Source organism: Streptomyces sp. MMBL 11-1 (assembly GCF_028622875.1).
Classification (GTDB): Bacteria; Actinomycetota; Actinomycetes; order Streptomycetales; family Streptomycetaceae; genus Streptomyces.
In genome coordinates, this window is sequence record NZ_CP117709.1 from 7,353,552 (window position 1) to 7,581,007 (window position 227,456).

The 227,456-nt window shown below is 70.5% G+C and carries 198 protein-coding genes and 6 pseudogenes (2 of these 204 cut by a window edge); 97 read left to right on the forward strand and 107 right to left on the reverse strand.

Going from position 1 to position 227,456, the window contains the following annotated elements; all coding sequences use genetic code 11:
• The 6 genes from PSQ21_RS32420 to PSQ21_RS32445 all read left to right on the forward strand — a co-directional run.
• Positions 1 to 1,263, forward strand: partial view of a hypothetical protein gene (locus PSQ21_RS32420; protein ID WP_274034925.1) — the 3' portion only. 822 nt of this gene lie to the left of the window's left edge; only the last 1,263 of its 2,085 coding nucleotides appear in the window; the start codon falls outside the window, past its left edge; the stop codon is at positions 1,261 to 1,263.
• Positions 1,260 to 1,916 carry a type VII secretion system-associated protein gene (locus PSQ21_RS32425; RefSeq protein WP_274034926.1) on the forward strand — a complete coding sequence of 219 codons (657 nt, stop codon included), beginning with the start codon at positions 1,260 to 1,262 and terminating at the stop codon, positions 1,914 to 1,916. Before PSQ21_RS32420 ends, PSQ21_RS32425 begins: the two co-directional genes overlap by 4 nt.
• Positions 1,916 to 2,374, forward strand: a complete 459-nt coding sequence (locus PSQ21_RS32430; protein ID WP_274034927.1) for a YbaB/EbfC family nucleoid-associated protein — start codon at positions 1,916 to 1,918, stop codon at positions 2,372 to 2,374. Before PSQ21_RS32425 ends, PSQ21_RS32430 begins: the two co-directional genes overlap by 1 nt.
• Positions 2,367 to 2,678: a hypothetical protein gene (locus PSQ21_RS32435; RefSeq protein ID WP_274034928.1), complete on the forward strand. Its 312-nt coding sequence runs from the start codon at positions 2,367 to 2,369 to the stop codon at positions 2,676 to 2,678. The genes PSQ21_RS32430 and PSQ21_RS32435 overlap by 8 nt, the downstream gene beginning before the upstream one ends.
• A gap of 33 nt (positions 2,679 to 2,711) precedes the next feature.
• A complete protein-coding gene (locus PSQ21_RS32440) occupies positions 2,712 to 17,633 on the forward strand; it encodes a WXG100-like domain-containing protein (RefSeq protein WP_274034930.1) in 14,922 nt (4,973 codons plus the stop codon).
• A 98-nt stretch (positions 17,634 to 17,731) separates the two neighbouring features.
• Entirely contained in the window at positions 17,732 to 19,315 is a 1,584-nt protein-coding gene (locus PSQ21_RS32445; protein ID WP_274034931.1) for a hypothetical protein, read from the forward strand.
• A gap of 21 nt (positions 19,316 to 19,336) precedes the next feature.
• On the opposite strand, the gene PSQ21_RS32450 is transcribed toward PSQ21_RS32445, so the two are convergent.
• The 11 genes from PSQ21_RS32450 to PSQ21_RS32500 form a co-directional block, all read right to left on the reverse strand.
• The gene (locus PSQ21_RS32450; RefSeq protein WP_274034932.1) at positions 19,337 to 19,624 is read right to left on the reverse strand and encodes a muconolactone Delta-isomerase; all 288 of its coding nucleotides are present in this window, start codon (positions 19,622 to 19,624) and stop codon (positions 19,337 to 19,339) included.
• A gap of 108 nt (positions 19,625 to 19,732) precedes the next feature.
• Entirely contained in the window at positions 19,733 to 21,247 is a 1,515-nt protein-coding gene (locus PSQ21_RS32455; protein ID WP_274034933.1) for an aldehyde dehydrogenase, read from the reverse strand.
• A complete protein-coding gene (locus PSQ21_RS32460; RefSeq protein ID WP_274034935.1) occupies positions 21,244 to 22,380 on the reverse strand; it encodes an ABC transporter ATP-binding protein in 1,137 nt (378 codons plus the stop codon). The genes PSQ21_RS32455 and PSQ21_RS32460 overlap by 4 nt, the downstream gene beginning before the upstream one ends.
• Entirely contained in the window at positions 22,377 to 23,399 is a 1,023-nt protein-coding gene (locus PSQ21_RS32465; protein WP_274034936.1) for an ABC transporter ATP-binding protein, read from the reverse strand. The genes PSQ21_RS32460 and PSQ21_RS32465 overlap by 4 nt, the downstream gene beginning before the upstream one ends.
• Positions 23,400 to 23,413: 14 nt before the next feature.
• Positions 23,414 to 24,361: an ABC transporter permease gene (locus PSQ21_RS32470; protein WP_274034938.1), complete on the reverse strand. Its 948-nt coding sequence runs from the start codon at positions 24,359 to 24,361 to the stop codon at positions 23,414 to 23,416.
• A 19-nt stretch (positions 24,362 to 24,380) separates the two neighbouring features.
• Positions 24,381 to 25,331: an ABC transporter permease gene (locus PSQ21_RS32475; protein WP_274034940.1), complete on the reverse strand. Its 951-nt coding sequence runs from the start codon at positions 25,329 to 25,331 to the stop codon at positions 24,381 to 24,383.
• A 13-nt stretch (positions 25,332 to 25,344) separates the two neighbouring features.
• Entirely contained in the window at positions 25,345 to 26,979 is a 1,635-nt protein-coding gene (locus tag PSQ21_RS32480) for an ABC transporter substrate-binding protein (protein WP_274034941.1), read from the reverse strand.
• Complete coding sequence (locus tag PSQ21_RS32485; RefSeq protein ID WP_274034942.1) at positions 26,976 to 28,583, reverse strand: phytoene desaturase family protein; 1,608 nt, start codon at positions 28,581 to 28,583, stop codon at positions 26,976 to 26,978. The genes PSQ21_RS32480 and PSQ21_RS32485 overlap by 4 nt, the downstream gene beginning before the upstream one ends.
• A gap of 44 nt (positions 28,584 to 28,627) precedes the next feature.
• A complete protein-coding gene (locus PSQ21_RS32490; RefSeq protein WP_274034944.1) occupies positions 28,628 to 29,611 on the reverse strand; it encodes a membrane dipeptidase in 984 nt (327 codons plus the stop codon).
• Between the two features lie 127 nt (positions 29,612 to 29,738).
• Complete coding sequence (locus PSQ21_RS32495; protein WP_274034945.1) at positions 29,739 to 30,461, reverse strand: maleate cis-trans isomerase family protein; 723 nt, start codon at positions 30,459 to 30,461, stop codon at positions 29,739 to 29,741.
• Between the two features lie 645 nt (positions 30,462 to 31,106).
• Positions 31,107 to 31,940 (reverse strand): IclR family transcriptional regulator, encoded by an 834-nt coding sequence (locus tag PSQ21_RS32500; protein ID WP_274034946.1) that lies wholly within the window; start codon positions 31,938 to 31,940, stop codon positions 31,107 to 31,109.
• 353 nt (positions 31,941 to 32,293) lie between these two features.
• On the opposite strand from PSQ21_RS32500, the gene PSQ21_RS32505 reads away from it, so the two are divergent.
• Positions 32,294 to 34,195, forward strand: coding sequence for an alkyl/aryl-sulfatase (locus tag PSQ21_RS32505; RefSeq protein ID WP_274034948.1), 1,902 nt, complete (start codon positions 32,294 to 32,296; stop codon positions 34,193 to 34,195).
• A gap of 45 nt (positions 34,196 to 34,240) precedes the next feature.
• On the opposite strand, the gene PSQ21_RS32510 is transcribed toward PSQ21_RS32505, so the two are convergent.
• On the reverse strand, positions 34,241 to 34,903 hold the full coding sequence (locus PSQ21_RS32510; RefSeq protein ID WP_274034949.1) for a GntR family transcriptional regulator: 663 nt from the start codon (positions 34,901 to 34,903) through the stop codon (positions 34,241 to 34,243).
• Between the two features lie 134 nt (positions 34,904 to 35,037).
• On the opposite strand from PSQ21_RS32510, the gene lhgO reads away from it, so the two are divergent.
• Together lhgO and PSQ21_RS32520 are read left to right on the forward strand one after the other, a co-directional pair.
• The gene (gene lhgO / locus PSQ21_RS32515; protein ID WP_274034950.1) at positions 35,038 to 36,282 is read left to right on the forward strand and encodes an L-2-hydroxyglutarate oxidase; all 1,245 of its coding nucleotides are present in this window, start codon (positions 35,038 to 35,040) and stop codon (positions 36,280 to 36,282) included.
• Between the two features lie 91 nt (positions 36,283 to 36,373).
• Positions 36,374 to 37,780, forward strand: coding sequence for an MFS transporter (locus PSQ21_RS32520; protein WP_274034952.1), 1,407 nt, complete (start codon positions 36,374 to 36,376; stop codon positions 37,778 to 37,780).
• 84 nt (positions 37,781 to 37,864) lie between these two features.
• Here PSQ21_RS32520 and PSQ21_RS32525 read toward each other — a convergent pair whose 3' ends face one another.
• The 9 genes and pseudogenes from PSQ21_RS32525 to PSQ21_RS32565 form a co-directional block, all read right to left on the reverse strand.
• Positions 37,865 to 38,158: an SHOCT domain-containing protein gene (locus PSQ21_RS32525; protein ID WP_274034953.1), complete on the reverse strand. Its 294-nt coding sequence runs from the start codon at positions 38,156 to 38,158 to the stop codon at positions 37,865 to 37,867.
• 28 nt (positions 38,159 to 38,186) lie between these two features.
• On the reverse strand, positions 38,187 to 38,627 hold the full coding sequence (locus PSQ21_RS32530; RefSeq protein WP_274034955.1) for a DUF6325 family protein: 441 nt from the start codon (positions 38,625 to 38,627) through the stop codon (positions 38,187 to 38,189).
• A 146-nt stretch (positions 38,628 to 38,773) separates the two neighbouring features.
• On the reverse strand, positions 38,774 to 39,301 hold the full coding sequence (locus tag PSQ21_RS32535; protein ID WP_274034957.1) for a hypothetical protein: 528 nt from the start codon (positions 39,299 to 39,301) through the stop codon (positions 38,774 to 38,776).
• Between the two features lie 56 nt (positions 39,302 to 39,357).
• Positions 39,358 to 39,741: a hypothetical protein gene (locus tag PSQ21_RS32540; RefSeq protein ID WP_274034959.1), complete on the reverse strand. Its 384-nt coding sequence runs from the start codon at positions 39,739 to 39,741 to the stop codon at positions 39,358 to 39,360.
• A gap of 111 nt (positions 39,742 to 39,852) precedes the next feature.
• The gene (locus PSQ21_RS32545; RefSeq protein ID WP_274034960.1) at positions 39,853 to 40,257 is read right to left on the reverse strand and encodes an SHOCT domain-containing protein; all 405 of its coding nucleotides are present in this window, start codon (positions 40,255 to 40,257) and stop codon (positions 39,853 to 39,855) included.
• 158 nt (positions 40,258 to 40,415) lie between these two features.
• Positions 40,416 to 40,915: pseudogene (locus PSQ21_RS32550) on the reverse strand (nucleotide triphosphate diphosphatase NUDT15).
• Positions 40,916 to 41,008: 93 nt separating this feature from the next.
• On the reverse strand, positions 41,009 to 41,908 hold the full coding sequence (locus PSQ21_RS32555; protein WP_274034961.1) for a hypothetical protein: 900 nt from the start codon (positions 41,906 to 41,908) through the stop codon (positions 41,009 to 41,011).
• The gene (locus PSQ21_RS32560) at positions 41,905 to 42,918 is read right to left on the reverse strand and encodes an SPFH domain-containing protein (protein WP_274034962.1); all 1,014 of its coding nucleotides are present in this window, start codon (positions 42,916 to 42,918) and stop codon (positions 41,905 to 41,907) included. The genes PSQ21_RS32555 and PSQ21_RS32560 overlap by 4 nt, the downstream gene beginning before the upstream one ends.
• Positions 42,919 to 43,165: 247 nt before the next feature.
• Positions 43,166 to 43,795 carry a TetR/AcrR family transcriptional regulator gene (locus PSQ21_RS32565; RefSeq protein ID WP_274034963.1) on the reverse strand — a complete coding sequence of 210 codons (630 nt, stop codon included), beginning with the start codon at positions 43,793 to 43,795 and terminating at the stop codon, positions 43,166 to 43,168.
• 160 nt (positions 43,796 to 43,955) lie between these two features.
• Between PSQ21_RS32565 and PSQ21_RS32570 the strand changes: the two genes are divergently transcribed.
• The 4 genes from PSQ21_RS32570 to PSQ21_RS32585 all read left to right on the forward strand — a co-directional run bounded on the left by PSQ21_RS32570 (position 43,956) and on the right by PSQ21_RS32585 (position 48,115).
• Positions 43,956 to 44,954 carry a phosphatase PAP2 family protein gene (locus PSQ21_RS32570; RefSeq protein WP_274034964.1) on the forward strand — a complete coding sequence of 333 codons (999 nt, stop codon included), beginning with the start codon at positions 43,956 to 43,958 and terminating at the stop codon, positions 44,952 to 44,954.
• A complete protein-coding gene (locus tag PSQ21_RS32575; RefSeq protein ID WP_274034966.1) occupies positions 44,951 to 45,937 on the forward strand; it encodes a DMT family transporter in 987 nt (328 codons plus the stop codon). Before PSQ21_RS32570 ends, PSQ21_RS32575 begins: the two co-directional genes overlap by 4 nt.
• A 440-nt stretch (positions 45,938 to 46,377) precedes the next feature.
• The gene (locus PSQ21_RS32580; protein WP_274034968.1) at positions 46,378 to 47,430 is read left to right on the forward strand and encodes a glucose 1-dehydrogenase; all 1,053 of its coding nucleotides are present in this window, start codon (positions 46,378 to 46,380) and stop codon (positions 47,428 to 47,430) included.
• A 172-nt stretch (positions 47,431 to 47,602) separates the two neighbouring features.
• Entirely contained in the window at positions 47,603 to 48,115 is a 513-nt protein-coding gene (locus tag PSQ21_RS32585; RefSeq protein ID WP_274034969.1) for a gluconokinase, read from the forward strand.
• A gap of 105 nt (positions 48,116 to 48,220) precedes the next feature.
• On the opposite strand, the gene PSQ21_RS32590 is transcribed toward PSQ21_RS32585, so the two are convergent.
• Positions 48,221 to 50,236: an NADPH-dependent 2,4-dienoyl-CoA reductase gene (locus PSQ21_RS32590; protein ID WP_274034971.1), complete on the reverse strand. Its 2,016-nt coding sequence runs from the start codon at positions 50,234 to 50,236 to the stop codon at positions 48,221 to 48,223.
• 216 nt (positions 50,237 to 50,452) lie between these two features.
• Between PSQ21_RS32590 and PSQ21_RS32595 the strand changes: the two genes are divergently transcribed.
• Positions 50,453 to 50,980 carry a DoxX family protein gene (locus PSQ21_RS32595; protein WP_274034972.1) on the forward strand — a complete coding sequence of 176 codons (528 nt, stop codon included), beginning with the start codon at positions 50,453 to 50,455 and terminating at the stop codon, positions 50,978 to 50,980.
• 144 nt (positions 50,981 to 51,124) lie between these two features.
• Here PSQ21_RS32595 and PSQ21_RS32600 read toward each other — a convergent pair whose 3' ends face one another.
• Together PSQ21_RS32600 and PSQ21_RS32605 are read right to left on the reverse strand one after the other, a co-directional pair.
• A complete protein-coding gene (locus PSQ21_RS32600; RefSeq protein WP_274034973.1) occupies positions 51,125 to 53,257 on the reverse strand; it encodes an MMPL family transporter in 2,133 nt (710 codons plus the stop codon).
• 159 nt (positions 53,258 to 53,416) lie between these two features.
• Positions 53,417 to 53,917: a MarR family winged helix-turn-helix transcriptional regulator gene (locus PSQ21_RS32605; protein ID WP_274034975.1), complete on the reverse strand. Its 501-nt coding sequence runs from the start codon at positions 53,915 to 53,917 to the stop codon at positions 53,417 to 53,419.
• Between the two features lie 276 nt (positions 53,918 to 54,193).
• Here PSQ21_RS32605 and PSQ21_RS32610 point away from each other — a divergent pair, with 276 nt between their 5' ends.
• Entirely contained in the window at positions 54,194 to 55,036 is an 843-nt protein-coding gene (locus PSQ21_RS32610; protein ID WP_274034976.1) for a DUF1206 domain-containing protein, read from the forward strand.
• Here PSQ21_RS32610 and PSQ21_RS32615 read toward each other — a convergent pair.
• On the reverse strand, positions 55,021 to 55,566 hold the full coding sequence (locus PSQ21_RS32615; RefSeq protein ID WP_274034977.1) for a DUF4383 domain-containing protein: 546 nt from the start codon (positions 55,564 to 55,566) through the stop codon (positions 55,021 to 55,023). The two genes, PSQ21_RS32610 and PSQ21_RS32615, sit on opposite strands and share 16 nt — an antisense overlap.
• A 155-nt stretch (positions 55,567 to 55,721) precedes the next feature.
• Between PSQ21_RS32615 and PSQ21_RS32620 the strand changes: the two genes are divergently transcribed.
• Positions 55,722 to 56,705 (forward strand): MerR family transcriptional regulator, encoded by a 984-nt coding sequence (locus PSQ21_RS32620; protein ID WP_397989523.1) that lies wholly within the window; start codon positions 55,722 to 55,724, stop codon positions 56,703 to 56,705.
• 59 nt (positions 56,706 to 56,764) lie between these two features.
• Here the strand turns inward: PSQ21_RS32620 and PSQ21_RS32625 are convergent, their stop codons facing one another.
• A complete protein-coding gene (locus PSQ21_RS32625) occupies positions 56,765 to 57,973 on the reverse strand; it encodes a cysteine desulfurase-like protein (protein ID WP_274034979.1) in 1,209 nt (402 codons plus the stop codon).
• A gap of 920 nt (positions 57,974 to 58,893) precedes the next feature.
• Between PSQ21_RS32625 and PSQ21_RS32630 the strand changes: the two genes are divergently transcribed.
• From PSQ21_RS32630 to PSQ21_RS32655, 6 genes are all read left to right on the forward strand, one after another.
• The gene (locus tag PSQ21_RS32630) at positions 58,894 to 68,385 is read left to right on the forward strand and encodes a non-ribosomal peptide synthetase/type I polyketide synthase (RefSeq protein WP_274034980.1); all 9,492 of its coding nucleotides are present in this window, start codon (positions 58,894 to 58,896) and stop codon (positions 68,383 to 68,385) included.
• Positions 68,375 to 70,057: a phytoene desaturase family protein gene (locus PSQ21_RS32635; protein ID WP_274034981.1), complete on the forward strand. Its 1,683-nt coding sequence runs from the start codon at positions 68,375 to 68,377 to the stop codon at positions 70,055 to 70,057. Before PSQ21_RS32630 ends, PSQ21_RS32635 begins: the two co-directional genes overlap by 11 nt.
• A complete protein-coding gene (locus PSQ21_RS32640; protein WP_274034982.1) occupies positions 70,054 to 71,778 on the forward strand; it encodes a phytoene desaturase family protein in 1,725 nt (574 codons plus the stop codon). Before PSQ21_RS32635 ends, PSQ21_RS32640 begins: the two co-directional genes overlap by 4 nt.
• Entirely contained in the window at positions 71,775 to 72,830 is a 1,056-nt protein-coding gene (locus PSQ21_RS32645; protein ID WP_274034983.1) for an MDR family NADP-dependent oxidoreductase, read from the forward strand. Before PSQ21_RS32640 ends, PSQ21_RS32645 begins: the two co-directional genes overlap by 4 nt.
• Positions 72,831 to 72,879: 49 nt before the next feature.
• On the forward strand, positions 72,880 to 74,070 hold the full coding sequence (locus PSQ21_RS32650) for a cytochrome P450 (protein WP_274034985.1): 1,191 nt from the start codon (positions 72,880 to 72,882) through the stop codon (positions 74,068 to 74,070).
• A 257-nt stretch (positions 74,071 to 74,327) separates the two neighbouring features.
• On the forward strand, positions 74,328 to 75,596 hold the full coding sequence (locus PSQ21_RS32655) for a pyroglutamyl peptidase (RefSeq protein WP_274034987.1): 1,269 nt from the start codon (positions 74,328 to 74,330) through the stop codon (positions 75,594 to 75,596).
• A gap of 31 nt (positions 75,597 to 75,627) precedes the next feature.
• On the opposite strand, the gene PSQ21_RS32660 is transcribed toward PSQ21_RS32655, so the two are convergent.
• Together PSQ21_RS32660 and PSQ21_RS32665 are read right to left on the reverse strand one after the other, a co-directional pair.
• Positions 75,628 to 76,227 (reverse strand): flavodoxin family protein, encoded by a 600-nt coding sequence (locus tag PSQ21_RS32660; RefSeq protein ID WP_274034989.1) that lies wholly within the window; start codon positions 76,225 to 76,227, stop codon positions 75,628 to 75,630.
• A 178-nt stretch (positions 76,228 to 76,405) separates the two neighbouring features.
• Complete coding sequence (locus PSQ21_RS32665) at positions 76,406 to 76,942, reverse strand: cysteine hydrolase family protein (protein WP_274034990.1); 537 nt, start codon at positions 76,940 to 76,942, stop codon at positions 76,406 to 76,408.
• 122 nt (positions 76,943 to 77,064) lie between these two features.
• Here PSQ21_RS32665 and PSQ21_RS32670 point away from each other — a divergent pair, with 122 nt between their 5' ends.
• From PSQ21_RS32670 to PSQ21_RS32680, 3 genes are all read left to right on the forward strand, one after another.
• Positions 77,065 to 78,249, forward strand: coding sequence for an alcohol dehydrogenase catalytic domain-containing protein (locus tag PSQ21_RS32670; protein WP_274034991.1), 1,185 nt, complete (start codon positions 77,065 to 77,067; stop codon positions 78,247 to 78,249).
• A gap of 57 nt (positions 78,250 to 78,306) precedes the next feature.
• Positions 78,307 to 79,353 (forward strand): SDR family oxidoreductase, encoded by a 1,047-nt coding sequence (locus PSQ21_RS32675; RefSeq protein ID WP_274034993.1) that lies wholly within the window; start codon positions 78,307 to 78,309, stop codon positions 79,351 to 79,353.
• Between the two features lie 116 nt (positions 79,354 to 79,469).
• Entirely contained in the window at positions 79,470 to 80,357 is an 888-nt protein-coding gene (locus PSQ21_RS32680) for an SDR family oxidoreductase (RefSeq protein WP_274034995.1), read from the forward strand.
• Between the two features lie 222 nt (positions 80,358 to 80,579).
• Here the strand turns inward: PSQ21_RS32680 and PSQ21_RS32685 are convergent, their stop codons facing one another.
• The 3 genes from PSQ21_RS32685 to PSQ21_RS32695 all read right to left on the reverse strand — a co-directional run bounded on the left by PSQ21_RS32685 (position 80,580) and on the right by PSQ21_RS32695 (position 82,768).
• The gene (locus PSQ21_RS32685) at positions 80,580 to 81,227 is read right to left on the reverse strand and encodes a class F sortase (RefSeq protein WP_274034996.1); all 648 of its coding nucleotides are present in this window, start codon (positions 81,225 to 81,227) and stop codon (positions 80,580 to 80,582) included.
• 52 nt (positions 81,228 to 81,279) lie between these two features.
• Positions 81,280 to 81,912, reverse strand: coding sequence for a hypothetical protein (locus tag PSQ21_RS32690; protein ID WP_274034997.1), 633 nt, complete (start codon positions 81,910 to 81,912; stop codon positions 81,280 to 81,282).
• Between the two features lie 505 nt (positions 81,913 to 82,417).
• A complete protein-coding gene (locus tag PSQ21_RS32695) occupies positions 82,418 to 82,768 on the reverse strand; it encodes a DUF6479 family protein (RefSeq protein ID WP_274034999.1) in 351 nt (116 codons plus the stop codon).
• A gap of 441 nt (positions 82,769 to 83,209) precedes the next feature.
• On the opposite strand from PSQ21_RS32695, the gene PSQ21_RS32700 reads away from it, so the two are divergent.
• Together PSQ21_RS32700 and PSQ21_RS32705 are read left to right on the forward strand one after the other, a co-directional pair.
• Positions 83,210 to 84,025 carry a SigB/SigF/SigG family RNA polymerase sigma factor gene (locus tag PSQ21_RS32700; protein WP_274035001.1) on the forward strand — a complete coding sequence of 272 codons (816 nt, stop codon included), beginning with the start codon at positions 83,210 to 83,212 and terminating at the stop codon, positions 84,023 to 84,025.
• Positions 84,026 to 84,325: 300 nt separating this feature from the next.
• On the forward strand, positions 84,326 to 85,183 hold the full coding sequence (locus tag PSQ21_RS32705) for an RNA polymerase sigma factor SigF (protein WP_274035002.1): 858 nt from the start codon (positions 84,326 to 84,328) through the stop codon (positions 85,181 to 85,183).
• A 335-nt stretch (positions 85,184 to 85,518) separates the two neighbouring features.
• Here the strand turns inward: PSQ21_RS32705 and PSQ21_RS32710 are convergent, their stop codons facing one another.
• The 4 genes from PSQ21_RS32710 to PSQ21_RS32725 form a co-directional block, all read right to left on the reverse strand.
• Entirely contained in the window at positions 85,519 to 86,655 is a 1,137-nt protein-coding gene (locus PSQ21_RS32710) for an FUSC family protein (RefSeq protein WP_274035004.1), read from the reverse strand.
• Positions 86,656 to 86,737: 82 nt separating this feature from the next.
• Entirely contained in the window at positions 86,738 to 87,532 is a 795-nt protein-coding gene (locus PSQ21_RS32715) for a SigB/SigF/SigG family RNA polymerase sigma factor (protein WP_274035006.1), read from the reverse strand.
• Between the two features lie 523 nt (positions 87,533 to 88,055).
• Entirely contained in the window at positions 88,056 to 88,286 is a 231-nt protein-coding gene (locus PSQ21_RS32720) for a DUF2945 domain-containing protein (protein ID WP_274035008.1), read from the reverse strand.
• A gap of 86 nt (positions 88,287 to 88,372) precedes the next feature.
• Positions 88,373 to 88,783 (reverse strand): four-helix bundle copper-binding protein, encoded by a 411-nt coding sequence (locus PSQ21_RS32725; RefSeq protein WP_274035009.1) that lies wholly within the window; start codon positions 88,781 to 88,783, stop codon positions 88,373 to 88,375.
• 238 nt (positions 88,784 to 89,021) lie between these two features.
• Here PSQ21_RS32725 and PSQ21_RS32730 point away from each other — a divergent pair, with 238 nt between their 5' ends.
• Both PSQ21_RS32730 and PSQ21_RS32735 read left to right on the forward strand, forming a co-directional pair.
• Positions 89,022 to 89,507 (forward strand): SRPBCC family protein, encoded by a 486-nt coding sequence (locus tag PSQ21_RS32730; protein WP_274035010.1) that lies wholly within the window; start codon positions 89,022 to 89,024, stop codon positions 89,505 to 89,507.
• Between the two features lie 65 nt (positions 89,508 to 89,572).
• Positions 89,573 to 91,213, forward strand: coding sequence for a phytoene desaturase family protein (locus PSQ21_RS32735; RefSeq protein WP_274035012.1), 1,641 nt, complete (start codon positions 89,573 to 89,575; stop codon positions 91,211 to 91,213).
• Here the strand turns inward: PSQ21_RS32735 and PSQ21_RS32740 are convergent.
• The gene (locus tag PSQ21_RS32740) at positions 91,198 to 92,325 is read right to left on the reverse strand and encodes an amidinotransferase (RefSeq protein WP_274035014.1); all 1,128 of its coding nucleotides are present in this window, start codon (positions 92,323 to 92,325) and stop codon (positions 91,198 to 91,200) included. The genes PSQ21_RS32735 and PSQ21_RS32740 overlap by 16 nt on opposite strands.
• Positions 92,326 to 92,564: 239 nt before the next feature.
• Positions 92,565 to 93,503 carry an SDR family oxidoreductase gene (locus PSQ21_RS32745; protein ID WP_274035016.1) on the reverse strand — a complete coding sequence of 313 codons (939 nt, stop codon included), beginning with the start codon at positions 93,501 to 93,503 and terminating at the stop codon, positions 92,565 to 92,567.
• A gap of 698 nt (positions 93,504 to 94,201) precedes the next feature.
• Here PSQ21_RS32745 and PSQ21_RS32755 point away from each other — a divergent pair.
• The 11 genes from PSQ21_RS32755 (at position 94,202) to PSQ21_RS32805 (ending at position 109,773) form a co-directional block, all read left to right on the forward strand.
• Positions 94,202 to 94,549 (forward strand): CU044_2847 family protein, encoded by a 348-nt coding sequence (locus PSQ21_RS32755; protein ID WP_274035017.1) that lies wholly within the window; start codon positions 94,202 to 94,204, stop codon positions 94,547 to 94,549.
• Positions 94,546 to 98,844: an nSTAND1 domain-containing NTPase gene (locus tag PSQ21_RS32760; protein ID WP_274035018.1), complete on the forward strand. Its 4,299-nt coding sequence runs from the start codon at positions 94,546 to 94,548 to the stop codon at positions 98,842 to 98,844. Before PSQ21_RS32755 ends, PSQ21_RS32760 begins: the two co-directional genes overlap by 4 nt.
• Positions 98,845 to 99,434: 590 nt before the next feature.
• Entirely contained in the window at positions 99,435 to 101,045 is a 1,611-nt protein-coding gene (locus tag PSQ21_RS32765; RefSeq protein WP_399022668.1) for a PP2C family protein-serine/threonine phosphatase, read from the forward strand.
• A complete protein-coding gene (locus PSQ21_RS32770; protein WP_274035020.1) occupies positions 101,042 to 102,133 on the forward strand; it encodes a cobalamin B12-binding domain-containing protein in 1,092 nt (363 codons plus the stop codon). The genes PSQ21_RS32765 and PSQ21_RS32770 overlap by 4 nt, the downstream gene beginning before the upstream one ends.
• On the forward strand, positions 102,130 to 102,540 hold the full coding sequence (locus tag PSQ21_RS32775; RefSeq protein WP_274035021.1) for an STAS domain-containing protein: 411 nt from the start codon (positions 102,130 to 102,132) through the stop codon (positions 102,538 to 102,540). Before PSQ21_RS32770 ends, PSQ21_RS32775 begins: the two co-directional genes overlap by 4 nt.
• A 49-nt stretch (positions 102,541 to 102,589) precedes the next feature.
• Positions 102,590 to 103,093, forward strand: a complete 504-nt coding sequence (locus PSQ21_RS32780; RefSeq protein ID WP_274035023.1) for a MarR family winged helix-turn-helix transcriptional regulator — start codon at positions 102,590 to 102,592, stop codon at positions 103,091 to 103,093.
• 279 nt (positions 103,094 to 103,372) lie between these two features.
• Positions 103,373 to 104,089 carry a response regulator transcription factor gene (locus tag PSQ21_RS32785; RefSeq protein ID WP_274036054.1) on the forward strand — a complete coding sequence of 239 codons (717 nt, stop codon included), beginning with the start codon at positions 103,373 to 103,375 and terminating at the stop codon, positions 104,087 to 104,089.
• 115 nt (positions 104,090 to 104,204) lie between these two features.
• The gene (gene wecB / locus PSQ21_RS32790) at positions 104,205 to 105,353 is read left to right on the forward strand and encodes a non-hydrolyzing UDP-N-acetylglucosamine 2-epimerase (protein WP_274035024.1); all 1,149 of its coding nucleotides are present in this window, start codon (positions 104,205 to 104,207) and stop codon (positions 105,351 to 105,353) included.
• 110 nt (positions 105,354 to 105,463) lie between these two features.
• Positions 105,464 to 106,801 (forward strand): glycosyltransferase, encoded by a 1,338-nt coding sequence (locus PSQ21_RS32795; RefSeq protein ID WP_274035025.1) that lies wholly within the window; start codon positions 105,464 to 105,466, stop codon positions 106,799 to 106,801.
• Positions 106,802 to 106,831: 30 nt separating this feature from the next.
• Entirely contained in the window at positions 106,832 to 108,043 is a 1,212-nt protein-coding gene (locus PSQ21_RS32800; protein WP_274035026.1) for a PP2C family protein-serine/threonine phosphatase, read from the forward strand.
• Positions 108,044 to 108,636: 593 nt separating this feature from the next.
• Positions 108,637 to 109,773, forward strand: coding sequence for a tyrosine-type recombinase/integrase (locus tag PSQ21_RS32805; RefSeq protein WP_073803408.1), 1,137 nt, complete (start codon positions 108,637 to 108,639; stop codon positions 109,771 to 109,773).
• 207 nt (positions 109,774 to 109,980) lie between these two features.
• Here PSQ21_RS32805 and PSQ21_RS32810 read toward each other — a convergent pair whose 3' ends face one another.
• The 3 genes from PSQ21_RS32810 to PSQ21_RS32820 are packed head-to-tail and all read right to left on the reverse strand — an operon-like array spanning position 109,981 to position 113,571.
• Complete coding sequence (locus PSQ21_RS32810) at positions 109,981 to 111,900, reverse strand: hypothetical protein (protein WP_073803407.1); 1,920 nt, start codon at positions 111,898 to 111,900, stop codon at positions 109,981 to 109,983.
• Positions 111,897 to 112,484 carry a hypothetical protein gene (locus PSQ21_RS32815; protein WP_143203104.1) on the reverse strand — a complete coding sequence of 196 codons (588 nt, stop codon included), beginning with the start codon at positions 112,482 to 112,484 and terminating at the stop codon, positions 111,897 to 111,899. The genes PSQ21_RS32810 and PSQ21_RS32815 overlap by 4 nt, the downstream gene beginning before the upstream one ends.
• The gene (locus PSQ21_RS32820; protein ID WP_073803405.1) at positions 112,468 to 113,571 is read right to left on the reverse strand and encodes a dsDNA nuclease domain-containing protein; all 1,104 of its coding nucleotides are present in this window, start codon (positions 113,569 to 113,571) and stop codon (positions 112,468 to 112,470) included. Before PSQ21_RS32820 ends, PSQ21_RS32815 begins: the two co-directional genes overlap by 17 nt.
• A gap of 448 nt (positions 113,572 to 114,019) precedes the next feature.
• Here PSQ21_RS32820 and PSQ21_RS32825 point away from each other — a divergent pair, with 448 nt between their 5' ends.
• The gene (locus tag PSQ21_RS32825; protein WP_241835849.1) at positions 114,020 to 114,223 is read left to right on the forward strand and encodes a helix-turn-helix domain-containing protein; all 204 of its coding nucleotides are present in this window, start codon (positions 114,020 to 114,022) and stop codon (positions 114,221 to 114,223) included.
• Positions 114,224 to 114,413: 190 nt separating this feature from the next.
• Here the strand turns inward: PSQ21_RS32825 and PSQ21_RS32830 are convergent.
• Together PSQ21_RS32830 and PSQ21_RS32835 are read right to left on the reverse strand one after the other, a co-directional pair.
• Positions 114,414 to 115,600: pseudogene (locus PSQ21_RS32830) on the reverse strand (dihydrofolate reductase family protein).
• A gap of 32 nt (positions 115,601 to 115,632) precedes the next feature.
• Positions 115,633 to 117,060: a helix-turn-helix domain-containing protein gene (locus PSQ21_RS32835; RefSeq protein WP_274035030.1), complete on the reverse strand. Its 1,428-nt coding sequence runs from the start codon at positions 117,058 to 117,060 to the stop codon at positions 115,633 to 115,635.
• Between the two features lie 258 nt (positions 117,061 to 117,318).
• Between PSQ21_RS32835 and PSQ21_RS32840 the strand changes: the two genes are divergently transcribed.
• From PSQ21_RS32840 to PSQ21_RS32915, 16 genes and pseudogenes are all read left to right on the forward strand, one after another.
• Positions 117,319 to 117,897 (forward strand): ATP-binding protein, encoded by a 579-nt coding sequence (locus PSQ21_RS32840; protein ID WP_073803560.1) that lies wholly within the window; start codon positions 117,319 to 117,321, stop codon positions 117,895 to 117,897.
• Between the two features lie 117 nt (positions 117,898 to 118,014).
• A complete protein-coding gene (locus PSQ21_RS32845) occupies positions 118,015 to 118,212 on the forward strand; it encodes a DUF5999 family protein (protein ID WP_073803403.1) in 198 nt (65 codons plus the stop codon).
• 172 nt (positions 118,213 to 118,384) lie between these two features.
• On the forward strand, positions 118,385 to 118,648 hold the full coding sequence (locus tag PSQ21_RS32850) for a hypothetical protein (RefSeq protein WP_073803402.1): 264 nt from the start codon (positions 118,385 to 118,387) through the stop codon (positions 118,646 to 118,648).
• Complete coding sequence (locus tag PSQ21_RS32855) at positions 118,645 to 119,661, forward strand: MvdC/MvdD family ATP grasp protein (RefSeq protein WP_073803401.1); 1,017 nt, start codon at positions 118,645 to 118,647, stop codon at positions 119,659 to 119,661. Before PSQ21_RS32850 ends, PSQ21_RS32855 begins: the two co-directional genes overlap by 4 nt.
• Before the next feature lie 50 nt (positions 119,662 to 119,711).
• Positions 119,712 to 120,629: an endonuclease/exonuclease/phosphatase family protein gene (locus PSQ21_RS32860; RefSeq protein ID WP_073803400.1), complete on the forward strand. Its 918-nt coding sequence runs from the start codon at positions 119,712 to 119,714 to the stop codon at positions 120,627 to 120,629.
• A 342-nt stretch (positions 120,630 to 120,971) separates the two neighbouring features.
• Positions 120,972 to 121,415 (forward strand): DUF6082 family protein, encoded by a 444-nt coding sequence (locus PSQ21_RS32865; protein WP_073803399.1) that lies wholly within the window; start codon positions 120,972 to 120,974, stop codon positions 121,413 to 121,415.
• A 484-nt stretch (positions 121,416 to 121,899) separates the two neighbouring features.
• Positions 121,900 to 122,991: an NAD-dependent epimerase/dehydratase family protein gene (locus PSQ21_RS32870; protein ID WP_073803397.1), complete on the forward strand. Its 1,092-nt coding sequence runs from the start codon at positions 121,900 to 121,902 to the stop codon at positions 122,989 to 122,991.
• Positions 122,992 to 123,106: 115 nt separating this feature from the next.
• Complete coding sequence (locus tag PSQ21_RS32875) at positions 123,107 to 123,814, forward strand: transferase (RefSeq protein ID WP_073803396.1); 708 nt, start codon at positions 123,107 to 123,109, stop codon at positions 123,812 to 123,814.
• Positions 123,811 to 124,293 (forward strand): annotated as a pseudogene (locus tag PSQ21_RS32880) (RpiB/LacA/LacB family sugar-phosphate isomerase); the annotation flags it as partial. The gene PSQ21_RS32875 and the pseudogene PSQ21_RS32880, both read left to right, overlap by 4 nt.
• Before the next feature lie 66 nt (positions 124,294 to 124,359).
• A complete protein-coding gene (locus PSQ21_RS32885) occupies positions 124,360 to 125,580 on the forward strand; it encodes a DegT/DnrJ/EryC1/StrS family aminotransferase (protein ID WP_073803559.1) in 1,221 nt (406 codons plus the stop codon).
• A complete protein-coding gene (locus PSQ21_RS32890) occupies positions 125,580 to 127,385 on the forward strand; it encodes a B12-binding domain-containing radical SAM protein (protein WP_073803395.1) in 1,806 nt (601 codons plus the stop codon). Before PSQ21_RS32885 ends, PSQ21_RS32890 begins: the two co-directional genes overlap by 1 nt.
• Positions 127,382 to 128,188, forward strand: coding sequence for a nucleoside phosphorylase (locus PSQ21_RS32895; protein ID WP_073803394.1), 807 nt, complete (start codon positions 127,382 to 127,384; stop codon positions 128,186 to 128,188). Before PSQ21_RS32890 ends, PSQ21_RS32895 begins: the two co-directional genes overlap by 4 nt.
• 39 nt (positions 128,189 to 128,227) lie before the next feature.
• Positions 128,228 to 129,106, forward strand: coding sequence for a glycosyltransferase family 2 protein (locus PSQ21_RS32900; protein WP_073803393.1), 879 nt, complete (start codon positions 128,228 to 128,230; stop codon positions 129,104 to 129,106).
• A gap of 1,299 nt (positions 129,107 to 130,405) precedes the next feature.
• Positions 130,406 to 130,819, forward strand: coding sequence for a hypothetical protein (locus tag PSQ21_RS32905; protein ID WP_241835829.1), 414 nt, complete (start codon positions 130,406 to 130,408; stop codon positions 130,817 to 130,819).
• Positions 130,820 to 130,822: 3 nt separating this feature from the next.
• A complete protein-coding gene (locus tag PSQ21_RS32910; RefSeq protein ID WP_087764088.1) occupies positions 130,823 to 131,971 on the forward strand; it encodes an MAB_1171c family putative transporter in 1,149 nt (382 codons plus the stop codon).
• Positions 131,965 to 133,152, forward strand: coding sequence for an amidohydrolase family protein (locus PSQ21_RS32915; RefSeq protein ID WP_073803391.1), 1,188 nt, complete (start codon positions 131,965 to 131,967; stop codon positions 133,150 to 133,152). Before PSQ21_RS32910 ends, PSQ21_RS32915 begins: the two co-directional genes overlap by 7 nt.
• A gap of 56 nt (positions 133,153 to 133,208) precedes the next feature.
• Here the strand turns inward: PSQ21_RS32915 and PSQ21_RS32920 are convergent, their stop codons facing one another.
• On the reverse strand, positions 133,209 to 134,102 hold the full coding sequence (locus tag PSQ21_RS32920; protein ID WP_073803390.1) for a helix-turn-helix domain-containing protein: 894 nt from the start codon (positions 134,100 to 134,102) through the stop codon (positions 133,209 to 133,211).
• Between the two features lie 390 nt (positions 134,103 to 134,492).
• Between PSQ21_RS32920 and PSQ21_RS32925 the strand changes: the two genes are divergently transcribed.
• The 9 genes from PSQ21_RS32925 (at position 134,493) to PSQ21_RS32965 (ending at position 141,433) form a co-directional block, all read left to right on the forward strand.
• On the forward strand, positions 134,493 to 134,819 hold the full coding sequence (locus PSQ21_RS32925) for a transcriptional regulator (RefSeq protein WP_073803558.1): 327 nt from the start codon (positions 134,493 to 134,495) through the stop codon (positions 134,817 to 134,819).
• 1 nt (position 134,820) lies between these two features.
• Positions 134,821 to 135,843 carry a hypothetical protein gene (locus PSQ21_RS32930; protein ID WP_073803389.1) on the forward strand — a complete coding sequence of 341 codons (1,023 nt, stop codon included), beginning with the start codon at positions 134,821 to 134,823 and terminating at the stop codon, positions 135,841 to 135,843.
• Positions 135,843 to 136,550: an ATP-binding protein gene (locus tag PSQ21_RS32935; RefSeq protein WP_073803388.1), complete on the forward strand. Its 708-nt coding sequence runs from the start codon at positions 135,843 to 135,845 to the stop codon at positions 136,548 to 136,550. Before PSQ21_RS32930 ends, PSQ21_RS32935 begins: the two co-directional genes overlap by 1 nt.
• A gap of 119 nt (positions 136,551 to 136,669) precedes the next feature.
• Entirely contained in the window at positions 136,670 to 137,236 is a 567-nt protein-coding gene (locus PSQ21_RS32940) for a WhiB family transcriptional regulator (protein WP_073803387.1), read from the forward strand.
• A complete protein-coding gene (locus PSQ21_RS32945; RefSeq protein WP_073803386.1) occupies positions 137,233 to 138,192 on the forward strand; it encodes a DUF2637 domain-containing protein in 960 nt (319 codons plus the stop codon). Before PSQ21_RS32940 ends, PSQ21_RS32945 begins: the two co-directional genes overlap by 4 nt.
• A gap of 101 nt (positions 138,193 to 138,293) precedes the next feature.
• The gene (locus PSQ21_RS32950; protein ID WP_030804596.1) at positions 138,294 to 138,518 is read left to right on the forward strand and encodes a hypothetical protein; all 225 of its coding nucleotides are present in this window, start codon (positions 138,294 to 138,296) and stop codon (positions 138,516 to 138,518) included.
• Entirely contained in the window at positions 138,515 to 139,168 is a 654-nt protein-coding gene (locus PSQ21_RS32955; RefSeq protein WP_073803385.1) for a plasmid mobilization protein, read from the forward strand. The genes PSQ21_RS32950 and PSQ21_RS32955 overlap by 4 nt, the downstream gene beginning before the upstream one ends.
• Positions 139,168 to 140,940, forward strand: a complete 1,773-nt coding sequence (locus PSQ21_RS32960) for a relaxase/mobilization nuclease domain-containing protein (RefSeq protein ID WP_073803384.1) — start codon at positions 139,168 to 139,170, stop codon at positions 140,938 to 140,940. The genes PSQ21_RS32955 and PSQ21_RS32960 overlap by 1 nt, the downstream gene beginning before the upstream one ends.
• A gap of 103 nt (positions 140,941 to 141,043) precedes the next feature.
• Positions 141,044 to 141,433, forward strand: coding sequence for a hypothetical protein (locus PSQ21_RS32965; RefSeq protein ID WP_087764087.1), 390 nt, complete (start codon positions 141,044 to 141,046; stop codon positions 141,431 to 141,433).
• A 70-nt stretch (positions 141,434 to 141,503) separates the two neighbouring features.
• Here PSQ21_RS32965 and PSQ21_RS32970 read toward each other — a convergent pair whose 3' ends face one another.
• Positions 141,504 to 141,719, reverse strand: coding sequence for a hypothetical protein (locus PSQ21_RS32970; RefSeq protein ID WP_241835828.1), 216 nt, complete (start codon positions 141,717 to 141,719; stop codon positions 141,504 to 141,506).
• A gap of 148 nt (positions 141,720 to 141,867) precedes the next feature.
• Between PSQ21_RS32970 and PSQ21_RS32975 the strand changes: the two genes are divergently transcribed.
• Both PSQ21_RS32975 and PSQ21_RS32980 read left to right on the forward strand, forming a co-directional pair.
• A complete protein-coding gene (locus PSQ21_RS32975; RefSeq protein ID WP_256967563.1) occupies positions 141,868 to 142,857 on the forward strand; it encodes a hypothetical protein in 990 nt (329 codons plus the stop codon).
• A 67-nt stretch (positions 142,858 to 142,924) separates the two neighbouring features.
• Complete coding sequence (locus PSQ21_RS32980; protein WP_087764086.1) at positions 142,925 to 143,995, forward strand: hypothetical protein; 1,071 nt, start codon at positions 142,925 to 142,927, stop codon at positions 143,993 to 143,995.
• 191 nt (positions 143,996 to 144,186) lie between these two features.
• Here PSQ21_RS32980 and PSQ21_RS32985 read toward each other — a convergent pair whose 3' ends face one another.
• The 4 genes from PSQ21_RS32985 to PSQ21_RS33000 form a co-directional block, all read right to left on the reverse strand.
• Positions 144,187 to 144,516, reverse strand: coding sequence for an esterase (locus tag PSQ21_RS32985; RefSeq protein ID WP_073803379.1), 330 nt, complete (start codon positions 144,514 to 144,516; stop codon positions 144,187 to 144,189).
• Positions 144,517 to 144,609: 93 nt separating this feature from the next.
• Positions 144,610 to 144,822 (reverse strand): hypothetical protein, encoded by a 213-nt coding sequence (locus PSQ21_RS32990; RefSeq protein WP_073803378.1) that lies wholly within the window; start codon positions 144,820 to 144,822, stop codon positions 144,610 to 144,612.
• 32 nt (positions 144,823 to 144,854) lie between these two features.
• The gene (locus PSQ21_RS32995) at positions 144,855 to 145,094 is read right to left on the reverse strand and encodes a hypothetical protein (protein ID WP_073803377.1); all 240 of its coding nucleotides are present in this window, start codon (positions 145,092 to 145,094) and stop codon (positions 144,855 to 144,857) included.
• A 33-nt stretch (positions 145,095 to 145,127) separates the two neighbouring features.
• On the reverse strand, positions 145,128 to 145,475 hold the full coding sequence (locus tag PSQ21_RS33000; RefSeq protein WP_073803376.1) for a DUF317 domain-containing protein: 348 nt from the start codon (positions 145,473 to 145,475) through the stop codon (positions 145,128 to 145,130).
• A gap of 215 nt (positions 145,476 to 145,690) precedes the next feature.
• Between PSQ21_RS33000 and PSQ21_RS33005 the strand changes: the two genes are divergently transcribed.
• Entirely contained in the window at positions 145,691 to 145,981 is a 291-nt protein-coding gene (locus PSQ21_RS33005; RefSeq protein ID WP_073803375.1) for a hypothetical protein, read from the forward strand.
• Between the two features lie 4 nt (positions 145,982 to 145,985).
• Here PSQ21_RS33005 and PSQ21_RS33010 read toward each other — a convergent pair whose 3' ends face one another.
• The 29 genes and pseudogenes from PSQ21_RS33010 to PSQ21_RS33150 form a co-directional block, all read right to left on the reverse strand.
• On the reverse strand, positions 145,986 to 146,477 hold the full coding sequence (locus tag PSQ21_RS33010) for a hypothetical protein (RefSeq protein ID WP_087764085.1): 492 nt from the start codon (positions 146,475 to 146,477) through the stop codon (positions 145,986 to 145,988).
• A gap of 61 nt (positions 146,478 to 146,538) precedes the next feature.
• Complete coding sequence (locus PSQ21_RS33015; protein ID WP_087764084.1) at positions 146,539 to 147,483, reverse strand: DUF317 domain-containing protein; 945 nt, start codon at positions 147,481 to 147,483, stop codon at positions 146,539 to 146,541.
• 124 nt (positions 147,484 to 147,607) lie between these two features.
• Positions 147,608 to 148,369 carry a winged helix-turn-helix transcriptional regulator gene (locus PSQ21_RS33020; protein WP_256967562.1) on the reverse strand — a complete coding sequence of 254 codons (762 nt, stop codon included), beginning with the start codon at positions 148,367 to 148,369 and terminating at the stop codon, positions 147,608 to 147,610.
• Between the two features lie 103 nt (positions 148,370 to 148,472).
• Positions 148,473 to 149,297 carry a large ATP-binding protein gene (locus PSQ21_RS33025; RefSeq protein ID WP_087764082.1) on the reverse strand — a complete coding sequence of 275 codons (825 nt, stop codon included), beginning with the start codon at positions 149,295 to 149,297 and terminating at the stop codon, positions 148,473 to 148,475.
• A complete protein-coding gene (locus tag PSQ21_RS33030; protein ID WP_087764081.1) occupies positions 149,294 to 149,962 on the reverse strand; it encodes a hypothetical protein in 669 nt (222 codons plus the stop codon). The genes PSQ21_RS33025 and PSQ21_RS33030 overlap by 4 nt, the downstream gene beginning before the upstream one ends.
• Positions 149,959 to 150,429, reverse strand: a complete 471-nt coding sequence (locus PSQ21_RS33035; protein WP_073803369.1) for a hypothetical protein — start codon at positions 150,427 to 150,429, stop codon at positions 149,959 to 149,961. The genes PSQ21_RS33030 and PSQ21_RS33035 overlap by 4 nt, the downstream gene beginning before the upstream one ends.
• Positions 150,426 to 151,190, reverse strand: a complete 765-nt coding sequence (locus tag PSQ21_RS33040) for a glycosyl hydrolase (protein WP_073803368.1) — start codon at positions 151,188 to 151,190, stop codon at positions 150,426 to 150,428. Before PSQ21_RS33040 ends, PSQ21_RS33035 begins: the two co-directional genes overlap by 4 nt.
• Complete coding sequence (locus PSQ21_RS33045; RefSeq protein WP_073803367.1) at positions 151,187 to 151,786, reverse strand: DUF4913 domain-containing protein; 600 nt, start codon at positions 151,784 to 151,786, stop codon at positions 151,187 to 151,189. The genes PSQ21_RS33040 and PSQ21_RS33045 overlap by 4 nt, the downstream gene beginning before the upstream one ends.
• A gap of 93 nt (positions 151,787 to 151,879) precedes the next feature.
• On the reverse strand, positions 151,880 to 152,776 hold the full coding sequence (locus PSQ21_RS33050; RefSeq protein WP_382119502.1) for a DNA cytosine methyltransferase: 897 nt from the start codon (positions 152,774 to 152,776) through the stop codon (positions 151,880 to 151,882).
• A gap of 121 nt (positions 152,777 to 152,897) precedes the next feature.
• A pseudogene (locus tag PSQ21_RS33055) lies at positions 152,898 to 153,080 on the reverse strand (DNA cytosine methyltransferase); the annotation flags it as partial.
• 1 nt (position 153,081) lies between these two features.
• Positions 153,082 to 153,663, reverse strand: coding sequence for a hypothetical protein (locus tag PSQ21_RS33060; RefSeq protein ID WP_073803366.1), 582 nt, complete (start codon positions 153,661 to 153,663; stop codon positions 153,082 to 153,084).
• Positions 153,664 to 153,703: 40 nt separating this feature from the next.
• Positions 153,704 to 154,873, reverse strand: a complete 1,170-nt coding sequence (locus PSQ21_RS33065) for a DnaB-like helicase N-terminal domain-containing protein (RefSeq protein ID WP_073803365.1) — start codon at positions 154,871 to 154,873, stop codon at positions 153,704 to 153,706.
• On the reverse strand, positions 154,870 to 155,127 hold the full coding sequence (locus PSQ21_RS33070) for a hypothetical protein (RefSeq protein WP_274035038.1): 258 nt from the start codon (positions 155,125 to 155,127) through the stop codon (positions 154,870 to 154,872). The genes PSQ21_RS33065 and PSQ21_RS33070 overlap by 4 nt, the downstream gene beginning before the upstream one ends.
• Before the next feature lie 227 nt (positions 155,128 to 155,354).
• Positions 155,355 to 157,140, reverse strand: a pseudogene (locus PSQ21_RS33075) (type IV secretory system conjugative DNA transfer family protein).
• Between the two features lie 95 nt (positions 157,141 to 157,235).
• Entirely contained in the window at positions 157,236 to 157,559 is a 324-nt protein-coding gene (locus PSQ21_RS33080; RefSeq protein ID WP_241835826.1) for a hypothetical protein, read from the reverse strand.
• A gap of 116 nt (positions 157,560 to 157,675) precedes the next feature.
• Positions 157,676 to 157,858, reverse strand: a complete 183-nt coding sequence (locus PSQ21_RS33085; protein WP_274035040.1) for a hypothetical protein — start codon at positions 157,856 to 157,858, stop codon at positions 157,676 to 157,678.
• Positions 157,859 to 157,923: 65 nt separating this feature from the next.
• A complete protein-coding gene (locus tag PSQ21_RS33090; RefSeq protein ID WP_073803362.1) occupies positions 157,924 to 158,652 on the reverse strand; it encodes a hypothetical protein in 729 nt (242 codons plus the stop codon).
• An 81-nt stretch (positions 158,653 to 158,733) separates the two neighbouring features.
• Positions 158,734 to 159,186: a hypothetical protein gene (locus tag PSQ21_RS33095; protein WP_073803361.1), complete on the reverse strand. Its 453-nt coding sequence runs from the start codon at positions 159,184 to 159,186 to the stop codon at positions 158,734 to 158,736.
• A 131-nt stretch (positions 159,187 to 159,317) separates the two neighbouring features.
• Positions 159,318 to 159,815, reverse strand: a complete 498-nt coding sequence (locus PSQ21_RS33100; RefSeq protein ID WP_073803360.1) for a hypothetical protein — start codon at positions 159,813 to 159,815, stop codon at positions 159,318 to 159,320.
• Between the two features lie 26 nt (positions 159,816 to 159,841).
• Positions 159,842 to 160,609, reverse strand: a complete 768-nt coding sequence (locus PSQ21_RS33105; RefSeq protein WP_274035041.1) for a hypothetical protein — start codon at positions 160,607 to 160,609, stop codon at positions 159,842 to 159,844.
• A gap of 94 nt (positions 160,610 to 160,703) precedes the next feature.
• The gene (locus PSQ21_RS33110; RefSeq protein ID WP_274035042.1) at positions 160,704 to 161,855 is read right to left on the reverse strand and encodes a hypothetical protein; all 1,152 of its coding nucleotides are present in this window, start codon (positions 161,853 to 161,855) and stop codon (positions 160,704 to 160,706) included.
• A gap of 133 nt (positions 161,856 to 161,988) precedes the next feature.
• Positions 161,989 to 162,621: a hypothetical protein gene (locus tag PSQ21_RS33115; RefSeq protein WP_274036057.1), complete on the reverse strand. Its 633-nt coding sequence runs from the start codon at positions 162,619 to 162,621 to the stop codon at positions 161,989 to 161,991.
• Positions 162,622 to 162,943: 322 nt separating this feature from the next.
• Entirely contained in the window at positions 162,944 to 164,449 is a 1,506-nt protein-coding gene (locus PSQ21_RS33120) for an ATP-binding protein (protein WP_274035043.1), read from the reverse strand.
• A gap of 25 nt (positions 164,450 to 164,474) precedes the next feature.
• Positions 164,475 to 164,927 (reverse strand): DUF6238 family protein, encoded by a 453-nt coding sequence (locus PSQ21_RS33125; protein WP_274035045.1) that lies wholly within the window; start codon positions 164,925 to 164,927, stop codon positions 164,475 to 164,477.
• 37 nt (positions 164,928 to 164,964) lie between these two features.
• Entirely contained in the window at positions 164,965 to 166,437 is a 1,473-nt protein-coding gene (locus PSQ21_RS33130; protein WP_274035047.1) for an SCO6880 family protein, read from the reverse strand.
• A gap of 144 nt (positions 166,438 to 166,581) precedes the next feature.
• Positions 166,582 to 167,964 (reverse strand): SCO6881 family protein, encoded by a 1,383-nt coding sequence (locus tag PSQ21_RS33135; protein WP_274035048.1) that lies wholly within the window; start codon positions 167,962 to 167,964, stop codon positions 166,582 to 166,584.
• A gap of 28 nt (positions 167,965 to 167,992) precedes the next feature.
• On the reverse strand, positions 167,993 to 168,679 hold the full coding sequence (locus PSQ21_RS33140; protein WP_274035050.1) for a hypothetical protein: 687 nt from the start codon (positions 168,677 to 168,679) through the stop codon (positions 167,993 to 167,995).
• Positions 168,679 to 168,987 carry a DUF6112 family protein gene (locus PSQ21_RS33145; protein ID WP_274036059.1) on the reverse strand — a complete coding sequence of 103 codons (309 nt, stop codon included), beginning with the start codon at positions 168,985 to 168,987 and terminating at the stop codon, positions 168,679 to 168,681. Before PSQ21_RS33145 ends, PSQ21_RS33140 begins: the two co-directional genes overlap by 1 nt.
• A 91-nt stretch (positions 168,988 to 169,078) precedes the next feature.
• Positions 169,079 to 170,164: a C40 family peptidase gene (locus tag PSQ21_RS33150; RefSeq protein ID WP_443334436.1), complete on the reverse strand. Its 1,086-nt coding sequence runs from the start codon at positions 170,162 to 170,164 to the stop codon at positions 169,079 to 169,081.
• 627 nt (positions 170,165 to 170,791) lie between these two features.
• Between PSQ21_RS33150 and PSQ21_RS33155 the strand changes: the two genes are divergently transcribed.
• Positions 170,792 to 171,538 (forward strand): DNA-methyltransferase, encoded by a 747-nt coding sequence (locus PSQ21_RS33155; RefSeq protein WP_073803349.1) that lies wholly within the window; start codon positions 170,792 to 170,794, stop codon positions 171,536 to 171,538.
• Positions 171,539 to 171,623: 85 nt separating this feature from the next.
• On the opposite strand, the gene PSQ21_RS33160 is transcribed toward PSQ21_RS33155, so the two are convergent.
• Together PSQ21_RS33160 and PSQ21_RS33165 are read right to left on the reverse strand one after the other, a co-directional pair.
• Positions 171,624 to 172,559 (reverse strand): DUF5655 domain-containing protein, encoded by a 936-nt coding sequence (locus PSQ21_RS33160; RefSeq protein WP_073803557.1) that lies wholly within the window; start codon positions 172,557 to 172,559, stop codon positions 171,624 to 171,626.
• A gap of 236 nt (positions 172,560 to 172,795) precedes the next feature.
• The gene (locus PSQ21_RS33165) at positions 172,796 to 174,892 is read right to left on the reverse strand and encodes a PhoX family protein (RefSeq protein ID WP_274035052.1); all 2,097 of its coding nucleotides are present in this window, start codon (positions 174,890 to 174,892) and stop codon (positions 172,796 to 172,798) included.
• A gap of 400 nt (positions 174,893 to 175,292) precedes the next feature.
• Between PSQ21_RS33165 and PSQ21_RS33170 the strand changes: the two genes are divergently transcribed.
• The 5 genes from PSQ21_RS33170 (at position 175,293) to PSQ21_RS33190 (ending at position 179,885) form a co-directional block, all read left to right on the forward strand.
• Complete coding sequence (locus tag PSQ21_RS33170; RefSeq protein ID WP_274035053.1) at positions 175,293 to 176,267, forward strand: PstS family phosphate ABC transporter substrate-binding protein; 975 nt, start codon at positions 175,293 to 175,295, stop codon at positions 176,265 to 176,267.
• Positions 176,267 to 177,217 (forward strand): phosphate ABC transporter permease subunit PstC, encoded by a 951-nt coding sequence (gene pstC / locus PSQ21_RS33175; protein WP_274035055.1) that lies wholly within the window; start codon positions 176,267 to 176,269, stop codon positions 177,215 to 177,217. The genes PSQ21_RS33170 and pstC overlap by 1 nt, the downstream gene beginning before the upstream one ends.
• Entirely contained in the window at positions 177,214 to 178,122 is a 909-nt protein-coding gene (gene pstA, locus PSQ21_RS33180) for a phosphate ABC transporter permease PstA (RefSeq protein WP_274035057.1), read from the forward strand. The genes pstC and pstA overlap by 4 nt, the downstream gene beginning before the upstream one ends.
• Positions 178,123 to 178,193: 71 nt before the next feature.
• Positions 178,194 to 179,042, forward strand: coding sequence for a phosphate ABC transporter ATP-binding protein PstB (pstB, locus tag PSQ21_RS33185; protein ID WP_274036063.1), 849 nt, complete (start codon positions 178,194 to 178,196; stop codon positions 179,040 to 179,042).
• A 48-nt stretch (positions 179,043 to 179,090) separates the two neighbouring features.
• Complete coding sequence (locus PSQ21_RS33190) at positions 179,091 to 179,885, forward strand: response regulator transcription factor (protein ID WP_274035059.1); 795 nt, start codon at positions 179,091 to 179,093, stop codon at positions 179,883 to 179,885.
• A 233-nt stretch (positions 179,886 to 180,118) separates the two neighbouring features.
• Here PSQ21_RS33190 and PSQ21_RS33195 read toward each other — a convergent pair whose 3' ends face one another.
• Positions 180,119 to 180,790, reverse strand: a complete 672-nt coding sequence (locus PSQ21_RS33195) for an arsenate-mycothiol transferase ArsC (RefSeq protein WP_274035060.1) — start codon at positions 180,788 to 180,790, stop codon at positions 180,119 to 180,121.
• A 152-nt stretch (positions 180,791 to 180,942) separates the two neighbouring features.
• Between PSQ21_RS33195 and PSQ21_RS33200 the strand changes: the two genes are divergently transcribed.
• Positions 180,943 to 181,314 carry an ArsR/SmtB family transcription factor gene (locus tag PSQ21_RS33200; RefSeq protein WP_073803343.1) on the forward strand — a complete coding sequence of 124 codons (372 nt, stop codon included), beginning with the start codon at positions 180,943 to 180,945 and terminating at the stop codon, positions 181,312 to 181,314.
• Between the two features lie 54 nt (positions 181,315 to 181,368).
• On the opposite strand, the gene pstS is transcribed toward PSQ21_RS33200, so the two are convergent.
• From pstS to PSQ21_RS33215, 3 genes are all read right to left on the reverse strand, one after another.
• On the reverse strand, positions 181,369 to 182,436 hold the full coding sequence (pstS, locus tag PSQ21_RS33205; RefSeq protein WP_274035062.1) for a phosphate ABC transporter substrate-binding protein PstS: 1,068 nt from the start codon (positions 182,434 to 182,436) through the stop codon (positions 181,369 to 181,371).
• A 309-nt stretch (positions 182,437 to 182,745) separates the two neighbouring features.
• Positions 182,746 to 183,729, reverse strand: a complete 984-nt coding sequence (gene trxB, locus PSQ21_RS33210; RefSeq protein ID WP_274035063.1) for a thioredoxin-disulfide reductase — start codon at positions 183,727 to 183,729, stop codon at positions 182,746 to 182,748.
• Entirely contained in the window at positions 183,726 to 184,139 is a 414-nt protein-coding gene (locus PSQ21_RS33215; protein ID WP_073803340.1) for an arsenate reductase ArsC, read from the reverse strand. Before PSQ21_RS33215 ends, trxB begins: the two co-directional genes overlap by 4 nt.
• Positions 184,140 to 184,233: 94 nt before the next feature.
• Here PSQ21_RS33215 and PSQ21_RS33220 point away from each other — a divergent pair, with 94 nt between their 5' ends.
• The 4 genes from PSQ21_RS33220 to PSQ21_RS33235 are packed head-to-tail and all read left to right on the forward strand — an operon-like array spanning position 184,234 to position 186,933.
• Positions 184,234 to 184,542 carry an ArsR/SmtB family transcription factor gene (locus PSQ21_RS33220; protein WP_073803339.1) on the forward strand — a complete coding sequence of 103 codons (309 nt, stop codon included), beginning with the start codon at positions 184,234 to 184,236 and terminating at the stop codon, positions 184,540 to 184,542.
• Positions 184,539 to 185,651 (forward strand): ACR3 family arsenite efflux transporter, encoded by a 1,113-nt coding sequence (gene arsB / locus PSQ21_RS33225; RefSeq protein WP_274035064.1) that lies wholly within the window; start codon positions 184,539 to 184,541, stop codon positions 185,649 to 185,651. The genes PSQ21_RS33220 and arsB overlap by 4 nt, the downstream gene beginning before the upstream one ends.
• A gap of 5 nt (positions 185,652 to 185,656) precedes the next feature.
• Positions 185,657 to 185,878, forward strand: coding sequence for a DUF2180 family protein (locus PSQ21_RS33230; protein ID WP_274035065.1), 222 nt, complete (start codon positions 185,657 to 185,659; stop codon positions 185,876 to 185,878).
• The gene (locus PSQ21_RS33235) at positions 185,875 to 186,933 is read left to right on the forward strand and encodes an ArsO family NAD(P)H-dependent flavin-containing monooxygenase (protein WP_274035066.1); all 1,059 of its coding nucleotides are present in this window, start codon (positions 185,875 to 185,877) and stop codon (positions 186,931 to 186,933) included. The genes PSQ21_RS33230 and PSQ21_RS33235 overlap by 4 nt, the downstream gene beginning before the upstream one ends.
• Before the next feature lie 8 nt (positions 186,934 to 186,941).
• Here PSQ21_RS33235 and PSQ21_RS33240 read toward each other — a convergent pair whose 3' ends face one another.
• Complete coding sequence (locus PSQ21_RS33240; protein ID WP_274035068.1) at positions 186,942 to 187,685, reverse strand: TIGR02391 family protein; 744 nt, start codon at positions 187,683 to 187,685, stop codon at positions 186,942 to 186,944.
• 130 nt (positions 187,686 to 187,815) lie between these two features.
• Complete coding sequence (locus PSQ21_RS33245; protein ID WP_274035069.1) at positions 187,816 to 188,220, reverse strand: heavy metal-responsive transcriptional regulator; 405 nt, start codon at positions 188,218 to 188,220, stop codon at positions 187,816 to 187,818.
• 87 nt (positions 188,221 to 188,307) lie between these two features.
• Here PSQ21_RS33245 and PSQ21_RS33250 point away from each other — a divergent pair, with 87 nt between their 5' ends.
• Complete coding sequence (locus PSQ21_RS33250) at positions 188,308 to 189,285, forward strand: alkylmercury lyase family protein (protein ID WP_274035070.1); 978 nt, start codon at positions 188,308 to 188,310, stop codon at positions 189,283 to 189,285.
• 89 nt (positions 189,286 to 189,374) lie between these two features.
• Here PSQ21_RS33250 and PSQ21_RS33255 read toward each other — a convergent pair whose 3' ends face one another.
• A complete protein-coding gene (locus PSQ21_RS33255; protein ID WP_274035071.1) occupies positions 189,375 to 190,424 on the reverse strand; it encodes a flavin-containing monooxygenase in 1,050 nt (349 codons plus the stop codon).
• A 65-nt stretch (positions 190,425 to 190,489) separates the two neighbouring features.
• On the opposite strand from PSQ21_RS33255, the gene PSQ21_RS33260 reads away from it, so the two are divergent.
• Positions 190,490 to 190,816: an ArsR/SmtB family transcription factor gene (locus PSQ21_RS33260; RefSeq protein ID WP_274035072.1), complete on the forward strand. Its 327-nt coding sequence runs from the start codon at positions 190,490 to 190,492 to the stop codon at positions 190,814 to 190,816.
• Between the two features lie 25 nt (positions 190,817 to 190,841).
• Here PSQ21_RS33260 and PSQ21_RS33265 read toward each other — a convergent pair whose 3' ends face one another.
• On the reverse strand, positions 190,842 to 191,222 hold the full coding sequence (locus PSQ21_RS33265) for an ArsR/SmtB family transcription factor (protein ID WP_274035073.1): 381 nt from the start codon (positions 191,220 to 191,222) through the stop codon (positions 190,842 to 190,844).
• Positions 191,223 to 191,326: 104 nt separating this feature from the next.
• Here PSQ21_RS33265 and PSQ21_RS33270 point away from each other — a divergent pair, with 104 nt between their 5' ends.
• The gene (locus tag PSQ21_RS33270; protein WP_274035075.1) at positions 191,327 to 192,733 is read left to right on the forward strand and encodes an NAD(P)-binding domain-containing protein; all 1,407 of its coding nucleotides are present in this window, start codon (positions 191,327 to 191,329) and stop codon (positions 192,731 to 192,733) included.
• Positions 192,730 to 193,968 (forward strand): MFS transporter, encoded by a 1,239-nt coding sequence (locus PSQ21_RS33275; protein ID WP_274035077.1) that lies wholly within the window; start codon positions 192,730 to 192,732, stop codon positions 193,966 to 193,968. Before PSQ21_RS33270 ends, PSQ21_RS33275 begins: the two co-directional genes overlap by 4 nt.
• 471 nt (positions 193,969 to 194,439) lie before the next feature.
• Here PSQ21_RS33275 and PSQ21_RS33280 read toward each other — a convergent pair whose 3' ends face one another.
• Positions 194,440 to 194,697: a helix-turn-helix domain-containing protein gene (locus tag PSQ21_RS33280; protein ID WP_337961691.1), complete on the reverse strand. Its 258-nt coding sequence runs from the start codon at positions 194,695 to 194,697 to the stop codon at positions 194,440 to 194,442.
• A gap of 280 nt (positions 194,698 to 194,977) precedes the next feature.
• Here PSQ21_RS33280 and PSQ21_RS33285 point away from each other — a divergent pair.
• Positions 194,978 to 195,792, forward strand: a pseudogene (locus PSQ21_RS33285) (IS5 family transposase).
• On the opposite strand, the gene PSQ21_RS33290 reads toward PSQ21_RS33285, so the two are convergent.
• Positions 195,784 to 196,272 (reverse strand): DUF5959 family protein, encoded by a 489-nt coding sequence (locus PSQ21_RS33290; RefSeq protein ID WP_274035078.1) that lies wholly within the window; start codon positions 196,270 to 196,272, stop codon positions 195,784 to 195,786. The pseudogene PSQ21_RS33285 and the gene PSQ21_RS33290 overlap by 9 nt on opposite strands.
• Before the next feature lie 312 nt (positions 196,273 to 196,584).
• On the opposite strand from PSQ21_RS33290, the gene panD reads away from it, so the two are divergent.
• Positions 196,585 to 197,010, forward strand: coding sequence for an aspartate 1-decarboxylase (gene panD, locus PSQ21_RS33295; protein ID WP_274035079.1), 426 nt, complete (start codon positions 196,585 to 196,587; stop codon positions 197,008 to 197,010).
• A gap of 60 nt (positions 197,011 to 197,070) precedes the next feature.
• Positions 197,071 to 197,424, forward strand: a complete 354-nt coding sequence (locus PSQ21_RS33300) for a GNAT family N-acetyltransferase (RefSeq protein ID WP_274035080.1) — start codon at positions 197,071 to 197,073, stop codon at positions 197,422 to 197,424.
• A gap of 55 nt (positions 197,425 to 197,479) precedes the next feature.
• Here the strand turns inward: PSQ21_RS33300 and PSQ21_RS33305 are convergent, their stop codons facing one another.
• A complete protein-coding gene (locus PSQ21_RS33305; RefSeq protein WP_274035082.1) occupies positions 197,480 to 198,253 on the reverse strand; it encodes a PIG-L family deacetylase in 774 nt (257 codons plus the stop codon).
• Between the two features lie 212 nt (positions 198,254 to 198,465).
• Here PSQ21_RS33305 and PSQ21_RS33310 point away from each other — a divergent pair, with 212 nt between their 5' ends.
• Positions 198,466 to 198,678 carry a hypothetical protein gene (locus tag PSQ21_RS33310; protein WP_073777767.1) on the forward strand — a complete coding sequence of 71 codons (213 nt, stop codon included), beginning with the start codon at positions 198,466 to 198,468 and terminating at the stop codon, positions 198,676 to 198,678.
• A 193-nt stretch (positions 198,679 to 198,871) separates the two neighbouring features.
• Here PSQ21_RS33310 and PSQ21_RS33315 read toward each other — a convergent pair whose 3' ends face one another.
• From PSQ21_RS33315 to PSQ21_RS33330, 4 genes are all read right to left on the reverse strand, one after another.
• Positions 198,872 to 200,269, reverse strand: coding sequence for a diaminopimelate decarboxylase (locus PSQ21_RS33315; RefSeq protein WP_274035084.1), 1,398 nt, complete (start codon positions 200,267 to 200,269; stop codon positions 198,872 to 198,874).
• A 99-nt stretch (positions 200,270 to 200,368) separates the two neighbouring features.
• Positions 200,369 to 201,166 carry a family 1 encapsulin nanocompartment shell protein gene (locus PSQ21_RS33320; RefSeq protein WP_274035085.1) on the reverse strand — a complete coding sequence of 266 codons (798 nt, stop codon included), beginning with the start codon at positions 201,164 to 201,166 and terminating at the stop codon, positions 200,369 to 200,371.
• Complete coding sequence (locus tag PSQ21_RS33325) at positions 201,166 to 202,236, reverse strand: Dyp-type peroxidase (RefSeq protein WP_274035086.1); 1,071 nt, start codon at positions 202,234 to 202,236, stop codon at positions 201,166 to 201,168. The genes PSQ21_RS33320 and PSQ21_RS33325 overlap by 1 nt, the downstream gene beginning before the upstream one ends.
• A 463-nt stretch (positions 202,237 to 202,699) precedes the next feature.
• Complete coding sequence (locus PSQ21_RS33330; protein WP_274035088.1) at positions 202,700 to 203,233, reverse strand: DUF5709 domain-containing protein; 534 nt, start codon at positions 203,231 to 203,233, stop codon at positions 202,700 to 202,702.
• Positions 203,234 to 203,645: 412 nt separating this feature from the next.
• Between PSQ21_RS33330 and PSQ21_RS33335 the strand changes: the two genes are divergently transcribed.
• The 3 genes from PSQ21_RS33335 (at position 203,646) to PSQ21_RS33345 (ending at position 207,382) form a co-directional block, all read left to right on the forward strand.
• A complete protein-coding gene (locus tag PSQ21_RS33335; protein ID WP_274035089.1) occupies positions 203,646 to 203,789 on the forward strand; it encodes a hypothetical protein in 144 nt (47 codons plus the stop codon).
• Between the two features lie 257 nt (positions 203,790 to 204,046).
• A complete protein-coding gene (locus PSQ21_RS33340) occupies positions 204,047 to 205,522 on the forward strand; it encodes a UDP-N-acetylmuramoyl-L-alanyl-D-glutamate--2,6-diaminopimelate ligase (RefSeq protein WP_274035090.1) in 1,476 nt (491 codons plus the stop codon).
• A 306-nt stretch (positions 205,523 to 205,828) separates the two neighbouring features.
• On the forward strand, positions 205,829 to 207,382 hold the full coding sequence (locus tag PSQ21_RS33345; protein ID WP_274035091.1) for a carboxylesterase/lipase family protein: 1,554 nt from the start codon (positions 205,829 to 205,831) through the stop codon (positions 207,380 to 207,382).
• A gap of 157 nt (positions 207,383 to 207,539) precedes the next feature.
• Here the strand turns inward: PSQ21_RS33345 and PSQ21_RS33350 are convergent, their stop codons facing one another.
• Positions 207,540 to 208,358, reverse strand: coding sequence for an ABC transporter ATP-binding protein (locus tag PSQ21_RS33350; protein WP_274036065.1), 819 nt, complete (start codon positions 208,356 to 208,358; stop codon positions 207,540 to 207,542).
• 145 nt (positions 208,359 to 208,503) lie between these two features.
• Positions 208,504 to 208,866, reverse strand: coding sequence for a hypothetical protein (locus PSQ21_RS33355; RefSeq protein ID WP_274035092.1), 363 nt, complete (start codon positions 208,864 to 208,866; stop codon positions 208,504 to 208,506).
• Positions 208,867 to 208,962: 96 nt separating this feature from the next.
• Between PSQ21_RS33355 and sigJ the strand changes: the two genes are divergently transcribed.
• Positions 208,963 to 209,862, forward strand: a complete 900-nt coding sequence (gene sigJ / locus PSQ21_RS33360) for an RNA polymerase sigma factor SigJ (RefSeq protein ID WP_274035093.1) — start codon at positions 208,963 to 208,965, stop codon at positions 209,860 to 209,862.
• Positions 209,863 to 209,871: 9 nt separating this feature from the next.
• On the opposite strand, the gene PSQ21_RS33365 is transcribed toward sigJ, so the two are convergent.
• Positions 209,872 to 210,447: a GNAT family N-acetyltransferase gene (locus PSQ21_RS33365; RefSeq protein ID WP_274035094.1), complete on the reverse strand. Its 576-nt coding sequence runs from the start codon at positions 210,445 to 210,447 to the stop codon at positions 209,872 to 209,874.
• A gap of 96 nt (positions 210,448 to 210,543) precedes the next feature.
• Positions 210,544 to 211,584 (reverse strand): SCO7460 family lipoprotein, encoded by a 1,041-nt coding sequence (locus PSQ21_RS33370; protein ID WP_274035096.1) that lies wholly within the window; start codon positions 211,582 to 211,584, stop codon positions 210,544 to 210,546.
• Positions 211,585 to 211,855: 271 nt separating this feature from the next.
• On the opposite strand from PSQ21_RS33370, the gene PSQ21_RS33375 reads away from it, so the two are divergent.
• The 3 genes from PSQ21_RS33375 to PSQ21_RS33385 all read left to right on the forward strand — a co-directional run bounded on the left by PSQ21_RS33375 (position 211,856) and on the right by PSQ21_RS33385 (position 215,566).
• Positions 211,856 to 213,001 (forward strand): S1 family peptidase, encoded by a 1,146-nt coding sequence (locus tag PSQ21_RS33375; RefSeq protein WP_274035097.1) that lies wholly within the window; start codon positions 211,856 to 211,858, stop codon positions 212,999 to 213,001.
• Positions 213,002 to 213,420: 419 nt separating this feature from the next.
• Positions 213,421 to 214,536 (forward strand): DUF1996 domain-containing protein, encoded by a 1,116-nt coding sequence (locus tag PSQ21_RS33380; RefSeq protein WP_274035098.1) that lies wholly within the window; start codon positions 213,421 to 213,423, stop codon positions 214,534 to 214,536.
• 259 nt (positions 214,537 to 214,795) lie between these two features.
• Positions 214,796 to 215,566: an isocitrate lyase/PEP mutase family protein gene (locus PSQ21_RS33385; RefSeq protein ID WP_274035099.1), complete on the forward strand. Its 771-nt coding sequence runs from the start codon at positions 214,796 to 214,798 to the stop codon at positions 215,564 to 215,566.
• A 71-nt stretch (positions 215,567 to 215,637) separates the two neighbouring features.
• Here PSQ21_RS33385 and PSQ21_RS33390 read toward each other — a convergent pair whose 3' ends face one another.
• The 6 genes from PSQ21_RS33390 to PSQ21_RS33415 form a co-directional block, all read right to left on the reverse strand.
• Positions 215,638 to 216,240, reverse strand: a complete 603-nt coding sequence (locus PSQ21_RS33390) for a GNAT family N-acetyltransferase (RefSeq protein ID WP_274035101.1) — start codon at positions 216,238 to 216,240, stop codon at positions 215,638 to 215,640.
• Between the two features lie 73 nt (positions 216,241 to 216,313).
• A protein-coding gene (locus PSQ21_RS33395; protein ID WP_397989526.1) for an IS5 family transposase occupies positions 216,314 to 217,143 on the reverse strand; the annotation gives its coding sequence in 2 pieces (ribosomal slippage) (positions 216,314 to 216,822 and positions 216,822 to 217,143; 831 coding nt in all).
• 253 nt (positions 217,144 to 217,396) lie between these two features.
• Positions 217,397 to 218,755, reverse strand: a complete 1,359-nt coding sequence (locus PSQ21_RS33400; RefSeq protein ID WP_274035105.1) for a GH1 family beta-glucosidase — start codon at positions 218,753 to 218,755, stop codon at positions 217,397 to 217,399.
• Between the two features lie 47 nt (positions 218,756 to 218,802).
• The gene (locus tag PSQ21_RS33405; protein WP_274035106.1) at positions 218,803 to 219,684 is read right to left on the reverse strand and encodes a carbohydrate ABC transporter permease; all 882 of its coding nucleotides are present in this window, start codon (positions 219,682 to 219,684) and stop codon (positions 218,803 to 218,805) included.
• Entirely contained in the window at positions 219,677 to 220,702 is a 1,026-nt protein-coding gene (locus PSQ21_RS33410) for a carbohydrate ABC transporter permease (RefSeq protein WP_274035107.1), read from the reverse strand. Before PSQ21_RS33410 ends, PSQ21_RS33405 begins: the two co-directional genes overlap by 8 nt.
• 11 nt (positions 220,703 to 220,713) lie before the next feature.
• A complete protein-coding gene (locus tag PSQ21_RS33415; protein WP_274035108.1) occupies positions 220,714 to 222,024 on the reverse strand; it encodes an ABC transporter substrate-binding protein in 1,311 nt (436 codons plus the stop codon).
• A gap of 142 nt (positions 222,025 to 222,166) precedes the next feature.
• On the opposite strand from PSQ21_RS33415, the gene PSQ21_RS33420 reads away from it, so the two are divergent.
• On the forward strand, positions 222,167 to 223,501 hold the full coding sequence (locus tag PSQ21_RS33420; protein WP_274035109.1) for an ROK family transcriptional regulator: 1,335 nt from the start codon (positions 222,167 to 222,169) through the stop codon (positions 223,499 to 223,501).
• A gap of 281 nt (positions 223,502 to 223,782) precedes the next feature.
• Here the strand turns inward: PSQ21_RS33420 and PSQ21_RS33425 are convergent, their stop codons facing one another.
• Positions 223,783 to 224,259, reverse strand: coding sequence for a hypothetical protein (locus tag PSQ21_RS33425; RefSeq protein WP_274035110.1), 477 nt, complete (start codon positions 224,257 to 224,259; stop codon positions 223,783 to 223,785).
• A 15-nt stretch (positions 224,260 to 224,274) separates the two neighbouring features.
• Entirely contained in the window at positions 224,275 to 225,384 is a 1,110-nt protein-coding gene (locus tag PSQ21_RS33430) for a LacI family DNA-binding transcriptional regulator (RefSeq protein ID WP_274035112.1), read from the reverse strand.
• Positions 225,385 to 225,681: 297 nt separating this feature from the next.
• Between PSQ21_RS33430 and PSQ21_RS33435 the strand changes: the two genes are divergently transcribed.
• Positions 225,682 to 227,034: a transglycosylase family protein gene (locus PSQ21_RS33435; RefSeq protein ID WP_274035113.1), complete on the forward strand. Its 1,353-nt coding sequence runs from the start codon at positions 225,682 to 225,684 to the stop codon at positions 227,032 to 227,034.
• Here PSQ21_RS33435 and PSQ21_RS33440 read toward each other — a convergent pair.
• On the reverse strand, positions 227,004 to 227,456 hold the 3' end of the coding sequence (locus PSQ21_RS33440; RefSeq protein WP_274035114.1) for a DMT family transporter. 720 nt of this gene lie beyond the right edge of the window; only the last 453 of its 1,173 coding nucleotides appear in the window; the start codon falls outside the window, past its right edge — the gene reads right to left on this strand; it ends in the stop codon at positions 227,004 to 227,006. The two genes, PSQ21_RS33435 and PSQ21_RS33440, sit on opposite strands and share 31 nt — an antisense overlap.

Consider the following 227,456-nt stretch of genomic DNA (forward strand, 5'->3'; position numbering starts at 1 on the left):
AGTGCGAAACTCTCCGACGCGAACTCCATCGTGAAGCCCACGTTCACCATCTCGCTGACCCCTGAGGAACAGAAGAAGTTCTACGGCGACGCGGGCACCGGGGGCGGCCCCGGTGGCGAGGGCGGAGCCGACGACTTCATCAACAAGTTCAAGGAGATGTTCGGCGGCGGTGAAGGGGGCGGCGTGGGCGGCGCCGGCGCGGGCGGTGAGGGAGGCGGCCTCGGCGCCGGAGGCGGCCATACGGGCCTCGGCGGCCCGCCACCGATCACCGGTCCGAGCGGGGGGATATCCTCCACCAACGTTCCGAAGGTCCCCAGCCTCGGTGCCGTCCCGAATCCGGTCACCGGGTCCAGCGGCGGCATCTCCGGTGGGAGCAACCCCCCGGGAGGCGGTGGGCTGCCGGCCGGATCGCGCATCGACCCCAGGACCGGCGCCGTCACCGACGCCCGGGGCAAGCCGGTCCTCGGCACGGACGGCAAGCCTCTGATCATGCCGCCCGGCTCCACCATCGGCCCCGGCGGTAAGATCATTTCACCCGTGACCGGCGGACCGAAGCCACCGACGCTTCCGAGCGGTTCCCTCTCCGGAGGTTCGACCCGTGGCTTCGGTATCGACGCCGAGGGCAATCTCATCGTTCCCAAGGGCACCAAGGTGGACGCTCAGGGAAACCTGATCGGCGCGGACGGCAAGCCCCTGACCAACATGTACGGAGGGAAGCTCAGCGTGCCGCCGGGCTCCCGGATCAACGCCGACGGCACCATCACCGATCCGCAGGGCAAGCACGTGACCGAGAGCAACAACCTGAAGACCCGCAACCCCAGGACGCTCGACGAACTGCTCAACGGCCAGCGCCGCCCGTCCACGGCGAGCGGCGAGTTCTTCGGCGGTTCGAAGAATGCCTCCGAAGGTCTGCGCAAGATGGTCGACAGCAATGGCAACCCCGTGCGCGAGGCGACATCCGGGGTGTCCGGACTCAGCGGTCGGGCCCGTGCCGCCCTGGGACTGCCCGCGGTGCCGAGCGTCGCGATGCCGCAGGGCACCGTGCCCACCACCCAGTCGATCGGAGCCCTCGGCCGGGGCGGAGTGGGCGGCGGCACGGGGACCGGCATGCCCTTCATGCCGCCAATGGGCATGGGCGCGGGCGGCGCTCCGGGCGGCGGCGCGGGCAACGGCGGCGAGCGGCAGCGCAACGTATGGCTCTCGGAGGACGAAGAGGTGTGGGGCACCGAGCCCGACGCCGGAACGGGGGTGATCGGACGATGAGTTCCGCAGGCGCGAAGACGGGCGGAACCCCCCTCGGGGGAGCGGTCTCCACCACCGGAGGCGAGGGGGCCGCGACGCCCCCGGTGCCCGACGACATCCGTGCGGCGGCGCGCACCGCACCCGAGCACTGGTTCGGCATGGTGGACCCCGCGTGGAGCGGGGACGGCGCACCGCCCCTGTGGGCGGTGATCGGGCAGTGGCGTTCGGACGCCGACGGTGAGATCACCGAATGGCAGCGGAACGACGCGTACCGTCCCTCACCGGGGATGCTCGGCTGGCCCGAGCCGACCGACGACGTGGACGCCGCCATGCAGCTCGCGGCCACCGGCTACGGCCCCGTCGAGGCCGTGGCCCTGGCCGTGGTCACCGCCGAACTGGCCGTTCTGACCGCGCCCGGCGGCGGTGTGGTCAGTGCCTGTACCCCGGACGGCGACCCGGTGGTGCCGGTGTTCACCGCGCCCGGCCACCTGGAGCGGGCGGGAGCCCTCGCCCACCGCGTACTGCCCGTCTCGGAGGCGTTGGCGCTCGTGCCCGAGGGCCAGGACCTGTACCTCAACCCGACCGGCCCCGTCGCCCTGCGGCTGTCCGAGGACGACCTGTCCCGCGCCGTCGACGTACTGGAAGCGGCGGAAAGCAAGGAGGAGCAGAACTGATGGTGTCGTTCCAGGAACAGCTCGCGGAGGCCATGGCCGACCTCGCGGAGCAGACGAAGAAGATCCAGCAGGTCCAGGAGGAACTCGCCAGGGCATCCGCCTCGGTGACGTCCAAGGACCGGATGGTCACCGCGTCGGTCAACGCACACGGCGAGGTCCTCTCCTTCAAGTTCCACACCGAGGGCTACCGCACGATGCCGGGGGCCCAGCTCGCCGAGGTGCTCAAGACCACCGTCAACGCGGCGCGCCTGGAGATGAACTCCAAGGTCAGCGGCTCGGTACGGCCGCTGATGGGAAGCCAGGAGGAGTTGGCGAGCGGTCTCTTCGGCGGCGGTGAGCTCGACGACCTGCTCGCCCCGCTGCGCGCGATGCATCCCGAGGGCCTGAACGAGACGGTGCTGGGGGACAGCAGGAAGAAGCCCGGGAACCGTGGCGAGGAGGACGAGTTCTATGGCTGACGGAACCCTCAGCGTTCCAGGTGACCTGCCGCGCCGGTTCACCCAGTTCGGGGAGATCTCACGGATCGTCGGCGAACTCGGCGTTCTCAACGACCACATCAACGTCGAGAACAGGACCGCCGGGGGCAAGGACGACGTGTACGCGAAGCAGTACCACAAGTTCGTCGACTCGACCGGCAAGGGGCTCACCTACGGCCTCGAAGGTCTCTCCGATCTGCTCGAAATGGTCGGCATCAGTGGCAACAACGCCTCGGTCATCCTGAACGACGCCGAGAACGACGCCAACCACATCGCCGCCGGCTGAGCCGGCCGGACTTCGAAGACACGGAACCACACGATGGCGATCGAGGTCTCCGAGGGGTGGGGGACATTCCTCAAAACTCTGACCGGCATGCCCTTCCCGCAGGCGAACGAGGACTCCCTGCGGCTGGTCAGCGACGAGTATCGTCAGATGGCCGAGAAGTTCCGTCAGGTCGAGGAACTTCTGCGGCAGGTCGTCAGCCGCGTCGACGAGGACTTCGAAGGCGAGACCGCCACCCGGTTCGTGGCATACGCACGGCAGTTCGTCGAGAGGACGAACGGCAACGAGAGCATTCTTGAACGGGCCTACGAGGACGCTCTCAAGCTGTCGAAGAACGCCCACTCGACGGCCGCCGACATCGAGTACACGAAGTGGATGATCTTCGGCCAGCTCGCTCTGCTCGTCGTCCAGATAGCTCTGGCCCAGGCTTTCCTGGCGGTGACGGGTGGGCTGTCGGAGATCTGGGCGGCGGCGGCGATCTCCAAGTTCCGGGCCATGGCGGTGCTGATCCTCAAGTTCCTGCTGGCCCAGATCATCATGCAGACCATCACCGGTCTCGTCGGCGGCCTGCTGCTCGACTCCATCCTTCAGCTCACCCAGCTCGGCCGCGGTGACCGTACGGAGTGGAACAAGAATTTCACCGCGGACGCCGCTAAGTTCGCTGCCATCGGTGGTGTTCTGGGAGGACCGTTCGCCCTGCTGGGCGGAGGTCTCGGCAAGCTCCTCGGCAATCTGACCGGCAAGGGCCTCGGCAAGATCCTCGGCAACGACGCGGGGAAGGTGCTGGGCAGCGGGCTGGCCGGAGGCGGCAAGGGTGCTGGCGGCGCAGCGGGCAAGGGCGCCGGCAGCCTGGGCAAGGGCGCCGCTGGTGGTGCGGGCGGCGGTCTCGGTAAGGGTGCCGGTGGTGCGGGCGGTGGTGTCGGTAAGGGTGCGGGCGGCGCCGGTGCCGGCGTCGGCAAGGGCTCCGGTGGCGGTGCGGGCAAAGGCGCCGGAGGCGGTGCGGGTGGCGGTGTCGGCAAGGGTGCCGGTGGTGCCGGTAGTGGTGCGGGTAAAGGTGTCGGAGAAGGCGTGGGTGGCGGTCTCGGCAAGGGTGCCGGTGGTGCCGGTGGTGACGCGGCCGGGGCCGGAAGCAAGGCCGGGGCGGGCGCGGCGGGCCGGACGATCTCGGAACAGTCCGCCCGCGAGCTCGGTGAGCGTCTGGGCAACATCATGGGCCGGACCAACGAGTCCCTGAACCATCTGGGGGCGGACGGCGCCAGGGGCGCGGCAGCCGGTGCGGTCGGCCGGGAGGTCGTCAAGGACTTCGCGAACGCCTTCGAGAAGAATCTCGGCGGCTCCATCGGCAACGAGACCGCCCGGAACCTGGGACGCGACTACGGCGAGGCACTGGTCAAGAACTGGGGCGGCAAGGCCGACTGGCAGGGACTGACCCGTTCGCTGGACGACGCGCTCAAGCCGTACGTGAAGGACCTGGGGGAGAACGGGGTGCGGGCGCTCTCGCACGACCTGCCCGGTTCCTTCGTGCAGACCATCAGCAAGAACATCGAAGGCAACTTCGGCTTCCGGATCGGCAGCTTCCTCGGTGAGATCGGCGCGGAGTCCGGCCACGCCGTCGTCACCGAGGGCATGTACAACCTGCTCTTCGGCCCCGAGCACACATTCACGGTCAGTGGCTGGACGGCGGCCGCGGGCGCGGCGGGCGGCATCATGGGCCGGGGAGTCGCCCACGGTTTTCAATCCCTTCACCAGGCGGTCCAAGGCCCTCCCGCCGCGCCGCCGCCGCGTCCCCCGGTCTTCCCGACCGACTCGCCCACCCCGCCGTCCGCCGCGCCGCGACCGAGCACCGAGTCGACCGCGCCGGCGCGCGACGGATCCGGCACGAAGAACGACGTCGGCAACCGCACGCTCACGGAGTCGTTCTCGGACCCGGGTTCGGATGATGTCTCGCCGCGCGGCGACGACGACAGCGCCTCCGACAGCGACAGCCTGTACTACCTGGACACGCACGGCTCCCCGGGCGGCCGGACCCTGTTCTCGGGCGACGACGACGGGAACGCAGCACCGTACGAAGTGTCCGGAGCGTCCGCTCCCGCCTTCGCCACCGGTTCGAACGGCACGAGTTCCACGAACGACGGCGGCGACACCGCCGGCGGCGACGTGACGACCAGCAGCACGGGCGTCACGGGCAACCCGGCCGATCCGGCTGCGACCCCTTCCACCTCCGGCCCTCCCGTGCCGCCGGTCACGACGCCGGAGCCGGACCTGCTGCTCAACGGTTCCTCGGACGAACCCGGGGCACCCAACTCACTGGACCAGAACCAGAACCAGAACCAGAACCAGAACCAGAACCAGAACCAGAACCAGGACCAGAATCACGGTCAGGACCAGGGGCGGCCTTCCGGGACCGCGACGTACGACGAAGCGGACGTGGACAGGCTCCTGGAGAGCTTCGCGGACGTACCCCGGACACCCTTGGACACGGATCTGTCGCCGGAAACGGAGCAGCTTCTGGCGGGTATGCCCGACGTGTCGCGGAACGGCTTCCCGGACACCGCGGGCGACGGCGCGAACGGACTGTCCGACAGGCTGTCGGACGACTCCGGCCCGGGGCACCGGACCTCGGAGGAACTCGACGCTCTGCGGGAACGCCTGGACCGGCTCAAGGACTCGCGGGACCCCGACGACCGGGAATCCGACCTCGCGGCACGGCTGGCAAAGCTGAGGGAGGGAGACTCCGGCGGTCAGGGCTCCCTCACACGGGTCGAAGAACTCCGTGAGCGGTATCGCTCGGCCCTTGAGGAGGAAGGACTCCACGGGCTGGAGCCCGACGGCACGAAGCCCGGCCTCGATGCCGACGGCGCTTCTCCCCACGGGGGAGGGGGCGGCAACCTCATGTCGCCGCCCCCCGCACCGGCCGCGTCGAAGCCCGGTGGCGCCCAAGCGACCCCGGGCGGATCGCGGCAGTCGGCACCCGGCGACGCGTCCGCGGACGGGTCTGGCCCGTCCGACCTGCGGTTCGCCGACGTGCCGCGGAACGGGCCGGGCGACCGGACCTCCGTGGCGGACCAGCCGGACCTCGTGTTCCCGGACATCCCGAAGAGCCCGCCCGGCGTGGAGCCCCCGACGGAGGGCCGACAGGCCCCGGAGCGGACCGAGAGCGACGGCCGGAGGCCGGCCACCGAGGTCTCGCGGAATCCGCTCCGTACCGAGACGCGGGACGACCTGCCCTTCCCCGAGGGATTCGCCCCGCACGACGACGGCGTGGACTCCATGATCACGCGCCTCGACGCGTTGGACGGTCCCGACGGCGACCTGCTGAAGCGGCGGGCGCAGATGCCCGACGTACCCGAGGGCCGGATGGCACCGGAGCAGCGCAGGCTGACGAGGGATGTGGCGCGGGAGACCGACGCCCTGCTGGCCGACGCCCGCAGGGTGGGTGTCGACAGGGAGGCGCGGCAGCGGCTGGGCGAGAGCATCAGGGCTGATGCCGGCGCGGGCCGGCACGCCGCCGCCGCCGACGGACTGCGGGAACTGGGCGACCTTGTCGCCGTGCACGGCATCGGCGATCGCCTGCGGCAGTTCCGCGGTCATGTCGATGGCGGACACGAGGCGCGGGCCGCTCGGTTGGGCATGCGCCGCACGGAGTGGCTGCGACATGCCCTGAACATCGAGGAGTCCGCTCTCGCGGGGGATCCGCGCCGGACGTCCCAGCTGCTGGACGAGTTCGAGAGCCGTCTCGGCACTCTCGGGTCCGACCTCAAGGCCCGCGCCGACAACACCGTCGAGGCGCTCCAGGAGGGGCTGGCCGGCACCCGGTGGGCCGACGCGGAGAAGTCGGGCATGGACCGCGAGCGGTTTCTCGTATGGGAGGACCGCCGGCAGCAGTCGGAAACCCCCGAGGATCTCGACAAGGTGCGGGCCGACTACGACGCCGAACTGACGGCAGCACGACGGCTCACGACGCTGCGCGAGCTCGGGGCATCCGAGAAGGAACTGGACTCCTGGAAGAGCCGGTTCGAAGGAACCGGGCGCACGAGCGAGATCGAGGCCCAGTACGAACGCCGCGCGGCCCGTCTTGCGCTGGACGCCGATATCTCGGCGCTGCACGCGCGGTGGGAGGCCCTGGGCGGCGGAGGCGGCCAGCGGGACACGGCGCAGCCGCCGCCGCGCAACGGCTCAGGCAGTGACGGAGGCGACGGCACTCCGGTCGGGGACCGGTCCGAAGACACCCGGGCGGAGAGCGACAGGGCACGGCTCGACCGGTTGAACGAAGGGAGCGGCATCGGCCTCTCCCGCGAAGAGACGCGGCAGTGGGATGAGCGGTACGCGAACGCCGAGGACGACACAGCGAGACAGGCCGTCGAGCGGGAGCGGTTCGACCGGATGGTGCGGCTGGACCGTGACCGTCGGCTGAAGGCCATCGCGGACGGCGGTCCCGTCGGGGCGGAGCGAGGCTCCGAACGCCGCGCCGCGTGGCAGCGCAGGCTGGACGAGGCGGCGGACGACGGCCGGGCCGTCGACCGGATCCTCGACGACTACGACGCCGAGACGGCGGAACTGAGGCGCGAGGGCCAGGAGCGCCTGAAGCAGGAGCTGCGCGCTCCGGACCGCTTGCGCGACCTCGACGGGCGTATCGACCGCTCGCTCGACCAACTGCCCGAGACGGTACGCGAGCGGGCGGCCCGGGATGCCCGCACGCTGGTGGAACGGCTGCGGGACCTGGCGACGATCGGCGACGAGCCGGGCACTCCCCAGGCGGAAGACGTCGTACCGGAGAAGCGCACGGACGTCGGAGACACGGAACTGACAGGCCGGGCCGGGCCGACGGACGAGGGGGCCCCTTCGCAGGCCGGGCCCTCGGAGACCGTACGGACTCCCGCCGCCCGGACCGGCGTCGACGGGGAGGCCGACAACCGGGCGCAGCCTCCGCGACCGGCCGGCGAGGGTAGCGACCGGAGCGCTTCGGCCCGGTTCGGCGAGCAACTGCTGGAAGCTCCGCGGCGGCAGGATGACGCGTCGGAGTCCGCGAGGGAGAACGGGGACAGCGCCCGCTCGGTGGGCAGGGACGACCTGCCGTCGCCGAACAGCCGTCGCCCGCGCACCCGGACCGAGGACGGGGCCGAGGCCAGGACCGACGGCGCGTCCGGGGCGAGAAGGGAAGACGCGTCCGGCCCCGACGGTGAACACCAGGCCGAGCGGGAAGGGGAGACGCGGTCCGCCAAGGCGTCGGAGAATGATGACGCTGATTCCGTGGTCTCCGCCCCCGGGAGCTCCGGGGACTCCGGGGCCCCGGTGAGGGAGAACAGCGAGGGAAACCGGACCGGAGAGGTGGGCGGGCAGGGGAAGACACCCGGAGCCCCGGGCGGCGACGCCCCCTCGCGACCAGGCGCGTCGCACGCGTCCCCGCGGCCCACGGCCCGCGACCGGGTTCTGAACGCGCTCCCGGCGGACGAGTACGAGCAGCGAATGTACCGCGCACGCCGCGATCGGCCGGACCTGAACACCGAACAGGCCCTCCGGGACGAGGTGTTCCGCCGGATAGGGAATCCGGGCGTGAAGGTGGTCAAGGCGGAGTTCGCCGACCCGGTGCTGGAGAGTGACGCCACCCCGCCCGGACCGGAGCGGACCGGCGGGTTCGTCACGTACGACGACAATGCCATGCTTCCGAGGTCGCTGCGGGGGCACGGTCACGGGCGGATCACCATCAGAGGAGGCGACGCGCTGGTCGACTCCCTTGCCGCGGAGTGGCGGCTCCGGCCCGACGGGCTCGACGAGCTGAGGCGCGTGCTCACCCAGGCCCCGCACACGCTGCTCAGCCCCCGGACCTTCACTCTGCCGACCATGGACGGCGGCCACCGGGAGATCTCCCTCTCGATGGAGAGTTACGGAAACTGGCGGCGCCACGCCGAGCCGTCGGCCTCGGACCCGGTGAAGGACAGCTCGACGTCCAAGGACGGGACCGGCGGGGGACCCAAGGACGAGGCGGCCACCGGCGCCGCCAGGGACGGGGGCAGCGGCTCGAAAACCGACGGTTCGAAGGACGGCGGTTCGAGATCCGGCGGTTCGAAACCCGACGGTTTGAAGGACGACGGTTCGAAGGACGCCGAGGCGACGAACAGCGAGGCGAAGTCCACCGAGGCCGATTCCGCCAAGGTCAAGGCCGTCGAGGCGAAGGCCACCGACGCCCCGGTCAAGATCGATTCCGAACTCCGCATCCGCCCCGGTGCCACGGAAACCAAGACCCTCAACGTGTCCCGCGCCTTCGGAGCGGCGATCCCGCTCGTCCCCACCGCGGGAACCGTCGGCGCGCTCGCGTCGTTGTCCCTCAGCGCGCGGCGCATGGACGCCGGCTACACCTACACCCGGGAGAGCCGGGCCCAGAGCAGCGTGACCGTCATCGGCAAGGACGGCAGCCATCTGCATGTGAGCGATCTGCACATCGCCGTCGAGTCCACGCACGTCTGGGACAAGAAGCACCGTGCGCTGCCCCCGGAGCAGCAGCAGCCCCGCCCCGGCACGCGGCACTACCGGATACACGACGGTGTCACCTGGCGGGTCCCGGACAGCGTCACCGACCCGGCGGTCCCGGACCGGCTGCCCACCACGATCACGTTCGCGCCGGGCGCCCGGCCTCACCTGCTCGCACCGCTGGGCGTCACCACGGAGACCCGGCTGCTCGACTGGGCGCTCGCGAACTTCCCCGAAGCGACCCCCGGCACCTTCCTCCGTCACCAACTCGGCGACCTGTTCGGCGAGGACAGTCTGCGTGCCATGATCGCGCAGAGTTCCGGCGAGACGGTGGTCAGCGCTCCGCTCTTCGCCGGTCTCGGTGACCGGTCGCTCGGCTCGGTGGAGCTGCGGCTCGTCCCCGTCGACGCCACCCTGCGCCAGGCGTCCGACACGACCGAGGTCAAGAAGTCCGACGCGCAGCGCACCACCGCCACCACGGAGAAGAAGAACACCCAGGGCGCGGCGATAGGCCTCTCCTTGGGGCCCCGGATCGGGCTGCTCCAGCCCGTGGGCGCCTTGAGCGTCCAGGTCGCGGGCTACGCCGGCCTGACGACCCAGCGTGCGGAGAGCAGCTACGCCGGAAATACGGCGGAGTCCGCGCGGACACTCAGCAGCCGAGGACACTCGGGGCTCTACGACGTCCGGTTCCGGATCGAGTTGCGCAAGCAGGGTGGTGACTGGGAATCGCCAGGGCCGGCCGAGCGGACCGACCACGGCGCCGAGAACCCGGCCAACGGGCAAGGGGCCTTCCTCACCGCGTTGGTGCAGTTGCCACGGGCGGACGCGCGCAGACTGGCCGGCTGGGACGACGGCACCGCGCCCGTCCAAGGGGCCGACCATCCCTCCGCACCCGCGTATCTGTCGTCGGACGATCCGGCGACCTTCGGTCTGCACACGGTCCTGGACCTCGCGGCGACCCGAGCCCCGGAGACGGCCCCGTCCCACGTCTCGCTGACGGACGAGTTGATCGACCGCATCCAGGCAGGGCTGTACCGTGCCTATCCCGACCTGGTGCTTCCGCCCCGAACAACCACGGACGCCACCGGCGGCGGGAGCGACCGGAAGTACAACAAGACGGCCGACAACACCCACATGCTGCGCCAGGCACTCGCCCGTACGGTGCTGGAAGGCTCCCTCGACCGTCTGACGAGCACCGGACTGCGGATCCAGCTTGAGCAACTCGATTCCGTCAAGAAGCGCTATGTCGTCGTCACCGTGCGCGCGACGGCCAAGAACCGCCAGTTCGTGGGTACTCATCACGATATGGGCATGGCGAACAGCATGCTGTCGACGCGCCGCGCCGACAACGCGACCGCCCGCACCCACGGTTGGACGGTCGGCCTCGACGCCGGCCTCCTCGGGCTCAAGGGCTTCGGTGGCATCGGAACCATCGGCTACCGGTACGGCAGACAGAGCGCCTACACCATGACGTTCGGTCCGACGCTGACCCCGGAGGGCGGCATCACCAGCTCCGGGACGCAGCATCTGTGGTCCTACGACCTGGCCTTCACCGCCGAAGCCACCAGCTTCACCCGGCCGCGTCAGATCATGCGGACCATGACCGGCGAACTGCTCAGCACCCGCTGGTTCGTGAAACCGGCCGACAGGACGGTCGACGTCCTCGCCACCGAGCAGGGCGCCGGGCGGACCACCGCGGGTTCCGTCCCCGGCCGCGTTTCCCTCGCCGTACCCGCGTCGCTCTCCGTCGCCGCGCGCCCGCACGTCAACGAGTCGGACGCGACCGCGGGCCCCCGGGAGACGGAGATGGCGCCGGGCCGAGCCGAGCTGCTCTCCTCCGGGAAACCCGTCTCCACGGGCGACTGGACGCCCCACGCACTCTTCGACGGCCTGCACTCCGTGCAGAGCGTCACCTCGCCCGAGGTCGTGCTGCGCCACCTCAAGGAACTGCTCGCCTCCGTCTCCGGCAACTCCTGGATCTACACGACCGACGGGACCCCCGCCTCCAGCGCCCTGACCGAGGCGTTCAGCCCCGGCCGCAACGAAGCGGACTTCAGCGACGCGGCACAGAGCGGCAAGCACGTCAGCGACCTGTTCGGGAGGACGGCCGTCACCGACATCACCGCGTCGGTCAGCGCCTGGCCCGAGGTCGGCAGGACGCGCGTGCTCGCCGTCGTCGACTCCAGCGACCTCGCGCTGTCCAACGTGGGCTCGGGCACCAACGGGGCGGGACACTCGGTCGCCCGCGTCCGCAGCCACACCGTCTCGGCCCTGCTGGCCCTCCGGGCCCGGCACACCGACGCGTTGCAGACCTTCGGCACCTACGGACTCACGGCGTCGCCGTACCAGCGCACCGCCACCGCGACCGAGGCCCAGGCACTGTCGGCGAACCCCGCCCACACCGTCCAGTACACCGGGCCGATGGTCCTGGTCGGCGCCGACGTGGCCTGGCACCTCGCGGCCCGGTCCCAGCCGTCCGGTCTGCTCCGGGCGCCCATGGAGGCGATGCGCGGCCGGCCGCCCCGGGGCCGCGTCGTGGAGATCCCCGACGGCCTGCTCGTATGGATGCCGCTCGCCGAGGCGAGGAAGGCCGGGATCTTCGACGACGGTCTCGCCGCGCCGACGCCCCAGCTGCGCTACACCGCCGTCGACGCCGCCTCGCACGCCACGCTCACGGTCGGCCGCATCGACCTGAACCGGGCGATCGGCGAGTTCACCGACCTCCTGCTGGAAACCCTGCCCCAGCACAGGAGCTGGCTCGGGCCCGAGAGCCTGCTGGCCGACCAGCTCGGCGGCCTGGCACGGCAGATGACCGCCCTGTCGCCGTCCGGAATCCGCGCTCTGCAGTCGGGCATGGAGAACGGCGGCACCTCCCTGCGCCTGGCCCGGAACAAGATCGGACCGGCCAAGGAGGCCAGTCTCACCGTGACCCTGACGCGACGCGGCTTCACCCCCGGTGTGCTGCGTCACGACGTCAAGCCCACGATCGCCCGGCCCACGTTCACGGCGGAGACGGTGACGGAGAAGCTGGCGCGCGGGTACGAGGCCGGGTACCGGCTCAGCGAGATGCCGACCGTCCCGGACCGTCCGGGCCTGCGGAGCGCCCTCGTCACCCTCGACGACAGCGTCGGGTCCTCCCGCTCGACATCCCTGGCACACACGGTCAACGACGCCCTGAGTGCCCAGGTGGCCTTCGAGGGGCCGGTGGTGACCGGCCGGACCGGGTTCGACGCCACCTTCACCCTTGAGCTGCCCGACGGGACCGTGGTGCGTCACACCTATCCCGTCGGCGATGCCGAGGTGGTGATGCCGTTGAGCCTCGCCCGACCGCAGACAGCCGAACCGCGGACGCCGGAACCTCGGACGCCGGAAGCGGGGACGACCGAGCCGCAGGGGTCGCAACGGCGGACGACGGAGCCGCGGAGCGACGGGCCGGAGCAGCCCGCCCCTCCCATGCTGCTTCCCTCCGGCCATCAGCGGGCCGTGGCGCTCCGGGAGCGCCACGCGTCGGGCAGGCGGCTGTTCGCCACCGGCCCGGAGAGCGTCGTCGTCACCACCGTCGGCGGCGTCACCGTCCTCCGGGACGCCGCGGCGTACGCTGTTGACCTCGCCGTCAAGGGACGTGGCACGACGCCCGACGCCGAGACACCGATGCCCACGGGCGAGGACGGCCGCTATGTGCGCAGGACGGCGCTGACGCGACCCGGCACCCCCGCGGGCGAAGCCTTGAAGGGGGGCATCAGCACCGACGTGCTGAGCGCCTACTTCCCGCAGATGATCCGCGACAGCCTGACCGTGACGCTGCACGACACCACGTCGACGATCGGCGGGACCGACGCGACCCTGAGGATCTCCGTCGACGTCGATCTCTCCCGGGCCGCCCTGCTGGCCGTGGACCCGGGCGCGGGTGTCGGCGGCAGCCGACGGACCCTGGACAACGACATCTACACCGGTGACATCACCGACGCGCACGCACCGGCGGCGACCGCCGGTCCCGGCTTCCAGACCGAGCCCGCGGTCGGGACCCCGGCCACCGTGCCGGGCTGGGCGGACTCCGACCTGGCGGGCGGGGCCGCCGACCGCCGAAGCTCCGCGCTGACCACGCTCAAGCCCTTCGCCGGCGGCGCCGTGCTCATCCAGGCGCCCCTGCACGTACTCCAGACCGCGACCGCCTCCCACCGCATCGCCGACCTGCCGTTCGTCCCACCGTCCCGCAGGCCCGGTTCCCGGCCCCCGGTCACCGTCGAACACACGGTGCCGGACGGAGTGACGATGTGGGTGTCGTTCGACGTCGCCCGGGAGCACGGACTGCTGCCGCCCGAGGTGGAGGCCGCCGCGGCCACCGTCAAGGAGCAGACCACGAAGTACACCGAGGCAGCCGAGAAGGCGGGCGGCACCGAGCGGCGCCTGCGCGCGATCCAGGACGAGGTCTTCTCCCTCCATGCCGAAGTCCGCGGCCTCATGGAGACATCGGATGCCCTCGACCCGGGCGTGGCCGTGGCGCGGCAGCTGCTGGCCACGGCGCAGTCGCGGTACGCGGAGGCCCAGCAGGATCTGGCCAACCAGCGTCGTGATCTCGCAACCGCGGAACAGAACCTCGCCGGAGCCTCCGAGGCCGCCTGGAAGACCATCGACCACTATCCGGTCACCGGTCCCCGTCCCACCGGTACCCCGCCGGCCACCTGGAGCGTGCCACCGGCTGTCGAGTCGGTCCAGGCCCCGGTCACCCTCGCCGGCTACCCCCCGCTCCCCGAAGTGCTCACCGTGCTCGACGCGCTTGAGGCGCTCCACATGCTGCGCGACCCGGAAGCCCCCGTGCCCCCCCTGGACGTGGCCACTGTCGTCGCCGGAATGCCGGGCCTCCTCAAACGGGATGAGGTCATCGCCCGTACGCGGGGCAGGCTCGACAACGCCCTGCCGCTGTCGGACGCGGAGGCCGTAAGCCGCGAAGAGCTCAAGGCGGCGAGCTGGGCACAGCGCCTGCGCGCGGCGGACGCCGCCTACCGCTCATCGCTCGAAGCCGTGCTGTCCGCGCACTCCCGCCTCGACACCCCCGAGACGGTCGAGCGACGGGCCGGGAAGTCACGAAGCGAGGAGGAGGCCCAGAGGCACAGGGACGCCGCGCGCGACGCCCGGGCGGTGTTCGACCGGGCGGTCGGGGACCAGCAGGCGGCCTTCCGTGAACTCGCCCTCGTACAGGCGAACTTCGAAGCGGTGGACGAGGCCGTTCGCAAGGTCCGGGAGCAGGGGGCCGCAGAACGCCGCACCGAGGCGCGGGCCGTCACCCCCTGGCATCCCGCCCCGGAGCCCGAGGGCTACGTCCGTCCGTCCGACATGAGGTCCCTCCCCGCTCCGTACGTCGCCCACGACACGGACGCACAGGGGCGGACGGTCAGCCTGAAGGCACCGGACGGCCGCGTCCTGCACCTCGTGGAGCCGCCTTCCACCAGTCCCGCGGGCCTTGACGTCGGTACGAGTTTCCACCGCTCCCTGCTCGACGCCGTCGACCGAGCCCATCCCGGGATCCTCGCCGGGCTCGGCCTCAACGGGCCCGGCAGGAACATCTCCGCCGAGGACGTCGGGCATCTGCGGCAGCGGCTCGCCGACCGGCTGATGACGGACGGCGGTGAACTCGCCGCATTCCTCGCCATCGATCCGCAGGAGCGCTTCACCCCCAGGGAACTGACCGACGCGGGCATCACGCTCAGCGAAGCGGAGGGCATCGAGCACGCCGACTCGCGCCGACGTCTCCCGGACACCGTGGCCGCCCGGCTGACCGACGTGCAGCGCCTGGAACTGGCCCGTACGTCTCTGCTGCGACCGGGCGACGAGCAGATCGGTGACCGCAAGGACACCGGCTGGAACCACTCCGCGGGCGACCTGACGGCGCTGCTCGCGGCCCGGGTGCTCGGCATACCCGTGACCGTCGTCCAGCCGGACCTGAGCCATTCGACGTTCGCCGCGTCACCGACGACCCCCGGCGGGACCACGCGGCCCGGTGTGGTGCTGCACCTCTCCGACGGCCGTTACCGGTACGCGGTACCGCGGGAACTGCTGCTCAACGCCGACGCGGAGACCGCTCGGTCCGGTCGGGGCGACCGTTCCGAAAGCCCGGGCCAGCGGCCGCGCGCGGACGAGCCGCCGCTGAACGTCGCACCGCCAGGGGAGCCGTCCGCCGAGCCGGGCGGGCCGCGGATGGGCGGCGGTACGGGGGAGACCGCGCCCCCGGTCCGACCGGACCGGCCGGCGCCCACTCCTCCCGAGCGCTCCGCCACCCTGCGGGAGAGGCTGAAGAAGCTCACCGGCACGCTGAGGGGAAGCGCGACCGGTGGCGGTTCCTTCTCCGGTACGCGGGACGTGCTCCCGAACAGCCCGGCCGAGGCGCCGTCCGGTGATGCCGCGGTGGTGGCGCCGTCGCCGTCCTTCACCCCGTCGCGCGAACCGCTGCCCGCGCGGACCGTCGTCGGCCGGACGCCGGACGCCGTGCTCACCGGCCCGGACGGGCGCCGGGTCACCTACGGCCAGGTCTACGAGGGCCTTCAGCTGATCCGTGGCGCCGACGGCCACACGCTGGGCTACGCCTCGCACACCTCGCGGGACTGGGCCCCCCGCGCGGACTTCTACGCGGCGTACCGTTCGGACGAGGCGCGGTTCGCGCACTACCGGACCGCGGAGAAGGGGAAGGGCCCCGTTCCCGACACCGACCTCCCGGTCGGCGGGGTCCCCTGGCGGGCGGAGGCCCCGGCGGGGGAGAGGCACGACGCGGCCGGGCCGCTGTTCTTCGATGCGCACGGCACCGAGAACGGCATCGAACTCCAGGTGGCCGGCGGACAGCCGCTGAAGGTCGACGGCGCCCAGTTCGCGCACTTCATGGAGACCCTCAGAGATCCCGCGCTCCCCCCGGCCCCGGTCGTCCTGGTCGCCTGCGAAACGGCGAAGGTCCGCAGCGGCGACGGCGGGAGCGTCGTGAGGGACGCGGCAAACGCCCTGCCCGGCCGGCTCTGGTACGCCCCCGATGTGCAGGTCGGCCATGCCAAACCGCCGATCGGCTCCGATGGTGCGTCCGGTGTGCTGGGCCTGCTCGCGGACCCCGTCACCCGGCACCGAGGTGAGTGGGTCGTGGCGGGGATGACCACCGGGTCCGGCCCGGACGGCCTGACCGTCCCGCCCGTTCCCGCGCAGACGGATCAGCCGTCCGCCGGCACGGTCTCGGACCTGATCTTCGCGACCCTGAACGTCGTCACGCCCACCCCGTCCGAGACCCTCGCGGGCCCGCCGGCTGCCTCCGAGCCACTCCCGGTCGTCCCGGAGGCCGAGCCGCTACCGGTCGTTCCGGAGGCCGAGCCCGCCCTGGTCGTCCAGGAGCCCGAGCCCGCCCCGGTCGCACCGGAGCCCGGGCCGGAACACGTCGAGGCGACCCTGGGCGTCATGCTCCTGAGCGAGGGCCAGGAGCCTCGGCCGGTGCGTCTCGGCGAGCCCGACGAGGTGCGCGGTTACGTTTTCGACGCGCTCGGCCGAGGCGATCACGATGCCATGGACCTGGCCCTCCACCGGCTGGGGGCGCTGAGCCCCCCTCCGGACTACCTGGCCGATCTGCGGGAACAGGTCGCGGAGGTCAGGGCCAACATCCCGGCTCCCGACGAGATTCCGCGTGAGCTCCACTTCGTCTGGCTCGGCGGCGACCTGTCGGATGCCGCGCTCACGAACATCTCCGAGTGGAACAGGCGCGCTCGCGAGGGAGGTTGGCGGGCCAACCTGTGGACCGACAGCGGCACCAGCCTGGGCTGGCGGAGCGCCGCGAGGATACGGACCATGCCGGGATTGGCGCGGCAGTCCATCGACACGGTCATCGACCCGCGGCTGGCGGACACCTTCGCCACGGCCAGCCGGGGCGGGGCCTATCCGTTCGCCTCCGACCTCGCACGGTACAGCGTCCTCAAGGTGCACGGAGGCGTGTACGCCGATGTGGACCTGGGGCCGGGAACACTCCAGCTCAAGGGAGTCGACGCTCCCAGACTGCGGCCCCAGGACGTGCCGGTGCTCGGCCCCCTCATCCGCGACCAGGACGGTTTCGACGCTCTGCTGCAGTCGCTGAGGGGCACTGCGGGTGCGGAGGAACTGGCCCTGTTGAACGGCTCGGCCCGGGACCGGCTCCGCGCCGGTGTGGATCACCTGCTCCGCATCGGTGGCTACGGCAACCATTTCGTCGCCGCACAGCGGGACTCCGTCTTCATCGAGCACCTTATCCAGAGGATCGCCGAGACGACGGGTCATTACGAGACCGCGGAAGAGATGCAGAACGACGGCCCGGCCGCCTCCGGACCCTTCGCGGTCATGCGGCTGTTGAACAACTATGTGCGGACGATGTTCGGGGTGGAGGGGCTCGCGGAGGGAGAGTTCTCCTGCTTCCAGGGCCAGGGAAGGCCCTTCTGGGACGTCATCGACTGGCTGACGGTCGAGAGCGAGAACCAGGCCTACGAACGGGAGTGACGTCACGTCACCTTTCCCGCGGAGGAAGGGAACCAAGCCCTCCGCGCGGCACTCGAAAAGGTTGAAGAGAACCCATGGCAGGGAAAGAGGGGCGATCCATGAAGCGAGAGCGGTCCAGCGAGGCGAGTGAGTCCGCGAACGGTACGGAGGGGGCGCCTCCGGGGGGCATAGGCGCCCCGTCCGCACCGTCCTCGGGCACGGTCGGGGAAGACAGCGGCCGTACGGTCGCCGGCGAGGGGCAGGGCGGTTGCACGCCGACACCGACCTCGTCGAAGACCGGCCCGGAGGAGCCGGAGGAGACCCCGGCCCCCGCCCCGGCGGTCGTGCACGCGGCCGGTGTCTCCATCGGCCGGGCCACGAACGGGCCCGGCGGGCCGGCGGGCGGTGAGAGCTCCGCCGTCGCCCGGGAAGAACCGGCGCCGACAGCAGCGAAGAGCGCCACGTCCGTCGCCGGGGCCGTCCCAGGACCGGTCACCGCGTCGTCCGCCGCGAGCGCCGGGAAGCCGGCCACCGCGGGTGAGCCCGCCACGAGTGAGTCCTCCGCCGCCGCCGCGAAGGAACCGGCGGCCGAGGAGTCCGCAGCCGTGCCTTCGGAGGCGGCCTCGACAAAGACGACCGCCGCCGCGGCGGGAGCCGTCGCCGCCGAACCCGCCACGGCCGCGTCCGCGGCGGCCACATCCCGTCCCCCCGGCAGCGCCGTGTCCGGGGAGGGCGGCGCCCCGGAGCGGCCCGGCCGGGTGTCGCGCCCGATGGTGGTCGCGGCGGTCTTCGCCGGAGCGCTGCTCCTCGCGACCCCCTTCGTCGTCGCCTCCGCGCAGAAGGACGACCCCAAGCCCGAGAGCCAGGAGGCCGCGGCGGCCTGGAAGGGCGACGGCGGGGCCGGCGGCTACGTACCGGGCACCGACCCCGAAATCCGCAAGGACATCAAGCCGGTTGGTGCCGACAAGTCGGCCGGCACACCTGCCCGCGGTGCCAAGGATCCCGTCGGTGACGTACGTCCGGACGCGGGAGGAGAGCGGAAGCCCGTGGACCGGGCCGCCGAGGAGAAGACCGAGGGCGGCAGCGGGGCGGCCGGCAGAACGAGCGGCAAGGCCTCCGGCGACAAGGCTCCCACCGACGCGGGCCCGGACACCCCCACCAAGGCGCCATCGGCAGGTCCCGCGGCCAAGGCGGCACCCGCCGTCGTGTACAGCGGCGTGTCCGGGCCGGAGTGCCCCACCCAGCGCTTCCAGAAGTCGGGCTACTACAGCGACGGCAAGGAGGGCTGGGCCACCCACAGCGGAGGGTTCGGCGGCTACGGCTGCGCGGGGAAGTACCTCTCCATGCCGATGTCGGGCAGTTCCTCCAAGGACTCCGGTGGATCGGCGACCTGGATATTCGACCTCCCCGCCTCCGCGAAGAACTGCGCCATCTCCGTCCATGTACCGGGGAGTTCGGACATCTCGCGGGTGGGCGGCGACCCGAGCTACTACACCGTCTACGACCGGTTCCTGCCCCGGACCAGCAACCTCGTCGGCTCCTTCCACGTCCGTCAGCAGGACCGTCGCGGCAGCTGGTACAACGTGCCGGGCACCTTCCCCGTGGATGCCCTGAAGCTCTCCGTGCGGTTGCACGACCGGGGCGAGGACCGTGACTACGAGCACCATGCGATATCAGCGCTGAAGGTCACCTGCACCGGCTGACAGCGGTCTCCCGCCGTCCCGTCAGGCCGTCGGTCCCGGGTCCACCGGGTGGTCGGCCAGGGCGTGCACCGTGACGTCCATCCAGGGCCAGACCGGCAGCGACGAGATGATGGTGTGCAGTTCGGTGGGGTCCGCCGCGCGCCACAGTCCCCAGTTCTCGGTCCGGCCGGGCACGCGCCACATACGGACCAGGGACCCGGACGTGGCGAGTTCGGCGGCGCGGCAGCGCTCGTCGTCGGAGACCCTCTCCTTGAGGCCGGGGTCCATGGCTTCGGGCCAGGTGATCCGGATGTTGACGAGAAATTCCATGGGGCACGTCCTGTTCCTGAGACGGAGGTATTCCGGATGCGGGCCGCCGGGCCGGGCGGCCCGGCGGGGGAGGGGAGGGGAAGGGAGGGGAGGGCCTGATGGGCTTGGTCAGTCGCCGAACGGGTCGACGGGGGTGCCGTGTTCGGTGATGACGGATTTCGTCCGGAGGAACTCGGCGACCGCCTCGACGCCGTTCTCCCGGCCCAGACCGGACTGCTTGTAGCCACCGAACGGCACGCTCCAGTGCAGCATCCGGTAGGTGTTCACCCAGACCACGCCCGCCTCCAGCCGCCGGGCCACCCGGTGGGCGCGTGCCGCGTCACGGGTCCAGAAACCCGCGGCCAGGCCGTACTCGACGGAGTTGGCGAGCTCGACCGCCTCGTCCTCGGTGTCGAAGGGATGCACCGTGACGACCGGGCCGAAGACCTCCTCCCGGCAGACCGCGAGGTCGGGCGCGGCATCGGCCAGGACGGTCGGCTCGTACCAGAAGCCCGCCTCGGCGGGGGCGGCGACCGTGGCCCGCTTCCCACCGGTGACGGCCCGCGCGCCCTTCGCGAGGGCGTCGTCCACGTATCCTTCGATCCGTTCCAGAGCCGCCGCCGAGGCCACCGGTCCGACATGGGTACGCGGATCGCGGGGGTCGCCGACCCGTAGCCGCCCGACCGCATCCCCGTACCTGCGGAGGAACTCCTCGTACACCTCCCGCTGGACGAGGAGGCGGGAGCCCGCGACACAGGTCTGACCGGCCGCGGAGAAGGCTCCCTGCCGGGCCGCGACGACGGCGGCGTCGAGGTCTCCGTCGGCGAAGACGATGTGCGCGGACTTGCCGCCGGCCTCGCAGACGTAGCGCTTCATCCGCTCGGCCGCGCGCGCCCCGAGCGTCCGGGCGACAGCGGTGCTGCCGGTGAAGGTGACCATGGCGACGTCGGGGTGCTCGGTGAGGCGGCGGCCCTCGTCGGCGCCGCCGATGACGACGCCGATCACCCCGGGCGGGAACCCCGCCTCCAGGGCCAGTTCGGCCAGGCGCACCGAGGAGGCCGGGGCGTGCGGCGGCGGCTTGAGGATCACGGTGTTGCCGGCGGCCAGCGCCGGGGCGAGCTTCCAGGAGCCCAGCGAGAGCGCGCCGTTGAAGGGGGTGAGCGCGGCGACGACGCCCAGCGGTTCCTGGGCGATCAGCGCCCTCGCCGTGCCGCTGAGCGGACGTGAGACGTCCTCCATGGTCTCCGCCACGGCCGCGAAGTAGCGGTACCAGCGGGCCAGCGCGCCGACCTCGCCCCGGGTGGCGGTGAGAGGTTTCCCGTTGGCCCGGGTCTCCAGCAGCGCGAGTTCCTCGGTGTGCGCGACCAGCACATCGCCGAGCCGGTAGAGCAGGTCCGCGCGGGCGTGGGCGGGAAGCGCGCCCCAGGACGGGGCGAGGAAGGCGGTGCGGGCCGCGTCGACGGCGGCGTCCACGGCCTCCGGGTCCTGGTGCGCACGGGCCCAGACCTCCCCGGTGGCCGGGTCGGTCAGCGGTACCGCCGTGCCGGCCGGCGCGCGCCGCGCCCCGCCCGTGTGGGAGGTGTAGTCCTCCGTGGCCGGCGCACTGCCGGGAGCGTTCTCGGAGGTGTTGCCGGAAGTGTTCATGGAGCGGTGGTCCTTTCCGAGGACGGAGGTTCCGAGGGAGGGGTCTGCGGGGACGGGGGCCCCGGGGGAAGGCTGTCGCCGGCGAGCGCGGCCCGTACCTCGGGGGCGTCGGCGTGATGGCAGGCCAGGGTGTGTCCGGTCGCCCCGGCGGCGACGGTCGGCGGCGGCGCGCCCTCGCGGCAGACATCGGTGGCGAAGGGGCAGGAGCGCTGGAAGCGGCAGCCGGGCAGCGGGTCGGACGGGTCCGGGGGCTCCGCCCTGGTGCGGATCTCGCCCCGGAGGCCGGGGGCCCGGGGATCGGGCACGGGCACGGCCGCGAGCAGCGCGTGGGTGTAGGGGTGACGGGGCGCGGAGAACACCTCGTCGCAGGGGCCGCTCTCCATGATCAGGCCGCCGTACATGACGATGACGTGGTCCGAGATGTGCCGCACCACGCTCATGTCGTGGGAGATGAACAGGAAGCTGACGTCCTGTTCGCGGCGGAGGTCCTTGAGGAGATTGACGATCTGACCCTGGATGCTGACGTCGAGCGCGGAGACGATCTCGTCGCAGACGATGAAGCGGGGCTCGACCGCCAGGGCACGGGCGATGGCCGCGCGCTGGCGCTGGCCGCCGGAGAGCTCATGGGGATAGCGGTCGGCCAGCTCCGTGCGGAGGCCCACCTGCGCGAGGAGTTCCTCGACCCGCTCCCCGGTCTTCTCGCGGGGCGTCGTCCGGTGAACGGTGATGACCTCGCGGATCATCGCCCTGATGGTCATCCGCGGGTTGAGACTGGCGTACGGGTCCTGGTAGACGATCTGGGCGAGCCGGGGCAGCGCCCCCGCGCGGCGGATCTCGTCCAGGGGCCGGCCGTGGACGCTGACCCGGCCCGAGGTGATGGGCGAGAGGCCGACCAGGGCCCGCCCGGTGGTGGTCTTACCGCTGCCGCTCTCGCCGACGATGGTGACGATGCTTCGGGCGGGCACGGTGAAGGAGACCCCGTCCACGGCGTGCGCGGTACCGGTGACCCTGCGCAGCACCCCGGTACGGAGGGGGAAGTGGACGCGGAGGTCGGTGACGGCGACGGCGTCGGTGTCGTGGTCGGTGCCGGGTGGTTCGGCGGTGGCGGGAGGCAGGGCGTCGGCGGCGTTCATGTGCGCTCTTCTCGGTGGTCCGCCCCGACGAGGACCGGTGCGGTGTAGGGGCAGCGGACGAGGTGGCCGGGGGCGGTGGGGGAGAGGGGGAGGAGTTCCGGCACGGAGTCCTCGCAGGTCGCGCGGGCGACGGTGCACCTGGGTCGGAAGGCGCAGCCGGGCGGCGGCGCGGCGGGGTCGGGCGGGAAGCCGGGGATGGCGGGCAGACGCTCGACCTGTTCGCGGTCCATCCGGGGAATGGACTCCATCAGCGCCCTGGTGTACGGGTGGCTCGGACGGTCGAAGAGTGCGGTGGTGGGGGCCGTCTCCACGATCCGGCCCGCGTACATCACCGCGATCCGGTCGGTGACCCCGGCGACGACCCCGAGGTCGTGGGTGATGAGGACGAGAGCCATCCGGAGGTCCTTGCGGAGCCGGTCGATGAGCTGGAGCACCTGGGACTGGATGGTGACGTCGAGGGCGGTGGTCGGCTCGTCGGCGATCAGGACCTGGGGTTCGCGGCTGATGGCCATGGCGATCAGAACGCGCTGGCGCATGCCGCCGGACAGTTCGTGGGGGTAGCTGCGGAGCCGTTCGCGGGCGGCGGGGAGTCCGACGAGGTCCAGGAGTTCGGCGCACCGCGAGGCGGCCGCCCGCCGGCTGAACCCGTCGTAGTGAATGAGGGGTTCGGCCATCTGCCGGCCGATGGTCATGGCCGGGTTGAGCGCGGAGAGCGCGTCTTGGGAGACGAGCCCGATGCCGGAGCCCCGGACGGTACGCATCTGCCGAGGGGTGAGCGCGGTCAGGTCCTTGCCGTCGAAGGTCACCCGGCCGGAGATCTCGACGCCCGCGGGGGCGAGCATCCGCAGGACCGCCAGCATGGTCTGGCTCTTGCCGCAGCCGGACTCGCCGACGACGCCGAGCGACTCGCCGGCGGCGACGCCGAACGAGACGTCGCGCACGGTTTCCACAGGGGCTTCGTCGCCCGGGTCCTGGCCGCGGTAGGCGACCTTGAGGTGTTCGACTTCCAGTACGGTCACGGTGACGTCTCCCTCTAAGCCAGTTTGATCTTCGGGTTGAAGTACGCCTGGAGCACGTCGACCAGAAAGTTGATCAGCACGAACGCGATGGCGATCACGAGGATCCCGCCCTGTACGAGGGGGATGTCCCGGGCGGAGATGGCCTGGTGGAGGGCGAGGCCGATGCCAGGCCAGGAGAACACCGTCTCGGTGAGCACCGCACCGCTGAGCAGGAAGCCCGCCTGCAGGCCGATCACCGTGATGACGGACGGCATGGCGTTGGGGAGCACATGGCGCACGATCACCCGGAACTCGCCGACCCCGCGTGAGCGGGCGGTGCGGACGTAGTCGTTGCCGATGACCTCCAGCACCGAGGAACGGGTCATCCGGGCGATGACCGCCAGCGACCACGCGGCGAGGGTGATCACCGGCAGCACCATGTGGGCCGCCACGTCGAGGGCCCCGCCGCCGCCGATGGAGGTCATCCCGGTGGCGGGAAGCATCCTCAGCTGGAGCGAGAAGACGATGATGAGCACCAGCCCGAACCAGAACGACGGTACGGAGTTGAAGAACAGCACGCCGACGGTGAGGCCCCGGTCCCGGGGCGAGCCGGGCTTCTGCGCGGCCCAGGTGCCGATGGCGACGCCCACGACCGCCGCGAGGACGATCGCGGTGCCCGACAGCAGCAGGGTGTTGAGCAGCCGGTCGGAGAGGACTTCGGAGACCGGCCGGCCGAAGGAGAGCGAGCGGCCCAGATCGCCGTTGAACAGACTGCCGAGGTAGGTGAAGTAGCGGGAGACGGCCGGTTGGTCCAGGCCGAGGTCCTCGCGGAGCGCCTGGCGGTCGGCCTCGGAGGCGGTGGGGCCGAGCAGGGCGCTCGCCTGGTCGCCGGGGATGATCTGGCCGAGGCCGAAGGTGGCGATGGTCACCCCGAGGACGACCGGGAGCATGTGCAGCGCGCGGCGCAGCGTGAAGGTCAGCATGGCGAATCTCCAGGGCTGTTCATGACCGGCTCCACCGGGCCCGCAGGGTGCGTTCGCTGCCGCGCACGGCCCGGGACTTGCGGCTGCGCGGGTCGAGACGGTCGCGGATGCCGTCCCCGAGCAGGTTGAACCCGACGGCGAGTACGACGATCGCGAGGCCGGGGATGGTGGCGACGTGCGGCGCGGTCACCAGCAGGGCGCGCCCGCCGCTGAGCATCTGACCCCAGTCGGGGGCGGGCGGCTGCGCGCCCAGTCCGAGGAAGGCGAGGCTGGAGCTGAGGATGACGTTGCGGCCGGTCTGGAGGGTGGCGAAGACGACCACACCGCCGAGCAGGTTCGGGGTGATGTGGCGGAACGCGATGCGCGGATGGCTGTAGCCGAGGGCGCCGGCGGCCTCCACGTACTGTTCCTGGCGCAGGGCGATGACATTGCCGCGGACGATCCGGCCGAACTCGGGGACGGTGACCACCACCATGGCGATGACCATCGAGGTGATGCCGGGGCCGAGAGCGACCCCGATGCCGAGGGCCAGCAGGATCCCGGGGAAGGAGAACATCACGTCGAAGACGCGCATCAGGGTGCTGTCGAGCCAGCCGCCGACATAGCCGGAGAGCAGTCCGAGGCAGCCGCCGATGGCGAGCGCCACCAGGGTCGGAACCACGGCGACCAGCAGGGCGAGCCGGGTGCCGTACATCAGCCGGCTGAGGATGTCGCGGCCGACCTCGTCGGTGCCGAGGAGGTGGCCGCCGCTGAAGGGGGCGAGCCCGATGGACGAGGGGTTGGTGGCGAGCGGGTCGTCCGGGGCGATCAGGGGCGCGAGGAGCGCGACGAGGATCGTGGCGGCGACGATGGTGCCGCCGATGAGGGCGGTGGCGTTGCCGGAGCCCAGCAGAGCGCGGAGGCGGGTGCGCCGTCGAGGGGGCGCGGCCCGCACGTCGGCGGGGCGGGGTGGTGCCGCAGTGGCCTTCATGGCTGTGGTCTCCTCACCGGCGGCGGATGGTGGTGTAGTCGATGTAGACGGACGCGGCGGGCACGACCCCGTCGACCTTCCTGCTCAGCAGGCGGGGCAGCCGGTCCTGGTAGAGGAACACCCAGGGCGCGTCGGCCGCGATGCCGTCGGCGGCTTCCCGGTAGAGCGCCGTTCGGCGGTCCGGGTCGGGCTCGCCCCTGGCACGGTCGAAGAGGGCGTCGACGTCCCGGTTGCGGTACCAGCCGCGGTTGACGCCGTTGGGCGGATGCAGCTCCCCGCTGAACATCCGCTCCAGGAAGTCGGCGGCGTCGGCTCCGGTGGTCCAACCGTTGAACGAGCCGTGGGTGGTGTTGTTGTAGCCGTTGCCCTCCTCGGCGACGAGCGAGGCGAACTCCATGTACTGGGTGTCCAGGCGGACGCCGACCGCTTTGAGGTCCTGCTGGATGAGCGACATGATCTCGGTGGCCTGGGAGAAGCCGGGGCCGCTGTCGGGCGCGAGCATCCGCAGCCGTACGGGGGTGGGCACCCCGCTCTCACGGATGAGCCGGCGGGCCTCATCGGGGTCGTAGGAGTCCGCGGCGGCCCCGGGGCCCTGCCGGTACGCCTCGTTGCCCCGGGGCAGCGGTCCGGTGGACGGGGCGACCTGTTGGCCGGTGAGCGTGGCGATCGCCCGGCGGTCGACGGCGTGGTTGAGCGCCCGCCGGAAGACGGCGTTGTCGGTGGGGGCGATGCGGGTGTTGAGGCGGATGAAGTACTGGTTGGCGGGTTCCGGGTACTGCACGGTCATGGTGCCGCCGTCGGCGAGCTGCTGGACCTGCTGGGCCCCGGCGCTGAGGATCGCGTCCACCTCGCCGGTCTGCGCGGCGATGGCGAGCGTGGTGGGGTCGGTGACGGACTCCACGATGATGGAGGGGGTCCTGGGGGCTCCGCCCCAGTAGGCGGCGTTCCGCTTCAGCGTGATGCGCTTGCCGCGATCGGCGGACTGCTGGGTGAAGGGGCCGGTGCCGACGGGGTTCAGGCCGATGTCGTCGGGCCGGTGGGCGCGGAGCGCCTGGGGGCTGATGATCGACATCCGGCGGTCGGTGAGCATCCGGGGGAGGCCGGCGTACGGCTCGGTGAGTCCGAGGACCACCGTGTGCGGGTCGCGGACGTCGACCTTCTTGATCCAGCGGGTCAGGAACTTCATGTTCCCGGCGGCCGTCGGGTCGTGGAAGGCGGAGTTCTCGTCCATGATCCGGTCGAAGTTGGCTTTCACGGCGGCGGCGTCGAAGGGCGAGCCGTCGGCGAAGTCGACCCCCTCGCGGAGCTTGAGGGTGTAGGTCCGCGCGTCCGGTGAGGCCTGCCAGGATTCGGCGAGCGCGGGCCGGAGTTCGGGGGCCTGCGCGGTCTCGGTGCCGAGGTCCTCACGGATCAGAGGATCGAAGAGGGCGTCGATGACCCGGAGCACCGGGGTGCCGGAGGCGCGGTGCGGATCCAGGGTGGGGATCTCTCCCTCCGCGCCGATGATCAGGGTCCGCTCGTCGCGGCCGAAGGACGGGTTGGCGCTGCAGCCGGTGAGCAGGACGCCCACGACGGCCAGACAGCCCGCCGTCCGGCGAAGTGTTCCTGTGCGGGGGCGCTGCGGCCCACCGCGGCGCGAAAGCCTCATGCTTGTCGCCTTTGCTCGTGGTGAAGGTCGTGGAGCACCGCTGTGGCCGTGTTCCTGCCGGGTGTTCCGGTGATGTAGCCGCCGGGCCAGGTCCCGGCGCCACTGACGTAGAAGCCCTGGAGCGGAGTGCGGTAGCCGGCGACCTCGGGGTGCGGGCGGGCCCCGAAGAGATTGCCCGGCAGCATGTCCCCGTGCGTGATGTTGCTTTCCGGCAGACCCAGTTCGCTCTCGATCTCGACCGGGTTCATGAACCGGTGATCGATGACGCGGTCGGCGAGACCCGGCATCAGCCGGGAGAGTTCCTCGACACACCGGCGTCCGAAGCGCTCCGTGCGCTCGGCGTCCCACGGCCCGTCGTGCGGCCGGTAGGGGGCGTGCCAGGCGTTGACACTGATGAGGTGGGTGCCTCCCGGGGTGAGGCCGGGAGAGGTGAGGGTCGGTATCAGCCCCCACATCAGGGGCTGTTCGCTCGCGTGGCCCCGCAACGCCCCTGAGATCGACTCCTCGATCTGTCCGAGCGAGGAGCCCACCCGGAACTGGCAGGCCCGCACCTGCTCGGGGTCCGCGTCCTCGGGGAGCCCCGCGTAGGCGGGCAGCGAGTCCACCTCCAGAACGACCTTGAACGCCGATCCGCGCATCGCCGTACCCGTGACCTCCGCCCGGATCTCGGGGCCCATCGCCGCATCGTCCAGCAGATCGCGGAAGAGGTGCACCGGGTTGACCGCCGACACCACCCGGTCCGCGGTGAACTCCTCGCCGGACGCGGTGACCACGCCCCGGGCCCTGCCGCCCCCGTGCAGGATCCGTACCACCGGGGAGCCGGTGCGCAGGGTGACGCCGTGGGCGCGGCAGCAGTCCTCCAACGCGTCCACGATCGCGCTCATCGACCCGACCGGAAGACCGGTGGAGCCGCGGAGCGCGACCCGCTCGGCGGCGTCGCCGGAGTGGGGTGCGCCCGCCGCGGCCAGAGCGAACGGGCGCATCATCAGTCCGACAGCGCTGCCGGGCGTCGAGGGCGGTACGAGCTGGGCGTTCAGCGCCAGCAGGGCGAGCAGCGCCTTGGCCTGGTCCGACGCGAGACGCTCGTCGAGCAGCCCGGTGAGGCTGCCGTCGAAGACGGCGGTGAAGAGCTTGCGCTCCTCCGGGTCGGCCAGCCGCTCCCGGAGGTCGCGGAGCGCCGGCGGGGGACCGTCGAGGGACACCCGCAGGCTCGCGCCGAGCCGTTCCAGACCGCTGATCAGCTCCCGGTAGCGGCCGGCCTCACCGGGCGCGAAGGCGTCAAGCTGCCGGTCGACGCGGGCGGGGTCGCGCCAGCCCAGGAAGCACCGGCCGTCGAACTGCTGGACCACGGTCGGGTCGGCCCGGACGAACCGGAGACCGTGCTCGGCGAGCCGGAGTTCACTGACGACCGCCGGATTCAGCGACCCGGGCGAGTTGGTGAAGGCCAGGCTGCGGCCGGGCAGGAACTCGTATCCTCCGCAGGGCCCGCCGAGGCGCTGCCGGGATTCGACCACGGCGACGCGCAGCCCCGCCCGGCCCAGATAGGCGGCTGTCACCAGCCCGTTGTGCCCGCCCCCGACCACCACGACGTCAAACCGGTTCATGCCCACCGCTCCTCTCCGCATCCACGCCGTCGTCCCCGCGGCTCTCAGTTCCGGGGATCGGCCGCGAAGCCGGCGTCGAACATGCGCAGCCAGTTGCCGCCGGCGATCCGCTCGACCTCGCTCTCGCTGAACCCGCGCTTGCGCAGGTGCTCCAGGACGGTCGCGTAACCGCTGCCCGCGGCGAACCATTCGGGGAACTCGACCGGTCCGGAGATGGGGACCATGGGCTTACGGCTCCAGCGCCCCTGCCGCCACCAGTGGAGTTCTTCGTCGCCCTGGCCGGCGTAGTAGTCGGAGCCGAGCCCGACGTGGTCGACGCCGATGAGGTCAACGGTGTAGGCGACCATGTCGCAGAATTCGTCGATGGTGCAGTCGACACCGCTGGGAGCGATTCTCGGGTACATGCTCAGGCCCACGACGCCGCCGGACTCGGCCGCCTTCTTGAGGACCGTGTTGGATTTGTTGCGGATAGCCAGCTCGACGTTCTCGCCCACGAACGCCCGGGGGTTGGCGTGCGTGATCGCCACGGGGCGTTCGGATGCCTCCAGGGCCTCCAGGGAGGTGCGCTCGTTGCAGTGGGAGACATCGATGAGCATGCCCACCCGGTTCATCTCCCTGATCAGGTTGATCCCATAGGTGCGGGAGAGACCGGCGTCATCGCTCTCCCAGCAGCCCGCGCCGGCGGAGTTCTGGGTGTTGTACGTGAGTTGGCAGATCCGGACCCCGGCCTGGTGGAAGGCTCCGACCAGGTCGAGGTCGTCCTCGAAGGGGCTGCTGTTCTGGAAACCGAGGATGACGGCGGTACGGCCGCCGTTCCCGGCCGCGCGGACGTCGTCGGCGGTACGGCCCTCCGCGAGGAGGTCGGAGTTCTCCGCGAGCAGCCGCTGCCAGCGGCCGACCTCGCGCATGGTTTCGGTGGAGTCCTCCCAGATGGCGACGGTGGCGTGGACGCCGGCTATTCCGGCGGCGTGCCACTCCTCGAAACGCTCGCGGGCGGGCTTGACGAACTGCAATGCGTCTACCAGCACGTGCTTTCCTCTTCGCAGGTGAGCCACGCGGTCCGGGCGAGGTGACGGCCCGGCCGGGCGACTCGATGGGGACGATGGGGTGCGGTGGGCGGTGCCACCGCCGTGCGGTGGTGCGGTCGGTCCGGTGTCAGACCTCGCGGCCGAGGCGGCCGAGCTGGGGGATCTCGTCGCGGAGGCCCAGAGTGCGCAGGGCGCTCCAGAGGGATGCCTGATTGCTCGTCACCACCGGGCGGCCGGTGTCCATTTCGAGGTAGGGCAGGATCTCGAAGGTCCGGTAGGTGCCGCAGGAAATCAGCAGCGCGTCGGCGTCGGGGGCGGCCTTGTGCAGCCGGCGCCCGAGCCGGTAGGCGCTGTCCGCGTCGTGGACGCTCGCCTCGTACGGGTCGGTCATCTGGAGCCCCTCCATCACGGGCACCTCGAAGCCGACGGCCGTGAGGTACGCGCGCAGCGCCTCGTTGACCTCGTCGGTGTAGATGCTGCCGACGGCGACGGAGGTGGCGCCGACGGCGCGCAGGGCGTCGACGGTCGCCTGCATCATGGTGATCGCCGGGATCCCGGTCTCGGCCTTGATCTCGTCCGTGACCTTCTCGTCGGTGCCGGGGCCCGGGATGAAGGTGCCGGGCGCGCCGCACTGCACGATCAGGTCCACCTTCGCGGTGGCGAGTTGCCGGGAGGCGTCGAGCACCTGGCTCATCATTTCGCGCAGGCCCTCGGCGTCGACGCGGGGAACGATGGTCCGGGCGTCGGCGAAGGCCACTCCGGTGGGCGCGACCGAGCGCCACTCCTCCGCGCCTTCGATCGCGGTCGCCGGGCGGATCTGTCCGATTCGTGCACGCCAGCCGAGCATCATAGGGCATTTCTCCTGAAATGAGCTGTAGATACGGAAAGGGTGAGGCGTAGAGCGGGCCCGCAGTGGCTTGAAATGGTGCATGGATTCTTGCTGTGCGAACGTCGCCCGTACAGCGGCAAAGGTCCCGCTTTCCTGGCGGTCAGCCGAGGTCGGCGGTCTCGTGGAGCAATCTGGGACAGTGGACCAGATTGTTTGGGACAATGTACCTACACGTTTTGGTCAGGTCAATGGGTAGGTTTTTGGCTCGAAGAAGCGCCGCCGGACGGGCGGTGGGCGCGGCGGGGGCGGGCCTCCCCATGGGTGTGCGCGGGGTTGCATGGGCCTGCGGGGACGAGGAACTGAGAGGGCCCGCGCCGGACGATTCCCGTCAGCCGTCAGCCGTCAGCCGTCAGCCGTCAGCCGTCAGCCGTCAGCCGTCAGCCGTCAGCCGTCAGCCGTCAGCCGTCAGTTGTCAGACCGGCGGGCGGTACGCGGGTGGAACGGCTGGGCGCGGTGGCGCCTGGACCGGGACCGCTCTCGGCCGGACGCGTCCCGTGTCCCGCGTCGGGCGGGCCGGCTCGGCACAGGAGCCGGCCGTCGCACGGCCCTGCCGGCGGGAGGTCGTCACCGCCCGGCTTGCCGCGGAAACACGCGGGAGTGTGCGGATCAGGCCGGCTGGCGCCAGCGGATGGCGATCTGGGCCGCGGCCGACTGGAGGAGCGGGACCAGGTCGGCCATTCGCTGGTCCGCGAGCCGTGCCTCGGGGCCGTAGATGCTCAGTGCCGCGGTGACGGTGCCCTGGGTCGCGATGGGTACGGCCACCCCGCACCCCCCCGTGATCCACTCGCCGCGACTGAAGGCGTAGCCCCGGTCGCGGGCGGCGGCGACCCGGTCGACGATCTCCGTCGCGTCCGTCGCGCCGGTCGCGGAAACGTGCTCGCCCACCAGGTGCTCCAGATGAGCCTCGGGCAGCATCGACAGCAGTACGCGGCCCGTCGCGCCGGAGAAGAGGGAGTAGGGGCGGCCGACCCCCGTGATGAGACGGAGCGGCTGGGAACTCTCCACCTCGTACACGGTCACCCGCCGCCCGTCCACCACGGCCGAGACGCACGCGGTCTCTCCTGTCGCGGCGGCGATGCGGGCCGTCGCCTCGGAGGCGGCGCTCACCAGGTCGCTGTTGGCGGCGTGTCGCCAGGCGAGGGTGAGCGCGGCCGGCCCGATCACGTACTTGCGGGAGTTCTCGTCGACGACGGCGAGTCCGACGCGCTCCAGCGAGGCGAGGATCCGCTGGGTGGAGCTCTTGCTGATCTCCAGGTCCCGGCTCAGCTCACGCAGCCCGCGCGGCCGGTCGGCCTCGGCGATCGTCTTGAGCACCAGCAGGGCGTGGTCCACGATCTGCACCGTGCTCGGGGGCGACGTCCGCTTCGCGGTCGTGCCCGCCGCCGGCGCGTCGGGCGGCGAGGGGGTCTCCGTAGGCTCCGGCCCCTGTTCGTTCACCATCGGGCCGGTCCTCTCCCTGGGGAAGCAGGGCCCGGTGCGGAGTGCGCCCGCAGGACGGCCCCGGACCCTGTCCGCGCGTTGCATGAATGATCGCTTGCGATTATCACACAGTGGCCTCACCCCGTCATCCAAGGCGACACCCGCCGGTCGTCGCCGAGGTGAGCCGGCGGGAGGGCCGGTCGGTCGGGGCTCACCCCTGTGCGGCCCCTCTTCCGCGGGCACCGGCCGCGTGCCACCGGCGGTTCCCCGGACGGCCTACACCCGCTCGTGCCGAGGGACGCGCGGGGTGAGGCTGGCCCTGGCCGTGTCCTGCCGGGCGGGGTCTCCGGTCCGCTGCCCCGAGGGAGTTCGAGATGGTGCGGAACACCGACGCCAAGCCGGCCGAGCAGGCCGTCGCGCAGGCGAACGAGGCGGTACGGCGGAACTACCCCTTCAGCGACGGCCAGGATCTTGAGGACGCGCGGCGCGGCTTCATGGGTACGGCCGAGGATCATGTGATCCGTGACGCCGAGGGGCGCGCGGTGTGGGACCTGGGCGCCTACGGATTCCTCGATCAGGAGTGCCCCGACACGGCCAACCCGAGCCTGTGGCGGCAGAGCCGGCTCTGTTCCGACCACGGCCTGTTCGAGGTGACCGAGGGCATCTACCAGGTACGCGGCTTCGACCTGTCGAACATGACGATCGTCGAGGGCGAGCGCGGCATTCTGGTCGTCGACCCGCTGCTCTGCGCGGAGACGGCGGCCGCCGGCCTCGCCCTGTACCGGGGGCACCGCGGTGACCGGCCGGTCACCGGCGTCCTTTACACCCACAGCCACGCCGACCACTTCGGCGGAGTGCGGGGTGTCATCGGCGACGAGGACGTTGCGAACGGCGTACCGGTGTTCGCCCCGCACGGATTCCTGGAGCACGCCGTCAGCGAGAACGTCTACGCGGGCGCGGCCATGAACCGCCGTGCCGCCTACATGTACGGAGCCGCCCTGCCAAGGAGCGCGCGCGGGCAGATCGGAGCCGGCCTCGGCCAGACCCTCTCCACCGGCATGGTCGGCCTGATCGCCCCGACGGTGGACATCACCCGTTCCGGGCAGACGGAGAGGGTCGACGGCATCCGGATGGTCTTCCAGCTCACTCCCGGCACCGAGGCTCCGGCGGAGCTGAACATCCACTTCCCCGACCACGCGGCCCTGTGCATGGCGGAGAACGCCACCCACAACCTGCACAATCTGCTGACCCTGCGGGGCGCGGAGGTCCGTGACCCCAGGGTCTGGGCCCGGTACCTGACCGAAGCGATCGACCTCTTCGTCGACTCCTCCGACGTCGCCTTCGCCTCGCACCACTGGCCGGTCCGGGGCCGTGACCGCGTCCTGACGTTCCTGTCCGCACAGCGCGACCTCTACGCCTACCTGCACGACCAGACCCTGCGCATGCTCAACCAGGGGCTGACGGGACCGGAGATCGCGGAGGAGATCACAATGCCCCCGGCCCTGGAACGGGCCTGGCACACCCACGGCTACTACGGATCCGTCAGCCACAACACCAAGGCGATCTACCAGCGTTACCTGGGCTGGTTCGACGGAAACCCGGCACATCTGTGGGAGCACCCGCCCACCGAGGCGGCCCGGCGGTACGTGGAATTCATGGGCGGTGCGGACGAGGTGCTGAAGCGTGCCCGCCGGTCCTACGCCGAGGGCGACTTCCGCTGGGTGGTCCAGGTCGTCAACCATGTGATCTTCGCCGACCCGGACCACACCGCGGCACGGGACCTGCAGGCCGACGCGCTGGAACAGCTCGGATACGGCAGTGAGAACGGCACCTGGCGCAACTTCTACCTGATGGGCGCCCTGGAGTTGCGCCATGGATCCGTCGGCACCCCCACCTCCACCGTCGCACCGGACCTGCTGGCGGCCCTGACCATGGAGCAGCTCTGCGACTCCCTCGCCATCCGGGTGGACGGGCCGAGCAGTTGGGACGCGGACATCACCGTGCGCTGGCAGCTGTCCAACGGCGACCCGCTCACCATGCGGCTGCGCAACGGCGTCCTCACCCACGTCACCGGCACCGGCCCGGCGGCCGCCGACCCCGACCTCACGGTCGGCCTCGACGAGGCCACCCTGCGCGCGGTGCTGCTCGGCACCGTGTCGCCGGACGAACTGTCGGGACGGCCGGATGTGGAGATCGTCGGGGACCTCGCGCCCCTGACCGAACTCCTCGGCCATCTCGGCACCCCGGACCCCGACTTCGCCATCGTCACGCCCTAGCACACCGACCCGCCCGCGGCATCCGCGGAACCCGCGGTCCGAGGGTCACTGCCCTCGCTGGGCGGCCATGACGTGATCGCGAGCGCCTTCGACATGCGCGACGATCACGCGGCGCAGTGCTGCGGCGTCCCGGTCACGCAACGCGTCGACCATGCGCTGGTGCTCGTCGTCGATGCGCTGCAGGTCGTGGCCCGAGCGCACCCAGCGTCGGCTGTACGGCTCGACGAGATGCAGCAGTTGATCGACGAAGCGCAGCGTGAGCCGTCGTTCGGACAGGGCGTAGACGCGCCGGTGGAACTCGTAGTTGAGGGAGGCCCGGCCGGCGGCGTCGGCGCCCCGGCGGCACATCTCGTCGGCGATCTCCTGGAGTTCGTCGATGTCCCGGTCGCGGCAGCCGCGCACGATCTCGTCGGCCAGTCGCGGTTCCATCTGGAGGCGCAGTTCGAAGAGTTCGGCGATCTCGCCGTGGCTGAGCTCCGCCACGAGCATGCCGCGCTGCGGCTGAACCTCGATCAGGCCTTCGGCCGCCAGCGTGTGCAGGGCCTCGCGCAGCGGAATGCGGCTCACCTTCAGCTCGGTCGCGAGCTTTTCCTGCACCAGGCGGGTGCCTGGGAGCAGTCCACCGTCGCGGATGGACGTACGGAGCCGTTCGGCGATGACGGCGGCGCCGTTCCTCGTGCTGCTGGGGGTCCGGGCTGGTCGGGTCACCGTCTCACTCTATCTCTTGTGCACCGTCGCAGCGGCTGTATACATTCAGCCCACTCGCAGCGAATGTATACAGCCGCTGCGCTGTCTTGTTCGCGCCACCAGAGAGTCATCAGAGCCACCAGAGAGGCCGCCGGATGTCACGTGCCATAGATGTCGCCGTCATCGGAGGAGGGCTGCTCGGACTCGCCACGGCCCGGGCGCTGCTGCGTACCCGGCCCGGTCTGTCCGTCACGGTCCTGGAGAAGGAAGCGCGCTGGGGCGCCCATCAGTCCGGACACAACAGCAACGTCATCCACAGCGGCCTGTACTACGCGCCCGGCTCCCTCAAGGCCCGGCTGGCCCGGACCGGTGGCGAGGAGATGATCCGGTACTGCGAACAGCGCGACGTGCCCGTCAAGCGCACGGGAAAGCTCGTGGTGGCCACGTCCACGGCCCAGCTCCCCGGCCTGGAGGCGCTCGCGGAGCGCGGCCGGGCGAACGGCGTCACCGTGCAGCGGCTGAGCCGCGCGGAGTTCGCCGAGCGGGAACCGCATGTCGCCGGGGTGGCCGCTCTGGCGGTCGCCGACACCGCCATGACCGACTTCGGCCAGGTGTGCCGCGCACTGGCGGCCGAGCTGACCGGACTCGGCGCCGAGCTGCGCACCCGGTCACCTGCCCTCTCCTTCGCCGAGGCCGAGGGCCGGACCGTGATCCGCACACCCGGCGAGGAGATCCGCGCCCGGATCCTGGTCAACTGCGCGGGCCTGCACAGCGACAAGGTCGCGGCCGCGGTCGGCGACCGCCCGACGGTGCGGATCATGCCCTTCCGCGGCGAGTACGCCGAGATCAGGCCCGGCCGCCGGGGACTGGTCAACAACCCGGTGTACCCGGTGCCCGACCCCGAGCTGCCCTTTCTCGGCGTGCACATCACGCCCATGCTCGACGGCACGGTCCACGTGGGGCCCAACGCCGTGCCCGCGCTGGCCCGCCAGGGCTACCGCTGGCGCGACGTCGACCCCCGCATGGTGGGAGAGCTGCTGCGGGACCCCGCCCTGCGCGGTCTCGCGCGACGCTTCTGGCGGCACGGGGCCACCGAGATCAGCCGGTCGCTGATCTGGCCGCTGTTCGTCCGCGACGTCCGCCGCCTGCTCCCGGAGATCGAGAGCAGGGACATGCGGCGGCACGGAAGCGGCGTACGCGCCCAAGCGGTCACGGCGGACGGGCAACTGGTCGACGACTTCGTGATCAGCCGCACCCCGCGCGCCGTCCACGTGCTCAACGCGCCGTCGCCCGCGGCCACATCGAGTCTCCCCATCGGCAGCCGGATCGCGGCCGACGTCTTCGAGCAGCTCGGTCACGGGGAGTCGGCCCGGACCGCACGTGAAGAGTCCGCCGCCTGACCGCTCCACTCCCCGCTCTTCCCTCCCCCTCTCCCTGCCTCCTTCCTCCTATCCCATCCACCTCTCCTTCAACGGTGATCGAGGACAGCCCATGGCGAACGCCCCGTACAAAGAAGCGCAGGACCCCGGACCATCCGCCGCCACCGCCCGCCGCCGCGTGGCCACCGCCACCATCGTGGGCTCCGCGCTGGAGTGGTACGACTTCTATCTCTATGCCTCCATGGCCGCCCTGGTCTTCGGCAAGATCTTCTTCCCGCAGACCGACGGCGCGACCGGCACGATGGCTGCCTTCGCGACCTTCGCGGCCGGGTTCCTGGCCCGCCCGCTGGGCGGCATCCTGTTCGGGCACCTCGCGGACCGCATCGGCCGGCGGAACGTACTGATCATCACCTTCGTCCTGATGGGTGTCTCCACCGGACTGATCGGGCTGCTTCCCGCGTACGGGACCGCCGGAATCGCGGCCCCGATCGCCCTGGTGATCCTGCGCATCTTCCAGGGCCTCGGTGCCGGAGCCGAGTACAGCAGTGCGGCGGTCGTCGCCTATGAGCATGCCGACGAGAACCGGCGCGGCCGTCAGGGCGCCTGGCCGGCCCTGGGCCTCAACCTCGGGCTGCTGATGTCGTCGCTGACCGTCACGGTGCTGACGACCCTGGACGAGGAGGCGCTCCTGTCCTGGGGCTGGCGCATCCCGTTCGTCGCGAGCTTCGCCCTCGCCGGCGTGGGCCTGTGGGTGCGGCGCCGTGTGCCGGAGTCGCGCGACTTCCACGACAGCCAGAAGAAGCAGGAGCGGGACACCACCCCGCAGATGCCGTTCGTCACCCTGCTGCGCAAGGAGCGGCGCGGTCTGCTCGTGGTCCTGGCCGTCTCGTTGGGATACAACGCCCTCAGCTACATCTTCAAGACCTTCTCGCTGGCCTACCTCTCGGACTTCCAGGACGTCTCGGCCGGCGTCGGCGCCTTCGGGATCACCCTGGCCAGTGCCACCGCCCTCGTCACCGTGCCGCTCTTCGGCTGGGCCAGCGACCGCTTCGGCAGCCGCCGGGTGCTGGCGGCCGGCGGCGTCGCCTCGGCGCTCTTCGCCTTCCCGTTCTTCGTCCTGCTCGACACGGGAAACTCGATCCTGATCTGGCTGTGCCTGATCATCGCGACGGGCTTGCTGGCACCGGCCATGTTCGCCCCGCAAGGCTCTTTGCTCTCCCGCCAGTTCCCGGCGGACGTCCGGGTCAGCGGAGTCGGCACGGGACGGGAGGTCGGCGCCGCCCTCTCGGGCGGACTTGCCCCGCTGGCTGCCCTGGCCATCGTCGGGGCCAGCGCGACCCACGCCACCTGGGGCGTCTCCCTCCTCCTCGTCGCCGCAGCCGTCGTGGTCGTCGTCGGCGCCGCCTTCGACCGGGGAACCCCCTCGGCCTCCCCTCCCGTACGGCGGGACTCCGGAACCGAGCTGCCCCCGAGCCGGACACCGGACCGGGACGACGTCCGCGCGGGCCAGGCCCACTGAGGGCAGGGCCGGGGCGCGAGCCGCCCGGGACAAGGAATGCCCGAACGGGGCGGCCCGGACCGACCTCGGTCCGGGCCGCCCCGTTCAGGACCCCAGGACGCGGGCCTTCTCGGCGGCGAACTCCTCGTCGGTGAGGAGCCCCTGGGCCTTCAGGTCGGCGAGCTGGGTCAGCTGGGACACCCGGTCCGCGCCCGCCGGGGCCGGGGCCGGCGCCGGGGGAGGGGGCGCGGCTGCCGGCGCCTGCGGGGCCTGGGCGGCCGCCTGGCGCCGCATGTCATGACGCTCCACGCGGTTGGAGACCGCGGTGGCGGTGCCCGAGATGACCGCGGTGCGGGCGATGGTGCCCAGCAGGCCGGGCCGTCCGAATCGTTGAGGCATGACTGGCCGTCTCCTTCGTCTCTGTCGGTCAGTTGCCGTCGAGCGACGCGATCGCTTCGACGACGGCGTCCCGCGGAACGCGTTCCAGCATCACCAGCTCGCCCTCGGAACCCCGCACCGCTGCCGCAAGCCGCGCCGCCCAGGTGTTCTCCCAGGCCACGACGAGTGCGGAGGACCCGTCACCCAGGGAGTCGGACACCGTCCGCAGATCCTCGTCGCTGAGCAGGTCGAACTGGGCGTCCGTGACCTGGAGCAGTGTCTCCGCCACTCCCGGATCGGTGAGTTCCACGACCGTGACCGAGCTGTCCGACGCCTTCGAGACGAAGGCCAGATCGAGGATCCTGACCGTCTCGTTCTGCTGCAGTTCCCGCAGGGCGGGGACTACCTGGCCGTCGAACCGGTTGCCCTCGAAGGCAATGACGGCGACGTCAACCGGGCCGACCGTGTCGGCTTGGAGACCACTGGGCACGATCAGCCCGCCTTTCACGAAGCGTCATAACGGATTAACCATGACATCTTCCCGCGCCGGGGGCGAGGGGAGAGACCCCCCGCCGACCGGGAGCCGCGGGCACGCCGACGAGCATGCGGTGCCGGGGAGGGGGTCGGCCGTGTACGTCAGGCCGGAGCCGTGACCGTGCACTGGCTCTGGGTGGAGAGGCGCCGCAGGGCCGCCTCCGCGAGCAGGGCGACGGACGCGACGGCGATCAGCGGCTGCAGCGGCGCCCAGTAGCTCAGCGCGCCCGACGACCCGAGGAGGACGAGCACGAGCTTGTTGCACACGGGGCAGCCCACGGCGAAGAACGACAGCACGCCGCCGAGAGCACCCATCCGGCTGCCCCGGACGGTGTCGGAAGGCTGCGTGGACGGGGATGAGGCCGAGGGCGCGAGCGGGGTGGCGGCGGGCGGGCGGACGTACGTGCTCAGCACGAGGCCGGCCAGGACGGCGGTGAGGGCGAGGGCGGGATAGTTCCACCACTGCACGGGGACCGAGCGGCCGAACAGGGGGGTGGGCAGCACATCGGTGGGCACGCCGACGGCGACGGCCGTGGCCAGGGCGCCGAGCCCCGCCACCAGCCACTGCCTGGCCCGCCACATACGCAGCGTCGTGCCCGCCAGGCTCAAGGAGCGCTGGGAAGAGGACATGCGGAAATCTCCGTTTCCGGATGGAAGAGATCAAGGACGCGACCGCGAGGGCCGGCCTACATCCGCAGTACGGAGAAGGTGGTGACGGGATGAGGTGGCGCGGGGTCGCCGCGGCAGAACGAGGCGCCCGAACCGGTCGCCGGTGCGGTGCCGTCCGTCCAGCGGGGCGAACCGGACGCCGGACCGGCGCCCGCAGCGGTGTCGGAGCGCGGCGCGACGTCCTCGGCGGCCACCGGATTCTTGCCGCACGTAGCGGAGTCGTCGCCCGCCGAGGGCTGCGCGGCGGTAGCCGCCTGCGCTACGGACATCAGGTCGGACGGACCCACGTCCGGCGGCGCGGGCCGGTCGAGCAGACACAGCAGACCGACCACGGCCACCAGAAGCGCGAGCAGACCACGCAGCGCGGCGGTGGCCGCCACGGGGGTCGTCGCTCGCCTCATGTACGCCTGCTCTTTCCGGAAGGTCACCCCACGATAGAACACGGGAGCCGGGCGCCGGCCCCCGGCCTCGGGTGAGGGCCGGGGGTCGATGCCGAGAGCCGGAGCCGTGCCTCAGCCGAGCAGTTTCGCCTTCGCCCGCTCGTACTCCTCGGGGTTGAGCGCGCCCTTGTCCCTGAGGTCGGCGAGCTTCGCCAGATCGTTCACATGGTCGCTGCCGCCTGATCCGCCCTGGCTCGCCGCGGCTTCGCGTACGTAGGCGCGGAACGCCGCCTCCGAGTCCTTGGCCAGCTTCTCGTCGCGTTCGTGCATGCTGCGCCCGCGGGCGATCAGGTAGATCAGCACGCCCAGGTACGGCAGCAGGATGACGACGATCAGCCAGCCGGCCTTGGCCCAGCCGTTCAGCGAGTGATCCCGGAAGAGGTCGGTGACCACCTTGAACAGCAGGAAGAACCACATGACCCAGAGGAACAGGTACAGCATGGTCAGAAAGACGTCCAGGAGCGGGTAGTCGTCCATGGTCCTACTCCCTGTCGTGCGAATGGTCCCCTATTCATACAGTGAGTCCGGATTGTCCGCACCTGTAGGTCGGTAGGTCTGGAGGCCGGTACGTCTGGAGGCCGGTACGTCTGTACGTCTCCGGGGTGGGAGAGGTGCGTGAGCGCAGGAGCGGTGTGTCAGGCGCGGTTCTCGTCCGGGGCGATCCGCAGGACATGCGCGGGCGGGTGGGCGATGCCCAGCTCCGGCCGCCAGGCCGCGAGGATCTGTGCCGACGGGTCGAACAGCGGGGCCGGCAGCTCCTCGGGGGCGTCCATTGCCAGGCGCTGATCAGGTGCGGCTCGGTCACCTCCGGGACCCCGGAGGCGAGCCGCACGACGGCCGCCATGCTGACGCGGTTGATCCCGCCGATCACGTCGTGGACCATCGCGATGACGTCCACGGCCGCCTCGTCGACCACCAGGCCCGTCTCCTCGCGCAGCTCCCGGGCGCCCGCCGCGGCGATCGACTCGTGCGTCGCGTCGACCTTCCCGCCCGGCAGCTCCCACGTACCGCTGTGGTGCCGGCCCAGGAGTACGCGTCCCCGGACGTCCTCGACGATCACGCCGACTCCGAGGGCCGCCTGGGCGGAGGGCGGGCGGGTGTTGCGGGCGGGCTCGGCGATGCGGTCGGCTGACATGGTGCTGGTTCTCCGTTCTGCGGTGCCGGGTCCGGACCACCGTAACGAAGCGGCCCGGGCGGCCGTGTGCCGGTGCGGCAGTGGCGGGCGCGCTCAGGTCACCAGCCGCAGCGACCTCTCCGCGATGCCGAGCCGTACGCTCTGACCCCAGGTCAGCTCCAGGGCGTCGGACTCCATCCCGTCCCCGAAGACCACGACCCGGTCCGACTCCACGGTCAGCCGCAGCCCCTGCCCGCGCCCCAGCTCGCCCGCCACCCTGGACGTCCCGGTCGCCGGGGAGGGCCAGGCCTCGCGCACGAACCACAGGAGCCGCGCGTCGCACGGCGCGGGCAGCGCCAGGGTGCCGCCGCGCTCCAGCCACAGCGACCGGAGCCAGCCGGTGGCGCCCGTGCCGGTGCCGACCAGCACCCCGGAGGAGGCCTGGGCTTCGCCGGGGGCGCTCTCACCGTCGGGGCCCAGGCGGTAGCGGGCCGTCTGGTGGCCGGGCGGCCCGAGGTAGATCTCGTTCAGGGCGAGGAGGCGCTGCGTGTCATCGGCGACGGCCTCGACCATGGTCAGCTCCTCGGCGCTCCCTCCGGCGGTGGACGCGGCGCGCAGCAGGGCGGCCGCGTCGGCGTGGCGGTGGCGGACCAGGACGCCGGGATTGCGCCCCGGGTCGGTGTCGATGCCCACCACCGGCTGCCCGGACAGGTACTTCGCGGTGTTGGCGACCAGTCCGTCCTGGCCGACCACGACGATCACGTCCTCCGGGGCGAACAGGAAGCGGTCCAGGTCCGCCCGCTCCACCCGGGAGCTGCGCCAGGTGAGCGGCACCGCCGCCGCCACCTCGCGCAGGGCCTGCCGGGTGGCCTCGTGGCGGCGGGCCACCTCGTCGATCGAGCGCCCCCGGCTGGACAGGAAGAACGCGGCCTGCCCGTGGGTCCCGTGCCGGGCGAGCAGCTCCTCGTACTCCGTCCGCCGGTGGACGAGCACCGCCCGGGGCGCCAGGCTCACGCGCCCGCACCGCCTTCCGGACGGCCGAGCCTGGCGAGCAGCCCGGTGAGAACGTCGGGGGAGAGGGTGATGCTCTCGACGCGCGGCAGGTTCTCCGCGAGCCGGGTCGCCGCCAAGGCGTGCAGCGTGGCCGGATCGGCCTCGCCGTGCACCCGCAGCCAGGCGGCCTGGGCCTCGGCCCGCGCCGCGCCCGTCTCGCGCGCCGCCTCGGCCTCCGCGCGGGCCAGGCGCACCTTGCGGGCCGCCTCCGCCTCGGTCCGTACGCCGTCGGCCGCGGCCTTCTCCTCGGCCTCGCGGCGGGCGTTGGTGCCGCGCTGGTCGACCAGCTGCTCCTCGCGCCGGGCCAGTTCGATCTGGCTGGCCAGCTCGTTCTCGGCGATGGCGCGCTCCCGCTCGACGGCCACGGCCCGCCGTTCGTAGGTGGCCCGGTCCGCTTCCTGCTGGATCTGCTCGCGGGCCGGGGTGCGCAGGGCGCGCTCGACCTCGGCCTCGGGGCGGATCGCGACGACGCGCACGGCCACCACGTCGATGCCGGTGGCGGGGAGGCGGGGCTCGGCGGTGAGGCCGGTGGCGACCCGTTCGCGTACGGAGGCGACGCCGTCGACCAGGGCCGCCGCGAGCGGGGTGCGGGCCAGCACGTCCAGCGTGTGCTGCTGTGCGGTCTCGGTGAGGAGGGTGGCGATCTGTTCCAGCGGCGCGCCGCGCCAGCTCCCGGTGTCCGGGTCCACGGAGAAGTCGAGCCGGTCCGCCGCCTCGGCCGGATCGCTGATCCGGTAGGTGACGGTGGCCTGCACGGTGACGTCCTGGAAGTCGGCCGTACGGGCGTGGAACGCCATGGCCAGCTCCCGGTCGTCGACCGGCACTTCGGAGAGCGCCGCCGACAGGGACCGGTACCAGAAGCTGAGCCCCCGGCCGTCGTGGGCCAGCCGGCCGCGGTGGTGGTGGCGGATGTGGGCGGTGGGCGCGGAGCGCAGATGGCGCCAGCCGAGGCGCCGGGTGATGTCGGCCATGGTGAGGCCCCCCTCGATTTCGTCATTGCGACGATAAGGGGGGTGGTGAATAGAGTCAAGTTGACGAAAAGGGGGGTGGCGTCCGGTGGGCCACCTGCCTGCTCGCCTCCCGTGTGTGAGCACACGGGCGGCCGGTGGCCTCCGTGGAGGGCACCGGCCGCCCGGGCGGTGCGCCGCCCCCGTCCCCACGGTGCGGCGCGGGTGGACCGCCCGCCCCATCCGCTGGGGCGCGGGCGGTCCACGTCTGTCAGGACTCCGGCGCTCCCGCCGTGAGTCCGAGGCTCGGAAGGATCGCCATCTCCACGAACCGGGTCAGATACGCCGCGTCGGCGTAGCGCCCCTCCAGCAGCGGCCGGGCGCGCATCACGCCGAGCAGCTGGGCCGCGACGAACTCGGCCCCCGGAAGGTCCGCCGCGATCTCGCCGCGCTCCTGGCCCCGCCGGACCATCGCGTCGATCGCCGCGATCTCCGGCAGGATCAGGGACTCGCGCAGTGCGCACAGCAGCTCGGGGCTCTGGAGCGCCGCATGGCTGAGGGCGTGCATGAGCGGGGTGTCGCTCCCCGAGGCCTCGCCGATCGCCCGCGCGGCCTCCAGCAGGTCCCCGGCCAGCGTGCCGGTGTCGATGTTCGGGAGCCGCATCTGCCGGGTGCCGTGCAGCGCGGCCACCACCAGCTCCGGCTTGGAGCCCCACTGGCGGTACAGCGTCGACTTCCCGCACCGCGTGCGGGAGGCGACCCCCTCCATGGTCAGCGACTCGTAGCCGCTCTCCCGCAGCAATTCCAGCACCGCCCCGTAGAGCTCCTGTGCCCGCTCGGGCGTGATCTTCGACCGGCGGGACGTGAGGGCTGGCTCCTGCGAGGGGCCGGGCGACGGCATGGGCTGTACCTCCTGCGGCGGTGCGGCGAGGTTCTCGATACGCCAGTGTACCGATACGCGCGAGTACCGATACGTCGTCGTATCGGTACACTGGCGTATCGATACGGCGTGGATCCCACCGGGCCGTCCTGACACCGCTTCGCATCCAAGGGGGCACCGGGTGATCCACGCCCGCACCGAGCCCACGGACCAGGAGCCGGACATACGTGCCCGACCGCCCCTCGTCCGCGAGTTCCTTCTCGTGGCCGGACTCTTCCTGGCCTACAAGTTCGGCCGCAGGGCCGCCAACGGTCATGTCGAGGAAGCGTTCCGCAACGCGGGGCACGTATGGGACCTCGAACGCGTCCTGCACCTGCCCGACGAGGGCACGGTCCAAGGGCTGCTGCTGCACAGCCAGCCCTTGATCCAGGCGGCGAACACCTATTACGCCGCCGTTCATTTCCCGGCCACGGCCCTCTTCCTCGTCTGGCTCTACTGGCGCCGCCCGCACCACTACGTCCGGTCGCGTCGCGTTCTCGCCACGCTCACCGCCGCCGCCCTGGGGCTCCACCTGCTGTTCCCGCTGGCCCCGCCCCGGATGCTCACGGCCGCCGGACTCGTCGACATCGGTCAGGTCTACGGGCCGACGGTGTACGGGCAGACTCCCGCGACCGACACGATGGCGAACCAGTTCGCCGCGATGCCCTCGCTGCACGTCGGCTGGGCCGTGATGGTCGCCGTCGGGCTGATCGGCGCCACCCGTTCCCGGTGGCGCGCGCTGTGGCTGCTGCACCCGGCGACGACGCTGCTCGTCGTCGTGGGCACGGCCAATCACTACTGGCTCGACGCGATCGTCGTCGGGGCGATGCTCGCCGTCACCCTCGCCGTCCTCCGGTTGCCGCTGTCCGCCCGGACCGTCCCCGCGCGGTCGCCCCGGCCGGACCTGTGGGGGAGCGGTGGGAGGTCTGCCGTACCGGCGTACGCGGAGGGTACGGGGCCGCGTGTCTCCGCATCGGCCGTCCCGGCGAGGTCCGGCGAGGCCGCCGCCCCGCCCGGAACCTTCGCGGCGGCCGGTCTGCCTCTGTCACCGTCCTTCGGAGCCGCCGACGGGTCCGCCGAGCCCGCCGTCGGCCCGGATACCGGATCGCGGGCGCCCGCCCGGGCCGGAGCCGGGCGATGAGCGCCACGCTGCTCGCCGTCGCACTCTCCCTCGTCTCGGCCGGCGCCTACGCGACCGCCGCCGTGGCGCAGTCCCGGCTCGCCGGCCGCGCCGACCCCTCCACCGGAGCCCTGCGCCTGCTGGGCCGGGGCGCCTGGTGGTCGGCGGTCGGCCTCAACGCCGCGGGCGCGCTGCTCCACGTCGCCGCGCTCAACTACGGCCCGCTCACCCTGGTCCAGCCGCTGGGCGCGCTGACCCTCGTCGTCGCCGTACCGCTCGGAGCGCGCGCCGCCGGGCGCCGGGTCGGCCGCGTCGAGTGGCGGGGCACGGTTCTGACCCTGCTCGGCCTCGGCGCACTGCTCCTGACCGCGGGCGGCTCCGCCCCGCACGAGGCCCTCAGCCTTCCCGAGGCGCTCGGCGTGGGTGCGGCCACCATGGCGGTCGTCGCCGGACTCGGCCGGCCCGGGGCCCGCCCGGGGCTGCGGCACGCGGCGGCCTCCGGAATCACCTCCGGGGTCGCCTCCGCGCTCACCCAGACCCTCACCGTCGCCGTCACCGGCCACTCCGGCGGCCCGCTGTTCAGCTGGCGGCTGCTGACGGTGGCGCTGCTCGTCTCCGCCTTCGCCATGGGCGGCCTGCTGCTGTCCCAGACCGCGTACCGGGGTGGGCTCGGCGCCCCGCTCGCGGTGGTCACCCTCGCCAACCCGGTCGCCGCCGCCGCGATCGGCCTGGCCCTGCTCGGCGAGCGCCTGCGGGGCGGGCCGGTCAGCCTGGTGCTCGCGCTCCTCGGTACGGCGGCGGCCGTGCGCGGGGTGATGCTCCTCAGCCGGGCCCAGGCGCGGCACACGGACCCGGCCGCCCCGTCCGACCCGACCGCCCCGTCCGAGCCGACCGCCCCGGAGGGCCGGGTCCCCTCCGGGGTCGTCATCGGCAGCCCCCGGCGCGCGGGCACCGCACCCCCGGCGGGCGCCCCGGAGCCCGTCCCCGCGCACGCGGGCGGCTGACCGGCCCCGGGGATTCCGATGCCGCTCGGCGACGGCCAGGCGCCCCGCCCACCAGCCACCCGGCCAGGCCCCGGGAAGAGCGGCGCACACCACGTGCCGGAGCGGCTCCGGCGGTGCTTCGCCGTCTCCCGGCGGCCCGTTCACCGCGATTGCGACGGGCACCGGGGGAAGGTCCTTCCACCGGTGCCGGCCCGGGCCGCGGCGCACCCTTCCAGGGTCCCGGCCGTGAGGCGCCGGTTCTCCGAGCGCGTTGGCAGGCCTACCGGCCGACCGGGCAGGTATACGTAGCACTGGGCGTTCCCTTCGGCCTCCTCGCCCCGGTCGGGGCCGCGGGCCCGACCGCCCACCTGCCGTGAGGCAGGACCGTACCGCCCACTCCGCGGCAGCCGTCGCCCGCCGCGGACCGATACCGGCACGACCATGAGAAAGGCGGCACACCTGTGCGCGCACTGACCGTGAAGCCTGGCCGGCAGGACTGCCTCGACGTGCGGGAGCTGCCGGATCCGTCCCCGGCCGACGGAGAACTGCTGGTACGCGGCCTGGCCATGGGGGTTTGCGGTACGGACCGGGAGATCACCGGTGGCCAGTACGGAAGGGCACCGTCCGGCCGGGACTGGCTGATCCTCGGCCACGAATCGCTCGGCAGGGTCGAGCGGGCCCCGTCGGGCAGCGGCTTCTCGACCGGTGATCTGGTGGCCGGGGTGGTGCGCCGGCCCGACCCCGTGCCCTGCGGCGCCTGCGCCCGGCAGGAGTTCGACATGTGCCGCAACGGACGCTACACCGAACGCGGAATCAAGGAACTCGACGGCTTCGGAGCCCAGGCGTGGTGCGTGGAGCCCGACTACGCCGTGCGGTTGGAACCCCACCTGGCGGGCGTCGGCGTACTCATGGAGCCCACCTCGGTCGTGGCGAAGGCCTGGGAGCAGGTGGAGCGGGTCGGGGGGCGCTCCTGGTTCGAGCCGCACCGGGTTCTCGTCACGGGGGCGGGACCGATCGGACTGCTGGCCGCCCTCCTCGGCGTCCAGCGGGGGCTGGAGGTGCACGTCCTGGACCGTGTGAAGGACGGCCCCAAACCCTCGCTGGTCCGCGATCTCGGTGCCGCGTACCACACCGACGACGCGGAGCGGGTGATCGACGACCTCTGCCCGGACGTCATCATCGAAGCGACCGGAGCCAGCACCCTGGTCTTCGCCTCACTGACCGGAACCGCCTCGTACGGGGTGGTGTGCCTGACCGGTGTCTCTCCCGCCGGCCGTCGCATCACCGCGGACGCCGGCACCATCAACCGGGAGATGGTGCTCCAGAACGACGCCGTGGTGGGCTCCGTCAACGCCAACCGACGCCACTTCCGGCAGGCCGCCGACGCTCTGGCGGCGGCGGACCGGAGTTGGCTGGAACGGCTGATCACCAGGCGCGTCCCCCTCGAACGCGCTGCGGAGGCGCTGGAGTCCCGGCCGGACGACGTCAAGGTGGTCATCGACCTGGAGGGGTGAGTGCCGGGCCGCCGATCCCCGATGGCCCCGGGCGCCCTGGGACCCTCCCGGGCCACCCCTGCGCTCGGCCCGCTCTCGGCGCGGCCCCGGGAGCGCCCGGCCCGCGCGGATCACTCCCGGCGTCGCCGACCGGCCCCGACACGCGCGGACCGTGCCGCGTTAGCCTGATGCGATGGCGCAGAACGAGAACGCTCCGTTGGTCGTGGTGATGGGCGTGTCCGGGTCCGGCAAGACGACGGTGGGCCGGTCCCTGGCCGAGTCGCTGGACGTGCTGTTCGCCGAGGCCGACGATTTCCACCCCCCGGAGAACGTGGCCAAGATGCGCGCGGGAACCGCCCTCGATGACGAGGACCGGCGTCCTTGGCTCGACGACATCGCCGAGTGGCTCCGGGAGCACATCTCCGACGGAGGAGTCATCACCTGCTCGGCGCTGAAGCGGTCCTACCGCGCCCGCCTCGTCTCGGCGGCACCCCAGGTGTTCTTCGTCCATCTCGACGGCCCCGTCGATCTCATCGCCGAGCGTATGGCTGCCCGGCGAGGACATTTCATGCCCGTCGAGCTCCTCCGGTCCCAACAGGACACGCTGGAACCACTCACCGACGGAGAGCGGGGAGCGGTCGTTCCCATCACCGGCACGGTGGAGGAGACGACGCGCCGCGCGCTCGCCGCTGTCCGCGACCGGTGACACTCCGCCCGGCCGTCTCTCTTTCCCGGTGGGCCCCGCCCCGGCTCGTGGCTTGTCCGGTTCCGTCCGCCGGGCGCGGAACCGCGGATCCAGCCCCGGTGCCGCTCAGAGCCTCGCGGCCAGCTCCGTGCCCTGGCGGATGGCCCGCTTGGCGTCCAGCTCGGCCGCCACGTCCGCCCCGCCGATCAGATGGACCGGGACGGTCCCCGCGCGCAGCTCCTCGTACAGCTCGCGGCGCGGTTCCTGACCCGCGCACAGCACCACCGTGTCGACCGGCAGCACCCGCCGCTCACCCTCGACGGTGAGGTGGAGGCCCTCGTCGTCGATGAGGTCGTAGGAGGCTCCGGCGATCATCTCGACGCCCCGGTGGCGCAGTTCGGTGCGGTGGATCCACCCCGTCGTCTTGCCGAGCCCCGCGCCGACCTTGGTGCTCCTGCGCTGGATCAGGTGGACCGCCCGCGGCGGCTCGGGACGCTCGGGAGCGCGCAGCCCGCCACGCTCCGCGTAGGCGGTGTCGACGCCCCACTGCCGGAAGAACGTGTCCGGGTCCAGGCTCGCCGCTTCACCGCCGTCGGTCAGGAACTCCGCGACATCGAAGCCGATGCCGCCCGCGCCGACGATCGCGACCCGGTCGCCGACCGGCGCCCCGTCACGCAGCACGTCCAGGTAGCTGACGACGTTCAGACGGTCCGCGCCGGGGATCGCCGGGGTACGCGGCTCGACGCCCGTGGCGAGCACGATCTCGTCGAAGCCGTCCAGCGAACCGGCGTCCGCCCGGGTGCCCAGCCGGACCTCGACGTCCAGCTCGGCCAGCCGCGTACGGAAGTAGCGCAGCGTCTCGTCGAACTCCTCCTTGCCCGGCACCCGGCGCGCCACGTTCAGCTGCCCGCCGATCTCCTCCGCCGCGTCGAACAGGGTCACCGCGTGCCCCCGCTCGGCCGCCGTGACGGAGCACGCGAGGCCCGCCGGGCCGGCGCCGACCACGGCCACGCGTTTACGGGCCCGGGTCGGGCCGAGGACCAGCTCGGTCTCGTGGCAGGCGCGCGGATTGACCAGACAGGAGGTGATCTTGAGGCTGAAGATGTGGTCCAGACAGGCCTGGTTGCAGCCGATGCAGGTGTTGATGGCGTCCGCCCGGCCAGCCGCCGCCTTCGCGACGAACTCCGGGTCGGCCAGGAAAGGGCGGGCCATGGAAACCATGTCGGCCCGGCCGGAGGCGAGGATCTCCTCGGCGACCTCGGGGGTGTTGATGCGGTTGCTCGTCACCAGCGGTATGGAGACCGCGCCGCGCACCTTCTCGGTCACCCAGCTGAACGCGCCGCGCGGCACGGAGGTGGCGATGGTCGGGATCCGCGCCTCGTGCCAGCCGATGCCCGAGTTGATGATCGTCGCGCCCGCCGCCTCGATCTCCTTCGCGAGCGTCACGACCTCCTCCAGCGTCGAGCCGCCCGGCACCAGGTCGAGCATGGAGAGCCGGTAGATCAGGATGAAGTCGTCGCCGACCCGCTCGCGGACCCGGCGCACGATCTCGACGGGCAGCCGCATGCGGTTCTCGTAACTGCCGCCCCAGCGGTCGGTGCGGTGATTGGTCGCGGAGACGATGAACTCGTTGATCAGATAGCCCTCGGAGCCCATGATCTCGACGCCGTCGTAACCCGCCAGGCGCGCGAGACCGGCCGCGCGCACGAACTCCTCGATGGTCTCCTCGACCTGGTCGTCGGTGAGTGCGTTCGGGGTGAACCCGCTGATCGGGGCCTTGAGCGCGCTGGGCGCCACCAGGTCGGGGTGGTGCGCGTACCGCCCGAAGTGCAGGATCTGCATCGCTATCCGGCCGCCCGCCGCGTGCACGGCCGAGGTGATCTCCCGGTGCTGGGCCGCCTCCGCCTCGGTCGTCATCTTGGCCCCGCCGGGAAAGGAGCACGCCCGCTCGCTGGGGGCGATGCCGCCGGTGACCATGAGGCCGACGCCGCCCCGGGCGCGCTCGGCGTAGAACGCGGCCATCCGCTCGAAGCCGCGCTCGGCCTCCTCCAGACCGATGTGCATCGATCCCATGAGGACCCGGTTGGGGAGGGTGGTGAACCCGAGGTCCAGCGGGCTCAGCAGGGTCGGGTACAGGCTCATCCGGGGTCTCCTCCGCGCGGGGTCGTCGCGTCAGTTGTAGACCACCCCGCGTCAGCTATGCAACAAGTTGCATAATGATCTGCGTCGCACTCAGGGCCGTGTTCCGCCGGGGCCGCTCCCCGTACGGCCCAGTCCGACCGGGCCCCCGCACGCCGGCCCGGCGACAGTGGGAGCCGTAGGAAACCGCCCCGCAACCACCGTCCCCCGGGAGTTCCCATGGCCAGCGTCAACCGGCGTGATCTCGGTCTGCTCGTCCTGCGCGTCGGCACCGGCGCGGTGCTCGCCGCCCACGGCAGCCAGAAGCTGGCCGGCTGGTTCGGCGGCGGAGGCATCCAGGGCACCACGGCCGCGATGGAGGCGATGGGATTCCACCCGCCCAAGCGCAGTGCGGTGGCCGCCGGACTCGGCGAGGCGGGCGGCGGCGTCCTGCTGGCACTGGGCCTCGCCACCCCGGCGGCGGGCGCGGCGGCCGCAGGGGCGATGGCCGGAGCGGTGGCCGTGCACGCCCCGGCGGGCTTCTTCGCCCAGGGGGGCGGCTACGAGTACCCGGCGTTCCTCGGCTTCACCGCCGCGGCCGTCGGGCTGACCGGCCCCGGGCGCTACTCCGTGGACCACGCCACCTGCCATGTCTTCGACCGCCCCTGGATGGTCGCGCTGGCCTTCGCGGGCAGTGCGGTCGCCGCCGCCGCAGTGGTCGGCAGGCGCGCGAAGGGGCAGGCCGAGCAGGCGCGGGAGGAGTCCTGATGAGTGAGGACCCCTCCCGCGCCGCCGGCCCTTCCGGTCCCGTCGGCTCAGCCGGTTCGGCCGGACCCGGCGGCCCGCCGCCTGCGGGCGGCTTCCCGCAGGGGCCCCTGACCGGGACATCTTCGTCATCTGGGCCCTGGCCGCCTACCGGGATCCGGCCCCGGCCTCCGCGGCCGTGCCGCGCTGACCGTCCTCCCCTTCCCGGCTCAGGGCCCCCGGCCACCACGCCTTCGGCCCGATGTCCCGCACCAGCGCCGGGACGAGGAGCGACCGGACGACCAGGGTGTCAAGCAGGACGCCGAAGGCCACGATGAACGCGATCTGGAGCAGGAACGCCAGCGGGATCACGCCCAGCGCGGCGAAGGTGGCCGCCAGGACGACGCCCGCCGACGTGATGACCCCGCCGGTCGTGGTGAGCCCGCGCAGGATGCCCTCCCTGGTGCCGTGCCGCAGCGACTCCTCCCGGACCCGGGACATCAGGAAGATGTTGTAGTCGACGCCCAGGGCGACCAGGAAGACGAACCCGTACAGCGGCACCGACGAGTCCGTGCCGCTGAAGCCGAACACATGGGTGAAGACCAGCGAGGAGATGCCGAGTGTGGCGAGGAAGTTCAGCGCCACGGTCGCCACGAGCAGCACCGGCATCACCAGTGACCGCAGCAGGAAGACCAGGATCACCAGGATGATCGCCAGCACCACCGGCACGATCAGCATGCGGTCGTCCTCCGCCGTCCGCTGGGTGTCGTACTGCTGGGCGGTGTAGCCGCCGACCAGCGCGTCCGATCCGGGTACCGCGTGGACCGCGGTGCGCAGCGCGGCCACCGTCTCCTTGGCGCCGTCGCTGTCGGCGGCGTCCTTGAGCGTCGCGTCGACGCGGACCTTGCCGTCGACGACGAGCGGTTCGCCGCCCGGCCGCCCGCTCGCGCTCACCGGCGCGACGGAGGCCACCCCGTCGGTACGGCCGGCGGCCTCGCTGACCTCGGCCAGCCGGTCGGCCGACGAGATGATCACGACCGGATTCCCCGAACCGCCGGGGAAGTGCTCGCTCAGCGTCTCCTGGGCGGCCACCGACGGGGCGTCGTTGACGAAGATCTCGTCGAGCGGAACACCCTTGGAGGTGAGCGTGGGGGCGAACGCGGCACAGGCGATCAGGGCCGCCAGGGTGATCGCCCACACCTTGCGGGGCGCGCGGTCGACGAGGGCGGCCACCCGGTGCCAGATGCCGTGGCCGCCGGACAGCCTGTCGGCGGCGGGCTTGGGCTTCGCCGGCCAGTAGGCCTTCCGGCCCAGCAGGACCAGAGCGGCGGGCAGGAAGGTGAGGGCGCTCAGGACCGAGCAGACGATGCCGATCGCGCCCACCGGACCGAGCGCGCGGTTGTTGGTGAGGTCGCTGAGCAGCAGGGCCAGCAGTCCCGCCGCCACCGTCGCGGCGCTGGCCGTGATCGGGCCGAAGGACTCGCGCAGCGCGATGCGCATCGCGGCGAACCGGTCACCGCGGACGGCGAGTTCCTCCCGGAACCGGGCGGTGAGCAGCAGTGCGTAGTCCGTCGCCGCGCCGATCACCAGGATCGACAGAATGCCCTGTACCTGCCCGTCGACACGCACGATGTCGTGGTCGGCGAGGACGTAGACGATCGCACAGGACAGGGAGAGGGCGAACACGGCGCCGAGGATGATGACGAAGGGCAGCAGCACACTGCGGTACACCAGCAGCAGGATGACGAGCACCGTGATCAGGGCGACCCCGAGCAGCAGCCCGTCGATGCCCGCGAAGGCCTCGGACAGGTCGGCCTGGCTCGCGGCCGGCCCGGCCAGCTGGACCGCCGTGCCGGGCACGGACGTGCCCGCCTCCTGGATCCTCTCCAGTACCGTCGGCAGCTCGTCCCCGAGAGCGGGGCTCAACTGCACGATCCCCTGGAGCGCGAGGCCGTCGTCCGAGGGCAGTGCGGGCGAGGGGGCTCCGACCACGCCGTCGCTCCCGGCGAGCGAGGCGAGGGCGCCGGTGGCTGCCTTCCGCTGCTCGTCGCTCACCGGCGCGTCCTTCTCCGCCGACGTCCAGACGACGATGGCCGGCAGGGTCTCGTTCTGCTGGAACGCCTTCTGCGCGTCGATGACTTGGGTGGACTCGGCGTTCTGGGGCAGGAAGGCGGCCTGGTCGTTGGTGGCGACCTCGCCGAGCTTCCCGGCGTACGGGCCGAGCCCGCCGCCGACGCCGAGCCACGCGATGAGCAGCACGACAGGGATCAGCCAGCGGATCGACCGAGCAGGGGTGGACATGTCTCTCCCGGGGGTGGAGATATCTCAGCGGAGAACAATCTCAATCATTGAAATACATTACGGGACTGTTCCCGCGGGCAGCCGCAGGGGGGGGCGGGTCGGGTGGCAGTGGCCCTTCCATGGACGCACCCGGCCGGGGAAAAGCTCGCCGGGAAACGCTCAGCGGCGCGCCGGAGGGACTTCTCCCAGCTCCTCGTTCATCGCGGCGAGGAAGCGCAGGACGGTCGCCAGCTCCGTCTCGCTGAAGCGCGCCCTGGCCCGTGCCGTGGCCTCGGCGAGCGGCATGAAGTAGTCGCGGGCGGCCGTCCGGGCGCTCGCCTCGTAGTACACGTGCACCACCCGGCGGTCGGTGCTCTCCCGGGCCCGGCGGACATGGCCCGCCCGCTCCAGCCGGTCCAGGCAGGCGGTCACCGCGCCGGAGGTGAGGCCCAGGTGCTCGCGCAGCGCCCCCGGGGTGAGGGGGGAGGGGGCGTCGAGAATGGCCGCGAGCGCGCTCACGTCCGTGGGGTGCAGCTGCTGGTGCGCCGCGAAACCGTGGGTCATCCGGTTGATCTCGCCGTTCATCCGGCGGAGCTCGACCGCGAACGCCTGGAGGTCCGCGAGCGGCGCCTCGGGTTCCGAGGCGCCGCTCCGGGTCGGTCGGTCGTCGGCGCTGGTCACGCCCTCAGCGTATAGAACGAACGCACGGTGCCCGTGCCCGGACATCGCGCTGTGCCCGGACCGTCGTGGGGTCCGGGCACAGGATCCGCTGTGCCCGGAGGCGGCGGCGCAACCGTCACGACGCCGACCGGCATGAGCGGCGAGCGGGGTGGGTCTTCTCCTTGTCCTCACGCTGACGCGCGTTCGCCCGGACCGCTCGCCGCGTCGTTTCCGCGTCGAAAGTCACCCTCCGGCGCACTCTGACATCGAACCGCCGGACCGGGGCAACCGGGATGCATGAATACCCGTTCAGCAGCAGCGCAGGGACGCGTCCGGGCCAGGAAAGCCGCGAACAGCACCGCGATGGAGGCAGGGGCCCGCGCGGGCTTCGTGGGCCGTGGGGTGATCTACGTCCTCGTGGGCGCCCTCGCCCTGCGGATCGCGCTGTCCGGAGGCGGTGGGGAACAGGCCGACCGGGGCGGCGCGATCGGCGAGATAGCGGAGAGACCCTTCGGGCAGATCCTGCTGTGGGTGCTGGGCGTCGCCCTGGCGGGGATGGCGCTCTGGCGGCTCTCCGAGGCACTGTTCGGCGCGGCCGGAGCTGACGGCCGCAAACCCACCAAGCGGGCCATGGCGGCGGGCCGTGCCGTCTTCTACGGATTCGTCGCCTACTCCGTCCTGTCCTTCGCCGCCGGTGACTCGGGCAGTGGGGGCGGATCGTCGGACCAGCAGTCGAAGGACATCACCGCCAAGGCGCTCGGCTGGCCCGGAGGCCAGTGGATCGTGGGGATCGCGGGCCTGGGGGTGGCCTGTGCCGGTGTCTGGATCGCGGTCCGAGCCCTCCTGCGGAAGTACCACAAACACCTGAAGATGTCCGAGATGTCCAAGCGGGTCCGGCAGGCGGTCGACGTCGCCGGGGTCTTCGGCGGCAGTGTGCGCGGCATCGTGTTCGCCACGGCGGGCGGGTTCGCGGTGGCCGCCGCGATCAAGCACCGGCCGGACGAGTCCAAGGGCATGGACGACACCCTGCGCTCCTTCACCGACACCCCGGTCGGCCCGTGGCTCCTGGTGGTCATCGCCCTCGGGCTGGTCGCCTTCGGCGTGTTCTCCTGGTTCAACGCCCGCTACCGCAAGGTCTGAGCGCCTCCCCGTCCGAGCGGTCCGGCCGCCGTCGCACGCCTGCGGGCGGCGGCGGCCTCGCGGTCCGCCTGCCCCGGGTGGCGGCGGCGCCAGTACGGATTGTCGTGCGGCAGGCCGCCGGTCACTCGTCCGTACATACCGAACGTGAGGATCAGCAGCCCCATCACGAAGCTGAAGACGACGTTCGACATGCCGAAGTCCAGGATGTTGGCGGGCCGGTCCAGGATGAAGAGATGGCCGAAGCCGCTCAGCAGGAAGAGTGAGCCGACCGTCATGTTCAGACAGGACGCGACGTTTCCGCCCACCGCGGCCCCGGCGATCAGCAGCCCGCCGACGATCACCGAGATCAGGCTCAGCAGACCGTTGGTCGACAGTCCGGCGATGTGATCGCCGCCGGTGTCGAAGAAGCCCAGCCGGCTCGTGAAGCCGAGCACGCCGAAGGCCACCAGGATGGCGCCGCAGAGGCCCGCGCCGATCCGGTACACCATCGCCAGCCGGTGATCGACGGGGAGTTCGTCGCTCAGTTTCATGGCCGTCTCCTGTCCGTCCTGCCGGGTCGGGGTGAGGACGCGGTGGTGGGTGCGGACATCGCGCGGAACCCCGCTACCTCCAGCGAACCGCGCGGCGACACAGAGGGCAACATGCGTCGTTATTGCATCGTATGGTGGGATTCATGGACCACCTGATGGGCCCTGTGACCGACGCGGCGATGGGCCCGGCGGGCCACCGCACCGGTGGACCGCCGCCGGTCGACGCAGGGCTGACCACCGGCGCGGTGGCCCGCCTTCTGGGTGTCGCGCCGACGACGCTGCGCTCGTGGGACCGCCGCTACGGCATCGGGCCGGCCGCTCGGGAGGACGGCCGGCACCGCCGCTGGACCGGGGCGGACATCGCCGTTCTGCGGAACATGTGCCGCCTGACGAGCGCGGGCCTGCCGCCGGCCGAGGCCGCTCGTGCCGTCCTGGCGGGACCGCCCCGCGCCCCGGCCGCGCCACGGCCCGGGCGTACCACCCGGGTCACCGGGGCGGTCGCGCGCGGCAGTGCCCGCCGGGAGTGCCGCGGCCTCGCCCGGGCGGCGCTCCGGCTGGACGCACCGGCCATGGAGGAACTGCTCGCGGACGTACTCGACCGCTACGGGATGCCGGCCGCCTGGGACGAGGTGATGGTGCCGGCGCTGCACGCGGTGGGCCGCAAGTGGGAGACGGCGGGGGAGCGGTACATCGAGGTCGAGCACCTGCTGTCCTGGTGCGTCTCCGGCGCGCTGCGCGGTGTCCCGGCCGCGCGGCCCCCCGCCCCCGGCGCGGGCCTCTCCCTGCTGGCCTGCGCGCCCGGTGAGACCCACACGCTGGCCCTGGAGGCACTCGCCGCGACCCTCACCCAACACGCCCTGCCCGTACGGATGTTCGGCGCCGACCTGCCCGTCGAGGCGCTGGAGGAGGCGGTCCGGCGCACCGGACCCGACGCGGTGGTGCTCTGGGCGCAGTCGCACGGCACGGCGAGCCGTTCGCTCGCGTGCCGGGTGGTGGCGGTCGAGTGGGGTGTACGAGGCGCGCGCAGGCGGCCGGTGGTCTTCACCGCCGGGCCGGGCTGGGCCGGGCGGCAGCCCCCCGGAACCCGGCACCCGTCCGGGCTCGCCGACGCGGTGGACGCGCTGAGGGCTGTCCTGTGATCGGGGCAGCCCTCAACCGCACGCGGTGCGCGGCGCCCGGGGGCGGCCGCCCCCGCCGTTCACCGTAGCCAGTCCGACAGCCCCGTCAGAAGGCGATCCACGTCGTTGGTGTCGTTGTACGCGCTGAGCCCGACGCGCAGGCCGCCGCTGTCGCCGAGCCCCAGGTGGCGGGAGGCCTCCAGGGCGTAGAACGAGCCGGCGGGCGCGTGTACCCCGGAGCGGGCGAGGGAGCGGTAGGCGTCCGCCGCGTCCCGGCCGTCGAAGGTGAGCAGCAGGGTGGGGGTGCGTTCGGCGGCACGGGAGTGGACCGTCACCCCGCCCAGTTCGCCGACCGCCTTCTCGACGCTCTCGCGCAGCTCCGTCTCGTGGGCCTCGATCGCCGCGTACGCCGACCGCAGCCGCATCCGGCGTCCGCCCGCCGCGTCGGCGCCGGAGCCCAGGCCCGCGAGGAAGTCCACCGCCGCGCTGGTCCCCGCCATCGACTCGTAGGGGAGGGTGCCGAGCTCGAAGCGCTCCGGCACGGCGTCGGTGGAGGGCGCCAGCTTGTCCGGGCGGAGGGTGCCGAGCAGTTCGGGCCTGGCGGCGAGCACCCCGTGGTGGGGCCCGAAGAACTTGTACGGGGAGCAGACGAAGAAGTCCGCCCCGAGCCGCTCCACGTCCACCGGGTGGTGGGCCGTCAGATGGACCCCGTCCACGTACAGCAGCGCGCCGGCCCGGTGGGCGAGTTCGGCGATGGCCGGGATGTCGGGCCGGGTGCCGATGAGGTTGGAGGCGCCGGTCACCGCGACCAGCCGGGTCCGTCCGGTGATCTGCGCGCCGACGGCCTCGGCCGGCAGCTCGCCGGTCGACGGATCGAAGTCGGCCCACCGCACCACCGCCCCCGCCCGCTCGGCGGCGTGCACCCACGGCCGGATGTTGGCATCGTGGTCCAGCCGGCTGACCACCACCTCGTCCCCCGGGCTCCAGGCCCTGGAGAGGGTGCGCGAGAAGTCGTACGTGAGCTGGGTGGCGCTGCGGCCGTACACGATCCCGCCCGGGTCCGCGCCCAGCAGGTCCGCCATCGCCCGCCGGAACCCGCGGACGGTCTCCTCCGCGTTCACCTCCCCGGGGAGGCCGTCGCCCCGGATCGACAGGGGTCCGCTCATCACCTCGCCGATCGCGGCGATGACGGTGGCCGGAGTCTGGGTGCCGCCGGGCCCGTCGAAGTGCGCGGTACCGGACCGCAGGGCGGGGAACTGCGCGCGCACCGCGCGGACGTCGTACGGCAAGGGGGCTCCTCGATTCGCTGATGTGCTGCCGGATCTCGCCGTGATCATCGCAGGGCGGGCCCTTAGGTGGAAGGAGCGGGCTTCGAGGCCTCGGGGGCGCTTTCGTAGGGCTGGTTCCGCGCGGGCGCACCGCTCCCGGCCAGGATGCGCGCCCGGGCGTGAGGCTGGGTATCCGGGCGCACCGAATTGCGCCGTCCTTAAGCATCGCGATGATCCTACGAAAGAATTTCTCGCACAAATGAACCTCGCCTCGGTTGTGCGATCCCTCTCGCATTCCCGTGTGGATAAATACGCCGGACCATTTCTGTGAGTCGCTCGTGATTAAAGCCGTGGGAACGGGAAATAGATGATCTGGGCTGATGGGATCGGGGGCATCAGTCCACGCCACGGCCGAACTTCATCGGGGCCGGGTGTCCAAAAATCGCCAGTTCGGGGCCATGGCTGCCGCCCGGGACTCCTGCCGCTTCCAAGGCTGTCCTGACCTGCCCTGATGCGGTGCGATGGCATCTCTCCCCGTCGCTGTCACTTGTGGAGGGTCACGGATGGAAAAGCGCGAGCACTCTGCCGATGGCGGAATTCGTTCGGTCGCCCTTTCGGTCGGCCGGAAGGGGCGTGCGCGTAATTATCCGGCCCCGTTCCTTCGTGCCGCCACCCTCCCCGTTCTCCTTCTCGCGGCCGTATCCGCGGGTGTGGCCGGATGGCCGCAGCGGGGAGAGCGGGGGTGGGCCGGTTCGCTTTTCCTGGCCGAGGCCATCGCCCGTCCGTCCCTCCGGGAACGGCTGATTCCCTCGCACCCTCTTCCCGCCGCCGGCGAGATCCTCGCCGCCCTCACGCATCCCTGGCGACGTCGACCGGCACGGGACCTCCGGCCGGAATGACCGCCGCCCCCTGACGCTCCACCACGACTTGAGGAGTTCGACATGGCCGACGCGAACAACCGGGCGTTACGGAACAAGGTGGCGATCATCGGGATGGGCTGCCGCCTGCCCGGCGGCGCCTCGGACCACCGCACGTACTGGCGCAATCTGGTGGCGGGCAAGGACTGCATCACGCCCACACCGCCCGACCGGTACGACGTCCACACGCTCGGCAGCCGGTTCCGCGACAAACCCGGGCGCCTCGTCGGCGGACGCGGTGGATACATCGACGGCTTCGACGAATTCGACCCGGCGTTCTTCGGCATCAGCCCGCGCGAGGCCGACCACATGGACCCGCAGCAGCGAAAGCTGCTCGAAGTGGCCTGGGAGGCACTGGAGGACGGCGGCCAACGGCCCGCCGACCTCGCCGGCGGCAACGTCGCCGTCTACGTCGGCGCGTTCACCCTGGACTACAAGATCCTGCAATTCGCCGACCTGGGCTTCACCTCGCTGGCCGCCCACACCGCGACCGGCACCATGATGACGATGGTCTCGAACCGCATCTCGTACTGCTTCGACTTCCGCGGCCCCAGCCTCTCCATCGACACCGCCTGCAGCTCCTCGCTGGTCGCCGTCCACCTGGCGTGCCAGGCGCTGAACAACGGCGAGAGCGACCTCGCGCTGGCCGGCGGCACCCTGCTGCACATGGCCCCGCAGTACACCGTCGCGGAGACGAAGGGCGGGTTCCTGTCGCCCGAGGGCCGCTCCCGTACGTTCGACGCCGCCGCCGACGGCTACGTACGGGCCGAAGGCGTCGGCCTGGTCGCGCTGAAGCGGCTGGACGACGCCGTACGGGACGGGGACCGCATCCACGCCGTGATCCTCGGCAGTGGCGTCAACCAGGACGGCCACACCAACGGCATCACCGTGCCCAACCCCGACGCGCAGGTCGACCTCATCCGACAGGTCTGCGCCGAGGCGGGCATCACCCCCGGGGCGCTCCAGTACATGGAGGCGCACGGCACCTCGACCCCGGTCGGCGACCCGATCGAGGCGAACGCCCTGGCCCGCGCGCTGGCCATCGGACGGGCCCCGGGCGCCCGCGCCTACGTCGGCTCCGTCAAGACGAACATCGGCCACACCGAATCCGCCGCCGGGATCGCCGGGCTCATCAAGACCGTCCTGAGCATCCAGCACCGGACGATCCCGCCCCACATCAACCTGGAGAACCTCAACCCCGCCATCGACCCGGCGACCCTGCCCTACGAGATCCCCACCCGGCCCACCGCATGGCCCGAACACGAAGGGCCCGCCCGCGCCGGGGTGAACAGCTTCGGCTTCGGCGGCACCAACGCCCATGTCGTCCTGGAGGAGGCCCCGATGCCCCCGGCGGACAGCCGCCCCGCCGCCCCCACCGCGCCGGCCGGGCGACGCTGGAGCATCCTGCCCCTCAGCGCCCGCGACCCCGACGCCCTGGCGGAGATGGCGGCCGGGATCCGGGGCGAGCTGGCGGGCGCCAACGGTCCGGCCGTGGCCCTCGACGACCTCGGACACACCCTGGCCCACCGCCGCCAGCACCTCCCCGAGCGGCTGTCCGTCACCTACACCTCGCGCGCCTCCCTCGACGAGGCCCTGGCCGCCCACGCCCGCGGCGAGGCCCACCCCCGGGTCGTCCACGGCCGCGCCCGGGACGCCGCCGACCGGCGACTGGTCCAGGTCTTCACCGGCATGGGCCCCCAGTGGTGGGGCATGGGCCGCCAACTCCTGGAGGAGGAGCCAGTATTCCGCGACGCCGTCACCGCGTGCGACCGGGCGCTGCGGGAGTTCGCCGACTGGTCCCTGATCGAGGAGATGACCGCCGACGAGTCCGTCTCCCGGATGGGGGAGACCTGGCTCGCCCAGCCCGCGAACTTCGCCGTCCAGGTCGCCCTGGCGGCCCTGTGGCGGTCCCACGGAGTGCGCCCGGACGCCGTGGTCGGCCACAGCACCGGGGAGATCGCCGCCTTCCACGCGGCCGGCGTCTACTCCCTGCGGGACGCGGCCAGGATCGTCGTGCACCGCAGCCGCCTCCAGCAGACCCTGGCCGGCACCGGCGCCATGCTCGCCGTCAGCCTCTCGGAGGACGAGGCGGAGCGCCGGGTACGCCCCTACAGTGACCGGGTCTCCATCGCCGCCGTCAACAGCCCCACCGCCATCACGCTGGCCGGGGACGAGGCCGCGCTGACCCGGCTGGCCGAGGAGCTGCGGGCCGAGCAGCAGTTCGCGAAGTTCCTCACCGTCGAAGTGCCCTACCACAGCGTCGCCATGGAGCGGATCAAGGACGAACTGCTCACAGCACTGGAGCCGTTGGAGCCGCGCCCGGCCCAGGTGCCGTTGTATCTCACGGGTGTCGAGGGAATGGCCCGGGGCGAGGAACTGGACGCCGCGTACTGGTGGAAGAACGTCCGCGAGCGGGTGCGCTTCCGCTCCGCGGTCGACCGCATCGCCGACGACGGCCACCAGGTCTTCCTGGAGATCGGCCCGCACCCGGTCCTCGGGCACGCGATCCGAGAATGCCTCGACGCGGGCGGGACGACCGGACTCACCCTGCCCTCGATCCGCCGCCGGGAGAACGAGAGCGAGCGCTTCGCGGCCTCCCTCGGCTCGCTCCACAACCTGGGCGTTCCCATCGACTGGGACCTGCTCCAGCCGGCCGGGCGGCCCGTCACCCTGCCCCGCCACCCCTTCCGGCGCGACCGCCACTGGACCGAACCCCGGCCGGTCGCCCAGGTCCGCCTGGGCCACCGCGACCATCCCCTCCTGGGCCGCCGCACCGACCGTACGGAGCCCACCTGGCAGGCCCGACTGGACACCGAGGACCTGCCGTACCTCGCCGACCACCGTATCCAGGACACCGTGGTCTTCCCCGCCGCCGGCTATCTGGAAATGGCCGCCCAGGCCGTCCTGCGGCTCACCGGCGGCACCACCGCCGTCCTCGCCGACATCGATCTGCGCAAGGCCCTCTTCCTGCCCGAGGGCGAGGACCGGACCGTGGAGGTGTCGCTCTCCCTGGAGAACGCCGCCTTCACCATCGCCTCCCCGACCGGGGACGACGGGGAGCGGGCCGTCCACGCCGCCGGGATCGTCCGCGCCGGGCAACGCCGCCGCACCACCCCGCCGCTCGACGCCCCCGCCATCCGGGCCAGGACTCTCCGACGCCTCGAAGGCCCCGACTGCTATACCGCGCTGGCCGCCCTCGGCTACCACTACGGCCCCGCCTTCCAGGCCATCGAGGAGGTCTGGATCGGCGCCGGAGAGGTCCTCGCCCGGATCCGCCCGCCCCGGGTGATCGGCGACGACGCCGCCGGCCACCACCTCCACCCCGTCCTCCTCGACGCCTGCTTCCAGACCCTGCTGACCCCGCTGATCCTGGACGGATCCGCACCGGACACCGGGATCAGGCTGCCGCTCTCCCTGGACGAGGTCGCGCTCGAACCCATCGGCGACCAGCCGTTCTGGGCCCACGCCACCCTGCTCCCCGGCGACGCCGACACCACCCTCGGGAACATCGCCCTGTACGCCGACGACGGAGCGCCGCTCGGCCGCGTCCTCGGCTTCCGCGCCGCCGACGTGGCGAAGGCGGTCACCGCCGTCGCCCGGACCACGATCGACTCCTGGCTCGCCGAGCCCGTCTGGACCGACTGCCCGCCGCTGCCGGCCGAGGACGCCCGCGCCCTGCCGCCGGACGTCGACGGCGGTGATGTCGACGACGGTGACGTGAGCGACGGTGACGTACGCGGCGAGCCGACGGGAACCGGCGCCGATCGCCGGCCGGCACCCGCGACAGCGGCCCGCTACCACGACTGGCTGCTCCTCGCCGACGCCGGGGGCGTCGCGGACGCCTTCGCGGCGCTGGCCGCCACCCGGGGCGAACGCTGCCGCCTGGTGCGCCGGGGTGCGGCCTACACCGCGTCCGCCGACGGAGCCACGTATACCGTCGACCCCGGGTCCGACGCCGATCTGCGCCGCCTCCTCGCCGACCTGGACCGCGACGGGGGCCCCTTCCGGGGACCCGTCCTGCACCTGTGGAACCTCGACGCTCCCGCCCTCGCCGTGTGCGACCGGGCCTCCCTGACCGACCACACCGGCGCGGGCGCCTACTCACTGATCGCCCTCGCCCGGCTGCTTCTCGCCCGGGGCGCCGCAGGACGCCTGCACATCGTCACCCGAGGCGCCCAGTCCGTCCTGCCCGGCGAGGGGCCCGAACCCCTCGGCGCACCCGCCTGGGGCATCGGCCGCGTGCTGCGGCACCAGGAACTGATCGAACACCCCGGCAAACTGATCGACCTCGACCCCCGGCGGCAGCCGGGCCCCGACGGCGACCGGGCCGAGGCCGAAGCGCTTCTCCGCGAAGTCCTCAGCGACGACGAGGAGGAGATCGCCCTGCGCGACGGTGGCCGCCGCACCAGCCGCCTCCGCCCCGCCGAGGGCCTGACCCGGCCACTGCCGCCGCGACTGCGGGCGGACGGAAGCTATCTGGTCACCGGAGCGTTCGGCGCGCTCGGCCGGCTGCTGTGCCGCACCCTCGTACGCCGAGGGGCCCGCCGGATCATCCTGGTCGGGCGCACCCCCGTCCCGGCCCGGGAGAAGTGGGCCGGCACCGACCCCGTCACCGCCGAGGGCCGGGCCGTGGCATTGCTCCGCGAGCTGGAGGCGCTCGGCGCACAGCCCGTCCTCGCCACCCTCGACATCACCGACGAGGACGCCCTGGCCGGCTGGCTCGACACCCACCGGCACAGCGGAGCGCCACCCGTACGCGGGGTGTTCCACCTCGCGGGACAGGTCCGCGACACGCTCGTCGCCGATCTGGACCGGGCCGCCTTCGACGCGGTCCACGATCCCAAGACCGTCGGCGCCCACCTCCTGCACCGGCACCTGCGGCACGAACCCCTCGAACACTTCGTGCTCTTCGCCTCGATCGCCTCCCTGCTGACCACGGCCGGCCAGACCAACTACGCCGCGGGCAACGCCTTCCTGGACGCCCTCGCCCACCACCGCCGCGCCCAGGGGCTGCCCGCGCTCAGCCTGGACTGGGGCCCCTGGGCCACCGGAATGATCGAGGAACTCGGTCTGGTCGACCACTATCTGCACAGCCGCGGCATGAGCTCGCTCTCCCCGGACGCCGGCATGGCCGTCCTCGAACGGGTCCTCGGCCAGGACCACGCCCAACTGGTCGTCGCCACCGTCGTCGACTGGCCCGTCTTCCTCGCCTGGTACCCGTCCCCGCCGCGGCTGGTCACCGACCTCGCCGCGTCCGCCGCCCCGCCGGCGGACGCCGCCTCGGGCAACGGATTCCTCGACACCTTCCGCGCCGCCGACGAGGAGACCCGCCGCGCCCTCGTCGCCGAACGGTTCACCGCGCTCGCCGCCACCGTGCTGCGCACCGGCACGGACCGTATCGACTCCGCCACCGGACTCGGCGAACTCGGGCTCGACTCGCTCCTCGCGATGGAGCTACGGGCCCGGATCCACGCCGAACTCGGCGTCGCCCTGCCCGTGGTCGCCCTGCTCAGCGGCACGTCGGCCGGGGAACTCGCCGCCCAGCTCCACGACGGCCTCACCGCCCTGGCCTCGGCCGGCACCCCCGACGGGACCCAGGGAGCGGTGGAGCTCCACAGCGACGCACGGCAGTACCCGCTGACGCAGAACCAGAAGGCGCTCTGGTTCCTCAAGCACCTCAACCCCGACGGCTACGCGTACAACATCGGCGGAGCGGTCGAGGTGAACGTCACGCTCGAACCGGACCTGATGTTCGAGGCCGTCCGCCGCCTCATCGCCCGGCACCCCGCGCTCCGCACCAACTTCCTCCTGGTGGACGGGCAGGCCGTGCAGCGGGTCTCCGAGGACGCCGCGACGGACCTCGCCCTCTTCGACGTCCGGGGCGAGGACTGGGAGTCCATCCACGCCACGATCGTCCAGGAGTACCGCAAGCCCTACGACCTCGCCCACGACCCACTGATCCGCTTCCGGCTCTTCCAGCGGGGCCCGGACCGCTGGATCATCATGAAGGCCGTCCACCACATCGTCTCCGACGCCATCTCCACCTTCACCTTCATCGATGAACTGCTCGCCGTCTACGAGGCGTTGCGCCGCAACCAGGAACCCCAGCTCCCACCGGTCGAGGCCCGTTACCTCGACTTCCTCAACCAGCAGAACGCCTTCCTCGCAGGACCGGAGGCGGCGGGCATGCTCGACTACTGGCGCGCCCACCTGCCGGCCGAGGTCCCGCTCCTGGACCTGCCCGTCGACAAGCCGCGCCCGGCGGTCCAGACCCACAACGGGGCCTCCGAGTTCTTCGTCCTGGACGAGGCCCTCAGCGCCCGTGTCCACGCTCTGGCCCGCGCTCACGGGGTCACCCCGTTCATGGTGCTGCTGAGCGCGTACTACCTCCTGCTGCACCGCTACTCCGGGCAGGACCACATCGTCGTCGGCAGCCCGGTGACCGGCCGCACCCGGCAGGACTTCGCCTCCGTCTACGGCTACTTCGTCAACCCGCTGCCCCTGCACGCCGACCTGTCCGAGGACCCCACCGTCGCCGAGCTGCTGCAACAGGTCCGCCGGACCGTGCTCGGCGGCCTGGACAACCAGGAGTACCCCTTCGTCCTCCTCGTCGAGGAGCTGGGCCTCCAGCACGACCCCAGCCGCTCCGCCGTCTTCCAGGCGATGTTCATCCTCCTCACCCACAAGGTGGCCACCGAGCAGTACGGCTACCGTCTGGAGTACATCGAACTACCGGAGGAAGAGGGACAGTTCGACATAACGCTGTCCGCCTACGAGGACGAGGCCGAAGGCCGCTTCCACTGCGTGTTCAAGTACAACACCGACCTCTTCCTCCCCGAGACCATGCGCCGCATGGCCGCCCACTACACCCGGCTCCTCGACCGGATGACCCACGCACCGGGCGAACAGCCCGCCTCCCGGCTGGAGATGCTCGGCGAGCGGGAGCGGGAACGACTCGTCGGGGAGTGGAGCCGCCCGGCCCTGCCGTCCGCCGGACCGCCGAAGGAGCCGTTCACCCCGATCCAGACGCTGATCGGCCGCATCGCCGCCGAGCACCCCACGGCCGTCGCCGTGACCCAGCCCACCGCGCACGGCGCGGCGCGGCGGCTGACCTACGCGGAGCTGGACCGGCGGGCGGCCGACACCGCCGCCCGGCTGCGGGCGCTCGGCGTCGGCGAGGGCTCGGTGGTCGTGCTGTGCCTCGACAAGTCTCCCGAGCTGATCGCCACCCTGCTCGGCGTGCTCAAGGCCGGCGCCGCCTACCTCCCGCTCCGGCCCGACCAGCCCGCCGACCGGCTCGCCCACCTCGTGACGACCACCGGCGCGGCCCTCGTCCTCGTCGCGGACGACGCCACCCCGGAACAGACCGGAGCCCTGACCGTCCCGGCCCTCACCCTCGCCGCGCTCGGACGTACCGAACCGCACCCGGAAGGACCGGCGGCCGAGACCGGCCCGGACTCGCCCGCGTACGTCATCACCACCTCCGGATCCACCGGCCGCCCCAAGGCCGTCCGCGTCAGCCACCGCAACCTCGCCTCCGCCCGGGCCGCGTGGAGCCAGGAGTACCGGCTGGAGACCGACGTACGGACACACCTCCAGATGGCCGAACCGTCCTTCGACGTGTTCACCGGCGACCTCGTACGCGCCCTGTGCTCGGGCGGCACCCTCGTCCTGGCCGACCGCGACCTCCTCTTCGACACCACACGGCTCTACCGAACGATGCGTCAGGAGCGCGTGGATTGCGCTGAGTTCGTGCCCGCCGTCGTCCGCGGACTGATGGACCACTGCGCACGGGAGGGGCTGCGGCTGGACTTCCTGCGGCTGCTGGTGGTCGGCTCGGACGCCTGGAACGTGGGGGAGTACCGCCGGCTGGCCGAGCTGTGCGGACCCGGCACCCGCCTCGTCAACTCCTACGGTCTCACCGAGGCCACCATCGACAGCGCGTACTTCGAGGGACCCGTCGACGACCTGGAAGCCGGAGCGATGGTCCCGATCGGCCGGCCCCTGCCCAACAGCACCCTGCATGTCCTCGACGCCCACGGCGAACCCGTCCCGCCCGGCGTGCCCGGCGAACTCTGGATCGGCGGCGACGGCGTCGCCCTCGGCTACGCCGGGGACCCCGAGCAGACCGAGGAGCGCTTCGTCACCCGGGCGCTCGGCCGGGGACCCGGCGCCCGGCCCGAACGGCTCTACCGCACCGGCGACATCGGCCGCTGGGACGCGCACGGCCGCGTCCACCTCCTGGGCCGGACCGACGGACAGGTCAAACTGCGCGGCCACCGCATCGAGATCGGCGAGATCGAGGCACAGCTCGCCCAGTGGCCCCCGCTCGCCCGGGCCGTCGTCACCGTACGCACCGACACCGGGGGAGACGCGGCGCTCTGCGCCTACTGCGTGACCGCGCCCGGTGCGGCCCTGGACGTCCGGGCCCTGCGCCGCCACCTGGCGCGCTCGCTGCCCTCGTACATGATCCCGTCCCACTTCACCGAGCTGCCGGTCCTGCCGCTGACCGCCAACGGCAAGGTCGACACGGCCGCCCTGCCCGCCCCCCGGGCCGAGGAGGGGGACCGGCCGCACGAGGAGCCCGTGACGCTGTACGAGGTCAGCGTCGCCCGCCACTGGAGGGCCCTGCTCGGACGCGAACAGATCGGCCTGGAGGACGACTTCTTCGAACTCGGCGGCAGCTCGATCAAGCTCATCGAACTCCTCCACCACCTGCGCACGGAGTTCGGCGTCGGCGTCCCCGTCAGCAGGCTCTACCAGGTCACCACCCTGCACGGCATGGCCGCCACGGTGGAGGACGTCCTGCTCGGCACCGCCGCCGACGAACTGCCCAGCCTCACCTTCAACGCCGGACAGACCCCCGCCCTCTTCTGCTTCCCGCCCGCCGGCGGCCACGGACTCGTCTACCGGGGCCTGGCCGCACAGCTCCCCGACCACTGCGTCACCGGCTTCAACTACCTTCCCGGCGACGACAAGGTCGCCCGGTACGCCGATCTGATCGAGGCAGCCCGACCCGACGGCCCCTACCTGCTCCTGGGCTACTCCCTCGGCGGCAACCTCGCCTTCGAGACGGCCAAGGAGCTGGAGCGGCGCGGTCGCCGCGTCGCCCACGTCGTCATCATCGACTCCCGCCGCATCCTCGACGCCTACGAACCGGACGCCTCGGGCATCGCCGCCTTCGAGACCGAACTCGCCGACCACGTCCGCAAACACACCGGATCCGATGCCGTCGCCCGCGAGACCCTCGCCCACGCCGCCGAATACCTCGCCTTCTGCGGCCGGACCCCCAACACCGGCACGGTCGCCGCGACGGTCAGCGTGATCACCGACGAGGAGAAGGCCGCCCTCTACGCCGCCGGTGAGCACGGCACCTGGCACGGCAGCTCCACCGGCGCCACCGCCGTACTGCGCGGCTCCGGTGTCCACGCCGACATGCTCGACGCCAAACACCTGCCCCGCAACGCCGAGCTGGTGCGTTCCGTCCTGACGGGAGGCGCGGCCCATGGCGAATGACGACTCCACCGACTGGACCAGCAGGGAACGCACCCCGGGCACCCCGCCCCGCGTCATCGTCATCGGCGCGGGCGTGGCCGGCCTCTCCACCGGCATCTACGCGCAGATGAGCGGAGCCAGGACCCGCATCTTCGAGAAGCACGTACTGCCCGGCGGCTGCTGCACCGCCTGGTCCCGCGACGGGTACCTCTTCGACTACTGCATCGAATGGCTCATCGGCACCGCCCCGGGCAACGACGCCCACCAGGTGTGGAGCGAACTCGGCGCACTCGACGGCAAGACGGTCACCAACTTCGAGCTGTTCAACAAGGTCGAGGACGCGTCGGGCCGGTCGGTGACCTTCTACAACGACCCCGACCGCCTGGAGGCCCACCTCCTGGAGGTCTCACCCGCCGACGCCCCGCTCATCCGGGCCTTCGCCCGGGACCTGCGGCGCTTCATCGACATCGAGCTGTACCCGTTCCTGACCGCGCCCGCGCTGCGGACCGTGGGGGAGCGGGCGCAGACCCTGCGCACGGTGCTCCCCGCGTTCCGGCTGTTCTGGCGGACCGCCGCCACCCCGATGCACGTGTTCGCCGACCGGTTCCAGGACCCACTGCTGCGCAAGGCGTTCCGCAACATCTTCTTCCAGGACCCCGAGGGCTTCCCGCTGCTGCCGTACCTCTTCAACATGGCGGCCGCCCACCACGGCAACGCGGGCTTCCCGCAGGGCGGTTCGCTCGGCCTCGCCCGGTCCGTCGAGGAGCGCTACCGGAGCCTGGGCGGAACGGTCACCTACCGGGCCCGCACCGAGCGCGTCCTGGTCGAGAACGACCGGGCGATCGGCATCGAACTCCGCAACGGAAGGCAGTACTTCGCCGAACACGTGGTATCCGCGTGCGACGGCCACACCACCGTCTACGGACTCCTGGGCGGCCGGTACACCGGCCCCCGCATCGACAAGCTCTACACCGACCTCCTCCACCGCCCCGGCACCCTCTTCCCCGCCGTCGTCTCCGCGTTCGTCGGCCTGCGCGGCGACCTGGAACCCGACGAGGCGCACAGCACGACGCACCTCCTCGGCCCGGACGACGCGGCCCACCTCCCCGGGGCGCTCCAGGACAGCCTCGTCGTGCAGGCCCGCTCCCGCTACTCCGACGGCTTCGCACCGCCGGGCCACTCCGTCCTGCACTGCACCTACTTCAGCGACTACGCCCACTGGAAGGACCTGCGCACCAGGGACCGCAAGGAGTACCGCCGGCGCAAGCGCGAAGTCGCCGACTTCGTCCGCGACTTCCTGGAACGCCGAACGCCCGGCATCGCGGAACGCATCGACATCATCGAGGTCGCCACACCCGCCACGACCCACCGCTACACCGGCAACCTCGGCGGTTCCATCCTCGCCTGGAAGGCGTTCTCCGAGGCCGACGACGTCGCCACGCGCCTGGTCGGCAAGGACCGGATGCGGCTGCCCGGCCTCAGCGGCTTCTCCATGGCCGGGCAGTGGGCCGGCATGGGCGGCCTGATCCGCGCCGCCTCGACCGGCCGCTTCGCCGTCCAGTACCTCTGCCGCGAACTGGGCCTGGAGTTCCGGGCCTGGGAGAGCGAGGGCACCGAACCCTGGCACCCGGGGAAGCTGGGGCACCTGCCCCAGCTCGACCGGTGGTCCGCACGGGAGAGCGAGGAGTCATGAACGGGAACGGGAACGGGCCCCGGCCCGGTGGCGCCCGCCGGCCCCGGGAGACGATGATCATCATCGGGGCCGGTCTCGGCGGGCTCTCCACCGGCTGTTACGCCCAGATGAACGGCTACCGCACCCGCATCCTGGAGATGCACGAGCTGCCCGGCGGCTGCTGCACCGCCTGGGAGCGCGGCGGCTTCACCCTGGACGCCTGCGTCAGCTGGCTCCTCGGCAGCGGCCCCGGCAACGAGATGCACCAGATCTGGCTGGAGCTCGGCGCCCTCCAGGGCAAGGAGATCCGCCACTTCGACGTCTTCAACATCGTGCGCGGCACCGACGGCCGCGCCGTCCACTTCTACTCCGACCCCGACCGGCTCGAAGCCCACCTCATCGACATCTCGCCCGCCGACGCCCGGCTCGTGCGGAAGTTCTGCGCGCAACTGCGCAGCTTCCGCAAGGCGCTCGCGGTCTACCCCTTCCTCAAGCCCGTCGGGCTGATGGGACGCCGGGAACGCTGGCGGATGCTCGCCTCCTTCCTGCCGTACTTCAACTCCGTCCGCACCACGATCACCGTCCTGATGAGCGACTTCTCCAAGAAGTTCAAGGACCCCCTCCTCCAGGAGGCCTTCAACTTCATCCTCTACGAGAAGCACCCGGCCTTCCCCGTCCTCCCCTTCCACTTCCAGCTCGCCTCGCACGCCAACCTGTCCGCCGGAGTCCCCGAGGGCGGCTCCCTCGGTCTCGCCGAGTCGATCGAGGCGCGCTACCGCCGGCTCGGCGGCGAGGTCTCCTACAACACGAAGGTCGAGACGGTGATCGTCGAGGACGACCGGGCGGTGGGCGTCCGGCTCAGCGACGGTCAGGAACTGCGGGCCGACATCGTCGTGTCGGCCTGCGACGGCTACACCACGACCATGAAGTTCCTGGAGGGCAAGTACCTGGGAGAGGACTACCGCAAGCTCTACACCGAGACCATCCGCGAACCCGGCATGGTCTTCCCCGGCTACTTCACCCTCTTCCTCGGCCTCTCCCGCCCCTTCCCCGAGGGCGAGCCCTGCACCACCTACCTCCTCGACGAGGCCACGGCGGCCGAACTGACCGGCATCCGCCACCGCAGCATCAACGTCCAGTTCCGCAGCCGCCACTACCCCGAACTGTCCCCGGACGGCACCACCGTCGTCTACGCCACCTACTTCTGCGACATCGCCCCCTGGCGCGCCCTGGACGAGGGCCCCGAACAGATCACCCGCACCCGCGGCGGGCAGGAGCTGCACACCCTGCCCGTACGGCACGGGCGCGGCTACTACGCGGCGAAACGGCGGGCCCGCGAGACACTCGTCGGCTTCCTGGAACAGCGTTACCCCGGCCTGCGGGACGCGATCGTCGTCCGTGACGTCTCCAGCCCCCTCACCCAGGTCCGCTACACCGGCAACTACGACGGGACCGTGCTCGGCTGGCAGCCCTTCGTCGAGAGCGGCGAGACCCTGGAGGAGCTGATCAAGAAGCAGGGTCCCGGGCTCCCCGGACTGCGCGACTTCTACCAGTCCGGTGTCTGGGCCACCACCGGCGGGCTCATCCGGGCCGCCGCCGCCGGACGCCACGTCATGCAGTTCGTCTGCCGCGACGACGGAAAGCCCTTCACCGCCTCGCTCGACCTCACCGCGCCACCACCGACCCACCGGGTCATCCCCGTGCCCGTCCGCCCCGCCGTACCGACGGAGAGGAAACCATGAAGATCGCCAAATGGGTGGTCCGCGAACACGTCGAGGGAGTCCCCGACGTGGACCGCGTCTACGAGAAGGTCGTCGAGAACCTCGACGTGACCCTCGCCCCCGACGAGATGCTCCTGCGCACGCTGTACGTCTCCGTCGACCCCTACCTCCAGGGCATCGCCCTCGACACCCCCCTCGGCCGGCACATGGGCGCCGACTCGATCATGGAGGTGGTGGAGGCGGGACCACGCGCCGCCCACCGCGTCGGCGACCTCGTGCAGGGCTTCGGCGGCTGGCGCACCCATGTGATCAGCAACGGCGCGCCCGAACTCTGGCAGACCGGCACGTTCCCCATGGTCTTCCCGGCCTACCGCAGGCTCGACCCCCGGTGGTACGACGACGCCCTGCCGCTGCCGACCGCCCTGAGCGTGATGGGCGGCCCCGGCATGACCGCCTGGGGGACCCTGACCAAGTACATGACGATCAGCCCCGGCGAGACCCTCGTCATCAGCGGGGCCTCCGGCTCGGTGGGCGCGCTCGTCGGTCAGCTCGCCGCGCTCGCCGGCGCCCGGGTGATCGGCACCACCTCGTCCCCGGAGAAGGCGGACTACCTCACCGGCCTCGGGTTCGACACCGTGATCGTCTACCGCCACGGGGACGGCGCGGACACCGTCCGGGAAGCACTCGCACAGGCCGCCCCCGACGGAGTCGACCGGTATTTCGACAACCTCGGTGGCGCGGTCACCGACGCCGTGTTCCCCATGCTCAACATCGGGAGCCAGGTGGCGGTGTGCTGGCAGTGGGCGACCCAGGTCGGCAACGAGAGCACCGGCCCCCGGCTCCTGCCCTACCTGATGTTCCCGCGCGCCACCGTCCGCGGCATCTTCTCCCTGGAGTGGTTCACCGAACAGAACTGGCAGGACCTCCACACCGACCTGGGCGGCCGTGTCCGGCGCGGCGAAGTTGTCTGCGACCACACCCTGCACCGCGGCTTCGACAGGATCCCCGCCGCCTACGGCAGCCTCTTCGGTGACCGGGCGGCCAACCGGGGCAAGGTGCTCGTCGAACTCTGACCGCGACCCTCCTGTCCTCCCCGTCCAACGCCCCTGCCCAGGAGGCACGTTGACCACCATCGACCCCACGCAGCCAGTCCCGGAGCCGATGCACCGTCTGTTCTTCGAGGCCCCCGGGCCGCCCCGCCCCGCCGAGCTGCCGGACGGCGGCCCCGCCTGGCTGGTCAGCCGGTACGGCGACGTCCGCCACGTCCTCTCCGACCCGCGGTTCGGCCGGGCACAGCTGTACGCACCCGACGCGCCCGCCCTCTCCGGCGTCCCCGACCTGGTGAACGACCCCGACCTGATGTTCAACCAGGATGGCCCCGACCATCTGCGGCTGCGCCGCACCCTGCGACGCGCGTTCACCCCGAGGGCCGTCGCCCGCTGGCGGCCGTGGATCGCCGCGATCGTGGAGGAGCTCCTCGACCGGCTGGAGACGCGTCGGCGACCGGCGGACGTCGTCGCCGAGTTCACCCTCCCGCTGCCGGTGGCGGTGATCAGCCGTCTCATGGGGCTCGACGAGTCCGCGTGGGGCCGGATGCGGCACTGGAGCGAACACGCCTTCTCCGACGGCACCCACGAGGGCGAACAGGTGGCATCGGTCCTCAAGGACTTCAGCGCGTTCGGCGCGGACCTCCTCGCGGAGCGGCGCCGGACGCCGGGCGAGGACCTGATCAGCAGTCTGGTCGCGGCGGCCGACGAGGAAGGAGACGTCCCCGAGGCCCAGTTGGTCAGCCTGGTGTGCGGCCTGGTGGTCGGCGGCCACGACAGCACCATGACCATGCTCGGCAACGCGCTGCTCTACCTTCTGGGCGAACGCCGCGAGACCTGGCCCCGCCTCGGCGCCGACGAGGAGGCCGCCGGACGCCTCGTGGACCGCCTCGTCCATCTCGTCCCGCTGGGCGACGACCGGGGCAGCACCCGCCACGCCGCCGAGGACGTCGAGGTCGGCGGGGTGACGATCCCGGCCGGTGCGATCGTGCTCGCCGACTGCGGCATGGCCAACCGCGACCCGGAGGTCTTCCCGCCCGCAACCCTCCACGACCTGTTCGCCCCGCTGGAGGCCCCCACGCTCTCCTTCGGCGCCGGTCCCCACTACTGCCTCGGCGCCTGGCTTGCCCGCACGGAGCTCCAGCTCGCCCTGCACCGCCTGGCCGCCCGCTTCCCGGACCTGCGCCTGGCCGCACCCATGGACACGGTCGCGTGGCGGACCGGGACGACCTCCCGCAGCCCGCAGCGGCTGGATGTCAGGTGGTAGGGCCCGGGACCGTGCCGAAGCGAAGTCCAGCGGGAAGACGGTCATCAGGCCGACGGAGAGCACCGCCGGGTGAGCATCGGTCACGTCCACGCTCGCCGAGAACAGGTGCCGCGCGCCGCCGAGACCCTCGCGGCCGCTTCGTATGCGTTCTGCGTGCTCCGTCCCCTTCTCCACGTGCTTGCACGGGTCTTGCCCGGTGGCATCGCCTCCGGCGGTGACGCGATACTGCGACGAGCCGTTGACCCGAAGGGACCCACGTGACGCACCGACTCTCCGCAACCACCCGGCTCGGCCTTGGCGGTGTGGCGCTCCTGCTCGTTGTCGTGGGCCCCGCCCTGCCCGCCGCGGCTGCCCCGGCGGACACCGCCCGCACCCTCACGGCGGCGACCGTAGAGGAGCAGCGCCTCGACCGGGCCGCCCCGCGGGAGATCCTGCGGCGGAGCGGATTCGATGCCTTCGCCCCGCGTTTCGAGCGCGCCCTGCGGGGCTCCGGCGGCTACGCGCAGGCCGAGCGAACGGTGACCCGCCACGCCTCCGCGCTGTGGGAGCGCGCCGTGGACCGGGCCCAGGGCCGCGGACCCGCCACGGGCGACCTGAGCCGGGGCGACGACCGCCCGCTGTACTGGGCCCGACTCGCGCTCAGCCGCGAACTGCGTGCGTGGACGCCCCGGTTCACGCTCTCCGACGAGCGGCGCAGGGCGTTGCACGCCGCTCTGGAGACCTCCTCGCGCGGCCAGGACGACATCCGCTTCCCGGGCCACCGCGTGAAGCGGGTCCTTGTCACCGGGTTCGACCCGTTCACCCTGGACAGGGACGCCCGGATCGGCAATCCCTCGGGGGCGAGCGCGCTCGCCCTGGACGGCACCCTGGTACGGACCGCCGACGGGCCGGCCCGGATCGAGACCGCCGTCTTCCCGGTGCGCTGGACGGACTTCGCGGAGGGAACCGTCGAGCGGGTGCTCGCCCGCCATCTGCCGCACCTGGACCTGTTCACCACCGTCAGCCAGGGCCGCCAGGGCCGTTTCGACGTGGAGCGCACCAACGGCGCCTGGCGCGGAGGCTTCCCCGACAACGAGAACGAGGCGAGTACCGGGACCGTCCCCGTCGACGACCCCGGCTCACAGCCGCAGTGGACTACGACCACACTCCCGTACCGCCGGCTCGTCGCAGCGGAAACGGGCCCCTTCCCCGTGTACGACAACACCGAGGTCACCGAGATACCGGCAGGCGGCACCCAGCCGGTGACCCGGCCGCACGGACCCACGCCCGGTTCGGCGTCGCGGGCCGGAGGCGGCGGCGACTACCTCTCCAACGAGATCGCCTACCGGGCCACCCTGCTGCGCGACCGGCTGGGGCTGCCGGAGCTGCCGGGCGGCCATCTGCACACGCCGGTCCTGCGGTTCGGCGCGGAGAACACGGACCCGCAGACGGGCGCCGTCACCGACCCGGACTTCGAGCGCAACCGCTCGGACATCGTCGGTCAGGTGGGCGAACTGGTGAGGACGGCGGTGGGGGAGGCGGACTGAGGCACCGCGGCCGCGCCCGCGCAGTTGACGATCAGGCCGCCGGGTAGGGGTGGCCGGAGAGCAGGCGGGCCAGGTGCGCGGCGTTGGCCGCGAGGGCCGCGGTCGTCGAGGCGACGGCTTCGGGAGTCTCGTCCAGGTCCTGGTAGTCGGTGCCGTGCATGGCTTCGCCGACCCAGTACGTGACGGCCCCGGGGGCCAACGAGAAGCCGACGTCATTGAGTCCCTGGAACACGTCGGCGCTGACCTTGTGCGCGCCGTCCTCGTTGCCGACGACAGCGACGGCGGCGACCTTGCCGTAGGTGTGCGGGCGGCCCTGGTCGTCGGTCTCGGAGGACTCGGCGTTCAAGCGCTCCAGGACCAGCTGGCAGACGCTGGAGGGGTGTCCGAGCCAGATGGGTGTGGCGATCAGGAGGATGTCGGCGGCCAGAACCTTCTCCCGCAGGGACGGCCAGGCGTCGCCTTCGCCCAGGTCAACCCCGATCCCCGGACGGACGTCGTGGTCGGCCACCCGGACGATCTCTCCCTGTACGTCATGGCGTGCGAACTGGGCCATGACCTGCTCGGCGAGGAACTGGCTGCTGGAGCGGGCAGGTGAGGCGTTCAGGGTGCAGACAAGGGCGAGCGCACGCATGAGGAGGTCTCCTTGTTGCCGTTGCGGGACGGCGCGAGTCAGAGGGTGGGCACGGCGACACTGGTGCCCGAGATCGCCCGCACCTAACACTTCGGTGTGGCGGAATCCTCCGAAAGGAGAGGAGCGAAGCTGCTCCGGCCCCCGGCGCCCGTCGGAGGAGCGGCCCCTGCGGCCATGGTCAGAACGTGACGTCGTCCGCTGGGATGATCCTGGCTCCCATGTTGCGTTCCATCATGCGCAGAGCCGCGTCGGCGAGGTCGCTGTGAATGTGTGCCACGGCGTTCCCGGGGACGGTGACGCGCAGCTGCCGGATGTGGGCGTCGAGCGCCGAATACAGCACGCACTGTTCGGTGACCTGTCCGCACAGTACGAGGTGATCGGCGCCCAACTGGGCGAGCAGATAGCTGAGCGGCGTCTCGTAGAAGATCGAGTGCCGGGCCTTGACGACGAAGAGTGATTCATCGTCCGGAAGGATGGGTTCGACGAGCTCCGCGTTCTCTCCCGAGAGCGTCTTCTCGACGATCTCTCCGTGGTGGGATCGCCATTCTCCGAAATTGTCGTTCGCGTAGATGACAGGGACGTGTTCCGAGCGGGCGCGGGCGATGAGCCGGACGATGTGGGGGAGTGCCGTCCGGACGGAGGGAACGAGCAGGTCGGCGTCCGGATGATCGTAGGCGTTGATCATGTCGACCACGACGAGAGCACTGTTTCCCATGGGTTCATCATCTCAAGTGGACGGGTCGTGCCGGGTGCACGGCCCTTCCGCGTGTTTCACGCGGCCTGTGGTGGGAACCCGGCACACTCGTTCGCGCTACCGGCAGAGGAAGGAGCGGGACCGTGCGCGCACTGACCTATCAGGGAAAGCGTGACGTCCGGGTGGAGACCGTCCCGGACCCACGGATCCAGGATCCGACGGACATCATCGTCAGAATCACGTCCACCGGGATCTGCGGCTCCGACCTGCACCTTTACGAGGTGCTCGGGCCCTACCTCGACCCCGGCGACATCTTGGGGCACGAACCCATGGGTGTGGTCGAGGAGGTCGGGGCCGAGGTGACCGCTGTCGCGCCGGGCGACCGGGTCGTGGTGCCCTTCAACGTGTCCTGCGGTCACTGCTACATGTGCGGGCAGGGGCTTCACTCGCAGTGCGAGACCACCCAGGTGCGCGAGTGGGGTACCGGTGCGTCCCTGTTCGGGTACACCAAGCTCTACGGGCAGGTGCCGGGAGGCCAGGCCGAGTATCTGCGGGTCCCCTTCGGCAACGACCTGCCCATCAAGGTCCCGCACGGGCCGTCGGACGACCGGTTCGTGTATCTCTCCGATGTCCTGCCCACCGCCTGGCAGGCCGTGCAGTACGCGGACATCCCGCCCGGCGGCAGCGTCACCGTCCTCGGCCTCGGCCCGATCGGCGCCATGGCCGCCCGGATCGCCCTCCACCGGGGAGCCGGCCTCGTCATCGGCGTGGACCTGGTCCCCGAACGCCTCGACCGGGTCAGCGCGTACGGCGCCACCTGCCTCGACCTGCGCCGCCACGGCAAGGACCTCGGCGAGGCCGTCCGCGATCTCACGGACGGGCGTGGCACCGACGCGGTGATCGACGCCGTCGGCATGGAGGCCCACGGCGCGCCCATGGCCAAGGCGGCACACACCGCGGTCGGGCTGCTGCCCGACGCGGTCGGACGGCGCCTCATGCAGACGGCGGGCATCGACCGCCTCACCGCGCTGCACACCGCGATCGACCTGGTGCGCCGGGGCGGCACGATCTCCGTCTCCGGGGTGTACGGCGGGTCCGCCGACCCGATGCCCCTGCTCACCCTGTTCGACAAGCAGATCCAGCTGCGCATGGGCCAGGCCAACGTCAAGCGCTGGGTCGACGATCTGCTGCCGCTGCTGGTCGACGACGACCCACTGGGCGTGGACTCCTTCGCGACCCACCATGTGCCCCTCGAAGAGGGGCCCGGGGCGTACGCGACGTTCCAGAAGAAGGCCGACGGAATGATCAAAACCCTGCTCATCCCCTGACACCGCCCACAGCGGACACGGGGGACACGGGCCGACGACGAAGGAAGGAAGCTCCGCGTGAAGAACGACAGCCCCCACCCGGGCAAGCGGGTCGTGGTCACGGGGGCCACCGGCAACGTCGGGACCAGCGTGGTCCGCGCGCTCGCCGCGGACCCGGACATCTCCTCGGTCCTCGGGCTGGCCCGCAGAAGGCCCGCGCTGGAGATCTCGAAGGTGGCATGGGACACCGTCGACCTGTCCCGGCCCAGCAGTGAGGAACGGCTCACCGGCCTCCTGGACGGCGCCTACGCCGTCGTCCACCTGGCCTGGCGATTCCAGCCCACCCACGACCCGCTGGTGACCTGGCAGAGCAATGTGCTGGGCTCCCAGCGCGTCTTCGACGCCGCAGCGCGCTGCGGCGTTCCCGCCCTGGTGCACGCCTCCTCCGTCGGCGCCTATTCTCCGGGACCCAAGGACGAGCCCGGCGTGGACGAGCAGTGGCCCACCCACGGCTGGCCGGACGCGGCCTACTGCCGGGAGAAGGCCTACCTGGAGCGGATCCTCGACACGTTCGAGCTGCGCCACCCGCAGATCAGGGTGGTACGGATGCGCCCCGGCTTCCTCTTCAAGGAGACGGCCGCTTCCGAACAGCGGCGGATCTTCGCCGGCCGCCACGCCCCCGGCCCCCTCCTCCGGCCCGACCTGCTGCCGTTCGTGCCCGACCTTGAGGGGCTGCGTTTCCAGGTGCTCCACACCGACGACGCCGCCGACGCCTACCGGCTGGCCGTGCTCCGCGACGTACGCGGCCCCTTCAATCTGGCGGCGGACCCGGTCATCGATGCCCGCGGGCTCGCGGACCTGCTCGACGCCCGGGTCGTGCGGATTCCCAGGGCGCTGGTGCGCACCGTGCTCGCCGGGGCGTGGCGAGCCCATGCCGTACCTGCCTCCCCCCACCTGTTCGACGCGGTGCTGCGGCTGCCCGTGCTGGACTCCGGCCGGGCCCGCGACACGCTGGGCTGGCAGCCCGCCCGCACGGCGGAGGACGCGCTGGGCGCGTTCCTGCGCGGCGTACGCGCGGGGGCGGGCGAGAACACCGCGCCGCTGGCGGGACGGAAGATCGGCTGAGCCGGGGGCCGCTCAGTCCAGCGGATCAGGCGGCACGGCGGGCCGGCCCGATGTGCCGCGTCAATCGGGGCGCAGCCCCTGGACCGGACGTGTCCGACGGACGTAGGAGGCTCATCATGGCGAACCACGCACAACCGCAGGACCCCAACGAACTGCACCCCCGCCCGGAATTTCCCCAGCAGGACCAGGAACACCCCGGCTGGACCGGCCCCATGGACCCGCCACCCGACCACGGCGAGGAGTCCTACCGGGGGTCGGGACTGCTGGACGGCCTGAAGACGGTGATCACCGGTGGTGATTCGGGCATCGGACGCGCGGTCGCTCTCGCCTTCGCACGTGAGGGTGCGGATGTCCTGCTGACTCATCTCCCCGAGGAGGAGAAGGAGGCCGAGGAGACCGTCCGCCTGGTGGAGGACAGCGGCCGCAGGGCGGTGCCCGTCATCTGCGACATCCGGGACGAGAAGCAGTGCCGCTCGCTCGTGGAACGCGCCCTCTCCGAGTTCGGCCGCATCGACGTCCTGGTGAACAACGCGGCCTACCAGATGTCCCGGCCGGAGGGGATCTCTGCCATCTCCACCGAGCAGTTCGACCGCGTGGTGCGCACCAACCTCTACGGAATGTTCTGGCTCTGCAAGAGCGCCCTGCCGCACATCCCGGCGGGCGGGTCGATCATCAACACCACCTCGGTGCAGGCGTACAAGCCCAGCCCCCATCTGCTGGACTACGCGATGACCAAGGGGGCGATCGTCACCTTCACCCAGGGCCTGGCCCAGATGCTGGCCTCCGACGGCATCCGCGTCAACGCCGTCGCCCCCGGCCCCGTCTGGACACCCCTCATCCCGGCGACCCTGCCCGACACCGCCGAGTTCGGGAAGCAGAGCCCGCTCGGCCGCCCCGCCCAGCCCGCGGAGATGGCACCGGCCTACGTCTTCCTGGCCTCCGCGAACGCCTCGTACATCACCGGCGAGATCATGAACGCCACCGGCGGCACACCGCTTCCCTGACACGGGAGATCCGAACCGAGGGCGCGTGGGCCGGTGCTGTCCTTGCGGTACGTGACCGACGGGCAACCTGGTGGGGCCGGCGGAGGGGTGAAGGAATCCGCCGAAGTCCTGACGCGCGCCGAGCCGTGGGCACGGTCCGCCGAGCCGGTGGGCGCGGCACATCCCGGAACGAGGATCGGCCGGTACCCCGCCCCCGAGGCACCGGCCGATCCCGAGCGGCGTTCAGGCCGCCTTCTTCCATGAGGTGAGGTGGGCGAAGACCACCACATTCGCCGAGTAACCCGCCTTCTCGTCGAAGCGCCCGCCGCAGGTCAGCAGCCGGAGTTCGGGCCGCCCCGTATCCCCGTACACCTTGTCGTCGGGGAACTTGTCCTTCGTGTACGTCTTCACCGCGTCCACCGTGAACACCGCGGTCTTGCGGTCCGCGCGCACCACGTCGACCTTGTCGCCCCGGCGCAGGGCGTTGAGGTTGAGGAAGATGGCGGGGCCGGTCCTGGTGTCCCGGTGGCCCACGAGGAGGGCCGTGCCGTTCTCACCGGGCGACGGCCCCTTCTCGTACCAGCCCGTGAGCTTGGGCTTGCTCAACGGCGGGGCTTCGAGCCGGCCCTTCGCGTCGAGGCCGAGTCCGGTGACCGCCGCCTCGATGAAGATGGCGGGGATGGCGACCTTCAGGGGGCGGGAGGGCACCAGAGGGGCGTGCGAGGCGGGCACATGCTTATCGGGTCTGTGCGGTGCCCGTCGGAACGGCTCTCTCCCGCCGCCCGCGGCGTCGCTGCCGCGGGCGGCGGTGACCGTCTGGGTGTCCTGGGACGAATCCGAGGACACCCAGACGATGCCGGCCACCAGAGAGAACGTCACGCTCAGCGTCATGGTGAGACGGCAGGCGCGCGTCGGTCCTCGTCGTTGCCGTCGGCAGCGGGCGTTACGCCTCGCCACGGGCACGGCGACGTGCGGACCGGCGCATCATGATCAGGCCCGCGGCTCCTGCGGCCCCGGCGGCCAGGGCGGCGGTGGTTCCGGCGTTCGAGTCGCTCTCCGAGCTGATGGGCTCCATGTCCGGGACACCGCCGCCGCCCGCGGGGACCGAGCCGATGGGCTTCTGCGGCTTGTGAGGCTTGCCGCCGCCGTGACCGCGGTCGGGGCACTCGACCTTGAAGCTCTTCTGCTTCGGGCCCGCCGGGACGACCCACACCAGCTGGTACGTGCCCTCCGGAAGCAGGTACGCCTCACTGCGCGCGCTGCCGTTGATGAGCGGAAGGGTGGCCAGCAGGGTGTTGCCCGGCGGCACCGTCGGGGGCTGCTCGGTGATCGTCCAGGGGACCGAGGGGAGCGACTCGAAGTTGCTCGCCGCCAGCACGAACTTGCAGACCTCGACCCCTTCGCGGTCACCGCGCGAGTGCCAGCTGACCGAGCGGATGTCGATGTCACCGCTGTCACCGGGGGCGGCGTGGGCGGCGGGTGCTCCGGCCAGGGTGGCACCGGCGACCGCGACCGCGACGGCGACCTTGGCGCCCGTGCGGGCGCTGCGGGAGCGGACGGAACTGGAGATGCGCATGAAGGCTCCTTCAAGCCGAGATGATTGTCGTACTGATCACCTGATCGACTAAGGGATGCCATGAATCTTCGTTAAAAGTCAGATAAGACACGAGAACACGCCAGAAGTGCCCTGATCGGCAGACAGCACACGAGTGGAGCCCGGGACCGTGGACCGGGCGACGGAGTGTTTCTGCCGCCAACCCTCTCCAGGGCGCCCCATGTACGGGTCGAGAGTGCGACCCTCTCGCCCGTGACACGCGAGCGGCCCTTCGGCGGCGAGCGGCAGCCACCTGACGAGCCCTCACACGTGACCAACTGGCCGTCGTCGTGCCCGGGCGGCCGGCGAAACCGGTCGGCCGCACGTGACGGCTCGGGAATGACGCGACCTCGCAACCGGGTGGACCGGACCCGCCGACCGCGCTCACCGCGCCCGACATGGGGTCCGGCCCGGTGGCGCGTCACTCACCGACGCCCGGACGCAGCCGGACCTCCAGGAAGGTGTCGCCCCGTACAGGCCGTCGGGGTCAAGCTCCGTGCCCGCCGCTGCCGTGCCCGCCGCTTCGGCCGTCCTCCGATCGGGCGGGCCCACCCGTGTTGCCGTACCCCTTCATCTGGTGGGGTGAGAGCCGCTCGCCCTCTTCTCCGAAGTCACCGGCGTCACGGGGCTCGTCCGGCGTGCTGAAGGCCGCCGTGGAACGGCGCCGCTGTTCCTCCGGGCGCGGCGGGCGGCTTCCCTTGCGGGTCCGCCAGACGACCGTGCCGATCAACAGGGCCACCACGAAGAGGCCCACGATGAACGGAACGGTTCCGCCGGCCCACTCCTGGGCGGCGAGATGCGGTCCCTGAGCGGAGGTCAGCTCGATCAGCGTCGTCATGGCGAGTACCTGTTTTCCTTCCGCGCGTGGTCGTGGTGTCGCGCTCCACGGCGGGTTCCCGTTATGCCCGGTGGAAATCATGCCCAGTGGCTCCGGGAAGGCCGGCCCCGCTGAAGCGCCCCGTCCAGCACCGGTGCGCGCTGGTTCCCGCGTTCGCGACGGTACGTGCCGCCCGCACTGTCGCCGGCGAACCCCGCTCGCTCCGGGACGCGAGGAGGCCCCGGACCGGCCGACTGTGTGGTCGCTGTCGACCGGCCGGGTGGTCGATACGGCCGATGCGGTTCGCGGGCCTCGCCGAGTGGCAGGGCACACCGTGCGCTCTGGAGGTGAGGCGCGTCCCGGCAAGGGATGCCGTGGAGGACGTGCACGGGGATGCCCGGCACGTTCTGCACGCTCCTCCCGGTGTCCTTGATACCTGTACGCCGAGGAGTGAGTAGGCCCATGGCCGTCGACACCCGGTATGCCGACGACCCCGACACGGCAGCGGACTTCCGGCGGCTCGCCGAGCTGCCCGACGGGCCGGTGAGGGAACGTCTGCGGGGGAGGATCATCTGTGCCTGGCTCCCCATGGCCCACCGTCTGGCGGCCCGCTACCGCAACCGTGGTGAGAACCTGGAGGATCTGCGTCAGGTCGCGGCCGTGGGCCTGGTCAACGCCGTGGACCGCTTCGACCCGGCGGTCGCCCGCGCCTTCGCGCCCTTCGCCATCCCCACCATCACCGGCGAGATCAAGCGGCACTTCCGTGACCGGCTGTGGACCGTGCACGTCCCCCGCAGAGTCCAGAACCTGCGCAACACCGTCCGCCTCGCGAGAGCCGAACTGTCCGCCGCCGGCCTGCCGACGTCGCTCGCCCACATCGCCGAGCACACGGGACTGAGCGAGGACGAGGTGCGCCAGGGAGACGAGGCACTCCATGGCTTCAGCGCCCTGTCCATCGACGCCGAGATCTCCGCCGGAGACGGCGACGCGCTGCTCGGCGACAGCTTGGGCACCGTCGACGAGGCCTTCGACCTGGTGCTCGACCGCGAAGCGGCCAGGCTCGGCATCCTCTGTCTGGAGGAGCGCGAGAAGCGCGTCCTCTACCTGCGCTTCTTCGCGGACCTGACACAGAGCGCCATCGCCGCGGAACTGGGCGTTTCCCAGATGCATGTGTCCCGTCTCATCACGGAGTCCTGCCGCCGCGTCCGTGAGCACTCGGCACGTGGAGCGGGCGTACGGGAAGAGCCTGGCGGCCCCGGACACGCGCGCTCCGTCTGACGCGGCCCGCGACGCCCCGGCCACCGCACCCCGCGGCGGGGGAGTTGCCCCCCGTGTGAAGAGGTGCGGCTCGGGCAGCCGGCGGCCCGTCTGTCCGCAGCCGTTCCGTGTACCGGCGGATGTCACGCCGCCAGGACCCAATAGTCGCTCCTTACCGACATGTCGGTGCCCTTGTTCGTGGCGTTCAGCCCGCCCACCGTGCGCGGCGATCGACGCTTTCCTGGGAATGACGCGACTCAGGGCGGGTAAGCGCGATCCCGCAGGGGCTTCGAACCGGTTTCAGAAAAGGGGAATCTCGCCATGTCGACGTCCACGGATATCTCTGCCCCGGCTATCGGCGAAATAGCGGGGCTTCCGCGGATCGATGACCCGCGTGGTGTCGCGCCGAAGGACGCCCGTGCGCTCGGGACGTTGTTCTTCGAACAGCTGCAGGTTCTCGAAGAGGGCACTCAGGAGTACCAGTACGCGCGCAACACGCTGATCGAGATGAATCTTTCCCTGGTGCACTTCGCGGCGAAGCGGTTCCGTAACCGTGGCAGCGGCGAGATGGAGGACATCGTCCAGGTCGGGACGATCGGCCTGATCAAGGCCATCGACCGGTTCGAGCTGTCGCGGGAGGTGGAGTTCACCTCGTTCGCCGTCCCCTACATCGTCGGGGAGATCAAGCGGTTCTTCCGCGACTCCACCTGGGCCGTTCATGTCCCACGACGTCTGCAGGAACTGCGGGTCACCCTGGCCCGGGCGAAGGAAGAACTCGCGGGCCGACTGGACCGTGAGGCGACGATCGCCGAACTCGCCCAGCACCTGCGCATCAGTGAGGAAGAGGTGATCGAGGGCATTGTCGCCTCCAACGGCTATACCGCGGGCTCCCTCGACCTGCCCATCGGTTCCGAACGGAACAGCGCCGAGACCGTCACCTACGGAGACATCAAGGGCGAAAACGATCCCGCCCTGGAACTGGTCGAGAACCTGCACGCACTGGCACCGCTGATGAAGTGCCTGGACGAACGCGAACGCGCGATCGTCCGCATGCGCTTCGGTCAGGACATGACCCAGGCCCAGATAGGTGAGCGCCTCTCGCTCTCCCAGATGCACATCTCGCGGCTGCTCAACCGCATTCTGGCCAAGCTCCGCAAAGGCATGCTCGCGCAGTGCTGATACAGCGGTACGGAGAGGGGCTGCCGTGCAGGTCAGGGGTATGCCGCCCTGTCCGCAGGGCGGCCCACCCCAGTCGCTCGGCGGCCATGCCTCCCACGAAGGGTGCGAACGGGTAGAACCGGCGCACTTCTTGGGCGAACGCCCGCGCGAACTCGGGGCCGTCGTCGCCTGCCAGACGACGCGCTCCTGCCGGGACCATTCCGCTGCTCGACGGCCACCGTCGCCGGCCGACGCAGGATCTCGCGCCGCGCCGTGACCTCGGCACCCCACGGCACGCCCCGTCCGACCGCGGGGCCGGAGCAGGCTGTCCAACCGTGTACCGAGCGGTGGCAGCATCAGATGGCTTCGTCTCCGTGGCGCTCGCGGGCGGGCGGAACGTCCGTGTCCGCTCCGTCGGGGGCGAGGTCGTCGAGCAGCGCCTGGCAGTCCGCCGCCAGGCTGCCGAGCGCGGCTCCGATCTCCTCGGGGGCCCCGCCCCGCAGGTGGTCCTCCACGGCTGCGAGCGCCCGGTGGGCAGCTGCCAGAGAGGCGTCGCGCCGCCCGCACCGCTCCTCGTCCGCGCCGTGCGCCATGATGGATTCGTCGGCCGCGCAGACCTCCGCCACGGCCGACAGGAGCCGGCCGACTTCGGCCAGGGCGCGGTGCGACGGGCGGGGCAGGCGCCTGTGTTCGGACGCGGTCTCCCACAGCGTCAGAGTGAGCGCGAGCAGCCGATTCGCCACCCGGGCCCAGACGATGTCCCACGCGGTGGACGGTGGGGGCGTCCTGCGGCGGAGACGGTGGCCGGGGTTGAGCCGGAAACTCTCGGACTCCCATCCCCGGGCCACGTGGAGCTCGGACAGGGCGGCCAGGAGGTCGTGGGCGCTCCGGTGCCAGTGCTCCGCCCGCTGAGCGTCGTAGTCCCGCACGCCGTCGCCGATGTCCCGCAGCAACTGGGCGCAGTCGCGAGGCAGCGCGCACGCCAGCCTGGTGACGTGGAGCGAATGGACGGGCGGCAGGATCATGGCGTTCACCGTGATGCCCACGGCGGCTCCCACCGCCGTCTCCAGCAGCCGGTGCCCGACGGCCGGCAACGAGTACGAGCCGTAGGCCAGCACGAAGAGGGCAGTGGTCGGTGCGTACAGGCCCTGCCCGCCGACGGGCGCCAGATTTCCGAGCAGCACGGTGAGGGGCAGGACGATGACCATGGCGACCATCGTGTTCCCCGTGAGGGCGGCGGCGCCGGCGGCGAGCACGGTTCCGGCCGTGATCATCAGGAGCAGCTGGGTCGCGGTGCGCATGGACCGGTAGACCGTCCCCTGGACCAGTGCCACGGCCGCCCAGGGGGCCATCAGCGCCATGGGCGCCGCCAGCCACCAGCCGGTCAGTGCCCAGGCGATGATGGCCGCGGCGGCCGCCTTCAAGGACTGCACCACCTGGTACTTCTCGGGCCGGTGCATGCGCGGTGTCAGGCGGGCGAGGGCCGTCCTCATGGCCTGCTCACCAGCATGGTGGGCCTGGGCGCGGGAACCGGCCGCCGGTCGCCTGTTCGGTGTGGAGGCCGCGTGGAGGCCGTCACGCGGCCCCCTGGAGGACGTCGTCGCGCAGCCGCTCGCAGGACCGGCTGAGCAGGCGTGAGACGTGCATCTGGGAAATCCCCAGGCTCTCGGCGATGCTCACCTGTGTCATGTCGCGGAAGAAGCGGAGGTAGAGGATGGTGCGCTCCCGCTCCGGCAGCTTGCGCAGACCAGGCTTCACGGCTTCCCGGTCCACAGCGACATCCAGGGCCCTGTCGGTGCACCCCAGCCGTTCGGAAAGAGGCCTGCCCCCTTCCGCGCCCGCCGGCTCGGCGTCCAGGGACAGGGCGCTGTAACTCTCCAGCGCCTCCATGCCCAGCAGTACATCGTCCTCGCTCAGTCCGGCAGCGGAGGCGATCTCGGCGCAGGTGGGCGCGTGCTCACGCGCCCGCTGGCTCAGGTCACGCCGGACCGTCCGTACCTGGTTGCGGAGATCCTGGACGCGGCGCGGTACGTGGACGTCCCACGTGTGGTCCCGGAAGTGCCGCTTCAGCTCGCCCGTGATGGTCGGAACCGCGTACGTCTCGAACGCACTGGCGCGGAGCGGGTCGTAGCGGTCCACCGCCTTGACGAGGCCCATGGCGGCCACTTGCCGAAGGTCGTCCATCGCCTCCCCCCGGTCGCGGAACCGTGACGCTATTCGGTGAGCCATCGGCAGCCACGCGCAGACCAGATCGCTGCGCAGTTCGTCCCGCTCCCGGCCCGGAGGCAGCGCGCTCAGCCTCCGAAAGGACTCGTGTGCGGCCAAGTCGCCCCCGCCAGTGCGTCGTTCGTGGCCAGGTGCAGCCTGCATGCGAGTTCACTCCTCGACGACGGTTACGTTGAGTCGCCTTAGGAGCACGCCGAGTCGGACAGATGCCGCCCGGAGCTCCGACGGGCGCGCCTCATGTCCGAAGCGCATTCTTCGCATACCCGTCCGAATAGTGGCCAAACGTGCGTAATGCGGGACAGGTGCGGAAACTCGCCGCCCGGCCCGGCCGTGGTAGCCGTCGAGGGGGCCGAGGGGGCGGGCCGAGAGCGGCACGCCGAGTCCCGTGCCCCGCGACCCGATCCCACGGCCTACCGCTCGGCCGCGTTCCCTTCGGCGAGGGCCTCAAACGGGACCAGGCATCGCATGCGAAAGCGCATCGACGTGCGGCTCGGCAGGTGGGCAACCGTGACCGGCCGGGTACTCGGCCGCGTCGAGCGCACTCCGACAGACCGGGAGGAAACCATGGATCTCGCGTATCTCACACCCTTGTACGAGCGCCCGGGCCCCTGGGCCACGGCCTAACATGTCCGGCGAGGTTGCCCATGTGCCCGGGGCCGGCCGTCGCTCACGCCCGGCCCCCGTCCTTCTTCCTGTCCAGTGACTCCGGGCGGTGGACGGCTTTCCTGCCCGTCTTGTCGCTCCGCACTTCGTACTGTGGCTCCTCCTCGGAGGCGTCGACCGTCCGGCCGGCCCTTTTGGTCCGCTTCTCGATTCTCCCGGTCACGGAGCCCTCGACGTCCTGCCCGTGGCTCCGCCAGACGACGTCGTCGCCCTTGGAGAGCTTCTTCTCCGTCATGGTGCGCTTCCTTCCGGTGCTCGGTCGGCCGACGATGTCCCACTGGTGGCCCGCCGGGCGCGTGTCCGCGCCGGACCGACGAGCGGTCAGCCCAGTGAGGACAGGAGGTCGTCGCACGCCTGCTCGCAACGGCGGCACGCCTCGGCGCAGACGCGGCAGTGTTCGTGCCGGTCCGCGTGGGCCTCGCACTCGTCGGCGCAGGCCTTGCAGACGGTGGCGCAGGCTCGGAGGACCGCGCGGGTCACGTTCGCGTCGTACCCCGTGTGGCGCGAGAGCACGGCCGCGGTCATTCCACAGACGTCGGCGCAGTCCATATCGGTGCGAACGCACTTGGTGAGCTCGGCGACCGCCTCCTCCGACAGACAGGCGTCGGCACATGCCGTGCAGGCCTGGGCGCAGGCGACGCACTCTTCGATGCAGCGGGCGAGCTTCTGGCGGTCCACGCCGCCCAGATCGGCGGGGTAGGTGGTGAGCATGTCCTGGACCACGGTGGGCATGAGCGCCTCCCGGCGTGTAGGTCGTGCTGTGCGGCGGGGTGCCGCCCTTCCCGTACGGGTAGACCGATCGCGGGTCGCCGAAACGCGAAACGCCCGAACCTCGCAGAGCGCGCCCGAGTGCGACCGGGTCGGCCGGCCCGCTCGCGAGGACGGGTTTGCCGTCCGGTATCGGTGGTACCCAGTAGCGGCACCACGTCCGGCGTTTCAGGACGCTCCGACCGACGTAGCGAGGACGAACATGGCAGCCCGGCACCATCTGATCGACCGTTCCCCGTCCGCCGTGTGGGCCGTGCTGGAGGACGAGGATCTGTACGGCACCTGGGTGGTGGGAACTTCCGGGTCCCGCCGGGAACAGGGCCACTGGCCGGAGCTGGGCTCCTCGATCACCTACAGCGTGCGCCTGGGCCCCAAGGAGTTCACCGGCCGCACGGTGGTGCGGCGTATCGAAAGGCCCGGGGCGTTGGAGCTGGAGGCCGAGGCCGGCCCGCTGGGTTCGGCGCGTATCGCCCTGGACATCCGGCCGTGGGGCGACAAGACCCTCGTGACCGTCGACGAACATCCGCTGCGGGGCATCGGCGGCACGCTCCACAACGTCCTGCTGGACTCGCTGATCCAGATCCGCCACCGCACCATGCTGGCCCGCCTCGCCCGGCTGACCGAGCGCATGACGCCGGGGCAGACGCGTGAGAGCGGAAGCGGCGTCGCACCGGCCGACCGTCCATGACGTCCCGCTGTACGTGAACCCCGTGCGGACGGGTTCGCGCCGTCGAAACGGAGGGTGACGCTCCCATGGTCGACGCGGTAGTGATCGGCGGCGGACCGAACGGCCTGGTCGCGGCCAACCTGCTCGCCGACGCCGGCTGGTCGGTGGAGGTGCTGGAGGCGCAGGACGAACCGGGCGGCGCGGTCCGCAGCGACCGTGGCGTACACCCCGAGTACGTCAGCGACCTGTTCAGCTCGTTCTACCCCCTGGCCGCGGCTTCCCCGGTGCTGGCCCGGCTGGATCTGCACCGGGAGGGGCTGCGCTGGAGCCACGCGCCGCAGGTGCTCGCGCACCCGCTGCTCGACGGCTCCTGCGCGGTGCTGGACCGGGACCGGGCGGCGACCGCCGCCGGCCTGGACCGTTTCGCGCCCGGCGACGGCGAGGGCTGGCTCGGCCTCTGCCGGATCTGGGACCGACTGGGCGAGGACATCGTCGACGCCCTCTTCGCGCCCTTTCCACCCGTCCGGGCCGGGACCGTGCTGGCGGCGCGGCTCAGGGCGGCCGGCGGGCTGCGGCTGGCCCGCAGTCTTGTCCTCCCGGTCCGCAGGCTGGGCGAGGAGGAGTTCACCGGGGAGGGTGGGCGGCTGCTGTTGGCGGGTAATGCCCTGCACGCCGATCTGGCGCCGGAGGCGGCGGGCAGCGGCGGCTTCGGCTGGCTGATGTCCATGCTGGGGCAGTTCCACGGCTTCCCGGTCCCCGTCGGCGGCGCGGGGGCTCTCACCGCGGCGCTGGTGAGCCGGCTGGTGCGGCGTGGGGGCAGCGTGAGGTGCGGGCAGCGGGTCACCGAGGTAGCCGTACGGCGGGGGCGCGCCGTGGGCGTGCGTACGGAGGCGGGGGAGGCGGTTCCCGCCCGCAGGGCCGTGCTGGCCGACGTGTCCGCCCCGAGCCTCTACGGGGCGCTGGTCGCCGCCGAGCATCTGCCCGGCCGGCTCCTGGACGACATGCGACGGTTCCAGTGGGATTTCGCCACCTTCAAGGTGGACTGGGCGCTGAACGGCCCTGTTCCGTGGAGCAGCGCGGCCGCCGCCTCGGCGGGTACCGTCCACCTGGCCGAAGGGGTCGACGAGCTGACCAGATGCGCCTCCCAGATCGCCCGCGGCCTGATCCCGGACCGACCCTTCCTGCTGGTGGGGCAGATGACCACCGCCGACGCGACCCGGTCGCCGCTGGACACCGAATCGGCGTGGGCCTACACCCACGTGCCCCACGCGGTGAAGGCGGACGCGGGCGCGGACGGGCTGACCGGCGGATGGGACGCCGACGAACGGGAGCGGATGGCCGACCGGGTGGAGGAGCAGGTGGAGCGGTACGCCCCGGGCTTCCGCAGCCGGATCCGGGCTCGGCGGATTCTCTCCCCGGTGGCGTTGCAGGACGCGGACGCCAATCTGCGTAACGGTGCCATCAACGGAGGTACGGCCTCGATGCACCAGCAGTTGGTATTCCGGCCGGTGCCGGGAACGGGCCGCCCCGAAACGCCCGTGAAGGGCCTGTATCTCGCGTCCGCGTCAGCGCATCCGGGCGGCGGAGTGCACGGCGCTCCGGGCGCCAACGCCGCCCGCGCCGCCCTCCGCTCCGCCTGGGGCACCACGACCGTGCTCTCCGCTGCCCAGCGACTGCTGGCCCGCCGGGACCGGGCCGGTCGCGAAGCGGCCTACCGGTCGAAGTAGGACTCCAGCCCGCCGCGACGTCGGACGTCGAGTGTCGCGCAGTGGAAGGATCCGCCGAAGGGCGCGTAGTGAAGCAGGTCGCACGGGATGGGCTCGAATCCCCAGCTTTCCAGTGCGCGCAGCATGGTGGTGTGATGCCGCTCCGCGATGACGCGCTTCTCGTCGATCATGAGGATGTTCATGCTGAGCCACTTTCCGCACAGGGAAGTGAGCCGCAGCAGGGGATCGCGAATCGGATCGGGCTGGGGCGCGACGAGGATGTCCCAGGAACTCAGGACATCGGGCAGGCGGTCGACATCGACGTACTCGGGGTTGATCAGCGCCTTGCCGGGGGCGAGCACCAGGAAGGTGGTGTCGATGTGCATGGGCGTGCGGCATCGGCTCTCGATCTCGTGGACCCGGTAGTCCGGGCCGAGGTGGCGGCGCACCCATTCGATGCCCATGCGGTTGGTGACGTTGCTCCGGGTGACGAAGAGATCCCGGCCCGCACGGACGAAATCCGCCGCGTCGAACACGGGCTCGAATTCGGTGAGGAGGTAACGCATGGGTTCGCCCGGCCGGGGAGGCCGGTAGTGGGGGTCGTACAGGGCATCGGTGAGCTGGGGCTTCGGCGCGGCGGACCAGCGCGCGCCCCTGCGGAAGTAGTCCTTGAGCAGTGCGCGGTAGGAGTGGGTCTCGAAGTACCTGCACGGCCAGGCCATCGGCGTCTCGATGATCTCCTCACCGATCACCAGCAAGCTGTCGCGGGGGCAGGTGTTGCAGAAGCCGCGCGATGACCAGTTCGGCGTGGAGAACCGCTGCCGGTGGTCGACCGCGTCGGGGCGGGTGACCGTGATGCCGAGGGACTGGAGGAGCGAGACGAATTGGTCGAGTTCCCGTTGGGCCGGTTCGATCAGGGCTCGGGGATACCTGAACCCGGCGGTGAGCCACTGGAACCGTGCGGCCCATGGCGGCACGTTGCAGGAGACCACGGAATGCCGTGAGGGGGTGGTGGCGCCGTCGAGACGGCCGACGACGACTTCTTCGAGAGGATCCCATTCGTTGTGCGAAGCGACGGGGGAACGAAGGGGTTCCGCGGCGCCGCCGACCGGCGCTTTCGACGCGTCGTTCATGCGCGGCCCCCGGCCTCGACAGCGGGCCCAACGGGTACGAACTGTTCCGTTCTCCTCATCGCGCTTCCCACGCTCTTCCGCTCAGGTTGTCGGCTCGGGCTCCGGGCGGGCTGAGACGGCTGAGACAGGCCGGGGACGCGAGTATCCCGCCGGACCTGTTCGTACCATCCCGCCCTGTCCGGGGCTCTCCAGGACTGTCCAGGGCTCGCCCCCCGGGCAGGGGACAGAGTCCCCTCGTCCTACGGATCGGGCGGGAGAGCGGAGTGGGAGGCCCAGTAGGAGTTCCAGTCGGCGTGCCCTCCGGCGCCCAGGACCTCGCCGCGGGACGACATCGCCCCGCCGGGGCGGGCCCGTAGTTCGCGGCGGGCGATACGAGCGACGAGTGCCGGGAACAGCGGCCGGAGAGGCTGGCACCAGCGGAGCCAGGGAGGGGCGTAGACGTGACGGTCGCGGCGGGCGATGCCCCGGGTCAGCCATTGGGCCACCTGGGCGGCACTGTGGACACGGCGGGCGGGACGGGGCTGATTGCGGCGCAGGGCTGCGAGGACGGGGTCGTCGTCGATGCCGGAGAGCATGTCGGTTCCGGTCCAGTGCAGGTAGGCGACGCCGACCTGGATGCCGTCCGGTTCGACCTCGCCGCGCAGGGCGAGGGCGAATGACTCGGCTCCCGCTTTGGAGGCGCAGTAGGCGCTCATCATGGGCGCGGCGCCGAACGCGGCGGTGGACGCGATCTGGAGGAAGTAACCGCGGGTCGCCGCCAGTTGGGGCAGGAAGGCGCGGGCGGTGTTGGCGGAGCCGGTGAGGTTGACGTCGATGACGCGTTGCCAGAGTTCGGCCGCGGTACGGTCGAACGGGCCGCTCACCGCGATCCCGGCGTTGGCCACGACCACACTCGCGGGCCCGAGTCCCACTTCGACGCGGCGGGCCGCGTCCGCCAGCGCCGCGCGGTCGGTGACGTCGCACTCGATGCACATGCTCCGGCCGGGTAGCGACTCGGCGGTCTCCAGCAGGGTCGCCCTTTCCCGGCCGAGCAGGGCGACCCGCATGCCGACGCCGGAGAGGCTGTGGGCGAGCGCTTCGCCGACACCGCGAGCGGCGCCGGTGACGATCGCGACCCGCCCGTGCAGGGGACGGTCGGGGGAACTGCGGACCCGGCGCCCGCCTGGGCTGTCGTGCATCGGCTCTCCTCACTTCCTGACCGCGCCGCCGCGGGCCGCGCTCCCGGCACCACCGTCAGGCCACGAGCCGACCACCGCAACCGGGCGGCCGGCCCGGGTGACGTGACGGGGCGGGGCCCCGGCCCCGGGGGACGCGGCGTGCCCGTCACACATCCGGCTCGTCACCGGCGACTCGATGCGGTTCCGGGCACGCGCGCGGCAAGGAGCGCGAGGAGTCCAGGTACGCCACGCGGGACGACGCGATCGAACGCCTCACGCAGCTGTAAGAGGAGAAGAGGACCACAGAGCCGTCGGTGGCGGCGGCCCGCCGCGAACCGGGTCGGTCGACGGTCGAGGTACGCGAAGCTACGGCTTTCGGCGTACTTCGCCTCGAACGCCCTCGGAAACAGGATGCCCATCACCGACGTGGCGGAACGGCTGGGCCACGCGTCCATCGAGGAGACGTACCGGACCTACCGGCACCGGATGCCGGGCAGCACGCGGCCTTGTTCGCGGTGAGTTGGGCTGCTGATACTTGAACATCCGGACAGACACCGAGACGGGGACCATGATGGTGGCGCCCGGGGTGGCTGCGGTAGTCAGAGCCGGCAGCTTCGTGAACCAGTGGACGGGTGCACCCGCAGGACGGTGCCGGAGAGGGCAGTAGCCTGTCGGGCCCGGGAAGACCTGCTCAACTGCCCTGATGCGTAAGTGACCTGATGAGCCAGAGAGGTTGGCGCGTGTATCTGAGTGTCCCCTTCGAGGACGGCGAGTTCTTCGTCGTCGAGCTGCCTGATGACCAGGGGTCGGGTGTGATCCGGGCGAGCCGCGGCGACGGGCTCTTTGAGGCGTCCGCCGACACGTTCGAGTCGGGCATGGCGCGGGTCCAGCGGGTGGCCGCGACCATGCTGGAGCGGCTGGCGGATCTGCCACGCAGCCCTGATCACGTCCGTGCGGAGTTCGGGCTGCGGGTGACAGCCGAGGCGGGCCTGGTGGTGGCCAAAGGATCCGGAGACGCCCACATCAAGCTGGAACTGGAGTGGAGCCGGACCGAGGGCGGTACGTGACACCGGCAGCGGAACCGGACCACGCGTGGGAGCGCGGAACGGCCCGGGTGCTGCACGAGGGCCGTCCGGTCGGGGTCGCGTTCCTGATCCCCGACCGGCTATTGCTCACGTGCGCTCACGTCGTCGCCTCCACCGCCGGACTTCCGGAGGGCGAGCCACTGCCCGAACTCTTCCCGGTCACCCTGGACTTCCCACTGCTGCCCGAGTGCCCCGAGGTCTCGGCGACTGTGCACTTCAGCGTGCCCGTGGCCGACGACAGCAGCGGTGACGTCGCCGTCCTGCAGCTGACCGGCGAGCCCCCGTCGGGGGCCCTCCCTCTGCGGATCGTGGAGGCGGACGATCTGGCCGGGCACCGCTGGCGGGCCTTCGGGTTCCCGAAGTACTCGGGACAAGGTGGTACCAAGGACGCCGGAATCTGGACCCGCGGCACCATCGAGGGCCGCGAGGGTACTGGCTGGTGGCAGCTGACCTGCGACGAAAACGTACCGTTCTCGCTGGCAAGCGGCTTCAGCGGAGCGCCGGTGTGGGACGAGGAGTACGGCGGTGTCATCGGCGTTGTCGTCGCCGTCGAGAGCGACCAGCGGCGCCGAACGGGATACGCGCTCACCGTGGAGTCTCTCACCCGGGATTGGCCCCAGCTGCGCAGGAGGCTGTTGGCGGAAAGTCCGTACCGGGAGCTGCTGCCGTTCACCGAGCACGACCGCGCTGTCTTCCACGGCCGTGAGAACGAGACGCAGCGGCTGGTCGAACTCCTTGACCAACAGCAGGTTCCCCTCCTGCCTGTGCTCGGGCCCTCCGGGGTCGGCAAGTCCTCGCTGGTCGGCGCCGGTCTGCTCGGGAGCCTCGACCAGGACTGTTACGTGATCGCCCGCATCCCGCTGGGGCTGCGCCTCACCGCCGAGGAACTGCTCGCCTGGGCCCTGGCCTCGGCAGGAGACGCGGACACCATGAGGGCCGACTGGTACGACCACTGGTCTTCGCTGGCCCGGCAACTCACCGACGAGCAGGGCATCCGTACCGCTGTGGAACAGACGCTGGCCCGGCACAGCGGGCGGTCCCGGCTGTTGCTGGTGGCCGACCAGTTCGAGACGCTGCTCACCGACGCGCCGAGCACCGCCCGCCGGCTGGATGCCATGCTCGGGGTTTTGACGGACCGCCGCACCGACGGAAGCCGCCCCGCCCAGGCCGTGGTCGTCGTCCGGATCGACTTCCTTCGGCACATCGAGCAGCTGCCCCACCTTCGTACGGCATGGGATGCCACGTCGATGGTGGTGCAGCCGATGATGCGGAACCAGCTGACCCAGGTGATCACCGGTCCGCTGGCGGGTCGTGCGGATATCCGGTTCGCCGACGGCCTGGTCGAGCGGATGCTGCGGGACGCTCCACCCGGCCCCGCGGCGCTCCCGATGCTGGAGTACGCCCTGAGCCGGCTGTGGGAGCGGCAGGAACGCGGCTGGCTGACCACCACCGCCTACCAGGAGCTCGGCGGTGTGCAGGGCGCCCTGGCGGGCGACGCGGATCAGAGGCTCTGGGCCTGGGCGGACAGGACCGAGCGACAAGCGCTGGAGCGGATCTTCATCCAGCTCGTACGCCCCGGAGAGGAACTCGACGCCGGAGAACGCGGCCCGGACACCCGCCGGGTCGCCGCCCGCACCGAGTTCTCCGAGGCCGACTGGGCGCTGATCCACCGGCTGGCCAGCACGCGGCTGGTCGTGGTGACACGCCGCCCGACGGGCCGGGACACCGCTGAACTCGCCCACCAAGCACTGGTGGAGACCTGGCCGCGACTGCGACGCTGGCTCGACGAGAACCGGGAGTTCCGCAGCTGGCAGGAGGGACTTCGCCGCTCGCTGCGGCTCTGGCACGAGCAGGGCCGCTCGCGCGACCTGACCCTCGGCCGGGAGCAGATCGCCCGGGCCAGGAAGTGGATCGGTGAACGCGGCGACGAGATCCCCGCCGAAGAAGCTGACTTCGTGGCGATCAGTGCCCAGGTCCGACAACGTCGCGTCCGTCGGCGTCGCCTGGTCCTCGTGAGTGTCGCCGTGCTGGCTGTGCTCGTTGTCGTCGCGGCGTCCCTGGCCACCCGTAGTGCCCGCGACAGCAGCGAGCAGCAGGCGCTGGCCGCCTCCCGGAGCCTGGCCGAGGAGAGCCGTCAGCAGTCCATTGCCGACCCAGCCCTGGCCGCTCGTCTCGCTCTGGCCGCCGATCGTGTTTCAGCGACTCCGCAGACCCGTGCCCGACTGCTGGCCGCGGTGTCCTCACCCTTGCGCGCCACTCTCGCGAAACATACGGCAGCGGTGGAGTCGGTCGCCTTCAGCCCGGACGGCAAGACGCTCGCGACCAGCGGCAGCGACGGCACAGTCCGCCTGTGGGACACGCGGAAACGTCGGCAGGTAGCGCTACTCGACGGTCACAGCAGCCAAGTGCGCAACGCGGCGTTCAGCCCCGACGGCAGAACACTCGTCACCAGCCACGACCGTTGGAAGGTGCGAGTGTGGGACGTCCGCACGCGCAAACAGACCGCTGTCCTGACCGGCGCCGGATGGCCAGCGGTCTTCAGTCCGGATGGAGCCACCATTGTCACCGGAGGCCAGCAGGGCGAACTCCTTATCTGGGACACCCGTTCTCATCGGAAGACAGGCGAACTCCAAGTCCACCCCCGCACCGACGGCGTGCAACTCCACGGCCTCGCCTTCAGCCCGGACGGTACGACGTTCGCCGTCAGCACCTCGGACGTCCGGGACAGAAGGAGCCAGGCGTCCGAGGTGCAACTCTGGGATGCGGTGGAGCGGAAGCGTCTCGCCACACTGACAGGACATACGGGGCAGGTGACTTCACTGGCCTTCTCCCCGGACGGCGACACGCTGGCCTCGGGCGCGAGCGATGCGACGGCACGGCTGTGGGACGTGCGTACACGCCGCTCGACGGCCACGCTCACCGGCCACGGCGGCTCCGTCTTCGCGCTGGCGTTCAGCCCGGACGGCCTGACTCTGGCAAGCGGGGGACAGGACCGCACCGTGAGACTGTGGGACGTGCGGGGTCGCATGGCCGTAACTGTGCTGAACGGGCATACGGGGTTGGTCGACGCACTCGCCTTCAGTCCGGACGGCACGACGCTGGCCAGCGGATCCGAGGATGCCGCCGTTCGGCTGTGGGACATGAGGGCCGGCCGGCCAAGCGCAAGCTTCGCCGGGCCAGGCGGTTCGGCGCGCCCAGCGGACTACAGCCCCGACGGAAGGACACTCGCTGCCGGCGCGGGCGACGGGATGGTGTATCTGCACGACGTCGGCACTCAGCGGCCAGTGGGCCGCCTCACTGGACACACCGGCGAGGTGAACACGGTGCGGTTCAGTCCGGACGGCCAATTCGTCGCCGCGAGCAGCAACGATGATGCGTCAGTCCTGCTGTGGGACGCAGACAGCCACCGGCGCCTGGCCAGTCTCAAGGGTCACGACAGACCCGTGCGGGGCGTTCTCTTCAGCCCCGACGGTAAATACCTCGCCACCAGCAGCTACATCGACAGGACGACCCGCCTGTGGAGTGTGCGCACCCGCGAGCAACTTGCGTCCTTCACCAGCGTGAGCCCGCTGATGGCCTTCAGTCCGGACGGCACGGTCTTCGCGACCGGCGGAGACGAGTTCTCGTCCGTGCAACTGTGGGACGCACGGACACACAAGCGCCTGGGTGCCCTGAACGGACTGACCGGCATGGTCAGCGACCTGACCTTCAACCCGGACGGCGATCTCCTGGCGACAGCGAGCTGGGGCGGCGGGCTACGGCTGTGGAACGTACGGGACCGCAGCCTCGCCGCAACGCTCGCAGGGCACACCGACGCCGTGCAGTCAGTCGCCTTCACCCCTGACGGAAAAACTCTCGCCAGCAGCGGCAGGGACGCCACGGCAAGGCTGTGGGACGTACGAACCCACCGCCCCCTCGCCACCCTCAGAGGTCACGCCGACGCCGTCTGGTCAGCCGTCTTCAGCCCCGACGGCCAGACCCTGGCGACCGCCGGCGACGACCGGACGATCAGGCTGTGGAACGTCGCGACCCATCAGCAACTGGCCCTGCTCACCGGTCACACCGGTGTCCTGCGCTCGGCAGTCTTCGCTCCGGACGGGGATACCCTCGCCACCAGCAGCGACGACGAGACCATACGCTTGTGGAAAACTGACGCCTTCAACGATCTCGCCACCCTCAAGAATCAGGCTTGCGCCATTGCGGGCCGGTCTCTGACAGAGCGGGAATGGCACCGCTATGTGCCCGACGGGGTCGACTTCCACCGGATCTGTCCATGAAGGCACGGCCTGGTCCGCATCGACGTCCTCCCCCACCCGCGAACGGGACGCCAAAGGCGGCCTCTGCTGTCCCGACCGACGAGCCGCCGGCAGGAGCACCTCGACGATGCGTACGATGTTCACGTCCAAGATCTGAATGGTTGGCGTCGCCGCAGGCCAGGGGCAGTACGTGCCCTTCGGGTCAGTAAACGGTCAGCATGCGTTCCGGACGTGTCCCCGCTTGCTGACCTACGGTCTGCGGTGCGGTGCGGTGCCTGAGCATGAAAAGCCTGTTCGTCCAGGAGATGAAGCATTCTCTGACCACTCCTCATGCCCAGCCCAACGGCCAACTTGCCATGGAGGAAATGGCTTTGGAGCCGCAACCGCTAGCCCTGCAGAACCGGGGTATGTGGGTCTCACGTGAAGAGTCTGCGACCTTCTCCGTGCGGGGACTGGGCAGAAGGGATGGCAGGTTGTCAGGCGGCGACAGCATGAGGGATGGTTGCCTTCAGGCAATCGTCTAGTTAATGAGGTGAGGGGTCCGCCCAGCGGATCCTCGATATTTGGCTTCCACCCAAGCGCGAACCGTCGCGGACACGCGGCCGAATTCCCTGTGGGGCAGCGCCCCGTATCCGGTGCTGGTCGCAGACCCCCGGGGTGTGGTGGTGCGGTGCAACGACGCTGCCGGCCTCATTCTGCCCGCCGCGACCCCAGGGGCATCCCTGACCGATGTGGCTCCGTCGTGGCTCTCTGCCGCACACACCAGGCTCGGCTCTTCCGCCGCCCATGCGGACCCGGCGGACACCGAGGAGACGTTGCGCGGCACCATCGCCGGGCGCCGTTTCGAGGCGCACCCCACGGTACGGGATGACGGCTCGGTGGCGTGGTGGCTGGTGGATGACACCGACCACCAGCTCGCCAAGGAAGCCCTGCTCATGGAACGGGAGCGGACCGCGTTCCTCGCGAAGGCGTCCAACGTTCTGCTCTCCTCCCTGAACCTGGGGCGCTGCATGGATGTGACCGCGCAGTTGGCGGCCGAGAGTCTCGCGGACGTGGCGCTGGCCATCGCGCCCAGTCGCAGCAGCCGGCTCCCGGTGGTGACGTGTCTGCGCGGCGGTACGCCTGTCCTGGCGGACATGAGCGTCGATCCCGACGATGTGCCGGGCCTGGGGGAGGCGCTGCGCGGGTTTCCGCCGGTGCCCTCGCGCTGGATCGACCCGGCAGCAGCCCCCGCATGGATGGTGCCCGAAGAGCTCGGGCCGGTCGGCTCGATCGTGATCACCCCGCTGCCCGGACATGGCACCTCGGCCGGGGCCCTGGTCCTGCTGAGGAAAGCGAAGACGGCCTCCTTCAGCTCCGAGGAGGAAGTCTTCGCGAGGCTGTTCGCCGCCCGGGCCGGCGCGGCGATGTCCGCCGCCCGCCTCTACGCCGAGCAGACCGCGATCACCGATGTCCTGATGCGCGAACTCATGCCCCCGGCCCTTCACCAGATATCCGGAGTGGACTTCGCCGGAAGCTACCGGCCCTCCGCGGACCACGAGCGCATCGGCGGAGACTTCTACGACGTCCACCCAGCCGCCGTCGAGGGCGAAGCGTCACTGGTCTCGCTCGGTGATGTGTGCGGCAAGGGCCTGGAAGCCGCCGTCCTGACGGGCAAGATCCGCAACACCCTGCACGCCCTGCTTCCGCTGGCCGACGACCACTCACGGATGCTCGGTCTGCTGAACACCGCGCTCCTGAACTCCCACCACGCCCGGTTCGTGACCCTGGTCCTGGCCTCGGCCCGACGCCGCGGCAACCAGGTGGACCTCGCGCTGACCAGTGCCGGCCACCCCAGCCCGTTGATCATCCGCGCGGACGGCACCGTCCACGAAGCCGACACCCGCGGCACCCTCGTCGGCGCCCTCCCCGCCATCACTGCCGCTACTGTCACCGAATCCCTGGCTCCCGGGGAATCCTGCGTCCTGTACACCGACGGCATCACCGAGGCCAAGGGCGGGCCGATGGGCGATGACCTGTTCGGGGACGAGCGCCTCAAGCGCGCGCTCGCGGGCTGCGTGGGAATGCCGGCCGAAGGCATCGTCGAACACGTGCAGATGCTGGCCGCCCAGTGGCTGGGCGACCGCCGTCACGACGACATGGCCGTCGTCGTCATTTCCGCACCCCGCACCCACCACCTGAGCGCGGTGAACGGACACACCCGGGGCAGGTTCACCGCATGAGCACCAGTACACCGCCCCGCCTCCCCCGGAGCGCGCGCCTGGACCGGTTCGCGGAGCAGCTGTGGGACGCGGTCTCGGCCGCGGACGAGTACACCGCCACCGAGCTCGTGCTGCGCATGCTCGACGACGGCACAGACCCCGAGACGGTCCTGCTGGATGTGGTCGCCAAGGTGCAGGGCCGCGTCGGCGAGGAATGGGCGGCCAACCGGATCAGCGTCGCCCAGGAACACGCGGCCACCGCCATCAACGAACGGGCCGTCGCAGCGGTGAGCGTGCACCCCGCCGCCCGCACCCCTGTCACCCGGGGCCGGATCACCGTGGCCTGTGTGGACGGCGAATGGCACGGACTGCCCGCGCGCCTGCTGGCCGAAGTTCTGAAGCTGCGCGGCTGGCGGGTCGACTACCTCGGCGCTCAGGTCCCGACCCCGCACCTGATCACCCACCTCCACAACACCCGGGCCGACGCTGTCGCGCTCTCCAGCTCGATCGCCACCCGCCTGCCCACCGCGCACGCGGCGATCACCGCCTGCCAGGCCATCGGCGTCCCCGTCCTCGTCGGCGGCGCAGCCTTCGGACCTCAGGGCCGTTACGCGAAGCTGTTGGGCGCCGAAGCGTGGGCCCCCGACGCCCGCGCCGCCGCCGACCACCTCGCCCGGGGGCCACTGCCCAGGCCACAGACCAACCATCAGCAATTCGACGATCTGCCCCATCTGGACGACCAGGAATACACCATGGTCGCCCGCAACAGCACCTCCCTTGTGCGCCAAGTCTTCACCGCACTCGAGCACGCCTATCCCGCTATGCGCTCCTACGACGACCTCCAGCGCGAGCGCACCGCGGAAGACCTCAAGCACATCGTTGACTTCCTCGCCACCGCCCTCTACCTCGACGACGAGGAGCTCTTCACCTGGTTCATCATTTGGACCGCCCAGATTCTCCGAGCACGAGGCGTCCCCGAAATGAGTCTGCCGCCGACGCTGGCCCTTCTGGCCCGCGAGCTGGGTGACTTCCCCCGCGCCGCCCGCATCCTCCACGCCGCGACACGCGCCCTCATCACCGACCACACCGCCGCCGGGAACGCCGTATGACCACACACCCTCACCAACTGCGCCTGACCACGCTCGACTCCGAGGACAGCGTCCGGATAGAGGCCCACGGAGACCTCGACTACGACAGCGCCGACCTCCTCGTCAACGAGGTCACCGCCCAACTCTCCGCCCGGCCGGGCCTGACCGATCTGCATCTGCACTGCGCTGGACTCGGAACAGTCGACTCCATGGGCCTGTGCGCCTTGCTGATGATCAGCCGGCGCACCGCCGCAGCAGGGGTGCGGCTGCACCTGGACGAGCGGCCCGCGAAACTGGACCGGCTCCTGGACCTCACCGGTACCCTTGACCACCTCACGGCCCCACCCCCGACCGGTACCGTGAGGTCCTCAATGACTGGGGAGATCTCCACGGCTGTCCGCCCTATCGGACCGGACGGCCCGACCTGAGTCACTTCCCGGCCGTTCTCCGGGCAGAAGCACACACCGACGGGCAACCATGAGCGCACCAGATGCCGCCCCCAGCAGAATCTGGCAGGAGGCCACCGCTTCGGCAAGCTCCATCGTCGAACTCCTCGACGTCATGTGGGACCACGCCAGAAACGCCACCAAGGGCGTGACAGCACCCGGCTCCACATCGCAGCTCCGCTTGATGTACGTCGTCGACCGCGAGGACGGCATCCGGATGCGCACCGTGTGCCAACGCCTCGCCTCCGCAGCTCCGACCGTGACCCGCATGTGCGACCGCCTACAGGCCATCGGCTTCCTCGAACGCCTGCCGAGCCCGGACGACGGCCGCGAAATCACCCTCCAGCTCACGCCCACCGGCAAGGAGCACCTGCGGCGCATTCGCGAACATCGCGACGCCATGCTTCTCCAGGCCATCGACAGCATGCCGGCGGCTGAATGCCGCGCCCTGGCCCTGGGACTCGCAGGAATGCAGAAACAGCTCGCCACCACCCACGGCGACGCACAGGCACCCGGTGGCCACACCGCAGCCTGAGCAACAGAATCGGAGTCGCAGTGGCCGGTACACCTCGATGGTCCCCCGACACAGAACACACGGCATGCGCTGGGAAACCGTTCTCGCCGCCCATGACCCTTCGGTGAGGCACCGCCGAGGAGGCTCCGAGGAGCCGGGGCCGAGTGACCTGCCCACCAGGAGGAATGAGGGAAGTCGCTGCCGCCCTGCGGCGTGGCGCCCTTCCTGGTTGACTGACGAGGGGCCGGGTTTGTTCCAGAGGGGCAGAGGTCGTCTCGTTTCCGAGTCCGGTGGTGGATGGTGCCCGAGCTGCTGATCGTGGAGGACGACGCCGCGACGGTTGTGGCGCTGCGCGGGCTGCTCGTTGGCGCTGGGTACGAGGTGGTGACCGCCGCCGACGGCCGTGAGGGCCTTCGCCTGCTGTTTTCGCAGCGGCCTGACCTGATGGTCCTGGACCTGGTGGTTCCGGGGCTGGACGGCTGGCGGGTGATGGCCCGGGCCCGTGACATGAGCGATCTGCCGGTGCTGGTGGTTTCGGGGCTGGACGACGTCGGGCACAGGGTGCGGGCGTTGCGTGCGGGGGCCGACGACTACCTGGTCAAGCCGTTCCATGGTGAAGAGCTGGTGGCGCGGGTCGAGGCACTGCTGCGCCGCGCCGGGCACCGGCAGTGGGCCGGCGAGAGGGTGGGTGAGCACCTGCGTCTCGTGCCCGAGCGCAGGGCGGTGGTCTGGTACGGCGAAGAGGCGCGGCTCAGCGACCTTGAGTACCGGCTGCTCCAGCTGCTCGTGCGCAACAGGGGCCGGGTCGTCACGACGGAGCAGTTGCTGACGCGCGTGTGGGGCGACGAGAGCGCCGTGGACGGCGATCGGGTCAAGTTCGCGGTGCTGCGGCTGCGCCGGAAGCTGCGAGGGGCCGCCGGCCCGGGAGGACGGGACCCGGTCGAGGCGGTGCGCGGGCTGGGGTATCGCTTCATATCCGCGGAGGAGGCCGAGTCCGCCGGGGACAAGGACCTCTGACCCTGAGGCGAAGGGCCCGGGACCAAGGTCCTGAACTGGTTGAAAACGGTTGAAGCAACCGTGGAGCAACGGAAGCGCACCGGTCGCGGCAACCGTGTTCAGTAAAGCTCAGGTCATGACTTTCTCCGCAGATCGCACTGTCGCCGTTGTCCTCGGCACCCGTCCTGAGCTGGTCAAGCTCGCCGAGCTCATCCGCCTGCTCGGCCCGGCCGCCCGGGTCGTGCACACCGGGCAGCATTACGACGAAGCGTTGTCCGGCGCCTTCCTCGACGAGCTGGGTCTTCCCGAACCGGAGTTTCTGAGCGGTGTGGGCGGGCAGTCCCGTGCCGTGCAGGTCGCAGCCGCTCTGGCCGCGCTCGACGAACGGTTCGCGGCCCGGCCGCCGCGCGCCGTCGTCGTCCAGGGTGACACCAATGCCGCCCTTTCCGGCGCCCTCGTGGCGAACGCGCGGTCGATCCCGTTGATCCATGTCGAGGCGGGGCTGCGCAGCCACGACCGTGCGATGCCCGAGGAGCACAACAGGGTGCTCATCGACCGGCTGGCGGACGTCCTGTGCGCGGCGACCCCGGAGAACCGGGCGTCGCTGCTGGCCGAAGGCGTCAGCGACGCCCGGATCGCGGTGACCGGCAACACCGTCGTGGAGGCCGTCCGCGACAACCTGCCGCCGCGACAGGAGCGCGCACAACTGCTCAGCAGCCTCGGTCTGGAAGCGGACGGCTACGTGGTGGCGACCCTCCACCGACCCGAGAATACGGACGACCCAGCGGCACTGAACGCCGTGCTGTGCCAACTTGCCGCGATCAGCCGGACGATGCGCGTCATCCTCCCCCTCCACCCGCGGACCCGGGCACGGATCGAGGACGCGGGACTGTGGCCGCTCCTCGACGGCCTGACGGTGATCGACCCGACCGCGTACGGCACGTTCCTCGCGCTGGCCCGGCACGCCGCGCTCCTTGTCTCGGACTCCGGGGGAGTGCAGGAGGAGACGACCGTACTGGGCCGGCCCCTGGTCGTGGTCCGCCGGTCCACCGAACGCCCCGAGGCGTTTGCCGACTTCGCTGACCTCGTCGAGCCCGGCCCCGGTATCGGGGTGGCGGTGCGCCGCCGCCTCGCCGAGGGACCGCGGGAGCTGCGCCGACTGGCGGCCCTGCCCAGCCCGTACGGCGACGGCACGGCCTCCCACCGGATTGCGGAGCTGATCACCCAGGTGATTCCGCGTGACACGCCGCGTACGGCCCGTTCCGGTCAGCTGGTCGTCGCCTGACCCACGAACCCCCGGTTCCGGCGCCCCCCTGCCCGGCGCCCCCGCTGCCCGGCGCCGCCCCGGCCCGAGCCGAAGCTGCCCACCCGCCACCACACCCTTTGGAGGTTCGCGTGATCCCGGAGTTGTTCCTCTACCTCTTCCCCTTCCTCCTCCTGGGGTGCTTTCTCCTCTACTGGGCCGGCTCCCGGCACGCCTACGCCCGGCGCCGGGCCACCGAAGCGGGCGCCCCTTCCGGCTTCGACTGGCACTTCTTCGTCCCGTGCCGGGACGAGGAAGCCGTGATCGCGACCACGGTCACCTGTCTGCGGACCGACTTCCCCACCTCCCACGTGTGGGTCATCGACGACGCCAGCGACGACCGCACGGGACCGATCGTGTCCGCACTCGCGGCCGAGGACACCTATGTGCGGCTCGTCTCCCGCCGCCGTCCCGACGCCCGTATCGGCAAGGGTGCCGCGCTCAACGCCGCCTACGAAGCGATGAACGCCCATCTCGGCACCGTGGACCGCTCGCGCGTCGTCGTGTGTGTGGTCGACGCCGACGGCAGGCTGTCTCCTGACGCTCCGGCGCAGGTCAGCGGCCCGGACGCGTTCGGGGACCCGGAGACGGGCGGCGTGCAGATCGGCGTACGGATGCGGAACGTGGACGACGAACGGCCTCTGCCCGACCGGGGCAGGGTCGCCAACGCCTACGCGCGTCTGCTGATCCGGATGCAGGACGCGGAGTTCGCCGTCTCCAACACCGCGATGCAGCTGCTGCGACGCCGCACCGGATCGGTGGGCCTGGGCGGCAACGGGCAGTTCACCCGGCTCACCGCACTCGACCGGATCGCCGCCGCGGAGCGCCGCCCCTGGAAGCAGGACGCGCTGCTGGAGGACTACGAACTCGGTATGCAGATGCGCCTGGCCGGCTACCGGGTCACCCACGTTCCCGAGGCCTGGGTGACGCAGGAGGCCCTGCCCCGCACCCGGAGGTTCCTGACGCAGCGCACCCGCTGGGCCCAGGGCAACATCCAGTGCGTGCGGTACGCGGGCCGGATCATCGGATCGCGCCACTACCGCGCCCGCGGAGTCCTGGAATCGCTCTACACGTTCTTCCAGCCGATCGCCCACCTCACGGTCCTCGCCCTGACCGCGGTCCTGGCGTTCATCCTCCTCACCGGTGTCACGGGCGCCGTGCTGCTCGCCGCGTGGCCCCTCGCACTGGCACTCGGGATCCTGTCCGTCATGCCCTTCGTCCTGTGGGGCCCGGTCTACCGCAAGGAGTTCGCCCCCGACCGCTCACGTCTCACGGGGGTGCTGTGGGGCATCGCCCTGTGGCTGTACGCCTACCACCTCTTCATCGTCTCCGCCCGCGGCTCCGTACGCCTCCTGCGCGGGAAGACCGGCTGGGCCAAGACGCGACGCAACGCCGAAGCAGCCGCCGGTCCCACCGCCACCGAAGCCTGACCCCCCCCGGACTCCGAAGGAGGAGCAGTGATGAAACGGCCCGTCATATCGATTGCCCGGTACGCCGACGGCGCCTGTGTGGGCGGGCTGCTCGCCATCGCCGTGGCCGATGTCCTTCTCGGTCCGCAGGTGACTCTCCTGGCCCTTTTCGCGGCCGCGCCGGCCATCGCGGCCCCCCGATCCACGGCGCGCGGCGTCCTCGGCACCGGACTGTTCGCCGCCGCGACCGCCGTGGCACTCGCCCTCCACGACCGCCTGCTCGGCTCCCCGGAAGGCTTCCTGCCACTGCTGGCCCTGGCACTCGTCACCGCGTTCTCCGCCGCCGCCGCCCGTTCCAGGACCCGCCACCAGCACCAGCTCGCCCGGGTGAGCGACGTCGTGGGCGTGGCGCAGGGAACCGTCCTCGGACCGCTGCCCGAAATCTCCGGTCCCGTGCGTATCGCCGCCTCGTACGAATCGGCCGACGACGCCGCGCAGATCGGCGGCGACTTCTACGAGGTGACTCCGGTTCGCGGCGGGGTGCGTCTGGTGGTCGGAGACGTCCAGGGCAAGGGGCTGAGCGCTGTTCGCACGGCCGCCATCGTTCTGGCCGCTTTCCGTGAGAGCGCCCCGGTCTCCTCCCGTCTGGAGACGGTGGGGCTGAAGATGTCCTGCGCCCTGGCCCGCCGGGGTGCCGAGGAGCGGTTCGTCACCGCCGTCGTTGCCGAACTGTCCGACGACGGGGCCCTGACCCTCGTCAACTACGGCCACACCGCACCCCTGGTGCTGCCCGCACCCGGCGGCGTGGCGGAAGCAGCTCCTGACCGCCCCGGCATGCCCCTCGGCCTGGGCGCACTGGGCGACAGCAGGCCCGGTCGGCACGGCCGTACCCTCGCACCTGGAGACCGGGTGCTCTTCCACACCGACGGCCTCGACGAGGCTCGCGACGCCACCGGGCGCTTCTACCCCCTCACCGCCCGCGCCGACCTCCTCAGGACCAGCAACCTGGCCTCCGGCCTGGAACAGCTCCGTACCGACGTACACCAGCACACCGCACCCGCAGCCCCGGCGGACGACTCCGCGCTGCTCCTCCTCGAATACACGGGAACACCCCGATCCTCCGCCGATGGGCGGCCCGGGCCGACACCCGCGGCCGCCCGGCATGGATGCGAGAAATGCGTCGTCGTCGACTGCCCGATCCCTCTTCCGCTCCGCCCCCACCCGAACACCGCCCGTGCCTGGTCCGGATGCCCTTCCCCATAGACCGCCGGTTCGAAATCGCCGGAGCGCCGTCCGACCACACCGACTTTGTCGCCCTCCGGATTGACGAACTTCTGGAGCAGCCCCACACCCGGTAGCGGTACTTCGCTGACGTCCCTCCGCTGCCTGTCCCGTCTGCCGTGAAAGCGTGGTCATGCGGCCGTGTACCCCTACCGCGTACCTTGGGTAGGCGGCATCCGAGGGCAGCGGTCCAAGAGATACCGGAGCCGGGCCGTCCGGACGGAGAAGGCATGGTGAGCGGTTCCGCGCCCTTTCCCAGGGGGGCACGTCACCAGTCCTGGGAGACCCGGGGAACGCTACCCTGGCATGCGACTCGTTGTAGAGTAGGCAAACAGCCCTTGACCTGCAAAAACGCAGGCAGGGAGCCTACGTCCAGGAGTACCTCGATGATGCATACGATGTTCAAGTCCAAGATCTGACTATTTGGCGTTGCCGCAGGTCAGGGGCATCATGTGCCCCCCTCAGGTCAGCAAACGGTCAGCATGCGTCCCGGACGTGTCCCCGCTTGCTGACCTGCGACCTGCAGCGCGGCGCCTGAGCATGATTCTTGGGCCGGAACGGATGGTGCACGACACATGGCCCGACAGCTCGCCCGCGGCATGGGTGCCTTCTTCAAGGACTGCGGCTGCGCCAAGCCCACCCGCTGCCCGCACTCCTATTCGATACGTTTCCGGGATGCGTTGGGCAAGCAGCGCGAGGAGTCCGGATACGCCACGCAGGACGACGCGATCGAGCGCCTCACGCAGCTCTACGCGGAGAAGAAGACCACGGCGCCGACGGTGGCGGCGGCCCGCCGTGAACTGGGTCAGCTGACGGTCGAGGAGTACGCGAAGCAGTGGCGGCCCCGGCAGCGCAGGATGACGGACTACTCCACCGGCGAGCACGTCGACAGCTCGATCAACGTGCACATCGTTCCGCGTCTGGGAGCGCGGAAGCTGAACTCGGTCACCCCGATGGTGGTCGAACGGTTCCTGGACGAGATGGAGGGCGACGGGGTCGGCCGGGGAAACCAGGTGAACATCTTCCGGGTCCTGAAGACCATCCTGCGGGACGCCTATACCAAGGGGGCCATGGCGGATGACCCTGTGAAGGGAGTCCAAGAGCCTGAATACGTCCGGGGAATGGTCGCCATTCCGTCCCTCGCCTACGTGAAGAAGGCGCTGGTTGTTGCCGACGAGGACCTTGCGCTGGAGATCGTCATGATGACGGGGTGCGGCCTTCGGAATGGTGAGGCGCGGGCGGTGAACGTCCACAACGTCGTGGCCCAGGACGTGTACCGGGTGCGCGAGCAGATCCACTCCAACACGCACAAGCCAGCGAAGCTGAAGCACCGCAGGACAGGGGAGTTCCGGGAGGTGCCGCTGCCCCGGTCGGTTCGGGAGGCGATCGAGCGGCACGAGGAGAAGCACGGCACCACGAAGGACGGCTATCTGCTGCGTGGCCCGGGCGGCTACTTCACCGAGGGCATGGAGCGGCGCCGGGTGAAGAAGCTCTTCGCGGACCTCCCGCCGGAGCAGGGGGTTGGGATGTATGGCTTCCGGCACTACTTCGCCTCCAACGCCCTCGGCAACGGCATCCCCATCACCGATGTCGCGGAGTGGATGGGACACAAGTCCATCGAGGAGACGTACCGCACCTACCGGCACCTGATGCCGGGCAGCATCACCAAGGCCGCCCGGATCCTCGATGCCGGCCTTTGGGAAGCCGCCTGATTTCCGGATTCGAGGGGACAGCAGGTTCTTGTTGACCAGCGAAAACCCTGCCGAGGGTGGGCGTCCGACAGCCGACGGGGGGCGGCCCACCATCTGAAGCTGCTTCGTCGTGCGGCTCGTCCTCCGCGAGCGCCAGGGGACCTCATTGCTCTACTCCATTGGCATCGCTCGCATGGCCTGCTACCCCAGTGCTGCCGATGTCTCGCCTTACGGGGCGGCGTACGCCCTCGGCATGGAGAGCACTCGGATTGTCTTCGGATCGGCGGGTGGCGTGAGGGCCTGGGTGCTAATCACCTGGGTACCGGTCTCACTCGCAGCCTGCGCGAGGGTTCGCAGCACACGGCGTACGACGTTCTCGTTGATGCCTTGCTGGTACGGGTTGTCGAGAAGGAGCAGGCCCGGGAATGCACATTCATCGTCCAGGTCGTGCTCAAGGAAGAGCGTTGCGTAGCTGTAGGCGAGGAAGAACAGCACCTTCGCTTCTGCGCCCAGGGCCTGGTCCCAGGGCCGGGTGCCGACGTAGAAGGTGAGGTCGGAGTCTCTGACAGAGACGTCGTGGTCCACCCATGGGTCTCCCCGGAACTCGGCCAGAAACCCATTCATCCGATCTGCGAACGCCGAGCACCGGTCGGTCGGCTTCGCGCCGGAAATCAGTGGTGCCGAGGCGTCGTTGTCGAGTGCGTCGACAGCCTGCTCGGCAACCTTCAAAGCTTCACGTGCCTGGTCGCGACGCTGGAAGATCGCCTCGATGGCGGGAAATGCGGTGAGCTTGTGTTCCAGCCGCGCAATCTGTGCGGCGAGCTCCTCGAGGGCGGCGACGAAAGGAGCTAGCTGAGCAGTCCGCTCTGCATTGAGCTGGTGGGCAAGGTCGACCTGCTTGGCCTGGAGGTCTTCTTGCATAGCGCGGACAGCGGTGAGGTCGGCGAGAGTGTGGGAGACAACTTCGTCAAGATCGTCGAGTTCCGACTTCAAGGACCGGATCTCGACCTGTGCCCGGCGTTGGCGCTTGTCGTCATCGACGTCCTGGTAGCAGACGTAGCAAGCGGTGTCAGCGTGATGGCGGGCTGGGTCGATGTCCTGCTCGCAAGCAGGGCACAACCGGACAGGGAGAGCATCGAAGATCCCGACCGAGGTGATCAGCCGCTTCATTCGGCCTATCTCGCCGTTCACCGTGTTCGCTGAACGGACGTGTTCCTCGTGGAGGTGTTCCAGCGCGGCTACCTGGTCGGTGGCCTGCCTCAGGTCCCGGGTGACTTGGGAGTATAGGGTGGTCAGAGAGGGGTCGTACCCGGCAGGAGTCTCTGAATCTGCGCTTGCGCTGCGGGTGACGCGGATCTGGTTGGTCAGCTCCTGCCGACGGTGCCAGACAGCTTCGAGCGCCGCCTCCACTTCGCGGCGAGCGTCCGCCACATGCGCGGTAGAGCGAACCAAGGGCAGGTTCATGCTCTCGCAGATCGCCGTTACGGCCTGAACGGTGCTCTGCTGTACCTCGCGGTCCACCGCCTGGGCCTCGGCCAAGCGCCGCTTGGCCTGAGCGAGCACGAACTGAGACTGGGCCTCCGTGGCCCGGGGCCGGGCGAATCCGAGAAGCTGGCTGATGACCGCGCGCCGTACGAACTCCTGCTCCTTGTGCGCGAAGCTGATCCAGGACTCTTCGTTGCGGTGGAAGTGGCGCAGAGTGTTTCGGAACGAGAGCGGGGTCAGCTCTGCGGCAGTCGACGGGTTGAGCCCAAGCGGGATGTGAACGTTCGGCCACCCCAGCGCGCCGAGGATCCAGTCGGAGAAATCAGCCGCCGATAGATCCTCGCCGTTCACACTGACCTTTCCCATCCGGCCGTAGCTCCAGGACCGGGACAGTTCATAGGGCACACCGTCGATCCGGAGTTCCGTGCTGACCGCCACGTAGGCGTCGGCCACGGCGGCACCCAAGGCCTTCGCCGCGTTGTCCCGGTCGCCCAGGCAGTAGTCGATGACCCGCAAGGTCGTGGACTTGGAGCTGTTGCGTACGCCGTGGAGGATGTTCAACATGCCAGAGGCGAACTCGTACTCGTCGAACTCGCCACCGTCGCGGATAAGTCGCACCTTGGAGACGCGAAGACCGCGCGCACCGCTTATTTCGTGGGTCATGGGCGGATCTCCTGGTGGAATGGTGCGTCGCCGACCTCTTCCGGGAACAGGTCGTAGATGAGGTTCTTCAGGTCGGTCCCCGACATCGTCGCGAGATTGCCCTGCATGGCCTTGCACCGCCGGACCAGGGGCTGGAACTGCTCCATCTCGGCCAGACGGGCTGCGGCCGCCGTCCCCGCCGGCCGCAGCTTTACGCGTTCCGGTGTGTGGCTGACCGTGATGGTGATGAGGTTGCGGGCGGTGAGGAAGAACAGGAACTGCCGGTACCGATGGTCCCAGGGGCCGTACCGGTACCGGACCATCGGTGCTTCGACTTCGTGTGTGTCTGTGGCGACGAAGGCATGGTTCTGCCCCGCGGTCTGTGGAAGCACCGCGTGAGCGCGCTCAAGAAACCCCGGGTATCGGAGGAAGAAGTCGAGCTTTGCGAACTTCGTCCGCCCTTCGATGTACGGTCCCGGCTCCTTGCCGCACAGGTAAACGAGTAGAAGGAGGCGAGCGGCGTGGAAATCGACGGAGTCGTCAGGGTCCCATGCCCTGTGCGGCGGTGGCACGACGCGGCTGCCGATTTTATGAGGCATCTTCATACCTGTTTTGGCAACGTGCGGTGATATCGCTGAGGACAGCGAGTGCCTGGCTGAGGGGCACCTCGTTCGACACAACTTCGGGCAGGTTGCAGACGGCCAGGACGGTCTCCCTGTAGGCCGGCTCCCCCGCCCCTATCAGGCCGCCTCGTCGCTGCATGGCCGTGACCTGACAGATGGCGTAGATCTTGTCCGACAGGTCGGCGAGACGCTGTCTCTCAGCGCCCAGACTGCTGCGCTGGTACCGACGGAACGCGAGCATGGCCTCGTGCTGACGGTCAGCCTCTTCTGCCAGGACACCGGCTGGTTGCAACTTCTCCTGGAGAGTCATGAGCCGCTCAAGGCCGCCGTCATGACGTTGGCCCGTGACTCGCTGGACCGCGTCTTCGAAAACGGCACGGAAGTCGTCAACGGTGTGCCGTACAGCCCGCAGCTCGGCAGCCTTCCGCCCGATGTGAACTGAGATCAGCCGCTTCAGCACCTCCTCCACCTCGGCAACCAGGGGCTCCTGGCCAAGGTAGGTTCTGACCATCGGTGTCAGGCGCCGTCGTGCCTCGTCCTCGACCTGATCGCTTGTGCGAGCCTCGACGAGGACGTCAAGGCGGTCGACACACCAGTCGACGTCTCGCTCGTCCTGCAGCTTCAAGCCCCCGAGCTTGTCGATCACCTTTTGGCGCACGGCCGCGCTGACAGGATCTCTCGTTCGACCTCGCTCGCAGGCGAACTCGTACAAATCGGCTGCAGGCGTTTCGTTCACGATCAGCGTGAATCGGGTGCCCTCAGGGAGCGGCTTGCCGATGAACAGCTTTCCGAGATAGCTCGTTTCAGCAGTTCGATTCTCGTGCTTCTTCGCGAAGTCGGGCTGGCATACCCGCGCGACGCTATGGCTCTTCCCTGGCCCTTCGACCGTCTTGACCTGCCTGTAGACGGGCACGGTTCCCTGAAGGCAGAGGATGTCTTCGAGGTCCTCCCACGAGACCTCAGTCCAGTGGCCATCCAACATGTCGAGGCAGTCAAGCAGCGTGACGGCGTCCTGGTAGAGGAAACCGCGCCGACTCCGACGCCCCCCGTCAGCGGGTGCAAGCGACACCGGCGCCCCTGCTGAGTGGCTGACTGGGGGCGACCGCCCCAACGGTGTAGGTCCCTATTCGCACGCTGCCCCCAACGACGCCGTGAAGAACGCAGTAGATCACTCCACGGATACGGATCGCAACGGTCCGTCTGAAGTTGAAAGTGTCGATGCCTGCTACTGCGTCCCCGCCCCCCGCCGAGGACCCGAAGCGCTGAGTGTGCTGCCAGTCCGGTACCCGGTCTACTGCAGACCTCTGACCATCCCGCCAGGGCGTAGAGGCAGCTGAGGCCTGGCGGGAAGTGCTACCCGCAGCCGGTAACACCCGCTCACCAGAGGCCAATGACAGACAAGTTCAACCTCAGTGGGCGGTCACCCGGACTCGTAGAGGGGGCGCGCAAGGAGAGGAGACCGAGGATCGGCGGTCGCTCGTCCGGCGGGGCGATGCGGGCGTAGGGGAGGTGGCGGGCTGCGACGTGAAGGGCGACGGCGGCTTCGGTCCGGGCCAAGGGCGGCCGCCAACCTCTACGCGCACCGCAACACCGTTGAACAGCGCGTCTCACGCGCCAACGAGCTCTCGGCCGTCAAGGTGGAGGACAACCCGACCCACGTGGCGACGGCCCTCCTGCTTCTGGACCTCGCGCCTGAAATCGGGGCGGCCGATCCGAGCTGAGCTCACATCATGGGGCTGCCCAGTTCCCGGTGGTCTGGTCACCGACCCGGTGACGCGGACCTTATGCGGCACGGATGAGTGGAGACCTCGGCGGCGCCTGACTGGCTGGTGGCAGGCCCCTCATGACCGGGGCCGAGTTGGAGCGGGGCCCGGGTCCGCGATGCTCGGTCTGGAAGGCGGAGGGTTCCTATCAGAGCAGGTGGCGGTTGGGGGCCTTTGCAGCGTTCGCGTACTCGGGGAGCGCAATGACGCTTACACCGGCGGCTTCCAGGACCTCGGCGCCCGCAGCGCTTGCGACGAAGGTGTCGGGCTCGCTCCAGGCGGTGACGACGCGGCGGAGGCCGGCGTCCTGGATCAGCCGGGCGCAGGGTCGGGGACGGGAAGCTCGTTTGGCGCAGGGCTCCAGGGAACTGTAGATCGTGGCGGTGGTGAGCCGGGTGTCACCGGCTGAGAGCTTGGCGAGGGTCCCCTCTTCGGCGTGGTCATGAGGATCACTCTCACGAGAGTAGCCGCGGGCAAGTTCGGTTCCGTCAGCCGCGACGACAACCGCTCCCACGCTGAAGGCGGTCGCTGAAGGTGGGCAGAGGGCGGCCAGCTCGCAGGCGAGTGCGAGCCAGTTCCGGTCCGCCGTGTTGGCCGTACGGCCGGTGCCGGGGGTGCTGGCCGAAGGGGTGGGGCTCATCGGGGCTCCGTGGAGGTGTCTTTGGGTGCGTACGTCAGAAGTACCACGTCGCCGATCTGACGAACTTCCAGGAGTCGGAGCCGGGAGGTCGGGCCGCCGGGGTAGCTGGCTGAGCCGAGCATCCGTACCGCGTCCGGCTGGCCGACCAAGAGCGGGGCGACGACGAGCTGGAGTTCGTCGGCGAGCCCTGCTTCGAGGAGCTGTGTGTGAATGGTGCCGCCGCCTTCGACCATGAGCCGGTTGACGGCGTACGCATCACCGAGGACATCGAGAGCGGCGGGCCACGTGCCCTCGGCAGGGATGCTCTGAACGGTGGCCAGGTCACCGAGGGTGGAGCGAGCCTTGGCCGTGGCCACGTCGCCGACGGCCAGGACGAGCTTGTCCCCGCCGTGGTGCCAGAACTTCCAGTCGGGGTCGAGGTCTCCCGTACCGGTGATGGTGACCTTCAGCGGGTACTCCGGCTGACCGGCTGCGATCCGGGAGGCCCTGCGATCCTCCGAGTTGATCAGGAGGCGGGGATTGTCGGAACGGAGTGTTCCGGCTCCCACGAGGATGGCATCGACTCCGGCCCGTACGGAGTCGACGCGGTCGAAGTCTTCCTTGTTGGAGAGCATGAGCCGGGCCTCGCCCGGGCGGGTGTCGAGGTAGCCGTCGATCGAGACGGCTGCGGACAGCAGAACGTACGGGCGGGGCACGCAATCTCCAGAAGGTGTGCTGGTGGGTTGGGTCAGGCGGGGTGCAGGACGATGCGATCGAGCGAGGCTCGGAACTCGGCGACGCCGTCCTCGCTGGCTGCGGGGGCCAGCGCCTGGTCGAGACGGTCGAGCTGGTGGACGATCCGTGCGGAGCCGGTCTCGGCAGCGATGCCTACAGCCTGCGTACCGATTCGGGCGGCCAGGATGTTGTTGCCCGTCCCTGCATGGGCGCGAGCGGCACGAGCGAGGTAGACGCCCCTGTCTCGGCGGTACGCGGGTGGAAGCATCGCGATGGCGTTGTCGAAGCCGGCTGCGGCCCGCTCGTAGTCGCCGAGCGCAGCGAGGGAGCGGGCTCGGGCTGTGTTGACGTACGCGGTATCGAGCCAGGAACCCCAGACGTCGTCGGACTCTGCACGGGCGAGAAGGGTGAGCGCGGTGTCGTATGCCTTATGGGTTTCACTGGCTTCCCCGAGCACGGCATGTGCGTGAGCCTCGTGCAGAACAGCGATGACCTCCAGGCGGCTCCCGGGCCGGGCGGTGCGTCGGGCAGCGGTGGCGAGCCCGAGGGCGTCGGCGGGATGTCCGGTGTCAACGGCGAGTTGGGCCTTCCGACCGAGAATGTAGGCCGTGAGGTCGGTGTCACCGGTGATATGGGAAGCGTCTAGTGCTTTGGCGGTGTGACCGTGCGCAGTGCGTTCGTCGCCGATGTCCTGGGCGAACCAGCCTGCCAGCTCTTCGTAGCGGGTCTCCAGCGCGAGGAGTTCGACGGCGTCGGCACCACGGGCGGCTCGACGTCGTGTGGCAAGGGAGACGAGATTTTGCTGCAGGGCGGGCAGCACGTGCCGAGGGCCGATGAGATTGTCGGTCTGAATTATTACTCGGCGGAGTTGTGCGAAGTGCTCGAAAGGCGAGCCCATGTCGGCCAATTTGCTGTCGGCCGTCGCTGTCGTGGCCGGAACGGCAGCGGCAGCCAGTCCGGCGAGCCCGGAGGCGAGAACGACACGGCGCGGCACGGGCACGAAATGGATCCTTCCGTCGATTCGTGCGGGGACGACGACCAGGTCCATGTCGTCGCGGAGTGAGAATGCCTGCCGGGGGCTGCTCATCGCCAGAGGTCCCAGGCCACTGGCCCCATGGCTCCGTGTATTGGCCCCATCAACCTCCGTCTCGGCTCTGGACGTCATGGCCGAGCTGTCCTGCGGGGACTCGCATTCCGCCTCGTCCCAGTAACGAACCAACGCGCCGGCGGCATCCAGGACCCGGTCAAGCACGACAGCCGCAGGTCGAGGCACAGGGCGCTCGGCGCGCTCGAAGCGCCCGAGATGCGAGCGGTCGATCAACGCCTTGCGAGCGAGCGCCTGCTGGGACAGCCGACGGGCCTGGCGGAACTGGCGTAGCTCGTACCCCCAGCGGTGCCACGGGCCCGCACCCGGAATCAGGTCGTTCGGCTGTTGCCCCACGCTTTCCCCTCACCCGCGAACTTCCCGCGTGCCACGGATTGATCCAACGAAGTCGGCCAGCTCTCGATGGGGCCTGCGGAGCCAGCGTGCGGGGCTCCATCCAAGGACTCCCGGCCGGGGCGCCCAGCCGTTTTCATCGTTGGCATGAGTTGGCAACACGGTATCCGAACGGTCCGTGTGACGAATCGGATTCACGTCATGAAACGCGAGAGCCAGCGAAGCCACCCCGCGCTCCTCTCCCGACTTGGGAGGCACACCGTGTCCCAGGCACCACATCTGCGCAACACACTCACATTGGCCGACACACCCAATGCCGTGCGTCTGGCGCGGCTGCACACGGAGGACCTTCTCCCGAAGTGGGGCGTGCCCTCCGGCATCGTGGAGACGCTGCGGCTGCTGGTCTCGGAGCTGGTCACCAATGCCGTGCAGCACCCGCAGGATGACAAGTCGCAGGACTCGGTCCTCGCCATGCGGAACGCGGCACAGACCTTGGAGCTGACGCTGGAGAGGCTCCGGGACGGGGTGCGGGTAGCGGTCTGGGATCGTGACCCGAGGCCGCCCCTCCTCAAGAAAGTCGGAGTCGAGGCGGAGGGCGGCCGGGGGGTCTTCATCGTCGCCATGATGAGCAGGAGCTGGGGCAGCGGCCCGGCGGTGAACGCGTCCGGGAAGGTGGTCTGGGCGGAGGTCGGACTTCTCCCTGTCAGCCATGTCGTCGCGGACGAGGAAGCTGTGAATCCTCCCGGTCGGCAGGCGGAGGGCGACTCCGACGTGCCTAGGGCGGCCCCTGCGGACCCGACCCTGCTCGGTCGCGTGCTCGTCGGCGTCAGGGAGTTCTGAGCCGTGGCGAGGGAGCTGTCCTCCTGGGGGTGCCGAGTTGTGCACGGGAGTGCGGATACCAAGCCCGCCCGAACAAGAAGCGGTACACCGGGCAATCAGGAGAGGACGGCGCGTTCAATGTGTCCTCATACCCCGCCGTGTCCCACGGCTGACGCGGCTGACCGCCAGGCCGCCCGGGTCTCCACCGCCTGTCACGAGCAGGGGTGGTGCCGCCTCTGCAACGGCGTGGTGCGGTTCGAGGACACCGGTGTGCTGCTGCCGGACGGACGGCTGATCCCTCCCCACCGCGACGCCCTCGCCAGTCGGCCCTCGTGACCACCGCGCACCACCTGGCCAGCGGACCCGTGCTCCGCCTCGGGGCCCGAGAGGCCCTGCGGTGCATCCTCGCCGCCCAGCGTGTCCATTACCTCCCACCTACGAGCCCGTCGACGACCTGGGCTGGCTCCTCCGTACCACCACCCGCTGACCAACCCACCAAGGATTCTCTGTGATTCCCGTACCTGTTGTTCTCGATTCCGCTCACGTACCGCCGCTGCCGTTGGCCTTGAAGGTGAGCGGGACGCCCCAGCCGCTGGTCCCGTCCCGTCCGCTGCCGGGGGAGCGCTTCGACGCCGGCCTCCAGGTGCGTGTTGACAGCGACGGAAGCCCGGTGATCCAGAGCGACCAGTACCGAGCATCCAACACCGGGGTCAGTTTTACGCATATGCGGCCCGGGGACTGGGTCGTCAGCGATGTGGATGGTGCGGCGTGAGCCCGGTCCGGACCGATGGCGACACCGTCCTGGTCATCACCGACCGGGATTCCGATACCGGGGACGCGGTTACCTTGGTCCTCCAGGACCTCGGTGTCCGCACCATTCGCTTCGACCTCATCGATCTGGGCCGCACGGTCAGCGTGAGCGCGCGGTGCGACGGCGGCCAGTGGCAGGGATCGCTCACGGTCAGATCCCGTGTCACCAGACTGCGCGACGTACGGTCCGTGTTCTGGTGCCACCCGACACCTCCACGGGTTTGGGTCGACGGCATGACCGAGGCGCAGACGCAGTGGGCCTCCCAGGAGGCGCTTGCCGGACTGGCCGGAGTGCTCGGCACCCTGGGCTGCCTGCACGTCAACCACCCGTCGGACACGCGACGGGCACAGATCAAGGCCGGTGTGGTCGCTGCCGCTGAACGGGCCGGGCTGACCGTACCGTCCACCTGGATCGGGAGCCTCCCGTCCGGCGCGCGTCGGTTCAACCTCGGCGCCCCGGACGGCATCGTCACCAAGACCCTCACCGTCCCGCAGATCACGGAGGGCGACCATCAGGTCCGCCCGCTCTACACCACGCCGGTGGTGGACAGCGACCTGGACGCCGTCGCGACCGGTATCACCCATCTCCAGCACCGCGTCGTCACCGACTACGCCGTGCGCGCCCACACCATCGGCACCCGGACCCTCGCGGTCCGGATCGACGCGCACACCACGGCAGGCCGGACGGACTGGCGAGCCACCCCCGAGTCCCTGACCTACACGCCGATCACCCTCCCCACCTCGGTCGAGGACGCTCTCAACGCCCTGGTGCACGGCTACGGACTCTCCTACGCGGCCAGCGACCTCCTCGTGGACAGCCACGGCAGGTGGTACTTCGTCGACCTCAACCCGGCCGGCCAGTACCGGTGGCTGGAGAACGAACTGCCCGACCTCGGCATCAGCCAGGCGCTGGCACGGCTGTTGGCCGGAGATTCCGAACGTCCCAGGCGGAACGGCCTCACCGCAGCGGCGTAGCAGATCACCTTCAACCGGACCCATTCCGCACACCGTCTGAAAGGCATTCGATGGCAAACCTGAGGTTCGTATGCTGGAACCTGGAGAGAAACGGAGCGGGTGACCCGGAGATTCGGCGGGCCGCCGCCGAGACGCTGCGTCGCCTCCAGCCGGACATCGTTTTCCGGCAGGAGATGTTCCGTGCCGACGAGCGCGGACACACGATCTTCAACGAGCAGTGCTGCGAGCTGGACATGCAGGGCGTTCTCGGCCCCGGGTCGTGCACCGCCATCCTCTTCAACCCCCGGCGGTTCCACCTCGTACGTGACTGGTCGGGCGACCGTGGCCCGTACTTCGTGCTTCCGCCCACCGCGATCACTCTGAGCTTCCCGGAGGCCGGGCCCGACGCGTCGCCCTTCAACGCGGTCAGCTTTCATTTCGCCTACGCCAGCGCGGAACAGCGCCAGATGGAGGCCGAGTGGACGACGACTTGGGCCGACAAGGGGTGGGAGGCTCCTGACGGCAGCCGCCTCGTTCTGCCGGCCATCCTCGGCGGCGACGGCAACAGTTACCCGGAGCCGGGTACGGCGGGCGAACTACCTCTGCCCGACCTCTCCGTCATCCAGGACCGGCCTCACCGTCTCCACCGCTCGCGCCGAGGCCCCGATGGTGTCCGCGTACCTGACACCGAGCCTGACCACACGCTGCGCACTGCGGGCCTCGAGGACGTCGCCCGCCACTGGGCCACGGCCGAGGGCGGCAACTCGGCCGCGCTGGCCCGTACCGTCAACTCCAGTGCGACTCATGGCCCCGACAGCCGGGTCGACCGCGTGTATGTCACCACTGGCCTCCTCCCCGCCGTGACCGGCGTCGAGGTGCACGAGGTTTCTCTGGGCGTGTCCGACCACCACATCCCTGTCGTGACCATGGACAGCAGCGTTTTCACTGATGTGCTCACCGGCTACCGGCACACCTCGGCCCGCACCTGACCTTCTGAACTTCGCCGTACGCGCTTGCCGATGCAGGCCGTACCGCGGTCCGAGCTGGGGTTCCCAGGGAGCTGAGTCCGCGTGCTCCACGGTCACGCAGGACCGCGAGCTTAGGAAACGGCGCCTCCTCCGCGCCCCGGTCGATACGGGCTTGAACAACCCGGCTCGACCGGCCCGACCGCTCGTCTCCGCCTCAGCTGAGGGTCTGAGGCGGAGACGAGCGGGCCCCGGCAGCGAAACCCGCCGCCCTTCCTCGATCGAGGCTCGGCGGCACCACCCACCATCACCCCCGGTACTCCGCTTTGCCTGAGCGACCAACCGAGATCGAACGAAGGAGTGCACATGAAGGTCAGTACCGCCGTGCTCGCGGCAGGCGCATCCATCGCCGCGGTGGGCGTCGCCCATCTAGTCCAGAGGAGGCGTCAGCACAAGCAGCGCAACGACCTGGCGCTCTCGCTCATCCAGATCGAGTGGCTGGCGCGAGCCTCCAGCGATGAGAAGGAGGCCGCGTACTGGGCACCTGAAGGGGTGGAGCCGGAGCAGTACCAGCCGTTGCTGTCCGGCAACCGGATGTTCTGCCAGCTCAGTCTCCGTTTCAGGCTCGGCCTGGTCACCGACCGGCAACTGGTCCTGTACGCGGACAAGCTCATGGAGAGCGCTGCTGCCCGCGCCTACTGGGCGCGGTTCGGCGAGCACCGCGAGGCTGAGGCCCTGGGCAACGAGACCGACGAACAGTTCACCCGGGTCATGAACGAGGCGTTCACCCGGGCCACGATGGTGGCGTAGTGGCCGGCATCGTCATCGGCTTAATCGTCGTCGCGGCCTTCGGCTTTCTCGTGCTCTTCGGCGCGAAGTGGAGGCGAGGCCGGTGACGACGCCGAGCCTGGGCTTCCTCCTACGTCACGCTGTCCGCCATCCCGTCCGAACGACTCGCCGTAACAACCACAAGACGATTGACGCCACGGGCTGCGGTCTGGGACTTCTGATCGTGGTTCTCGGCTTCAGCGGCCTGGTCGCGGCGTGGGTGGCCAGCATGATCCTTCCCCTCCTCATGTGACCCGGTCGTATCTGCCCAGCCCCCCGCCCGGCAGATGCGACCTTCCGAAGGGGCCTCTCCGGCTCCGCGGATGATCCCTGCGGAGCACGACAACCGGAGGGGGGTGGCACCGCTGCGGATCAGGCCGCGCGGAGCCCCGGTCGGCCGTCGACCTGGAGTCGCGGCCGACCGGCCCGACCATCGCGCTCCATCCCGCATCGTTCAGGAGGCATCGTGCAGAACCGCTCCGCCCTGTCCGAACTCAACGGCGCCACAGTCCTGGTGACCGGTGGCGCGGGGCTCATCGGCTCCCGGATCACGGCTCGGCTCAAGAAGCTCGGAGCCCGCCCGATCGCCTTGTGCAACATGAGCGCCTACCCCGAGCACGTGTACTCCGGCCTGTTCGGCGTCGACACCACCCACCCGGACACGGTGATCGGCGACGTACGGGAGACCGCCCTGGTGCGGAAGCTGGTCGCGGAATCCGACTACGTCATCCACGCCGCCGCCCTCGCGGACGTCGCCGCCTGCACCCGGGAGCCGGCGGACGCGATCGACGTCAACATCGCCGGCACCCAGGCCGTCCTGGACGCCGTCGCCGCGAGCCACCGCGTGCGCCGCATGGTCTTCGTCTCATCCGCCAGCATCTACGGAGACGGAGAACCGGAGGAGACGGAGAGCCGCGACCTGCTCGCCATGCGCCAGCTACTTGAGAGCGTCCATGGCCGGATCCCGCGCCAGTTCCATGAGTTCGACTCCATGCGCCCGGTATCGGTGTACGGCGCCACGAAGGCGTGGGGCGAGCAGCAGACCGGGATCGTGCTGGGCCAGGTCGGCATCTCGTACAGCATCGTGCGGTACTTCTCCGTGTACGGGGAGCCGCAGACGATCAAGCCGAACAGCCACTCCTGGGTCGTCGCCTGGTTCGCCGCCCGCGCCTCGCTCGGCCTGCCGCTCCACCTGAACGGCGGCGGGGGACAGGTCAGGGACCTGACCCACGTCGAGGACATCGCCGAGGGCACGCTGCGCGCGCTGGTCAGCCCCGGGGCCCACAACGAGACGATCAACATCGGCACCGGCATCGCCACCAGCATCCGGGACGTGGCGGAGCTGGTCCGGGCCCACTACCCGGACACCGAACTCCTGGAGACGCCCCTGCCGGCCGGTGACCCGCTCGGAGGCTACGCCTCGGTCCGCCGCATGGGGAACGTCCTGGGCTGGACGCCGAAGGTGCCGCTTGCGGACGGGGTGGAGCGCTACGTGCGGTGGCTGCAGACCACGCCACGGGCGGCCCCGGACTGGCTGTCACAGACAACGCCCCTCTAAGGAAAACGAGTTCGGGCCCAGCTGTTCCACCCGGCGTCGAGCACCGCCCCGCCTCACGAGCGCGGAATCCTCCAAGACCTCCCGCCACGACCAACTCACTGAAAGCCGGATCATCATGAAGCCGCTTCTGCTCGGCGAATACGTCACCGCGCCCGCCTACGGACAGCTCGCCGCCACCCCGTACGGGCGCCTGCACAACTACGACCTGGCCGACTTCCTCGCCCGTTGGCCGGAGCTACACGAAGAGGCCCTCGCCCTGCTCGGCGACGATCGCATCCACCCGACGGCGTACGTGCACCCGCAGGCCATCGTCGGGGACGACGTCATCATCGGCCCGGAGGTGAAAGTGTACGAGTTCTCCACCGTCCGCAAGGGCAGCGTGCTGTGCGCCGGGGCCTCGGTCGGCTTCAACTGCGAGGTGACCTCCGCGTTCGTCGGCGAGGGCGCGGTTCTGGGCCATCGCATCGGGATCAACCGCACGATCGTCGGCAACCGAGCGCACCTGTCGGCCGGGGTGACGGTGGCCGCCATCGCGGTGAGCGCTGACATGTCCACGCCGGAGCGCGAGATCCGCCTGCGTACCGAAGCCGGTGCGTACCGATGCGGGACCGCGCAGTTCGGCGCGGTCATCGGCGACAGGGTACAGACCGGTAACAACATCAGCCTCGGCCCCGGTGTCCTCGTCGGACGCAACAGCCAGATCGACAGCAGCGTCACCCTCGCCATCCGCGCCGTCCCCGAGCACTCCGTCGTCACGGCCCCGCACACCGCGCAGACCCGCATCCGCAGCCGCAACGCGGGCGTCGAGGAAATGCTGCCGTGACCGCGCCCTGCCGTGCTCCCGTTGCCGGCCCCGACGTTGTACCTCCGCTGCGCTTGGCCATCGGCGCCGATCGTGCCGGCCAGGAGTACATGGACGCGCTCGCCGAGCACCTGCGGAAGCAGCGCCTCGTCGCCTCCGTGCTCGACGTCGGCGTCCACCTTCGCTCCGAAGGCGCGTACCCGCAGATCGCCGAGGAGGCTGCCCGGCGCGTGGCCGAGGCCACCGTCGACAGGGCCCTGCTCATCTGCCACACCGGCCTCGGAATGGCCGTCGCGGCGAACAAGGTGCCCGGCGTCCGCGCCGTCACCGCCCACGACTCCCTGTCCGTGCGGGCCTCCGTGCTCTCCAACAACGCCCAGGTCCTCACCTTCGGCGCCGGGATCATCGGCCTGGCCCTGGCCAAGCAGCTCGCCGAGGAGTGGCTGGCCTGGCGCTTCGACCCGACCGCGTCCGCCGCACGCAAGGTCCAGATGATCCACGATCTGGAGCGCACCGGCCGCGTCATCCCCCCCGCCCGTTCCCTGACCCGTACTAGGAGAACGCCGATGCCAACCAATCGCAGCACCGTTCCCCGCACCACCGCAGCCCTGAAGATTCCCTTCGAGCCGGCCCAGGGCGGCTGGTACACGGGAGCCGAGCACGACGCCATCCGCATGGTCGTCTCCGGTTCGGAGAGCTGGCGTACGGGCTGGCGCGGCAGCGAGTACGTCACCAGCTTCGAGGAAGCCTTCGCCCAGTACACCGGGGCGAGCCACGCCCTGGCGTTCAACTCGGGCGGCACCGCGATGGAGATGGTGCTCCGCGCCCTGGAGCTGAAGCCGGGGGACGAGGTGATCTCCTGCGCGATCAACTTCGTCGGCCCGCACATCGCCGTCATCGGGCAGGGCGGCCGACTCGTCCTGGCCGAGCCGGACCCGCTCACCCTCAACCTCGACCTGGCCGACACCGAGCAGCGGATCGGCCCGCAGACAAGGGCGATCCTGGTCACCCACTGGAACGGCGCGAGCGCCGACATCGACCGCTTCGTCGAGCTGGCCGCCCGCCACCCGCACCCGGTGCACGGGCCACCGGTCGTGATCGTGGACGCCGCCCGCGCCTGCGGCGGCCGGACCTCGTCCGGAGCACGCGTCGGCGCTGAGGGCTGGGCGACGGTGTTCTCCTTCGAGTCGAAGAAGCTGATGACCACCTTCGGCCAGGGCGGCATAGTCACCACCGGCGACCAGGTCCTGGCCGAGCGGCTGCGCGGGCTGCGGACGTACGGCGGACGCGCGGGCTGGGGCACCAACCAGTTGCTCAGCAAGGCCCAGGCCGCGGTCGGGCTGATCCAGCTCGCGCGTTTGGACGAGATGAACGCCGCCCGGATCACGCGGGCTCACGAGCGTACGGCGGCCCTCGCCGACATTCCCGAGCTGACCCTGCCTCCGACGCTCGACGAGGACCTGCACCTCTACTACCGGCACAACCTCCTGGTCCCCGAAGCATGGGCGGGCCGGGGCCGCGACGAGCTGATGGACGTGCTCGCCGACCGGTACGGGGTGGGCAGCATCATCTCCGACCCGGTCACCTACCTCGGCCACGACCTCATCCGCGCCCACACCGCCGGCCAGCACTGCCCGCGCGCCGAACAGCTCGCCGCCCGCCTCCTGTGCCCCTGCCTCCACCCGCAGATGACCCGGGACGAGGAGGCCCAGGTCCGCGACGCGATCCGCCGGGCCATGGCCAGCATCGCCCAGCTCCACCCCGCAACCGCCGAGGAGAACGGCTGATGTCCCAGCTCCGAGTCGAAATCGATGGCATCCGCGACCGGGAGATCCACCTCGTCGACCCGTACGAACCCAAGGACCCCGACGGGCTGCTGCGGATGGTCTTCATGATCCCGTACGGCCATGCCTTCAGCCTGATGGGCAACGGCCCCATGGGCTTGCACGACCTCATCAACCGTACGAAGGACGTCCCCGCCGTCGCGGAGCGCGCCCTGCACTATGAGTGCCTGATCCACGAGGGAAACCGGGTGACCACGCCGGACGGGGAGGTCTACCGCAGCATCGAGTTGCCGTTACCCGTCGGCACGGCGGACGTGATCGGCGTCTCCGTCATCAACTCCGGCAGCCTGCACTCCGTCTTCCAGCAGCTCGACCTCGCCGGAGTACCCCGCCGCAGCGCCGACAGGATCCCCGGCGAGCACCCGCTCGTCGTCGGGGGCAACTCCGGCCTCGCCGACCCCGAGCCCATGGCCGACTACCTCGACGTCATCGCCCTCGGCGAAGCCGAAGAATCCCTGCTCGAACTGCTGCGCGTCGTCCACGCGCACCGCGAGGAGCCCGGAGCCGGCGTCACCCTGTACGAGAAGCTGGCTCGCATCCCCGGCCTGTACGTACCGTCGCTCTACACCTGCGAGTACCTGCTCGGTGGCGGCGTCGCCGCGGTGACCCCGAAGAAGCTCACCGTCCCCGCGAAGGTCAGCCCTGCCTACCTCCCCGCACGGGAGCTGCACCCTGCCCACTTCGTCTACCCCAAGAGCGACGGCACCGCCGCAGGCATCCACCCCACCCTCGGCTGCCGGCACTCCTGCGACTTCTGCAACCTCGGCGTCCCCCCGTTCCGCCACGCACCCATCGAGATGCTCAAGGACTACATCGACCGCCTCGAAGCCCACAAGATCCGGCGGATCATCATCAGCTCGCCCACGTTCACTCAGTACCGCCACCGCGCCGAACTCCTGGACCACATCAGCGCTTACGCCCGCCGGGCGGCGGCCGAGGGGGATACGGTCACCACCATCATCGGCTCCATCCGGGCGGACGAACTCACCGCGGACTACCTGGAGTCGGTCACCGAACTCGAAGAGTTCGGGCACCTGTTCACCGAGCTGAACCTGGACCAGGCCCGGGGCATCATCACCATCGCCCCCGAGTGGGCCTCCCCGGACCTCGTCGCAATGTACGGCAAGACCCAGCGCCGCGAACGCGTCGACAACGCCATCGAGCTGTGCCGCAAGAGCAGGGACGTCAACACCGTCATGCTCTATCTCATCGTCGGCGCACCGGGCGAGCGGGACGCGGACCGGCTCGCCATCGCCGACTACGCCCAGGACGTCCTGGACCGGCTCGGGCACCCCGACGGCACGGTGATCGTCAAACTCCACCAGTTCATGCCCAAGCCCGGCACCACCAGCCAGCGCCTGAGGATGAGCGACCCCGACCTCGTCCACACCTACACCGCCCAGATCGAGGACCGCCTGCGCGACCTCGTCGGCGACGAGAAGTTCGAGCAGCACTTCCGAGTCCTCGACCTCGGTGCCAGCCACATGCACCTCGAAGTCATCTGCTCACGCGGCGACCGCCGGATCGGACCGGTCCTGGAAGACCTCTACGACGCGAACATTGACCTGCACACGGTGACCAAGGACCAGCTCGTCGAGGCCCTCGCCCGGCGCGGTCTGTCGTACGACCGCCACCTGCGGCACATGGACGAGCCCGTCTTGCCCTGGCACACCCTCAACCACGTCAACACCACCGCCGAGCAGCAACTGGCCACCGCCCTCTACGAGCGTGAGAGCACCCTCGGGTGAACGGCTTCCCCCTCCACCCGGCCAAGCACGCCCTGCCCGTCGTACCCGACCCGGCCGAGCACGCCGCGTACGTCCGGACCACCGACCCGGATGCGGACCTCTCCATGCTCGACGGGGTGGTCCTCCTCTACCAGGGGCGGCTGCTGGAGCACGCTTTGCGCACGCACCGCACCCGCCCTCGCCCGGGGTGGGTGCGCGGCGGCCTGCACTTGGTCGAGGACCAGGGCCGCAGATTCGCCCTGTGCGGCGGCTTCGGCCTCGGCGCCCCGGCCGCCGGCCTCGTCGTCGAGCAGCTGGCCGCGCTCGGTACCCGGCGGGTCATCACCGTCGGCACCGCCGCCTCCCTCCAGCAGGGCCTCGGCCCCGGGGCCCTGGTCGTGGGTACGAGCGCGCTGCGCGACGAAGGGCTCTCCCACCACTATCTCCCGCCCGGCCGGACGGCCTCACCCTCGCCCGCCCTCACCCAGCACCTGACCGAAGCGCTGGCCTCGTACGACTTACCGGTCACGCGCGGGCCGATCTGGACCACGGACGCCCCGTACCGTGAGACGACGGCAGAAGTCACCCGGTACGGAGCCGAAGGCATCCTCGCCGCCGACATGGAAGCGGCCGCGGTCTTCGCCGTGGGCCGCTGCCGTACGGTCGCCGTCGCCACCGTCCTCGCCATCGCGGACTCCCTCGTCGCCCGCCGCCCACGCCAGCACTCGCCGGACACCGAGCACGCACTCCACACGGCGCTTGCCGCAGCGGCGCAAGCGCTCCACACCTCGACGGCGTCATCGCCGACCGTCGGCGAACACTAGGGTTGAATTCCTCGTGAACAGAAGTAGAAGGGCACCCTTGTGAGCACCGGCGCCTCGCGTCCCACGGTCGGCGCGGTCGTCCTGACCATGAACGACCGGCCCGAGGAGTTCCCCCGGGCCATGGCCTCGCTCCTCGCGCAGGAAGGCATCGACCTCGACGTGGTCGTGGTCGGCAACGGCTGCGAACCTGAACAGATCCCCGCAGGCGTCCGCACGGTCACGTTGCCCGAGAACGTCGGCATCCCCGAAGGCCGCAACGTAGGGGCCGACAACGTCAAGGGCGATTACCTCTTCTTCTTCGACAACGACGCCCACCTGCCCGACACCGACACCCTCGCCCGGCTCATCGCCGAACTGCACCGCGACCCCCAGCTCGCGTACGTACAGCCGCGCATCAGCGATCCGGCGACCGGTGAGACTCTCCGCCGCTGGGTACCCCGCCTCCGGGCCTCGGACCCCACCCGGCCCGGCATCGTCACCGTCATGGCCGAGGGCGTCGTCATGGTCCGCCGCGACGCCTACGAGCGGGCTGGAGGCTGGCCCGGTGACTTCTTCCTCTTCCACGAAGGCGTCGAACTGGCCTGGCGGCTGTGGAACCTGGGCTGCACCGGCCGGTACCTGCCCGACATCGTCGTCCACCACCCCGCCACCAACCCGGCCCGGCACGAGACTTTCTACCGGCTCAACGCCCGCAACCGCGTCTGGGTCGCCCGCCGCAACCTGCCCCGCCTCCTCGTCCCCTTCAACCTCGCCACCTGGTGCCTGATCACTCTGTGGCGCATCCGCGACCGCCAGGCACTCCGCGTTACGCTCGCAGGCTTCCGTGAAGGGCTCGCCGGTGGGCAGGGCCCGAGGCAGCCCATGTCCTGGCGAACCGTGCTCCGGCTCACGACGGCCGGGCGACCGCCTGTCTTCTGACGCTCTCGAATCGCCACGGTCGGGTAGTCGCGCGTGCCGCAAAAATTGGACAAATGACCTAATGGGTGTATGGCGCCTCTCCCCTTCCCTCGTGACCTGGTACTCCTTCAAGTGGGCTGGGAGCGGACGTACGCCGAGCTGATCGACGGGCATCGGGCTCCCTGGGGTGGGCGGCCAGGTCGAGGCTGCGATACCTCTCAGCCCGCCTGGCGGCACACCCCTACTGGGTGGCGCGATCCGGGCGGATGACCGGCTGGGCTGACCTGCGTCGACATGCGCGAAGGTTCATAGAGGCGGAAGAAGCGTGAGCCTCCGTGGACCTTCCGCAGTCGAGACCGTGGGACGGCCGCCGCGCACCTTCGCGCTCACGAGCCTCCACTCGGCGAAGTTTGCGACTGGTAACGGTCGGATCGGCGGTGTTCGGCGCAACATCGGGAGGTGGGTCGATCGGCTGACGCTTCCTTCCGGGCGGGCCGCCCATCGAGGTCAAGAGGCTGGCTGGATCACGCCTGTTCGAGCGTTTGGTGCGATTGACGCCTTATGTCTGATAGTGAAGCTATCCGTGTGTGATCACTTGGGAGATTTGCGTCATTTGTAACCGACCGCATGTCGGGTTTTGGTGTGACGTATCTCGGATTGACAACGGGGTGGTTGATTGGCCCCTGGGGCGCACCCTCGGCAGCGATGGATGAAAGCGCACGTCAGAGGGTTGATCAACATGCTCTCGTGTGCTTTTTGTGCAGTTCATCCCGAAGTGCGAATGCGCTCGCTGAACCGACCGCTGATGAGTTTTAGGTCAATCTCTGCTTAACCTTTCGCGTACTGTCCAAGAAGTTCCCGAAGCCTCGGCGAGGCGAGTGGTGAATGCGTTGCTCATTCGCTACAGCGACATGGGGCGTCGATGCGGGTTAGGCCCCTGCTGGGCTGCGGCGGTGGCGCGCTGGAGGCAGTCGACGGGCAACTCCACTCGCCGGGCCAACGCGGAGGGAACTGAGAGTCAGCGGTGCGGTCGCGCCTAGCCCGGGGGGAGCTAAACGGTAGAAGGGATTTGTCATGTGGTCTGGGAAGATCCTTCGCACTGAGCCCACGGGGCCGACCCGGGGCGGAGAGCCCCGAAGAGGACCGGGCCGCCGTCGGGCGGTGGAAAAGGACCTGCATCGCTTCCTCCGTCGGGAACTTCGAGACCTCGGTATTCATCCGCCGCTGGACGTGGAGGAGCTGTGTAAGGCGCTCAGCCGTCGGCGTGGTCGGCCCCTCTATCTGCGGGAAGCGCCGCTGCCGAAGCCAGGACCGACGGGAATGTGGGTCGAGTACGACGCCTATGACGTGATCTTGTACCAGCAGGAGACGACCCGTCTGCATCAAGATCACATCAAGCTCCACGAGATAGGACACATCCTCGTGGCGGAGGCCGAGGACGCCGAGCAAGCGGCGGCCGAAGCGACGGGGCGGCCCCCCGCGCTCGACCCCGACGAGGAGTCGGCCGTCTTCGTGGAAGGTTGGGCCGCCATGCTGCCGGTCTTCGACCCCGAGACGATCAAGCGGGTCGCGCGCCGGTGCACGTACGACGACGGCGAGGAGTGCTCCGTCGAACTCGCGGCGACGATCATCCTGGAGTGGGCGTCCGTGCTGGACGACTCCACTCCCCTCTCGGAGGACCCGTCGCTGCGGCGTGTGCAGTCGGCCCTCGGCGACCGGCGGGGATGGCTGTAACCCGTGGAACTGCTACTCCTGGGGCTCGTGGGCGCCCTTGCCTGGAAGCTTTACAAACTGTGGCGAACCCCTCATGACGCGCCTCTGCGGTCGGTGACCCTCTGCCTGCTCTGCGCCACGCTGTCCTATCCCATCGCTATGCCGGGAGGCGCGACCGGCGTCGACACGGTGGCGGGGCACGGGGCGGCGAAGTTGGTCCAGAACGTGCTGCTGCTCTTCGCGATGTACTTCCTGATGTGCTTCTACCTCTACTCGGCCGCCGACGCGGAGGCGAGCCGTCGCAGGGCACGCAAGGAGGCGGTCGTCGTCGGGGCCGTCGTGGTGGTCATCACCCTGGCTGCCGTATCGGTGCCGCACGAGGTCTTCGCCGGCAGTTTCAGCACCGCGGACATGACGATTCCGCAAATCGCCGTCTTCTACGGCGGAGCCGGGTGCTACCTGACGTACGTCCTGGGCCTCGCCGCTCGGTGGACGCGTAGCTATGCCCGCATGTCCCGGCGCCCCCATGCAACGGGACTGTGGATGGCGGCCGTTGGCCTGGGCGCGATGGCTGTGGCCTGTGCGATCCGGGCTGTCATCGTCGCCGTCCGCTGGTTCGAGATCGACGTACCCCAGCGCCTGATGGCTGCCGTCGCGTTCCTGTTGGTCGCATCCATACTTCTGTTCACGGCCGGCATCACCTACTCGGGGGTCCGCGCCCGAATATCTTCTTCGAAGCTCTGGCTTCAGCACCGACGTGATTACCGCCGCCTCGCCGCCCTCTGGGAGCTGTTGGCTGAGGCGTTCCCCGACAACGTGCTGCCGCCGGCGTCCTCGTCCGCCCACGACCGACGGCGCGCTCGGAGGGTCCACCGCCGCTACCACCGCCGCATCGTGGAGATCCGGGACGGCCTGGTCGCCATCAGTCCGTACCTCCTGGAGGACGAGACCGGCATCGGATCGCCCGACGTCGACTCGGCAGAGCTGGCAGCCCGGCTGCGCCGCGCTTCCGCCCGGATTAAGGAGGGTGCCCCCGCGCCCCGCCGGGCGGTCCCCCTTGCCATGGCCCTGGGAAGCGACCGAGCGGCAGATGTGAAACAACTGATTGCGGTGTCCGACGCACTGGTGCCAGACCGCGCGACCCCCCTCATGACCAAGGAGACACCATGCTGATTAGCGGAGGACGTGTGCTCGTCGGCACGGGCACGTATCTGGACGACGGAGCCGTCCTGATCGAGGGTGATTCGATCGCGGCTGTGGGGCCGCGTAAGGAGATCGAGGAGCAGACCGCTGCCGACGTGCCGCGGTCGGTGTTCGACGGCACACTTCTGCCCGGGTTGATCGATGCCCACGTACACCTCGTTTTCGACGGGGGGCCTGACCCGGTGTCCGCTCTCCAGGACTTGACGGATGAGGCCCTGCTCGCGGACATGCGCCGCCGCGCGGAGGAACTGCTGCTCAGCGGCGTCACCACGGTCCGCGACCTCGGAGACCGGAACGGGCTGGCTCTCCGCCTGGATTCGGAGATCGCCGACCAGCGCACGCCGGGCCCGAGGATCGTCTCCGCAAGCACGCCCCTGACTACCCCCGGCGGGCACTGCCACTTCCTCGGCGGTGAGGTCTCGGGCGAAGCCGAGATCCGCGCCCTCATCCGCCTCAACCTCGAACGAGGCGCTGGGGTCATCAAATGCATGGTTACTGGCGGCGGGCTCACCCGGGGCGGGCCCGCAAGCCACGAGTCCCAGTTCTCCGCAGCGGAACTGCGACTTCTCGTAGATGAGACTCACGCCGCAGGCGTCCCCGTCGCGGCCCACGCGCACGGAGCCGACGGCATCGCCGCCGCCGTGGAGGCCGGGGTGGACACCATCGAGCACTGCACGTGGATGACCGGCGACGGCCTCGACTTTCGCCGGGACGTGGTGCAGCAGATTATCGACCGTGGCATCACCGTCTGCCCGGCGGTAAGCCCCCACTGGCGGATGCTCCCTGCGATCTTCGGCGAGGAGCGCGCCGCCGGGATGTTCGACCTGGTACGCCAGATGGCAGACGCGGGTGTGAAGCTGGTCGCCGGCACGGACGCCGGAGTGCAGCGTGCCACCTTCAACGGCCTGGTGCCGGCCCTCTCGTTCTACGCCCACCTCGGCCTGGCGAACGCCGAGATCATCAACATGGCGACGACCGCCGCAGCGACGGCCCTCGGGCTCGGCTCCACAACCGGCCGTATCGCTCCGGGCTACCGCGCGGATCTCATCGCTGTCGGGGGAGACCCGCTCTCGGATCTCGACGCCCTCAAGAACGTCACGGCCGTATTCGCCTCCGGTCGGCGACACGATCCGAATGCACCAGCCGAGTAGTCGGGGCTGACCGAGCCCTGACCTCTGGAGCCTCCGGAGGCCCGGAGGGCAGGGCCCTACTCGTCGTCCGTGGAGCCGACCTGTTTCTCGAACTCGGCCTGCAGGTCCGTCAGGAGCGAGAGCACCTCGGGCGACAGACCCTCCGGGCCGAGGCCACGAGCCCGAACTCGTCCGATCGTCCCGTTCCGGGATGCGAGCAACACACGAATCCCCTGGTACACCTGACGGGCGACGGCCTCGTCCGGCTCGAAGTACATGCGCTCGACGCCGAAGAACTCGGCAAGTCCCTCCAGGACAACGGGGCCCGGGCCGTCGGCGTCACCGGCACCTGTTCGGAGGGTCTCGACCTCCTTGGCCGTGACAACCTCCGCCCCTGCATGCCGGTTTACCGCCTCTGCGATTTCTCCATCCCCCGGAACTGTGCCCGCCGGGTAGGAGTGTTCCAGTAGGAAGCTGATCTTCTCCCCGAGAGCACGGGGATGCTCGTCGGCCTCGGCCGCAGCGACGCTCTCGTCCCCGTCTTCTTCGACGACGTTTCCGAACGAGCGCTCCTGAGCTTGCTCCAGTGCCTTCTCCGATACGCCGTACGCCGCTGCCAGCTTCGGCACGTACTTCTCCTTGAGCCGCCGTACGCCGTTTTCGGCCGCAGCCACCGGGCCATCGCTCTTCGTGCCGATGAACCTCGCCACCTCGTACCGGTAGAGGCCCGCGTCGCACCGCAGGTCGATCAGGTCGGGCGCGCCTTTACGGGGGAACAGCTCATCCAACGGTTTCCGGAGTGCACGCGCGATGCCCGGCAGCTTCTCCTGGTCCGGGACGCTTGAGCCCAACTCCCACCCCGCCACGGTTGAGTCCGCAGCGTCGACGGCAGCGCCCACCTCGGCCTGCGGGATCTCTGCGGCCCGTCGTACGGCGCGCACCACTGTTCTGTCGAAGTGGCGAGCTGACATCGAGACCTCTTTTTCGTGCGAGTCGAAGAACTATCGGCTCGTTGACCTTTCGCGTGAACCGGGATAGCTTCAGACTACCGAAAAACGGGGTGCCGTGCATCCCTCCCGGCCAGGCTGCGCGCCTGCCGAGGGCGTGAGGCTGAGGAGGAGAACACCTCCTTCGGCGTGCCCGGCAAGAGGGGGTGCCGACCGAACGCGGTTCAGGGAGGGGCAGGGGATGCACGCCAAGGGCCCGTAACACGACGAAGCAACGAAAAACCGGCGCCCGGGAGTTACCAGCTCCCAAGCGCCGGGCCGGCACCCCGAAGGGCGCCGATGCACATCTCGCGGGCGGCGGGGCTTTTGCACGAGAACCACCGCACCGCGGTCCTACAAACCACGGAGTATCGCATGCCTGCCATGCCGAGCGGAACCCCGGCCTGCCCGGACACCAGCCGTCGACACCGCCTCGCCGCCCAGCTCGCCGATATGATCTCCGGCGCAGCCACCATCCGGGTCAGCCTCACCGACCCGACACAGGTCTGGCCGCACCCGCACACGGTCGTGCGGGACGAGACGGGCAAGACGATGGAGCTGGGCCGGACGACGTCCAGGGTCGCCGCCCGCTGGATCCTGAGGGTCTGGCCGGACAAAGACTGGGCCCGCCCGCACACCTTCCGCCTCGCCGACGCCACCCTCACCCGCAGCGACTTGAACGCCGCCGAGCGGGGCCGCTGACATGGCCCGGATCCGAACCATCAAACCGGAGGCATTCACCTCCGAGTCTCTTGCCGAGGTGAACGTCGCGGCCGAGAGGACTTTCTTCGGCCTGCTCACCCAGGCCGACGACCATGGTCGTCACCGGGACAACGCCGCGATCATCGCGGGGCTCCTCTGGCCCTTGCGCGCCGAACACACCTCGGTCCACGTCGAGGACGACCTCCACCAGCTCGCGAACGCCGGACTGATCTGCCGGTACACCGGATGCGACGGCCGCCGCTACCTCCACATCGTGACCTGGTCCGAGCACCAGAAGATCGACAAGCCGAGCCAGTCACGCCTGCCCTCGTGCCCGCAGCACCAGGCTGCCGACCGGTGCGCACCGTGCAAGGGCTCGTGCTCCCGGCGGACCGAGGGGTCGTCCACGGCTTCCCGAGGGCTCTCCGAGGCCTCCGGGAGGGCTCGCCGAGCCCTCGATCTGCCTGCCGTACCACCCGCCTCGCCGACGCCGGACCACGCAGACGAGTCCGTCGCCGACCGGCAGGAGGCTGCCGACGGCGCGATCGGCACAGCGGGGCGAGCTGGTGCTAAAAGTGCAGGTCAGGCCGCATTCTCCGAGGACTCCCCGAACCTTCCCCGAAGCCTCTCCGAAGGCTCGGCGCCTGGATCTAGGATCTTGGATCCTGGATCTCTTGTCCCTACGGGGCGCACAGCGCCCGCACCCAGCGTCTCCGCCAAGGACCTCGTCGGCGAGTACGTCGCCGGGTGCGACCAGCGCCCCCCGAACGACGTGATCGGACACCTCGGGCGGATCACCAAGAAGCTCCTCGACGAAGGCATCGCACCGGAGCACATCCGGGCCGGGCTGGCGAACTTCGCGGCCAACCCGAGGCACCCGAGCGTGCTGACCAGCATGGTCAACGAGGCAATGAACGCTCGCCCCGGCGGCTTGGCGCGGCCGGGAATCCGGCCTAACGTGCCCGCCCACCAGGCGTGGACCAACCCGGCCAACGCTTCCGCCGCCTACGCCGAGGAGCTGTGATGCACACCCATCACCGCGAACCCCAGCTCCTCGGCCACGAAGGCACCCTGGAGCGCATGGCCCGGATCCTGGCCGCCCGCAACATCGACTCGGCCGACGCCGCCGCGCTCCCCGACGACCCCGAGCCGTTCTCCCCGCTCGACGCCCTCCTGGCCGGGATGCCCCCGCGCTACCAGGCGGCTGCCGCCGACCACCCGATGGTCCTGGACTGGGTCGGGAAGGTGACCGAGGCGGCCGTCGCCCCCAGCCGGGGAGCCCGGCGGCAAGTCACCACCGGGCCCAGCCTCCTGATGGCCGGAGTCGTCGGCGCGGGCAAGACGCACCAGGCGTACGGCGCGGTCCGAGCGCTGGTGCGGAACGGGGTCGGCGTGCGCTGGCGCGCGACCACCGCTGCCGACCTCTACGCCGATCTCCGCCCCCGGCCCGGGGTCGACAGCGAGCGGGAGCTGGCGGCCGTCAGCCGGTGCCCGGTGCTGATCATCGACGACCTCGGCGCGGCCAAGGCCAGCGAGTGGGTCGAGGAGATCACGTACCGGCTGATCAACCGCCGGTACAACCTCATGCTCCCGACCTTGATCACCACCAACCTGGCGATTAAGGACCTCCGCTCCTACCTCGGTGACCGCGTTGCCTCCCGACTCGCGGAGATGACCACCCGGGTCGAGTTCGAGCCGCTCGACCGCAGACGCTACCGCGCAGCAGCCTGACCTGCCGCAGGTCACCACGTCCGGGCCGCGCCCCTCTGCGCGCCGCCACGAGCCACTTCACGACCAGCGCACCTCTCCGCCGACGCCCCTGCGCGCGGAGAGCGATCGGAGCAACCCGCATGACCAGCACGACGAACAGCCCTGTCCACCACCGCCAGCTCGGCGACCAGACCTGGCAGGCCGACGCCGTCTGCCAGAGCACCGATTACAACCCGGTTGACCCCGAAATCTTCTTCCCCGAGCCCGACGAGACCGCCAAGATCGCCACGGCCAAGGCCCTGTGCGTCCAGTGCCCGGTCCGCCGAACCTGCCTGGACGCCGCTCTCGAAGGAGGTGACACCGACGGGATCCGAGGCGGCCTGACGGAGGAGGAGCGCGGGCCGCTGCACGAGAAGCTCCCCAGCCGCCTCGACTACAGCCGCGTCAACGCCACCATCGCCGGGCGCGACGTGCACCTCACCCATACCGAGCGCCGCGCGGTCGAGCACGCTGCCTACCGCCACGGGGTGAGCGAGCAGCGCCTGGCCTGGCTTCTGAAGGTCACCGAGGAGCACGCCAAGAAGCGATACCGCGAGATCCGCCGGGCCGAGCGCAACCGATCCCTGAACCAGCCCAAGGACACCGTCCTGCCACCCGAGGTCGACGGTGCGCACCCGGTCCGCGACGACTTCGGGACGGCGGCATGACCACCACGAGCACACCGAAGGCGGCGCACATATCCGCCTGGGACCGCGCGGTGGTCATCGCCCTGGGCGGCGCGGGGTGCGCGCTGTCGTACGACGCCCTCCAGCAGATGGCCGTCGCCATCCACGTCCGGGGCCTGTTGACCTTCGTCTTCCCGTTGGTGATCGACGGGTTCATCGCCTACGGCGTCCGCGCGCTCCTGGTCCTGCGCGATGCCCCGCTGCGCGCCCGGCTTTACGTCTGGACGCTCGTCGGCACGGCCACCGCCGCCAGCATCTGGGCCAATGCGCTCCACGCGGTGCGGATCAACCAGGACGCGGTCGCCGGCACCGGTCTCCGGCTCGGGGACACGGTGGTCGCGGTGCTGTCCACCATCGCACCGCTGGCCCTGGCGGGAGCTGTCCACCTCTACATCCTCATCGCCCGGGGGCCGGTCAAGGACAGTGACCGCGAGGACCTCGGTCAGACCGGTCACCTCGGTCAGGTCAACCGGAGCGACGGCGCAGAGGTCACCCGGACCGACCGGGTCGGTCAGCAGCCGGAGGCCGGTCAGCCGGTCACCGCCCGGACCGACCGGCAGCCGCTCTCCCTTGACAAGCCGACTCCCGCCACTCGGTCGCTCAGCGGGGACAGGGCTCCGGCGGACAGCAGCGCCCCTGTCACCAGTGACCGGAGCCAGCCGCGCGAGGCCGCTGACCTGCCCGGGCAGTCGGACACCGCGCGGCCGGTCACTGACCGGCGTGCCCGGACAGCCGGTGACCGGCGATCTGACTCGGACACCGAGGAGCTACTGAAGATCGCTCGGTCAGCGGTCAGGGCCGAGGGCAAGCTGACCCGCAAGGTGGTCGGACAGGCGATCCGAGACCAGCAGATGACGCTCTCCAGCGACACCTTGACCACCTTGATGGCCCAGCTCCGCGAGCAGCACGGACAGCCGGTCAGCTCCGCCCGGACCTGATTGGACACTACGGAGCGGGTGACCGAGCAGGTCACCCCGGCCGGTCACCCGCTTCGCACACCCGCCCTACCTTCCTCCAGAGCAGAAGCCGAGTACATCTGATGCGCACTCACCCGGCCACCCCCGCCGAAGTCGACTCCTGGCTGACCGTCCTGCACCAGCGCGGCCACCTCCACCGCGCTCAGTCCGGCCCCGACACCACCTGGATCGTGCAACGCGAGCAGCACGACCGCCCGTGGACCCTGCACCACCCGGTCCTGGCCATGGACTGGATCGCGGACCTCGTCCACGAAATCCAGCAGCAGGACCCGGAGACGAGCCGGTGACCTCCGACGACCCGGCGGTGGTCACGGCTGGGCAGCAGCGTGACCCCACCACGGCTCCTGGCGGAGCAAGCTATCGCGTACGACGGTCCTACGGCCCGTCGTACGCACTTGCCCCCGCCCAGGAGGGCGGGGGAAGCCCGGCTGGTCCCCGAGCGAGGGCGCACGGAGACCAGCCGGGCAACCGGCACCAGGGGGCGCCGGTCACCGGAGGAGAGGCCAGCTGCGAGCCGCAGAGCGCGAGCACTCCCCCCTTCGCCGACCGCAAACCGCGCCGTCGCACCCGCAACCCCAGCGAGCGCACCCGTAAGACGACGACCCGCCTCTCCGACACCGAGAAAGCCGAGATCGCCGCCGCTGCCACGCAGCGCGGCATCACCGTCGCCCGCTTCCTCGCTGGTGCCGGCCTCGCCGCCGCCCGCGGTTCGACCGCCCTGCACACCAACGAACGCTGGGACGCGACAATCGACGAACTCGCGGCGCTACGAACGGCCTTGGCCCGAATAGGCAACAACATCAACCAGATCGCCTACGTCCTCAATGCCGGCGGGCAGCCCCGCCCGGGCGAACTCGACCACGCGCTGAGCACGCTCCTCCGACTTTTCGCCCGCGTCGACAACGCGGCGAACAACTTGGTGAACCGGCGGCTGTGATGGTTCCCGACATCGGACGCGGCTCCCGGACCCACGGCCTGCTCGTCTACCTGTACGGCCCCGGGCGACGGGAGGAGCACACCGACGCCCACCTCGTCGGCTCGTGGGACGGCTTCGCTCCGGATCCCGGCCGCGACACCAGCCCCGATCCCGATCCGAAGATCACCCTCGCCCGGCTCACCGCCGCCTTGGACCTGCGGGTCAAGCAGGCCGGAGACCGAGCGCCCGCCAAGTACGTCTGGCACTGCTCGGTCCGCACGGCCCCCGGGGACCGGCGGTTCTCCGACGAGGAGTGGAACGCCGTCGCCCAGCGCATCGTCCACGCCACCGGCATCGCACCGGACGGGGATCCCGACGGCTGCCGGTGGATCGCCGTACGCCACGCGGCAGACCACATCCACATCGTCGCCACCCTAGTCCGAGGAGACCTGCGCAACCCACGCCTGAACTACGACTTCAACAAGGCCCAGGCCGAATGCCGCCGCATCGAAAAAGAGATGGGCCTGCGGCGCCTCAACGCCGGAGACGGCACTGCAGCGAAGAACCCCACCAGCGCCGAGAAGTTCAAAGCCGAACGCACCGGCCGCTCCGAAACCCCCCGGGAGACGCTCCGCGAAGCCGTACGCCGGGCCCTCGCCGGAGCTGAAGACGAGAAGGAGTTCTTCACCCGTCTCCACGAGGCCGGCCTACGGGTGAAAGTGCGTCACGCCCCATCTGGTGACGCGCTCGGCTACAACGTCGCCCTGCCCGGCGACCGCAACCGCGACGCCGAACCGGTCTGGTACCCCGGCTCCAAACTTTCCCCCGACCTGTCCCTCCCCAAGATCCGCCGCAGGCTGGCCGACGGCACCGTCGAAGACACGGCGACCCCGGCCTCGGGCGGACGAGCGGACTTGTCCCCGCCTGCCCGAGAGCGACGCAGCGCCACCGCCATCGCCGAACGGGCCGCAGTCCTCCTCGACAGCGACGACGACGGAGAAGCCGCCGCTCAGCTCGTCGGTGTCGGAGAACTCCTCGATGCCGTCGCGCAGACCTCCCCGGCCGCGACCCGCACCGAGCTGGCTGCCGCCGCCCGAACCTTCGAACGGGCGACCCGCAGCCACGTCCAGGCGGAACGCGCCGACACCCGAGCACTCCGCTCCGCCGCACGAGGAATCATCCAGGCCGGCGGCGCGCTCGGCCGGGGCGAGGACGGCGGCACCACCGCCATGCTCCTCTCCACCCTCGTCCTGGTCACCCTCGCCGCCGCCCACTGGCACTCCGCCCGGGGACATGCCCAGCAGGCCCACGCCTCCCGGCAGACCGCCGAGCACCTGCGCACCGCCTACCGACAGGCCGCCACCACCCCGATGCGAACACTGCACGAGCAAGGCCTCGCCCTTCCCGACGCCCAACGCCGGGCGTACGAGACCACCATCCGCGCCGTCCTACCGAACCACGGCGTACGAGAAGACGGTGTACGGGCGAAGACCGACGCCCTGGCCGCCACCCTCGCCCAGGCCGAGCAGGCAGGCCACGACCCCGAAGCCCTCCTTCGCCAGGCCATCGACATGCGCGAACTCGACACCGCCACAGACGTCAATGACGTCCTGGTCTGGCGCTTGCGCCGCATGGCCCAGCTCCCCGCCCACCCGGGCGCAACTCCCCGCCGCCCGAAGGACGGCACCAGCAACCCGAAAGCCTCGGCCAACCACACCAGCAACCGAACGACACCCACGACCGGAGTTCGCCCCGTAGCCCCCACTCCACGAAACCGCCCACCGCGCCGCTGAAGATCCGGCGGGCTGGCCATCGGCCCGCCGGAGTCCGAGAAGTCCCTGGACAACCGGTTCCACCGGCTGTTACGGATGGAAACAGAAGGCCCTCGACCGGGAGATGACGCACGTGCTCAGAACCACCGACCGCCCCGCGGAGTCGGCCCTCTCCGCCGGCACCGATCCCTTGCTGCAACTCGCCTACGAGACGCAGCCGCCCAGCGGCCCCGGCGCGACGCGCTGCCTCAGTCACCCTCGCGAACTCGCCCTTCGCGGGATCCCGGTGACGTGCACGGCCTGCCGCGCCCGGCGCGACTGGCTGCTCATCAACCACGGGCGCAACGTCTGGGTCTGCTGTCGCTGCAGCAACCGGTGGCTCGAACCCGAGATCAGCCGTGCTGACTTCGACGCCCTGATCGTGATCCCGGACGGAACGATCTACCCCAGCGTCGAGGAGGGCCTGGCCGCCTTGGGGTTCGACGGAGCCTTCGTCGGCACATACCTGGACTAGGCGAGCGAAGTGACGAACGACGAGGGGCGACACCGGCGGGTTCGGTGTCGCACCTCGTCGTGGCAGGTAGTCAGCTGCCGCCCATATCTCTTGGCAGTTGCCCCCGGAAGGTGCAGCCAGGGCACTCGTCCTCGCCTTGGATGTGGCCCTCGTACCAGCCGTGGACGGCAGCGTGCAGGATCGCCTCCTCCACCGAGGCTTCGCCGCTTCTGACCGATGCGACGGCGTTGCCGACGACGACTTGGAGCACGGCGTTGTCCGGCGAGGGGAATGGTGGTGATGGCATGGGTGAGGCACTCATGCCCTGAGCCTAGAGGCTCAACCTGCTCCTATTCAGAAGAACCGGCGTTCGAGCGGAGCTCGCCGGAACTGGCCAGGCGGTAGATGCTGAGCCTCCTCGCGCAAGGCACAAAACGCCTGCCATGATCTCTCGCATGACGGAACAGTGGACATCCGCGCTCAGCTTCTCCAGCTTCGCTGCCCCTCCGAGAGCCGATGGCACGCCAGCAGCTTCTGACCCGCGCCGTGATGTTGAAGAGACCGCGATGCGCTGGCAGAGCCACAGCAGCCGGGGAGGAGCTGCGGGATGGGCCTCGCTGAACTCCCTGAAAGCCGCAGGGGTACAGGGACGCGGAATCCTGATTAACCGGGTGGTGGAGATACACGGCCTTTCTGGCAGCATCGGCGAGCAGCTGACACTCGCTTGGGCCGCCGAACAAGATGCCCAGCGTTTCCAGGACCCTGAAATCGAACGCGATCCGGTCCACCTTGAAGAAATACAGACAGCCCAGCGCATGGCAGTGAGAGCCTTGTGCGAAATGAGCACCCATTTTTTGCTGGGGGCCGCACACAGCCTTGCCAACCTCGTGCTACGCGTTACGCTATGCAATTACCTGGCAGCTGAAGTAATCAACGCACCGAAGAAAAACCGCAAGGCTCAGGGATTCGAGCCGGGAACCGATCTGCCATCGGCATGGCCCACCTTCTCTTCATCCCCTACGGTAGAACTATGGGTTCAAGTGCTACCTGATGCTGCTGAAACAAGCGGCATCGACGGCATAAAAAGTTTGGTCTCCCGCCTCACCTTGCTTCAGCAAGATCCTCGATTCCGTGCGCTTGACGAACGTCGTGGATTGGATTATCACCGCCGACGCCCCCAGTCGGTCAAGCACACATCGCCCCGCAGGGGCATCTGGTCCTACGACAAGGAGAAGAAACTTTCGACCACCAGCATGGTGGCCTCTGCCGAGGACGCCCAGCGAGACGAAGTCCTCGTCCATCAGATCTGTGTTGACGCCTTGACCTGTATCACCGAAGCAATGGTCGATATCGAACCGCTGATCGCTGAAAGTCTTTCGGCCTGCCACCTGGCATGGCGGCTGGATGAGCCTCGTGCGATCCAGAGAGCATCACCCGCGGGGTGAGCGCGCCGGGTCCCCTCTGAAGTCTTAAAGCAGTAGAACGCGGTCCGATTGTCATAGACAATGAGCTATGCAGATCCGCCTTCCAGGAACCGAAGAGCTGCCGGCCCCGGCGTCCCCCGAGCAGCAAGAGCTGCTGCAGACCGTGTGGAACGTCTTCGCATCAACCTCGGAGTGGCCTACCTTCGACTGGGTAGACCGGAAGCTCGACCGTCAAGAGATCGACACTGTTGCGGCGCTCGCCCAGCTTCCTGACGGGCTGATGCGCGGCCTACCCGACCCGAGCCGACCCGTGCCCCAGGATGACGCGGTCCTGGCATTGACAATTGCTGGTGTGGCGCGGTGCAACGGATCCTCAGACGTGGTGCTGCTTTTCCTCGCCCTCATACGCGTCCTTGCCGAGACCGAACGGAAGTGGCAGGCAGGACCAGGTGGAGAAAAGCCGACACTTTCTGAGTGCACTGCTATCCGTCGTCTGAATCTGATGCCTATCGAGGACCATACGACGTTGCTCCTGCAGGCACGCACGCTTGCGCAGTTCGAACCCGGCATCGAGGGTCATCACATTGCCAGCGGCGGCGAGTGGACGCTTAAGGTTGGACGCTCCATTCGGCCCTTCCGTGAAGTTGGCGACATCGGCGCCTACTGGTGCACGCGCGAGGCGCTAAGAACTCCAACCCCTGTCTCCCCGGCAAATTGTGGCGGCGGGTCGCCAGACGTGCTGCCTATTGTGCGGAGCGGGTCTCCGTACATTAGTGATGAACTAATCGCGGCTTTGGGGACCACGACCACGAAGTACAAGCTCGACAAGCTCACTGCTCTTGCTCGTGAACTTAATGAAAACTACAGCGCTGGGCACCCGTACGCCAGCCAGATGCTCTTGCGGGCAATCCTGGACCATGTACCACCCGCCTTTGAGCAGAAGACGTTCGACAATGTAGTGGCTAACGTTTCATGGAGTCGTACAGACAAGGCCCATGTGAAGAAATTGCGAGACGCTCGCGCCTCTGCTGATGATGTGCTCCACCGTCAGGTTCGTCAGTCGCCAAGTCACTTTAATATGGATGATATGCCGCCCCGAGCGGCGATCAATGCACTTCTCCAAGCGCTGATGGATCGCCTTTCAGGCGTCGAGCAGTGATCGCAGAGTCGGAGTCCGAAGACATCGGCATTCAAATTCGCACCTCAACCATTCCAGCCAACCGGTCGGACAGATCGCTCGGTGACAGCGCGCCGCTCATCACGGTCAGGACGGGGGTACGCACAAGGTGGCTGGGCGTACGGCAAGGCCGCCCCTGCCTGATCGGCGTGGGGCGGCCTTCTGCGGTTCGGTCAGACGTGGGCGAGGCGATTCGAGAGATCGAGGGCGGCGGTCGCGACTGCGAGGGCGGCGCAGAGGCCGAGCACCTCGCGGAGGGTGGGGCGGACCAGGCGCGGCCAGTCGTCCGAGGCGGAGGGCCAGGAGGCGAGGTGCACCTCGGTGGTGGCCAGGCCCAAGTGGGCGGTGACGTTCCAGCCTGTGCGGGAGGCGGGCTCCCAGTGCAGGCGCACGCGGCCCTGGGGGAGTTTCGCGGTATCGGCGGCGAGCCAGGTGATGTCGAGCGGTCCGTCGGGCAGGGCGGAGACGCGCTGGACGAGCGCACCGCGAACGTCGTCCGGCATCGGGCGTACGGCTAGGCGGTGCAGCGGAAGGGTGTGAGATGAGCGGGATCGCGACGGGATATGAGCCTCCGAGGTGGTTCGTTGGATGGTCAGTCAGGCCCAGGTCAGGGCATCGCTGACCGAGGGCGAGAGATAATCCTCCTGGCCGTCGTCGGCGATGAACGCTTTGCCGTCCCGGACGACGATCTCCGCCCCCAGGTAGTGGGTGAAGGGAAAGTCGGGGTTGAGGGCGAGGCGGATCGGCAGGCTGGGGTCCAGGTCTTGGAGCTGGCGGAGCAGGTGTCCGACGGTCAGGTAGTGGGGCAAGAGGACCTCCGAGAGCGGTACGGGATGAGGGGTCAGACTGCAGAGGGGGCGTTCTGCCCCTCGGCGTGGCTGGCGAGGTGCCGCTTGCGGCACTCGTTGACGTAGCCCATGCCGGACTCCTCCTTCTTCCAGCCGCAGGAGCAGACGGTGCGGGTGTATGCGTGGCCGGGGCAGCCGGTGTGGAGCGGCCTGCCGGAGCTGGTGTGCTTGTGGTCCGCCGGGCAGAGAGTCCCGTCGGCGTGGTGGTTGGTGAGCGGGGCGCGGTGTGCCATGTGGGCCTTTCCGAGGATGAGTTGGCGGCGGTATCAGCGGCCGGGGGAGGCGATGAGCGCGGCGAGGAACCCGGCAACAGCCTCTGAGGGGGTGTAGGGGCCGAACTCCTGGACCCACGGTGTCCCGTCGGCGGGCTGGACCCGGACATGCCAGACGATGTCGCGCTTCCAGGCGGCGGGGTCTTCGGGGAGCCAGCCGACGTAGACGTGACCGTCCGGGCTGGTTGCGTGGACGTTGGCCTCCGGGGTGTCGACGACGGCCCAGCCGAGGCTGTTGAGGAGGTCGAGAACAGGACCGGCGCAGTGGTCGGAGGAGAGCCAGAAGCGGTCTTCCTGGGCCGGGCGGACGACGGCGGGCAGAAGGGTGGCGGAGGTGGTCACGGTTGAACGATCCCTTCGTTGACCTGCGGTTTTCCCAACACTCGTACGTTGACATGGGGTGTGGCGGAGTACGTAGTCGATTCCCAGGAAGCGGCGTCTGCCGTGGGCGAACTGGCCGACGCCATCAGGGCCGTGCGCCGGGAATGGAACGGCGAAGGGAGTTGTCGTACTGGGGTTGCGGCAAAGGGCCGCACGGGGCCGAAGGGGGAGCAGGGATGGCGAAGCCGAGCAGACACGAGGTCGGGACTGGGCTGGAGCACAAGGTCCGCGCAGCCGGGCGACCGTGGACGGTGGGCGACATCGCGATGGTCGCCGATGGCCAGTGGGCTGTCGGCGTCCAGCCCGAGGCGCGGTGGGACGACGGCGAGGTGGTCCTGGACCGCAGCGCTGACGGATATCGCGTCGAGTTGACGGTGGAGGAGCTGGCCCACGCGGTGGGCTCCGGCATCTGGATGCGCACGGTGGGCCAGAGCGATCCCGCCCACCGCGACGAGGACCACGACTGATCGATCAGCGACCTGACCCCGGGCCAGGCGCCGGCGGCCCGACGACGGCCGGAGGAGCGGCCTGGTCCGGTACCTGGCCGAGGACGTGTTGATCGCCCCTGGAGCGGGCAACAGCTGCCTGAGCCAACCGGGTTGATGGGGCCCGGTCCGCCGTCGCGGCGGCTTCACGCGCCTGGACCACATGGCTGATCGCCTGAAGGGCCGTACGGCTTTCGGCTTGGGCGACGCGAAGGTCGGCTGCGGAGCTGGTGATGCGTTGCAGGTCGTAGAAGGCCGGTGCGTGGCCGGGACGGGTGAGGGCGTGCAGGCGCTCCTGGTGCACGGCCACGGAGCTGTCGGCGGTGACCAGCAGGGCCGAGCGGATGTGCATGACCGAGCGTAGGAGAGGGTCGGTGGTCGGGCGGCGGACCGCGATCGACTCCAGAGCTTCGATCGGACGGCCCCAGGCTTCCTCGATCATGGTGGTGGCCTGGTCGAGTGCGGTGGCGTCGGGCATGGCGGAACTCCCGGTATTCGAAGGGGGGGAGAGAGGCGGTGCTCCGGAAGAGGAGCAGGTGTCAGCGGCTGCGGCGCGGGGGCGACGCGCTGGCCGACGGCCTGGCCGCGAGAGCAGGCGCGGGGATCCCGGACGGGTTCAGGGACGAAGCCGACGTGCGGCTTCGGGCGGCCATAACCCGGAGGTCAGCGGCCGTCCGGGGGAATCGCGCGGCGCGTTGGACGGCCTGCGTGACAGCAGTGCGGCGTACGTCGAGGGGAGTGGGAGCCCGGGGAACCTGGGGCGTGCTCGGAGTGACGGTGGTGAGCGAGACCAGGTGTGCCACCTCACGGTGGATCTGGTGGCGCTCGCGTATCACCGGGGCTGGATCGGCCATGACGGCTGCCGTCGCGGCGATCAAGTGGGTGGGCGTACGGGCCGAGAAGACCGCCTCCGCACGGGTACCCCAACCGGGTGGACCCGACCAGAGGGTGACGGCTTCGTCATCACGACGGGAGAGACGGTTGTCGATGAGGACGCCTGCTTGTCCGTCCGGGGCGGTGATCTCGACGGTGCCGAGTTCGGCCCCGCCGTGGCGGGTCCAGCCGGCATCGGTCAGCGGCTGGACGGCGTCGGCCCAGCGGTATGAGGGGCTCGCCAGAAAGCGCCCGTTGCCCTCGTACGCATCGGCTTCGGCGTAGTCGTGAGCGAGAGCGGTGGTCAGCCCGGCGACGATCTCGGCCGGGGTGACATGGTTGAAGGTCGCTGTCCAGCGGGGTGAGGAGACGGCTTCCTCGGATGCGGCGATCTTCCACAGCTCGAAGTCGTCGCCGAACCAGCCGATGCGGATCCTCTGGTCGGGCGACGTGACGAGGAGCTGGCAGGGACCGTCATCAAGGTAGTGGTGCGGCCAGTGAGCGACAGGGGCGAAGCCGGCGTCTCCGGCTCCGTTGGAACCGGCCAGGTACATCGGGCTGATCAGTACCTCCTGGTACAGATAGTTGTCGTTGGGCTGCTGGACGCTCATGGTCGAGACTCCGGGCACGTAGGAGGGGAACGCTCCCGCATGCGCGGGAGGGTGAAGTGCTGGGGCGCACGCGGACGCGGTAGCAGCGGCGAGACGGCACTGGCTCTCAGCACCACCACCCGGCTCACCGCCCCCGGCCCGGGGCCGACCGGGCGGTGACAGCCGCCGACACCCGCGGTTGCGGCTGCGTCGCGTGGCTGAACAGGTCGTTCGGCGCGGCGGCACTCCGGCGCAGGGCCGCTGCGGTCCGGGCACCGTCCCCCGTCAGCGGGACATTCGTGTGAGTCCGCGTGGCCGCCGCGACGCGGACGGGGCTCGACGAGGTCTTGAGCGCGGTGAAGGGTTCGCTCCAGTGCCCGATGGTTGCGTAGACGGCCCCCAGCAACTGGTCGGCATCGGTCAGGACGTAGGGGGCGCCGTGGTGCGAACCGGCGCGTCCGACCAGGCCGTCGGCCTGCATCCGCAGAAGCCGTTGCCGGGCGGAGGGGCGGTCCACGCCGATCTCCTCGGCGATGTGACTGAACCGCAGAGGGCCGTTGGTGCCGAGGGCCTGGATAACGCCGGTCGTGTGCCGAAGGTTTAGACGGCCCAGAGCGTCCTCGACGCGTTCGGCTTCGGCCATCGTCTGGAGCGGCAGGTGGGCCCGGGACCAGTCCGACAAGGTGTGGTGCACGGGGGCGAGCGACTCGCCGAGCGCGCTGAGCTGGTAGGTGCCCCTACGACGGACATCGGAATGGGTGATCAAGCCGTCGGCGTGCATGTACATCAGCCGCTGGCTTACTGACTGCTCGCCGACGAAGGGGAGCTGGGCGGCGATCTCGCGCACCCGCATGGGGCGGTTTTCCTGGGCGAGGATCATCGTCGACCAGGTGGTCCACTTCGGCACGATCCGGGCAATCGCGTGGTCGATGCGCTGAGGGTCGACCGAGTCGAAGGAGAAGGCGGGGGCTGCGTGGGGCTGGGCATGAGTGCGTTCTCTCCGGCAGGGGTCATCGTGAGCGGGGGTGGGAAGCCGTGCTGGAGATACCGGCGGAGGGGGCTGCAGCTGGGTGGGCAGGGAGGCCAAGGTTCGCCGGGGCACCGCTGCGGCCGAGGGCAGCGGCCACACGCGACGTCGCCGTACGAGCCGCACCAAGGGCGGCCTCGCCGCGGGACGTGAGCGAGAGGAGTTGCCCCGGCCGGTACGGGCTCTCGCTGGTGTCCTGGTGCAGTAGCCCGTCGGCGATCATCCGCCGGACGGTCGAGGGCAGCACCTGGGGACGTCGGCCCGTCCCGTCAGAGAGGAAGGGCTCCTCGCCGAGCGCGGTCCGGCACAGGCGTAGATCGCCAAGTTCGACCACTTCGAGCGCCTTGAGCCGGCGCTTCACCTCTATCGCCCAGTCGTCGTCCCGGCTGAAACGCTGTTCCCGGTTCTCCTCGTGGGCCTTCGTCGCCGAGGGCTCGGTATCCGGATCGGGGAGAAGGCGCTGGTACGCGGAGACGGCCTCGATGAGCTGGTCGTAGGCCCGATCCTGCTTGGTGAGGAGTTCTCCGAGCTTCGGGATCGATGTCCGCAGGAACGCGTACGAAGTGCGGGCCCTGCCGAGTTCGCCGCGCCCGATGGATTCGAGGAGCGGGAAGGCATCCCTGGCCGCAACCGTCACCCGGTCGTGCTGCTCGTTCAGCTCGTACGCGGACGTGATCACCCGAGTCGAGGCTCGGTACAGCGGATCGGCAGGACGATACGTGGTGTTGAGCATGTTGACGTTCGAGATACCGAGCGCGTCGGCGACGAAGTGCGTACCGGGCTCGGTGTTCGGGTCGTAGGGGTTCACTTGGCCGTCTCCATCCGGGCGAGCAAGGAGCGGACCAGGGTGGGAAGGCTGTCGGGACCGTCGCCGAGCCGGACGTGGTCAGTCATCTCGTCGAGGACGTACGTGGCGTCTTCGAGAAGGCCGCCGGAGATTTCCATGCAGGCGTCGGTGATCCGGGAGGCAGCGAGCAAGGACTCGGAGAGCACCTCGACGTAGCCGTCCGGCGCGAGACCGGCGGCGTCGGCCGCAGTACGGATCGCCTCCAACTCCAGCGCGCTGAAACTGAAGTCGAAGTCATGGCCCCGCTTCATGCTGGCCGGGGCGGAGAAGGCGGAGTCCGGTGGTTCCGTGGGGATGCCGACGCGTGTGCAGATCCGGTCGACCGAAGCGGTCAGCTCAGCCAGGGACTCGGTGAGCCATCCCAGGGCGGAGGCGTAGGAGGCCAGGGTGAAGAGACCTGCCGGTGTCGTGGGGAGCGGATCGTCGGCCACGAACTCTTCGAGCCGGTCGTTCAGCTCGCAGATCACCTGGGGCCCGGCAGACAGAGCACCGAGTACGGGATGCAGGTAGGAGCGGCTGGCGGCCGTCGGATAGTCGGCGGTGAGGATCCCGGAGACGCGGTGCGCAGCATCGGTGAGCAGGCTCGCCAGTTCGGTACGCGTGAGCGGGGCGTGATCGGATGTCATCGCTGGGGAGCCTTTCGAGAGGCAGCGGCCGGAGACTGGACTGCTGCTGGAGAGGTCGACGGAGCAGCCGTCGACTGGATCGCAAGGGGCGAGCGGGCGCGGGCGGCCTGCACCCGGGCCGCCGTACGGGAGTCCGCCTCGGTACCTCGCTCAGGGCCGGTACGGAGGTGAGCGGAGCGGTAGACCGCGTAGTCCTTCCGGCTTCCGGCGGCAACGAGGTAGACCTCGCGCTTGTGGTTCGAGCTGGGCGGGGCCGAGCGGAACTGGATGACCATCCGGTAGGCGACGGACGGATCCACGTACACCTTGTGGTATCCGGCGAGACGCCCCTTCAGGGGTAGGCAGTCGTCGCTTCCGTGGACCAGGTTCTGCAGCTCCAGCAGCGCCAGATCACGGATGCGATCGGGGAGGTTCCGCAGATCCTCAATGGCGTCGGGATGCGCCGCGAAGGCGAAGCGTGCGCTCACAGCAGCCTCCCCTGTACCGAACGCTGTACCGGTACGGCTGCCGCCGACTGGTGGGCTCCAGGGGCGGTCTTCGGTATCTCGGAGCTGCCGGCCGAGCGGGCGAGGGCGGCACGGGTCCGGGGAGCGGCAGCTTCACTGAGGCGTTCCGGTGGCTGCAGCAGCGGGGTGCTGCGGTCGTCCAGCCAGCGGAGAGCGGTCTCCTCATCGGCGAAGGCGCCCTCGCGCAGCGTGTACGTGTGGGCGTTGGAGTCCCCCTCTTCGAGAAACAGACGAATCGGTGCCTGAACGGCCTCACCGTCACGGGTCAACGTCCATGCCTCGCACGGGTCGTAGTCCGAGGTCTGGCTCTCGATGACCTCGTACCGCGCGCCCGACTCCCGGATCTGTGCCTCGATACGAACGGTGAGATCGTCGGCGGGAGCGGAGAATCCGGCGCCTACTTCGGCTATCTCCTCGGGCGGGCAGCCGTGCTCGATCAACCAGTTCTGGGCGAAGGGGACCGTGGCGTGGTAGGCCGTCTCCATGGTGAACGTGTTGAGGCTGAGATCCCGCGCGACCTTGATCGCGGCTACCTGTGGCTCGCCGGGGACACCCCACGTGACCGACCCGTCGTGAGCGACGACGTAAGAGTGTGAGCCGTGAGGAGCGGTGTGGTGCTCGGTCAGGACCGTCAGGTCGCCTGACCAGAACTGCTGCTCCGCGTACTCGGAGTCAGCGTCGGCGGGTGCAAGATCGTCGAGGTGAAAGTCGTCCGTGCTCATTCCGTCGCTCCCGACTGTTCGGGCGCCGGGGTGACCAGCACTCGGTGGTTCGGCCGGGTCGGGCTCGTCGTACACGCGGCGAAGGGGCCGTCGGGGGCCCGGAGGTGGACCAGCGCCTGGTCCAGGTGGTCGCGGTGCCAGGTCGAAGGACCTGACAGGCCGGCCTCGGTATCAGTGAGCTGCTGCCACGCGAGCCAGAGCGCGTGCAGCCGGGCGACGGCCTCCGGGTGTTCGTCCCACCGCGCGCACCACGGACGGGAGGAGCTGATCTCTCGGCCGTAGACGGGGAGGAAGAGGTAGTTCACCCAGTCGCTGAGTGCGGTGAGTTCGGCGGCGTACGCTTCCCCGCCCAGGGCGAGGATGAACACCGAGGCGGGGCCCTCCCCCTGCGCGGCGTCGGCCGCCTCGGCTTCCGGAACGTCATCCGTGTGCTGGCTGGCAACGGGTACGGGGTCGGAGCCGAGGCGGTCGAGGAGGGCGCCGTGCTGCCTGACCTCGGCCATGGTCTTGGCGAGGGTGCTGGCGAGGTCGTCGAGATTCCCGTCGGGGATGCGGAACGGCTCGGGGCCGGGGGTGGTCGGGCTGGTGTCGGACATCGGGGCGTGCTCCATCTGTGAGACGGCGACATGCCCGAGAGGATCCGGAGAATCCGCGGTTTGGCGCGGCCGGATAGGCCCGGTAGTGGGGCGCTACCCGCCCGCGCAGCGAGGACAGCGAGGGAAGGGTGGTGCCAGCAACTGCATTGCCCGTGCCGCTTGTTGAGGGACGACTCCGTTGCCGAGCGCGGTGAGCTGCGCCGGTCGTCCGAGTCCCGGCGTGGCGGTGACCCAGCCGTTGTCGAGGCCCTGCATCCATTCCACGAAGTCGGCACGGAGCCGACCGGCCGCATCGGTGGGCTCGGGGACGGGACGGGTGAGGATCTCCCATCGGGTGATCGCTGCTGCGTACGGCCCCCATCGCCGGTCCGTTCCGCGGACTCCGTCGATTTCTCCGTCCAGAGCGGCAGGACCACCGCCGACAAGGGGGGACGCCACCCCTTCCCCGGGCGGCGGCCCGGAGTCCCCGTGTCGCTGGCCCTCGGCGTGGGCAGCAGCGACGCTGCCGCACTGGGCAAGGTCATGTCCCCGTTGCCGTGCCGCTGGTTCGGCGAGCCCTTGATTCCGTCCGACGCCTTCGGGGTCGGCAGCAGCAGCCACTCGACCTCGTCGGCCAGGTTCGGACCGTGGCCCCCGCTCTTCCGCTTCGATGGATGCTGGCTGCCGCCGTTCTTGCCGATGTTGCTGGTCGGCGTCTTCAGCAGGGTCTCCGGTGGGCCATGCGGCGAGGAAGGTCCGCTCGCGACGGTGCGGGGCCCCGATGTCGGAGGCACGAAGGACGAGCCACTTCGCGTCGTACCCAAGGTCGGCCAGGGATCCGAGTACGGCACCGAGTGCCCGCAGAGCAGGCTGACCTGCGGTGTCTCCCAGACACCACGGGCAGAATTCCACGTCGCCAGGGGAACCGGCGGGGGAGGTGAGGAGGCCGCGCACATTCTCGATCACAACCAGGCAGGGTCGGAGGGCTTCGACCGCACGGGCCACGTGCAGCCAGAGCCCGGAGCGGGTCTGGGCGTTGAGACCGGCCCGACGGCCGGCGACCGAGACGTCTTTGACAGGGGAAACCGGCCGTCAGGACACACACCCGGGGAACGAGGGACCAGTCGACGGCTGTGATGTCGCCCATGTTCGGGACGCCCGGCCAGTGGCGGGCCAGGATGCGCGAGGCGTTCGGATCAACCTCGGCGTGCCAGGCCAGCGTCCCGCCGAGGGCGGACTGCACGCCCAGGTCCAGCCCTCCGTACCCCGAGCAGAGCGAGCCGATGAGCGGAGGGCGCACGATGGTGGTCCGCATGTCACCGCCCCCGTGTGGTCCGGCTCGGGGCAGCAGCAGCCGGTGGAACGGTGGATGGCGCTGCGGCGGGAAGCGGGGCTGCGGTTGTGGACCGGCTGCGGGCGGCCCGGAGCTGCCGGGGCGGAGGCGACGCCGCTGCTGCTGCAGCGTAAAGGGAGTAGGAGGCGTCCCGGAGGGATGCGTCCGCCAGACCAAGCGCGTCACCTATCACCAGCGTGGCCGCTTCGCGCGCATCCATCGCGTCGGGCTGGTCGCGCAGGTGCTCGGTTCGCTCCAGGAAGGAGAGCTGGTGCGCCACCGAGCCGAGCGCGGAGGCCACCTCCCCGGCGGGCTCCACAGCGACGGCGAAGCCCATGACGACCCTGGCCGTGTGGTCGTCCAGGTCCGGAGATGCGGTGCGGAAGAGGATCTCGTCGCCCAGGGCGGTGATCCTCTTGCCGAGTTCCGAGATGTGCTTGGCGACCGTCACGCTGTCCGGTCCGCGGTGAGGATCTCCGGGGAAGGGGAGCTTGCCGCGTAGAGCGTCGAAGTGCTCGGCTGCGGACCGCAGGGCTCGGGCGTCGGATACGGGAGTGGTGTTCACGGTGAGTTCCAGTGGAGAGGAGTGATGTACGGGGGAGGCTTCAGCTGGGGCCGAGGGACCGTGGTCGTACGGCGGCTGACGCAGGGGCACCGCGGGATAGCGCGGAGAGTTTCGAGGGAGGGCTCGGTGAGCTGCGGGCGAGGGCGGCCTGCACCTGGGCGGGGCGAGGCACGTTGTCCGAAGAAGCTGGGGTCTTCGGCGCCGGAGGCGGGTCGCCGGTCGCCAACTGCCAGCGGGTGCGCACCTCGTCGAGCGGACCGAGTACGTAGAGCGCGTGGTTGATCAGTGGCCCGGGGCCCAGGGCCTCGTCCTGGGCCAAGGCTCGGACGGCGCGCGCGGAAGCGGCTGCGGTGCGGGTCACGGAGGACCGCATGACCCGTTCACCCAGCCATTCCGTGCTGCCGGGGCCTACGCCGTCGCAGATCGCGGTGAGCTGCTCGCCCGACATCGTGCCGTCCGCCAGGAGGCCCCGCCGCTGGGCTTCCCACAGCAGGGTGATCCGGTCGATGGGCTCGCCCCGGTGGTGGAGGGCACCGAGACACCGGTAGAGCCGCCCGTGGCCCGGGTCGGCGAAGTCCCCCGGCCGCAACCAGCCCACCACCTCCTCCATGCTCTTCGGCTGCTCGGCGAGGACGGCGAGCAGGAAACGCTCGTCCTCGGCAACCTGGTCGGCCTGAACCGTCGGCGTGGTCGGAACGGTGGTCGGCGGGGCGGGCGGCGCGACCGGACGCGGTTCGGTACCCCAGCGCCGCGCGAGATCGGTGAGCACCCCGGCCAGGACATCCGCCGACCGCAGCGCACCCTCGACCTCTCCCCGCAGGACGTCGGCCCGAGCCGCCTGGTGGAGACGGATCGCGTGCTCGGCAACGGTCCGGTGGATCGCCCCCTCCAGCACCATGCGGCCGTACACCGGAGCATGCGCGGGACGCGGGCAGGCCGAGACCAGAGTGTGGGCGTACACCGCGGTCAGCCCTCGGACGTGACGGTCGGCCTCGATGACGGAGTCGGTCACCCACGACAGCGGCACCGGTCCATCAGCCGCTGCCGCCGGGTGACCGTCGTGTCGGAGCTTCCGCAGAGCGGTGAACAAGGCCCGGTGAACCGGACGGTCGAAGTGATCGGGCGCGAGCCAGTCCAGGTGCGCGAGCTGGTTCGGGTCGAGCAGTACCGAGCCGAGGACTGCCTGCTCCGCCCGCAACAGCGGGTTCATCGTCGCCCTCGGCTACGAGAAGCCAGCGGATCGCCCTGCGCGGTGCGCAGAACGGCGACCGACTGGTCGGCGGCGGCCATCAACGCGGCGAAGCGGTCCAGCTCGCCGGTGAAGGCCGGATCGGTAGCGATGACCCAACCCGAACCGACGACTAGGCACCACTTGCCGTCACGCCGTACGGCCGGCGACCCGGCGAGCCGTCCGGAGCGAGGCACGGAGAAGGGCACGGAGGAGGAGTTACTGCGCGGGGACACGATGGGACTCCTGAACGCGGAGAGGTGGGGGCGCCCGACTGCCTGGACGAGGGCGCCGGATCGGCAGGGAACAGCGGTCCCGCTTGCCGTTCTCCGGGGTGGCGTCCGAGGCGGCGTCGAAGACGTCGACCGTCGCCCCGACCGCTCGTGGACAGTGCCCCGGTCGATCGGTGCCTGATCCAGAGGCCGCCGGCTGCGATGCAGAAGCGTCTCGGGGACGGGGGCGATCATGCCGACAGCTCGAAGTCGTCGTGGCCGATGGTCTTGGCGAGGGCTCGCTCGGTGATCGCCTTCGTGGCACGGGCGGAGGCCGGCCCGACGACCTTGGCGGAGGGCTCCTTGTACCAGGGCCTGAGGTTGAGCATGGCGACCCGGATCCCGGTGGCCAGCAGTAGCACCTTGCCCTTCGGGAGGGCGCGGATCGCGTCGGGCGGCAGGATCCGCTCGGTACGCATGCTCACCGAGGTGGACTTGCCACCCTCGCTGGTCGACACCGAGGTGGTCTGGACGTCGTGGTCACCGACCTGCCGACTGAGACGGTCGGCGAAGTCGGCGTCATCAATGCCCGAACCGATGATCTTGACGGTGGCGGCGGAGTACAGGGCGTCCATCCCGGCCTCGCCCCAGCACCGCTGGCCCTGCCGATAACTCTGCAAGATCGTCATCGGGATCACGCCCCGGCTGCCCAAGTGGCTGTAGAGATCGGGTAGATCGGATATGCGGCAGACGTTCGCGGCCTCGTCGAGCACGCACAGAGCAGGCGGGTCGAGTCGCCCGCCGGAGCGCTCGGCGACGATGACCGCCGCGCGCATGACGGCGTCGGCCGCCGCCGCGATGATCGCGCTCGCGCTGCCGCCGCCGTCCTTGCTGAGGAGGTACAGCGTGTCGCGAGACGTGGCGAAGGCGAAGGGCTTGAACTCGGGGAGGTCCTTGTTCGGGGTGACCCAGGCGGCGACGTCGGGGTCGAGCAGGCAGCTCGCGTACTGCCTCGCGGTCTCAAAGATGCCATCGCGGGTTTCGGTTGCACCGGAGACGGTGCCCTGGAGCTGGGCGGCGACCGCGTCGTGGCCGGCGTCGGTGAGCAGGTCCACCGGGGTGCGGTCGGCCGGGGTGGCGAGCCAGGCCAGGACGTCGGTGATCGGCCGCCGGTGGCTGGCGGCGGCCAGGAACAGCGCGCCGAGGGTGTTGCTCGCGGCGGTGGACCAGAAGTCGGAGCCCGACGACTCGTCCACGCTCGCGGAGACGAAGTGCCCGGCCAAGCGTTTCGCCCCGGCCAGGTCGCGGGCGTCGGCCAGGATGTCCCACCACATCTCGCGCGGGTGGTGCGCGATCTGCTGCGGATCGAGGGTCCAGACCGTGCCGACCTCGGCGCGGGCGTCCACCGTCGCGGTGAAGGCGTCGTTCGCGGCCTTGTTACTGGTGAGCAGGACCGGGCCGGGAGCCGAGAGAATCGCGGGGATCGCCAGTCCGGACGTCTTCCCGCTGCGCGGAGCCATGATCGCGACGATCACGTCCTCCCAGGAAGCCCGGACCTCGGCACGACCGGGGTCGAGGGTGCCGAGCAGGATGCCGCGGTCGGCGGGCGCGACCTCTTTTACGCTCCCGGTCGCTGAGGGAGGGGCGGAGGCTCTTCGCCTTCGCGGTGCTCTCCTTGTCCAGCAGGGGTGCCAGCTCGCCCTTCCGGGCGAGGCCGGTCCTGGAGCCGGAGCGCCAGCGCATCCACAGCACGAGGCCGGTGGTGGCCAGGGCCAGAGTGATCAGGCCGGGGACGATGCGGGCGCCGACCAGTAGCGCGGTGGTGCTCAGGGTCGGCCACAGCATCTCGGGGTGCAGCAGGGCGTCCGTCGCGCGGAACGGGGTCCACGGTCCTTTGCCGACAAGGGAGTTGGTGAGGTTGCCTGTCAGCCAGGCGAGGGAGCCGAAGGATATAGCGGCGCCGAGGACACCGAAGAGGAGGTAGAGGAGCGCGTCCGACCCGGTGGTGGTCGAGGGCGCACTGGTACGTGGGGGCACGGCGGTTCCTTGAGGGTGCGAGGGAGCGACGGCGGGGCGCGCTCGGCTCTCGTGTCGTTCACGGGTCTGCTCCTCGACGGCCGGAGGGGAACGTTTCAGCGCTGGTGGCTGGCAGGCCGTGCCATGGGCGGGGGCGGCGTGGCGGGCGCCGGGGCACTGGTCTCGATGCCGGCCTTGGCCGCGACGGGCGAGACCTGGAGAGCGACTGCCTGCCGCCGGACCTCGGCATCGAGATTCCCCTCGGTGGTGCGAGCGGGCAGGTCCGGGGCGACCGAGCTGGCACCGAAGACGTCGTCGAGCAGTTCCCCGCTCCGCAGGGTGCGGACGTTCTCGTGATGCCGAAGGTCTGCCCGCTGGGCCGGGCACGCGGCGACCCCGTCCGCAGCGACCGTCAACTCCTCGTGGACGTCACGGAGCATCCCGTGTGCGGCGACCAGTACCTTCCAGGTCTCCCAAGTGGGGTAATAGACCTCGGGGTCGGCGGGAAACTCCAGGTGGCCACGGGTCCAGTCGGCGGCAGCGGCGACGAGTTCGGTCAGTTCGGGCAGAGGTACGGGTCGGCGGAAGCGCTGGGCAGGTGCCGGGCCTGCAGTGGGCTGTCGGAGCCGGGCGACTCGCTGCGCTGGGCGAGCCGGATGTTGTGCTGCATGGCAGCGCCGACGGCCTCGCCGATGCTGGAGTAATGCTCGGACATGTTGCCCTCCTGGGTAGTGGTCATGGACGGCCGATTCGACGGCGGGCGCGCGACGAGCCGGCGGCTGGCGTCGGCCAGGACGACCTGAGTCACGGTCGGGGGCCTGGCGCGCGTGGCGGGAGGCCGGCCGCGCTGGGCTGCGTCGATCGAGAGTCGGGCGACGAGGAGACCTGAGCCTTGGCCGCTGCAGGCGAAGCGGCGAGGGCGGCGCCTCGGAATTGGGGTAGCCATCGAGAGCGCGTCTGCGCCTGGTCCGAGGGCTGTTGCGCACGGCCGACACCGAGCAACTCGTCTTCCGAATCGACGATTTCCGACATGGCCGAGTGGACGAAGTCCTCGGCGAAGCCGAACCGGTCTGCGAGCTGGAACGCCTCATCGTCGAGATCGGTGATCTGCTCGCTTGCCGCCTCCAGCGCCTCCCGGATGCGCTCCAGCGCGCCGTGCTCGGGATCGAGGAGGTGGTCGAGAGTCTGCTTCAGGTCGGCGCCGGTCTCGGCAGACCTGATCTGTTTGGTGAGCCGGAGGAGTTCCGCTCCGGCGGCGTAGGGCCCGAGGGGATTCGCCGTGGTGGTGTCGAGGGTGGGGTCGAGGTCGACACCGTAGCGAGCGGCGCGGAGCATCTCGGCAGCGTGGGTGGCGATGGCCGCCCGGTCGTCGGTTGGGGTAGTGGTGGGGAGGCGGTGACGTCGGCCGTACCAGTCGTCGATCTGCTGGAAGCCGGCGTGCTTGAGGAGCGTGGCGGACAGGTCGTCGCTGGCACCCTTGGCCGAGACGCTGCCGCTGGGCTCGGCGGTGATGGTGATGGAGGGAGAAGGCATGCGGGTCTCCTGGGTGCGGGGCGTCGATTGCGGAGCGATGGGCAGGTGGCCCAGCTCGGCGGCGAGAAGATGGCACTCGGATTACAGACGGAAGGCGTCGCGATAGCCGTTGTGGAGGCTTCCGTCCTCGCGAGCGATGGTGGCCACGACGTGCACCTGCCGTGGCCGGTTACGTGCGGCGATCCACCGGCAGGCGTCCGGATCGCCGTACGGGGCGATTCCAGTGGTGTCCACCAAGCGCCGGGCGACAGCGGCCCACTGCGGGTCGGTGAGGTCCGGCTGCCGAGGGTCGGAGTGGACCGAGCAGACCCATGTCGGCTGCGCGGGTGCACGTGTCCCGAGCCGTTCGACGGGTGCGTCGAGGGCGTGCGCCAAGTAGGGCAGCGAGTCGGGCTCGGCGAGTAGTTCGATCGGGGCTCCGTGACCCTCGCCCGCGATCAGTCGAGGGCTGACGTGGTCGCCACGTTCGCCGGGACCGTACAGGTACGAGAGCAGCCCCACGGTGTTGCTGGCACGCTGCAGGTGAGCGATCACGGCGTCTACCTCGAAGGAGTAGCGGACACGAGCCCGGTGTTCGGGCCGTCACGGGAGAGGATCCGCGGAATCCGCGATTTGGCCCGGCCGGACTTTGCAGGTAGGTGTCGCCGCTTATACCGAGGCAGCCGTCAGAAGTGGGGGTTCTCCGTCGGCCGGTCGGCCTCGGTGGCGGCCTGGAGCAGCTCGGCGAGGTCTCCGGGCTCGGAGGAGCGCTGGTCGATCCACCAACCGGCGCGAGTGACGAAGCGCGCGGCCTCCTCGATCGCCTCCCACTCCCTCTCATCGGTTTCCCCTTCGAGTACCAGGGCGGTGTAGGCAGCGGCGAGGACCTGGTGACGACAGCGCACGCCCCAGGCGACGGCCCGCTCGGTCCCCTCCAGCGGAGGCATCCGGTACTGCTCCGACCAGGCTTCCGATTCGGTCTGCTCTTCGGCTCGCTTGGCCTCCAGCCAGGCCGCCTTGTCCTGCCCGTCCCCCTCCTTGGCGGCCCGCCAGCAGTCCGTGCACTCCTGCTTGGCGAGCCATTCGGCGAAGCCCGCGCGGCGATCGGCCGCCCGGCTGGACAGGTCGCGCTCGGTGTGGTGGCCGCATGAGTGGGTGATGGGCCAGATGGTCTTCACAGCCATGAGAACTGCTCCTTACGGAAGGTGAGTTAGCGATTTCGGGAGAACGCGATGCGCGGGTCGACGGGGCGACCCGAAGCTCCGGAGGCAGCGGAGGTGGGAGTCGGCGCCTTGTCCCGGAGGCCCGAGCGCGCTGGGCTCGCTGCGAGCGCGGCGGCGTTGCGAGATTTGTTGGGCGTGGTGCCCTGACCGGGCAGGCGGCGCTCGGCGCTCGTGGGCGCGGGAGCGCGGCGCAGCGCCGCGTCGTGGGCGAGGCGGGGATGAACAGCGACCTGGAGACCGGACCGCTGCATCGCCACCGTGGCGCTGGCGACCTTCTGCACGGACTCGGTGAGGTCGGCGGTGACGGGCAGCGTGTAGATGTCCAGATTCGGGTCCAGCCGCCAGCCGTGCTCCTCCAGGATGAGCTGGCCGCCGAGCGCCGAGGGGTGGTCGCTGGTGGCCGCTACGATGCCGAGCTGCGGATGCTCGGCGAACGCCACCTCGGGATCTGCGCGCGGGGCCCGGTCACGGGTGGAATTCGCACGGGAGGCCAGCGAGGGGTCGTACGCGGCGTCCACGTCGACCTGGTAGTCGGCCTCGCGCAGCAGCGCGACTGCCCGGGAGGTACGCCCCGGTCCGTCACGCTGCTGATCAGCCAATGCGTACAGCGTCGGCTGGTCCGGTACGGGGCGGAAGTCGAACCGAGCCAACATCCACGCGGTGGAGACGAGTTGCTTCGGGTTCGCGGCGACGATGCCGTGGTCAGGGTGGTGACCGAAGGCGACATCGGGCAGTGATTGGTAATGGGTGGGCATGGCTGATCCATCCGGTGTGGGCGTGCAGGGCAGGGGCCAGCTCCGGGATGGTTCTGGTGGTACGAGGCACGGAAGACTCCGAGAAGGGAGGCGATCAGCGACCGGGGGCGGACGAGGGGCGGGCCGGCGGCACGGGACGGACGGCCGCCGCCGTGGCAGGGAGCGCCGAGGCGGCACGGCGCTGCGCAGCCGTCGGCGAAGGCGCGAGAGCAGCACGTACCCGTGGTGGCGCAGGCGTCGACGCAGCGACCTGGTTCTCGCGGAACCGGTTCTTCCCGGGGTGCACGGCGTGGCGGTCGGCCAGATCGCCGCGTATCGCGCGCAGCTCGATCGCGTAGGAGTCGAGGCTCTCAGCGATGGTCCGCAGACGCTGTGCGTAGCGGTGATCGGCTGGTTCGCCGAACCCTTCCCCCCACTCGGCCGTCGCGTCGAGGATCTCCACGACCCGCTGAAGAACGCCGTCGCCCGGGGCGGTCACTTCGCTCAGGTTGGCGACCATGTCGCGCGTATGCGTCGACGCCTGGATGTGTTTGGCCAGAAACCCGAGGCGGTCGCCGAGGCTCGTCTCCGGGATCCAGGGGGGAGGCACGTCGTGTTCCAGCAGGTCAGGGTCGCACGAGACATCGAAGCCGTCGGCCTGCAGCATGTCGAAGGCCCGGGTCACCACCAGCCGCTGCTCCTCCGGGTCGGTCATGGCCGAGGGCAGCCGGTGGTAGTGCTCACCGCCGAACTCGACGGCGGGGACAAAGCCTGCGCGGTGGAGAACTGCGTCGGCGGCGACGTCGTGAGCGAACCGTTTCGGCTCCGGTCGTGGAGGTACGCCGAGCTGATCCAGACGGGTGTCGACGGCGGCCAGCAACCTAGTGACGTCGCCGCGGTGCCGGGCGTGCGGGCCGTCCGGCTCCGAGTCGTAGATCACTTCGTAGGCTGCTGGCTCATCGCTGCGGAGGCGGGTGACGAGCCAGCTCTCGGGATACCCGGGTGGGTGCTCGCTGGACGGTTCCTGCGGCGGCGAGATGATCACGTCGCTGCCGTCGGGAAGCGAGGAATGGACGAAGTAGTCGCTGAGGCCGTACTCGACGGTGCAGACCAGGCCGCGTTGCCTAAGGGGGTAGGTGAGGTGCCCGTACCCGCGTTCCTGCTCCGGGTCGCTGTCCGGCGCCCGTGAGGCAGCGGGCCCGCTTGTACGCGCGGTGATACGCGCGCCCTCCCGTTGGAGGGTAACCAGGGGCTGATCGGGGGGCATCAATGGTCTCCGTGGCCGAGCGCCCCAGAGTCGACGACACGGGTCAACGTGAGGGGCGCGTGTATGGGTACCGGTGTTAAGAGGATCCGGGGATCGGCAGGTTTGGCCGAGCCGGAATGCGGTGGTAATGGCGTCAGCGGGACCGATGGGGAGGCGTCGGCGACGCCGGAGGCACAGGGGGCGGGGTTGATGGAGCTGTGCTGGTGCCGGAGGCAGATCGCTTGAGAGCCACCCGCGCCCGCTCGGTCTGCGAGGGCTGCTCGGGTTCCGGCCGAGCGGTCACGTATTCAGCGGCCCGCACCAGCGCCGGACCGTGGAGCGACAGCTCGTGCGCGTCGTGCCAGCCCTCGGCGTTGCGGATTTCCTGGGCCCGGCTCTCGTAGAGCGCCCGGGTGCCGGGGAGGGAGCCGTCCATGATCGTCATGACGTCGTCCCACTCGTGCTGGATCTGTCCGGCTCGTTTCAGGGCGGCATCGATGCTGCTCAGGCGCCGGAGATCCTCGCTGATCGGCCCCCCGAGGTAATCGGCACCAGTGGCTGCGGCGCGGACCCCGGCCAATACCTCGGGGCCGTGAGCGAGGAAGACCTCGACGTGTTTCCACGCCTGGGCGTCGCGTACGACCTTGCCGTTCGCGTAGCCCTTCTCGTCCACCGGCCAACCGTCGTGGTCGCAGAAGTAGTCCGAGACGGCGTCCCAGGCGTCCTCTGCCTGCTTGATTCCGGCATAAGCGGAGGCCAGCGCCGGGACGTGTTGCCGCCACGCCATGTGGTCGGTGCCTGCCGGTGGCCGGTCTTCGTTGGGTGAGGGAGAGCTGGGCGAAGTGGGCACGTTAGTCCTTGGTTCCTGTGGCGGCGCCATCGCGAGTACGGCAGTGAAGGGGGTTGGCGGCGGGACGGTGCAGACGTGTTCCTCTGCGGGCCGGCGGAACCCGCGTCCGAACGTGGGCTTCGGCACGGCGGCCCGGTGGTGAGCTGGGATGGGGCGGCCACTCCAGGCGACCGGTGGTTCGCCGATCCTTGAGGATCGCCGCCGGGGTGCAGACGACCCACAGAGGCCATCAACTCAACTGCGGATAGATGCAGTTGAGCTAGCCCGACATTCGTGCGTCAGTGTCGAAGAGTTCGCGTTCTGAAGGGTGGAGGAGGTGTTGGGTGACGAAGCTCCGTCCTGCGACCTTCCACAGGCCCCTGCCCTTGGTAAGGGAAGAGACGGCCTGGGTCTCAACTCCGGTCAGCCCCAACAGCGATGCCGCTGCCGCCAGTTGATCGCTCTCCTGCCGGTAGATGATGCGTGTGCTGCAGTCCGCGAGGAGCCCCTCGGCCAGTACCCGGCCGCGCGATCCGGCGTCGCCCGCGCTGAGCAGGTCGGAAAGCCTGTGGATGACCAGCAAGTTCGCGATGCCGAGCCCTCGGCTGAGCTTCCACTGGCTCTGCATCCGTTCCAGCAGCGCGATGTGCTTCAGGACGCGCCATCCTTCGTCGTAGATCACCCAGCGTCGTCCGCCGGCAGGGTCTGCGAGTGCGGATTCCATCCATGCGCTGGCGCAGGTCATCGCCAGCACCAGGCCGGTGTCGTCGCCTGAGTTGCCGAGCCGGGAGAGGTCGATCGAGAGCATCGGCGTCGTCGGGTCGAAGGCGACGGTCGAGGGGGCGTCGAACATCCCGCTGAGGTCGCCGTGCACGAGCCGACGCAGGGCGTGGGCAAGGTCTTGAGCTGCGTGACCCATCCCGCCGGCGGGGCTGCCGAAGCCGCGGTCGAGGCGGTCCGGCGAGCCCATGACATCGGCGATGTCGCCGAGGAGCGGCACCGTGCCGCGATCCGTGGTCTCGGCGACGACCAGGTCCAGGCCGAGGTCGAGAGCCGTGTGCTCCATCGGCAGCAGATCGCGGTTCAGCACGGTGCGGGCAAGGCTGGCCAGCAGCGCGAGACGCCGTTTGCGTACTTCGGCGGACCAGTCCTCTTCGGTTACCGATGCGGGCCGCGCCGGGGCGTCCAGAGGATTGAGACGTCCGGGGAGCCCCGGTCCCAGGGCTATGGTGTGGCCGCCGAGAGCCTGTGCCACGTTCGACCATTCACCCTTCGGGTCGCTGGGCACATAGATCTTGTACCCGTGGGCGATGGCCCGCGTCGCGATGGACTTCGCCAGCGCCGACTTACCCATGCCGATGATTCCCGCGAGCACGGCGTTGGGGTTGGTGAAGCCCTCGATCCGCCCGCTGTTGTACAGGGCGAAAGGGTCGTAGCAGAAGGCGGCCTCGGCGTGTACGTCCCTGCCGATGAAGATCCCGGACGAGCCGAGTCCGCCCTCGGCAAGGAACGGATAGGCCCCGCTGACCGTGGCGGTCGTCATCCGGTGAGCGGGTAGCCGCAGCTTGCTGCCGCGCGCCGAGGCAGGTCCGGGGCGTCCGGACGCCGGGTAGACCGGTCGCAGCTCCGGGTCGAGGGCGGCCTCCTTGCGGTGCTTGGGCGGTGCCCCGGCCAGTTGTGCCTGGCGGCGGGCGGCGGCGAACCCGGCGCGGGCTGCGCGCTGTTGGGCGCGCGACGCCTTGCGGGGGACGAACAGGTGGGAGGCGCTGGCGCGGATCCTGGGCATGAACGTTTCTCCAGAGGGTGAGTGGTCAGTGGCGGATCAGGCCGGTGAACGGCGCGCGCAGGTCAGTGGGGGTGGAATGGCGCCGTACCAGGCGGGCGGTGCGCTGGTGGCGCTGGCAGATGGTGAGTTCCGGAGCGCCTTCGGGCAGGCCGGGGCGGCATGCTTCCCGGGTGGGAAGGTCGCCGGTGCCGGGCCGGGGGGATGCGTGGTAGGCGCGGTGGATGTGGTCGGCGGCCTGCCAGATGCGGGTGCGCGCACCGTGGAGGTGATCGCCTTCGACCGGTACGAGGGGACCGGTGCGTGAGGTGTGCGCGTCGAGCAGCCCGTGCAGGGAGACGAGGTGGGCGTGCAGGGCGTCCAACTCCTCCCGGGACGCGACGAGCGGGCCGGCGGGGAGGTTGAGCGCTCGGTGGAAGTCGAGCGCGGCGGTCGCGAAGGGAACGAAGTCCTGCGCGGACGGGGAGGTGGTGCGGGACATGAGGGTGCTCTTTCCGGACGCGGTGAAGGTGCGGGCGTCAGGCCGCGAGCGCGAGCGGCATCGCAGCAGCGGTGAAGGCGCTGGCCTGCTGCCAGGTGAGCGGACGCAGGTCGAGTCCGGCACCGACCGCCGCGGTTTCCACCACCGCGCAGTCGGTACGCAGCTCCTCTTCGGAGTCGGCGGATACGGTCAGCAGACCTGTCAGAGCCACATCCGCGTGGCCAGCGATGAGCTGACGCTCACGCGCCTGGATGTCCTGGTACTCGATCGCGTCCGCCTCGGATTCCACCTGGCCACGCCGCGCGCGCTCGGCGGCGTCCGCGACCACGCTCGCCTTCTTGCGCTGGATATCGCGCAGGGCGGCGTCCACGCTCACCGGCTCGTAGGCGAGCGAGAGAGTGCGGCGAACGCCTGCCGTGAACAGGAGCTGGTGGAGGAATCCGGCTCCGACCGTGGTGCGGGGCCAGTTCTCCACCCAGTAGGTGGAGTGGAACGCGGAGTCGGAGACGATGTGGTCGCCCTTCTCCACGACCACGACGGGGCCTGCGGCAGCGGGCTCGGCCTCGGGCCGGCCGGAGGCGGACCAGCGGTCCAGCGCGGGCAGGGCCTTGGGGTCGTAGGCCGTGCGCACGACGGCCGCTATCTCGCGAGCAGTGAGCCAGCCGGTGGGATTGAGACCGGCGGTCCGCGCGGCCTGTTCGAAGGTCGACGTCAGCTGGGCCAGGACGCTGAAGCTGCCGGTGAGGCCGCCGCCCGCCCGGTTGATCAGCCGTTGGGCGGCCTTGGCGTCCAGGCTGATGGCGACGTACGCCTCGTGCGGGGCGGCGGCGGGGCCCGCGCTCTGGATCAGCTCGGTGTAGATCGCGCCCGCGAGCTGGGTGTCGGGCAGGCCGTGTTCCTCCCAGTACCGGCGAAGGGCGTCACCGCTGTCGGGGACCGTTCGCTCGACGACCTGGATGCGGGCGACGTGCCCGGTACGGGCGAGCGCGGCGAGCGCCCGGCCCCACCCGGCGACGTTCGCGTTCTGCGTGCCCGGGTCCAGGAGCGCGTAGGCGCGGGAGGAGACCTTGACGACGGCGGTCAGTGAACCGGTGTGGGGGTCGTGCACGGCGCCGTACCGCCGGTCGGGAGCGGTGACGACGCGCAGGCTGGCGGAGGTGCCCGGCAGATTGAGGTGCCCTTCGCGTACGGGACGTCGGGACGGGCGGGCGAGCCAGATCAACTGGCCCCGCATCCGGCGCAGCGTATACCGGAGGACGATCGGAGTCCAGTCTGCCAGGGACCGTCCGCGGTTGCGGACGAAGACGAGCAGGGCGATGGCGCTCCACAGCGGGATGAGCTGGAGCGCGCCGACGACGCCACGGGTCATGATCACGGCGAGTAGCAGCAGCCCGGTGAACCCGGCGATGATGAGCTGGGGGACGGTCAGGCCGAGCAGTACGCCTCGGCGACTGCGGTGCGGGAACTTGACGGTGGCCGTGGCGGATTCGGCCTGGGATCGGGCAGACATGGCGGGTCCAGACAGTGGGTGCGAGTGCGGCAGGGCGGAGGGCGCGGCGCTCTTCTGGAGGACATGGCAGAACTCCTTCGTCGGTGATCGGGGGAGGCGGGGGCGGACTGCTGGGTGGCAGCCCGCCCCCGCACTCGTGGTGGGTCAGGATCCGGACGGCGGACGGGTCGGGAAGACCCAGTTCGTCTCGGACCCGGTGGGCGACGGACCGGCGCCGGTCGGGGGCGGAGATCCGGGGCCGCCCGGGGAGGCCGAGCCGACGCGCGGCATCCTCCCGCTCGGAATCGGGACCGCAGCGGGCTGCGCTGCGGAGCCGTCCTCGCCTTCGGCGGCTTCGGTGCCTCCGGGCCGGTTGATCAGCGGTGGGATGCCGGGCCGCTGGATGAGGGCTCGTCCCTTGTCACCGGTGGCGTCCGGGTCTTCGCCGTACCGGAAGTTCGTCCGTGCCTTCGGCGGTCCGGAGTCGATGCCCTCCTTGCTCAGATTCCCGCCGGTGGGGTTGATGCCGGAGGTGACACCGTCGCTCCCCGCGCCGGGAACCTCGCTGGGCCCCTGCGGGGCGGGGGTGCCGGTGCCGGCCTGCATCGCGAGGGTGCCGGCCGTCTTCGCGGCGCCTGCGGCAACCGCCACTCCGGCGACGCCGGTGCGGTGCAGATCGTCGTTGCCGGCGCCGTCGCTGGCCCAGTGAATGAACTTGTACGTCGCGTAGGGGCAGAGCAACACCAAGATCATGACGACGAGTCCGGCCAGTGCGTCGGAGAGTGCGGCCATGCCGTCCTGGGAGTCGGCCTTGCCCATCGCCGAGACGCCGATGAGGAAGACCACGGTCATCAGGAGCTTGGATACGACGAGCGTTGCGGTGGCCTCGATCCAGCCGCGACGCCAGCGCTTCGCGACCTCCCAGCCGCCGCCCGCCCCGGCGAAGACTGCCAGGGAGACGAGGATCAGCACGCCGACCTTCCGCGCGACCATCACGCACCAGTACATGAACGCGCCGATGGCACAGCCGAAGGCGACCAGAGACGGGACGCCCCAGCCCAGGCCGTACATCGCTCCGAGTTGCTGCACGTTGATGATGCGGCGGATGGCATCGTCCACCGAGGTGTTCGCGGCTTGGAACAGGCCGTCGGACAACACGTCGACGACCGTGATCGCGACGGACGTGAAGGCGACGGCGCAGAAGCTGAACAGGACCCCGGTCATCGTGCCGACCGCAGCCTGCGCCAGCGCGCGCTCATCGCGCCTCCAGGCGGCGGACACCAAGGCGATGCAGAAGAAGCCGACGGTGAGCGCCAGGCCGATCGGAAGCAATAGCTCGTAGTTGGTCCTAAACCACTGCGCGTTGAGGTCGATCGCGGTGGTCGAGTTCACGGCGTCGGCGGCGAGATCCGCAGCGCTCGCCGCGAGTTCACCCGCGGACTTCGCGATCCACGCCCCGATGCCGTCGGTGACGGCCCCGGCCGGATTGCTGGCGAAATCGACCGCGCCGCAGACCTTGTCCATCAGCGGAAAGTCGCAGACTCCCATGGCGATACCTCCTTTCTAGGTAAAGGGGTCAGGGCGCGACGGCCGGCAGAACACCGGCCAGCGTGCAAGGAGAGGAGGGGCGGCACTGGACCGCGAGAGTGGTGACGCGGCTCTCCGCGCCTCCGGCCGGGGAGCCCATCCACGCGATCGACTGCTTGCCGGAGACCGTCACGGCGTACAGATAGGTCTGCGTGATCGCTCCGGGGTCGTCCTGGAGAGCCCGGGTGAACGAGTCGGGGAAGTGCCCCTCGTTCACGACCCCCTTGGCGCGCTGACCGTTGTCCGCCATCTGCTTCCAGAGCACGGGCGACGGGACGAGCTTGGCGACCGAGGCGGTATCGACGTACTTCTTCTCTCCGGTCATCCACTCGCGCAGCGCGGACAGCAGTGCCTGCTGGGAGTAGGCCCGGGTGTCGTACGACCACAGCGCCGCTGCCGCCGCCTTCCCGTAGGCGATCGGGTCGTGCGTCTTCGGCGGTCGAGGCAGAGCCCGGTGATTCGCGTGCGGAGGCGGCGATGCCGACGGCGCCGCGCCGGAATGACGCTGTGTCGCCGAACTGCTGTGTGGTGCGGGCGCGGAGGGGCCCCTGGCGTCGCGCGTGAGAACGGCGAGCAGGCCGGCGAGGGCGACGAGCACCACCAGGACGGCGGTGCCGAGCAGCGCCCGGCCGCGCACGCGAGATGCGCCGCCGGAGTTCGAGGAGTGGGCAGGCATCAGCGGACCTGCGTTCCCAACGCGCTGAAGAAGGCAACGATCCCATTCGCCCCTCCGAGCAAGAGGGCCGCTCCGGAGCTGACCAGCACGCCCTTCTTCCCGGATGCCTCCGCCTGGTGTCCACCACTGTGATGGCCCCAGGCCCAGACACCCGCGCTGACGGCGAGCGCGCCGACGATGGCCACGAGGCCGAAGAGGTTGATGGAGCCCATCACCTGCTTGAGGACGGACAGGCCGGGAAGCCCGCCCTCGTTCGGCTTGATGCCGGGGTCGTAGGCGAGCTGGATGACCTTGTCGGCCAAGTACATAGCGAACTCCAGTTCGATTGAGTGCACGCCGAAGCCCGAGAGGTGAAGCGGCGACGCGAGAGGAGGAGAAGAGGTGAGGGGAGAGGCAGGGTCAGACGACGCGGCGGGCCGCGAGGATCTGCGGCTTCCAGGAGGCGAGGGTGGTGATGCGCACGACGTCACCGGTCTTCGGCGCGTGGACGATCAGCCCGTGGCCGATCGCCATGCCGACGTGTTCCGGCGTGGCGGCGGACCCCTCGGTGAACAGGAGGTCCCCCGCCCGTACGGAGGCGACCGCTACCGGCTTGCCTTCCTTGACCTGCGTGTAGGTCGTACGCGTGAGGGAAACCCCGGCGGCCTTGTAGGCGCCCTGCATCAAGGACGAGCAGTCGCACCGGCCCATCGGGTCCTTCCCGTGCGAGCCGGCGCAGCTCCCACCCCACTGGTACGGGGTGTCGAGCTGGCCCAGAGCCCAGCGGATCGCTGTCTGGACCTTGGCCGGAGCGTCCGCCGGGATCTGGTACTCGTCGGGAACCGATCCGGGCGGGATGGTGCCGAAGTCGGTCCCGTCCGCACCGGTCGTACAGCCCCCCGCAGCGGCCGGGATCCCTCCGGGGCCGGAGGGAGAGGGGGTGGCCGACGCGCCGTCGCCCCTCGCGAGCAGCGGCTCGATCGCGCGCTGCAGAGCGGTCGCCAGCGGCTCCCACTTCGCATACGCCTCGGGGAAACCGCTCAGCTGCACTTCCTGGGCGGCCTGGGTCACGGACAGGGACTCCCAGCCCGAGACCTCCTTGAGCCCCTCGTAGAACTTGGTACTCGCGTGGACCGGGTCGAGGACCTCAGTCGCCGAGCCCCAGCCCTGGGACGGGCGCTGCTGGAAAAGCCCCAACGAATCACGGTCGCCGTAGTTCAAGTTCCGCAGGCCGCTCTCCTGCAGAGCGGTTGCCAGGGCCACAACCTGCCCTCGGGGAGGGATGTTCATCGCGACGCCGGTGGCCTGGATGGTCTTGGCGTGGGGGATCTGCTCGGCGGGCGCGTCCAGGCCCGGCACGGACACAGAGTCCTTTTCTCCCCCGTCCAGAATCGCCTTCACCTGCTTGGCGACGGCCGCACTGTCCACCGACTGCTCACCGCCGACGGGGCAGGTGGCCGCCGATGCGTTACTGGCCGCGTAGCCGAGGAGCGGGAGGGCCAGCATGGATCCGGCGGCGCAGAGACCGGCGACGGCTCCGAGGGCCTTCTTCATCGCGGCCGCCGGTCAGCAGCGGGGCAAGGCTCGTCGTACGACGTGGGCGTGGAGGGGTGTGGGCGTATCAGGGCATGCTGCATCGCAGCGGCTCCTCGTGTTCGTAGGAGGCGCGGTGCTGACTTCTCGTGCAAAGCCGCCAGCACCGCGCCGATGTGCGTCCGCCTCCCAGGGTGGGCCCGGGTCAAGGAGTTGGTAGCTCCCGGATCCCGGTTTCCGGTCAAGCGCGGCAGCCGGCCGCGCTCGTAATCTCAGGCGGTACACCTGGCCTCCTGACGGCGGGTGGAACGAGGGAAACGTGCTGCCGCGGGGTGCTCGATAGGACGAGCAACACGGATAAGCACAGGTCAGCAGGGGTGAAGTGAGGCTTCGTCCCGGTGACACGGCGAGACAGTAGACCGGGAATCCGGTCGCACCAAACGACTTCCGGACCCGGGGCCACGGAACGGCACACCTCGTTGGGTCCGGCCGGAGATCACGGCTAACCTCCGGCACAACCCCGCCCGAGAAGAACGCTGTTGAGCGCAGCGCAGCGCGGAGCGGTATCGGCCCTGCTATGCCCTGAAAGAGGCCCTCCACATGAGCTACACGCTGCACCGAGGCGACGCCCTGACCGTGATGAAGACCCTCCCCGACGAGAGCGTCGATGCCGTCATCACCGACCCCCCGTACAACAGCGGTGGCCGAACCAGCTCCGAGCGCACCGGTCGTACGGCGCGAGCCAAGTACGTCACCAGCAACTCGGCACACGACCTCGCCACCTTCCCCGGCGAGAACCGCGATCAGCGCTCGTACCGATCGTGGCTGACCGAGCTGATGACCGAGGCATACCGGGCATCGACCGAGCACGCGGTCGCCGTCGTCTTCTCGGACTGGCGCCAGGAGCCGACGACGTCCGACGCCCTGCAGATGGCGGGCTGGACCTGGAGCGGCACGATCCCGTGGATCAAGCCCGCCAGCCGGCCGCGCAAGGGCGGATTCAAGCAGTCCGCCGAATTCATCACCTGGGGAGTCAAGGGCAGCCTGGCCAAGGGCCGGGACCTCTACCTGCCTGGCCACTTCATCGCGTCCCAGCCCCGCAAGGGCAGGGTGCACATCACCCAGAAGCCGGTCGAGGTCATGCAGCAGCTCGTACAGATCTGCCCCGAGGGAGGCGTCGTCCTCGACCCGTTCACCGGCAGCGGCTCCACGGGCGTCGCGGCCCTGCGTGAAGGACGTCGCTTCGTAGGCGTCGAACTGTCCTCGCACTACGCCGACGTGGCCGAACAGCGGCTCCGCGCCGAGCTGACGCAGGACGACGTCGCCCTGGCCGGACCGGAGGCATGATCATGAGAGCAAAGAGAGCCCGAGGTTGGGCCACAGGCGCCGAAGGGCGGCTGGAGCATCGAATAGCCGATGCTCCAGCCGCCCTTCAGGCCGCCTCGAAAGCCTGTCGGATCAACGGTGTCGCCTTTTCCAGGTCGGCCGCCGAGACGAGGCGCACCTCCAGGTCTCCTGTTCCGAGGTGCCCGATGCCGCGCATGTCCCGGGTGAAGCCCTCCTCCAGCACGACCGAGTCCGGGTCGAGTCTGAGGTACACCAGGATTGCCTCGTGCATCGGACGAAAAAGCACCGACGCCACGTTCACCAGCCGCCGGTAGGCGATGTAATGCCGCAGCGCTGCCACCTCGACCTCGCCCCACGCCGTTAGAGCGTCGTCCAGTTCCGAGTACAGGTCCCGCAGGCACGTCGGGACGAGGCCGCCGCTTCCCGGCGCAGGACCCACCGGCACCACGGGCGCGCTGACCACTGCGGCCTCCCGCTCCCGGTGCCGCCGGGACGCAGCGAGGCTCGGGGAGCCGGGTGAGGAATCGACGAGCAGCAGGCTTAGCAGGCCGCCCTCGAAGACGCGATAGCGCACCAGGTCGATCCGCTCGGGCAGCCGCTGCACGGCCACGCGGTCGTGGTGGGAGAAGCCGGCAGCGATGCAGATCATTCGCGGCCGACGCCAGTCGACGGACTCGGCCGCCTCCGCGCCCAACACCTTCCGGACGAGCGCCTCGAACTCGTGGTGCGCCGAGTCCAGCCAGGACAGGTAAGACACGGCCTGCGACAGCACCCCGCTGTCGGAACCCTTCTTGAACTCGATCACCACCGGGCTGCCGTTCTCGTCCAGCCCCAGGGTGTCGATCCGCCCCCGGTGCCACGGACCGGTCGGGTACTCCGACGCCAGGAACCGGATGCCGAGCATCTCCTCCAGGCCGGCCTCGACCCGCCGCTGCAGCTCCACCTCCAGTGCCACCGTCGAACCAGACAACTCGACGTCACGCCCATCGGCGTCTAGCCGGAACAGCATCAGCTCGGCCACCAGCACCCCTCCCCTGATCACTATAGGAGTAGCAATCAAAACCACCTGGCGGGTATTCCGGTGCTGGCCGAGAGCCTGTATCCCCAAGTGCACCTGGTAGCGCTCACCCACTCCGACGAGCAGAATGCGGCTGCTACTCGGCAGATCTACGGGCCTCGGGGCATATTCTGTCGACCACATCCCGGACGGCACGGGACAGGCGGTCGTGGGTGCGGACTGTGGGTCCGGGGGCGATCTCAGCTGCGCCCCTTGTCGGCCCATACCGCGACCACCGACGGACGTGGGATGGATCCCGGTCCGTCGGGCCAGATCGAGGCGGGCTTCTCCGCCGTGGCGCCGTCGGCTTCGCCGGGGTGCTGGGCGGCGACGAGGATGCGGTCTTCGGTGATGATCGGTCCGCAGGTCTCCGCGGCTTTGGGGACGGTGAGGAACTGTTTGACGTAGCCGCGGTGCAGGCCCTTGACGGGGACGACGAATAGGCCGTCGTTGGAGCCGAGTGCGTTGCCGTCGGTGGCGAGCCACAAGTTGCCGTGCTCGTCGAAGGCGATGTTGTCCGGGCAGGAGATCGGGCTGACGTCGGACTTGTCGTAGCCGGCGAAGTACGTCGACGGGTCTGCCGGGTCGCCGCAGACCAGCATGAGCTGCCAGCGGAACGATGTCGCCCCGGCGTCGGAATGGCGTTCGTCCAGTTCCAGGATGTGTCCGTGCTTGTTCCCGGTGCGGGGGTTGGCCTCGTTGGGGCTGGCCTTGCCCGCCTTGCCTCGGTCGGAGTTGTTGGTGAGTGCGACGTAGAGTCGGCCCGTACGCGGGTGCGGCTCCACGTCTTCGGGGCGGTCCATCTTGGTGGCGCCCGCCTTGTCGGCGGCAAGGCGGGTGAAAACGTAGACCTCTTCCGCTGTCATGCCGGGAACGAAGGAACGGCTGCCCGTGGCGAGAGCGATCCACGCTCCGCCGCCGTCGAAGGCTCCGTCCTCGGGAAGCTTGCCCGTGCCGTCGATCTCGGCCGCCGGAGAGTCCCCACTGAACTTGGCGACGTACAACGTCCCCTCGTCGAGGAGCCGCATGTTGTGCTCACGCGCCGAGCGGCTGGTGCCTTTCTTGACCCGCTCCGTGGAGACGAACTTGTAGAGGTAGTCGAAGCGCTCGTCGTCACCCATATAGAGGGCGACCCGGCCGTCGCTGGTCAGGCGGGGCTCGGCGGCCTCGTGCTTGAACCGGCCAAGGGCCGTGCGCTTGCGCGGGACGGAATCAGGGTCGTACGGATCGATCTCGACGATCCAGCCGTGCCGGTTGGCCTCGTTCGGTTCCTTTCCGAGGTCGAAGCGGTCGTCGAAGCGTTCCCACTTGCGCTGGCTGGCCCCGGTCGGCAGGCCGTAGCGGGCCAGGCGCTGCTTGGCGGTCGGGTCGGTGACGGAGGCGGCGTTGGCGAAGTACTGGTTGAAGTTCTCCTCGCCGGACAGGACGGTGCCCCACGGTGTGACGCCGCCGCCGCAGTTGTTCAGCGTGCCGAGGACGGTGCGGCCGGTGGGGTCGGCGCTGGTCTTGAGGAGGTTGCTGCCGGCCGCCGGGCCGGTGAGCTCGAACGGAGTGGTGGCGGTGATGCGGCGGTTGAGGCTGTCGCCGGGGATCGGCCACAGTCGGCCGGAGCGTCGATCGGTGCGGACGCTGAGGACGGTCAGCCCGTGGGCGGCCCAAGCGATCTCGACCTGCTCGCGGGTCGGGTTGGCGGGGTCGTAGCCGAAGAACATGATCTCTTCGTTGGTGTACTCGTGGTTGACCACGAGCAGCTGGTCGCCGTGGCAGTGCCCCGGGAGGTCGAGCAGTGCCATGTAGTCGCAGTTGTAGCCGAACTGGCGAGACTGGGCCGCGACGCTCTGACGGCGGGCGTCGAAGCGGGGCGCACCCCGCAGTACGGGGTCGCCCCAGCGGATGACGACCTGCTGTGCGTAGCCGGCGGGGACGGTCACGGCGTCGGCGGTGTTCGGCGGAACTGCCTCGAAGCGCAGACCGCGAGGCAGGCGGCCCGCACCTCGGTCCGGACCGAGGTGGGTGGAGGGAGCGGCGGCCGCGCTGGACGCCGCCGCGGGTGTGGCGACCGCTGCCCCGGCGGCTGCGGCGAGGGCGAGGACCGCGCCGCTCTTGAGCGCTCCGCGGCGGGACACCTGGTGGACGATGTCGCCGAAGTAGGTGTTGAGCGAGCGGTTCGGAGCGTCGTGGGAGCAGGCGTCGCCGCACCGGTAGCGACAGGTAAGAGCCGAGCGCGCTGTGTTGTGGCTGGGCAGCAAAGGCAGGTCCGCTGAGCGGTCTGTGCGGCTGTCGGGCTGTTCGAGCACGAGGTCCTCCACGCGATGGGATACGGAAGGCGGCCTCATATAGGCGGCCATCGATCAATGACGCTAGGCGCAGCGCGGGCACCGAGGGGCGTCCGGAAGGTGAACGGGAGCCCAACTCTGCAGGGAAGGCGGAGCCGGAGGGGCCCTTGCGCCACGCCCGTGGCGCGCGTTTCGGTCAAGCGGCCGGGGCGACGAAGGCGAGACAGTGACCGGGAAATGGGCCCCGCACGTAAACATCATCATCCGTCTATAGAGATGACTAGCTATCGTTCATACCCGATGGGCCCCTCGTACACCCCGTGTTCATATAGCCAGACTTCGATGAAGGAGTCCGAACGGGGTGCGCTGCGCACCTGATGCAGACAGCCGGGTGTACCGGCAGACACGAGGGTCGAGAGTCGTGAACATTTCCACTTCGTTGCGCCGGGCCAAGGCTCCTTTGGCTCTGACGGCTGCTGTGATGCTGGCCGCGAGTGCGTGCGGCGGCGCCGATGCCGGCTCCGGTGGTGAGGGTGGCGACAAGCTGTCCGGGACCGTCAAGGTGGACGGGTCGAGCACGGTGGCCCCGCTGTCCACCGTGGCCGCCCAGCTCTTCCAGCAGGCGAACCCGGGCGTGAAGGTCACGGTCGGCACCTCCGGCACCGGCGGCGGCTTCGAGAAGTTCTGCGCCGGCGAGACCGACATCTCCAACGCCTCCCGGGAGATCAAGGACGAGGAGAAGGCGCTCTGCGAGAAGAAGGGCGTGAAGTTCGAGGAGTTCTCGGTCGCCAACGACGGCCTGTCGGTCGTGGTGAGCAAGGACAACGACTTCGTCGAGTGCCTGACTGTCGAGCAGCTCAAGAAGATCTGGGAGCCCGGCTCCAAGGTGAACAACTGGAACCAGGTCGACCCGAAGTTCCCGAACCAGAAGATGGAGCTGTTCGGCGCGGGCACCGACTCGGGCACCTTCGACTACTTCACCGACGCCATCAACGGTGAGGAGGGCGCCTCGCGCACCGACTACAACCCGAGCGAGGACGACAACGTCACCGTCCGCGGCGTGTCCGGCTCCAAGGGCGGCATCGGCTACTTCGGCCTGTCCTACTTCGAGGAGAACAAGGACAAGCTGAAGGCCCTCAAGATCGACGGCGGCAAGGGCTGCGTCGCCCCCGGCATCGAGACGGTACAGAACGGCACCTACACGCCGCTCGGACGGCAGCTGTTCATCTACCCGAAGGCGTCCTCCCTGGAGAAGCCCGAGGCCGAGGCGTTCGTCGAGTACTACGTCGAGAACAGTGCCGAGATCGCCGAGAAGGCGCAGTTCGTGCCGCTCAACGCCGAGCAGCAGAAGGAGCTGGAGAAGGACCTCGCGACTCTGCGGGAGCAGCACTCCTGATGAGTTCCACCCTCTCTTCACGGCGGGCCGCTTCAGGAAGCCCCGGCTTCCTGAAGCGGTCCCAGCCGCGCTACGGCGAGAAGGTCATCAAGGTCCTCCTGGTGGCCGCCTCCATGGTCTCGGTGCTGACCACGATCGGCATCGTCATCGCCCTGATCCCCCCGGCCGGCGAGTTCTTCTCCAAGGTCGACTTCGGTGAGTTCCTCACCGGAACGAACTGGGCGCCCCTGTTCAAGCCCGCCTCCTTCGGCGTTCTGCCGCTGGTCGGCGGCACCCTGATGGTCACGTTTATCGCTCTGCTGGTGGCTGTTCCGCTGGGCCTGGGTGCGGCGGTGTACCTGAGCGAGTACGCGAACAAGCGCGTGCGGAAGATCTTCAAGCCGCTGCTTGAGGTTCTCGCGGGTATCCCCACGGTCGTGTACGGCTTCTTTGCGCTGAAGGCCATCACCCCGGTCCTGCAGAGCATCTGGCCCGCCGGTGACGGGCCGCAGATCTTCAACGCGCTCGCCGCGGGCTTCGTCATGGGCATCATGATCATCCCGACGATCGCGTCGCTCGCCGAGGACTCGATGAGCGCGGTGCCCCGTGCGCTGCGCGACGGCGCGTTCGCCCTCGGCTCCTCCCGCATGCAGGTCTCCACCCGCGTGGTGTTCCCCGCCGCGCTGTCCGGCATCGTCGCCGCCGTCGTCCTCGGTATCTCCCGGGCGCTGGGCGAGACGATGATCGTGGCCATCGCGGCAGGCGGACAGCCGAACCTGTCCTTCAACCCGCTCGAAGGCATGCAGACGATGACCGCGTTCATCGCCGCAGCCGGCATCGGCGACCTGCCCACCGGCTCGACCGGCTACCAGACCATCTTCGCCGTGGGTGCCCTGCTGTTCGTGATGACGCTGGTGATGAACCTGCTGAGCATCCGTCTGGTGCGCAAGTACCGCGAGGTGTACGAATGAGTTCCAAAGTCATCGACCGCGATGCAGCCCTCCACGACGACGCTCCCCGGCTCAAGGGCAAGGGGACACCCCTACGCGAGCGGTTCTTCCACCTGAGCCTGTTGCTCTCGCTCGCCGTCGCCGTCGTCTTCCTCGCCTCGCTGCTCGCCTACGTGCTCAGCGAGGGCTGGTCACGGCTGGACCCGCGGCTGTGGATGAACTTCCCCGACTACATCGACCCGACGCAGGGCGGAGCCCAGTCGGCGATCATGGGCACGGTCTGGGTCATCGGCTTCACCGCCGTCTACTGCCTCCCGACCGGCATCCTCACCGCCATCTACCTGGAGGAGTACGCCGACCCGGACAAGTGGTGGAACCGCGCGATCGAGATCAACATCCAGAACCTGGCCGCCGTACCCTCGATCGTCTACGGCATCCTCGGCCTCGGCATCATCTCCCGCGGCCTCGGTTTCGGACAGACCGTGCTGACCGCGTCCCTGACTCTGTCCCTGCTGGTCCTGCCGGTGGTGATCATCTCCTCCCGGGAGGCGATCCGCGCGGTCCCGCAGTCCATCCGCCAGGCGTCGCTTGCCCTGGGGGCCACGCAGTGGCAGACCATCTGGCGCCAGGTCCTGCCCGCGGCCGTCCCCGGCATGGCCACCGGGTCGATCCTGGCTCTGTCCCGCGCCATCGGCGAGGCGGCCCCGCTCTTGCTGCTCGGCGGTCTGACGTTCATCACGTTCAACCCAAGTGGCGTGCAGAGCCAGTTCACCGTCCTGCCGATCCAGATCTTCAACTGGATCAGCCAGTCCCGTTCGGAGTTCGTGTCGCTCGCCTCCGCCGCCATCGTGATCCTGCTGGCGATCCTGCTGGCGATGAACTCCGTGGCGATCTGGCTCCGCAACCGCTACTCCCGCACCTGGTGACCGCCATGACCTCCACACCCTCCGCGACCCGACACCTCGACCCCGCCGCCGACTCTCCGCAGGAGACCGCCATGACCCCTCCCTCCGACGCCACCGGCGGCACGAGGATTCCGCAGGTCGCCTTCCGCAGCGCCCCGTCGCTGGCCAGCCCCGTCTTCGAGGTCGGCAGCCTGTCCGTCTTCTACGGCGACCACGAGGCCGTACGCGACGTCAACATGACCATCGGACACCGGCAGATCACCGCGATGATCGGCCCCTCCGGCTGCGGCAAGTCCACCGTGCTGCGCTGCTTCAACCGCATGAACGACCTCGTCCCCAGCGCCCGCGTGGCCGGCAAGGTCCACTACCACAACGAGGACCTGTACGGTCGGGACGTCGACCCGATCGAGGTCCGCCGCAGGATCGGCATGGTCTTCCAGAAGCCGAACCCGTTCCCCAAGTCGATCTACGACAACATCGCCTACGGCCCCCGCGTCGGCGGGTTCCAGGGCAACCTGGACGACCTCGTCGAGGAGACCCTCACCCACGCGGCCCTCTGGGACGAGGTCAAGGACAAGCTCAAGACCTCCGCGCTCGCCCTCTCCGGCGGTCAGCAGCAGCGACTGTGCATCGCCCGCACCATCGCGGTCAAGCCCGAGGTGATCCTCATGGACGAGCCCTGCTCGGCCCTCGACCCGATCGCCACCGCCAAGATCGAAGACCTCATGACGCACCTCGCCCGTGAGTTCACGATCATCGTCGTCACCCACAACATGCAGCAGGCCGCCCGCGTCTCCGACCGCACGGCCTTCTTCACCGCCGACGTCGACGACGCGGGAGTCCGCCACGGACGCCTCGTCGAGTACGACGAGACGGAACGCATCTTCTCCAACCCCTCCGACCAGCGCACCGAGGACTACATCTCGGGCCGCTTCGGCTGATCCCGAAGCCAAGCTGCTCTTTGCGCCGCCACGTAAAGGAGTACCCGGGTGACCCCCGACGCACGACGACCACCGGAGACCACCGCACGGGTGTCTCCGGACGGCCCGGACGACAGCAGGACCCCGGCCCTGCTGATGGCCGAGCCCGACGGGGAGCTGGCTGAGCAGGCCATGGCACGCTTCTCGGCCGCCGGCGTGAGCGTGATCGCCTGCCACGACGGCGCCGAGGCCCTGCTCCAGGTCGGAGCACAGCACCCCGGCGCCGTACTGCTCGGCGCACCGCTTCCGGTGGTGAACGCTGTACAGGTCACCCGCCTGATCAACCGGCTCAGTCCCGTGCCCGTCATCGTCGGCGCCGGTCCGGACGGGACCGAGGAGGCGACCGCCGCCCTCACCGCGGGCGCCGTGGCCTTCGTGGCACGGCCCTACCGGATCGAAGAGATACTCCCGCTCCTGACGGCGGGACTCACACCGGACGACAGGACGGCCTCAACGCTGGTCGTCGGTGACATCGAGCTTGATCCGGTCGGGTTTCACGTCTACGTACGAGGACGCTCGCTCCAGTTGCCGGTACGTGAATTCATGCTGCTGCGCTACCTCATGGAGAACGTCAACCGGCTCGTCTCCCGGCCAGAGCTGACCCAGGTCCTGTGGGGCACGAAGAGCCTGGACAGCAACACCCTCACCGTCCACGTCCGCCGCGTACGGCAACGCCTGCGGGAGGGTGCGGGAAGCTGCTGCACCATCGACGCGATCCGCGGCATGGGCTACCGCCTGGAATGCAGGCCCTCCGATTCCGTGCAGCCACCGCTCTCCTCCTCCCGACCGGCTGCCCCGGCTTAGCCGGCCACCCACCGTTCTCTCTCCACCTCGCCGACGTCGCCCCGCTGATGCGGCGCGTCGGCTTGGACTCCGGCCGGCGGGCTGCTTGGCGGTGCCCCGCCGGCCGGTTCACATCCTGCGAACTCCGAGGTGGCGATTCGCTTGGGTCGTTCGGTCGAGCGCTAACCGGAGGGCGCCCCGGGCACTGGCGAAGCGCCGGTTTCCCGCCAGGCAGGCCCGTCGCATGCGGCAGCTCAAGCAGAGGACGGGGACGGCGCGTTCAGCTCTGCGAACAAGCGGTCGATGCGTGCCTGCAGACTGTTCCGCACGGCCCGTGCGCTTTCGATGTCGAGGCCCCGGAGGTCCGGCAGGTCCCAGTTGAAATAGCGGCGGCCAGGTCGTACGGGACAGGCGTCGGCGCAGCCGAGCGTGATCACCAGGTCCGCCGCGTCGACGACCTCGATGGTGAGCGGCTTGGGAAAGTCCTCTCCGGTGTCGAGCCCCTGCTCCGCCAGTAGCTGGACCACGACGGGCGAGATGCCAGCTGCGGGGCCCGATCCTGCGGTCATGACCAGGACCGAGCCGAGCGCGCGCCGGCGCAGCAGCGCGCCGGCCAGCTGAGAGCGCCCGGCGTTCTCCGTGCAGACGAAGAGCACCGCAGGCGGGGATTCACCCGACAGCCCCCGGGCGCGGGCGAGGCCGCGCAGCCGCTCGTCGGCGAACCGCTCCACGAGGACCGGAAGGTGCTGGACGGCACGAGCCCGGTCGGCGAGGAGAGTGGCGCACTCGTCCACGTAGCGGGCAACGGTGGCCTGCGAGAAGGCATGGCGGTGACGCAGGGCGAGCCGGGCGGTGATCCGCGCGAGTACCGCGCTGGCGCTCCGTAGGGGCGGGGTGGCCCGGCCGAGTGGTGGCTGCTCATCCATGACTGCGCCCCTTCCCGAAGCCGACCTCCAACTATAGGTACACATCTATATCTGAGTGGATCGATACGGAAGAGGGTGAACGATAAGTGAATTCAAAGTGGCAACCGTCACAGGCGCCCTGGGAGCGGCCTTCGGGCCCATATGGTGAATAGATGTCCATCACTGCCTACGAGGCGACGAAGACGGTCGTGGACGATGAACCGGCCACATGCGTGTCACAGCTGTCCTGCCTGCTCATCGACCGCGAAGAGGCCGAGCGCATGGCCGGGGCCCTGAAGGCCATTGCCGACCCCACACGACTGCAGATACTGCGCCTGATCGAACGCTCTCCCGCCCGCGAGGCGTGCGTGTGCGACCTGACCGACTGCCTCGGCCTGCGCCAGCCCACCGTGAGCCACCATCTGAAGGTCATGACGGACGCCGGGATCCTCACGCGGGAGCGGCGCGGAACGTGGGCCTGGTTCTCCGTCGACCCCGAAGGGCTTCGTCGGATCCGGGACATTCTGGAGCCGACGACCGGCTGACAGCCACCCGCCCCGGCCGCCTCGCAGTGTCGGTTCCCTACGGCCGGCCGCAAATCAGGACAGCGTGCTCACCACGTGCCGCACCCGCGAGGCCACCTTCTCCGGCAGTGGGGCGTAGTGGATGCGCGCCAGCCCTGCCTGAACCTCCTCACTCGCGGTGTAGGTCAGGAAGGACTTCAGCGCGGGCAGCACGCCGGCCGGAGTGCCATCGGCGCACACGATTTCGTAGGTGACCAGCACGATCGGATACGCGCCGGGAGCCCTGGTGCGGTAATCGAACTCCAACGTCAAGTCCTGGCCACTGCCGGCGACCTTGGCGGCGGCGATGCCGGCGGACGCGCTCTGCGCGGAGACCGCGACCGGGTCCGGGGCGCCCGTGTCCAGCTTCACGGTGGGCACGCCCTTGGCCTTGGCGAAGGACAGCTCGAAGTAGCCGATCGAGCCGTTCTGGCTGCTCACGGTCGAGACGACTCCGTCGGAACCGGGCGCTGCATGGCCGCCCCTGGCCTGCCATGCCTTCACCTTCTCGTACGGCCACTCCTCCAGTGCCGCATCCGCCAGGTAGGCGTTGAAGTTCTGCGTGGTGCCCGAGTTGTCGGAGCGGTGTACGGCGCTGATCTCGATCTCGGGTAGCTGTGCGCCGGGGTTGAGGCGCTGGATCTCGGGGTCGTTCCACATCGTGATCCGTGAGTCGAAGATCCGAGCGACGGTCGACGCGTCGAGGACGAGGCTGTCCACGCCGTCGACGTTGTAGCCGATGGCGACGGGGCCGGCGACCATCGGCAGGTCGATCGCCCTACTCCCGGGGCACGCGCGGCGGGAGAACTCGACATCCTCTTCCGACAGCGGGGTGTCGCTGCCGCCGAAATGCGTGGCTCCGCGAAGGAACTGGGCCACTCCACCGCCGGAGCCGATGGGGCTGTAGCGCAACTGCACCCCGGGGCAAGCGCTCTGGTATTCCTGCAGCCAGTGCTTCATCGCGTTCTGCTGGGCGGTCGAGCCCGAGCCCGCCACCTTGCCCTCGTCGGCGCAGGCGATGTGGCTCGGCCGTGAGGGGGACGGGGCGGCTTCACCCCCGCCGCCCCGTCCGCAGGCCGAAAGGAGCAAGGTGCCAGCTGCCACTGCCGCGGCGCCTTTCAGTGGAATGCGTCGATTCGACCGTCGATGATGCACCAGTGTTTCCTTCCAGATGGCCAGCCAACTGGATAGATGCTCGCCGATGTAAACGCCATGGAGGCGACGCACCGACGAACATCGGCTGACGGAACACGACTGGATGGATGACCTGCGCGTGACATACGCGCGCCGCGACGAAGGCCCCGCGCAGCGCCTCGACTCGGCAGGACGCAGCATAAGGTCAGCCTCGCGCCCTTCATCACCGCGAGGGAGACTCTCCCGAGGATCGCGGTCGGACTCGTTCCGCCGGATCGCTCAGACGGCCGCCGGCGTCTTTTCGGGCTCCGCGACCGCTTTGGTGTCGGTGAGGGCCGCGAGGTAGCGTTCGGCGTCCAGGGCTGCCGCGCAGCCGGAGCCCGCGGCGGTGATCGCCTGGCGGTAGGTGTGGTCGACCACGTCTCCCGCACCGAACACGCCGGGGATGTTCGTGCGGGTCGAGGGGGCCTCGACCTTCAGATAGCCCTCGTCGTCCAAGTCCAGCTGGCCCGCAAAGAGCTCCGTGCGCGGGTCGTGGCCGATCGCGACGAACAGGCCGGTGGCATCGAGGTCGCGCGTCCGGCCACTGAACGTGTCGCGCAGGACGAGACCGGACAGCGCGCCGCCCTCCTCCTTGATCTCCGCGATCTCACTGTCGAAAGCGAAGGAGATCTTGTCGTCGGCAAACGCGCGGCTCTGCATGACCTGGGAGGCCCGAAGCGCGCTCCGGCGGTGGACGACCGTGACGGAACGGGCGAACCGGGTGAGGAAGGTGGCCTCCTCCATCGCGGTGTCGCCGCCGCCGACGACTACGATGTCGCGGTCCCGGAAGAAGAACCCGTCACAGGTCGCGCAGTAGGAGACACCGCGGCCCGACAGTTCGTCCTCGCGCTCCAGGTTCAGCTTGCGGTGCTGCGATCCGGTGGTCACGATCACGGCGCGGGCCCGGTGAACTGCTCCGCTGCTGTCGGTGACCGTCTTGATGTCGCCCGTGAGGTCGACGGCGACGATGTCGTCCGGGACCAGTTCGGCTCCGAACCGCTCCGCCTGGGCCCGCATGTTGTCCATGAGGTCCGGGCCGACGATGCCCTCGCGGAATCCGGGGAAGTTCTCGACCTCGGTGGTGTTCATCAGCGCGCCGCCCGCGGTCACGGAGCCTTCGAAGACCAGCGGCTGGAGGTCGGCCCGCGCCGTGTAGAGCGCAGCCGTGTATCCGGCGGGCCCGGAGCCGATGACGATGACGTTGCGGATGTCGGCGCTCATGACGCGACCTCGGGTGCGATCTCCTTGATGAGGCCCTCGACCATCACCTTGATCTCGTCGCGGATCGGGCGCACGGCGGCCACGCCCTGGCCGGCCGGGTCTTCGAGCTTCCAGTCCAGGTAGCGCTTGCCGGGGAAGACGGGGCAGGTGTCGCCGCAGCCCATGGTGATGCAGACGTCGGACTCCTTGACGGCGTCCACGGTCAGGATCTTCGGGGTCTCGGCGGAGATGTCGATACCGACCTCGGCCATCGCCTCGACGGCAGCGGGGTTTACCGCGTCGCCGGGGTTCGATCCCGCAGAGCGGACCTCGACGCGGTCCCCTGCCAGGTGGGTCAGCCAGGCAGCGGCCATCTGGGAACGGCCCGCGTTGTGAACGCAGACGAACAGGACGGAGGGCTTTTCGGCCATCGGGAGAACTCTCTCTCGTCTCGTAAAAAAATCAGGAGCTACTGACATCAGCCCCTAGTGGCATCAGCATCCACTGATGTGAGAGTATCAGTCCATGATGACTTCAGTCGACACTGACGTGATTCGGGTTCTGGGTGATCCGCTGCGCATGCAGGTGGTCACCCTGCTGGCCCGGGAGACGCTCTGTATGTCGCACCTGGTCGAGGAGACCGGTGCCAAGCAGACGAATCTGTCCAACCACATGAAGGTCCTGCGCGAGGCGGGACTGGTGGAGACCGAGCCGTGCGGCAGGTTCACCTACTTCAAGCTGCGCCCCGAGGTCCTGGCCTCGGTGTCCGCACAGTTCGCCGAGCTCGCCGAATCCGCCCGTACCGCGATCGAGAACAAGAGGGCCTGCCCGTGACCTCCACCGAACCGACCACCCGGGCCCCGCAGGCCGGCGGTGACGACTCGATCGTCAAGAAGCTCTCCACCCTCGACCGCTACCTCGCGGTGTGGATCCTGCTCGCCATGGCCGTCGGCCTGAGCCTGGGCCGCCTCATCCCGGGCATGAACGACGCGCTCGCGAAGATCGAGGTCGGCGGGATCTCCCTGCCGATCGCCATCGGGCTGCTGGTCATGATGTACCCGGTGCTGGCCAAGGTCCGCTACGACCGGCTCGACACGGTCACCGGCGACCGCAAGCTGATGGTCTCCTCGCTCGTCATCAACTGGATCATCGGCCCCGCGGTCATGTTCGCCCTGGCCTGGATCTTCCTGCCGGACCTGCCCGAATACCGCACCGGCCTGATCATCGTGGGCCTCGCCCGCTGCATCGCCATGGTCATCATCTGGAACGACCTCGCCTGCGGCGACCGCGAGGCCGCCGCCGTCCTTGTCGCCCTCAACTCCGTCTTCCAGGTCCTGGTCTTCGGCGTGCTGGGCTGGTTCTACCTCGACCTGCTGCCCCAGTGGCTCGGCCTCGGTGACGGACAGGGACTGGACGTCCCCGTCTGGCACATCGCCCTGAACGTCGTCGTCTTCCTCGGAGTGCCCCTGCTCGCCGGGTTCCTCACCCGCCGCATCGGCGAGAAGAAGATGGGCCGCGAATCCTACGAGGAGAGGTTCCTGCCGAAGATCGGCCCCTGGGCTCTCTACGGCCTGCTGTTCACGATCATCATCCTGTTCGCCCTGCAGGGAAAGACGATCACCTCGCAGCCGCTGGACGTCGTACGCATCGCCCTGCCGCTTCTCGTCTACTTCGCGATCATGTTCTTCGGGAGCTTCCTCCTCGGGAAGAGCCTCGGACTCGCTTACGACCGCACGAGCACTCTCGCCTTCACCGCCGCCGGCAACAACTTCGAGCTCGCCATCGCGGTCGCCATCGCGACGTTCGGCGTCACCTCCGGCCAGGCGCTGTCGGGCGTCGTCGGTCCGCTGATCGAGGTACCCGTCCTCATCGGCCTCGTCTACGTCGCGCTCGCCTGGCGAAAGAAGTTCGCCCCCGACGCCATCACCACACCCGGAAGGTAGAGCTGATGCACTGTCTGGAATGCCACACTGAAGGAAGGGACAGTCACGCCGTCGGCGTATGCCACAACTGTGGAGCCGCCGTCTGCGCCCACCACGCCCGCATGGCGACTCGCAGCGTCCGCCACGGCAGTCTCATCGGCACCCCCGGAGAACACCAGGAGCGCACCCTGCTGTGCCCGGTCTGCGCCGAAGCCCACGCCCCGGCCGCAGCGGCAAACACCCGGTGACCAGCACCGATGTCGTGGTGATCGGCGGCGGGCAGGCAGGGCTCGCCGCCGGCTACCACCTGCGCCGCCAGAACCTCGACTTCGTGATCCTCGACGCCCAGACCACGGCGGGGGGCGCCTGGCAGCACACCTGGGACTCCCTGCACCTGTTCTCCCCGGCAGCCTTCTCCTCGCTGCCGGGGCGGCTCATGCCCGCCCAGCCCGGCCAGGAATACCCCGACGCCGCCCACGTGATCGACTATCTGAGCGACTACGAGCAGCGCTACAGCCTTCCCCTTCAACGCCCGGTCATGGTCCGCGCGGTCCACCGCGACGGGACACGGCTGCGGGTGGACACGGACGCAGGGCACTGGTCGGCGCGGGCGATCGTCTCGGCGACCGGCACCTGGTGGCGCCCCTTCCTGCCCACCGTCCCCGGCCAGGAGACGTTCACCGGGCGTCAGCTGCACACCACCGGCTACCGGCGGCCCTCCGACTTCGCCGGGCAGCACGTCATCGTCGTCGGCGGTGGCAACTCCGGCGCACAGATCGCCGCCGACCTCACCACCCACAAGGACGTGGGCCTGACCTGGGTCACCCAGCGCCCGCCCCGGTTCCTCGCGGACGACATCGACGGCCGCGCCCTGTTCGACGCCGCGACCGCTCGGCGCCGCGCCCTGGACGAAGGGCTCACCGACACCGGCGGCGTCGCCTCACTGGGCGACATCGTCGCCGTCCCGCCGGTCCGCGCAGCACGGGACGCCGGCCTGCTCAAAGCCCAGCCGATGTTCACCGCCCTCACCGAGGACGGTGTGCAGTGGGCGGACGGAACACGTGCCCAGGCTGCAACGGTGATCTGGTGCACCGGCTTCCGCCCCGCCCTCTCCCACCTCGCCCCGCTGGGCCTGCGGAGCCGACGCGGCGACATCGCCACCCACGGAACCCGGGCCGCCGACGAACCGCGCCTGCACCTTCTCGGCTACGGCGACTGGACCGGACCCGCCTCGGCCACACTGATCGGCGTGGGCCGACCGGCCCGCGCAGCCGTCCGCGAGATCACCGCTCTGTTGGGCTGACGGCTTGCTTAGGCGTTGACGACGGTTGCGCTTTCCACCCAGCGCGCCAGGACGCTGAAGGCCGCGAGTTGCTCCAGGGCCTCGTGCTCCGGCAGCTCCGGCAGCCCGTCCTCGTGGCTGTTGGGGTTCCGGATGCCCGCGAAACAGCCCTCGGCGAAGGACATCGCGCCGCGGTGCACACTGCGGAAGGTGTCGCTGTTGTCGTCCGCCATCAGACGAAGGCGAGGCTGACCGGGCTTTGCCGCGTCCTTGGAGAACACGCTCTGGAACAGGGCGGTTTCGCTTACGTCGCGTCGGGAGACCTTGTTCTGGGTCTCGGCGTTGACCTTCCGGGCTGCGGCGGTGACCGCTTCACGGAAGTGCTCGCTGCGCCAGAGGGACCTGGCCCCGTCCCACACCCACCGGTGCATTGCCGCCGCGCTGAGCTGGGGCGCATCGTCCCCGAGCCGCTCACGCACCTCCGCGTCCCGCAAAAGGACGGCATCGGCGCGCTGCACGGCTTCGCGGTGCTGGCACCAGCGGTTGACGCGCTTGTTGCGGTCGTCGGGCACCTCCGTGCGCCACCGAGGCAGGACCCGGTCCAGGATCTGCTCCACAACCTGGGCGCTGGCCACGATTTCCCGTTCCCCGCCGCGGTTGGACAGGTGGCTGCTGACCGTGAACACGCCAGGCGGGTCGGGTGGAGAGTACAGCTCGGTCAGCTTCAGGAAGCTGGCGAGTTCGGCGCGAGCCCAGGCGATATCAATACCCATCGGAGCATCATCCCCGCAGCCACTGACATGGCACACCCTCTACCGACGGCATCGTGGCTTACCCATGGCCTGGGTGCCGACGGCAGCCGCTTGCCCGGCCACGCACGGGAACCGCTGCTGGTAGGAGGGCTTATGTCGGTGATGGCTTGAGGATCGTGCAGATGTCGTCTGCGCCGCAGGCGGCGGGGTCGGCGGTTGCTGCGCGGGCGGCGAGGCCGCGAAGTGCTGCGCGGGTGGCGGCGAGCTCGGCCATACGTCGGTCGATGTCGTCCAGGTGTTCGTGGATGAGGTCGGTGACGTGGGTGCACGGTGCTTGACCGTCGTCGCGCAGGGCGAGGATCGAGCGGATCTCGGCGAGGGTGAGGCCGGCCCGCTGGGCGTCCCGGATGAACGTGAGTCGGTTCACCGTGTGATCGGGGTAGTCCCGGTAGCCGCCCGAGGTGCGGGGCGGTGCGGGCAGCAGCCCGCTGTCCTCGTAGAAGCGGAGGGTCTTGGTCGTCAGCCCTGTGTGGGCGGCGAGCTCGCCGATGCGCATGTCTCCAGGCTAGCCCTTGACCTTCCAGCACACTGGAAGGTCTACCTTCGGGCCAGACGACGGACGAGGTCCCGGAAGGACAGACGGATGCACATCACGGTGCTGACGGTGGCGGATTGTCCGAACGCGCGGCCCGCGCTGGAGCGGGTGACCGCCGCGCTGGACGGACGGCAGGCCCAGGTGGAGCTGGTCGAGGTTGCCGATGAGCGCGATGCCGCCCGGCTGGGCATGTCCGGGTCGCCGACGATCCTGATCGACGGCACCGACCCCTTCGCGCAGCCCGGGGCCGCACCGAGCATCTCGTGCCGCCTCTACAGGGACGCGGCCGGCACCGTGTCGGGTGTACCCGACGAGTCCGCCCTTCGGCGGGCACTCGCCGGGGCGGCCCCGCAAGCCCGTGATGCGGGGACCCTGGACTGCTGCCCCCCGCAGCCGCTGGACGTGGTGGGCCGGGGCGGCCGCGGGCGCCGTGCGCCCGCCGAGAACGGCCTGCGCGCGGTGCACCAGCGGATCCTGCGCCATTTCGCCGCCACGGGAGCCGCTCCCGACGCGCAGACGCTTCAGCCGTTGGCGGCCGTGGCCGGGAGGACCGCTGCGGAGGTGCTGACCGAGCTGGCCGACGAGGACTTCCTCACCCTGGACGAGACCGGGAACATCCGCGCCGCCTACCCGTTCTCCGCCGTACCCACCCGCCACAGGGTCCGTCTCGACAGCGGGGTGGAGGTCTGGTCGATGTGCGCCATCGACGCCCTGGGCATCCCTGCCATGCTGGGACAGGACGGCGTGATCTCCTCCGCCGACCCGGTCACCGGCGACCCCATCACCGTCACTTCGACCACTGGCAGAGTGCGGTGGGATCCGCCCACAGCTGTGGTCTTCGTCGGGCAGCGCCCCGGAGGCGGGCCCGCCGCCTCAGCCTGCTGCGACGCGCTGAACTTCTTCACCGACACCGAGAACGCCCGCACGTGGACAAGCCAGCACCCCGAGGTCCCCGGACGGATAGTCGACCAGCCGACCGCCGAGCACATCGGCCGGCAGACGTTCGGCTTCCTGCTGGCCCCTTAAGAGCCCCGCGGCATTCGTCGTAAGGATGCTGAACCCCGGCTACCGCACCTCCAACCGGAGAATCGAGTCCGAGGAACAGCACTCCAGCGTCAGCGGCGCGCCGCTGACAGGCGGTCAAGGAGCCATGCTGCGTCTCGGCCCACTCCGCGCAGGGTCTTCGAGGAGAAGCTCCGCTGGAACTCCATGCCGACGAAGCCGAGCCCCTTCACCGCGGTGGACAAGCCGCCGCGGTGAACGGGCGCTCCCTCCGCGTCGAGGGCTCCCGAGCCGGTCAGGTAGCCGAACACGGGCCGGTAGCCGGTGGCGAAGACGACCGCGTCGACGTCCTCCTTGGTCCCGTCGGCCCACAGGACCCCGTCGCTGGTGAACCGGCTGAACATGTCGCGGCGGTCGACGCCGTGCCGGTCGAGCGTGGCGCGGTAGTGGCCGTCGTCGATCACGGAGACGGGGACCTTCGCGAGCAGGCGGCGGATCGGTGCGATGTCGAGCCGGGTGTGCTTGAGCCACCAGTGCAGATCCCGGCCCAGCGGCTTCTGCGGTGTCCAGCCGACCGGGCGGCGGGTGGCGAGGGTGGTGTCGGCGACCGGGCCGAGTTCGGCGGCGATCTGGATCGCGGAGTTTCCTCCGCCGACCACGATCACCCGCTGCCCGGCAAACGGGCCGGGGCTGCGGTAGTCGGCGGCGTGCAGGACACGGCCGCCGAACCCCGCAGGGTCAGGGGACTTGGGGAGGAACGGTGTGCCGTAGTCGCCGGTCGCGGCGATCACCGCATGGGCGGTGAACTCCCGACCCTCCTCGGACCGCACCCTCCACACGCCATCCTGGCGCATCACGGAGGCGACGGACGTGGAGGTGCGGATCGAGGCGGGCAGGCGCTCGGCGTAGGCGCGCAGGTAGTCCACGACTTCGTCGCGGCGCGGGTAGCGGTCCGGGTCGCCGGGGAACCGCATGCCGGGCAGGGAGGAGTACCGGGCGGGGGAGAAGAGGGTGAGGCTGTCGTAGTAGCGCGGCCAGGCACCACCGGGCTCTTCGGCGCTCTCCAGGACCAGCACGCGGGCGAAGCCGTGGCGCGCGGCGAGGGCGGCTGTGGCGAGACCGGACTGTCCGGCGCCGATGACGATGAGATCAGCGTGTTCCATGAGAACGTGGACCTTTCACAATGAGTCGTTGTTTCGGGAAGTGACGAAATGTTGGGTGTGGGGCGTTGACGGAGAACAGAGATGAGGGGGCCGTGCTCGATCCGGCGACGGCCGATTTCCTCAAGGCGCTGGCGAGCGAGACCCGCCAGCGGGTGATGTTCCAGTTCGCCGGGGGTGCCGAGCTGACGGTCGGTGAGGTCGCGGAACGGTGCGGACTGAAGGCGTCGACCGCCTCGGAGCACTTGAGCCTGCTGCGCCGGGGAGGGCTGGTCGTCGCCCGCAAGGAGGGCAGGCAGGTGTTCTACCGTGCCGACGGCGCGGCCATGGCCGAGCGGCTCACCTCGCTCCAGGGGTACCTGGCGGTCTGTTGTCCGCCCGGAACCGGCTGCTGACGCCGGACGGGGTGAGGGCCGGAGGTCAGGTTCGGGCGGCGGCCGGGCGCAGGTCGAGCATGGCGGACATGGCGGCGACGACGGAGGGCGCGACCTGGTAGTAGACCCAGGTCCCGCGCCGCTCCGAAGTCAGGAGGCCGGCCTCGCGGAGCTTCTTGAGGTGGTGGGAGACGGTCGGCTGGGAGACGCCGACGTCCTGGATGTCGCACACGCACGCTTCTCCTCCCGGATGCGAGGCGACCTTGGAGAACAGGCGCAGGCGCACCGGGTCGGAGAGCGCCTTGAACATTGCGGCCATCCGCTCCGCGTCGGGCACGGACAGCTCCCCGGCGGTGATGGGCGGGCAGCACGGTGCGACCGCTTCCGGGTCCAGGACCGGCAGCTCGACAACCTCAGACTTCGACATGTGTCTATGTTGACACTCGTCGATGCGAGTGGCAAGCTCCGAACATAGACAGCAATCGAAACAGCGGCCTGATCTGCCGCCTCTCCATGGAGGACATCACCGCCATGACCACCACCACCGAGGGCCTGCCGGTCGTCGTGATCGGCGCGGGCCCGGCCGGCCTCGCCGCCGCCGCCCACCTCACCGAGCGCGGCCTCCTCCCGCTCGTCCTGGAAGCCGGCCCCGCCGCCGCGAGCGCCGTCCGGGAATGGGCGCACGTACGCCTCTTCTCCACCTGGAGTGAGCTCGTCGACCCGGCCGCCGAAAAGCTGCTGGCCCCCACCGGCTGGACCCACCCCGACCCGGCCACCTATCCCTCCGGCGGGGACTGGACCGAGCAGTACCTGCAGCCGCTCGCCGACGCGCTCGGCGACCGCGTCCGCCTCGGCGCCCGGGTCACCGGCGTCTCCCGCACCGGCCGCGACCGGATCGTCGACGCCGACCGCGACCAGCAGCCCTTCGTCGTCCACATCACCCACGCGGACGGCCGCGAGGAGCGGGTCTTCGCCCGCGCCGTCATCGACGCCTCCGGCACCTGGACCACCCCGAGCCCGGCCGGCGCATCCGGCCTGCCCGCCCTCGGCGAGAAGGCCGCCGCCGACCGCATCACCTACCGCGTCCCCGACCTCAAGGACCCGGCCGTCCGCGCCCGCTACGCGGGGCGCCGCACCGCCGTCATCGGCTCCGGGGCCTCCGCCTTCACCGCCCTCGCCTCCCTCGCCGACCTCGCCATGTCCGACGACGGTGCAGGCACGAAGGGGGTCTGGGTCCTGCGCCGGGGCATCTCCGGCTCCACCTTCGGCGGCGGCAGCGCTGACCAGCTTCCCGCCCGGGGCGCCCTCGGCCTCGCGGCGAAGGCCGCCGTCGACCAGGGACACGCGGAAGCGGTCACCGGATTCCGCACCGAAGCGATCGAACGCGACACCGACGGCCGCCTGGTCCTGGTGGGCGAAGACGGACGCCGCCTGGACCCGGTCGACGAAGTCATCGTGCTGACCGGCCTCCGCCCCGACCTCGGCTTCCTCGACGAGCTCCGCCTCGGCCTCGACGAACGGCTCCAGGCCCCCACCGAGCTCGCCCCGCTGATCGACCCCAACCAGCACTCCTGCGGCACCGTCTACCCGCACGGCCACCGCGAGCTCTCCCACCCGGAGAAGGGCGTGTTCCTGGTCGGCATGAAGTCCTACGGCCGCGCCCCGACCTTCCTCGCCATGACCGGCTACGAGCAGGTCCGCTCCGTCGCCGCCGTCCTCGCCGGCGACCTCGAAGCCGCCGACCGCGTCGAACTCACCCTCCCCGAAACCGGAGTCTGCGGCGGGGCCGGACTCTTCGACGACCCGGCCGCCGCACCGGCCGACGCCGGAGGCTGCTGCACGACGCCCGAACCTGCCCTGATCCAGGTCGGCGCCGGAGCACTGGCCACTGCCGCAACGGTGGACGAAGCACCGGCGGGCGGCTGCTGCGGCTCGTGACCGACCTCAACGCCTCCGAGCGCGGGGCCGTGACCGGAACGGGGGTCCGGTCACGGCCCCGCGCCGCGCTGCCCGCGCTGTGCGCCACACAGATCACCAGCTGGGGCATCGTCTACTACGCGTTCCCGGTCCTGAACCCGCAGATCACGGCTGCGACCGGCTGGCCCGCCGGGGTGACCGCCGCCGCGTTCTCCGCGGCCCTGCTGGTCTCCGCCGTGGCCGGGATCCGCGTCGGCCGGATCATCGACCGCCACGGCCCGCGCACCGTCATGACCACGGGCTCGGTCATCGGCGTTCTGAGCATCCTCATTGTTGCGCTTGCGCCCAACCTGCCTGTCTTCATCGTCGGCTGGCTGCTCGCCGGCCTCGCGATGGCCAGCACCTTCTACCAGCCTGCCTTCGCCGCCCTGACCCGCTGGTGGGCACCCGACCATGTCCGCGCGCTGACCATCGTCACCCTTGCAGGCGGCCTTGCCTCCACCGTCTTCGCCCCGCTCACCGCCGCACTCGCCGACCACCTGTCCTGGCGTGCCACCTACGTGGTCCTCGCCCTCATCCTCGCCGCGGTGACCATTCCCGCCCACGCTCTCGCGCTCAAGGCGCCCTGGCCCGAGCCTTCGATCTCCACCACGCTCCACCCCGCCGGCGGTACGGACCAGGTCGCCCGTACCCGGCCCTTCTGGATGCTCGCCGTCACCCTCACGCTGTCCGCGTTCACCGTCTCCGCCGCTGTCATCGCCCTCGTACCCCTCATGACCGAACGCGGTTACACCAGCACTGAAGCAGCTTGGGCACTCGGACTCGGCGGAGCTGGACAGACTCTCGGCCGCACCCTCTACGCCACCCTTGCCCGCCGCACCAGCCCCACCACCCGCACCATCGCGCTCGTGGCGCTCGGTGCCGTCACCACTGCGGCCCTCGCCCTCACTCCGGGACCGTACGCGCTACTCGTCGCCCTCTCGGTCGTAGCGGGCACGGTCCGTGGCAACCTCACCCTTCTCCAAGCCACTGCCATCACCGATCGCTGGGGTACCACCCACTACGGCCGCCTCTCCGGGCTCCTCGCCGCGCCCACCACCACGGCCGCCGCCATCGCCCCCTTCGCCGGAGCCGTCGTCGCCGCACCGCTCGGAGGCTATCCCCAGCTCTTCGTTGCGCTCGCCGCAGTCTCAGCAGCCGCCTGCATCACCGCCTTCAAGACATCACCCACCAAGGTCGCGAGCAGCCAAAGCTGAACACGACGCAGCTTGAGCACCTGTTCACTGCCTGCACTGCAGACCTGGGGGTGTAGTGCAGGCACTGGGTGTGACGGTGGGGGGCCAGGGCGCCGCCAGGAGCGAGGGTCGGCAGGGACATTTCAGGGACTTTCACGTCTGTCCCAGGGAGTTTTCAGGGATTTTCCGCCGCGTAAGCGGGGAAGGCCCTGGCAGCGCTGAAAGATGGAAACGCGCTGCTCAGAGCCTATTTGCCTAGCACTCGATGATGTTCACCGCGAGCCCGCCCCGCGCCGTCTCCTTGTACTTGACGTGCATGGGCACGGGCGTCTTAACCCAGGTAGTGGGGTCCTCCCGGCAGGCTTGGTCGCTTCCTCCCCGGGTGAGGTGAACTCTCATACGCGTAAGTCGACTTCGATGCATGCGTGCGAAGAGTGTCTGGCGTGGAGATCATTGGAGGGGTGTTGGCGAGCGCTGAGTAAGGCGAAGACGTTAATAGATTTTCTGCTGCTCCAGCCATTTGAAGACCTCGGCCCTTTTGTAAAGCACCTTGGCGTTCCTGCCTCGGCCGAGTTTGTAGCCCTTCAAGCCCAATTTAGACGCCTCCCTGTAGACCCAGCTCGTGGACATGCTGAGCATCGTGGCGACTTCGGCAGTGTCTATGAGGACAGGCTCCACAGACTGGTGCCTGCGCGATCGGCCGATGTCGGTGCGGCCTTCATCGGGGTGTGGCTGCGGTCCCACGGGCACATGGCTCCTTGAGGCTGGTTCGAGATCGATCGCTGTACCGGGTCGCGTTCAGGGCCAGCCGGATCTCGAAGGTTCATGGCGCCCGCTCCGTGCTGCTCCGAAGAGTCGGGCGGGTCGTGGCCATAGTCGTGGGAATCGGCGGCTTGGCTGCACCGGGATTCGCTGCTAGGTTGCCGCGCCGCATTGAGCTTCCGTGCGCTCGCGACGCCCTTAGAACTCCTAGCGAAATGATCTTCGAGGTGGTTGGATCACTCCGGGACCGTTGAACCGGGGGTGCGGGGTGGCTCGGCCGAAGCCATGGGATGTCGATGACGAACTGTGGGCGGTGGTTGAACCGCTGCTTCCCAAGGTCGAGCGACGGATGCGGCATCCAGGGCGGAAGAGGCATCCGGACCGGCTGGTCTTCCAGGGCATCCTGTTCGTACTGCACACCGGGATTGCCTGGGAACACCTGCCGCAGGAACTCGGCTTCGGCTCGGGCATGACCTGCTGGCGCCGCCTGGCCGAGAGGACCGAGGCTGGCGTGTGGCCCCAGCTGCACCATGTGCTCTTGGCGAAGCTACGCGGCGCAAACGCCTTGGACTTCTCCCGGGCGGCGGTCGACGGCTCCCACGTCCGGGCGCTAAAAGGGGGCCCAAGGCGGGACGAAGCCCTGTTGACCGGGGCAGAACCGGCAGCAAGCACCACCTGATCACCGACGCCACCGGCACCCCGCTCGCCACCACCCCGACCGGCGGCAACCGCAACGAGGTCACCCAGCTGATCCCGCTCCTCGAAGCCGTTCCACCGGTGCGCGGCAAGCGCGGCCGGCCCAGGCGCCGCCCGGACCTCGTGCTCGGTGACCGCGGCTACGACCACGACAAGTACCGCCGCCTTGTCTGGGCACTCGGCGTGAAGCCAGCGATAGCCCGCCGCGGCACCGAGCACGGATCCGGCCTGGGCGCCCAACGCTGGGTCGTAGAGCACGCCTTCGCCCACCTGCACTGCTTCCGCCGCATGCGCATCCGCTGAGAGATCCGCGACGACATCCACAAAGCCTTCCCGACCCTCGGATGCGTACTCATCTGCTGGCGGCGACTTGTCGCCCTACCCTGACAGCATCGGAACCCAGTGATCCATCACCTGGCGCAGACGCCGGCGATGGTCAGCAACCCAGTCGTCCGGCGGGACGAGCGGGACCCGCACGGTGACCATGGACCAGGACTCGTCCTCCACGACCACCTCCGGGCAGTCACGCTCGCCCGTGAGCTGGATGAAGATGGACGGCCCGCTGCTCATCTCCATCCAGGCCACGTCTTCCCCGGCGTCGAGCCGGTCCAGTGCGTCGGCCCAGCTCTCCAGCCTCGCAACGTACAACGCCAGGTCAATACGACCGGACACGAAAGGAGTCTTGACGACAATCTCCGCGTCGAGCCCGGCGGTCCATCCGGGACTACGCCCCAGAACGTTGACCGAGACGCTGTTGTCCTCGTCATCAGCGAGTGAGATGAGCTCCCTCGGGGGCCTGTCGCCCATAGCTGCCCTTTCGTCGGCGAGTACCGAGCGATCCTCACCCGACCCGAGGACATCCCTCATCTCATTTTGCTAGGAGTTCTTATAGGGGCGTGGAGGCAGGCAACCACTGTCGGCTCGTCGAGGTGATGGTGATCACTGATACCCGCAGGGGAGAGCTGCGTAGGCTTGCGGAGTCGTTCCGGTGGAGTTCGGGAGAGTGAGTGGGCCCTCTCGACGTCACCTGACGAAGCGTCAGGAAAGTCAGCAAGTGGTCAGCATGAGTCCTGAAAAACCTGGGGAACGCTGCCTGAACATGCGACTCGTTATAGGGTGAGGAAACAGCCCTTGACCTGCAAATACGCAGGCAGGGAGCCTACGTCCAGGAGTACCTCGATGATACGTACAATATTCAAGTCCAAGATCCACCGGGCCACCGTCACCCAAGCCGACCTACACTACGTCGGTTCCGTGACGATCGACGCCGCCCTGATGGAGGCCGCCGACCTGCTGCCCGGTGAGCTGGTCCATATCGTTGACATCGACAACGGCGCCCGGCTGGAGACGTACGTCATCGAGGGTGAGCGCGGCTCCGGTGTCATCGGGATCAACGGCGCGGCCGCACACCTCGTGCACCCCGGTGACCTGGTCATCCTGATCAGCTATGCGCAGGTCGATGACGCGGAGGCCCGTGCCCTCGTGCCGAGGGTCGTGCACGTGGACGCGGACAACCGGATCGTGGCGCTCGGCGCCGATCCCTCGGAGCCGGTTCCCGGGACCCGTACGGAGCGGAGCCCGCAGGCCGTCGTCGCGAACGGCTGAGGTCCCCGTCCGCGCGCTGGACGAGCGACGGCCACGTCCACGTACGAGAGAGCGGGAGTCATGACCGACAAGGCAGCTGTGGAGATCAGGGACGACCGGGAGAACGGCAGTCTCGTGGCGTACAGGGACGGCGAGCCGGCCGGCACCATCGCGTACTTCGCCATGGACCCGGCCCCCGGTGCCCTGGTGGCCGTGCACACCGTCGTCCGGCCCGAACACGAGGGCAAGGGCATCGCGGGGGCGCTCGTCCGGGAGTTCTTCGCCATGGCCGCCCGCGAGGGAGTTCCCGTCGTCCCGTTGTGCCCGTACGCGGCGCAGTGGGCGCGGCGTCACCCCGACGAGGCGCCCGATGTGCCGGCCGAGCTCGTCCAGGAGGCGGAGCGGCAGCTCAGGGGCCACCCCGAGCTGTTCTGACCTCACACGGGATCCCACCGGCCCGGCCCGTCCTCACGCCGGGCCCGGGAGCACCTCACGCGCTCAGCCCCGTGGCGGACCCGCCCCGGGGCGGCGTGAGGTCCCGGCGGATGTACCACTCGGTGCTCAGCACCTCACGCTGGACCGCCGGAGGCAGAGCGGCGATCCGGCCGGGCGCGGCGCCTCTCTCCACCTCGCTGCGGTGCGCGAGGATCGCGGCCAGCTTTCTCGGAAGCCAGGGGCCGACGTCCACGGTCGCGGTGATCCACGCGTCCTCCGAGCAGTACAGCACGTCGGCCGGGGTTCCCGGCCGGGCCAGCCGCCCGCCGACCGGAACGGCCGCCGAGCGGGGGTGCGTGGCGAGGTACAGGGCGCTCGGCTGCCAGGGATCACCGGAACCCGGACAGCAGCGGGGGAGGGCGGCGGCCCGGACCGCCAGCGCGGTGATCCGGTGGGCGTGGACATGGTCGGGGTGGCCGGTCATGCCTCCGTAGGCGTCCGCCGTGATCACGATCTCCGGCCGGAAATCACGGATGTGGCCGACCACGGCCTCCACGGCCTCCTCCAGCGGAGCGTCGAGGAACCGGGGCCGGCCGGGGGCCGACTCCGGCACGCGGGCGTCCGCGTAGCCGAGCAGCCGTGGGGCGCCCGTGCCCAGGGCATCGAGGGCATCGGCGAGTTCGGCGGCCCTGTGCGTGCCCTCCGCCCAGGTCGCCGTGACCACCGCGGTCCGGGCACCGGCGGCCGCGTGCTGGGCGAGGACTCCTCCGCAGAACAGGGACTCGTCGTCCGGATGGGCGTGAACGGCGAGAACGCTCGGCAGGGACACAGGGGGCGCCTTTCGCCTCGACGGTACCGGTCGCGGAGCCGTACGGGTCCGGGCACCTCGCCGGAGTCTGCCCCTCGGAAAGACCCGGCACGCGTCGCCCCGCGCTCCTGTCGCCGCGCGCACGTGTGGACTCGGCAGGCGCGGGCAGCCGCTCCGGGAGACGGTGGAGGAATGCTCCATCTGTCCCTGTCATGCCGTTGTGGAGGATCGCGATGACCCACCCGTACCCCGACCCCGTACCGCCCTCGCCGACGCCTCCGCCCGTACCGGGCCCGCCCACTCCGGTGCCGAGCCCGCCGCCCGTACCGCCGGGCCCCGGGCCGGTGCCGCCCGGGCCCGCGCCGGACCCGATCCCGCAGCCGCCCGCGCCGGGCCCGGACCCCGTACCGGACCCGGAGCCCGAGCCGCAGCCCGCCGGGACCTGACCGGCGGGCCGGGTCCGGTTCAGGCCGGCACCTGGCCCGGTCGGCCGGGGCGGGCAGCACCCGGGCGGTGACGGACGGCCCGGCCCTCCGCCGGGAGGTCGGCGAAGGGCCGGGCCGACGAGGTCCGCGGTGTGATCGGCCCACCGGACCGCCCCGGTGCGGCCGTCGCGTCGGCCGGGGCGGCCCCGCCCGCTCAGTCGCCCGGCTCGACCAGCGCGTCCGCGTGGGCGAGACCGCTCTCCGCCGCGATGTTGTCCAGCGACTGCGCGTCCCGCACCGTCACGAACGCCACCGGGCCGTCGTGGTCCGATCGGCCCTTCCCCGAACCGTCCGCCGGCCGCGCCCCCGTCCGGAATCCGTACACCGCGGGACGGGGCAGACTGTTGTAGGCCCACGGGGTGGAGAAGTAGTACGCCCCCGTGTCGTACAGCACGACCAGATCGTCCTCGGCCAGCTCCGGCAGCTCCCTGGCGTACGCCACGACGTCCCCCGCGAAGCAGCACGGCCCCGCGATGTCCTGCGCCAGCGGTGGCCCGCCCTTGGGAGTGCCGTCCGGGCCGAACGCCCCGATCCGCAACGGCCAGGCGTCGGGCATGAGGACCGTACGGGTGGCCGTCTGGGCTCCCGCGTGGGTGAGTGCGATCCGACGGCCCCCGGCATCCTTCGTGTACTCCACCCGGGCCCCGATGAACCCGTTCTTCGCCAGCAGCGACCGGCCGAACTCCGTGACCAGGGAGTAGCGGCCGGAGAAGAGGCCGGGCGCGGCCGCCGTCAGGGCCGCCACATAGTCCGCGTAGGTGGGGTGCACGGTCTCGTCGGTGAAGTTGACCGGAAGCCCGCCGCCGATGTCCAGGCTGGTGACCTGCCGGACACCCAGCGTCGCGTTGATCTCCTCGGCCAGTTCGTACGTCTGTGCCACACCGGCCGCGATCAGCTCCAACGGACATCCCTGGGAGCCCACATGGGCGTGCAGCCGCGTCAGCCACGGTCGCTCCCGGAAGGCTCCCACGATCGCCTCGCGGGCACCCGGGTCCCGGAGCGCGACCCCGAATTTCGAGGTGTCCGTCGCCGTGCTCATCGGCCCGATCGACCCACCGCCCACCTGAGGGTTGACCCGCAGTCCGAGGACCGATTCGGTGCCCGGGTCACGGAGGGCGTCGACGCGGCGCAGTTCGTCGAGGCTGTCGGCGTTGACGGCGACGCCGAGGGCGAGCGCCAGCCGGATCTCCTCGCGGGTCTTGGCGGGGGAGTCCAGCACGATACGGGACGCCGCGAACCCTGCCTCCACGGCCAGCCGCAGCTCACCGGGGCTCGCCACCTCGCACCCCATCCCGCACTCGGCCAGCAGCCGCAGCACCGGGACGAGGGAGCAGGCCTTGGCCGCGAAGGTGTGCAGTACCCCGGGCGTGGCGGCGAAGGCGTCGTGCAGGGCCCCGACGGAGGCGCGCACGCCCTCGGTGTCGATGAATCCGGCTACCTGGCTGCCCTCGCCCAGCAGCCCCTGCCCGACGGCCGCCCGGACGACGGCGTCGAAGCGGCCGGCCGGCGGTGCCGTGCCGTCCTCGTGGTGCGTGGAAGTCGTCTGCGTCATGAGGCCAGAGTCCCTGATGGCTGCCCCCGGGTCTTCGGCGGAACGGGGGCGCTCGGTCGCCCGGCCACGCGCCGGTGAGCGCCCCCGGGGCATGGGCGATCAGGCGATCAGGCCGACCACGGCCTCCGGCGTCAGCATCCGGAAGGTGAAGGCCTGCTGAAAGTAGAGGTGGACGCTGGTGGCGTCGTGGTCCGCGTAGCCGATCGACAGGTCCTGGCCCAGGCAGAGCTCGAAGTCTCCGCCCCGGGCGGACAGCAGCACCCCGCCCCTGACCGCGGGCGCCCACAGGATCTCGTCGTCCACCAGGCGGCTCAGGTGGGTCTTGACCGGATACCCGTGGTCGGAGGTCTCGGCCGCCTCGGTGAACGCGTCCGCGCCGAGCATCAGCCGGTACGGGCCGTCGACACCGGCCAGCCGCAGCCGCGTCACCGCCTGGCTGACCGCCGCCGGATAGTCCCGCGCGTCGGCGGGCAGCGGGAGGGGATCGTGCGAGGAGCCGTCCCGCAGCCCGGTGATCCCGGCCGCCCCGTACCCGTCGATGATCGCCATGTCCTCGGCGAACGCACAGGTGCGCGCCGCGTCCTTGACGGGCTGCCAGTCGCTGTCGGCGGAGCCGCGCTCCACGTCGTCCACGGCCTGGCGGGAGACCGTGAACGGCACCCGCCACTCGATGACCGGCATCGACGTGCGGGCCCGGGCCACCACATCCGGGGTGGGCGGATCGATGTCGGTCAGATGGCCGTCGCCGACGGCGGCCAGGGTCGGGCCGTCCGGATCGGACACGTCGACGACACGGCGGCCGGCGACATGACGGCGGAAGGTGCGCCGGGCCTCCTCCTCGATCTCGTCCCAGGCGGACGGGGTGACCGGCGCGAGCTCGCGGTGCAGATTGTTCATCACTGGGCGCTTTCTTGCAGGCTGCCGATGCGCAGCGAACCGTGGTCCGCCCCGGCCGCGGGCGGCTCGGGCCGGACCGGCGTGAACGTTGCTTCCGGCAGGTCCCCGGAGCGGGTCCGGACGGGTGGGGGCGGCGGAGCGTCGAGGAAGTCGGCGCGGGGGGCGAAGAAGAGGCAACCGGTGACCGCTGTGGAGAAGTCGAGGATGCGGTCGTGTGTCCCGGGCGGATCGCCGAGGAACATGTTGCGGAGCATCCGTTCGGTCACGTCGGGATCGGCGGCGTACCCGATGAAGTACGTACCGAACTCGCCCTTTCCGAAGCTCCCGAACGGCATGTTCGCCCGCAGGATGTCCCGTTCGGTGCCGTCCGGGTCGGTGATCGTGTTGAGCGAGAGGTGGGAGTCGGCGGGCTTCTCGGCGTCGGGGAACTCCACGTCGTCCAGCTTGGTGCGGCCGATGACGCGTTCCTGCTCCTCCACGGAGAGCGCGTTCCAGGACGTGAGGTCGTGCAGGTACTTCTGTACGACGACGTAGCTGCCACCCTCGAACTCCGGGTCGTCCGCCCCGACGAGCGCCGCCGCCCGGGCGTCGTCGCCCACCGGGTTCTCCGTACCGTCCACGAAGCCGAGCAGGTCCCGGTGGTCCAGGTAGCGGAAGCCGTGCGTCTCGTCCACGATCCGCAGGGTTCCGCCGAGCCTGTCGAGCAGCTGGGCCGCCCACGCGTAGCAGACGTCCATCCGCTCGGCCCGGATGTGCAGCAGGACGTCGCCGGGGGTCGCCGGGGCGTGGTGAAGAGGCCCCCGCAGTTCCGGGAACGGGTGGAGGTGAGCCGGGCGAGGCCCGGCGAACAGCCGGTCCCAGGCGTCGGCGCCGAAGCCCGCCACACAGGCGAGACCGGAGTCCGGGTACCGGAAGCCGAGCGACCGGGCCACGGCTGCGAGGTCCGGCAGCACGTCCCGCACCGCGCTCTCGCCGCCCGGCTCGATCGTGCCGACCAGGAACAGCGCGGCGCTGGTCAACGGCGCCACGACGGGCTGGACGGAGACGGGATCAGGGACGGCGTCGGGCATGCGCGCACTCCACTACGACGGTGTACGGACGGCGGCGAACGGATGGCGGGGGACGGTCGGCGGCGAACGGTCGGCGGTCTACGGACGGCGGCGAAGAGTCTGCCGCGGACAGTCGGCGGTGAAGGGGCAGCGGCGAACAGTCGGCGGCCGGGGGACCGTGACGAGCAGGGCTCGCACCCACTAACCCATCTCCCGCCGCCGGCCGCACGCCGGGAGCATCCGGCCGGGGGAGCGGAGGGGCGGGCACCTCGCGAAGGTCGCGGCGGCCGTCCGTCGAGCGCGGCTTCGGGGAAGATCCTGCGAGGCCGCGGGCCGCCTCCCGCAGATCGGGTGGGCGCGTTCGGTGCCGTGTGACGCGTTCGGCGGTGCGTGAGGGGCTGCGGTGCGTGAGGGGCTTCGGTCAGGGGGGTGTACGGGCCCGGGGACGGACGCGCTCACGGGCAGGCGCTCGCCGACAGCCCGCTCAGGGCGAGGGCGGGGCGGCCGTGCCCCCGGTGGCCGCACCGGTTCCGGGGGCCGGGCCGGCCTTCAGGAGCGCGTTGTCGTCCCCCGGCTCGGGGATCACATGCATCGCGGCCTCCTCGGCCGACGCCGCCGCCCCGTCGATGCCCACGTCGCTGGCGGTGAGGGCGGCCGGGACACTGCCGTCCGCCTGCTGGGTCAGCCGTCCGGCGCGGGCGACTCCGACCTCGTCGTCCCACGGCTCGCCGTCGCCGCCCACCAGATCGCCCACGCCGTCGCCGATGGAACCGTCCGGCTCGGGTACTTCCCTGGTCAGCCGGGCTTCGAGGGACTCGCCGGTGTGCCGCTCGTTGGCCGTGGTGCCGAGGCCGTCGACCGCCCAGGGACGGTCCGGCGGTGCGTAGCCCTCGTCCAGCGGGTCGCCGGTGCCGGACGGATCCATGAGCGTGTCCCCGGCGTCGAGCTGTTCGGCGGGGTCGGAAGCCTCGGGTTCCTGGGGCTGGTAGACGTCATCCCCCCAGTCGGTGTCGCTCATGGCGCGTCCTTTCCTCCGGGAGTACCGGATACCCCGGATACCACTGTCCCCTGTACGCAATTCCACTCCGGTCCCGCTCCCGCCGCAAAGGGAAGATCGGATCTCGGTGTCCGGGGCAGGCGTCCTGGACCGGTCGGTACGCAGGTCGCGGCCTGTTCCGAGAAGCGGTGCGTCGGCGTCCGGGGGGTCGACGACGAGGTTCCGGAACCGACCGTGCCGCCGCCCCTCCCTCGGCACCGACCGACCGACCGACCGACCGGCCGCCAGCACACCCTGACGCCCGGCCTCTGTCCAGGGCCCCCGCTCTCGGCCCGGCCCCGGCCCGGCCCGGGACTCCGTTCCGGGCGTTCGCCCCGGTCGGAGCGGCCCGTGGGCGGCTCGCTGCCCTTCCCACCGCACGTACACTCGGTTCATGGGACGCAGCGCCGAACTGAGGACATGCCCGCACCGGGCCGCCTCCGCGCTGCCCCCGGCCGCGACCCGCGCGGCTGTGCCCCCGGCGCCCGCGGACGCGGCGCCCGGAACGGGCCGTACCGCTCTGCACGGCCACGGCTAGCGGTCCCAGCGGCGGTTCCCGACAGCGGCATCCGGCGTAGCCGGCCCCCGGCCTCACCGCCCCCGGCCCGCCGTCCCCTCACCCACACCACCACTCCGGCCCGCTGAGCGCCGGAGCTCACCGTCGCCTCCGGCGCTCGCCGGACGCGACCGTCACGATCGGCTCCACAGCACCACGCGGCCCACGGCGCACCCGCCCGTGCCGCTTCCCGGCCACGGCCGCACCAGCCGGCCCGCGCCGCACTCGAAGGGATCATCGTGAAGCTGAGCGACCTCATGGCCGGGCAGGACCACCACGTGCTGCGGGGAATCCCCGCCCGCACGGACGTCACCGCCGGAGCGACGTTCGACGCGGACCGGGTCACCCCCGGATCCGTCTTCGCCGCGGTGCCCGGCCACGCCGCCGGCGGGCCCGAAGCCGTCGCCCCGGCGGTCGCCCGCGGCGCTGTCGCCGTACTCGTCGACGAGCAGGCGCCGCCGCTGCCCGAGGCGCTGGGCGACGTGTGCGCCGTACGCGTCCCCGACGTGCGCAGGGCCGCGGCGGTCCTCGCCTCGCGCTACTTCGGTGAACCGGGCCGGGCGATGGACCTGATCGCCATCACCGGCACCAACGGCAAGACGTCCGTCTCGTACATGACCGAGTCGGTGCTGCGGCTCGCCGAGGGGACCCGGGTCGGGGTGATCGGCACGGCGGGCAGCCGCATCGGGGACGAGCCCATCCCGATGCCCCCCTCGGTGCTCACCACCCCGGAATCGCCCGATCTCCAGTATCTGCTGGGGCACATGCGTGACCGCGCCACCGGCAGCGTCGTCCTGGAGGCCACCTCGATGGGGCTGCTGACGCACCGTCTGGACCGTACGTTCATCGATGTCGGCGTCTTCACCAACCTCACCCAGGACCACCTCGACGACCACGGCACCATGGAGAACTACCGGGACGCCAAACTCCGTCTCTTCCAGGGGCTGTGCCGCCGAGCCGTGGTCAACGCCGATGACCCGGTGGGCGCCGGGATCCGGGAACTGATGCCCGACGCCGTGACCACGTACGCCCTGGACGGCGACGCCGACTACCGCGCGAGCGATCTCACCGTGGACGCCTCGGGTACCCGGTTCACGCTGCACCACGACGGCCGCAAGTACCCGGCGGCGATCCCCTCGCCGGGCCGGTTCTCGGTCTCCAACGCGCTGGCCGCGGTGGCGGCCTGTCACCTCCTCGGCCACGGGCTGGCCGGGCTGGTCGACGCGCTGCAGCGCATGCCGCAGATCCCCGGCCGCTTCGAACGCCTCCACACCTCCGGCGGCACCTCGGTGATCGTGGACTACGCCCACTCGCCGGACTCCCTCAGCAAGGTCCTCACCACGATCCGGGGCTTCGCCAAGGGCCGGGTCATCACCGTCTTCGGCTGCGGCGGCGACCGCGACACCACCAAGCGGGCCGAGATGGGCGCCATCGCGGGCGCCCACTCCGACCTGTGCGTCCTCACCTCCGACAATCCCCGCTTCGAGGATCCCGAGGCCATCCTCGACGAGATCGCGCCCGGTATCGCGTCGGCCGGAACGCCGTTCGAGCGGATCACCGACCGTCGCCTGGCCATCGCCGCCGCGCTGGCGGAGGCCGGGCCGGCCGACATCGTCCTCATCGCGGGCAAGGGCAGCGAACCGCACCAGGCAGTCCGGGGCGAGCTGCTGCCGTTCAGCGACATGGCCACCGTGCGCGAACTGATCGGCGGATAGGCGGGAGGGGCGCGCACGCGGGCGGAACCGCAGACGGGCGGAACCGCAGACGGGCCGACGCGTACGCGGGCAGAGGCGGCGCACACGTACGGACGGCCGGAGAGCGGAGACCGGCAGACCGGCAGAGCGGGCAGCCGGTGGACCGGAAGGCCCGAAGGCCCGAAGGCCCGAAGGCCCGAAGGCCCGAAGGCCGGAAGGCCGGGAGACCGGGGCAAGATCAATCCGGTGGCGGTGGCGCCGGAGGTCCGGCATGCTGGCCCGGCCGCGCCGAGCGCCGGACGGGGCGGGACGAGGGGAGTGGCAGCCGTGGACGTCTTCACGACGAAGTCCGGGAGCGTACGGGGGCGACGTGCCACCCGGGACCGCGGCGTCGTCGCCGTACGCGGAATCCCTTACGCGGCACCGCCGTTCGGCCGCCTCCGGTTCCGGGAGCCGCATCCGGTGGAACCCTGGGACGGTGTGCGGGACTGCACCGCCTTCGGGCCGGTGGCCCCGCAGTCGGCCGAACTGCCGGGCGCGCCGAGCTGGTCGCCCGGTGACGAGGACATCCTCACCCTGAACGTCTGGTCGCCCGCCGACGGGCCCGGTGACCTGCCCGTGCTGGTCTGGCTCCACGGCGGCGCGTACGTCTTCGGCTCCTCGGCCCAGCCCGACTTCGACGGCACCGCACTGGCGGGCCGGGGACTCGTCGTCGTCACCCTCAACAGCCGCCTCGGCTTCGAGGGGTTCGGCCACGTGCCCGACGCCGACAGCGGCGCGCCCGTGCCCGACGCCGACAGCGGTGCCACGGCCTTCCCCGACAACCGGGGCCTCCTCGACCAGATCGCCGCCCTGGAATGGGTCCGCGACAACATCTCCGCGTTCGGCGGCTCGCCCGACCGGGTCACGCTGGCCGGACAGTCGTCGGGCGCCACTGCCGCGGCCTGCCTGGCAGTGGCCGGCCGGGCACGGGGACTGTTCCGCCGGGCCGTCCTGCACAGCGCCGTCAACGCCTTCGCCACGGTGGAGCAGGCGGCCCGCACCACCGCCGAGGTCGCGGCGGCGGCCGGGGTGCCCGCCACCCGCGCCGGGCTGCTCGCCGCCCCGCCCGAGGCCCTCGTGGCCGCGACGGACCGGGTCTGCGAGCGGTACGCACAGGACCCCGGCTCGGGGCAGCGCCACTACGACCCGGCGATCTACGGCCCGGTCGCCGACGGCGTACTCCTGACCGCCGACCCGCTGGAAGCACTGGCGGCCGGAGCGGGTGGCACGGTGGAGCTGCTGGTCTGCCACACCACGGAGGAATACTGGCTCCTGGACGCGGTCGGCAGCAGCGCGAAGATCACGTCGGAGGCGCAACTGGCCGCCTTCGCGGCCGACTTCGGGCTGTCGGAACCGCTCGTCGAGGGCCACCGCGAGCGCCTGCCGGGCTCACCGGTCCTCGATGTCTATCTGTCCCTCTGCTCCGGCCTTCTGTTCGCCGAATACAGCACTCGCCTCGCCGAGGCCCACGCCCTGGCGGGCGGCCGGGTCTTCCTCGCCCGCTTCGACCGCCGCCGGGACCGTGCGGGGCAGCGGGTGCGCGCCTGGCACTGCGCGGACATCCCGTTCGCCTTCGGCAACCTCCACGAGGAGAGCGTCCACTTCCTCGTCGGCGGCCCGCCCGGCGCGGCCGACCAGGAACTGTCGCGGCGCATGACCCGTGCCTGGGCCGGGTTCGCCGCCCACGGGGACCCGGGCTGGGCGCCCCTCGACGGGCCCGCCGGGAGCGGGGCGACGGTACGGGACTGGCGTACGGCTGCGGAAGAACCCGCCGGGGCGGCGGGGCACGGCTTCCGTGACCTGTGGCGTACGGCCGGACTGCCCTCGCTGGCGCCCTGAGGCTCCTGCCCCCAGCGGCCCGGCCCCCTCCGCCCTCGACCGGCTGGGCAGCCCGACGCCCGGGCCCGCGTGCGACAGCCATTCCGGCAGTGGCGGGCCCCGCCGGCGTGGACCCGGGGCCGGACTCACACGTGCACGGAGTCAGGACGGGACCCGGCTACCCGAAGCCGCCCGAGCGGGCCAGCCAGCGGCCCGCGTGCCGTGACACCTCGATGGGACGGCCGAAGCAGGCGGTCATGCGCTCCTGCGTGAGGACGTCCTCGACCGCCCCCGCCGCGAGGACACGCCCCTCACGCAGGAGCAGGGCGTGACCGATCGCCGGGGAGAGCTCCTCCACGTGGTGCGTGACCGTCACCGTTGACAACTCCGTACGGTTCACGGCGAGATGACGCATGGTGTCGACGAGGTCCTCGCGCGAGGGCAGATCGAGTGCGTTGAACGGCTCGTCCAGCAGCAACAGGGCCGGATCCGCCATGAGGGCGCGGGCGATGAGGATCCGGGCGCGCTGGCCGCCCGAGCAGACGCCGTACGGACGGTCGGCGAGCTCCTTGACGTGAAGCTCGGCGAGCAGTCCGTGGGCACGCTCGCGCACTTCGTCGTCGTACGACTTCCACAGCGGCTGGACGGTGCCGGAGTGGCCGGTGAGGACGATGGTGTGGCCGGTGAGATCCCCCGGGACGCGCTGGGAGGTGGAGACATGGCCGATGCGGGTGCGCAGCTCCCGCACGTCGACGCGGCCGAGCCGGTGGCCGAGGACGTCGACCGTGCCGGTGGTGGGGAAGGCGGTGGCGCCGACGAGACGCAGGACGCTGGTCTTGCCCGCCCCGTTGGGGCCGAGCAGCGCCCAGTGCTCACCCGCCCGGACGGTCCAGCCGACGTCGTCGAGGATGACCTGGCCCGTCGTGTGGCGGCGCATGCTCACGCCGTCGAGGGCGGCGACGACACGCCCGAGGCTGTTGCCGGTGTTTCCGTCCATGCCGTCGTCCGGCTCCTTCGCCTCGATGCGTACCGCGTCTGCCGCACGGAGGGTAGCTGCAGTCGGCATCTATCCGCCGGGGTGACTGCATCGCGGACACGGACCGGACCCGGCCGCATCTGCCCGTGCCTCGCGGCGGTGGGCCTCAGCGCCTGGCCAGGGCGAGCAGGCTCAGCCCGAACATCAGGACTCCCAGGGGGAGATGGACCGACGGAAGGTGCGCGATGCCGACCGCTACCTGGACGGAGGCCAGGACCAGGAAGCCCGACGCGTGCAGGACGGGCCGGGGCGAGCCACCGCCCGGCTTCCAGGCCAGTACCGCGGCGAGTACGTACAGCATCGACGCCCCGTACATCACGCGCGCACCGACGCTGTGCAGCATCTCCCCGTAGGACGAGGTCATCAGCAGTCCGGAGGAGACCGCTTGAAGGAAGATCGTCAGAGTCTGCAGGGCGATCGCGATCCGAAGGAACGAGAACGCGCGCCGTGCCGGCACCGGAGTGGCCATGCCATGCCCCTTTTCCGCCCGTGGGCAGTCGATCGGTAAGGTCTCACCAACCCGACGACACGGGCCGGCGAAAGGTCAGGCGAAGGGGGCCGGAGGATGGGGGCGGCGGGGGCGGGCGCCGAGGCGACGGCCGGTGAGCGCGGCCGACTGATCAATGTGGCCTACCGGTTGCTCGGATCGCTCGCGGAGTCCGAGGACGCCGTGCAGGAGGCCTTCGCGCGCTGGTACGCACTGCCGCGGAGCCGGCGGGACGAGATCGTGTCGCCCGGCGCCTGGCTGACGACCGTGACCGGCCGCATCTGCCTGGACGTGCTCGGCTCGGCGCGGGTCCGGCGCGAACGCTACGTCGGCGCGTGGCTGCCCGACCCCCTGCCCGACCCCGTCGAGCGCGGCGGCGGCCGGGGATCCGACCCCGCGGACCGGATGGTCCTGGACGAGTCGGTGACCATGGCCTTCCTCGTGGTCCTGGAGACGATGACCCCCGCCGAGCGTGTCTCGTTCGTTCTGCACGATGTCTTCCGCTACCCCTTCGCGGAGATCGCCGGCGTACTCGGCCGGACCCCCGCCGCCTGCAAGCAGCTCGCGTCCTCCGCCCGGCGACGGGTGCCCGACGCCCGGACCCCGGTGGCGGCGGACGCGCGGCCCGAGGTGGTGCGGCGAGTCAAGGAGGCTTGGGAGAACAAGGACATCGCGGCCCTCGTCGACCTCCTCGACCCGTCCGCCGTCATGACCGCCGACGGCGGCGGTCTGGTCGGTGCCGCCCTGCGCCCGGTCGAAGGAGACGCGCGCATCGCCTCGTACATGGTCGCCATCGCCGACCGGGCCCCGGGGCTGGAACTCCTGGAACGGTCGGTCAACGGTGCGCCGGGCCTGGTGGCGCTGCGGGGCGGTGTCGTCCTGACCGTGGCCTCGTTCGACGTGACCGACGGCCGCGTCGCCCGGATCTGGGTGGTCCGCAACCCGGAGAAGCTGCGGCCGTGGATGCCGCCGGGGTGAGGGTCGCCGCTATCCGCGCAGGTCGAGCCGCATCAGGACGCGGGGATGCCCGGCCAGTACCGAGGTGGTGTCGGCGGCGTGGACGAACCCGGCGCGCTCGAAGTTCCTCCGGATGCCGGGGTAGGCCATCGTCGGATCGACCTTGGCGTCACCGCTGTCGAGCGGGTACGCCTCGACCGTCGGCGCACCGTGGGCGCGGGCGAACCCGGCCGCACCGGCGATCAGCTCGTGCGAGATCCCCTTGCCGCGGTGACCGGGGCGGACCCGGATGCACCACAGGGACCAGACCGGGAGGCCGTCGACGTACGGGATCTTCCGGCTGCGGGCGAAGGCGGTGTCCGAGCGCGGCGCCACGGCGGCCCAGCCCACCGGCTCGTCGCCGTCGTAGGCGAGCACCCCCGGCGGAGGCTCCGCACGGCACAGCCGGGCGGCGTACTCACCGCGCGCCGGACCTCGGAGCTCGGTGTTGAGCTTGGACGGAATCCGGTAGCTCAGGCACCAACAGACGTTGGCCTTCGGTGACTTCGGGCCGACCAGGGTGCGAACGTCCTCGAACACCGAGGCCGGGCGAACGACGATGGTCATGGTGCCACGATCCCACGACATACCCGCCGACGCCCGCGGGGAACCGCCCTCGACCGCACCGGGAGCGAACAGCCAGGGGGGCCGGGGCGCCCGTCCTCAGTACGGCGGCAGCCGCAGCATCCCGGTGCCCTCGCGTACATCGTGCACGAGCCGGATCTCCCCCACCGGCCTGCCGTGCTCGTCCGTGGTCACCAGGGCCGCGTCGTCGCTGTTGACGCACTGCCCGCGCGCGTCCGGCTCGGGGCAGAACAGGACGTAGCCGGTCTGCCGGTCGACGCGGCCCGGCTCCAGCCGCCAGATCCACTGATAGGTGCTCATGACCACCCGGGGGTAGGTGGCACGCAGTTGCTCCTGCACCGCCGCCTGCACGGTGTCGGCGAACTTCTGGCGCTCCCGGAGCGGGCGCACCGCCCGGGCGCTGCCCGTCGTGTCGACCCGGCCCGCCTCGATCTCGTAACTCGCCGAGAAGTAGGCCTGCTCGGTGAGCGAGGCGCGGAGGCCCGACCGGGTCAGCCGCATCACGGTGGGCCAGGACTCCTCGCCCTGGTCACGCCGGTCGGCGACGGACGGGGAGATCACGTTCACGTACGCCCCCTGAGCCTTCGCCAACGCGCTGTCGGCCTCGCTCGCCGTGACCCAGCGCTGGACGCACTCCCCGATCTCGCCGAGCACCTTCGCGACGGTGGCGTTCGTCAGCTCGGCCACGACGTAGGGCGGGGTGCCGGTCGGGCCCAGGGCGACGACCTCGTAACCGCAGGCGTCGAAGGCGCCCTTGAGCACCCGGAAGTCCTCGGCCTGCTGCCGTCCGCGCTTCATGGCCTCGGCCAGCGCGCCCGCGCAGTCCTTGCGGTCGCACGTGCCCTCGTCCGCCCTGTCCGTGTCGATGCGGAGCCGGACCACGGCGTCGCGGTCGTCGGTCACCGCGAACGTGACCTCCGAGCCGCCGGAGCCCGGGAAGAGCGTGCGCGCTCCGATCGCCGTGAGCTGTCCCGGGAAGTGCTTCTCGGCCAGTTCCTCCGCCGCCCGGCGGTCGTCGTCGGTGTCGACAACTCCGCACGCGCCCAACAGCATGACCAGCGAACCCGTCAGCGCGCCGGTCAGCGCGGCTCTCCACCGTCTGCGGCGTGATCCGGTCATGGTCTGCTCCTCCGCCTGGCCCTGTCCGCTGTTCCTGTGACAGTAGGACGAGCGCCTGCGGGCCGGATGAGTACGCCTACTCAACCCGGTGCGCGGCACTCCGCGCACCTTTCCGACCTGACGTCGACATTGGCATGGACCTGACCATCGAACTCCGCTACAGTCCGGGACGGCATACCTGAGAGCGCTCTCAAGCGGCACGATCGGCATGCGCTCCCGGGTGCCTCCCGTTCCACCCCACGTCGCTGGAACAACAGGAAGGGTCACTCCCTTGAGACACGCAACCGTGCTGCGGACCGGTCTGTCCGCACTCCTGCTCCTCGGTGCCTGGGCCGCCGCCGGCCCGTCGTCCGCCTCCGCCGCCCCCGTCGGCTCCGCCGAGGCCCCCGCCTCCGCGGCCCTGCTCACCGCGATGCAGCGCGACCTCGGTCTCACCGAGGACGAAGCCGTCGAGAGGCTCGCCGACGAGAAGGCGGCCACCGCCCTGGAGCCGAAGGCGCAGCGCGCCGCGGGCTCCGCCTTCGGCGGTTCCTGGTTCGACGCGAAGACCGGCAAGCTGGTCGTCGCCGTCACGAACGCCGAGAAGGCCGAGGCCGTCCGGGCCGCCGGCGCCGACGCCCGGCTCGTCGAGCACTCGGCGAAGCGGCTCGACGCGGCGAAGGCGCGGATCGACGCCCTGCCGGCGCCGTCCGGCGTGAGCAGCTGGCACGTCGACCCGGCGACCAGTAGCGTCGTCGTGAACGTCGTCGCCTCCGAGCGGCGTGACAACGATGTCCGGTCCTTCGTCGCCAAGGCGCGCGAGGCCGGGCCCGTGACCGTCGAGACGACCGCCGAAGCGCCGCAGACCTTCGCCGCGGGAACGGTCGGAGGCGACCCGTACTACACGGGCAACGTGCGCTGTTCGATCGGCTTCTCCGTCCACGGAGGCTTCGTCACCGCCGGGCACTGCGGCGGCGCCGGCCAGTCCGTGCGCGGCTGGGACGGCTCGGCCATCGGCAACTTCCAGGGCTCGTCCTTCCCCGGCAACGACTACGCCTGGGTGAACGTGGCCAACGGCTGGTGGACCGTGCCGGTCGTCCTTGGTTGGGGCACCGTCTCCGACCAGCTGGTCCGGGGCTCGAACGAGGCGCCGATCGGCGCTTCCATCTGCCGCTCCGGCTCCACCACGCGCTGGCACTGCGGCAGGGTCCTCGCCAAGAACGAGACCGTCAACTACAGCCAGGGCGCCGTGCATCAGATGACCAAGACGAGCGTCTGCGCCGAGGGCGGCGACTCCGGCGGCTCGTTCATCAGCGGCGACCAGGCCCAGGGCGTCACCTCCGGCGGCTGGGGCAACTGCTCCGGCGGCGGGGAGACCTGGCACCAGCCGGTCAACGAGATCCTCAACCGGTACGGGCTGACCCTGCACACCGCGTGACCCGGGGGAGCCGCACCGTCGGCGTCCCCGGCGGAGCGGCCCCCGCCGGCGGGTGAGGCCCCGGGCTGCGAGCGGTCCGGGGCGGCCGGAACCCATTGGCCCGGCGAAAGCACGGTGAGCGGCCCCGCGAGAGCGCGGGGCCGCTTCCTTGTGTGGGGCCCCGGAGGGGGGCGACCCCCCTGGCGGCCCAACAGCTCCCGCGCAGCGCGTTGTTCACGCGCTATTGACACCCTCTCCGCACCGGCGCAACACTGACACCGCCTTGGAGAGCGCTCTCCCGAAGGGTCCCGCGGCCCCTCGCGGTCCGTCGGCCTCGTGACACGCAGGGCGGAATCTCTCCCCGGCCGCACCGCCCAGCTCACCCTTTCCCCCCACCGTGCACCCGATGTGCAGGGATGAAGAGCGGCATGGAGGTCCCCATGGTGACAAGACTCAACAGAACGACCCTGGTGTCCGCCCTGATCGTGGCGACCGCCCTGGCGCTGGTCGCGCTCGGGCTCACCACGATCACGTACGCCGGGACGACCGCCGCCGAGGCGGCCCCGCCCGCGGCCGGCAAACCCGCGGCGGCCTCGCACGTCATGCGGGGCCACGAGATGGCGCCGGCGAAGCCCGTCGCTTTCGGGGACGACCCCGACGGCGACGGCTACATACCGGCAAACCCGCCGGTCACAGGAGTGGAGCCGTCCGACGAGATCCCGCCGCACCGCTACTTCCACGAGTTCCAGGCCAACTGCTCGGTCAGCCACACCGCCCCGGACGACCCGATCGTCTACCCGGGCCGGGCCGGCGCGTCGCACGACCACACGTTCATGGGCAACGACACCACGAACGCGAACAGCACCACCGCGTCCCTGAGCGCGGGCGGAACCGCCTGCCTCGCGCCCGGCGACCTGTCCGCCTACTGGATGCCGACCCTCTACAACGGGAACGAGGAGATCCGCCCGGTCGGCCCCCAGACCATCTACTACAAGGCCGGAGTCACCGACTACCGCACCGTACGGCCCTTCCCCAAGGGTCTGCGGTTCGTCGTCGGCAGCCCCACGCAGACCGCCCAGGAGTTCCGCGACCACCCCGGCATGGTCGAGGGGTACGAGTGCGGTGAGAGCTACCACAACTACGACTTCCCGGCCGCCTGCCCGACCAGCCGGGACACCCAGCTCAACCTGCGTATGCAGGCGCCCAGTTGCTGGGACGGCAAGCACCTGGACACCCCGGACCACAAGGCCCACATGGCCTATCCGATCGTGATGGGGGCCAACCAGGACGTCTGCCCGACGAGCCACCCGGTCGCCCTGCCGATGATCGAGTTCAAGATGGCGTGGCCGGTCAACGGTGACATGTCGCAGGTGAGACTGGCCAGCGGCACCGGTCACTCGTTCCACTACGACTTCTTCAACGCCTGGGACGACGCCACGCTCGACGCCCTGGTCGACCACTGCATCGTCGGTGCTCTCCAGTGCAACGCCCGTGGCTACGACGAGAACAACCCGGGAGAGGGAGCGGTTCTGGACGAGAACTACGAACTGCCCTGACCCTGCCCGTCGCTTCTCCCTCACGGGTGCACCCCGCCCGCGAGGGAGAGCGCTCTCCGGCTCTCGTCGGCCCCCCCGCCCGCTCCTGAATGCCCTGCCTTCTCTTCCCCGTTTCCCGTCCCACCAGCCGCGTCCCGGGAGGAGGTTACGTCCGCCACGTCCGCGTGAGCGCCTTCGTTCGCGGCACCCCGTGGGGCTGGTCGCGTTCGTGCCCCGGTGGCGCCCCGTCGGCACACCGCGGGGGGGTAGCGTGATCGGCATGGACCTTCGTACCACCGTTGAGCGCGCTCAACGACTCAAGCAACTGCACGCCGAGCACAGGCCCCTCGTGCTGCCTACCGTCTGGGACGTCTGGTCCGCGCGGACAGCAGCCGACGCCGGGTTCCCCGCTCTGACGGTCGGCAGCCACCCGCTCGCCGACTCCCGGGGGGCCGCGGACCAGGAGGGGCAGACCTTCGAGGAGGTGCTCGCCGCCGTCCGCCCGATCATCGCGGCGGTCGACGTCCCCGTCTCCGTGGACCTGGAGGCCGGCTACGGACAGAAGCCCGCGGATCTCGTCGCCGGTCTCGTCGATGTCGGCGGCGTGGGTCTCAACATCGAGGACACCGTCCACTCGGAGGGCGGACGCGTGCGCAGCACGCAGGAGCACGCGAACTACGTCGCCGGCCTGCGCGCGGCGGCCGACGACGTGGGGGTCCCGGTCTGGATCAACGGGCGCACCGACCTGTTCCTGTACGCGGAAGACGCTTCCGCCGTTCTCGAAGAGGCGATCGAGCGACTGCGGGCCCTGGAGCAGGCGGGCGCCGACAGCGTCTACCCGGTGCGTATCCAGGACAACGACGAGCTGCTCGCGGCAGTGACGGCCGCCGTCTCCGTACCGGTGAACTCCACGGCCCACCCGGTCAAGCACGATCTTGAGCGCTTCCGCCGCCTCGGCGTCGGCCGGATCACCTGCGGCCCGCTGCTGCAACTGGCGATGACGGACGCGATGAAGGGCATGCTGGAGCCCTGGGCTCCCCGGACGTCCTAGAGCGTGTCTCTTTGATGCGCTGAGGAGCGTGGCGCCTGACCGAACTGAGTGTTGGACAAGTGCTCCGCCGGTCAGGCGTCCCAGGCGCGAGGACGGTTCAGTTCTTCCCACTCGGGGCGGAGTAGCGAGAACACGGCGAGGTCGTGGCGGCGGCCGCGGTGGAGGCAGGCGGCGCGGCTGATCCCTTCCTGGGTGAAGCCGGACTTGGCAAGGACGGCGAGCGCGGGGGCGTTGGCGGTGTGCGTTTCCGCCGTGAGCCGGAACATGGGGAGTTCACCGAAGGCTAGGTCCACCACGGCGTCGAGGGCGGCGGTGCCGTGGCCGTGTCCTCGATGTCGAGCAGCGAGCATCAGCTCGACTTGGGCTGTGCCATTGACGATGTTCTGGCTGATCAGGGCGACGTAGCCGACAGGGGTGCCGCCGGGAAGGAGGATGAGGAAGTCGTCTCGATCGTCGTCCTCGACGTCGCGCTCGATGCGCTCGCGCACGGCGGTGAGTGAGCGTGGCCAGATACCTATTTGGTGGGCGGCTACGGGGTCGGATCTCCAGCTGTGCATGAGCTCGGCGTCGTCTATGTCGAGCGCTGCGAGGCCGACGGTCTTGGCCCGCCAGGAAAGCTCCCTTTCGCCCTCTGCGTCATGCTCGTCGCCTGCAATCCTGATGTTTTCGATCATAGGCGGATGCTATGGGTGTCTTCGGGCCCGGACCACCGCGTTTCTCCGCTCAGTGGCGCGTCGTCATGCCTGGTCAGCGACGAGCCCAGATAAGGATGGCAGCCAGGTGGAGTGCAGCCTGATACGCGATGGCAAGCTTGTCGGTTCGCATGGCCAGGCCGCGCCACTGCTTGAGTCGGGCGATGCACCGTTCAACGGTGTTGCGCTCCTTGTATGTCTCGGCGTCGAAGCCAGGCGGGCGACCTCCGGCGCGGCCTCGGCGTAGGCGGTGGCCGACCTGGTCCGCGGGCTGCGGAATGATGGCCCGGATACCTCGGCAACGAAGATGCCCACGGATCGCGCGGGAAGAATAGGCGCGATCAGCGAGGACAACCGTAGGCCGGGTTCTTGGTCTGCCGACCCCGCTTCGTGGAATCCGGATTCCGGCCATGACCGCCTCGAAGGCCGGCGCGTCACCGGCCTGGCCCGCAGTGACATGGATAGACAGAGGTCGTGCCCGGCTGTCACTGGCCAGGTGAACCTTCGTGCTCAAGCCACCACGGGAGCGTCCGAGGGCGTGGTCCTCGGGCTCAGACCGATCCGGCGCCCCCTTTTCCTGGCTCCGGCGGAATGTTGGTGCGCCCGGCAGACGGTGGAGTCCACCGAGACCGTCCAGCCGACCTCGTCATCGGCATCCGCCACGGCAAGTAACGCCGTCAGGACCCGTGACCAGGTTCCGTCCATGGCCCACCTGATCAGGCGCTTGTGCGCGGTCTGAAAGGGTCCGAGCTCTTCTGGCAGGTCGCGCCAAGGTGAGCAGGTGCGGTACTTCCACGCGATGGCTTCCAGGGTCCGGCGGTGGTCGGCCCACCGTCGTCCGCGGACCGGATCGGCTGGTATCAGCGGCTCGATCCGGTCCCACATCGCATCGGTGATCACCAGCCGGACAGACACACCCGATCAACTGATCAACCCATCAAAGAGACACGCTCTAGGTGATCCAGGGGGGGGCCAAAGGGCTGTCCCGGCGGACCAGGGGCCCGCCGGGACCGTCCCGCGTTCCTCCGTGTGCAGCTGCGTGTTCTGCGCGTTCTGCGGGCGACGCGAAACCCTCCGGCCGCGGCGAGGCATGCGTCGCGGCCGGAGGTGAGGGCGGGCAGGAGCCGGCCGAGCCGGGTCAGGCGGCCGCCCGGCCGCTGCGCTCCGCGTGCTCCCGGACCAGCTCCGCGTACCGGCGGCCGCTGCTCTTGACCGTACGGCGCTGGGTCGCGTAGTCCACGTGGACCAGGCCGAACCGCTTGTCGTAGCCGTACGCCCACTCGAAGTTGTCCATCAGCGACCAGGCGAAGTACCCGGCCAGCGGGGCTCCCTTGCCGACCGCGCGGGCGCAGGCGGCCAGGTGCTCCTCCAGGTACCGGACGCGCTCGGGGTCGTGGACCGAGCCGTCCGCCGCGACGACGTCCTCGTACGCCGAGCCGTTCTCGGTGACGTAGATCCGCTGGACGCCGTACTCCCCGGTCAGGCGCAGCAGCAGCCGCTCCAGGCCCGCGGCGTGGACCTCCCAGTCCATGTGCGTGAGCCGCGCGCCGGGGACGGGGACTTGCTTGGCGTGCGGTGCGGGCCCGTCGGGGTCGGCGGTGACGATCTGCCGGAAGTAGTAGTTCAGCCCCAGCCAGTCGAGGGGTGCGGCGATCGTTTCCAGGTCGCCCGGCCGCTCCGGGAGTTCGACCCCGTACAGCTCCACCATGTCCTGCGGGTAGCCGCGGCCCAGGACCGGGTCCAGCCACCAGCGGTTGATGTGGCCGTCGGCGCGGCGGGCGGCGGCGAGGTCGGGCTCGCTCGCGCTCGCCGGTTCGATCGGGCTGAGGTTGTTGACGATGCCGACCCGGGCGTCCGACGAGGCAGCCCGGATCGCCCGTACGGCAAGGCCATGGCCCAGGTGCAGGTGGTAGGAGGCCCGGACGGCGGCGGTCAGGTCGGTGAGACCCGGCGCCATCCGGCCCTCCAGGTGTCCGATCCAGGCCGAACACAGCGGCTCGTTCAGCGTCGCCCAGTCCTTGACCCGGTCCCCGAGGCGCTCCACCACGTGGGAGGCGTACGCCGCGAAGTGCTCCGAGGTCTCGCGTACGGTCCAGCCGCCCCGGTCCTGGAGCGTCTGTGGCAGGTCCCAGTGGTAGAGGGTGGCGAAGGGGGTGACGCCGGCCTCCAGGAGGCCGTCCACGAGCCGGTCGTAGAAGTCCAGGCCCGCCTTGTTGACCGGCCCGTCGCCGCCGGGCACGACGCGCGGCCAGGCGATCGAGAAGCGGTAGGCGTCCGCGCCGAGCTGCTTGATCAGGCCGATGTCCTCGGGGGCCCGGTGGTAGTGGTCGCAGGCGACGTCGCCCGTGTCGCCGTTGTCGATCGTGCCGGGGGTGTGCGAGAACGTGTCCCAGATCGATGGGGAGCGGCCGTCCTCGGTCACGGCTCCCTCGATCTGGTACGCGGCGGTGGCGACGCCCCAGGTGAAGTCGGCCGGGAGGGCGTTGAGATCGGACACGTGCTGCCTTTCGGTCGAGGGCGACGGACGGCTCCCGCCGGTGGGGGTCACTTCACGGCTCCCGCGGTGAGGCCGGCGACCAGATAGCGCTGGAGGAGCAGGAACCCGACGACGATCGGGACACTGACGACGAGCGACGCGGCCATGACCTGGTTCCAGTACACGTCGTTCTGCGTGGCGTAACCCTGCAGGCCGACGGAGAGGGTCCGGGTGGCGTCGTTCGTCATGACGGAGGCGAAGAGCACTTCGCCCCAGGCCGTCATGAAGGAGTAGACGGACACGGCGACGATCCCGGGCACGGCGGCCGGCACGACGACCTGGAAGAGGGCGCGGACGGGTCCGCACCCGTCGACCAGGGCCGCTTCGTCCAGGTCCCTGGGGATGGAGTCGAAGTACCCGATCAGCATCCAGATGGAGAACGGCAGCGAGAACGTGAGGTACGTGAGGATGAGCCCGCCGCGCGAGCCGTACAGGGCGACGCCGGTGCTGTTGCCGATGTTGACGAAGATGAGGAACAGCGGGAGCAGGAAGAGGATCCCGGGGAACATCTGTGTGGACAGCACCGTGACGGTGAAGAGCCTCTTGCCCCGGAACCGGTAGCGGCTCACCGCGTAGGCGGAGAACACCGCGATCGTCACCGACAGCACCGTCGCCGAGCCCGCCACGATCAGCGAGTTGACGAAGTACTTGGCGAGCGGGACGGTCTCCCAGATGTCGAAGTACGGCCGGATCGTCAGCGTGGACGGGAACCACTGGAACTTCCCCGACACGTCCTGGAGCGGCTTCAGCGAGCTGCTGACCATCACGTAGACGGGCAGCAGGACGAAGCCGGCGAGCAGGGTCAGGACGATGCGGCGGGTCCAGAGGAAGGACTGCGGCGCGGCCATCGGCGAGCGGGTGGTGCGGGTCGGCCGCGTGAGGCTAGACATCGGCGCCCTTCCTTCCGCGCGAGGTGAGGAACAGGTAGACGGCCGTCACGACCAGCAGGAAGAGCAGCAGCAGGACCGACATCGCGGATCCGGTGCCGAAGTTCCAGGTGACGAACGACGACTGGTAGATGTGGATCGAGATCAGGTCGGCGCTTTCCGGGGCCGATTTCCCGAACAGGACGTACGGGGTGTTGAAGTCGTTGAAGGTCCACAGGAAGAGCACGAGGACCAGCACCTGGTTGACCGGGCGCAGCGAGGGCAGCGTGATCCGGCGTATCTGCTGCCAGATGCCGGCGCCGTCGATCGAGGCGGCCTCGTACAGCTCGCGCGGGATGTTCTGGAGCCCGGCCATCAGCATGAGGAAGGCGAACGGCCAGCCCTTCCACACCGAGACGATGATCAGGGTGTAGATGCTGTTGTCGCCGATCAGCCAGAAGGACGGTTCGTCGGTGATGCCGAGCTGGTCGTGCAGGACGTGGTTGATCAGCCCGTTGTCCCGCTGGAACATGAACGCCCAGGTGATGACGGCCGCGTAGACGGGCAGGGCGTACGGGACGAGGAAGACGGCGCGGAGGAAACCTCGGCCGCGGAAGTTCTCCTGGAGCAGGATCGCCGCGGTGACGCCGAACAGCCAGGCGAGCCCGACGGAGAAGAACGTGAACACGCAGGTGACGAGGAACGAGTGGAGCAGGGCCTCACCGATCGGCGCGTCGAAGTCGACGGCGATCTTGTAGTTGTCGAGGCCGGTCCAGGGCGCCGCGCCCCAGTTGCTGATGAAGAACTGCGTGAGCTGCCGGAAGCTCATCACGATCCCGATGACCATCGGGATGATGTGGATGAGGAGTTCGAGCAGGACTGCGGGCAGGAGCAAGAGGTAGGGCAGCCCTCCTTGGCGGATCCGGTCGGGGATGCGCGGCAGTCTCCTGCGCGCACCCCCCGTGCCCCGGCTCATGCCCCGGCTCATGCGCTTACCGGTCGACTTGTCGACCTCGGGGTCCGTGGTGGCGGTGGCGGTCATGGATCAGGGCCTCACTGCTGCATCGTCTGCTGGGCCTTTTCCAGGCGTGCCCTGACGGATTCCTCGGTCACGGGGCGTCCGGCCGCGGCGTCCGCCCACAGTTCCTTGACGGCTGTTCCCACAGCCGTCTCGAACTGCGACTCGTTCGGGACCTGGGGGAGCGGGGCGGCGCTGGTGGCGAGAGTGTCGCGGAGGACCTTGAGGTCGGGGGCCCCGAAGGCCTCGTCGGCCTGTGCGGCCTTGACCGGCGGGATCGATCCGTAGGTCTTGTTGAGCAGCTTCTGCTCGGCGTCGCTGGTCATGAACTTCACGAACTTCTTCGCGCCGTCGATGTTCTTGGTGTTCTTGAAGACGGCCATGTTGATGCCCGCGACCATGGAGTTGGTCTGCTTGCCCGCACCCGGTGCGCCCGAGGGGACCGGCACCGGGGCCGCGCCCCAGTCCTCGGGCTGCATGCCCTGGGCGGCGAAGGTGGACGCGGCGGCCTGCCACAGCACCATGGCCGTCTTCCCCTTGGCGAAGTCGGTGAGCGACTGGTTCTGGGCGTACTCCGCGTTGCCGGGAGCGATGATCTTGTCCTTGGCCATGAAGTCGATGTACTGCTTCACCGCCGCGACCGCGCCGTCGGAGGTGAAGTCCGCCTTGCCGTCCTCGTCGAAGAAGTCGGCGCCGTGCTGCTGACCGAGGACGAAGGTCTGGTGGATGTTGTTGGAGAGGTTGCCGCCCTCGGCGCCCAGGCCCCACTTGCCGTCCTTGGATATCTTCTTGCCGGCCGCGACCAGCTCGTCCCAGGTGGCGGGCGGCTTCTCGATGCCCGCCTCGGCGAACATCTTCTTATTGTAGTAAAGGGCGTACGCCAGCGAGTACAGCGGCACGGCGGCGGGCGGCTCGCCCTCCTTGCCGGCCGAGGCGACCGCCGAGTCGACGAAGCGGTCCCGGCCGCCGATCGCCTCGAAGTTCTTCTCGTCCCACGGCAGGAGCGCGCCGGTCGCCTGGAGCGAGGCCGACCAGGTGTTGCCGATGTTCAGCACGTCCGGGCCCTGGCCGGAGCTGGTGGCGGCGAGGATCCGGTTCAGCAGGTCGGCCCACGGCACGACCTCCAGCTTCACCTTGATCCCGGTCTCCTTCTCGAACTTCTTCAGCTCGGGAGTGAGGATCTTCTTGTCCGCCTCGATGCTGGGGCCCTGGTTGGACGCCCAGTAGGTGAGGGTCTTCGGCGACTCGTTGCTGCCGCCCGAGGTCGTTCCGCCGCCGCAGCCGGTGGCGACCACGGCGATGGCGAGGGCGAGGGTGGCGGCGCTTGCGGCTCTGACATGACGCATGAGAGGTGGCCCCTTTCCGGGGATGGCTGCGTTCGGGAACCGAACGGCCTCCATGACTTAATTTATGCCGTGATTTAAGAGGTGAAAGAAGGTCGCGTCAAGGCTTGCGACCGGGGTATGTTCCTGGACGGGAAGGAGCAACATGGCCGAGCGCAACAGACGGACCGTGCGTGACCTGCGGCGGGGCAACCGGGCGAGGGTATTGCAACGGTTGTATTTCGACGGCCCGCTGAGCCGCCAGGAGCTCGGACCGGTCACAGGCCTCAGTTCCGGATCCGTCAGCAACGTCGTCGCGGAACTGTCCGCCGAGGGCCTGCTGGAGGAGGCCGGTGTCGTCGACTCGGACGGTGGCCGCCCCCGTACGCTGCTGCGCGTCGCCCCTGGTGGCGGGCTGCTCGTCGGCATCGACATCGGCGAGACCCGGGTCCGCGTCGAGCTGTTCGACCTCTCCCTGACCGAACTGGCCCGCACCGAACGGCTGCTGGCCCAGCACGGTTACGACGTCGACCGCATCGTCGCCCACGTCCGCACCGGCGTCGCGGACGTGCTGCGCGACGCGGGCGCCGACCCCCGCCGACTGCTCGGCATCGGCATCGGGGTCCCCGGCATCATCGAGCGCGACGGACCCGAAGGGCCCGACGGCACACGCGGCGCGGTGGTCCACGGCCAGACCATCGGCTGGCGCGCGGTCCCCTTCGAACAGCTCCTGCGCGAAGCGGTCGACGTGCCGCCCGAGGTGCCGCTGTTCATCGACAACGGCGCCAAGACGCTCGGCCAGGCCGAGATGTGGTTCGGCGGCGGCCGGGGCGCGGGCGCCGCCGCCATCGCCCTCATCGGCTCGGGCGTGGGCGCCTGCGTCGACCACGGCGACATCCTCGACGAGGACCGCATGAGCCTCGCCCTCGAATGGGGCCACACCACCGTCCAGTTGCGCGGCCGCCGGTGCCGTTGCGGTTCCCTCGGCTGTCTGGAGGCGTACGCCGGCGCGGAAGCCCTGCGCGAGCGCTGGCACGAGGCGGGCGGCCCGCTGCCCGAGGACGCCGACGACGAGACGGCGCTGGCCGCCCTGCTCGCCGCCGCCTACCCGGTACGCGGTGGCCCGGCCCCGGACCCGGTGGCGCTCTCGCTGCTCGACGAGACGGCAGCATGCCTCGGTGCGGCCCTCGCCGATCTGATCAACCTCTTCCTGCCCGAACGGATCCTGATCGGCGGCTGGGCGGGCCTGCTCATCGGTCCCCGCCTGCTGCCCGACATCCGCCGGTACGCGAACGAGTACGCCCTGCGCCACGCGGCCGCCCGCACCACCATCGAGATGGGCCGCCTCGGCCCGGACGCGGTCACCGTGGGCGCGGCGACGCTCCCGCTCGCCGACTTCCTCACCCGGGGCGGCAGCCGTCCCGGGCCGGGCGGCGCCGGAGCGCCGCCCCGTACGGCCGTGGAGGCGGTCCGGGAACGTCACCGCACCTCGACGAAGTGAGCGGGCGATGTACGCGTGACGCGTCGTGGGCCGCCCGGGCGCCGGCCTCGGGGGAGTCCAGATGGTCGAACACCGACAGGGGCGGGGGTGACGCCGGATCACATGGACGGCGACCCGGACACGGGGTGGAGGAAGGGCAGCAGCGGCGCTCACGGGGACATGCTGGCGCATGCCGGGGAAGCGACGGGCGACGGATCAGCGACGGGCGACGGGTCAGCGACGGGTGACGGGTCAGCGGGGTTGCGGGTTCGGCCGGGCGCAGTAGGTCCTGCGGGTTCCGCTCAGCGCCGGCCGCCGCCTCCGGTCGTGCCGGTGCCTCCGGTGCCGCTCCCGCCCGTTGCACTGCCTGGTTGTCCCCCCAGGTCGAGGGTGTCCAGGATGCGGGTGATCGCGAGGGAGGCGAGCTCGGCGAACCGGTCGGTCTGCTCCTCCCGCTCCGCGCGCTGCCGCTGGCTCTCATCGAGCTGCCCGATCCACGCGCCTTCGGACACCGGAGCCACGACGACGAGGAAGAGCAGCGCGACCATGATGCCGATGTTGACGCCGGAGAGGGATCGCTGGAAGAAGTTGGCGGTGAGGCCCAGCGGCAGCCGGGACTCGCCGAACCGCGTCGGGCGCAGCCGCCTGACCCGCGCGACGAGACTCGGGCGGCGCAGGAGGACGTAACTGCCGACGGCCAGCACCGTGTGGGCCGCCATCCAGTACAGCCAGTGCACCTCGGTCAGCCCTTGGACCTTCTCCACCACCGCGAGCACCACGGTGACCAGCCCTCATCAGGCCGAACCCCGTACCACCAGCTCCGGTTCGAAGATCACGGAGGTCACCGGGGCGTCCGGCCGGGCCAGCCGGTCCAGCAGCAGGCGCGTCATCTCGGCGGCCATCTGCTCCACCGGCTGGCGGACCGTGGTGAGCGGCGGACGGCAGGCCAGGGCCGCGCTGCTGTCGTCGAAGCCCACTACTGCCACGTCTCCCGGAATCGAGCGGCCGTGCCCCCGCAGGACGTGGCAGGCGCCCAGGGCCATCAGGTCGTTGGCGGCGAAGACCCCGTCCAGGTCCGGATGCTCCGCCAGCAGCCGCTCCATCGCCGACTCCCCGCTCGTCTGGGTGAACTGCCCCTCCGCGATGGGGATGTACGGGTACCCGTGGCGGGCGAGGGTGTCCCGGAAGCCCGTCATGCGGGCCTCGCCCGCCGGTACGTCCAGCGGGCCGCTGATCGTCGCGATCCGGCGGCAGCCCCGGCCCAGGAGGTGTTCGGCCGCCAGCCGGGCCCCGTCCTGGTGCGCGAGGTCGACATAGCTGACCGGGACCGGCCGCGCGGGGCGTGCGAACAGGACGGCGGCCAGGCGGGCCTCCGCGATCAGGGCGGGCAGGGGGTCCTCGGCGTGCGTCGAGACGACCAGGGCCCCGTCCGCGCTGCCCTGCCGCAGATACGCCACCACCTCCTCCCGGGCCCGTGAGGTCTCCGCGAACATCAGCACGGGGTGCATCCCGCGCGGACGCAGAGAGTCGACCACCCCGGTCACCACCCGGCCGAAGAACGGGTCGGCGAACACCTGCGCGGTGAACGAGCCGGAGTCCCCGCTGCCCCCGTCCGGGCCCTTAGGCCCCCCGGTGCCCGAATCCCCGCGGGTCGCCTCCGGTTCGGCACCCGCGCCCGACACCACCAGGGCGATGGAGCCGGCCCGCCGGGTCACCAGGGACCTGGCCGCCCGGTTGGGCGTGTAGCCCGTCACGGAGACCGCCTGCCGTACGGCCTCCTGGATCACCGGGTCCACATTGCGCACCCCGTTGACGACCCGGGAGACGGTGGCGCGCGAGACGCCGGCCGCCCGCGCCACGTCCTCCAGGGTGGGAGCTGCGGCCGACCGCTGATCATCCGTCATGAGCGCCTTTATAGCACTATCGGAGAGCGCTCTCCATGGGGTGGCTGTCCGCTTGCGTCCGCATCGGTACGCCCAACCGTCGACCGGCGGGCGGAGCTCGACGAGGCGGCTCGACGAGAAGGCGTCCGACCAGTGAGCCGCCCGTCGCGTCGGTTCATCGGCCCGTGGCCCGGAGAGCGGATTCCGGCCACGGAGTGGCCCGGAGCGGCCGAGTATCACGTTTTGCTTGTGATCAGTCACCGTGCGGACCTAGGTTGCCCTGTGCGAGATGACCCGAAGCCAGTGGGGGAGCCACGTATGGCCGCGAACGGACGGCACCGCAGATACCAGCCGAGCCGGATCAACCGCGCCTCGCTCACGGTGACGGCGGGCGGCGCGGGCCTGGCGCTCCCCCTGATCACCGCGGCGTCGGCGGGGGCCGCACCGGTCGAGGTCTGGGAGAAGGTCGCCGCCTGCGAGTCCAGCGGCGATTGGACCGTCAACACGGGCAACGGCCATTACGGCGGCCTGCAGTTCAGCGGCTCCACCTGGGCGGCCTTCGGCGGCACGCGGTATGCGCCGCGCGCCGACCTGGCCACCCGTGACCAGCAGATCGACATCGCCGAGAAGGTGCTGGACGGCCAGGGCCCCGGCGCCTGGCCCACCTGTTCCGTGCGTGCCGGGCTCACCCGGGGCGGGGACGCGCCCGGGGCCGCCCCGGAGGCGGGGACCGACACGCAGAGCGTGGCGAGCAGGACCGTCCGGGCCACGGCGCCTCGGAGCGCGCCGCCCCGGCAGCCGCAGACCCGTCCCGCCGAGGCGACCCCCACCCACGTGCCGGGCAAACGCGACTCGTACACCGTCGCGAGCGGCGACTCCCTCTCCGGGATCGCGTCCGCCCAGCGGGTGCGCGGCGGTTGGCAGAGCCTCTACGCGGCCAACCGCACCGTCGTCGGGGACGACCCGGACCTGATCCTCCCCGGGCAGCGGCTGAGCCTCGACCGGAGCCGGGAGGCGAAGGCGGGGGAGGGGAAGAATCCGGGACAGCCCGTGCGCAGGGCGGCCCCGAAGCCCCCGGCGGCGACGCCCGGGGCGAAGAAGGCGGATCAGCGCAAGGCCGAACCCAAGAAGGAAGCCCCCGAACAGCGGGCCCCGAAGAAGGAAGCGCCGAAGAGAGCCGCTCCGAAGAAGGAAGCTCCGAAGAAGGAGGCGCCGAGGAAGGCAGCTCCCCAGAAGGAGCGTTCCGCTCCGGAGCGCGCCGTGAAGCACTCCGGCTTCAGCGCCCCGGTGTCGGCCGGCACCGGCACTCCCTACCGGCAGGCCGGCGGCTGGTCCAGCGGCTATCACACCGGGGTGGACTTCCCCGTGCCCACCGGGACATCGGTGAAGTCGGTGGCTCCGGGCCGCGTCGTCTCGGCCGGCTGGGCCGGAGCGTACGGCTACGAGGTCGTCGTCCGGCACAACGACGGCAAGTACAGCCAGTACGCCCACCTCTCCGCGCTCCACGTGCGCGCGGGTCAGTCGGTCTCCGGCGGGCAGCGCATCGCCCGCTCCGGCTCCACGGGCAACAGCACGGGCCCGCACCTGCACTTCGAGATCCGTACGGGCCCCGGCTACGGCTCGGACGTCGACCCGCTCGCCTACCTCCGGGCGGGCGGCGTCAGGGTCTGAACCGTCCGCTCGGAGCGCGGGCGCCGCAGGGTGGCTCCGCCGCGCCGCCGCTGCTCCATGAGCGGCCCCGGGGCCCCGAACTCCAGCTGCGGTACCGCCTGTCCCGGCGGCAGGGGCGACGCCACGTGCGCCACCGGGAGCCGCCCCGCCGCGGGTTCCGGCACGACCGGTGACGGCGAGGTGCGCCCCTCCTCGGCGTTCCGCGAGGTGGTGGCGCCCGGCACACGGGGTGCCGAACCGGAACCGGCGGCCCGGTCGGCGCCCGACGGGCCGGGAGCCACCGCCTCGGGAGCCCTGCACGCCCCCTGGGCGTGCTCCCTACTCAGCCGCTCCCGCGTCAGCATGACCAGACCGCCTGCGGCCAGGAGACCGCAGGAGAGGGCCAGGACGGCGCCCGGGAGGCCGTGGCGGAAGTGCTCGCC

What these genes read in the sequence shown, in the direction of transcription:
- PSQ21_RS32425 (WP_274034926.1), top strand. Translation starts at nt 1,260, where the DNA reads ATGAGTTCCGCAGGCGCGAAGACGGGCGGAACCCCCCTCGGGGGAGCG.
- PSQ21_RS32430 (WP_274034927.1), top strand. Translation starts at nt 1,916, where the DNA reads ATGGTGTCGTTCCAGGAACAGCTCGCGGAGGCCATGGCCGACCTCGCG.
- PSQ21_RS32435 (WP_274034928.1), top strand. Translation starts at nt 2,367, where the DNA reads ATGGCTGACGGAACCCTCAGCGTTCCAGGTGACCTGCCGCGCCGGTTC.
- PSQ21_RS32440 (WP_274034930.1), top strand. Translation starts at nt 2,712, where the DNA reads ATGGCGATCGAGGTCTCCGAGGGGTGGGGGACATTCCTCAAAACTCTG.
- PSQ21_RS32445 (WP_274034931.1), top strand. Translation starts at nt 17,732, where the DNA reads ATGAAGCGAGAGCGGTCCAGCGAGGCGAGTGAGTCCGCGAACGGTACG.
- PSQ21_RS32450 (WP_274034932.1), bottom strand. Translation starts at nt 19,624, where the DNA reads ATGGAATTTCTCGTCAACATCCGGATCACCTGGCCCGAAGCCATGGAC.
- PSQ21_RS32455 (WP_274034933.1), bottom strand. Translation starts at nt 21,247, where the DNA reads ATGAACACTTCCGGCAACACCTCCGAGAACGCTCCCGGCAGTGCGCCG.
- PSQ21_RS32460 (WP_274034935.1), bottom strand. Translation starts at nt 22,380, where the DNA reads ATGAACGCCGCCGACGCCCTGCCTCCCGCCACCGCCGAACCACCCGGC.
- PSQ21_RS32470 (WP_274034938.1), bottom strand. Translation starts at nt 24,361, where the DNA reads ATGCTGACCTTCACGCTGCGCCGCGCGCTGCACATGCTCCCGGTCGTC.
- PSQ21_RS32475 (WP_274034940.1), bottom strand. Translation starts at nt 25,331, where the DNA reads ATGAAGGCCACTGCGGCACCACCCCGCCCCGCCGACGTGCGGGCCGCG.
- PSQ21_RS32480 (WP_274034941.1), bottom strand. Translation starts at nt 26,979, where the DNA reads ATGAGGCTTTCGCGCCGCGGTGGGCCGCAGCGCCCCCGCACAGGAACA.
- PSQ21_RS32485 (WP_274034942.1), bottom strand. Translation starts at nt 28,583, where the DNA reads ATGAACCGGTTTGACGTCGTGGTGGTCGGGGGCGGGCACAACGGGCTG.
- PSQ21_RS32495 (WP_274034945.1), bottom strand. Translation starts at nt 30,461, where the DNA reads ATGATGCTCGGCTGGCGTGCACGAATCGGACAGATCCGCCCGGCGACC.
- PSQ21_RS32500 (WP_274034946.1), bottom strand. Translation starts at nt 31,940, where the DNA reads ATGGTGAACGAACAGGGGCCGGAGCCTACGGAGACCCCCTCGCCGCCC.
- PSQ21_RS32505 (WP_274034948.1), top strand. Translation starts at nt 32,294, where the DNA reads ATGGTGCGGAACACCGACGCCAAGCCGGCCGAGCAGGCCGTCGCGCAG.
- lhgO (WP_274034950.1), top strand. Translation starts at nt 35,038, where the DNA reads ATGTCACGTGCCATAGATGTCGCCGTCATCGGAGGAGGGCTGCTCGGA.
- PSQ21_RS32520 (WP_274034952.1), top strand. Translation starts at nt 36,374, where the DNA reads ATGGCGAACGCCCCGTACAAAGAAGCGCAGGACCCCGGACCATCCGCC.
- PSQ21_RS32525 (WP_274034953.1), bottom strand. Translation starts at nt 38,158, where the DNA reads ATGCCTCAACGATTCGGACGGCCCGGCCTGCTGGGCACCATCGCCCGC.
- PSQ21_RS32535 (WP_274034957.1), bottom strand. Translation starts at nt 39,301, where the DNA reads ATGTCCTCTTCCCAGCGCTCCTTGAGCCTGGCGGGCACGACGCTGCGT.
- PSQ21_RS32540 (WP_274034959.1), bottom strand. Translation starts at nt 39,741, where the DNA reads ATGAGGCGAGCGACGACCCCCGTGGCGGCCACCGCCGCGCTGCGTGGT.
- PSQ21_RS32545 (WP_274034960.1), bottom strand. Translation starts at nt 40,257, where the DNA reads ATGGACGACTACCCGCTCCTGGACGTCTTTCTGACCATGCTGTACCTG.
- PSQ21_RS32560 (WP_274034962.1), bottom strand. Translation starts at nt 42,918, where the DNA reads ATGGCCGACATCACCCGGCGCCTCGGCTGGCGCCATCTGCGCTCCGCG.
- PSQ21_RS32565 (WP_274034963.1), bottom strand. Translation starts at nt 43,795, where the DNA reads ATGCCGTCGCCCGGCCCCTCGCAGGAGCCAGCCCTCACGTCCCGCCGG.
- PSQ21_RS32575 (WP_274034966.1), top strand. Translation starts at nt 44,951, where the DNA reads ATGAGCGCCACGCTGCTCGCCGTCGCACTCTCCCTCGTCTCGGCCGGC.
- PSQ21_RS32585 (WP_274034969.1), top strand. Translation starts at nt 47,603, where the DNA reads ATGGCGCAGAACGAGAACGCTCCGTTGGTCGTGGTGATGGGCGTGTCC.
- PSQ21_RS32590 (WP_274034971.1), bottom strand. Translation starts at nt 50,236, where the DNA reads ATGAGCCTGTACCCGACCCTGCTGAGCCCGCTGGACCTCGGGTTCACC.
- PSQ21_RS32595 (WP_274034972.1), top strand. Translation starts at nt 50,453, where the DNA reads ATGGCCAGCGTCAACCGGCGTGATCTCGGTCTGCTCGTCCTGCGCGTC.
- PSQ21_RS32600 (WP_274034973.1), bottom strand. Translation starts at nt 53,257, where the DNA reads ATGTCCACCCCTGCTCGGTCGATCCGCTGGCTGATCCCTGTCGTGCTG.
- PSQ21_RS32610 (WP_274034976.1), top strand. Translation starts at nt 54,194, where the DNA reads ATGAATACCCGTTCAGCAGCAGCGCAGGGACGCGTCCGGGCCAGGAAA.
- PSQ21_RS32615 (WP_274034977.1), bottom strand. Translation starts at nt 55,566, where the DNA reads ATGAAACTGAGCGACGAACTCCCCGTCGATCACCGGCTGGCGATGGTG.
- PSQ21_RS32620 (WP_397989523.1), top strand. Translation starts at nt 55,722, where the DNA reads ATGGGCCCTGTGACCGACGCGGCGATGGGCCCGGCGGGCCACCGCACC.
- PSQ21_RS32630 (WP_274034980.1), top strand. Translation starts at nt 58,894, where the DNA reads ATGGCCGACGCGAACAACCGGGCGTTACGGAACAAGGTGGCGATCATC.
- PSQ21_RS32635 (WP_274034981.1), top strand. Translation starts at nt 68,375, where the DNA reads ATGGCGAATGACGACTCCACCGACTGGACCAGCAGGGAACGCACCCCG.
- PSQ21_RS32640 (WP_274034982.1), top strand. Translation starts at nt 70,054, where the DNA reads ATGAACGGGAACGGGAACGGGCCCCGGCCCGGTGGCGCCCGCCGGCCC.
- PSQ21_RS32645 (WP_274034983.1), top strand. Translation starts at nt 71,775, where the DNA reads ATGAAGATCGCCAAATGGGTGGTCCGCGAACACGTCGAGGGAGTCCCC.
- PSQ21_RS32660 (WP_274034989.1), bottom strand. Translation starts at nt 76,227, where the DNA reads ATGCGTGCGCTCGCCCTTGTCTGCACCCTGAACGCCTCACCTGCCCGC.
- PSQ21_RS32665 (WP_274034990.1), bottom strand. Translation starts at nt 76,942, where the DNA reads ATGGGAAACAGTGCTCTCGTCGTGGTCGACATGATCAACGCCTACGAT.
- PSQ21_RS32680 (WP_274034995.1), top strand. Translation starts at nt 79,470, where the DNA reads ATGGCGAACCACGCACAACCGCAGGACCCCAACGAACTGCACCCCCGC.
- PSQ21_RS32685 (WP_274034996.1), bottom strand. Translation starts at nt 81,227, where the DNA reads ATGACGCTGAGCGTGACGTTCTCTCTGGTGGCCGGCATCGTCTGGGTG.
- PSQ21_RS32690 (WP_274034997.1), bottom strand. Translation starts at nt 81,912, where the DNA reads ATGCGCATCTCCAGTTCCGTCCGCTCCCGCAGCGCCCGCACGGGCGCC.
- PSQ21_RS32695 (WP_274034999.1), bottom strand. Translation starts at nt 82,768, where the DNA reads ATGACGACGCTGATCGAGCTGACCTCCGCTCAGGGACCGCATCTCGCC.
- PSQ21_RS32700 (WP_274035001.1), top strand. Translation starts at nt 83,210, where the DNA reads ATGGCCGTCGACACCCGGTATGCCGACGACCCCGACACGGCAGCGGAC.
- PSQ21_RS32705 (WP_274035002.1), top strand. Translation starts at nt 84,326, where the DNA reads ATGTCGACGTCCACGGATATCTCTGCCCCGGCTATCGGCGAAATAGCG.
- PSQ21_RS32710 (WP_274035004.1), bottom strand. Translation starts at nt 86,655, where the DNA reads ATGAGGACGGCCCTCGCCCGCCTGACACCGCGCATGCACCGGCCCGAG.
- PSQ21_RS32715 (WP_274035006.1), bottom strand. Translation starts at nt 87,532, where the DNA reads ATGCAGGCTGCACCTGGCCACGAACGACGCACTGGCGGGGGCGACTTG.
- PSQ21_RS32720 (WP_274035008.1), bottom strand. Translation starts at nt 88,286, where the DNA reads ATGACGGAGAAGAAGCTCTCCAAGGGCGACGACGTCGTCTGGCGGAGC.
- PSQ21_RS32725 (WP_274035009.1), bottom strand. Translation starts at nt 88,783, where the DNA reads ATGCCCACCGTGGTCCAGGACATGCTCACCACCTACCCCGCCGATCTG.
- PSQ21_RS32730 (WP_274035010.1), top strand. Translation starts at nt 89,022, where the DNA reads ATGGCAGCCCGGCACCATCTGATCGACCGTTCCCCGTCCGCCGTGTGG.
- PSQ21_RS32735 (WP_274035012.1), top strand. Translation starts at nt 89,573, where the DNA reads ATGGTCGACGCGGTAGTGATCGGCGGCGGACCGAACGGCCTGGTCGCG.
- PSQ21_RS32740 (WP_274035014.1), bottom strand. Translation starts at nt 92,325, where the DNA reads ATGAACGACGCGTCGAAAGCGCCGGTCGGCGGCGCCGCGGAACCCCTT.
- PSQ21_RS32745 (WP_274035016.1), bottom strand. Translation starts at nt 93,503, where the DNA reads ATGCACGACAGCCCAGGCGGGCGCCGGGTCCGCAGTTCCCCCGACCGT.
- PSQ21_RS32755 (WP_274035017.1), top strand. Translation starts at nt 94,202, where the DNA reads ATGAGCCAGAGAGGTTGGCGCGTGTATCTGAGTGTCCCCTTCGAGGAC.
- PSQ21_RS32770 (WP_274035020.1), top strand. Translation starts at nt 101,042, where the DNA reads ATGAGCACCAGTACACCGCCCCGCCTCCCCCGGAGCGCGCGCCTGGAC.
- PSQ21_RS32775 (WP_274035021.1), top strand. Translation starts at nt 102,130, where the DNA reads ATGACCACACACCCTCACCAACTGCGCCTGACCACGCTCGACTCCGAG.
- PSQ21_RS32780 (WP_274035023.1), top strand. Translation starts at nt 102,590, where the DNA reads ATGAGCGCACCAGATGCCGCCCCCAGCAGAATCTGGCAGGAGGCCACC.
- wecB (WP_274035024.1), top strand. Translation starts at nt 104,205, where the DNA reads ATGACTTTCTCCGCAGATCGCACTGTCGCCGTTGTCCTCGGCACCCGT.
- PSQ21_RS32800 (WP_274035026.1), top strand. Translation starts at nt 106,832, where the DNA reads ATGAAACGGCCCGTCATATCGATTGCCCGGTACGCCGACGGCGCCTGT.
- PSQ21_RS32805 (WP_073803408.1), top strand. Translation starts at nt 108,637, where the DNA reads ATGGCCCGACAGCTCGCCCGCGGCATGGGTGCCTTCTTCAAGGACTGC.
- PSQ21_RS32810 (WP_073803407.1), bottom strand. Translation starts at nt 111,900, where the DNA reads ATGACCCACGAAATAAGCGGTGCGCGCGGTCTTCGCGTCTCCAAGGTG.
- PSQ21_RS32815 (WP_143203104.1), bottom strand. Translation starts at nt 112,484, where the DNA reads ATGAAGATGCCTCATAAAATCGGCAGCCGCGTCGTGCCACCGCCGCAC.
- PSQ21_RS32845 (WP_073803403.1), top strand. Translation starts at nt 118,015, where the DNA reads ATGTGTCCTCATACCCCGCCGTGTCCCACGGCTGACGCGGCTGACCGC.
- PSQ21_RS32860 (WP_073803400.1), top strand. Translation starts at nt 119,712, where the DNA reads ATGGCAAACCTGAGGTTCGTATGCTGGAACCTGGAGAGAAACGGAGCG.
- PSQ21_RS32865 (WP_073803399.1), top strand. Translation starts at nt 120,972, where the DNA reads ATGAAGGTCAGTACCGCCGTGCTCGCGGCAGGCGCATCCATCGCCGCG.
- PSQ21_RS32875 (WP_073803396.1), top strand. Translation starts at nt 123,107, where the DNA reads ATGAAGCCGCTTCTGCTCGGCGAATACGTCACCGCGCCCGCCTACGGA.
- PSQ21_RS32885 (WP_073803559.1), top strand. Translation starts at nt 124,360, where the DNA reads ATGCCAACCAATCGCAGCACCGTTCCCCGCACCACCGCAGCCCTGAAG.
- PSQ21_RS32890 (WP_073803395.1), top strand. Translation starts at nt 125,580, where the DNA reads ATGTCCCAGCTCCGAGTCGAAATCGATGGCATCCGCGACCGGGAGATC.
- PSQ21_RS32905 (WP_241835829.1), top strand. Translation starts at nt 130,406, where the DNA reads ATGTGGGTCGAGTACGACGCCTATGACGTGATCTTGTACCAGCAGGAG.
- PSQ21_RS32915 (WP_073803391.1), top strand. Translation starts at nt 131,965, where the DNA reads ATGCTGATTAGCGGAGGACGTGTGCTCGTCGGCACGGGCACGTATCTG.
- PSQ21_RS32920 (WP_073803390.1), bottom strand. Translation starts at nt 134,102, where the DNA reads ATGTCAGCTCGCCACTTCGACAGAACAGTGGTGCGCGCCGTACGACGG.
- PSQ21_RS32925 (WP_073803558.1), top strand. Translation starts at nt 134,493, where the DNA reads ATGCCTGCCATGCCGAGCGGAACCCCGGCCTGCCCGGACACCAGCCGT.
- PSQ21_RS32930 (WP_073803389.1), top strand. Translation starts at nt 134,821, where the DNA reads ATGGCCCGGATCCGAACCATCAAACCGGAGGCATTCACCTCCGAGTCT.
- PSQ21_RS32935 (WP_073803388.1), top strand. Translation starts at nt 135,843, where the DNA reads ATGCACACCCATCACCGCGAACCCCAGCTCCTCGGCCACGAAGGCACC.
- PSQ21_RS32940 (WP_073803387.1), top strand. Translation starts at nt 136,670, where the DNA reads ATGACCAGCACGACGAACAGCCCTGTCCACCACCGCCAGCTCGGCGAC.
- PSQ21_RS32945 (WP_073803386.1), top strand. Translation starts at nt 137,233, where the DNA reads ATGACCACCACGAGCACACCGAAGGCGGCGCACATATCCGCCTGGGAC.
- PSQ21_RS32950 (WP_030804596.1), top strand. Translation starts at nt 138,294, where the DNA reads ATGCGCACTCACCCGGCCACCCCCGCCGAAGTCGACTCCTGGCTGACC.
- PSQ21_RS32960 (WP_073803384.1), top strand. Translation starts at nt 139,168, where the DNA reads ATGGTTCCCGACATCGGACGCGGCTCCCGGACCCACGGCCTGCTCGTC.
- PSQ21_RS32965 (WP_087764087.1), top strand. Translation starts at nt 141,044, where the DNA reads ATGACGCACGTGCTCAGAACCACCGACCGCCCCGCGGAGTCGGCCCTC.
- PSQ21_RS32970 (WP_241835828.1), bottom strand. Translation starts at nt 141,719, where the DNA reads ATGCCATCACCACCATTCCCCTCGCCGGACAACGCCGTGCTCCAAGTC.
- PSQ21_RS32975 (WP_256967563.1), top strand. Translation starts at nt 141,868, where the DNA reads ATGACGGAACAGTGGACATCCGCGCTCAGCTTCTCCAGCTTCGCTGCC.
- PSQ21_RS32980 (WP_087764086.1), top strand. Translation starts at nt 142,925, where the DNA reads ATGCAGATCCGCCTTCCAGGAACCGAAGAGCTGCCGGCCCCGGCGTCC.
- PSQ21_RS32985 (WP_073803379.1), bottom strand. Translation starts at nt 144,516, where the DNA reads ATGCCGGACGACGTTCGCGGTGCGCTCGTCCAGCGCGTCTCCGCCCTG.
- PSQ21_RS32995 (WP_073803377.1), bottom strand. Translation starts at nt 145,094, where the DNA reads ATGGCACACCGCGCCCCGCTCACCAACCACCACGCCGACGGGACTCTC.
- PSQ21_RS33005 (WP_073803375.1), top strand. Translation starts at nt 145,691, where the DNA reads ATGGCGAAGCCGAGCAGACACGAGGTCGGGACTGGGCTGGAGCACAAG.
- PSQ21_RS33010 (WP_087764085.1), bottom strand. Translation starts at nt 146,477, where the DNA reads ATGCCCGACGCCACCGCACTCGACCAGGCCACCACCATGATCGAGGAA.
- PSQ21_RS33015 (WP_087764084.1), bottom strand. Translation starts at nt 147,483, where the DNA reads ATGAGCGTCCAGCAGCCCAACGACAACTATCTGTACCAGGAGGTACTG.
- PSQ21_RS33030 (WP_087764081.1), bottom strand. Translation starts at nt 149,962, where the DNA reads ATGACATCCGATCACGCCCCGCTCACGCGTACCGAACTGGCGAGCCTG.
- PSQ21_RS33040 (WP_073803368.1), bottom strand. Translation starts at nt 151,190, where the DNA reads ATGAGCACGGACGACTTTCACCTCGACGATCTTGCACCCGCCGACGCT.
- PSQ21_RS33045 (WP_073803367.1), bottom strand. Translation starts at nt 151,786, where the DNA reads ATGTCCGACACCAGCCCGACCACCCCCGGCCCCGAGCCGTTCCGCATC.
- PSQ21_RS33065 (WP_073803365.1), bottom strand. Translation starts at nt 154,873, where the DNA reads ATGAACCCGCTGTTGCGGGCGGAGCAGGCAGTCCTCGGCTCGGTACTG.
- PSQ21_RS33080 (WP_241835826.1), bottom strand. Translation starts at nt 157,559, where the DNA reads ATGCTCCGTGACGTCCACGAGGAGTTGACGGTCGCTGCGGACGGGGTC.
- PSQ21_RS33085 (WP_274035040.1), bottom strand. Translation starts at nt 157,858, where the DNA reads ATGACCACTACCCAGGAGGGCAACATGTCCGAGCATTACTCCAGCATC.
- PSQ21_RS33090 (WP_073803362.1), bottom strand. Translation starts at nt 158,652, where the DNA reads ATGCCTTCTCCCTCCATCACCATCACCGCCGAGCCCAGCGGCAGCGTC.
- PSQ21_RS33100 (WP_073803360.1), bottom strand. Translation starts at nt 159,815, where the DNA reads ATGGCTGTGAAGACCATCTGGCCCATCACCCACTCATGCGGCCACCAC.
- PSQ21_RS33105 (WP_274035041.1), bottom strand. Translation starts at nt 160,609, where the DNA reads ATGCCCACCCATTACCAATCACTGCCCGATGTCGCCTTCGGTCACCAC.
- PSQ21_RS33110 (WP_274035042.1), bottom strand. Translation starts at nt 161,855, where the DNA reads ATGCCCCCCGATCAGCCCCTGGTTACCCTCCAACGGGAGGGCGCGCGT.
- PSQ21_RS33115 (WP_274036057.1), bottom strand. Translation starts at nt 162,621, where the DNA reads ATGGCGTGGCGGCAACACGTCCCGGCGCTGGCCTCCGCTTATGCCGGA.
- PSQ21_RS33120 (WP_274035043.1), bottom strand. Translation starts at nt 164,449, where the DNA reads ATGCCCAGGATCCGCGCCAGCGCCTCCCACCTGTTCGTCCCCCGCAAG.
- PSQ21_RS33125 (WP_274035045.1), bottom strand. Translation starts at nt 164,927, where the DNA reads ATGTCCCGCACCACCTCCCCGTCCGCGCAGGACTTCGTTCCCTTCGCG.
- PSQ21_RS33130 (WP_274035047.1), bottom strand. Translation starts at nt 166,437, where the DNA reads ATGTCTGCCCGATCCCAGGCCGAATCCGCCACGGCCACCGTCAAGTTC.
- PSQ21_RS33135 (WP_274035048.1), bottom strand. Translation starts at nt 167,964, where the DNA reads ATGGGAGTCTGCGACTTTCCGCTGATGGACAAGGTCTGCGGCGCGGTC.
- PSQ21_RS33140 (WP_274035050.1), bottom strand. Translation starts at nt 168,679, where the DNA reads ATGCCTGCCCACTCCTCGAACTCCGGCGGCGCATCTCGCGTGCGCGGC.
- PSQ21_RS33145 (WP_274036059.1), bottom strand. Translation starts at nt 168,987, where the DNA reads ATGTACTTGGCCGACAAGGTCATCCAGCTCGCCTACGACCCCGGCATC.
- PSQ21_RS33150 (WP_443334436.1), bottom strand. Translation starts at nt 170,164, where the DNA reads ATGCTGGCCCTCCCGCTCCTCGGCTACGCGGCCAGTAACGCATCGGCG.
- PSQ21_RS33155 (WP_073803349.1), top strand. Translation starts at nt 170,792, where the DNA reads ATGAGCTACACGCTGCACCGAGGCGACGCCCTGACCGTGATGAAGACC.
- pstC (WP_274035055.1), top strand. Translation starts at nt 176,267, where the DNA reads ATGAGTTCCACCCTCTCTTCACGGCGGGCCGCTTCAGGAAGCCCCGGC.
- pstA (WP_274035057.1), top strand. Translation starts at nt 177,214, where the DNA reads ATGAGTTCCAAAGTCATCGACCGCGATGCAGCCCTCCACGACGACGCT.
- pstB (WP_274036063.1), top strand. Translation starts at nt 178,194, where the DNA reads ATGACCCCTCCCTCCGACGCCACCGGCGGCACGAGGATTCCGCAGGTC.
- PSQ21_RS33195 (WP_274035060.1), bottom strand. Translation starts at nt 180,790, where the DNA reads ATGGATGAGCAGCCACCACTCGGCCGGGCCACCCCGCCCCTACGGAGC.
- PSQ21_RS33200 (WP_073803343.1), top strand. Translation starts at nt 180,943, where the DNA reads ATGTCCATCACTGCCTACGAGGCGACGAAGACGGTCGTGGACGATGAA.
- trxB (WP_274035063.1), bottom strand. Translation starts at nt 183,729, where the DNA reads ATGAGCGCCGACATCCGCAACGTCATCGTCATCGGCTCCGGGCCCGCC.
- PSQ21_RS33215 (WP_073803340.1), bottom strand. Translation starts at nt 184,139, where the DNA reads ATGGCCGAAAAGCCCTCCGTCCTGTTCGTCTGCGTTCACAACGCGGGC.
- PSQ21_RS33220 (WP_073803339.1), top strand. Translation starts at nt 184,234, where the DNA reads ATGATGACTTCAGTCGACACTGACGTGATTCGGGTTCTGGGTGATCCG.
- PSQ21_RS33230 (WP_274035065.1), top strand. Translation starts at nt 185,657, where the DNA reads ATGCACTGTCTGGAATGCCACACTGAAGGAAGGGACAGTCACGCCGTC.
- PSQ21_RS33240 (WP_274035068.1), bottom strand. Translation starts at nt 187,685, where the DNA reads ATGGGTATTGATATCGCCTGGGCTCGCGCCGAACTCGCCAGCTTCCTG.
- PSQ21_RS33245 (WP_274035069.1), bottom strand. Translation starts at nt 188,220, where the DNA reads ATGCGCATCGGCGAGCTCGCCGCCCACACAGGGCTGACGACCAAGACC.
- PSQ21_RS33250 (WP_274035070.1), top strand. Translation starts at nt 188,308, where the DNA reads ATGCACATCACGGTGCTGACGGTGGCGGATTGTCCGAACGCGCGGCCC.
- PSQ21_RS33255 (WP_274035071.1), bottom strand. Translation starts at nt 190,424, where the DNA reads ATGGAACACGCTGATCTCATCGTCATCGGCGCCGGACAGTCCGGTCTC.
- PSQ21_RS33265 (WP_274035073.1), bottom strand. Translation starts at nt 191,222, where the DNA reads ATGTCGAAGTCTGAGGTTGTCGAGCTGCCGGTCCTGGACCCGGAAGCG.
- PSQ21_RS33270 (WP_274035075.1), top strand. Translation starts at nt 191,327, where the DNA reads ATGACCACCACCACCGAGGGCCTGCCGGTCGTCGTGATCGGCGCGGGC.
- PSQ21_RS33290 (WP_274035078.1), bottom strand. Translation starts at nt 196,272, where the DNA reads ATGAGGGATGTCCTCGGGTCGGGTGAGGATCGCTCGGTACTCGCCGAC.
- panD (WP_274035079.1), top strand. Translation starts at nt 196,585, where the DNA reads ATGATACGTACAATATTCAAGTCCAAGATCCACCGGGCCACCGTCACC.
- PSQ21_RS33300 (WP_274035080.1), top strand. Translation starts at nt 197,071, where the DNA reads ATGACCGACAAGGCAGCTGTGGAGATCAGGGACGACCGGGAGAACGGC.
- PSQ21_RS33310 (WP_073777767.1), top strand. Translation starts at nt 198,466, where the DNA reads ATGACCCACCCGTACCCCGACCCCGTACCGCCCTCGCCGACGCCTCCG.
- PSQ21_RS33315 (WP_274035084.1), bottom strand. Translation starts at nt 200,269, where the DNA reads ATGACGCAGACGACTTCCACGCACCACGAGGACGGCACGGCACCGCCG.
- PSQ21_RS33320 (WP_274035085.1), bottom strand. Translation starts at nt 201,166, where the DNA reads ATGAACAATCTGCACCGCGAGCTCGCGCCGGTCACCCCGTCCGCCTGG.
- PSQ21_RS33325 (WP_274035086.1), bottom strand. Translation starts at nt 202,236, where the DNA reads ATGCCCGACGCCGTCCCTGATCCCGTCTCCGTCCAGCCCGTCGTGGCG.
- PSQ21_RS33330 (WP_274035088.1), bottom strand. Translation starts at nt 203,233, where the DNA reads ATGAGCGACACCGACTGGGGGGATGACGTCTACCAGCCCCAGGAACCC.
- PSQ21_RS33335 (WP_274035089.1), top strand. Translation starts at nt 203,646, where the DNA reads ATGGGACGCAGCGCCGAACTGAGGACATGCCCGCACCGGGCCGCCTCC.
- PSQ21_RS33350 (WP_274036065.1), bottom strand. Translation starts at nt 208,358, where the DNA reads ATGGACGGAAACACCGGCAACAGCCTCGGGCGTGTCGTCGCCGCCCTC.
- PSQ21_RS33355 (WP_274035092.1), bottom strand. Translation starts at nt 208,866, where the DNA reads ATGGCCACTCCGGTGCCGGCACGGCGCGCGTTCTCGTTCCTTCGGATC.
- sigJ (WP_274035093.1), top strand. Translation starts at nt 208,963, where the DNA reads ATGGGGGCGGCGGGGGCGGGCGCCGAGGCGACGGCCGGTGAGCGCGGC.
- PSQ21_RS33365 (WP_274035094.1), bottom strand. Translation starts at nt 210,447, where the DNA reads ATGACCATCGTCGTTCGCCCGGCCTCGGTGTTCGAGGACGTTCGCACC.
- PSQ21_RS33370 (WP_274035096.1), bottom strand. Translation starts at nt 211,584, where the DNA reads ATGACCGGATCACGCCGCAGACGGTGGAGAGCCGCGCTGACCGGCGCG.
- PSQ21_RS33380 (WP_274035098.1), top strand. Translation starts at nt 213,421, where the DNA reads ATGGTGACAAGACTCAACAGAACGACCCTGGTGTCCGCCCTGATCGTG.
- PSQ21_RS33385 (WP_274035099.1), top strand. Translation starts at nt 214,796, where the DNA reads ATGGACCTTCGTACCACCGTTGAGCGCGCTCAACGACTCAAGCAACTG.
- PSQ21_RS33390 (WP_274035101.1), bottom strand. Translation starts at nt 216,240, where the DNA reads ATGATCGAAAACATCAGGATTGCAGGCGACGAGCATGACGCAGAGGGC.
- PSQ21_RS33405 (WP_274035106.1), bottom strand. Translation starts at nt 219,684, where the DNA reads ATGTCTAGCCTCACGCGGCCGACCCGCACCACCCGCTCGCCGATGGCC.
- PSQ21_RS33410 (WP_274035107.1), bottom strand. Translation starts at nt 220,702, where the DNA reads ATGACCGCCACCGCCACCACGGACCCCGAGGTCGACAAGTCGACCGGT.
- PSQ21_RS33415 (WP_274035108.1), bottom strand. Translation starts at nt 222,024, where the DNA reads ATGCGTCATGTCAGAGCCGCAAGCGCCGCCACCCTCGCCCTCGCCATC.
- PSQ21_RS33420 (WP_274035109.1), top strand. Translation starts at nt 222,167, where the DNA reads ATGGCCGAGCGCAACAGACGGACCGTGCGTGACCTGCGGCGGGGCAAC.
- PSQ21_RS33430 (WP_274035112.1), bottom strand. Translation starts at nt 225,384, where the DNA reads ATGACGGATGATCAGCGGTCGGCCGCAGCTCCCACCCTGGAGGACGTG.
- PSQ21_RS33435 (WP_274035113.1), top strand. Translation starts at nt 225,682, where the DNA reads ATGGCCGCGAACGGACGGCACCGCAGATACCAGCCGAGCCGGATCAAC.